The following is a 230686-nucleotide window of genomic DNA, read 5'->3' on the forward strand; positions in this document are numbered from 1 at the left end:
TGTGTCTCCAGTTTCGCAATCGAGTTGAAAGGGTCACCAGTCGGTTCCATTCCAACTCTGCTGAAAACCTCCTCTTCCCCTCTATCCATGATTGCAAGTGCAAGGGTAAGGACTTTCGAAACACTTTGCAGAGTGAACTTCTTTTCTACATCCCCAGCCTTTACGCAACGACCATCTGTGTAATATAGTGCCATGGAAAGGTCATTCTGATCCGCTCTTTCCAGCGCTGGTATATAACTTGCTACTTTCCCTTGTCCCGTATAGTTTCGAGCACGTTCCACTAGTTCCAATAATTCTTCATCCGTTTCACAATACATTGTTGTCTCGCCACCTCCACATGTCACAATCTAGTTATCGGTCTTTTTGCATGGTAACACTTATTAGTACTATACCCTAATGTGACAAAATGAAGATGGAACGATATACTTAGTACGAATTTTTTATTAGGAGTGAGATACATGGAATCCATCGTATTCATAAAAGGTAATGTCAACTTTCCGATCACACTTGATCCGGGTGTATGGATATTCGATGATCGAAAGGTTGATTTGAACACATATTTTGATGAAAAACCATTGGAAGCGGAAGATCATTATGCAAAAGAAGTTGCAGAGCATTGGGACCGAGAACGAAGAGATGGGGCAAGAGGACCCGTCAATACGAATCAAAACAAAATCCAATATGATAAACAGGAACTATTCTCAAAATCCTACGGAATTCCTTTTGTAAGCTTTCTCGACAACTCAGAGCCGAAAGAGGATGCGTCGGAAGTTGAACTTTGCACCTCTGAGAACGAGACAAGAACACTGCCACTCGAAGAAGCAAGAGCTGGAATTCTCGGGTTTTCACTGGACGGCAAACCGCTGAAAGACGGCCCGGTCCACTTCTACTTCGGTGATGGATCCAACCGTGAAAATCCGATTCGTCACATCGTACAAATCAATGTTAAATAGGACGTACAAAGGAGCTGATCCAATGCATTTGGAGAGGCTTCTTTTTTCATCCTCTTTTACTGTATGTCCGTTTGTATAAAGATAGAAGATTAAACGAAGAATAACGGTAACTTGATATACACGAAAGGATGTTCAGCCTTGCGTAATATTCCTCGTTTATTGATACTATCTTCATTCCTGATACTCATTTCTTGCCAGAACAACCAGCAAGATGAAAGTATAGCGAACGATACCAAGCCGATCGAAGTTCGACAGAGTGTAGAATATAACAAAGAAGAACGTAAAAGTTCCAGACAGATTTCCAAGCGGCTCGTCGAGCTTTCGATGAAAGTTCCTGATGTAAAAGATGCAACAGCTGTGGTCGTAGGTAAATACGCAATCGTAGGGATCGATGTGGACGATAACTTGGATCGTTCAAGAGTAGGATCGATCAAATACAGTGTTGCTGAGGCTTTGCAACATGATCCGTACGGTGCGAATGCAGCCATTACTGCAGATCCGGATATCTTCACACGTTTACAAGAGATGGGCAAGCAAATTGCTGAAGGTAAACCGATTGGCGGCATCATGGAAGAGTTGGCAGCGATCACTGGAAGGTTGATTCCTGAAGTCCCAGGACAATTGAACAAAAAAGAACCGGATCCTATCCGGAAGAATGATAAAAACCTGCCACAAAACAAAGAAAATGAATTGCAGAATCAACAAGAAAAGCAAGGAAAGAGCAAACCAAGCGACCCTGATCGCGTCAAAGAGCAACAATAATAAAAGAAGGTGACCGAAATGGTCACCTTCTTCTTTGTATGTTATTTCGCTTTTTCTTTAAGTGCGTTCATGACCTGCTTATCCAACTTTGCAGCTGCCTGAGCATCATATGTTTTTTCATATTGAGGGGGTTGCGCGATTTTCGCACCATAAAACATCGCATCTCGAATTTCATATATTTTCACTTTGATCATCGCAAGTTTGATTGGTACTGAATCCATATGTTCTTCAATCACTTCGGCAGTCCCGTTGATGACAGACGTCGTTTCATCCCCTATGAAGGTGATCGATACATTTTCATTTTCGTAAACATTGCGTACCGCTTTGGAACGGTTATCGACCGCAAACAAAATCGTTTCCATGTCAGGTGCATATACCCAAGAGATCGCATTCACATATGGGGTATGTGCCACAGGGTCGACAGTATTCACAATCACATAGCATTCTTTCTGCAATAACTGGAATTGCGTTTCATTCAATGAAGATACACTTTTCGTCGCCATACCGAACAGCTCCTTTCACGTATCAGGTGTGCAGTTGATTTCAAAGTATCACTTCCGTATACCTTTACCTTCGACAGAAATCTTATTATCCCTGCTGCTGCATGATTTATACACACCGGGATATTCGTGGTATACTTGTCCTAGAAAGAGGTGGATATCATGCGTGTCAAATGTGTCCTATGTGATAAAATCGAAAAACTAAAAGACGAAAGCCCATTGGCTAAGAAACTGCGGAACAGACCGATACACACCTATATGTGTCAATCATGTCATCATCGGATAAAAGAAAGAACAGAAGAACGAAAAGCATCGGGAAATTTCATCATCTATAACGATTCATCCAAGGAAGAAACCTGGTAAGTCAGTTATACTTCGGTTCAGACTCTATTGAATCGTATAGAGCATCAATCAACTCGATAGGGAATTGCTTCTGATGAGAAGTCCCTTCAATGGAGTAATGGATGATATACATCGGCGGTTTCGTCTCTACTCTTAAATCTTCAACGAGATGATCTTCTGTCAACATTTCCTCGAAGAAATCCAATGTGTCTTTTGCAGCTTGATCGTCTTGCCTTTCATCAGCAACCCTTTTGATGCTCAACCAATTGTATAACGTATCTTGAAGGTTCATAAGATGCTCCCCTTTCCAAAGATAGTAAAACAGCTCAGTCGCAACTGAGCTGTTTTTTTATTCGCTTTGTTCCTTTTTGTGCTGGTTCAGACGCACTTTATAAATGATCAATATCGCCGCTGCCACCATCAAGCCTTCCGTTACAGGCAGGAAGACAGCGAAGAAGGTTAGAAACGTACAGCCTAATGCAAGGAAAACGTAAACGACTACAGCTTTCAGTACCGGAAGTTTCCTTGAAAATCCTAACTTGAAAACCACAATCGAAAGCAATAAGACTGTCAGATACAAGAACCACATCCCGAGCTCCGGGTTCTGGTCCACTTGATATAATCTTGCAAAGAATTGAAGACGTTCATTGACATCGACACTCATTCATACCGTCTCCTTTTCTCTTTTTAAGAATTCTGTTCAGCAAGCTTGCGTTTCTTCTCCAAACGCTCACGTTCATTCTTATCAAGAATCTTTTTACGTAGACGGATGGATTCTGGTGTCACTTCACAGTATTCATCATCGTTCAAGTACTCAAGCGCTTCTTCAAGGGTCATCACACGTGCTTTCTTCATTGAAACCGTGTTGTCTTTCCCTGCTGAACGCATGTTGGTCAATTGTTTCACCTTCGTAAGGTTGACTGTGATGTCATTCTCACGGTTGTGTTCTCCAACAATCATTCCTTCGTAAATGTCCGTACCCGGTTCTACGAAAATGGTTCCTCGATCCTCGACATTCAGGATGCCATATTGAGAAGCTTTCCCAGATTCCATGGATACGAGAACACCTTCTCTACGTCCACCGATTTTTCCTTGGATGACCGGCTGATAGCTATCGAAAGAGTGATTCAAGATTCCGTATCCTCTAGTGAGTGTCAAGAATTCAGTCGTATATCCAATCAATCCACGCGCTGGAACCAAGAATTCCAGTCGTACTTGACCGTTACCATGGTTCAACATGTTGACCATCTCACCTTTACGAGCACCTAGTGACTCCATGATCGCTCCAGTATGCTCTTCAGGTACGTCGATTTGTACTCGTTCTACAGGTTCACACTTTTGACCGTCGATTTCACGGATGATGACGACTGGCTTTGAAACCTGCAGCTCGTATCCTTCACGTCTCATGTTCTCAATCAGGATGGACAAGTGCAATTCTCCACGTCCTGAAACTGTCCATACATCTGGAGAATCCGTGTTTTCAACTCGCAGGCTGACATCCGTCTCCAATTGTTGATTCAATCTTTCTTCAATTTTACGGCTTGTCAGATACTTCCCTTCACGGCCTGCGAAAGGACTGTTATTGACAAGGAATGTCATTTGGATCGTCGGCTCATCGATACGCAAGATCGGTAATGCTTCTTGATGATCTTCTGGACAAACCGTTTCTCCTACGTTGATTTCTTCCATTCCGGAAATCGCAATCAGGTCACCAGACTTCGCTTCATTGATTTCAATTCGCTTCAATCCGAGGAAACCGAATAGCTTAGTGACACGGAATTTCTTGACTGATCCATCTATCTTCATCAATGCAACACTTTGACCGACTTTAATCGTCCCACGGAAGACACGACCAATTCCGATACGGCCAAGGTAATCATTGTAATCCAACAATGCCACCTGGAATTGTAATGGATCATTACTCGTATCAGCCGGTGCAGGGATATTATCTAAGATGGATTCGAAAATCGCACTCATATCATTTTCTTGTTTTTCTGGTTCTGGATCTTTACTTGCTGTCCCATTCAAGGCAGAAGCATAAACAACAGGGAATTCAAGTTGATCGTCGTCTGCACCGAGTTCGATGAACAGATCGAGCACTTCATCCACTACTTCTGTAGGGCGAGCGAACGGTCGGTCGATTTTATTGACGACAACAACCGGTGTCAACTTTTGCTCCAATGCCTTCTTCAGAACAAAGCGCGTTTGTGGCATACAACCTTCATAAGCATCCACAAGCAAGAGAACACCATCAACCATTTTCATGATCCGTTCAACTTCTCCACCGAAGTCTGCGTGTCCAGGTGTATCCATGATGTTGATTCGCTTGTCTTGATAGTTGATCGCTGTATTTTTCGCAAGAATCGTAATTCCGCGTTCCTTTTCTAAATCGTTCGAATCCATAGCACGTTCGCTGACTTGTTCATTCTCTCGGAATGTACCTGATTGGTGCAATAATTTATCGACCAATGTGGTTTTACCGTGGTCAACGTGGGCAATGATGGCTATGTTTCGAATTTCTTCTCGAAGATTCACTTCAAATCTCTCCTTAACGTGGGGAAATCCCCCTACTTATTCGTGTAAAACAAGTTCATATTCAACTTTTCTATTATAGCATAAAATGAAATCTTTTTCTTTCTTTGTATTTTCGATACACTAGAGAGAGGAGGTAAAGCAATGAACAAACAATCCTTAATATTCATCTTAATCTCTGTAGCGGTCACATTTTGCATCGCTTTGATCGGTGTTGCAATCGGTGAACAAAGCGGTTTATTAGCATTCATCGGATTTGCAGGTGCTTTCTTGTTGATGGGTGTAGGTTTCACATTGAAAAAGAAATTCAGAGAACAAGAAAAAAATTCTTGAGTAAAAAAACAGGGAACAATCTGTTCAATCAAACCCACAGATCATTCCCTGTCCTACTACTCTTCAATCGGTTTAGCCATCTTCAAATATTTCCTTCCGTTCTCCAAAACATCCAGACCTATTTGTTCAAATCCGCTTTTCCCGAGAAATTGAATCCAACCGATCCTGTCAAAAGGGCATCCCGCAAAGACGATCGGATAGCCGGATCGCGCCACCTGTCGGAGAATCTCTTCCAAGACTTTTATGCCATAACCTAGTCTTCTCAGCTCAGGTGCAATCATGACCATGCCGATCCATGGTTTAGTATTGGATGGAGCGTGAAGAATATGATGACTGAAGCCAATCAGACCGTCTTTATTGAACCAGACCAACCATTCACCATTATAGCGATCGTAAAGTGACATCCATACTTTGAGCCTCGCTGGACTCATTTCAATCGCCAACAATCCTTCTTCCTTGAGCCATTCTTCTGATTGTTCAAACCACTTCGATAGGACAGAGTGATCTTTTTCCTGTAGTCTTCTCGCTTGAATCATTTTTTATCATGTAAAAGATGTTCATCCAAAATGTATTGGTGCAAATTCTGTGTTCCTGCAAATATGGAATTCTTGCCAAGCATATCAAGCTCTTCCCCATCCAAGTTTGTAATCGTGCCGCCGACTTCTTCAATCAGAATCTTTCCGGCTGCAAAGTCCCAAGGTGATAACCGCATTGTAATATAAGCATCCAGACGACCCGCTGCAACGAAAGCCAGTTCAATGGCCGCCGAACCATAAGACCTCGTTCCTCGACATCGATCAACGATCGGGATCAGGATGGATGGGTCCATTCGTTTATTGCTCGTAATCCATGTCGCATTGATGGCGATGATCGACTTCTCAAGTTCTACATTTTGTAATTTTGGCAAGCGATGCTCATTCATATAGGCCCCATTCCCCTTGATGGCATGGAACATTTCATCATTGACGACATTATAGATCAGCCCGACTTTTCCTTCCCCTTCATGGTACACTGCAATTGAAATGGCGAAATTCGTTTGTTGATGGACAAAATTCATCGTTCCATCTATCGGGTCGATGATCCAAACGGTTCCTTCCATCGACTGTACATCATCTCCACTGCCTTCTTCCCCAAGGATCTGATGATCAGGATAATGTTTTCTGATTTTATCAATCAAGAAGGTTTCTACTTCTCTATCCATATTCGTCACTAAGTCATCCGCGTTCGACTTTGTCTCGATGGTCAATTGTTTCTTGAAGGATTCACGGATTACAGTCCCTGCCTCGTATGCCCAATCCATGGCATGATTACTAATATGATTCCAATCCGTTGCCACTTTGTCACTCCTCTATGTATTTTTTTATTCACAAAAAACGAACCCCATTAGTGTAGGTTCGTTCTATCCAATTTACAATTATTATGCCTCTAATTGTAACATTTCTTGTCTTAATCGTTCTAATTTTTTCTTTGACCTTTTGACCTGATCAGAATCTTTTGCGACGAGTGCATCGTGTAGAGTTGCCAATTCATAATCAATCTCTAACCGAAGAACTGGGATCCGGCGCTCCGCTTCTGTCTTTTTAAGCGTTTGAATCACTTGTTTCATGGTAACTCACACTCCTTTTCTTTTTTGAAAGCATTGGTTCATACTGATAGGGATCCAATCGGATGGGCGATTTGACTTACGACTCCAACTTGTATTATCATACTATTCTGAATATTTAAATAAATATTCCACATTCTTCAGGCTTCCCATATCCATATCACTTGATCGGAGCTATAATGTATCTGATTTTGATATGGATTATTCCTGTGGTAAACTCAATTTAATATTTCAACGAGGTGAATCACATGAGTTTCAATGGTTTCTCGAAAGACGATTTCAATGTATTTACAATCCAAGGATTAGAAGCAAGAATGGAAGGGATCCAAAACCATATCCGTCCTAAGTTAGAACAATTGGGTGAACATTTTGCTCCTACTCTTTCAGCAGCCACAGGTGAGGAAATGTACTATCATACTGCCAAACATGCACGGAGAACGGTCAATCCTCCTGATGATACATGGGTAGCTTTCGCGAATAGTAATCGAGGTTACAAGAAACTACCTCACTTCCAAATCGGTCTGTTCCAAAGCCATCTTTTCGTTTGGTTCGCGGTGATTTATGAGTCTCCCATCAAGCAGGAATTTGCTGATAAAATAGCAGATCACCAAAAGGAAATCTTAAAACAAATTCCGAATCATTACGTTTGGTCTACAGATCACACCAAACCAGATGCCATTCCACATACCGAAGTGGATGTGGACAAATTCAATGAAATGACTAAGCGACTGAAGGATGTCAAGAAAGCTGAATTACTTTGTGGTATTCATATTCCACATGACGATGAAATACTACAGGATGGAGAAGCTTTACTTTCAGAAATGGATCGCACTTTCCATACTCTGATGCCTTTATATGAATATGCCAGGGGCGTATATGTTTCTAGCTGATCCATTTAAAGTTAATGTATTATATTAACGGGTTGAATCGAACGTATAGGTATTTATCATTAGAAAACAAATAAATCTACAATTGGATGTTGTCCAGTAATCTTATGAAGAAGGCTGACTTTCAGATGGGGGTAAATTCCACCATTTGATGTCAGCCTCTTTTTCATGATAATTGGCATGAGGGAGGGTTTGGGTTGTCATTCTTGGATTTGATCTATAATTTCTGAATCTGATCTATAATGAAAAAAGCAGAGCCCCGTATGAGCTCTGCTTCCCCCAATTTTTCACCGGAAATTCATTCAGTTCCCCCATCTGTTCCTGATATCTTCGGCTTCAGTAAGGATTCGACTGAACAATTCCTCTACAGTCGGCACATCATTAATTCGGCCGATGATTTGGCCAGCCCAGCCGAACCCACGGTCGAGATTCCCTTCATTAGCAAAAGCTTGATTCGCTTTTCCAGATATGTAATCTTTGATTGCTTCATAGTTCGGTTCAACCTTTTCGATCTGCAAAATCTTTTCAGCCCATTCATTTCGGACGACTCGCCCAGGTGTACCTAATGATTTCTTGATGAGCATCGTATCTGTTTCATTTCCATTAATCAAGGCTTCTTTATAAACAGGATGTGCATGGGTACATTCCACAGTAGCGATGAACCTTGTTCCCATTTCAATGCCGTCTGCACCGAGAGCAAGAGCTGCCATCAAACCTCTTCCATCCCCTATACCTCCAGATGCTACAACTGGAATGGAGACACTGTCCACGACCTGAGGTGTGAGCACCATCGTACTGACATCTTCCTTTCCGATGTGCCCTCCACCTTCTTGTCCAACGACCATAACTGCATCTGCTCCAAGCTTTTCCGCTTTTACAGCTTGTCTTTTCGAAGCAACAAGTACGAGCTTTTTGACATCTATACCTTCAAGTTGTTCAAATACGGGCGTTGGGTTTCCACCGGTCATTGAAATGACTGGGACTGCTTCATCAATCGCTACCTGTAACATGTCTGAGAAAGGTCGACCATGTTGACCGATAGCGTAATTGACCCCGAATGGTCGATCCGTTTTTTGTTTCACATCCCTGATTTCTTTCCTCAACGCGTCTGGTGATGGGAGGGACATGGCTGTAATCTGACCTAATCCACCAGCGTTGGAGACTGCTGCGGCAAGCTCCGAATAGGCTAAATATGCCAAACCTCCTTGTATGATCGGATATTCGATGCCTAAAAGTGTCGTAAGTCGAGTTGTAAAGTTCATCCTCTCACTCCAGTCTTTTTTTATGTAGTTTCTTCCTATTCACCTGTACTGCCGCAAGAATGAAAAAAAAATTACTTGCAACCGGACGCAGATTTGATATACTTTGTCTTGTTTTATCATTCTATCATATGTTCGACGATTCATTATTTTATATAAATGAGGTGTACTGATTGTCACAAAACGAAACACCCCTCTTTACTGGTCTATTGAACCATGCAAAACGCGACCCGATACAATTCCATATTCCTGGTCATAAAAAAGGGAGAGGTATGGATCCAGAATTCAGGGATTTCATTGGCGAAAACGCCTTATCAATCGACTTGATCAACATTGGTCCATTAGATGATCTACATCACCCACACGGGATGATCAAGGAAGCTCAGCAACTTGCTGCAGAAGCTTTTGGAGCGGACCATACCTTCTTTTCAGTACAAGGTACGAGCGGTGCGATCATGACGATGATCCTTGCTGTTTGTAAACCTGGTGAAAAGGTACTCGTGCCACGAAATGTCCACAAGTCTGTCATGTCAGCAATCATTTTTTCAGGTGCTGTTCCTGTATTCATCCATCCAGACATCGACCCTACTCTCGGTATTTCACATGGTATAACGACTCAATCAGTGAAGAAAGCCCTTGAACAACATCCAGATGCGAAAGGGTTACTTGTCATCAATCCGACTTACTTCGGTATCAGTGCCGACTTGAAAGAAATCGTCCGACTCGCTCACTCATATGACATACCAGTACTTGTGGATGAAGCACACGGAGTTCATATCCATTTCCATGACCGGTTGCCCCTCTCTGCAATGCAAGCAGGTGCAGACATGGCCGCAACAAGCGTCCACAAACTTGGAGGGTCGTTGACACAAAGCTCAGTCCTGAATGTCCGAGGCAACCTCGTATCACCGGAGCGTGTCCAATCCATCCTAAGTATGATGACGACAACATCGACTTCCTATATCTTGCTTGCTTCACTTGATGTGGCAAGAAGAAGATTGGCTACTCAGGGGTATGAGTTAGCGGAACAGGCCATTCATCTCGCCGAGTCGGCTCGTAGAAAGATCAATGAAATTCCAAGCATCCATTGCGTCGGGCAGGAGATCCTTGGTACTCCTGCAACGTATGATTTCGATCCTACGAAACTGATCATTTCGGTGAAAGAATTGAATATCACTGGGTATGATGTAGAAGTATGGTTAAGGGAGAAGCATAATATCGAGGTGGAATTATCGGACCTCTATAATATCCTTTGTATCATTACGTCTGGAGACAGAGAAGAGGAAGTCCATAAGCTGATTGTAGCTTTGACTGAGCTATCTCACATGCATCAGGAATCGATCAAGGAAATCAAAGCGAAGATCCCTGTAAGTGTTCCAAGTATTCCTGTCTTGTCCCTCTCACCTCGTGATGCGTTCTATGCGGAGACGGAAAGCATACCTTTTGAAGAGGCGACTGGCAGGATCATCGCTGAATTTGTTATGGTCTATCCACCAGGTATTCCGATATTCATTCCTGGAGAGATCATCACCCAGGAGAATATCGACTATATTTTCGAAAATATTGAAGCTGGATTGCCAGTCCAAGGACCAGAGGATGAATCCTTGAAGATGATCCGGGTGATCAAGGAACATAAGCCGATTTTCTAAGTTAGATGTAAGGATTGAAATCTCAATCTATATAAAATGAAGAAGACCGCCTCAGGTTATGCTGAGGCGGTCTTCTTTTCTTCATATATTAGGCGGTCTTCTTGCCATTCTTTCTTTTCCGTTTACAGTCCGGACAGTTGGAGTATAAAGTAGTCACCTTATCCACTTCAAAATGTTCAATCGTCATATCACAAGTTTGGCAAATTACTGTTCCCATTGTCCATCCCTCTCCTTCGCTTCTTGAAAGCGCTTTTATTATGTCGTTACATTCATATTATGATGTCACATTTAAATTGTCAAGGATAAATTGTATGTCACATTAAAGAAAAGTATGTTTAATTAGAACAGAGTCGTTTTTCTATTAAAAAAGCCCGTACATTCCTGTGAATGCCGGGCTTGATGTCTCTTATTCATATTGTTCAGCAATTGGAGAGAACGGGAGCGATTCTTCAAAAAAAGATGACAACTCTTCTGCCTCTTTCCTCGACTGGATTTTAAAAGCTTTTTGAATACTTTCTGTGTTCTTCAGATCAGTCGCATCCATCAAAGTGGAGCGCCCGGTCTGCATGCACACGACGAGCGGTTTACCGAAGAACATGTTCGTGTAGACGATCCCGAAATCATATCGGACATGTTCGGTAGTGAACCCTACAAACCTGACTTTAACCGTTTCGTCTTCATCATAAAGTTTGTCAAAAAGATCCATACCACGCCCTCCTTCTGAATTTTTTGAATATTATAATTAATTATACTCCTTGAAACCATAAATAACAACGTTTTCGACAATACTTTTCATTTCAATTGGATGACATTCGTAATCTTTGATCCTCCTCCTTTCAGAAATATGACCAGTGGATTTCTCATCGTCTACGTCTGTCAATTTTCCAAATCTAATGATACTATTATAAATATCCATGTACTGACAGGAGTGAACGATATTGTCTAGTAGTGCATACGTCAAATTAGTGGAAAAATCCAAACAGCAATCCATTACATTGGATGATGTTGAAAATCTCATACGATACTACAAAGAAATCACTTCAAAAACCGGAGAACAGCTTAGTTGGGAATATGGTTCTGCAGCCTTTCCTTACTCCATAGAACTCCGTGAGTCCAAGGAATTGAAATACTACGAATTGAAAGGTACGGAGCAAGGCTATCATTACATACTTGTCGGAGTCGGGTCAGAACCTGACTCCGAGAATGCGAACCAAGTTCAAATTGTCCTACCAGATGGCGCTACACATGGTGATAAAGGAAAAGCTGTAGAATTCAGCAAGTTTCTCGCCAAACAGTTAGATGGAGAACTCCATCTATTCAATGGAAGGATCATGTACTATTACAAGCGATAATCAAGATAAACAGAAGGATGACATCGATATGTCATCCTTTCTTCATTCCTCATTGTACGATCTGATCCGGATCTACAAAGGTATATCCTTTCGCTTCCAGGCCTTTAACGATATCCATGAGCGCTTCATTCGTCCAATCACGGTCATGCATCAACAGGATTGCTCCATCCGTCAATAGAGGTGTGTTGACCATGATATCTGCAATGGATGCACTCGTCTGATATTCTTTCTCCCAATCGTATCCATAGGTCCAATTCATATAAATCATTTGTTGTTCTTCCATCAGTTGCTTTGAAAAATCTGTATTGACCCCGAAAGGTGCTCTGAAGAACTTCGGTGCTTCCCCTGTTACGTTTTGGATTTCTTCAGATAACTGTGTAATTTCATATCGTTGTTTATCTACAGACAACTTCGAAAGGTTCGCATGGGTCATCGTATGGTTCCCGATTTCGAACCCTAACTCATGAATCTGCTTTACAATCTTTCTTTCCTCATCCGTATCCATGAAGTGACCATTCACAAAGAATATAGCTGGTACATTCAGGTCCTTCAACTTTTGAGCCATTTCCAATGCATGTTTGTCTGGTGCATCGTCAATGGTCAACAAAACGGTTTTAAGCTCTGTTTCACTTTGAGGCTTTAAAGTCCAATTGGCAGGATGTACGGTATATTGGATAGGATCTGGTTCATTTTCTTTTTCGTCATTACCATTTTCAGTATCCTCTTCTGAATTTGAATCCTCATCAGTCTCTGGATCTTCCTCATTCTCTACGTCCTCTTCTGTTTGCTTCTGATCTTCATTCATCTGTTTCTCTGCATGTTCATTTTCATCTGGCTTTTCTGTTGTTTGAGCACTGCACGCAGCTAACAACACAATCAACAATAATAATAGTGTTTTTTTCATGATGACTCCCCTTTTTCTATACTCTTATGGCTTCATTCAGTATAAAATTTCTATTGTTGAAACGGAAGAGACAAAACACCCATAGACATGAATAATTTGGTTATCTAGGTACAAAATAGGGTATAGCTAAACTGTCTTTAGTATATTGTGACTATCAAAATCCTTGAAAATGAATTAGGTATTTCGGTACAATGGGATACGTGCTTAAAACACCATAAAATAAGAAAGGAGAAGTTTAATGAAGAAATTCACCAAAGTTTTCATCATTTCACTCATTATTTCATTAGTCTTCATTGCCTGGGGCGTCTTATCCCCAGAAGGGCTCCAAGAAAAGACTGGTGCAGTTCAGAGCTTTCTTCAGATTAAGTTCGGATGGTTCTATCTCTTGTCTGCTACAGCATTCTTGATCTTTGCCATCTATTTGATTTTCAGTAGATACGGGAAAATCAAACTGGGGAAAGATGACGATGAACCCGACTACAACCTGGTTACATGGTTCGCCATGCTATTCAGTGCTGGAATGGGTATCGGACTTGTGTTCTGGGGTACGGCAGAACCTCTCTACCACTATTACGATCCTCCATCCGGAAACGGGGAGACCGTAGAATCCGCTAGAGCATCACTCCGATATGCATTTTTCCACTGGGGATTACACCCTTGGGGTATTTACACCGTTGTCGGTCTAGCTCTTGCTTACTTCAAATTCCGTAAAGGTGCTCCTGGATTGATCAGCGCGATTTTCAGACCTTTATTAGGTGACCGCGTCAATGGACCTATCGGAATTTTAATTGATGTCATCGCAGTGTTTGCGACCGTATTCGGTGTAGCTACCTCACTTGGTTTCGGTGCTGCACAAATCAGTGGTGGTTTATCCTATGTCTTTGAAGGCATACAAAACACGAAGCTGACCCAATTGGTCATTATCGCGATTGTAACGGTTCTTTTCATCATTTCAGCCTCAACTGGACTGAACAAAGGAATCAAATACTTAAGTAATACGAACATCGTTTTGGCGATTGGTTTAATGTTCTTCTTACTGTTCGCTGGACCAACGAATTTCATCATGGATGTATTCACACAAACGTTAGGTTCCTATGTCCAGAACTTGCCGAGCATGAGTTTCACGCTTGGGCCGTATAGCGAAACTAAGCAAGGTTGGATTCAATCTTGGACTGTCTTCTACTGGGCTTGGTGGATTGCTTGGGCTCCATTCGTCGGTATGTTCATCGCCCGTGTTTCAAAAGGACGTACGATCCGAGAATTCGTTCTGGGTGTACTTCTAGTACCAACAATCTTTGGTGGTCTTTGGTTCTCTGTATTCGGTGGATCAGCGATCTTCAAAGAACGAATGGAAGGAACAGGCCTTTACCAGTTAATGACCGACCAAGGGACAGAGGTTGCATTGTTCTCCTTGTTTGAACAGTTCCCATTAGGTGCAGTCATGTCTATCATTGCAATTCTGTTGATTAGTACGTTCTTCATTACATCTGCCGACTCGGCTACTTTCGTACTTGGAATGCAGACGACAAACGGAAGCTTGAACCCTTCCAATTACATCAAATTCATCTGGGGTGGTGTCGTAGCGGCTTCAGCAGCAATCCTCCTTTATTCAGGTGGACTCACAGCCCTACAGACAGCCTCAATCATAGCAGCATTTCCATTTACCTTCATCATGATCTTCATCGTATTTGCGATCATGAAAGCCTTGAAGGAAGATTATAAATTGAACAAGAAATAAATACAATGGTTTACGAATGGAGAGGCTCTCGAGCCTCTCCATTTTTCATGTAATAAGATATTTGTATAACAAGTAACTACCCGCACCGACAAAGCTTGAAACCCCAGAATATAGTCTAGGCCCTTTCAGATAGATACTGAACAAATAACCAAAATAACAGAATACCCCTAATAAGATATATTCAAATAGTGAAGGATCTCTATGAGATAAGTAGGTAACAAGTGCGTAGAAGCTCCACGTGATCAATTGTACTGAAGAAAGCATCAACAAGGTGTACATGCCCCTTCCTCCCCTTCCAGTCCTCCGTACCATGTATATGTAAATTACAATCATGTTACGACCTCAAGAAATGGGTTCTCAAATTTCAATTCTGTAACATTTCATTTACGAATTCACGACGTTTCAAAAATCGACAGCTTTCCATGTTAAAATCTTTGTGAACAATGGCATTACAACTTATGAAAGAAGTGAACTCCATGAAATTGAAATCCATTGGAATTCTTTCGATATCCTTGTTTACAATTGTAAGTTTATTAAGCAGCTGTCAGTTTACACCTGTCGACGATCGGTTGCCAGTCAACCTGGCCTCTGACCAATTCCATACATTGATATTCTCTTCGAATAGAAGTGATGACGTGGAACGTTTTTATTATGAAGCGTTGCTGACGTTACAGAAGAAGTATCCAACCAAACTCGATTCTGTCAAGATCATTAAGAAAGGGAATGATAAGTTGGTCAACCATTACCAGATCAATTCGTTCCCTACCATCATCGTTCTTGATGGTAAAGAAGAAATCACACGCTTAGAAGGCAAGCGCAAGGTAGAAGCGATTGAAACCCATTTAGAAGCGGCCTATACGAAATGATCCCACACAAAAAGGACTGCCACTGTGCAGTCCTTTTTTGCTTGTATTAAGCCCATATAGTTGTGCAAAAAAGAAGCGACCATCTCTGATCGCTTCTTTCCTATCTTTATTTTACAATGTGAACCGGCAAGTCGATTGCGACTTCTGCAGCTTCCATAGTGATTTCTCCTAGTGTCGGATGTGCGTGAATCGTCATTGCGATATCTTCAGCAGTCATACCTGCTTCAATCGCAAGGCCAAGCTCTGCAATCATGTCAGATGCATTTGGACCTGCAATTTGCGCTCCGATGACAAGGCCATCTTCTTTACGCGTAATCAGCTTCATGAATCCTTCTGCATCGTTCAATGACAACGCTCGTCCATTTGCTCCGAATGGGAATTTAGAAGCTTTCACATCGAATCCTGCTTCCTTCGCTTCAGCTTCGGAATAACCGACGCTTGCAAGTTCAGGATCACTGAATACGACTGCAGGAATCGCTAGATAGTCGATTTCTGCTGCTTCTCCAGCAATGGCCTCTGCAGCAATCTTACCTTCATAAGATGCTTTGTGTGCAAGTGCTGGACCAGGAACGATGTCTCCAATTGCGTATAATCCATCAACAGAAGTCTTACTTTGCTTGTCCACTTCGATCAAGCCTTTGTCAGTCATCTTGACGCCGATTTGTTCAAGACCAAGCTCTTCTGTGTTCGGCTTACGTCCAACAGTGACAAGTACATAATCTGCATCAAACGTCTTTTCTTCACCTTTCACTTCTGCAGTGACTTTTGCGCCGTCATCTGATTCTTCAACGCCTTTTGCCATTGCATCCGTGATGATTTCAACACCTTTTTTCTTAAGGCGACGAGAAACGAGTGTACTCATTTGCTTTTCGAATCCTGGCAGGATCTGCTTACCACCTTCGAGGATCGTTACCTCGGTTCCAAGGTTTGCGTATGCTGTACCAAGCTCGATACCAATGTATCCGCCTCCGATGACGACCATCTTCTTCGGTACTTCAGTAAGAGCAAGCGCTCCAGTAGATGAGATGACACGATCGCTCCATTTGAATGAAGGAAGTTCGATCGGGCTTGAGCCTGTAGCAAGGATACAGTTCTTGAACTTATACGTTTGAGATGTATACTCATCTTTTGTTACACGGACGGTATTCGTATCAGAGAAATAAGCTTCTCCTTTTACAATCTCAACCTTGTTACCTTTAAGGAGACCTTCTACTCCGCCTGTCAATTTCTTGACGATACCAGACTTCCATTCCTGGACTTTACTCATATCGACTTTGACATTCTCAGCAGTGATCCCCATGTCATCTGAATGTTGAGCATGCTCAAAGCGATGACTCGCGTTAATGACTGCTTTTGAAGGGATACATCCTACATTCAGACATACTCCACCGATCTCGCCTTTTTCGACGATTGTCACTTTTTGCCCCATTTGTGCAGCTCGGATCGCCGCTACATATCCCCCAGGGCCAGAACCAACGACCAGTGTGTCAATTTCTTCAGCAAAATCTCCAACTACCATTTTTATGCCTCCATTATCAAGAGTTGTGGGTCGTTCAACAGACGCTTCACATGATTCAACGCGTTCTGAGCTGTTACTCCGTCTACAAGGCGGTGGTCATAACTGATGGACACCGCTAATACTGGAGCAGCTACGATTTCTCCATTTTCAACGACAGGCTTTTCTTGGATACGACCTACACCAAGAATCGCAGCATCAGGATGGTTGATGATCGGAGTGAACCACTGTCCACCAGCAGATCCCAAGTTTGAGATCGTGCATGTGCTTCCTTTCATTTCATCCGTTGTTAGCTTACCATCTCGCGCTTTCTTTGCCAATTGATTAATCTCGTCTGAAAGCTTGAAAATGGATTTCCGATCTGCGTCTTTAATGACCGGAACAACAAGTCCAGCATCCGTATCTGCAGCAATACCGATGTTGTAGTAATGCTTATGGACGATTTCTTCGTTCTGATCATCAATTGAAGCATTCAAGATCGGATATTCACGCAATGCAGAAACCAATGCTTTTGCTACATATGGAAGGTAAGTAAGTTTGATGCCTTTATCAGCAGCGACCTCTTTGAACTTCTTACGGTGTGCAACCAAGTCTGTCACAACCACTTCATCCATATGTGTGACGTGAGGAGCAGTGTGTTTCGAGTTGACCATTGCGTTTGCAATCGCTTTTCTCATGCCTTTCAACTTCTCACGAGTTTCAAGCTGTTGTTGCTGAGCAGCTGCAGGTTGCGCTTTTTCAGATCGATCTTCCTGCTTCGCTTCTGTTTCTTGAGCAGCTTCCTCTTGAGGTGCTTCTTGTCCTCCATCCAGATAAGCATCAATATCTTCTTTCAAAATACGTCCATTCTTACCTGAACCTTGGACTTTCTTGATGTTGACATCCTTTTCACGAGCGTACTTACGTACAGAAGGCATTGCCTTAACTCGGTTAGTCGGATCGTCCTCTTCTTCTGCTGCTGGTTCTGCTTTAGTTTCTTCTTTTTCTTGTTCTTGTTTCTTTTCTTCATCAGCAGGTTTTTCTTCTGTCTTAGCTTCTTTTTCTTCCTGCTTTTCATCTTTTGCTTCAGATTCTTCAGCTTCTTCTTCTTCGCCTTCATAACCTTCTGCATCAATTGTAAGAAGGACATCTCCGACAACAGCTACTGTTCCTTCATCTACCTTGATATCTTTTACTGTACCATCGTATGGTGATGGGATTTCCACGACAGCTTTATCGTTTTGTACTTCAAGAAGAATGTCGTCTTCTTTGATTTCGTCGCCTTTTTTGACAAACCATTTCACGATTTCGCCTTCATGGATACCTTCACCGATATCTGGCAGTTTAAATTCAAACGCCACAGGGTTCGCCTCCTTGTTTTGTATATACTCAGATTGGAGTGTTGATTTTTGATCTATTAAAAGTCGATGACTTGCTTGGATTTCGTCACAATATCTTTATAATCAGGCAGCCACACATCTTCTGCAGCAGAGAACGGGAACACTGTGTCTGGTGCTGTTACACGTAACACTGGCGCTTCCAAGGAAAGAATTGCACGATCATTGATTTCAGCAACAACGCTAGCTGCAATTCCTGCTTGTTTTTGGGCTTCTTGTACGACAATGGCACGACCTGTCTTGTTGACAGATTCAATGATTGTATCGATATCGATCGGGCTCACTGTACGCAAGTCGATAACTTCCGCTTGGATATCTTCTTTTTCAAGCTCTTCAGCTGCTTTCAGTGAAGAATGAACCATCGCTCCATAAGTAATGATCGTGATGTCTTTTCCTTCTCTCTTCACATCAGCTTTACCGATTTCTACCGTGTATTCTTCTTCAGGAACTTCCCCACGGAAAGAACGATATAATTTCATATGCTCTAGGAAAATGACTGGGTCATTGTCTCGAATCGAAGCGAGAAGCAATCCTTTTGCATCATATGGTGTTGATGGGATGACAACTTTCAATCCAGGTTGTTGAGCCATCAAACCTTCAAGGCTGTCTGCGTGAAGCTCCGGAGTCTTAACGCCTCCACCAAATGGGGAACGCACTGTAATCGGAGCGTTGTAGCGTCCACCTGAACGGTAACGCAAACGTGCCATTTGCCCTGAAATTGCGTCCATTACTTCGTATACGAAACCGAAGAATTGGATTTCGGGAACTGGACGATAACCTTGCAGCGCTAAACCGATCGCAAGACCACCAATTCCAGACTCTGCAAGCGGGGTATCAAAGACGCGATCTTCACCGTATTCTTTTTGAAGACCTTCAGTTGCACGGAATACGCCTCCATTTTGACCAACGTCTTCCCCAAAGATCAAAACGTTCTCATCATTTTTCAATTCAATGCGCATCGCATCTGTGATCGCTTGAATCATCGTCATTTGGGCCATGGCTTACTTCGACTCCTTTTCTTTGTATTCTTCCATTTGCTCCTGTAGATTTTTAGGAAGCTCTTCGTACATGATATCAATTAGATCCGTTACTTTTTGTTTAGGGGCTTCGTCCGCTTTCTTGATTGCAGCCTTGATATCTTCTTTCGCCTTTTCGACGACTTCGTTTTCTTTTTCTTCAGACCAAAGGTCTTTCGACTCTAGGAACTTACGGAAACGTACCAGCGGATCTTTCTTTTCCCACTCATCGTCCATATCTTCCGTACGGTAACGTGTAGGGTCGTCACCAGCCATCGTATGCGGTCCATAACGGTAAGTCAGTGTTTCGATCAGTGATGGCGTCTCTTCTTCAATTGCTCGTTCACGCGCTTGTTTCGTAACAGCGTAAACAGCCAGAACATCCATACCATCAACTTGGACACCGTGAATACCAGCAGCAACTGCTTTTTGTGCGATTGTCTTCGCTGCGGATTGTTTTTCTACTGGTACAGAGATTGCGAATCGGTTGTTTTGAACAACGAATACAGCTGGTGCATTGAAAGCACCTGCGAAGTTGATTCCTTCATAGAAATCACCTTGGGATGCTCCTCCATCACCTGTGTATGTGATTGCAATGTTCTTCTTACCACGTTTTTTCAGTCCCAGTGCAACACCAGCAGTTTGAGTGATTTGTGCACCGATGATGATTTGAGGTGAAATGACATTTACACCTTCAGGGATCTGGTTACCGTGGAAGTGTCCACGTGAGAATAAGAATGCTTGATATAGTGGTAATCCATGATAAACGATTTGTGGTACGTCACGATAACCTGGAAGAATGAAGTCTTCCTTATCCAAAGCATACTGGCTTCCTAACATAGAAGCTTCTTGTCCAGCTACTGGCGCATAAAATCCAAGACGCCCTTGTCTGTTCAAGGAGATCGCACGTTGATCCCAGATTCTTGTGTAGACCATACGAGTCATCAGTTCTTGTAGATCTTCATCTGATAAGTCAGGCATTGCATCCTCATTGACGATTTCGCCTTCCTCATTCAGAATTTGGAACGTTTCAAATTCCTCTTCGATTTGTTGCAGGGTTTTTGTACCCATGAAGGTCACCTCTTCCTTTCCTATTAAAAAAGTTTCATGATGTGTCTTTTTAATCAACCAGACAATTTATACACATTATTTAGATTGTCCACTTTTCTTCTAAAGCATGACTAAACGTGATGAAATCGATTGTACGAATTTCACCAGTTCGGACTACATCATGTTTTACCCTTTTTCCAAGTGTAATAATCGTCATAAACACCGATTCATGATCTGTAGTTTATGACAGAACTGTACTAATCTAAATACGAATAAAAACTAGTACAACCATTTATGTTCCTAAGTGTACACTACGACAAATAAAAACGTCAATCATATTGATTATTCTTACTTTAAACCCTTAAAACCATAGGAAATAAGTCCAGATGCTCAGAAACTGTATTAGTATAGAATATACATCTGTATTACCACACAGCCGTATGAAACACTTGCAGAGAAAATCGCTATATTAGACAAATGAACAACTCCAATTTGATAGCATGCCCTTAGGAAATCGAGCACCTGAATCGGAAATCAACGCCTTTCAATGTTTGCGAAAATATCTCAAATAAAAAAAGACCCATCCATTGATAGGATCGGTCTTCATGTTACTCGTTTATGAAGCTTTCTTTTCATCTGTTGAAAATCCGGCTAATTTATAAAAGTCTTTCTTTTGTTCATTATACTGATCAGTCAACTGATTGAAAGTATCTTGTTTCTTCAGAACATCTTCATATTGTTTGTTCAATTTCTCAGTGAAGGTTTTCAATTCATCAATCGATAGATCCTCTTTCTTCAAAAGAGCATACAATTCCAGGTCCATTTTCAACGCTTCAGTATATGCCTTATTCAGATCTTGATAACTTGTATGTCGATCGTCCATCGTCTGAATCAACTCGCCAGCAGAGGATTTGATCTTTTCCTCTTCTATTGAATCAGCAAGCTCTTTAACTGATTTGAATTCTTCGTAAGCTTCTTCGATGCTTTTCTTCTCTTTTTGTATCATTTCTTGACGGGATTCAGCTGAGGCAATCGCTTCATCTGCCATTTGTTTGATCTGATCGAACTCTTTCATACTTAAACCTAACATTTCATTGAAAAGTGTCTGCTCTTTCTTTTCCGCTTCAACGAGAGGCTTCTGAACATCACTGAATCCTTTTTCAAGGCTCACGGTCTTCTCCAAATGTTCGTAGATTTTCTCTTCAGCTGTCTGACCTACCGAGCAGCCACTCATGACCATCGTTAATAATAAGAAAGTGACGAAAATGGTTTTTTTGATGGACAAAATGGTTCCCCCTAACAAATTCTCTCTGATTATTTATGATATACGTTTCCATAAAGCTATACAAGAAAAATTAAACTGGGACGAGGATATTAGTACAATATGACCGATTCTTTTGATTTAGAACTTATGTAGAACAAATCAAAACTCAGTACATATTCTTTTAGAAACCAAGTTGTGTTAAAATAATCACAATGCTTTTTTTGAACGCTGATCATACTCGAACACAGGAGTTGAAGATATGTTAACAATGAATGAAGTTGTGAAAGAAGGCTCTCCTATCTTGAGAGAAAGGGCAGAAGCCGTTTCATTACCTCCTTCCGAAGAGGATCGTAACACCCTTATCAAAATGCGTGAGTTCCTCCTGAACAGCCAAGACCCTGAAACAAGTGCAAAATACAACCTCAGACCAGGAATCGGAATCGCTGCACCCCAAATCGGAGTCGGTAAAAGGATGCTAGCTGTTCTTGTGGAAGATGAAGATGGTCAATTATATGATTATGCGCTATTCAATCCTCGTATTATGAGCCATTCGATACAAAAAGCATATTTAGAAGGCGGAGAAGGTTGTTTATCCGTGGACAGAGACGTGCCCGGCTTCGTCCCTCGCTATCATAAAGTGAAAGTGAAGGCTACCGACCTCGATGGAAATGAAATCGAGTTGAAATTGAAAGGCTTACCTTCGATCGTATTTCAACACGAAATCGATCATTTGAACGGTGTCATGTTTTATGATCACATCAATCATGAAGATCCATTTGAAAGACCAGATGGAATTGCGATCGGAAGATAATCAGCTATGAAGAGAAAGACAGACGGCATGCCGTCTGTCTTTTTTTTATGCTTCAATACCCATTTTCATAAAAATATGCTTTTACCATCATTGAATCGTACAGTCGTGCAAGGACAAGCATGAATAGATTAGTAATAAGGAAAGGAGGTTGAATTTAATGGGATATAAAGAATATGAAAAGAAATGCGATTGCAAGAAATGTCGTGAGAAACGCGAAAAGAAAAAGAAGAAGTACTACTCTTCTTATGAGTATGAATGTGTATGTTACAAAAAGGACAAGCATTCTCACGGTAAGAAATACTCTTCAGGGCATGACGATTACGAGTATGAATACGATTACCACAAGTCTTCCGGTAAAAAACATGATGACCATGACAAACACCACAAATCACATGGTAAGAAAGATGATGACCATCATAAGTCATGTGGGAAGAAACATGATGACCACGGAGATCATCATAAATCTCATGGGAAAAAACATGGTTCAGGACACCATGATCATGATCACCACAAATCTTCTGGAAAGAAAAAGTCTTCCGGTAAGAAACATGGTTCCGGTCATAAACATGACCACCATAAAGACAAGAAGCGTTCAAGAGACCATCGCGACTGGTTCTGGCTCTGGTAAATAAAAAGATTGTAGAGGCTCTCCCTCTACAATCTCCCTTTCATAATGACCTACATATCAGTTCTTAACGTATCAATCCCATTTTTCTAAGTCCTTCGCGAATGCCATCATCATCGACCGCTTTCGTTACAAAATCCGCTGAGCGTTTCGCTGCTTTTTTCGCATTGCCCATCGCAATTCCAGTTCCCGCATACTCCAACATTTCCAAGTCGTTCAATCCATCACCGAACGCGACGACATCTTCCTGACGATAGCCTAGATGTTGTATCATCTTTTCGATGCCGACCGCTTTTGATCCAGTTCTTGGTAGTACATCTATTGAATATTGATGCCAACGGATAAAATTGAAATCTTCATATGTGTCACGGTAGAACGATTCTTTTTCCATATCATCACAATACAATAGAGCTTGGAAGATCGAGCGTCCCTTGTAGAAATCAGGATCATGCGAAGGGTGATGCATCTTCAGATCATCCATCGACTTTTGGACATGTGGGTGTTCTAGATGTGTCGTTCTTCCTTCCTCTGTATTCAAGAAGACCATAGGGTGATCATGATCAGAAGAATGGTTCACGAGGCGGGTCAAGATCTCCTCATCCAATGGATTATTGTAAACACATTGATCATCATAAGAAACATATTGTCCATTGAAACTTACGAACCCGTTGATCCCTAGTTGGGTGCGCAAATCTTTGAACATGAATGGAGCCCGTCCTGTTGCAATAACCATCGGAATCTTGTTGTCTTGCAACTCCTGAATAGCGGAAATCGTTCCTTTTGGAACTCGTTTCTCATGGTCTAACAATGTTCCATCTATATCAAAGAATACAATTTTGTTTGTCATACAATTCCCCTTTGTTTCTTGTTGTTTGTAGTCTCAGTTGTAACCTGTGCTCGTCTTGCCGTCTTTCTTGTTGAGAGATACACACCGGCCAAAATCAGGATCAAACCGAAAATAGCGTGAGCCGGAATGCGTTCATCTAGAAGGAACCACCCCCAAAACATCGCAGTAATCGGCACCAGATAGGTTACGAACGTAGCGAATTCAGCACTGCCCTTTTGAATCATGTAATAAAACAACAAATACGCAAGACCAGAGCCGAACACACCTAGCCCGATCATGGCAACGATAGCGTCCAGAGAATAGACACCTACAGAAGGTTGAGAACCTGTAACCAGCATAATCAGTAAACTACCAATGGCTCCTACTAGCAAGGTTACCAACGAAATCATCATAACACTGATTCCCTGCAGATGTCTTTTCGTATATTGGGAACTGAATCCATAACAGAGGGTTGCTGCAATCATCGTTCCCATTCCGATCAAGTCCTCTTGGAATAATGTCGTAACGTTCAAGTCAATCAAAACCAGTATACCTATGAAGCCGATTATGACACCGAACCATTGACGGAATGAAAGTGCGATTGAGAAAAACAATACACCTATGACACTCGTCCAGATCGGAGTGGTAGCGTTGACGATTGAAGCGAGACTACTTGAGATCGTCGTTTCACTGATGGCTATCAATCCCCACGGAATGAGCGCATTCAATATTCCGACTAGTAGAAGTGATTTCCAGGGAATATTCCGGAACATGGTAAACCTTCTCTGAGCCAGAATAATCAAAAACAACGTTATTGCACCTAATGTACATCTTACGAAAACGATACCCCATGGTCCTAGATCTTCCACAAGGATCTTAATGAAATAAAAGGATGTTCCCCAAATCAAGCTGAGCGTAATTAGTGCAAGATATAACTTCATCGTACTTCCTCTTTTCAATGTCGGTCCGAGATGTTCAATACCACTTATTTCCTTGATGAATGGACCTTAGAATTTCCATACTAAGTATACCATCCATATTGGAAAAATGAGACGAACGCAAACTTAGAATCCAATCCAAATCTTGCTGTCTTATTTAAAGAACGGATTCTTAGTAGGACCTACGAGGAAAGGAGGGGTAAATACGATGCTGAAAAAACTGAGGAATCGAATTCGGAATGAATGGAATGTCTGGAGAGGATACCAACCTCCGCAATACATTTGAGCTAACATTTGTTTTGCGGTCATTATTTTGGTATCTTATGTATTCAGATACCTTTTTACATAGGCACCTTCCTCCGAAATATATAAACGCTTGCAAAAAAACATGAAAAACGTATGGAATTCATTTATAATAATACGCAGATGAATCTAATTGAAAACGGTAAGGAGAGTTAAGCATGATCTTTAAAGTATTTTATCAGGAGAACCTGCTTGAGGTACCGGTACGTGAAGCAACGAAAAGCCTCTATGTTGAAGCAGACTCCGTACAAGCAGTACGTTCACAACTAGCGGATCGGAATTACAACATCGAATTTGTTCAAGAGGTTACTGGAGCCCATCTTGAATATGAACAACAAAATGAAGATTTTGAATTGGAGACAAGATAACAAATGAAATTCGTAAAAAATCATCAAACAGCAGTATTCGCACTAGGCGGACTTGACGAGATCGGAAAGAACACTTATGGAATCCAGTTCCAGGATGAAATCATCCTCATCGATGCAGGTATCAAGTTTCCGGAAGATGAACTACTAGGAATTGATTATGTCATTCCTGATTACACGTACCTTGTGAAGAATGTCGATAAAATCAAGGGATTGTTCATCACTCATGGTCACGAAGACCATATCGGAGGCATTCCATATCTGCTTCGTCAAATCAACATCCCGATTTATGCTGGAAAGTTAGCAATTGGGCTAATCAGAAACAAATTAGAAGAACATGGACTTCTTCGAAGAGCGAAGCTTTATGAAATTCAAGAAGAGGATGTCATCAAGTTCCGTAAGACATCCGTTACGTTCTTCCGTACGACACACTCTATTCCTGATTCTTATGGTATTGTCGTCAAAACACCACCTGGAAATATCGTACACACAGGAGATTTCAAGTTTGATTTCACACCAGTAGGTGAGCCTGCGAACTTGAACAAAATGGCTCAAATCGGAGCAGAAGGTGTCCTTTGTCTACTTTCTGACAGCACAAATAGTGAAGTTCCAGACTTCACGATGTCAGAAAGACGTGTAGGTGAAAGCATACACGATATCTTCCGTAAAGAAGATGGCAGAATCATATTTGCTACTTTCGCTTCCAATATCCACAGGCTCCAACAGGTTGTCGAGGCTTCTGTAGAACATGGAAGAAAAGTCGCAGTGTTCGGACGTAGCATGGATTCATCCATTACAATCGGACAAGAGTTAGGGTATATCAAAGCGCCTAAAGATACATTCATTGATGCTAATCAAATCAACCGTCTTCCAGATAACGAAGTAACCATCCTTTGTACTGGAAGCCAAGGTGAACCGATGGCTGCCCTTTCAAGAATAGCGAATGGAACACACCGTCAGATCCAAATCATCCCTGGCGATACGGTCGTCTTCTCGTCTTCTCCGATTCCGGGTAATACGTTAAGTGTCAGCCGTATCATCAACCAGTTGTACCGAGCTGGCGCTAATGTCATTGCCGGTTCATTAAATGACATCCATACATCTGGTCACGGTGGGCAACAAGAGCAAAAATTGATGCTACGCCTTATGAAACCGAAATACTTCATGCCAATCCACGGTGAGTACCGTATGATGAAAATGCATACGAAGCTTGCGATCGATTGTGAACTTGAAGAAAACAATTGTTTCATCATGGACAATGGTGAAGTGCTTGCCTTGAGTGAGAACGAAGCATCCATTGCAGGCAAAATTCCATCCGGATCCGTCTATGTCGACGGAAATGGAATCGGTGATATCGGAAACATCGTATTGCGTGATCGTAAGATCCTATCTGAAGAAGGCCTTGTCGTTGTGGTTGTCAGCATCAACATGAAGGAATTCAAAATCGTCTCAGGTCCAGACATCATCTCTCGCGGATTCGTCTATATGAGAGAGTCTGAGGATCTGATCAATGATGCACAAAGCATATTGTCTAAACATCTGAATGGAATGATGGAAAGACGTACGACACAGTGGTCTGAAATCAAAAACGAAATTACAGATGTTCTAGCACCATTCCTATATGAAAAGACGAAACGTCGTCCGATGATTCTTCCGATCATCATGGAAATCTAATAACGATACAGAAAAACACTCCGGACTCATTCCGGAGTGTTCTTTATGTGCCTGATTTTTTTCAATGTATAATCATCTAAAGTCCTTGATGTCTTTGATGACCATTTCCTTCAATTCATTTGCAACGATCAAATAGGTTGTATCATCAGTCGATGACAGTTGATTAAGCAATTTTTGGTCATATCCTTCTGTCATTTCGATGATTTGAATCGGAATCCCGTATTCGTTCGCACTCACTACCTGTTTTTCTATATCCGCCTCGGTTTGGACACTTGCCGCATGAACGAGAATGACTCTAGTCACTCCATTCCGAATCAGGATACTTTGCCACTCTTCTGGATTCAATGCAGGACCGACCATTAATCTCCTCGCTTTTACATATAAGGATCCTTGTTCAACCATCTTCTCATGGAGGCTATCCTTTGCCAATCCATCATTCATAGCCTCTAGGATCGTTTGTAGTAATCCCATTGACTTGGAATCTAATCCATAGACGAAGACTTGAGATTGAAGTCTGTGCAGACGCTCTGCAATTTCATGCAATTCGATAATCGTTGGATTCTTTTTTACTTGGACAATTTCAATATCCATACCTGATTCAAGGAGAGTATGAATCTGTGATTGGGTATTGCTCGTGTCATCTCCCAGGTAGATGATCTTTTGGATACGAGCTTCTTTCAACTGTTCCACCTGTGTTTTGCTCGGTTTCGATCCGAGGATGATCGACTCCCCTACTAATTGCATGCCTTTTGAATCTGTGAGTGCCTTTTTATCAATGGGGTAAATTCCTTTGTCTAACATCAATTCTAAATATCGGATCTTATGACTATCTTTAAAATCGTGCACGTAGATCTTGTGACCGGCTGTTTGTATATATTGAACGATCTGATCGAGCTGCTGTAGATCTGGAGAATCCGAATCCAGTTGGAAGGCAGTAAGTTTCAACCCCTGTTCCTTTGCGATCCTCTCCTCTTCCTCATATAAGCTAGATGATTCATCCAATAATGTCACAACTTCCTTCACATTCAACCGAAGGAGCTTGAACCATTCCTCTTCATTGGGATAAGGTCCTAAAATGATGGATTCATTCTTGAATGTATACACATGTCCTCTTTCAAAGTCAGATTGAATCAGAATTCTTCTGTCTCCATCATCTGATGCCGCTTCTTCCCCTAACCTTTGGATGATCGTCTGCTTGATCAGATCCACTCTATGTTTTCCTAAGTAACAGTGGACATAGTACCTTTTGTCCGGATTGGACTTCAATAATTCGACGATACCGTTGATGGATTGCGCATTATCTCCTACCCAGGGTAGCATCGGAAAGGAATGGATCGTTAATCCGACTTCGTCACCATTTTCCATTTCTTGATCCAACAATTCATTTTCAAACGGAATCGTAGTACTAAGTAATGTAATGACACCGTCGTAACCTTGCTGTTCCAAGTCTTGCAACAATGGTTGATCCGGATATGGTCCGAAAGTCAATTGTTCTGTAGTTTGTTCCACTTCTCCCCTGCTCATAGCAACGATTGCGGAATTCGTATTCATGAATAAATAGAAGACGAAAGCAGCATTCAACGTAGTAAAGATTGTGAGAACGGTAGCGATCCGGACACGTTTTTTCTTCCGTATCAAAAACCAATAATACACAAACGAAACGGTGAATCCGAAAGCGATCCAACCAAACACGAAGTATTTCAAGATGTCATCGATTTGCTCTTGAGTGGAACCATTGTTTACGAGCCATTCTTCAAAAGGAACGATCAAGAATAATAGAAAATATCCTCCACCTGCAAAACCGAATGTAGATAAGAAAAGAAACCATAGAATAAAATGTTTAAATCGTTTCAAAACTGAACGCTCCTCACTATCGAAGATCCTTGTCTGCATCTGAATCTGATTCTTCAAGGATCTGTTCCATCATCGGGATATAATTCTCCCAGAAGAAAACTTCATCCGGCTGGAAAAAGGAATAAATCGAGTAAAACATGCTGGGAAGGTACCATTTCGAATTGTAGTCGACTGCAATATCAGCAAAGTCACCGGCAAAATAATACTTACGCTCCTCAGGTTGATGGATGATGGCTGGAAACACATCCGGTAAACCTTGTTCCTCCAACTTCTGCTTTCCTGTAGCAGTAAAGTCGATGATGTACTCTGCTTCTACTGTCATGTCTGCATCAGGCGTTATGATGTCGAACCAATAATCATAATGACTGTCGATCACGCTTGGATAATGTTCGAATCCTTCTTCCGTCCACTTCAAATCGACTCGTCCATCAATATCCTTTTCGCTCAAAACCATAACACGGTCGCTTTCGTGCACAAAGGTGATTCCATCACCGTCGAATGCCCATTCCTTGTTGTATTGCTTTTCATAATTCCGTTTCAACCATGGAGGTATCTCATCACTTGATAAATCCTGAAAATGCCTTCCGATCCAACCGCTCCATTCGAAACCCATCTCTTGCTCCACAATTTTGCGGGTTATGTCGTCCGTCGGAGATGCAATGGAGTTGAACTCCAAAATTAACGTGATGTCCGGTTTCTTTGCAGCCATAATCTTGTTCCAATCAAAGATCGTAAGACCACCATAAAGGAGTTTAGAGCGCTCTCCGGTCGGTTTTCCTTGCAGGTCTTCCGTATAGATGCCATATGTATCCGCCACATAGATCAAATCGACGTTTTCCGGAATCGTCAATCCCGTATCTTCTTCCTGTGTAAGTGGATCGTAACCGAAGTAGTCTTCATCCTTTTGATAATAATCACCTTTGTCGTCCTTCACCTTCTCATGGTCCAGTACCCAAAACAAACCTAAATGTTCCCGATAATCATCCTTTGGAACGGTCTTATCAATGACTTGAATGACTCGTTCCATCGGTGGTTTGAACTGCCAGATGAGAAATGGGAGGATGGCTAAAAGAATCATAGGCGTGAGTATAATCAAAACTATATATCTATATTTCATCGTTTATCCATCCTTACGATTGGTGTTGATTGAAACTGGAATTAGAGGTTTGATCAACGTGAAAGCCCTTCCTTTTCTGCACTCCCCAACCAGTATCTTTCTTGAAATATCGGACAAAACCCCAGGTTTTAAAGAACGCGTTCAATTGTCGGTACCAGAAGTTTTCCAAAACACTGAACAACAGAAGCTTCAGAAGGTCACTGACCTTTTCATACTTCCTGAAGCTGTATTCTTCTAATAGAATCGCTGATACAGAAAGGAAGACGCCGAATAAAAGGGTAAATGTAAAGAACAGGACCGCAAATGGTATATTGACGAGGTCGAAAAACAGACCGAATGTAACAAAAATCAGTCCCAACAACTCAATTGTCGGTCCTAACAGTTCGACTAGAAGAAAGTACGGCATCGCAAGCAATCCCATCGACTTATATCGAGGATTGAACAACGTATCTTTATGCTTGACCATCGTTTGTAACAGCCCTACTTGCCATCTTGTCCGTTGTCTGCTTAAGTTTCGAAAGTCTTCCGGTACTTCCGTCCAACATACAGGATCTGGTACGAATAAAACTTTAGCATCGCTTTTCTGTTTATATAGATATTTCTGCAGACTCACAATCAATTCCATGTCTTCACCGACGGTATTGACCGAATAACCTCCGACCTCCAGCACTTCCCTCTTCCTGAAGATACCGAACGCACCTGAAATGATCAGTAGATTATTCAAACTGCTGAGCCCGATCCTCCCCATCAGGAACGATCTTAAATATTCGATCACTTGACTGATTGCATACTTGTTTTTAGGTAGACGGACCTTCTTTAAATATCCATTTTCCACTGTACATCCATTTACGACACGGATGATTCCTCCACATGCCACAACATTTTGGCCACCCTCGAACATGGGTTTCATCGCTTTGATCAAGGAATCCGGCTCTAACATGGAATCTGCATCTACACTGCAAAAATACGGATAATTGGAAAAATTGATCCCTGCATTCAACGAATCTGCTTTACCTCCATTCTCTTTATCAATGACAATGAGTGAAGGATATTTGGTCGATCGATACATTTCCAAGACGGGTTGTGTATCCATTTGCTTACGTAGAGCATAGATCGGAAGCTCCGAAAGAGAGAATTCACGTTGCAATTCCTCCATTGTGCCGTCCTTACTGCCATCATTTATAATGATGATTTCGAATTCCGGGTAATTGATCTGTAATAGTGAATACACGCTTTGGACGATTGTCTTTTCTTCATTATAGGCCGGGACAAGAATGGAAATTGGTGTTGTCAGATTGGACAGGCTGAATTCTTTGATTTCACTATAAGGAGATTGTTTAAGATATTCCTTCACCTGCTTGAAAGACAGCAGAAACAGAAACAAATAAAATCCATCGACAATGATGACATATAAGAATATGAAATAGTTGAATACATGAAATATATCCGTTAACATGTCATCACTCTCTTTCTAGTTAGAATGGTTGTACAAGATTCTTTCCGCCATCTCTCTTGCATAGCGATCTTCATGGATCAAACGGGTTTCTTTGAGTTTATCGATACCGGAACTCCCTAAAGAATACAAGGTCTCTGCAGCTCTGAAGCGTATCCACCATTGACGATCTGACAAAAGGGGAACAATACCTCTCATCCCTGTTTTCAGATGACAGGATTTGATGACCAAAATTGCATTCAACCGCTCAAGCCAATTTTCACTTTCCAAAAAGCTGATGACTTTTTCCGGTCTTGTCGTCATCTGTAATGAAGCGATTGCTCTTAATGCCTTCACCCGAGTTTCCACATCTTCTGAATCGAGAAAGTCCTCAATCGAAATCAACGCAGCCTGTGCTCTGCTTTTACCTAATATTTCAATGAATAACCCTTGTAAAAAAGGTGAGGCATCCTTGAGTTTTTCGATTACGTACGCTACATCGGCATCAGACAAATTCTTCAACATATCGATGATCCGAATGATCGACCACTTCTGTAATTTATGTTCATTCTCAAAGAGAAATTGAATCAACGCTCGATATTGTTGCATATGACTGAGCGCTCTAGCAGAAGAAGTCCAGAGATCGTAATGCTTAGATGACATGTTCTGAAGAAGAATCGGAGTAAGCCGCTCCAACTTCAATTGACCCGCCATACGAGTTGCCTCAGCAGCTACCCACCATTTCTTATCTCGGGCCTTCGTCTCCAACTCATCTGTCAATCCGATCTCCTCACACAATTGATTGATCCGTCGAATTTCTTCTCTGCCCTTGAAGGTCGAAACAGCTTCAAGCAATACATTTGCGACGACTTCCCGTTTCCAGCGCTTCCGGATCTCAAGTAACCTTGGGTTCCCGTCTACTTTGATGTGTTCAATCACTTTCGGATAAATGTAAAAGAAATAAGCGACCTTTTTTCTTGCTCGTCGATTCCTTAATGTTTTTCGGATGACGAGATAGATGAACATGAAAAGGATGACCGCAAAGATGTAAGCAATCGACATGAGCAATAAATAGATGAACATCACTTTCATCGTTCAATCGAGTCCCTTACTTTAAGATGCTTTCTGAGTCTTACCTCTAATTCCTCGATATAGAATGGCTTCAAGAAATAATCATCTGCCCCAATCTGGAAGGCACGTACGATGAAATGCTTCAATTGTTGTTCAGACAAGAAACAGAACAATACATTTGAAAGACTTGGAATCTGCTTAACTTGTAAACAAAATGAATATCCATCGAGATCTTTCAACTTGGTTTCACAAAGAATGATATCCGGTTGGAATTGTAGTGCGAGCTCTAGCGCATCTGCTCCTTCATTGCAGACTTCCACCTCCCAGATCTCTTCATTCAAGTTGTTGAAAAGGATGGTCGAAGACACTAGATCATCATCAATCAATAGAATCTTGTATCTTTGATTATTCGTTTGAACCTTCAAATCGTTCAACCGAGGAACAATCTTCGGTCCGTCCATTGCATTTGCATTTTTCATCTGGGTCTCTAGTTTTTGAATCAAGCTAGCTGAGCTTTGATACTGGATTTCACTTTCAATGATGCCAAACGAAATATGTTCCGCCAGGAGATGTTCTGATTCAGCGATCAAACTTGAAATGCGTTCGACCACTGTCTCTGCTCCTTCTTGTGGTGTTACTGGTAAGAGGAGCATGAAAGATCCAGGAGACCAAGTATACAATTCATCATAAGGTCTAGTAGACTGAGAGGCGGTCAGTTTCAATTGATTGAATAGATGATGGTACTTGGCTTCATATTGATTGATGAAGTATTGATAAGCATCCACTTTGATGAGGACAAGTGAAAAGACAGCTTGATATCTTTGGAATCTCATCCACTCCTTCTGGATAATCGCCTCCATCATATCCCTTTGTATCTTGTAATCATCTTCTGTCGAATGGATGGCTCTCTTTTGATTAGAGATGGCATTATCCAAATAGCTGATCAACAAGTCCTGGTCGAAAGGTTTTTCTAACAGATGTGTCACATTCAGTTCCAGTATTCTTTGTAATTGATGAGGATACTTTGAAGTTGTATAAGCGATGACAGGTATGGTTTTGGAATAATGCTTTCTTATATAAACGACCCACTCTCTTGCTTGCTGATCTCCTGAATCCAGACAAATCAGTATGGCAGTTGGGATGTGGTCGAATAATTCTTCTTTGAAGCGATCAGCACTAACCTGGATGAATTGATAGGGAGAATGTTGCTCAAGATCCCTCACCCATTCACCAAACCACTCGTCCTGATCATAGACGAGGACTTTTTTCTTAGAAGATAGAGTCCATTTCTCACTCTTCCTTCTCAATCCTTGACCATAGTCAGTAAGTTCTTGAAGCAGAGACTTCAGTGTTTCTCCGAATAACCTCTCTTCTCCCGGTTTCACCCGGACACTTTCAGTGGAGACATCCATCTTTCGGATCAATAACGTGGTAATCGTCTTTATAGACTTGATTTGAAAAACGGCGCAATAATTCTGTATTCTGAGAATCAGATTATAGAGTTCAGTCATATGAGATGCTTTACTTGTCCGAATTGTTGGACTGTTCAACTTATGTACGATCCGGAGTAATTCAGTTTTATAGTGTGCGACGGCTTCTACTTTGGCATTGTTCGGCATCTTGTAACTCCTCTTTCCAATTCACGAACTTCAGAAGGATTCACCATATATTGAACGAAAAGTAAAATTATGTATAACTTTGTCGTAATTTGACGTTTGTTGTTATTTTATCATATCTTAAATGTCGGTAGTTTTTAAGCCTTTTTTTCTAGTCCTATGTCATCCTTACCATACCCCGCGTGAACCGGGCAAACATTTCACGCCCATATATCAATAAATGAGAGGGTCGAACTAGTTTGTCGATGGTTTGTCGCGTTGATTGGCTTATATGTAATGGAAAAATTAAAGCTGCTCATTGTGCGGAGCAGCTTTTTTTGCATAATAAAAGGTTGGTAGTGGAATCTACCAACCTTCTTTCTACCTATTATATTAGTCCATTAATAAATGTTTCTCTAATCGGCTGATATCAGCGTCTGCGCCGATGACAATCAAGATATCTCCTTCCAGAATCGTATGAGTCGCTTGAGGAGATACAACGATATCATCACTGCGTTTGATGGCCATGACGTTACAGCCATAATTCGCTCGAACATCCAATTCAATCAATGTTTTATCATGCATCTTTTTACTTGCAATCAATTCCACAATGCTATGTTCATCTGATAATTCAAGATAATCCAGTACGTTGTTGGACATGATGTTGTGTGCGATCCGTTGTCCCATATCACGTTCCGGGTGGACAATTCGGTCTGCACCGATCTTGCGCAGAACTTTTTCGTGATAATCGTTTTGTGCTTTCACGGTAATATGTGCAACACCAAGCTCTTTCAAAATCAATGTTGTCAAGATACTCGCCTGAATGTTGTCACCGATTGCCACAATCACATGATCGAAGTTCCGGACCCCTAGACTTTTCAAAACGTTCTCGTCTGTCGCATCCGCAATTACCGCATGAGTCGCAATCGATGAAAACTCGTTTACCCGATCCTCATCACTGTCAATTGCAAGTACTTCCATGTCGTTATTACTCAATGAACGGCAAATGCTACCTCCGAAACGCCCAAGACCAATCACAGCAAATTGCTTTTTCACAGCTACTCCTCCAATTGCCATTAACGTTCAATCTCATCATATTGTATCATATTTTCATATGATTTTTCTTGAATCTCTCGTCCCTTCCACATACTTAGCATCGAATAGGAACATTCTCATCAAGAGGATCAATGACGGAATCAGCAATAAGAGTCCTGCAATAAATGCAATGACAAGTGCAACCCCCATCGTTTCGTTTGTAAATCCTGTGTCAATCGTAATATATGGATACAGGATATAGGGGAGATGAGACGCTCCATAACCGAAGAACGCGAAGAAAAATTGCAGCATGACAAAAATGAATGCTGTACCATACCTTTTATTTTGATAGACAAACCATACCGCGATATTGAAACAAATGAACGATATGATGAAAAAGTACGAGTAATCCAACATCCTGTTGAAATGCTCGATGTTATGGCTTCTTAGAGCCAGGAATACGAGAAAGCTCGCTAATATCGTAGGAGGGCTCCAGAAAAGGGCGAATTTCCTGAGAAGCGCCAAAGCCTGGGTATCTTTCGCTTTGCTCGCATAAAAGGATAAAAACATCGCACTGATATAGAGCACACTGACGATCGCCAAGAATACAACCGCCCAAGAATAAAAGCTTGTGAACAACTCTCCAACGAGAAACACTACCGAGTCGTTTTCGACCGTTATGAAACCACCTTCAGAAATCGTTAGAGCGGTAGACAAGGACGCGGGAATCAATAAGCCTGTAGCACCATATAGGAAAGTATACAAATGACTCTCCTTCGCCCCATAATTACCGAAAGCATAGAAAGAACCACGTATGGCAAGAAGCACTAGAGCGATACTGCCCGGGACTAGCAAAGCCGTTCCGTAATAATAAGCTGTACTCGGAAAGAATCCTACTAAACCGACAAAGAAGAACACGAAGAATACATTCGTCACTTCCCAAACCGGAGATAAATACCGACTGATGATGTTATTGATGATATGGTCTTTCTTCGTAATCGTCCCGTAATAGGCAAAAAATCCTGCTCCGAAGTCAATCGATGCAACAATCAGATACCCGTACAAGAAAATCCATAAAACAGTGATTCCGATCAGCTGTATTTCCATCATAACCCTCCTTACCGATCCATTTGTTCAAATTCGGTTTCCACTGGATTGTTCCTAAACATTTTCAATAGTACAGTCGTACAGATCCAACCGAGCACGACATAAAGTGCAAAGAATAGGATGAACATGGATCCTACATGTTCACTGGTGGTCGCACCATCCTTCGTTTCCATCACATGCCACAAGATCCACGGTTGTCGCCCCACTTCTGAGAAGATCCAACCAAATTCAATGGCCAGCATGGCTAATGGACCTGAAATGACGATTGCCCATAAAAACAACTTAGATAGACTCCATGCCTTCTTCCATTTACTCAAAATGAGATACACAGTGGATAAAGCTGCGAGAAACATACCGATTCCGACCATTGCGTCGAAAAGATAATGGATGAAGAGCGGTGCCCTTTCATCTTCAGGAAATTCCTCCAAACCGATCACTTCCGCATTCGGATTACCGTGAGCGAGTATACTGAGAAAATTCGGCAGCCGAAGACCGTATTTCACTTCATTGTTTTCATCAAGTACACCACCGACAATCAAATCTGCCCCCTTTTCAGTTTCAAAATGCCACTCTGCTGCAGCTAGTTTTTCAGGTTGATATTCTGCCAGATATTTACCTGAGAAGTCCCCGATGACTGCCGTCGAAATCGCAAATACGAATGCCGTCACCATTGTGAAATGCAGGGCTTTTTTATAATAAGCGCTTGGCCCTTTTTTCAAAATCAGAAAGGCTGTCAAGGCAGCCAGAACGAAAGCGGAAGTCAAATAGGCAGAAGAGATGACATGTGAAGCCTTTGTAGGTGTTGCCGGATTAAACATTGCAACGAGGGGCTGGATTTCAGTAATTTGACCGTCCTCAAGCTTGAACCCCTTTGGTGAGTTCATGAACGCATTGACTGTTGAGATGAAAAATGCCGATAAAGTCGACCCGATGACGACGGGAACGGAAATCAACCAGTGATAATATGGATTTTTGAATCGATCCCATGTGTATAGGTAGATTCCTAGGAAAATCGCTTCAAAAAAGAACGCAAACGTCTCAAGAAAGAGTGGAAGACCGATCACTTGCCCTGCTACTTCCATGAAGCTTGGCCACAACAAGGATAATTGTAGTCCGATACAGGTCCCCGTCACAACGCCGACTGCTACTGTGACGACGAACCCCCTCGTCCAACGTCGGGCAAGCAAACGGTAATGCTCATCATTCCGGCGGATTCCGATCCACTCAGCCCCGCTGATCAATAACGGCACTCCCACCCCCAGGGTTGCGAATATGATATGAAAACCTAACGTCATACTGGTCAATAAACGACTCAGCATAGCACTATCGAGTTCTGGCATCTAAAATCCCCCGCTTTTCTCTGCATAGTATCCATTCCGTACAAGTCATAATTCTTTACCCTAAATCGGAACTCCTGAAAACGATACGAGACGAGTAGTACATTTATACTCTTACGATTCAGTGAAGATATTGTGATGAATCTCACAATTCATTCCACCTATATCGTATCAAGTACCAGTGAGTTTGTGAAGTATTGAGCATATTGTCAGATTTAAAAAGAGTGGAACCTGCTGGACACAGGCTTCCACTCTCTTCTGTATTACATGGCGTCCAACATTCTGAACTGGGAAACGATCAGATCGTAGTATTCACCTTTTTGTTTCATCAATTCGTCATGGTTCCCTTGTTCAATGAGGGTACCATGATCGAGAACAAAAATGTTGTCTGATTCCCGAATTGTAGATAGTCGATGTGCGATGATGATCGCTGTTCGACCTTTAAGAAGTGTTTGTAGAGCGTTCTGGATTTTCAACTCTGTCTCGGTATCAATACTTGCAGTCGCTTCATCCAAAATGAGAATTCTTGGATCTGCAAGCAATGCTCTCGCAAATGAAATCAACTGTCTTTCACCAACCGACAACACATTACCTCGTTCTTCAACTTCGGTTTCGTATTGATTATCCAGCTTTTCAATGAATGCACTTGCACCAACGGCCTCAGCCGCTTTAATGACTTCTTCATCTGTTGCATCTGGACGACCGAACCGGATATTTTCCATGATCGTGCCGGAAAAAATGAATGTGTCTTGAAGAACGACGCTGACTTTTTGCCGTAAACTATCCAGCTTCACGTCTTTAAGATCGGTCCCATCAATCTCGACAGCACCTTTCGTCGGATCATAGAACCTGCTGATCAGGTTGGCGATCGTTGTTTTACCTGATCCCGTATGACCGACGAGAGCGACCGTTTCACCAGCACCTATCGTGAGATTGATGCCATTCAATGCTTTACGTTTCTCATCATACGCAAATTCCACATCTTTGAATTCAATCTTACCATCGATTTCTTTGAATGTAATGGCATTTTCACGTTCAGAAACATTTGGTTTTTCATCTAAAAATTCGAAGATCCGTTCACTAGAAGCCATTGCAACCAACAGCTGGTTATACACTTGACCCATACGTGAAATCGGTTCCCAGAACATGCCGAGATAGAAAGCGAATGTTACGAAAACGCCGTAATCCATCCCGTTTTGAATCAAATACACACCAAACCAGATCAAGATAGCCGTTCCGATTGCATTGGACATTTCGACGAACGGACGGAAGACGGCACTCTTCTTCGTTGCATCCTTCCAGCTTTCAAACGTTTCCCCATTCACACCTTTGAAGAATCCCATGTTCTCCTTTTCCTGTGTATAGGATTGGGTAACACGGATCCCCTGAATACTCTCGTTTAAATGGGAATTCATTTTTGCTTGTTTAATCCGGACCGTCTGCCAGGAACGACGAATATTTCTTCGAAGTCTTGTTGATATGAAAAACATGATCGGCAGGATGATCATGATGGCCAGCGTCAATTGCGGACTCAACACGAACATGATGATGATAATCCCGACGAGCAGAAGGAAGTCCATCAAAAGATTGATGACCCCGTTCGTAAACAGTTCCTGCAACGAGTTGACATCATTGATGATCCTCACCAGGATCGAACCGCCCGATCGCTGATCGAAGAACCGATGGGACAATCGTTGGATGTGTTTGAACAGACCCTGACGGATGTCGTAGATGATGTATTGTCCGAGCTGATTCGTCCACTTGATCCGGAATGAGTTTGCAATCCAGGAAAGGATATATAAAGCAGAAATCCCGATGATCAGTTGGATCAGTAACGTTTCATCCTTGTCTTTGATTGCATGGTCGAACAAAAGAACCCCGATGAAAATCGGAATGACCAATCTTACCCCTGTTGTAATGAGCATCGTTATGATTGCTTTCGGAAGCAGATTGGATTGGTAAGGCTTCATATATCCGAATAGGCGGAGCATTTGCTGCCAATTGAACTGTTTTTCAATCGCCTGGTCTTGAGAATAATGAAATCGTTTATTCGTATTCGAACTCAACTTGTTTCACCCCCATTTTTAACCTGTTTGTCTTTGTTTAATGACTTCTTTATCTTTATACTGGATGTCATAGACGCGTCGGTACATGCCATCCTGTTCAATCAGTTGTTCATGCTTCCCTCTCTGGGCGACCTTACCTTCTTCAAGCACCAAGATTTCATCCGCATGTTTGAGCGACGAAATACGATGAGCGATGATGAATGTTGTGCGGTCCTTCATCACTTCCTGGAAAGCTTTTTGAATCTTGAATTCGGTTTCCATATCAACAGCACTGGTTGCATCGTCCAGGATGAGGATACTTGGATCAGAAAGAATCGCTCTTGCGATGGCAATTCTCTGCTTCTGTCCACCGGACAATCCCATTCCACGCTCTCCGAGAACGGTGTCATAACCGTCTGGCAGCTCCATGATGAACTCATGTGCTTGCGCACGTTTTGCAGCATCGACAACTCTTTCAATCTCAATATCAGCATCTCCATAAGCGATGTTGTCCCTTATGGTAGAAGAGAACAAGAATGTTTCTTGGAGCACGACTCCGACATTCTTCCGAAGAGATTTGATCGAATATTCCTTGATGTCTCTTCCATCAATGAGGATTGAACCTTCTTTCGGTTCATAGAAGCGAGAGATCAACTGGGTAATCGTCGTTTTACCTGCTCCCGTTGCACCTAGGAGACCGATTGTCGTTCCTTTCGGAGCTTTGAATGAAACATTTTTCAAAGCTTCTTCATCTTCACTTGCATATTTGTGCGTTACATTTTTGAATTCGACATCTCCATTCATCCGTTTGATGTCCAAAGGGTTCTCGACGTCTTGAATGTCTTCAGGTTCATCCAATATTTCTAACAGACGTTCACCTGATGCTTTTGATTGGGAGAACGTATTGATGACGAATCCGAGCATCATGATCGGCCAGATGATGTACCAGACAAGACTGAAGAACGCAACGAGCTCACCTGGTTGTAGATCACCATTGAATACGAGGAAACCTCCATAAGATAGAAGGAACACGACACAAAGGTTCCCGATCAGTTCCATGAGTGGGAAGTACTTTGCCCAAATGTCTGACGTGTTCAAGTAGTTATCTCGATAATCCTTATTGTTATTTACGAACTTACCAATTTCGAAATCTTCACGGGACAATGATTTGATCGTGTTGATTCCACTTACGTTTTCCTGCACTTTCGTATTCAATCGTCCCATCGATTTACGGATACCCCGGAATGCGGGATGCACTCGTTTATCGAACCGGTAGACGGCAATAGCCAGGAAAGGAAGCATTCCTAAGGTCACCAATGCCAACGGAATGGAGTAATAGAACATGACCGCTAAACTGAACGAAACCAACAACAGGAAGTTGATGATTTGTGCGAATCCGAAGGATAAAAAGAACCGAAACCCCTCAACATCCGCCGTCAAGCGTGACATCAGGTCTCCGGTCTTCGCATTGTCATAGTATCGAAACGGTAAGTATTGGAGCTTCTTATATAAAGCTTGCCTTAACTTATATACCGCCGTAACCCCGAACAAATCACCAAGATATTGATGAAAGAAGGTAGCTGTCCCTTTGATCATCATGATGAAAATGAAACCGATGGCCAAATATGGGATCCACCTATATTGTTCTTTCAGGATGACTTCGTCGATCGTGAATTGTAACAACATCGGATATACGACGGTTATTCCGGATACAAACAATAACGAAAATACGGATAAAAGGAAGTACTTTCGATAAGGCCAATAAAACTCTTTCAACCGCTTAAACGTATCCAAATTACACACCTGCCTTTTATGTATTGTTTAAAAAGTCATAATATAAATAATATAACGGAATCCGAAATAAATAACCATAATTTTGCTTAAATTGATGGATCAGGTTTTAGATTGAACTGGGAAATCCCTTGTTTCAAGTGTGCATCTACAATACGTATGAATATTCCGAATATTATATGCCGTAAAAAAAGAGACTGACTTAGAAGTCAGCCTCTCTTTCAGGCTTAAATTACAAAGTTTCTTGACCTGGCTTCCAGTTTGCAGGGCAAAGTCCGCCAGTTTGAAGAGCTTGTAGTACACGTAGCGTTTCATCAACGTCACGTCCGATGTTGTTGTGGTTCACAACAGAGTACATGAGCTCGCCTTCTGGGCTGATGATGAATAGTCCACGAAGTGCTACACCTTCTTCTTCAATTAGAACACCATAGTCATCAGAAACTTTGTGGTTCGTATCTGCTGCTAGTGGATATTTCAATTGTCCAAGACCATTGTCATCACGGTTTGTGTTGATCCAAGCCAGGTGAGTGTGAATTGTATCAGTAGATACACCAATCACTTCAGCATCAAGATCTTCAAACTCGTCGTAACGGTCGCTTAGTGCCGTAATTTCAGTCGGGCAAACGAAAGTGAAGTCCATTGGATAGAAGAAAAGAACTGTCCACTTGTCGTTTTTCATGTTTTCTTCAAGGCTTACTTTACCGAATTCTTTGTTTGGAAGTACTGCATCCATTTCAAAGCGCGGTGCTTGTTTTGCTACCATACGTTCTGCCATTGTGTAAAACCTCCTGAAAGATGAAAGATTTTATTAAAAAAGGTTCGTACAGGTGGGGTTGTCCTACCTGTCACATCCCCTTTCTTAACTCCATTTTTTCTACAGCTATAATTATAGTTAATCCTTTCTTAATAGTCAATATTAAGTGAGAATTAGTTTAATATAGCTTTTAAGACAAGATTACTATTCCCAATTTCTTCTTATTTTAATCAGGAAAGCCCCTGTCCATCGTCCATTCTACCTTGTTTCATCTCTTAACTCAAAGGATATACTTATAGAAGACCATATCAATTGCGATTAACCACTTTAATTGGTTATAGTGGTACTAGCCTATCATCATGAATCAAGGAGTTGAAGCAGATTGACAGATATTATTGCGAACATTGATTGGGCAGGAATACTGAAAAATATCGGGATCACCTCCATTAAACTGATTGTCATCCTGATTATTTTCGCCATTGTAAAAAGCATAGGAAATCGACTGATTCGTACATCATTTGAAAAATTAGAAAACAGAAAAGATATGACAGCAGGTCGGGCACACACACTTAGAAGTCTGACAAAGAGCATTTTTTCTTATGTACTGATCTTTATACTCGTAGTAGTCGTTCTAGGTACGTTCGGAATTGATATTGCTGGTCTGATTGCCGCTGCAGGTATTGTAGGATTAGCGATCGGATTCGGTGCACAAGGACTCGTAAGTGACGTCGTGACTGGATTTTTCATCTTACTGGAGAAACAATTGGATGTAGGTGATTATGTAACAGCAGCAGGTATGGGTGGAATCGTTGAAGAAACAGGTTTGCGTACAACCCATATCCGTGGATTCGATGGTACATTACACTTTGTTCCAAATCGTGAAATCAGCACAATCAGTAACCACACGAGAGGTAATATGAGAGCTTTAGTGGATATCGGTATTTCTTATGATGATGATATCGATAAAGCGATTGAGGTCCTACAAGAGGCTTGTGATCGAGTTGCGGAAACGAATGAAAACATCGTAGATGGACCAAATGTCGTTGGTGTTCAAGAGCTTGGAGCTTCTGATGTCGTAATCCGTGTCATTGCACAAGCGAAGACGAACATGCAGTGGGCGGTTGAACGTGAACTACGTAAAGCGATGAAACAAGCGCTTGATGCAAACGGAATTGAAATCCCATTCCCTCATCAAGTGTATATCAACAAGACGGAAAACAACGGCTAAGTTTATCTGACCGTCATTCCGGGTACCCTTCTTATCAAAAAGGAGGGTACTTTTTTATGCCATACGATAAGAAAAGTGAACTGCCTGACCAGGTAAAGGACAACTTGCCAAAACACGCTCAAGAAATCTATAAAGAAGCCTTCAACTCAGCAAGCGAGCAATATGATCAAGAAAAGACAGCACACAAGGTCGCTTGGAGTGCGGTAAAAGAAAAGTACACCAAAAATGAGAACGACAACTGGGTCAAGAAAGACGATTGATAAAAGAAGGGATAGCCTCGGGCTATCCCTTTCATTATGGATTATGATTGTTGGAAACGTTGATCGATTTGTTGGCACACATCATCTGCAGACATTCCATGTGCATTGATGACAGACCCTTGTGTCATGGTATTCTGGATCCCCATCACGTTTTCATCCTGACCTGTGATCACACAGCAATCACAGTCAGCCGCATCTTGCTCTTGTTGCAATTGTTTTACATCGTATCCTTTGCTTTGAAGCGCCTCTTGTACAGCAGACAAAGATTGTTCAACTCCAATACGTGGCATACCTTCCACCTCCTCCGCACTTTCTCTTAAGTTAACCGGATGTGGCAGGCGATATGCACGGGATGTGTGGTGATGAAGGCATTGGCATGGATCAAGAGCTTCTTGCGGGGTGCGATCTCGAAGATTTCGCGTTTTCGGGGTGCACAATAGCCTCTTGCGAGGTGCGATACTCCGTTTCCTCCCCGTTTCGGGATGTGCAACCACCGCTCATCCCACAAAAAAGAGCCCTCCACCAGGGCTCTAGTTCGCTTTTTTGGTTATATAATCGACGAGCAGATCAACTGCTACCTTGAGTGCATCTTCATTCGGTTCAATCTTTGAGTGATGCAATCCATACGGTGTATCGACGCCGAGCCAGAACATGAATCCAGGGATCTCTTTCAAGAAATAACCGAAATCTTCTCCTGTCATCGCTTTATCACTCACAACGAGCTCATACTTGCTATCCTCTACAAACTTCATGAACTCCTCAGTCAGCTCAGGGTCATTGTCAACCTGATAATAATTCGCGCCATAATCGATTTCTGCCTCGCATTCAAATCCAGTTTCAATGCCGGAAACGAGTGCCTCGATCCGCTTCTTCACGTTCTCCATCGCCTCTGGTGACAATGTACGGATCGTCCCTTCGATTCGCGCTTTTTCCGCAATGATGTTCTGTTTCGTTCCACCCGTGATTTTACCGATTGTAACGACTGCAGAGTCCAACGGATCGATGTTCCGAGAAACGATCGTTTGCATCATGGAAACGAGATTACTGCCCGCAACAACCATGTCATTCGCCTTGTGTGGATAGGCTGCGTGACCACCTTTTCCTTTCAGATCGATGAACAATTCTGAGGTGTTAGCGAACAATAACCCTTCCTTCGTACCAATCGTACCGACCGGCAATTCAGGTGAAATATGGAGAGCCACCATCATATCAGGTCGAAAAGCATTGAACTCCATGCTTTCCAGAATAGGGAGCGCTCCACCTGGACCTTCTTCTGCTGGTTGAAATACAAACAATATATGATCCTTCGGCTGATTGGATGCAAAGTGCGTCAGAACACCAAGCGCAATCGTCATGTGAAAATCATGACCACACGCATGCATCATCCCAGGGTGTTCTGATTTGAAATCGTATGAGGTTTCCTCTTCAATCGGTAACCCGTCGATATCCGCCCGATAACCGATCGTTTTCTCCGGGTCCGCTCCATGCACCTTTACCATTAGGCCTGTCTTCCACTCCATCACTTCAAGATGTTCTTGTGGCAACGACTGGATTTTATCTAACAAAAAGCGCTGGGTCTTCACTTCTTGAAAACCCAGCTCTGGTATACGGTGTAGAGAGCGGCGAATATCAATGAGATCATCGTGGGATATCATTTCTGCCCTCTCCTTTTTCAAATTAGTCTTCCTTCAACTGGCGAAGTTCTTGCTTGATTTCAGTCTTTCCTTTTGTCTTCTCATCAATTTTTTTGATGACGCGAGCTGGTGTCCCAGCGACAACAGACAGTGGAGGTACGTCTTCAGTCACGACAGCTCCTGCTGCGACAACGGAGCCTTCTCCAACTGTAACACCTTCAAGGATTACAGCATTTGCACCAACGACAACGCCATCTTCAACGACGACTGGCTTTGCAGAAGGTGGCTCGATGACACCTGCTAATACAGACCCTGCACCGATGTGGCAGTTCTTACCGACTGTTGCGCGTCCGCCAAGGACAACGTTCATGTCGATCATTGTACCTTCACCGACGACAGATCCGATGTTGATCATAGCACCCATCATGATGACTGCATTTTTACCAATTTCAACTTGGTCACGGATGACTGCGCCTGGCTCGATACGAGCTTGTACGCCTTTCAAGTCCAACAGAGGTATTGCAGAGTTGCGACGATCGTTTTCGATTACATAGTCTTCAATCGCAGCTTCGTTCTGTTCAATCGCAGCTTTAATTTCTTTCCACTCACCAAAAAGGACGCCAGTATTCCCAGTAATGAATGATTTCGTAGTCGATCCGAAATCAATTCCTTCAATATCCCCTTTGATATGTACTTTGACAGGTGTTGACTTTTCACTATTTTGAATAAACGAGATGATCTCGTTTGCATCCATCATTTTCATAAACCAATTCCTCCTTCAATTTTCTCAATCTCAATCGGATTAATTTTATCGTATTTTCACGCTGTTGTTAAGTATGACCGTTTCCCTTCATCTCATTGATGAGGTCGATGAACGCTTTCACTTGCTTCAATTGTTGCGAAGCTTCACTGTATATAATCCACGTATCCCGCACCAGCGGCTCTTTCTTCTCATTCTTGATCGGGATCGTATGGAAGTTCGATTCTTCTTTCGGAAGACTGATCGACGGTAAAATGGCATAACCGATTCCGTTGAGGGCCATCTGTTTGCATGTTTCGATCTGGTCGACGACTATCGTACGCTTTGGTGATGATTTGAACTGACGAACCCACCAGTCCTGAATCTCTTGATAATAAGTAGAATGACTTTTGAACTGGATGAAAGGTCTCGTTGTTCCCTCTAACTCTTCAAGGGACTGGATTTTCGTATCCACGAGATGTAATTCATCAGATATCAAGTGTTCTTTCGGACCTTTCCAATCCGGATGACCTCTGATGATCCCTACATGGAAATGGTCTCCGTAAAGTTGTCTCTGAACCTCACTACTCCAGCCCGTCACGAGCGAAATTTTCACATTTGGAAATCGCTCTACATATTCCTTCAGTACTTTAGGCAGCCAATATTGACCGATGATCGACGCTACCGCTAGTTTCAACGTTCCATGGACAACGTCTCCCATAGACAATACTTCGTCTCTCACTTCCTCTTCTGTCTGTATCGTTCGATTGACGAACTCGATGACCTTTTCCCCTGCAGGTGTCAACGTCAATCCCTTCTGAGAGCGGATGAACAGTTTCGCTCCCCACCGCTGTTCAATTGATTGGAGACGTTGGCTTAACGCAGGCTGGGAAACATATAGTCTTTCTGAAGCCTTTCGCATGTTCAGTTCTTCTGCGAGAATATTCAATACATGGAACTCCGTCATTTGCATGACTTACTCACACACCTTGGTCCATAAGTTTTTCTTATCATAAAGTATAAATTAATTGTCATTTTATTATAACGAATCATGCCATAAGATAACACTATAAGCAAACTTGGAAGAAGGTACCAAAAATGACGCTACTTTTGATATTGATCGGATTCAGCGCAACATTCATCGGCACATTAGCGGGCAGTGGCGGACTCATCAACCTGCCTGCCATGTTGGTAGCAGGGATTCCCATCCATACTGCCATCGCATCCAACAAGTTCTCGAACATGCTCAGTTCATTCTCCAGTTTCTATGTATTGTTACGGAAAAAGGAAGTCCAATTCCGGGCCGCAGCCAAAATTGCACCATTCAGCCTAGCAGGCGGTGTAGTAGGTGGCATGATTGCATCCTCTCTATCGGAAAGGACGATGCTTTTGATCGGAATCAGCCTGTTGATCTTTGCTTTCCTTCTATCGTTTTTGAAAAAACCGCCAAAGGTCGATGATGGGATAGAGCGATTATCCAAATGGTCATATCCAGGTCTTTTCGGCATCGGCACTTATGACGGCATGTTCGGTCCCGGGCAAGCGACCTTCCAGATGTATCTGTTCTTCTACCAGGGCGTTTCATACCTCAGGACCATTGCGTATACGAGGTTCAATACCTTCCTAAGCTGTTTAGGCGCATTCGTCAGCTTCTATATTGCCGGACACTTGGATTGGAAAATTGCACTCCCTCTAGCTGTTGGTTCACTGATTGGTGCACAGACAGCTGTCCGCCTCGCAGGCAAATTCTCGAAATCAGCCGTCAAACTCATTCTGAGAGCCATCACGATTTTATTGTTGCTACAGTTGATCTATCAAATGATTGGAGGAAAACTTTCATGACGAAAATACATTTTGAAAGATTACACCACGTTCAAGTTTGCATCCCCACAGGTGAAGAGGATACCGCCCGAAACTTTTACACAGAAGTTCTAGGGCTCGATGAAATCGAGAAACCCGAAGCGTTGAAAGCAAACGGCGGCCTCTGGTATGAAGTCGCCGGTATTGAACTGCATATCGGGACAGAGCCTCATACCGAACAAAGTAAAAGACACCCCGCATTTGCTATCAGAAATTTGGAACAGGTCAAGGAATATCTCATCCAAAAAGGTGTCAAGATCAAGGAAGAAACCCAAATTCCTGGTATGAAACGATTTTCGTTTTTCGACCCATTCAACAATCGGATCGAACTTTTAGAGACCGATAAGTAAGGAGAATGTCATTTAGACACTCTCCTTCTCTGTTTTATTCTGTTGATCCTTCTTAGGTAAAAACGCAATTAAGATGAAACTCATCACTGCTAGAATGAAAACCCCGAGATAGACACTGTCCATGGAAATAGTAAGCCCTTCTTGCAGGAGTGACAACGTTTCTGGAGAGAGTTTCTCCCTTTGGGATTTTTCGAGCAGGATGTTTGCAGCATCAATCGATATAGATTCATCCAGGTTGGCATTGTTTTCTTGTAAGTATGTTTGTAGTTGATTGTTCAAGATTCCTCCGAGTAGACTCGCTCCGATTGCACTTCCTAAAATCCGCATGAACATATTCGAAGCGGTCGCGACCCCACGCTTCTTCCAATCAACAGAAGACTGGATGGAGACGATGAACGTGGTCGTAGACAGACCCATACCGACTCCTATGATGAATGACCCGATTCCTGCCCATATCGGACCTTTGGAAGGATCCAGATTCATGAAGAAGATGGACCCAATCATGAGCGCTACGCCACCACCTACAGCGACGGTACGGAAACCGAGTTTGATGATCAGCCTTCCTGCAAGTGTGGAAGCGATCGGCCAACCGATAGACATCGTCGTAAGGGTGAATCCAGCTACGAGTGGCGACTCTTCCATCACCCCTTGAACATAAGCAGGCAGGAAAGAAGATACTCCGAACAGTATCGCTCCAGTAGTGAGTGACGCTAGATTAGCCAATGTAATCAATCGATCTTTCCATATACTCAATGGCATGGTCGGTTCTGCAGCCCTTTTCTCCTGATAGATGAAGAGCATGAAGCTCACTGCAAACAGACTGAACAGACCGATGATTTGCCAGGAAGTCCAGGGTAATGTGACACCGCCTTGAATGAGAGCGATCATTAAGCTGCTAACTGCCACAAAAACCAAAAACGCACCTATGTAATCAATTTCATGTTTTTTCTTTTCAACGTCTTCATGTAAAAATAAAACGGTACCGAGAATCGCAAGTATACCAAGCGGGATGTTCAACCAAAAAACGTATGCCCAATCAACATAAAGGACGATGAAACCACCCAATGCTGGCCCTATGACAGCTGAAATTCCCCAAACACTTTCTAAATATCCTTGGATCTTCGCTCTTTCTTCCATTGTATACATATCACCGACGATGGTCGTGGCGATCGGCATGACCGCTCCCGCTCCAAGACCTTGTATCAATCGGAACAAGATGAGCATTTCCATTGATTCTGCAAACCCGCACAAGATAGAGCCAATCATGAACAACCCTACACCGAAGGTAAAAACAGGCTTTCTCCCGAAGAGGTCTGATAGCTTACCGTAGATCAATATGGTGACCGCTTGCATAAGTAAATAGGCCGAAAACACCCAACTGTATAATCTGAAACCACCTAAGTCAGCCACGATGCTCGGCATAGCAGTCGATACGATCGTCCCTTCGATCGCAGCCATGAACATAGCCAAGATGACAGATGTTAACACGAGTGGACGGATCGTTGATTTCTCCCGAATCCCCGTTAGAATATCCTCTTTCGTCATGCTTTCACTTCCAATTTCTCTATTTGTAAACTCCTCCCATTATACCAACCATTACTGAAAATTGGGTCAGAACCAGCGTTTTCTTTTGAAATAGAGAATCATCCCAAGCGTCATCGCAATCATCAATCCCCAAACGACTGGGTATGCCATCGGTTCATCCAACTCAGGCATATACATGAAGTTCATTCCGTAGATACCAGCTATGAAAGTCAAAGGAATGAAGATCGTCGAAACGATGGTCAGTACCTTCATGACCTCGTTCATCTTATTGCTGACACTTGAAAAATAAACGTCCAGCAAGTTCGCTGCCATTGTTCTCGTCATCTCCACAGTATCCATGACATGAATGATATGGTCGCTGACATCCTTCAAATAGAACCCAGTATTCAAGTCAATCACTTTCGTTTTTTCTAGTCCTGTAATGATTTCTTTTACTGGCCAGACGATCTTCCGTAGATGCATGCCGATGTTCTTATAATAATAGATTTGCTGTAGGACGGTCTGATCGGGATTCATCACCATGTCTTCCTCTATTTGCTCGATATCCGATGAAATCCGCTCAGATTCAATCAGATACTGATCGACTATGGCATCTAATATGGAATAGACGAGATATCCCGCGGACATGTTGCGAATTCTCCCTAGGTTTTGGCGGATCGCTTTCCGTACAGGTTCAAGCACATCCCCTTCCCTTTCCTGAATTGTAAAGATCGTCTGGTCCTTGATAATGATACTTATCTGTTCTTCTTCTATTTCTACTTCCTCTTTATTGAACCAGACCATCTTCAAGATCATGACAACGTAATCGTTCAGTATGTTGATCTTGGGCCGGTGCTCTGTATTCAAAATATCCTCAATCAACAATGGATGTACACCGTATTCATCCCGGATGAATTTGAAGACATTGATATCGTCTAAACCTTCTATGTTCACCCAAGTGACGGATTGAGAATCTGTATAGGGAAGGATATCTTCAACTTGATCCACTTTCCTCTCTACCAGATTTTCACCCAAATAATCAATGATTGATATTTTTGTCGTAGAGGCTTCTTCATCTCCAACGTAAACCAATGAGCCTGGGGGAAGACCTTTCTTTTTCACCATTTCTCTTTCCTTACTCATCTTTTCACCACCAATAGGATAAAATGAATGTCGATTCATTATGCCGTCCAATTCTATTTCTGTCGAATCTTAAGAACTTTAGACGAATCTATTTTCAATATCTTGCTTTTGTAAGATAATGTACAAGGCTAATCTTTACAATAGACGGAGGGAAGATAAATGTTATCACTCACCATCGAGCGCAAGCGAGCACAAATGTTAGAAACCGCTAAAATCCATGGCATGTCATCGACAGAAACGTTGAAATGCAGTCAAGAATTAGACCGTCTTCTACAGCTACATCTCTCGAATCAATTGCGAGATCGAAATAGGGCATTTAAAAAGATTTCATGATTGTATCGTAATATATTTCGAGTAGTGAAATAAATAAAATTGAAGACTCTCCAATGGCAATACCTCTATCTCATCCTTTTCAAGATGGTACTCATCATTTGTAAATCTAATATACCCTTACTTCCATGTCTGAACACTTCTTCAACTTGTCATATACGTTTACAAAAGAATACTAGGATGGCTTTATTCATTTAACATCCATTACGATGTTTCACTTCGTATGGGTGTTTTTTGTTTGCATTCAAAGATTCCTCACCTATTTTAGATACTTGTCTATACCAAACCGAGGGCCTTTCCATATAGTGTAGTATAACTGTGAACATTTAAGTAAAGGAGGAATGGTTGTGGGTAGAGGTTTTTTTGGAAATGAGGATTGGAAAAAGAAAAAGGAAGACCGCTGCGAAGGCTGTATTTGTGATGTATTCAGAACGCTAGATAAAGGTGCAAGGGTCAAAATTGCGTTCCTATCAGAAGAATTTTTCACAAACGGTGGTGAGATTAATTTTACATTTTTATGTTTTGATGACAAAACATGTTGCGTTACTTTAAGAGACGATAATGAAGCTGTATTGGTGGATTGTAGAGACATAATCGCAATTGAATTATTGGATTAGTGGCTCTGACACTATATGACCATAGAGAGGAGGAGCGATGATTGTGAAAGAAAATATATGCGATAGCTGCGTATGCCGTTTTTTACAAAATTTAGAACAAGGCACAGAAATCAGAATTGCTATCAAAAACACAGATGATTTTTTTGAAAAGGAAAACTTCTTTTTAGTTTGTTTTGATCCAAAGAATTGTTGTGTGACGGCAAAAAGAGATGATGGTGGTAACATCGTTATCTTCGATTGTAGAGCAATCGCTGGCGTTCAGGTTGTTAATTCCTAACATTAAAAAGGACAAAGGAGGTGTTTATCATGAGTTGTAGTTGCCATTCTATCGATCGGTCGAAGGGAGACAAAAGATGTAAAAGCTGTGCTTGTCGTGTCTTCAAAACGCTAGATGTCGGCACCACAATACGTATTATTATTGGTGATGATGATTACTTTGAAAACCAAGAGTTCACATTTGCGTGTTTTGATGAACAGGATTGTTGTGTCACCTTACAAGATAGGAGCAGAGATGAGACATTCATCGTAGATTGTCGTGCCATTAAAGGCGTGAAATTTGAAAGTTAATGTTTGAAGCTCTTATATCAACAAGGGGATTGACCTAACACAATTTCAGATTAGGATCGGATAGGGGTTATCTCTTTTCAGCTTGTTCATAGTAATAAATCCTCCATTTGTATCATCTGTCTTTATAACATAACTGAAAAGATCTTTAATTGTCCGGTCTTTTTCTTTCCTTTAGTAAAATATTGTTTTAACTACATAAGATATTTGGTTCTTAAATTACGTTTAACAACTTAACTATTACTTTTAAGAATTCCTTTTACATTATAAAAAAACCACTCTCCCATAAGGAAAAGTGGTCGGTTTAATATGTATGGTGACCCGTACTGGGCTCGAACCAGTGACCTCTACCCTGTCAAGGTAGCGCTCTCCCAACTGAGCTAACGGATCATTTTCAGCTTTTAGCGGACAAGTAATACTATACTGGCAATTTATCATTCTGTCAACAGACTAAATAAGATTTTTTGCAGAGCTCCCATTACAGCAAATGGAAGCTCTCATATCGGTAATTATCCAATCCGTTCTTCTTCATCCCGCTTACGGATTTCCTCTTCTTTCAAGTTCTCTTCACGATCTCGAATTCTGTGAGCGAGCCGGCTTGATGCATTCGCAGCTAAACTAGCGATCAAGTCATCCAAGAACGTGTGAACTCCGTTTCCTTTCTTCGTATCTAGCTTTTCGATGATCCCGATTTTCTGTTTATCTAGATGACCGAAAGTCGTAATCGCGATACTTCCGTACCCTAGCACTGCACCCATAGCAATCGTTTCATCAACGCCGAATAATCCTTCGTCCGTTTCGACGATGGACTGAAGGGGTTCAGACAGTTTGTTCTGTTCTGCTAGTTTATCCAATTCGATACCAACCAATAACGCGTGCTGAATCTCTCTTTTTTCGAGCACAGCTTCCACACTCTCAATGCAATCTTCCATCTTCAATGTCGGGGCATATGGAATCTGCATTTCATATACGATCTCGGCTACATCGACAATTTTAATCCCTCGCTCGTTCAATAGGTTCATCGTTGCAGCTTTCACGTCTTTACTGTGTACACGTTTTTTCAAGAAGATCTCCCCTTTCGATGCAAGTTCATGTGTGCTTGCTTATATTCATTATAGCATTTATGTTACAATCAATCTCAGGTTATTCCAATTGTATACGGAGGATGATGACCATGAAACTAAATGGAAAACGTGAAGAGAAAACGATTTATAGTGAAATTCTTGATGAAGAGATCAGCTTATACATCTACTTACCTCCATCTTATACGCCATTGTTACGATATTCCGTACTTATTGCACAAGATGGAAAAGACTATTTCAATCTTGGGAAAATTGCAAGATCATCTGAGACTTTGTTTGAAGATGGTGCAATTGAGGAATTCATCATCGTAGGTGTTCCATATAAAGATGTGAATGATCGTCGTAGAAAGTACCATCCATCTGGTGAGGAACATTCCAAGTATGTCCGATTCCTTGTTTATGAATTGCTACCATTTATTGAAGAAGAATATTCAACCTTGGAACTTGCAAGTGCGCGGGCGATGATCGGCAGTTCACTCGGCGCCACGGTATCTTTACTGACTGCATTAGACTATCCCCGTACGTTCGGGAAGCTTGCACTCCAGTCCCCTTTCGTGAACGATCATGTACTTGAAAGAGTCTCCAATTTGAAGGATCCATCCTTGTTATCCATTTATCATGTCGCTGGTAAGGGCGAAACGGAAGTGGAAACGACAAATGGTGAAATGAAGGACTTCATCAATCCGAACAGGGATCTGAATAAAGCACTCACAGAGCGTTCATTCGGAGAGTATTATTATGAAGAATTCGACGGAGACCATAAATGGACGTATTGGCAGCCTGATATTCCTAAAGCATTGAAGTTCCTTTTTCCTAATTAAGGACAGTCCTTGGAATATGAGTATGAAATAGTAAGAAAATTTGCTATAATAGAGTTGCTCAAAATAAAGATAATGGATGAAGCACGAGGAGGGAAATTATGAAATACGGTATCGCGATTTTTCCATCGAAAAAACTACAAGACCTTGTAAATTCATATCGTAAACGTTACGATCCTCATTATGCGTTAATCGCTCCTCACTTGACATTAAAGGATCCTTTCGATGTCGAAGATGAAGATGAGTTGAAAGAAATGGCCCGACAAATCCATGAAATCTCAGATAATATCCAACCTTTTCAACTGAACGTTTATAAGGTCGGCTCTTTCCATCCGGTCAACAACGTCATTTACTTCAAGGTAAAGGAAGAGGAACGTTTGACGAAGCTTCATGAAGAACTTCATAAAGATGAACTATATAGTGAGCGGCCATATAATTTTGTTCCACATATTACATTGGCACAAAAACTTTCTGATGAAGAACATCACGATGTGCTGGAATCCTTGAAAATGATGGATATCGACCATACTGAACAAGTGGATCGCTTCCAATTACTCTATCAGTTGGAGAATGGATCCTGGACCGTATTTGAAACTTTTCATCTTGGAAAGGTCCGATAGGATATGTTGAAAGTCGAAGTCGTAACGGACGACTCCAAAATGAAAGATGCCTTTTCCATACGTTCAACTGTTTTCATTGAAGAGCAGAATGTTCCAGAAGAAGAGGAAATCGATCAATATGAGAAGGATTGCACTCACTTCGTCGTTTATGACGATTCTACTCCGATTGGAGCTGGGAGAATCCGATATGTCGACGATTATGCGAAAATTGAGCGGGTCTGTGTATTGAAAGAATACAGAGGCACTGGTGCCGGTAAACTGTTGATGGAGAATATGGAACAAGAAGCGATTCAACAAAATGTCCATAAGTTTGTACTACACTCTCAAACACACGCCGAACCGTTCTACACAACAATTGGTTATCAAACTAATTCGGACATTTTCATGGATGCCGGTATTCCACATGTAGCAATGGAAAAAGTGATATAAACTCTATTATTACGTATATTCTTAAAACGACCTTTTCAGTAGGTCGTTTTTTGTTTTTGGTTGATTTGACCTGGTTCCAACATATGTTTATTTCTCACCCTGCATGAACAAACTGAGTATAGATTGTTGGAATCGGAGGAATTCATGTGGACTTCATGCAACTGACCATTGAGCTTATTCTTGGCTTCGCAGGATTATTTATCATGACCAGGCTCTTAGGTAAAACACAAATCTCACAAATTACACCATTTGATTTTATCTCATCATTGATTCTCGGGGAACTACTAGGAAATGCAATCTATGATAAAAACGTCCATATATTTTACATCCTATATGCAGTAGTCGTTTGGGGATTACTCATTTTTCTCATTGAATTCTGGACCCAGAAGAAGAATAAAGTCCGAGGCTTCTTGGAGGGACAACCGGATATCATCATTCATAATGGGAAACTGGTTTATAGTACGATGAAGAAAACAAAGCTCGACATCAACCAATTACAAGGATTAATCCGACAAAAAGGGTATTTCTCCATTTATGATATAAAGTACGCCATACTGGAGACGAATGGAACTGTCAGTGTACTGCCCAAGTCTGATGTGGATATGGTGAAAAGAAAGGATATGGATTTACCTACGGAAGAGGTCTCATTGCCCATTTCTTTGATTCTGGATGGAGAAATCGTCTATGACAACCTAAGTGAACTCGGACGGACGGAAGATTGGCTGAAGAAAAAGTTGTTGGAACAGGATATTCCCCATGTATCCGATGTGCTTCATGCTGAGTGGCAATCTCCAGATGAACTTCTTCTGACTCGTCATACGGATGCAAACATGAAATGAAGGTTGAAATCACGAATTTCATAATGAATCTTGTGGTCTTCAATCCCTTTGATCAAATAAGCAAATAAAGCAGTACGATACAGTGTCCATAACGATAATGTAGGCGTCTTGATTTCCCATCTAGTGCACATGTCTTTCATAAATTGTTCAAAATTGCATCCATTCTTATATTTCCCAAGTACTTCATACATAGTTGCTATGATGCTCACGTGGTGATCGTAGTTAGAGATCAAAGTCTCCATCGGCTCCTCTTCAAACTCCCCATGGCCTGGAACCATTCCGACTCCATTCATGGAAAGGAGCTTCTCTATGGTTGCTAGCGTTGCATCTGCATCAATCAAAAACGGGATCTTATGTTTTTGCAACTGTTCGATACCGAAATAGGCGTCTGCTGCATAGAGTACATCCCCTATTCTGATTCCAAGCTGATAAATGCTATGGCCAGGTAGCAGAACAACCTCCGTTTCAAGTGAACCAACCTTTAACAACCCTTCTTGAACAACCTGATCGACTCGCATCGGCAATGCTTCCAGAAATTTATTACGCATTTCATCCAATGGCCGGTTTCCCTGTAATAAATAAAGAGGTTCTAATATCGGATTTTGTAAGATGGCTTCTTCAATTTGCGGAGCGATGGTATGGACGTCGTGATTTCTCTGCAAATAATTGGCTCCACCATAGTGATCTGCATGAGCATGGGTGATGAATAGGTGTGTAACCGGAAATGATTTTTTCTCCAGTGTTTTGATAATCTTTTTCATCACTTGCTGATCAATTCCTGTGTCAATCAGCATTCCTGTGTCATTTTGGTTCACATAACCGATATTGACAGGTCCTTTGAAATAATAACAAGAATGACTAAGTTGAATCATATCCATGACGAATCGCACCCACCTCATTAAAATAGGGACTAGCGAAATGACTCGCTAGTCCCTATATAACTTCGTTGATCTTCTGTCCTTTTCCTGTCAAATCGGACAATATTTTATGAAACGACTGACCAGCATTGACCTTCCGCCGTTCATACCTTTCCTGATCACTCGTTTTTTTGGTGACATCTTCATACTGTATCCGCTCTACTGGATGTAATTGGAGCTTATAAGAAGAATAGGTCTCTTGCACTCGGTTCCCGTATATCAAATTCTGATTGGGGATGTAAGGGGGTACATAGCCCATGCCATTCACCTGCTTCACAATTTTTTCATCCACTGGATTAGTATTCTTTACCCGTTATATCCTTAAAATATTCGCACAATATTCAGTTTTTTGGGGTGTTTAAAAGTTCAATGCGATCTGATTCATAGCTCTTGCACGGTACTCTTGTTCTTTGAAATAGATAAATGCTTCCACAACGATACTGTCTTCGAATTGTTTCTTGATTGGAATTTGAAAATCCGTCAGTGAAACAGTGTGATTGGGTGGTATGAAGAGATCATGCATCGGTGCAACCCATATCTCCCCTCGTTCTCTTGCTTCCTTCGCCCACTCGTTTTCAATATAGACCCATTGTAAGGAATCCTGTTTATCTTCGGGTAAATTGGATTGTTCAAGCGAGCTGATTTTACCCTTCAAGTTTGTATAATCAATGGGCTGGAATCGGAAACAGATCAATGGGTTATCCAGCTGTTCCAATCCATAGTTCGTCATGTGAAGACTTCCATGGATGACATAGGAGGATTCATTTTTGCAAATCAGACTATGATTGAAATAGGCTGTAAGTTGAAGGTTTTCTTTTTCTACCTGCTCACTCGAAATTTCTTCTGGTGCATTGTTCTGTACCTTCATTCTTCTTTCCAGGCTTCTGATTTTATTCTTATAACTTTCAACCTGTTTTTCTTTCTCGTTCATTTCCTGTTCAATCGTCCCTAACAATTCTTCAAAACTCTGTATCTTTTTCGTCATTGCAGAAAGATTGGATTGAGATAATTTTTCATTCAGCTGTTGGACTTCAATACGATAGTTCTCCAGCTCTCGTACTTTTTCCTCTAATTCTTTTTGAAGATCATCATTTTCAAGAGCGGTCTTCAGCTCTTGTTCCAATTGCTCAATCTTCTCTTCTGCAAATAGTAACGACTTTTCTAATTGAAGTGATTTCTCCTGATAATATTTGGTTCGTGAAACCAGCCGGTCGTAGCTTATTTCTTTTTGTGGATTCATAAAAGTCCTCCTCCTAAACCGGTCATATACCCTTATCATATGTATATCCATACCGAGACTTTACAAGAACCTTACAGCTTGGGCACTTATTCATCATAGAGCTTCCATCTCGCAGACGATGTCCCTAAAAATGATTCATTATCCTTTACGAAATAAAAAATAAAAAAGAGCGAGTAATCTCGCCCTTTCCTATCTAAGGTCTTTTTACCTTTAGATCACTGAATGTGATGCAGTCTTCTACTTTAACTTCGCCTTCATCCGCTTCAACCACATCTGAGTCGAAGATTGTTTGACCTCTGCGGTTGATCAGTTGCAGCTGGAATTGTGTACCGGAATCACCATCAACTACAGCAAAGTTGTAGTCTACTGTTCTTCCATCTACCTGACCTTCTCCACTGATGATCAACTTTAAGCCATCTCTCGTCTTCTCACAGCAAAGTGTTTCTTGATCGAATGTAGTCGCAGTAAAGTTGAAGCTTTCTGTTCCGTCTTCTGTATCCGTATCTCGGAAGCTTGCTCGTAATTCACTGTCGACCAGGCTGCAGTCAGGACAGATATCCACTAATACCGCAAGTCTTCCTTCCTCTGACGCTTCCTCTCCTGTATCACCGCTCGCTTCCCCTTGAGCAGAGCAGTCACAGTTTGGACGTGGGAAGATATCAGGACATTGAGGCGGGAACTCCACTTTCGGACATTGGTCAACGACATCCGGTGCAATGAGGTCGTTATCACGCGGTGAGCAGAACTTCGCAAGAACTTCCAACTTCACTTCCGCTTCTACCTGGATATCCAAACAGAATGTAATCTCGACATCGAAGCTTTCTGGTGACGGAGTGTTGAGTAGAACCGTTCCAGATGGAATTCTGCAGAAGATCTTGGAGACTTTACAGAACAAGTCTGTTCCGTCTGGGTAGCATAGTACGAATGATTCGAAAACAGATGCGTTCACATTCGTTTTCGTTACCACACATCCATGTCGATCCACTACAAGAATTTTCAAGTCCGTGCTGATTAAGAGTTCAACGAGTTGCGCATCAACGAAACCACCATTTGTTGATACCGTTACATCACGCTTTTCTCCCACTTGCTCGCAGATGAATTCAAGATTATCATCATCATGATCATGATCATGACTTCTTCTGTTTTGTAGAGGGAAAAGTGGTGGTGTTTCTGGTGGTTCACAGATGATACGTAGAGGGCGACGACTTGGATCTTCCATCGCTTCTTCGATCTCACAAATCTGTTCGCGGGTAAATCGGACCGTCTTACGAACGGTAAGTGCATCGGTTACCCAGTCGTACACTTTTTGTACGCGAATACACTCATCCTGTAAGCTGTTTGCAGCCTTAGGTATATTGTGTTTTTTATGACTCATAGTTTCCCTTCCTTTCTTCATCATGAACTGAAGATTCAATACATACTATGGGAATACGACGGCTAATGACACAAAGATTAATGCCTATTTTTAAAGGAGGGAAAGCGATGTATCGCGTTTTCTTTAATAGAAAAGAGCTATGTAGACTAACTATAGATGAGTTACAAGCATTGAAACTGATCGCAATATTTTGGGGATTGGATTGGGATGATTCTTCTAATGAACTTACTAGTAGATTAACCAATCTTCATGTGCGCATCATCGGCTTGAGTCCAAAGGAGTTCAAACGACTAAGTCAGCTGCTGGCGCACTCAGAAGCGAATGTGACACCGAAATTCCAGCAGGGTATAAAGACACTCTCCACATTCAGGGACACCAGTGACTCGAATCCATTCATTAAATTGGAAGGAAATCATTCGGTGTATCACTTTCCGAAACCGAAAGACCATTTTTCAACACCGAAAGATTGGGTATACAAACAGTTGGTTCCAGAAACGTTACACACGGATACGAAGGTTTATTGGAATCCAGAAAAATGCGATGATATTTCAGAATGGCTTACGTACCTCATCCTAGGTGACAGTCATGGCGAATCCCTCGAATTGCTTGGGGATATTCCTACAGGCACTTACGAAACATTATTACGAAAGGTTCTTACACCAATCAATCCTGCGCTCTCTTCATACCAGTTGAAGACATCTTGGCCTGAAAAGCCCAATTTCAATGGACCAGATTCCAAGGATGCTGAACCGATTGATCCATTCAAATATAATAAAGATCATAAACCGACAAAGTTCGATCCATTCAAAAATCAATCCAAAAAGAAGGAAACGAAGGTCATCAATCCATTTTTTAGAAAATAAAACACCATCCGATTCTTGTACGAATAAGATAAATCATCCTAATTTTCGAGGTGATCGACTTGAAAAAATCGGATGTTATCGAATTGTACAAACAAGTAAAACGAAGAAGGAATCGAACTCGAAAAACATCCTTGTTTACGAAAACTCCGAATGCTGGTTGTAAATCCTGCGGCCGCGTTACATGGAAACCAAGTGAATGATCAAGAATAAAAGCCAACACATTCTCAGGATATGTTGGTTTTTATCTTTGGTTTATTTCAGATAACCATTGTTGAACAGAAAATTCTCGATTTGTTTCACACATACACTTGCAGACATCATACTTGTATCCACGACAATATCGGGTTTTTCCGGTACTTCATATGGATCGGATATCCCGGTGAAATTCTCTATTTCGCCATTCATCGCTTTTTTATAAAGACCTTTAGGATCCCGAGCCTTGAGCGTATCCATTTTGCACTTTACATAGACTTCAATGAATTCAGTCTTGTTCATCAACTTGCGGACATATTCCCGATCGGCTCGATAAGGTGATACGAATGTAGCTAACACAATAATGCCCGCGTCTACAAAAAGCCGTGCAACTTCACCGACTCTCCGGATATTTTCTGCCCGATCTTCTTGTGAAAAGGTCAAATCATTATTCAAGCCGATACGGATGTTATCTCCATCGAGGATGTAGGTTGAGATTCCTTTCCGATATAAAGAACGATCCAATTTGTTCGCAATGGTAGATTTCCCTGATCCGGACAGGCCTGTAAACCAGATGACGAAGCTTTTGTGCCCATGTAACAGCTGCCTTGCCCGTTTCGTTACATCCTGTTGGTGCCAGAATAAGTTCGATCCCATCAAGATCCCTCCTCATTTAAGTCATTGGCCATATAATCGGTATGATGATAATTGAAATCAGTAATCCTATAAGGTTCAAAGGTGTACCCACTTTCACGAAATCGATGAACCGATATTGTCCTGAACCATAAACGAGCAAATTCGTCTGATATCCGATTGGTGTAGAGAAACTCGCGGATGCTGCGATGGCGATGGCAATGGCAAATGGTTCAGCATTCAATGAAAACTCGTGTACAAGCGACATTGCGATTGGAAACATGATAACAGCGGCAGCATTATTCGTGATTAACTCTGTCAAGATGTTCGTAATCAGATACGTGAGCATCAGTAAAATCAAAGGTGAATAGTACGGCATAAGTCCAATGATACCCATGGTCAAATATTCTGCTGCTCCAGATTTCATCATCGCTTCTGCTATGCCAAAAGCTCCTCCAATTACGAGAAGAACATCCCACTTGATCGCTTCCTTAGCTTCGTTAAAGGTTATTTTTTTGATCAAAAACATCAATAATGCGGTTGTAAGTGCCGCATGGACGATTGAAACGATGCCAAAAGCAACTGTCGTAATCATCATTCCAAATAACATCATCGGAATCCAATCTTTCAAGTTGGCCTTTTGGAAAGGTGAATGGTGGGAAGCTAATAAGAGTAGGTTATTGGAAGTATGATGACGGATGGATTCATCTGATAAGATGTATAACATATCACCTGATCGTAAACGGATGGAACCGATCTTCTGATTGATTCGCTGACCATTCCGATAGACAGCGATAACGACTCCACCGAACTGGGATCGAAATTGAATGTCTTTGATGCTGAGCGATATATAGGATGAATCGTTCGGAATGGTCGCCTCCACCAATTTCAGTTCGGACTCGTGATTCATAAACTTGTAGCTTGATTGTTGTATTTCAAGGCCTTGCATGGCTCGTATTTCCTCTGCGGATGAAGAGTCGCCTACTAATAACAAATGGTCATCCATTTTAAGTTTTTGATGTGGTGTAACTGGAAAGATACATTCTCCCTGTCGCAAGATGGCCATCAGATAGCTGTTGTTCAAGTGTCTCAATCCGGCTGCTTCAACTGATTTCCCTACCCATTCAAAGTGATCCTGAACGACAGCTTCCACTATGAATTGAGAGGATTGAATATCATCGATTTGCACCGACGGATGATTCGGTAACCATTTATAGCCTATGGTCAGGAGATAAATGACAGCGACGAGGAAAAATGGAATCCCGACATAAGCCAACTCGAATAAAGATAATCCTTCATATCCTTCCTTCAACAACAAGGTATGAACAACCAGGTTCGTCGAGGTACCTAAGAGTGTACACATGCCTCCGATAATCGTTGCATAGGACAATGGAATAAGAAGCTTGGAAGGACTGTAGGAATGCTTATCCGCCCATCTTTTGACGACCGGTGTCAAAAGGAGCACAAGAGGTGTATTGTTCATAAAGCTCGATAATCCACCAGTCACCACCATCATACGTCTTAAGCCACTTCTAAGTGTCTGTTTACCGCCAAACACTACACTTGTAATCTTTGTGAACGCTGGATGTTTCTGAAGAGTCGTCATGATGATGAATAAGGAAGCAATCACCAAGATGCCTTCACTGGTGAAGCCGTTGAATGCTTCTTCAATAGTTAGCACTCCCGTCCACACGAGTATAAGAACAGCTCCAATCACGACCACTTCTGCTGTATACCAATGGAAGAATAGTAATAAGAACATTCCAGCGATGACTGCGAATGTAATCCAAATATCAGGCGTCATGACCGAATCTTTCATTCCTTCTTTAATTGATAGTATTGCAATAAGATGTTGACGATTTCACTTCTGCTGAAATGCGGTGGCGGGGTTATTCCATTCTGTAACATCTGACGCACTTTCGTGCCGGATAAATGGATGTGATCTCCTTTACCATGTGGACAAGTTTTTGAAGAGGCCATTTGATCACACTTCTTACAGAAAAAACTATGTTCCATGAGAACCGGTGTAATCCCCAACTCTTCACGACTGAATGCATCAAAGATCCACTGCGCATCATACGTACCATAATAATCTCCGACACCAGCATGATCGCGTCCTACGATGAAATGCGTGCATCCGAAATTCTTACGCACAAGAGCATGGAAGACCGCTTCTCTCGGTCCTGCATATCTCATCGAACTCGTGAATACACCCAGGTGTATGCGGTCTTCTGGATAATAATTGTCTAATAGGACCCTGTAACATTCCATTCGGATGTCAGCAGGAATATCATCAGACTTGGTCTCCCCTACAAGAGGATGGATGAACAAACCGTCCACTTGTTCAAGTGCGACTTTCTGGATATATTCGTGTGCTCTATGAATCGGATTTCTTGTTTGAAATCCAACCACTGTTTTCCAACCCTTTTGCTCAAAAATACGTCTTGTCTCTGCAGGAGTGTAAGTATCACTCATGAACTGGGATGTCCGCTTTTTCAATAGGTGGATTTTCCCTCCGAGATAAATCGGTGACCGCTTCAAGAGTTTTGCGACACCAGGATGTTCAGGGCTGTTCGTTCCATAGACTTTCATTGCTTCTTTTTCCAAATCGACCAAATAGGATCCCTCTGCTTCAATGATTCCATAGATGACGCCATCATAGGTGAGCGCAAGCCGTTCATTCTCTTTAATCGATTCAGCAGTTTCTTCTGCAATGGATAGCGTGATGGGTAAACTCCATACTTCCCCACTCTTGAGTCTCATTTTGTCTAAGACAGCAAGGTAGTCTTCTTCTATCATAAAACCTTCAATCGGGCTGTAGACACCTTCTGCAATACATTCAAGGTCTGATAATTCAGTTGAAGTGATGGGGATCCTTTTCAAGCCATCCAAGTTTTCAGGTACGGTATCTATGAACCGATTGACGAGTTTTCCACCATGCGGGATACTGACCATGGTTTTACCCCCTTTTCAAAAATGTTTTCATTGTATTTTCAAAACGTTGCACACTTCTCTCCCATGTCCACTTCGCAGCTTCTCTCTCCCCTGCAATTGCCAACCTTTTCCTGAGTTGAGGTTGTTCAATCAATGTCGAGATTTGAGATGCAAGTTTGTTTTCATAACGATAGGAAAGCAGACAATTCTCACCATGACGGCAGTAATCCATGTTTCCACCCGAATATACGGTTACAAGAGCTGCACCACACTTCATTGCTTCCAATCCGGGCAATGAAGCTGTGTCATATGTTGAAGAACTGACAAAAATATCACTTCTATTAAAATGTTGAATGAGTTGTGGATCATCTGCTGGGGTAATCGAATTGAATAGACGATTAGAGTGAATGGTTCGCAATGTAGGAGAAGATCTTAGTTCGCTTGGTGGAGTGATGAGGTTGAAAATAACATGCGGGTATTTTTGTTTGAGTGCGGTAAAGGTTTGAATGAGATATTCCTGTTCACGATGCCAAGAATAACCCCCTTCTGGAATTCTTAATATACCTGTGACCTCAAGTTTTTTTTGAGGATTACGTAGCCCGAGATTACGAAATGCGTCACTAACACCAACCGGAACGATTTCTCCCTCTATCCCATGGTTCAGTTTGATGAGCTGTTGCTGCCATTTCGAAAGTACGACAAGGTTACGACTGATATGATAGCTTTTGAACGATGCTTCGTGTTGATCCAAAAACACCGGTTCGTAACATAAACTGATTCTGACATGCTTTCCTTTCCCTAAACGACTCGCTTCTTCACAGATGGAAGTTAATGTATAGAAGTTGGAGACGATGACATCACTCTTTGGTATATCTTTGGCGGCTATAAAATTCGTAGGCGTGCGAACAATTGGTACATGTACAGGATACTCGACCACACCACCTGTTGGCATGAGAAAAGACACATCATGTCCTTTCTTCGCCAGACCATTTGCCAACTCGACCAGCATCCTTTGTGCGCCTCCTTTACACAAGGTAATTGCAACAAACGTCATTTTCATTCTTTCGCTTCCTTTCATAGTTAGCTACCATTCAGATCGACGCCAAATGTTCAAAACAGTTGAGGAAAACTGTATATTTCACGAGTTTTCGTAGTTGTTCTTTTTCAACTTTCAATTGCTCATACTCGGAAGGTTTCATTGTGCATGGCATCAACTTGGAAATGTTCTTATTTTGGCTTCTGAGAAGTCCGATTCGTCTAAGCATAATATGGAACACTCTCTTGATCATCCGGAACTGACCTGGTTGACTTTTACATAAGTCCTGATAATTAATGAGGATTTGATTGACTTGATGAAGGTTGAAGGGGGCGTCGGGCAAAAAGCTTAAGCTGATAATCATCTGATCGACAGCTTTATATGTTTCTTGGAACCGGTAGTAATTTTGTTTGGATTCATCTTGTATGATTACAGCTCTCGGATGCTCCTGGTGATAGCTAATCAACCTTCCATCAGAAATATAGGTCGCCCCGTTTTTATAAAGTCGATAACCCATTTCACAGTCGTCCCATCCATATCCGGGATACTCAGCAAATAGACCTACCTTGTCGATGGCCTTCTTGGAAACGGAGACATGGCCTGTACCGAACAACTGCCAGGGAATGTGATAACCTTCTAAACCATATCCATAGTTCTTAATGATTGTATACTCATAGAGCAATTCAAAATGTGTTGGAAGTACGAGATTGGCAAAGGAACGAGTACGAATTTCATTTTCTGATAATAGAGGCATGATCCTGGGACTTTTCATAAACTCTGATACCTTGGATCTCATCGACTTTCGTCTCCGCACAAGCTTCATACATTCCTCCAATTGCTCTGGAGAAAAGGAAGGATCCAGAACGGAATAGAGCCGCTTCAAGAACATGATTCCAGTGACCACAAGATTCGGATGTTGTTGATGGTATTCATGGTGAATCTTCAAGAAATCGTCTTGTACGAGAATTTCAGCATCCAGGAAGATGATGATTTTACCTGATGCCGCCCTCAACCCTAAGTTCCTTGCAGCTGGCCTGCCAATGTTCTTTTCACAACGGATCAATTTGAACTGGAAAGGGAAAGTCTGCTTGTTCAGTTGTTGATACGTATCATCTGTAGAACCATCGTCAATCATGATGACTTCCACTTTTGATAAATCGAAAGATTGGTATTGTAGAGAATAAAGGGTCAATAGATTTTGGGGATACTTGTTGTAAGTGGGGATGATCACACTGATTTCTTTCTTTGCAAGATCACTCATAACAATCTTCCTGTTTTCCAGATTCCTCGCAGTGGATCAGTCTTGCTACCATACCTTTGTATTTTTCTTGTATCATTCGGATTTCACGCCATTGCTCTTCATGAAACTGTCTTGAACCCATTTTGTCATGATGACGATAATTGATTAACGCTTCATTCAACATCTTGATATGCGTCTTGCAGGCCATGCGAATCCACATGTCATAGTCCTGTGTATACTTTAACGATTCATCAAAAAGACCGACTTCATCTATAAGAGATTTTTTGAAAAGGACCGTGTTCCCGTTAATTGGACAACTTGTGGTCAACATTTTCAAAAAGTCCAAACGTCTTTCTAAATAAAGTCCCGCATTCCTTCGGGTTATGATACTACGTTCATTAATCAGATTGAAGTTGGAATAAACCATATCAGCTCCCGTTTTCTTCATGAAATCCACTTGTTTCCGCAATTTATTGCGGAGGAAAACGTCGTCAGAACTGAGCCATGCAATCAAATCACCACTCGATTCTTGAATTCCCCTATTCAATGCAGTTGCTGTTCCTCCATTTTTTTTATAAATATATTTGATTCTACTTTTAAAGGGAGTAATCAAGTGTTGATTGAGCGTAGACCCGTCATCGACCACAATTATTTCGAGCGGTTGATAGGTTTGTCTTAATGCACTGTTGATTGCATGGTGTACATAGGAACAGTTATAGAATGGAATGATGATGCTTACTTTAGGATTTGCTGTATTCAAGGTCTTCTCCTCATTTCTTATCTTCTTTCTTACAAACCTGCATTCAGCTGGCACGGTGATAGGCTAATAGATCTTGCAAGGAGTTCACAAGATTGTAGGCTGCCTTCCAACCAAGGCTTTGGAGGGGCTGTATTTCCATACTTACAGGTTCAGTCTTTCGACGTTCTTCAACCGTAATTTCAAAGTGTCCAGAGGTTACTGCTTGGAAGCAAGCAACAAGTTCGTCTAATGTTATACTCTTTCCGGATCCTATTTCATACAGGTTCAATTCATTCTGATTGGTCAAAATACAAAAATAAGCATCCACAGCATCACGAACATCTACAAAATCGCATTGAGCAAGTCCATTTTTTATGTCTATTTTAATCGTATGTTGATGTCGTTCAGCTTCTACGATTTTTTGCGCGATTTTAGAGCAAATTCCGTTGGAAGGACCGGGACCGATGAGGTTTGAAGTTTTGGCGATCACTACATCTATAGCGAACAAATCACTCCAATACTCACTTAGTTGAACTTGTAATGTTTTGCTCAGACCATACGGATGAGGGGGTTTTTCTCCTTTCTGTGGAGAAAATTGAAGAGCTGAACCTACAACTACCGTTTTGGATCGTGGAACGAACCGACGGATCGCCTCGAGGAGATGAAGGGTGCCCCCAAAGTTGGCTTGCAGACATTCGTACGGTGCATTCCAGGATTGCAGGGCATCATTAAAACCGGCTAAGTGCAGGATATAATTTGGCTTTACTTCCTCAATCAATTGGAGTGTTTTTTTGAAGTCCGTCAAATCACATACCTTAAATTCGTTATCAGGAATGTTGGAGTTACGTCGTCTTCCTGTACAAATGATCTTCAAACCAAGCAATTTAGCTTTTTCATAGGCATGCATTCCTGTAAATCCATTAGCCCCGGTTATCAAGATACATGCTTTATCCTCCATCTCTCTCATCCATCCAGTCGCGTAATTCTTGAAGCATCACCTCATATGGGACTACTGTATAACGGACATCCTCTCGAGTATTCAATAATGTACGGTCACAATGAGCATTTTCGAAAGGCACTAAGGATAAGTCCCTTCGATCAAATGTGTCTTGAATGTACTTGAGAAGTGTATATTTGGACACTTTTTCTGGAGCGGTCAAATGGTATAGTCCAGATACATTCTCCTCAATGAAATGATGAACTGCTTTCGCAAGCTCCAAAGTCGTCACTCCGTTCCAAAACACATTCACATATCCATTCACTTGACCTGTCTGCTTCATGAACCATTGAAACAAACCAATTCCATCTTTCAACTCCGGTCCGATGATGGAAGTACGAACTGTGAGGTGAGGAGGTTTGATGATTTCCCCGAGAAATTTTGTCTTGGCATACATGCTTTGTCCATCTGGGGTTGCTTGCTCTGGATAATCACCTTGTTCGCCTTCAAACACACAATCGGTACTAATATGAATCAATCTTCCGTTCATTTTATCCATCGCGTTTTGTAAGACATGAGGCAACAAGCTATTCACTAGTATGGCTTCTTGCACGTTTTGCTCTGCAAATTGATTCAGGATTCCTATACAGTTGATCAGCACATTCGGCTTTTCCCTGGCTATCAGAGATTCTACTGCTGTATAATCGGATGCATTCAGGTAGATCCCTTCTGTACAAGATTTATTTCGATGTGTGTACACGACATCATAAAGAGATCTCGTTCGGAAGTACTCAACCATTACATGCCCCGCCATTCCCTTACCGCCGAGTACAAGCAACTTCATTACAAAAATCCACCTTTTTCAAGCATTTCTTTGATTGCCTCTTTTGTCATGAGCGACTCATGAGAGCTATAACTATGCAAATCTATCTTCTTATAACTCTTATAGAATTCATTCAAATTTTGCAGTTCTATGGTTGGGAGAATGACGAAGTACTCTTCATCAAAATAAACAGTGGTATTGCTTTCATACTCAGAAAGTAAGATTTCATGTAACTTTTCACCTGGTCTGATTCCAGCTTCTATAACTTTTACTTCCTTTTTTCCGGAAGCCTCAATCAATACTTCTGCCAAGTCAATGATTCTGCATGTAGGCATTTTCATAACGAATATCTCTCCACCCCTGCTTTCATCGGTGGCTTTGAATAGTAGTTTAATCGCATCCTGTAAAGTGAGAAAAAACCGTGTCATCCTCTTATCGGTGATTCCGATTTCCCCTTTTTGCTCAATTTGCCTTTTGAATACATGGATGACACTACCGTTCGTTCCAAGAACGTTACCGCCACGTACGCAAACGAATTTCGTCGTGGGACTTAACAAGTTGGCATATATAATCAATTTTTCTCCGATAGCTTTCGTCATACCATAAAAATTGGAAGGGTTTGCAGCCTTATCTGTGGAGATGTAAATGACTTTTTCGACATTGCTTTGAATGGCTGCTTCAATCACATGTTGCGTACCTAATACATTCGTCTTCAATGCTTCATAGGGTTGATGTTCACAGATGGGAACGTGTTTCAGAGCAGCCAGATGGTAGATGTAATCCACACCTTCCGAAGCCTTAAGTAACCCCTGGTACTCACGAATATCTCCTATGATAAAAGTTAATTTCGGATTATATTCAAATTCGTGTTGCATTTGGACTTGACTAGCTTCATTTCTAGAAAAGATCCGAATCTCCTTAGGGTCCTTCTCGAGTAATTGTTTGACCAATTCATGACCCCACGACCCGGTTCCTCCTGTTATTAAAATCGTTTTGTTTCGCAATGCTTAACGACCTCCTAATATAAATTGAACGACTTTTTGTGACACGGCTTTTTCGAGATATCCATCCGGACATTCCCAGCCTTTTGTTTGATTCACCATGACTGAAACGGCATCTAAAATTCTTTGCCTGTTAACACCGGAAATGACATTGCTTCCACAATCCACTGTTTCAGGACGTTCTGTGCTTTTTCTTATCGTTACAGTTGGAACCTGGAAGATACAGCATTCCTCCTGGACCGTTCCACTATCGGTCAACACACACGTGGCATGTTTTTCGAGATGGACGAAATCAAAGAAACCGAAAGGCTCAAAGAATCTTACAAGCGGGTGATGTTTGATGCCTGTTTGATTTTCCAAGCGGCTTTTTGTTCTAGGGTGAATACTACAGATGACCGGCTTTTGGTATTTTTCTGCTACTTTATTCAAGCCTTCAAATATCTCGGTGAGATGGAGGGGATTATCTACATTTTCTGCCCGATGTGTCGTGACAAGGAAATATTCACCTGGCTGGATCTGCAGCTTGGACAAAATTGAGCTCTGATTGATTTTTTCATCATAATGAGTCAGTACCTCATAAATCGGGTTACCGAATAATAAAATACGATTTGAAGGGAACCCCTCTCGGATGAGGTTCTCTCTGCTGTTAGGTGTGTAGGGGAGATTGTAGGTTGAAATGGCATCAATGACTTTCCGATTCTTTTCTTCAGGAACAGCCAAATCAAAACAACGATTACCTGCTTCCATGTGGATGACCGGGATTCCCATTCGTTCACTTAACACAGCACTCAAAGCGCTATTCGTATCTCCCAATACTAAGACTTTATCTGGTTGTTCCTTCAAGAGGATTTCTTCGATCTTCTCAAACATTGTGCCGAGCTGTTGTCCCAATGTACGCTGCTCATGCTGCAGGATGTAATCAGGCATACGAAGATCCAATTCTTTAAAGAAGATTTCGCTCAAATGATAGATAAAATTCTGTCCAGTATGAATAACGATATGAGAGTCTGAAAGTTCGTCCAGTTTTTTAATGATCAGACTTAGTCGGATAATTTCGGGTCGAGTTCCTAGGATGGTGACGATCTTCATACCATGCTCCTTCCTTTAGGTTATTCATTACATAAATTCCATTTATTTCTATTCTATGTAGTGGACGGTGGGTAGCATAGACATGCCCCCATTGAACTTACAAATAATGTAAAAGCGGCACTTGTCCAAGTGCCGCTTTACCAATTCATATTCTTTTCATATTGAAGGTCAATCAGTAACTGACCTGCGTATTGTTTAAATAGGGTGATGAGCTCTTTGTCAAATTCTTCTTTCCATCCACCGATCTTTCCTTTACGGTAGGTTGGTGATGTTTCAGGATTGATATTCTGTATCATCTTTCCGACCATAACTGGACGGGTAAAAGGAACTGGTTGTTCATCCCATAAAAATTTTACGATGCGATGGACCGTTTGAATCCGTTTCAAATGTGATGAAGTAAGATCCTCGAATTTTACAGTAAACACATTTTCTCGTTCTGACCATTTCGAAAAACTGGTAAACCATTCCGAAACGTCTGGTTGAACATATTTCGTCTTGGTAATCGGTTGCCCTCCCTCAATCAAGAACTTGATCCGATCCTTATGTGTGAAACCTTCTTGTTGAAAGGTAGAGTATAAAGGATGGATTGGTAATGTGGGGATGAAGTAAGCATAAGAGACGACAATATCTCTAGGATCCCTTAAGACAAAGATCTGTTTCAATTTCAATTCATTGAAAAATGATTCCCATTCGGAAGTATAAAACAAATGACCATTGGCAAATTCGTTATGACTAAGATTCCTTATATTTTCTAGATGTTTTGCTGTTTGATATTGATAATGACCGAACATTCCTTTGTCTGGGTGATGCTGCATCCCAGGTATCCCCAGCAAGATCTGCTTCAACAGATGGGTGCCACTCTTCGGAATAGAATTCAGCATGAATGGATGAAGTCCATTTTTGTTATTAGAGTCCAACAATCTCTTCCTTTCTTCAATTGAATCTTGGTTGTAAATACGTTATTTCTTATCATATGTCTCTACCGGATGCTTGATTGGACAAGCCTCACCTGTTCGGAAAATATCTTGAACGACGTCTCGGAGATAACATGTTGATTAGCCTGCTGATCGTGTCTCGATGCTTCCTTTTAACCGATTGGATTTCCACACGGATGGCATTCTTATATTTCTGGGAACCCATATTTCCATGAATTCGATAGAGCACCAAAGGTTCCTTAAAATAATAGAAGTGATAGTTTGGAATCAGGCGCAGCCACAAATCGTAATCATGGGTATAAGGAAGCGTTTCATCAAACATGCCTGCATTTTTCAGGACCTTCGTCTTAGCCATCACTGTACAACCATTGATAATACATCCAGACCTCATTGCTCTCATGAATCGCCAACGGTCTTCAACCCCTACACCTACAGATGGAGTAATCACCCGATCACTTTCATCTATCAAGCTGTAATTCCCATAACTGATTTCTGCATTTTGCTCAAGCATGAAGTTCAATTGACGTTCAATTTTATTTGGATGATAAAGGTCATCTGAACTGAGCCATGAGAAATACTCACCTTCTGCTAAATGGATCCCCATATTCAATGCCGAAGCCGTCCCGCCATTTTGTTTTCGGATATATTTGATTTTCTTCTGATAAGGTAGTATCCGCTCCAAATACATGGTGGAGCCATCATCCACTACAATGACCTGGCAGTTCGAATGGGTTTGATTTAACGCACTTTCGATTGCTCTTCCAATATAAGGGCAATTATAAAAGGGGATGACAATGGATACTTTAGGTTTTTTCTTCAACATGATTTTGTCCCTTTCCTTATGATGCTAAGATTCTTTCAATATGTGTGAGCAGTTCACTAGCACGGATTTTGGTTGTATGATGCTTTACTATCATTTCATAACCCGACTTTGCAATCCGTTCTCTTTCACTCTCATTATTCAAATAATATTGAGCCTTTTCATAGAAATTCGCTTCATTTACTTCCACGAAAGTTTCTCCGTCCATGAATCCTAATTCTTTCAATTCTTCTGATCCTGAAGCCAACAATAATGTTTTGCACGCGAGAGATTCATAATATTTCAGTACTGGAAAATGATAGTTGGAGTCACATGTAAAGAACATCTTCGCCTGATTTAATAATTTGGCATATTCAAGTCCAGTGACCGCATTGTCTGCTTTTGTGATTTGTTTGTAGCCAGGATGCTCTACATATTTAAAGGAAGGTTCTTGTTGGAGACGGTCGTGCATTTTTACACGAAGAGGATATAAATAAGGTAAGAGACTTCCTACCATCAGATAATCGACGCTCTTTGGTAGTTGATAATCGTAGAAGATTTCGGCTGGAACATGATGCGGAAACCAGATCATTTGATCGATCAGTTCGGGGAACCATTTCTTGAATGCTTCCCGGTAATTGACGAATAGGTGAAAATCGTGTTTTTGATAGAGCCGTTTTCTCCTAGGGATACGGTAGTGCAAGTCATGGACAAGAGCCCCCATCGGGATCGAAACTTGATCAATATTCCGTATATCCGGGCAATAATCAGGTTTCATATCATTGAATAAGATAAAGTCTGGAGCTTCAGGTAACAATTCAATGATTTCTGGTAAACTACCAACATCTTCGGAGTAGTAATAAAGCTTACACTTTTTCTCCAGTTCTTTCCCCAAATAGTAGGTGCTTCTTTCAATATGATGTTCCATGTTCTTTGTTATAAATAATATTGTAATATTTTTCACTCTGAACCCCCTATAAGTAAAGATTGGGGATGACCTAGATGGTCAACCCCTGAATATTAAACGACGATCGCTACGATGTTCTCTAATGGAACGATGATTTGTCCCATTCCACCAGATCCACCTTGATTGAAGACTGCATAATCTCCACCAAGTTCTGTAAGAACGACGTTTGTCAGAACTGTGTCAGTATCGTCTAAAATAACTTCTGAAACAAGCTGTCCATAGTATTTCAGCATATACACAAACATACTACTTGCCATACTTCCACTCCTTTTGTAGTCCATATTAAGCACCAGTTTATTGATGCTATTCATATATATGTAAAAAAATGTAAAGGAGTATGGACAATCATACCTTTTGGGAATAATTGGTTGATTGCGGACAGGCTAACAACCATTTTGCATAACCGTAGGTCTTGACCCATTCAAAAGTGCGTCCAAGTCAATATAGTATAGTAACCCTGATATATATATGCATTGTAGGGTGCATACAACTTCTCATAAGGAGGAAACTAGAGTGAGTTTATTTGATAATGAGTGCGGCTGTGGTAAGAAAAAGAGAGCTTCAACATGTGATGGTTGTGTATGTGATCAACTTCGTGGTCTACAACCAGGAACTGAGGTAGATGTTTTCTTACCTGGTAGTGACGGAGCATCCAGTGGTCCAGTCAACAATTTAACTTTCGCATGTCTTGATGAAAAGAACTGTTGTGCAACATTTTTAGATAGCGATTATCCAGTCATCATTGACTGCCGTAAGATTGTTGCAATTCGAATTAGAAGAGGCTAGTCTAATCATCTAACCAATCACCTCAACCAAAAATAGACTGACACTAATCCGTTAGTGTCAGCTTTTTTTATTGGCATTGATTATACAGTTTAGTTCTTCATTTCTTTCCTTAGCTGATTTTGGATAAATAGGATATAAAATCGTCCGTATTCGTCAATAGGGTACAAAACTTCTTCATCTTCTCATTCTCCATTTTCCATGTATGCAAATCTTTAGCTTTACGGATATAGACATAATGGTCTTTTTTCCCTGAAAAAATGGGGATATTGTGCTTCATACAGTCCTCACATAACTTTGCATCTTCACCTATACTGCAGCGTCTGAAAGGGACTATGTCATTCAATTTCTTTTCAAAAAATAACGTCCCTCCCATCAACACTTTTGGATCATATCTTTCTTCGGAACACTGAAGATCAGATGGGGCAAACTTGTATGGATTGTAAACGTGAAGGGATTGATCCTCTTCAAAATACATATAAACAGAGGATTTTCCTATCAATCTAGCGTCACTGTTTTGGAGCGTTTCATAACTATCCGTCAAATAGTCTCCACTATAATAATCGTCGTCATCCATTTTGGATATATATGGATATCGACTGAGTTGTATGCCGTAATTCAAACATTCACCTAAAGTAAGCTTTTCATCAAGCTGGTCAATTCTTACATTCGTCAAATCTTCAAAGTATTCTTCCCACTCCCTTTTCACTAGTGAGTTTTTATTCAGAATGATGATCAGTTCTTTTTCTTGCCAAGTTTGACGGCTGTAATTTTCTTTAATTTTAAAGCGGAAGGTAGATCGGTTCGTGCATGTGATTACACTGATCAATCTTTCTCCCCCTCTATATAAGGCTTGAAGTCATCCGTGTAGGCGACAACCTTACTCACCTGGAAGATGAGATCATTCGGGACTTTCCATGTATGGGTACTCCCTGTGTCATTCCGTATATAGACGAAATGCTCTTTGTTTGTGGAATAAACTCTGTAACCTTGCTTTACACAATCCTGGCAAAATAATCGATCCAATTCCTTGATTTGATCCCTGAATGGAACTAAATCAATGAGGTCTTTCTTAAAGAACAGCGTCCCTCCTTGGAGATATTGGGCTCCCAAACGGGTCTGATCATTTACAAATTGATGTTCATTTCCTGAATTGAAAACCGTCAGAACTTTCCGTTCAGGCATATATAAATATACCGTGGTCTTTCCAATGACATCTACTCCTGTACGAATGACTTCATCATATGTTTGTTCCAGATAATCCGTTGAGTAATAATCATCATCTTCAAGATTTGCAATCCAAGAGTACTTAGCTTGTTTAACAGCAAAATTCAAGCACTTACCCAGCGACCAAGGCTCTGTTATGTGGAATATTTTCACATGTTCATATTCTCCTGCTTTATGTCTCCATTTCTTTACATCCATATCCTTTTTTGTGAGGACCAGGATCAATTCTTTATGATCATATCTCTGTCGTTCGTAGTTCTGAAAGACATTATCCATGCATTCATCTCGCATCGTACATGTAACAATAGAAATCACACATTTTACCTCCCGTCTTTATCAATGGGATAACCATCCGGATGCTTCAGAAACCAGTGCCAGGCAGAATGGATCATATCATCCATTTCGAATCGAGCTTTCCATTTTAATTCCTTCAACGCTTTCCTCGTATTTGCTACGAGGTGTGGGGGGTCTCCAGGTCTTCTTTCTTTATATTGGATCAATGCTTTTTTCCGAGTAATCAGTTCACACTTTTGAACAACTTCTAAAATGGAATACCCTCGCCCCGTACCCAGATTGTAGGCTTCTCTGTTCAACTTTTTATGAAGAAGATTAGACAAAGCATACAAATGACCTTCCACAAGGTCAGTCACATGGATGTAATCTCTTATGCACGTACCATCCGTTGTTGGATAATCGTTTCCGAATATCGTGATTTCCTTTTGCTTACCCTGGAGGTGTCTTAGGATATTCGGAATTAAATGTGTTTCAGGCTTATGATCTTCTCCTATCTTTCCATCTCCATCTGCTCCTGCAACGTTAAAGTATCTTAATAAGATATAGTTCAGTCCGTAGGCCATAGAATAATCCTCAATGATTTTCTCACTGAAAAATTTCGTCCTGCCATAAGGTGATATGGGTTCTCGAACCGTTTTCTCATCAATCAGACGTTTTGGTGGTCTCCCATAGACTGCACAAGAGGAAGAAAAGATTAAATTCTTTACATTCGCTTCCCTCATCGCATCTAACAAATGGATCAATCCTATAATGTTGTTATGATAATATTTTTGGGGATGATTGACCGATTCTCCTACATAACAATTAGCTGCAAAGTGCATGACAGCTTTGATTGCGTATTTTTTGAATACTTGTGTGATTTGGTCGTGATTATTAAGATCTCCTTTAATGAAAGGCACATGCTCAGGTACTGACGCTCTGTGACCCATTGAAAGATTATCAAAAATAATCACTTCATAGTTATGTTCGAGTAATAACTTGACCATATGACTTCCAATATATCCTGCTCCACCGGTGACCAGAATCATATCCGCACCTACTTTCCCAAACCACATTTTTGCCCAATCATAAAGGACCTATTTTTCATAACTTAACAATAGGTTATTAGTCATTTGGCTTAATTATGAAGATCTCTCATGGGAAGAGGGGAAAACATGAAACACATCTTGATTACTGGGGTCGCCGGATCAATTGGAAACAAGCTTGCTGAAAATCTACTTGGTGAAGGTCATTTTGTCATTGGTATGGATAATGGTTCAACCGGAAGAAGTGAAAATGTGACACGTTTACTCTCATACAAAAATTTCCAATATATGGAACACGATGTTACGGATGCAGGTTTGTTAACTTCCCCAGAACTCCAATCTGTTGAAATGATTTATCATCTTGCTTCGCCCGCCTCACCAATCTGGTATCAAGCCTCACCCTTCGAAACGATTTCAGCAAATACGGTTGGTACGAAAAATGTATTGGAATTAGCAAAACGAAATGATGCAAAGCTCCTCTATTCAAGTACAAGTGAAATTTATGGTGATCCTGAAATTCATCCACAACCTGAATTCTATAGAGGAAACGTAAATACATGGGGACCTCGTGCTTGTTATGATGAATCAAAAAGGTTAGGAGAGGTTTACTGTTACTTATATCACACACTCCACAACACGAAAGTAACGATTGCACGTATCTTTAATACTTACTCTGCAGGATTATGGAAGAGAGACGGACGGGTAATGTCAAATTTCATCATGCAGGCATTGGCCGGTGAAAGTATTACTGTTTATGGCGATGGACAACAAACAAGAACATTCTGTTATGTGGATGATACAATTCGCTGTTTAAAGAGAATGATGGATTCAGATCGAGCAAACGGAGAAATATTCAATGTCGGGCACCCCAAGGAATACACCATTCTAGAAGTAGCTGAAATGGTGATTGCATTCACACAATCTCCTAGTCACATTGTGTTTAATGACCTTCCTGTAGATGACCCGCAAAAACGGTGCCCAGATATTACAAAAGCAGTGGAAGAGTTGAACTGGTATCCTTCCATTGATTTGGAAGAAGGTTTGAATCGCATGATACAAGACTATAAAGAAGACTTCTGACGTAAAGTTTTTTACGATATATCTTTTATAATCTCTTTTTCAAAGAGATGAAGTGCTCTAGCCACCACCTGGTCCATGTTGTAATACTTATAATCTGCCAACCTACCTACGAACCAGTGGTTTTCTAATTGCTCAACATCCCTTTTATATTTTTGGTAGAGTACATTATTTTCTTTTCGTGGTACGGGATAGTATGGTTCATTTTCCCCTGGCACATATGAAGAAGCTTCCTCGAGTATGATCGTTGTTCCTGGTACCTTCTGTTGTGTCAACTTTTTGTATTCTGTAATTCTTGTAAAATCGTATTCATTCGGATAATTGACTTGTGCGGCATCTTGATAGGAGTTCCGATCCGTAAAATGGTAAGGTGTAAATTTCAAACTGCGGTAAGGCAGTTTACCATATTTATAATCGAAGAAAGCATCTATCGGTCCTGTATAAATCAATTTGGAATAGTGGATGCTGTTCTTGACTTCATGAAAGTCGGTTTTCATCAAAATCTTGATGTTTGGATGAGCAAGCATTTTTTTGAACAGTGCATGGTAACCCAAATTCGGTACCCCTTGATATTGATCCTGGAAGTATCGATCATCCTTGCTGATGTAAATGGGTACTCTGGCAGTTACAGATGAATCCAGCTCTTCTGGCTTCATCCCCCACTGCTTCAAGGTATATCCGTAGAACACTTTTTGGTATATATACTCTGCTAAATGTTTAAGATCCTCATCTGTTGATTTCAGCATCTCCAAGATGGGAATCTTCTTCCCTAACCCGTATGTGAGGATCAACTTCTCTTCTATATGAGTTGCATAATGAGCTGGAAACAAGGTATGTAAAGAGTTCAAGTTGAAAGGGACAGGCACACCTTTCCCTTCAATCATAGCCAGAACACGGTGTTGATAACGTGTCCACTCCGTAAATTGTGATAAATATTCCCATACTTTTTTCGAGTTTGTATGGAAGAGATGAGGACCATATTTGTGGATGAGAACCCCATGTTCGTCATGACAGTCGTAAGCATTACCACCAATATGATCCCTTTTCTCAATAACCAATACCTTTTGATCCAATTGAGTAGCCAATCGCTCAGCGAGTACGCAGCCAGAAAATCCAGCACCAACAATCACCCATTGAAACTCCATGAAACCACTCCAATTGTCCTTTTACCCTAATGTATGCTTAATTGATTGAATCTTTACCGTGGGTCGGAAGAAGTTCAGCAAGTTGCTTCCATCCGCAATGGTACTTGAATACTGGACTATACTCATTCCCCCACCTCTTCAACGTATCGTAGATATGCCATTCGAAGACTTCATTATAGAGATCCAGCTGTTTGGTTGCGTTATGTGGATGTTGACGGTAATTGTACAGCATATGATCTATCCAATGGATATGATATTTCTCAATGAGCCGTGCATCAATCCGTCTGTCTTCCATCACTCTACCTTCCCAAGGATCATCTGTAGGCCACCCTCCGACTGCCTTCAAAGCGTCTGTTCGATAAAATCTTGGAAAAGGTACATCATTGGATAAGAGGAACTTGTATTTTTCATGATAAGATGCTCCTCCTTTCCTCGGTACGGAAAGGCAAGTGTTTCCTTGCCGATCTTCATATACATCCGTCTTATTGCCCCAGAGCAAGGCTACCTCTTCAGGTAATTGCTCCATTTCCTTCCACATGGTCTCAATCGTATCCGGGAAGAACCAATCATCACTATCCAATTTAATGATATAAGGCGTTTCGATAATGTCCAGACCAGCATTTTGGGCATTGGATTGCCCGAGATTTTTGCTATTTCTGATCAGGTGGACCCTAGGATCTTTCAAGTGTTCTTCAATTCCTTCCAATGAATCATCCGTTGACGCATCATCAACCAGTACGATCTCCCAATGTTTGAACGTTTGGGAAAAAACGCTATCCATCGCTTCTTTCAGGAACCTTTTCCCCGGATTGTAGAAAGGTGTGAGGACTGTCACTACCGTATCCATCATTCTTCTCCCTTCTTCACGAGTCTTTCCAATATTTTATAACCGTTTTCTATCCGAAAATGAGGCTCGTAGACATCTCCCCACCTTACCAAAGCATCTCTTATATTCCATTCAATCATTTCATTGATGACATCAAATCTGGTAGATAATGTGTCTTTATGTTTACGGTATCGATAAAGAAGGTGGTCAATCCAATGAATGGTGTACTTTTCAATCAACCGCACATCCATACGGCGATCTTCCAAATAACGTCCTTCATACGGATCATCAGTAGGCCATCCCCCTACTTCTTTTATAGCACTTGTTCGATAAAATCGAGGATATGGTACGTAGTTTTCTAATAAAAATTGATAGCGGTTCTCGTAATAAAATTCTCCCCGGTCGACATACTTACCTAGGATCTTTCCTCCAAAATGATAAAAAACTTCTTTATTTCCACAAATAAGAGCAACCTCTCCTGGTACTTTTCGACTCTCTTCAAGCAAGATTTCTATCGTCTCATCGACCAATAGGTCATCACTATCCAACATTAAGGTAAAAGGAGTTTCAATCTTCTGAAGCCCTTTATTTTGAGATTTAGACTGCCCTAAATTCTCTTCATTCCGAATCAAAGTCACCCTGGAATCATTCAGGTGATCCTCAATCATCGCCAGGCTATCATCTGTAGAAGCATCATCCACAATGATATGCTTCCAGTTCTTATTTGTCTGATTTTGCAGGGAGCGTACGGTTTCTTTGAAGTAATGTCCCGGATTATAGGAAGCTGTCAGAACCGTCACTTCACTTGGTTTCATGTGGCTGTACCGCCTTTTCGTACGACAGCCCCAATCAGTACTTCATAATGTGGATCATGAAAAGAAAAGGCACCGGGATTCACTTCATGAACCGCTCTTCCTTCCAGGAAAGCTTGAGCAATGGCCAGATTTCCAAAACTCTGAACCGTTACTTCATCTACAACCTCCATATCTTCAAACAACCTTCTTAACGACATACTCGTAAACCGCCAGAAATCTCCATAATCTTTTGTCTTACAACTTTGACTCAAACCAGGGACCGTTACCAGCAATTTCCCGCCTGGTTTCAACACTTTCATGGCATGATTGGCTGAAGCTTTCAGGTCATAAAGAATATGGATGACCTGGGTTAAAATAAAACAATCGAATTGCTCGGCAGGAAGGTTCTCTCCAGTTTCCAGATCCCCAACTATAGAGACACCTTTCCAAGGTTGAATATCCAGAACATCACTCGATTCCAATTGTTTAGCATATTTCTTTGTGTAAGCATTATCCCCAATCTCAAGCACTTTACCTTGTATAACGGATTGATAATCATTTAGGAATTGATCGATGAAATATCGATCAACCGGTTGCCCTCGATCGAAGCCGAAACTTCTGCTGACTGGCCTGAACGGATATTCTTTCATACAACATATCCTCCTCCATCCATACGAATCTGCTCAATCATTTCTTCGATTCCCTCGTCCAACGTTCTTACAGGTTCCCAATTCAAAAGCTTTCTTGCCTTATCATTGTTCAGTTGACTGAACAGGATATCTCCTGGCCGATATGCCTGATAGTCTGGTTGTATAACCGAGTGTAAATTTCCGGTGATTTTCCGAAGTAACTCGTTAATCGGTATGCATTGATTGCTGCTGATGTTCATCGTTTCATTCGTTTTGGATTGCAAGGCTAACAGATTTGCACGAGCTACATCCTTTACATGTACAAAATCCCTGGTTTGAGAACCGTCACCATAGATGATTGGTTTTTGTCCTTGCAGGAGTTTATTCAAGAAAATCGGTATGACGCCACCTTCATGATCTGATCGTTGTCGTGGACCATATACATTCGAGTATCGGAAGATCGTATACGGTAAATAGAACTGCTGGTTAAATTGCTTGATATAGAGCTCAGCAGCAAGTTTGGATACACCATAGAAAGAAATTGGCTCCAACTTAGTGGACTCATCTACAACTTTTACACCCTGGTCTCCATAAACCGCGGAGGTGGAAGCAAATATGAATCGCTCCACCCCATGTTCTTGACAAAGTTTTAAAAGTTGTACTACACCCAATACATTCAATTGTGTATCATATAGTGGGTCATCCGCGGATTTTTTGACGTCCGATTGTGCCGCAAGATGGATGACGTAATCAGGCGCTTCCTTTGCAAAAATTTGAGCAAATGTGTCTGAACGATAATCAATATCATAATAAATCACAGATGAGGATTGCATTTTGTAATTACCTGAAGATAAGTTATCTACAACAACAACCTTGAACCCATTCTGTACTAAACATTCTGTAATATGTGATCCTATGAATCCACATCCCCCAGTTATGAGTACTTTCAAAACGATCCCTCTTCTACTTGTTCAGACTTAAATAAGCATGGCACGTAACAGATGGTACTTTTCAGCATATGGGACACCGATTTCCATCCCTCTCGTCTCTGCCCATTTCTTGATTTTTTCAGGAGCTAAAGGATGTTCACCTGTACGGATCTGAGAGGTATGCTTACAAAAAGCTTCTATTTTTTTTTCAATCGCTCCGGTGATATCCAAATAAAGCTCACCTACATCATGTATTTTTGGATACTGCCAAACAATCAACGGATATTCGTACATCGCAATGATTTTCAGCTTTCTCCTGGAATCCGGTCTTAAACTTGCGATTGATGCCTGAAATAGCACTTGATGATCCTGATGGTAGCTTGGATATGGAATAAACACCATCGTCGGACTAAATGTGTCCATAATTCGATCCAATTTAGAAACGATTTGATTTTTAGGTATCGTATCCATTGCACTTTCCTTGTGCTCAAACAGTATTTCAAAATCCTTGCAGTCTAAGTGAGTGAGAGCATTATTAAGTTCTTTTCTCCTTGTAGCCGCATCTACGATGCCATGTTCATTATGCCTAAAGAGGATATCTCCCACTGATCCAATAAGGACTTTCACTTCATTCCCATGCTTCCGTGCTTTTTCAATGAGCCCTCCACATCCTAACACTTCATCATCTGCATGCGGAGCGATAATCAATATTCGTTCTTTCCCAAGCTCAAGCACCCTTTACACCCCTAACAAACACGTCATGATATTTTTACTGTATTCCGCACATGACTATCTGTATGGGCATTTCTCATGGGTGTAGTAAATTAAAAGCCCATTTGCAAAAGATGATCCAAATAAAAAAACACCCCGAAGGGTGTTTTCATAAAAACTCACATCATCTTCCTAAGATATGGAATCCACTGTCGATATGGAGAATTTCTCCTGTCAATCCTCTGGATAGATCACTCATCAAGAAGAGTGCAGTATCTCCGACTTCTTCTGTCGTTGTCGTTCGACGAAGTGGAGCTCTTTCTTCAATATCCTTCAGGATGCTGTTGAAATCTCCGACTCCTTTAGCAGCCAAGGTCCTAATCGGCCCGGCTGATATAGCATTAACACGGATTCCATCTTTTCCAAGATCGTTTGCTAAGTACTTCACACTTGCGTCCAATGAAGCTTTCGCCACGCCCATGACGTTATAGTTGTTGACGACACGTTCGCCACCCAGGTACGTCATCGTCACGATACCGCCGCCTTCAGTCATGAGTTCACGCGCTTCTTTCGCAACAGCTGTCAAGGAGTAGGAGCTGATGTTGTGAGCGAGGAGAAATCCATCACGGGATGTGTTCACATATTCCCCTTTCAACTCTTCCACATTCGCGAATGCGATACAGTGTGCAAGCCCATGAATAACACCGACTTCTTCTTTAATACGACTGAACGCTTCTTTAATCTGTTCATCATCTGTCACGTCACATGGAATGACGACGGAATCACTGCGATCCAGGGATTCAGCCAAATCTCTCACATTCTTCTCGAAACGTTCTCCTGCATACGTGAATACGAGTCGGGCTCCAGCATTGCTTAATGAACGAGCGATTCCCCATGCAATACTACGTTTATTCGCAACTCCCATGACGACATATGTACGACCTTCTAATGAAAGACCCATAATTGAATAACCTCCTGAATAAGTATTGTTATATTATGATTTGTTATTATGACCAAGTCCTAAACACAGTATAGCACGGATTCCAATCATGTTAAAATGATTTCCACAAATGCTCGAACCTATGATAGAAGTTTGAAAAACATAACAAAAGACGGGATTGGCCTACAATCCCGTCTTTTATCAAGCTTGTCCATTGATATTCGCTTTTAATCGATGCACACAATCTTCGCTTCCTGTAACCACCAATCGGTCACCTACTTTCAAGACCGTATCGCCATGGGGAATGATCGATTCGTTCTCACGGAATACCCTTGCGATGATCGTGTCACCTAAGAACTCTAATCGCTTAATTGGCTTACCGGCATGGACATCGTTTTTCACAATAACTTCGTCAAGTACATTCTCCTGATTCACAAATAGTTTCATGATGCTTGGAGACTTGATCATCGCCTCTAGCAGCATGATGGTTGAAGTAAATTTGGAAAAGACTTCAATGCCTTCCTCTCTTAAGGCATCTGCACGCGTATTCTCTTCAATTCGAGCAATGATCCGTCCTACTTCATATTCCTTAGCTTTTCGTGCGATTTTCATGTTGATCTCATCTTCATGGGTGGCGACCACTAATAGATCGACATCGAACACATTTTGATCTTCAAGGGATTCGATCTTGAAACTTTCAATGACATGAACATCGAAATTCTCAGAATGATCCTCAGAATAATATGGATCCAATTCATTGGATTTCAAGTGATAGAGTGCTACTTCATATGCTTCTTTCATCTTTTTGGACAACGGGAGCGTAATGCTGTTGGCACCGAGAATGGCCATCGTCTTCTTTTCTTCAGCGATCTTCCTAGGAAAGATCTTCTTAAAGAATATTGGGCCGATGATACTGCTGATCACCCCGACAAGGATGATGGCAGAAGACATTTTGGAATCGACCATCCCCATCTTTTCACCGATTTCAGCTGCTGCAATGACCAGTGTCAATTTCGAAGATAACAGGATACCGATGCTCATAACCGTCTTCATGTTGTACCATTTCTTGAACCACAAGATAGGTACGATTTTCGTTACCATAAACGCGACCAATAAGAATGGTATTAATAAAAGTACTTCTCGATCGAAAAACAACTTGACTAAATCAATTCGTACTCCAATCATGACGAAGAATATCGGAATTAAAAATCCATAACCGAAAGAGTCCAGCTTATGGACCATGGACGGATTCGGTGACATCAAGGATACGAGTGCACCAGCCAGGAAAGCACCAAGTATGCTTTCTGCTCCGACCTTTTGGGATAGTGCGACGAGAACGATGATAAGCGTGAATACGGCTCGTGTATCGATTTGAATCGTACCACTCGTCAAGCTTTTAAAGCTTGAGCGGTTTCTGAAATACTTCCCAACAAAGTACAAGACTACACCCGCTAAGAACAGCAGCAATAGCAACCAAGTGTTTTTCCCTTCAGGAGAAAAAACAGACACGAATACCCCCAGCAGGATCATAGTAGCGAGATCGGCGATAACAGTAATCATCAAAATGGTCTGTCCGAGCCCGGACTTGATGATGCCCGTGTCCTTCAATGTCGGCACGACGATCCCTAACGAAATCGTTGCAATGATCAAGGACATGAGAAAGGCATTATCGATGAATCCGAAAAGAACAAACAGCCAGGAGATTCCATACGATAAACCCATCATCAAACCAAAAATCATGAACGGCAGCCAAATCCCACTCGGTTCTTCCTTGTTCTTTTTCGTTTTGGATTTTGAAGAAAAGATTGAAAAGTCGATTTCAAGTCCACTTAAAAACAATAAATAGATAAATCCTAATGTCGATAAGGTTTCTAGTAAAGAGTCCGCTTCAACAATGTCAAATCCGGTTTTGCCGATGATCAGACCTGCGATAATTTCTGCGACGATGATCGGCAACATTTTGATCCGTAGCTTATTCAAGAGGATAGGTGTGAGAAAAGCTACGAGTATGACCACCAGAAGTGACATGAACGAATGAGTCTCTTCCATAACAACCTCCCTATATCAAACCAAGTATTGCATAAGAGCAGTCGCCATTCCGAAGTAGATCAGGACGCTGATGATATCATTAATCGTCGTGATGAATGGGCCAGATGCGACTGCTGGATCGATTTTCAATTTGTGCATGAACAAAGGGATCAATGCCCCTGCGAGCGTTGCCACGACAAGTGTGAATAATATAGAGACTCCGACCAAGAGTCCAAGATAAATGGAACTTTGCCATAAGTAAACGATGATGGTAATTACAATTCCACATGTTGTTCCGGTTATGAGTCCTGTTCCTGCTTCACGCAAGATTAAACTTCTCAAATTTTCCTTATCCGTATCACCTGTCGCAATACCTCTGACAGCTACTGCTAATGCTTGTGTACCAGTATTACCAGCCATTCCTGCAATCAGTGGAATGAAAACAGCTAATATCGCTACTTGATTCAATGTGTCTTCAAATTGGCCAATCAAGCTTGCGGTGATCGTTCCAAGAAATAGCAGGATTACGAGCCACGGTAACCTTCGTTTCGCAGCTTGTAATGGATTACGGTCGGCCGAATCCATGTCTGAAACCGCGGCGAGTTTGGAATAGTCCTCTGAAGCTTCTTCATCAATGACATCGACGATATCATCGACTGTGATGATTCCGAGCAGATGATTTTGAAAGTCCACAACCGGGAGAGCAAGAAAGTCATAGTCTTTCATCATCCTAGCAGCCTCTTCCTGATCTTCACCTACAGAAATGGAAACCACCCGATCATTCATGACATCTGAAACGAGCGTCGTTTCTTCTGCAATGATGAGGTCACGTAAAGATATGACACCGGCGAGTTTCTTGTGTTCATCCACTACGAACACATAGTAGATCGTTTCGGCATCCGGTGCTTCCTTACGCAAGATCTGCATTGCTTCGATTACGGTTTGATGAGCCCGAATGGAAACGAATTCTGTAGTCATGATACTACCAGCTGTTTTTTCCTCATAATGAAGTAGGTCTTTGATTTCTTGGGCTGCCTCGTCATCCATGATGGTCAAATAACTGGCGAGTTGCTCTGCTTCTAAGTCATTCAATACGTCAACGGCATCATCGGCATACATTTCGCCCAGCATTTCTGCCGCATAGAATGGCTGCATCTCGAATAAATAATCCTTTGTATCTTCTATCTCGATCTTTTCAAAGATTTCCGCCATTTCTTCGGGTGAAAGGTAGCGGTAAATCCGCATCCGTAGCTCTTCTTCCAAATCGGTGAAAAGCCTTGTCTGATCATAAGGGTGCATATCTAGGAATTGTTCCCTGAACTGGTCGATATCTTCTCTTTCCAATGCATCAATTACTGGTTGAAATTCAAATTCTTCTTCTGATTCCATTGCAACTCCCCCTCTCAACAGGGCTTCAAAATTGTTTCTGATGACGAAAATTATAGCAAGCCTAAGCCTAAAGCAGATTTGTCAATTTTCCAACCCTTGAATCTCAGTTATTTTCAAACAATCCATAGTTCGATATGATAAAAAGTGTTATGATTTTATAATGAACTCGTACGTAAGGCAGGTAAAATATAAATGACAAATTCAGATAGAGAAACCCCTTTCCAACAAATCGATTATAACTTACTTTTCATCTTATTTCTTTTAATCTGTTCAAGTTGCATCGCCATCTACAGTGCAGTAGGACAATATGAAGGAAATTTCGTCATCAAGCAGATGTTCTGGTATTCAGTGGGATTCGTTGCCATCGCTTTCGTGATGATTTTGGATTTCGATCAGTTTTTAAAACTATCCTGGTACATATACGGACTCGGGCTCTTCTTGCTCTCAGGAATTACAGTTATACCTATGGTCGATCCAAACGCGGGTACACCGGATGCAATAGTTCCCTTGATCAACGGAGCTCAGAGTTGGTATCGGGTTGGAGGTATTTCGTTCCAGCCTTCAGAATTGATGAAGGTAGCTTTGATCATCACAATTGCGAACGTAATTACCATTCATAATGAACGGTATAAAGATCGCCTGATTCGCGATGATCTGTTGCTGCTCGGAAAAGTCATGCTCGTCTCTATTCCACCTGTATTTCTAGTGGTTACCCAGCCTGACTTGGGAACGACACTCGTATTCATCGCAATCATCGCGAGTCTGATTCTAGTTTCAGGCATCCGGTGGCGGATTATCTTGCTGTTGACGCTCATTTTCGTGATGTTCATTTCTGCATTAGTGATGACTTACTTATATTTCCCAGAGTTTTTCTTACAGTACATTTTAGAAGGCTATCAATTGAACCGGTTCTACGGCTGGCTTCAACCTTATGAGTTCGAACAAGGCTTCGGCTTCCAACTCGTCAAGTCCTTGCTAGCGATTGGATCCGGGCAACTGTATGGGAAAGGATTTACTGAAGGAAATGTCTACTTCCCTGAAGCTCAGACCGACTTCATCTTCTCAGTGATTGGAGAAGAGTTCGGATTTATGGGAACGAGCTTCATCATTTCTTTATTTTTCTTATTGATCTACCGTATCATTCATGCAGCTCTTGAGAGTAACGATCCATTCGGCAGCTATTTGTGTGCCGGAGTCATCGGTATGATCACTTTCCAAGTCTTCCAAAACATCGGTATGACCATCGGATTGCTACCGATTACCGGAATCCCATTACCTTTCATCAGCTACGGAGGAAGTTCGACCTTAGCCAGCATGATCGCCATCGGTCTTGTTCTTAATGTCCGCTCACGTACTAGAAACTATATGTTTGATTAAAAAGCACCTTTTCAGGTGCTTTTTTCTTTATGGAATTGGATTCAGTTGTTATCCATTTCAATTACAGGCTAAAATAGGTTTTATGGTGAGGAATAATGAGAAAATCTATAATGTAGATTCTGATGCTTGAGGTGGAATGATGAAATACGATGTTGTAGGCGATATACACGGTTGCTATGAAGAATTGATCCAACTCTTGGAGATGCTTGGTTATTCCAGGAACTCACAAGGAAAGTTTGAACACGCTGATAAAAGAAAGCTTGTATTTTTAGGAGATTTGACCGATCGTGGACCACAATCCTTGAAAGTGATTGAACTCGTCTACGAGCTTGTCCAGCAAGATCTCGCTCTATATTCGCCCGGAAACCATTGTGATAAACTGTACCGCTATTTCTTAGGAAGAGATGTCCAAGTACGTCACGGTCTTGAGACGACTGTTGAAGAATACGAACGCCTTACACCAGAACAACAAGAGGAAATTTCTCATAAGTTCAAGAAGATGTTTGAAGAAGCCCCCCTTTATCTCCAATTGTCTGAAGGAAGCCTTGTCGTTGCACATGCTGGTATACGTGAAGATTTAATCGGTCATACGCATAAAAGAGTAAGGACCTTTGTCTTGTATGGGGATATCACTGGAGAAAGGCACGAAAACGGTATGCCTGTACGTAGAGATTGGGCAAAGCAATATGAAGGCGAATCCATCATCGTTTATGGCCATACCCCTGTAGAAGAGCCAAGAAAAGTGGGTAACACGATCAACATTGATACGGGGTGTGTCTTTGGAGGCTCATTGACTGCCTATCGTTTTCCTGAAGACACAACCATTTCAGTCCCATCTTCTATGCCATATGTGGCAGAAAAATTCAGACCATTCGATGACTAAACAAGACTGCCGAATAAATACAAATCGTTCAATTTTGTGGTGTAAAAAGTCAAAACAAATGAACGTCATGACACAACTGTACGCGATTTTGTTGATTTCACCCTACGAGAACGCCTCTTTGGTTAGGTGAAATTCACGATTTGGTGATTTCACCCTACGAGAAGTCCTCTTTGGTTAGGTGACTTTCACCATTTTGCTGCTTTCACCCTACGAGAACGCCTCTATGGTTAGGTGACTTTCACCATTTTGCTGCTTTCACCCTACGAGAACGCCTCTATGGTTAGGTGACTTTCACCATTTTGCTGCTTTCACCCTACGAGAACGCCTCTATGGTTAGGTGACTTTCACCATTTTGCTGCTTTCACCCTACGAGAACGCCTCTTTGGTTAGGTGACTAGCATCATTTTGCTGATTTCACCCTACGAGAACGCCTCTATGGTTAGGTGACTAGCATCATTTTGCTGCTTTCACCCTACGAGAACGCCTCTTTGGTTAGGTGACTTGCTCCATTTTGGTGATTTCACCCTACGAGAACGCCTCTTTGATTAGGTGACTTGCTCCATTTTGGTGATTTCACCCTACCAAAACGCCTCTTTGGTCCGGTGACTTGCTCCATTTTGGTGTTGGAAAAATGATTTCCAAACGTACTTAAACCTTGATACGAAAGAAATGTCCTGTGTCAATTCACAGGACATTTCTTATGTTCCTTATATGTTTTACACCAGAGTAAATTAGGTAGTCTTCTTCTATCGATCAATCCATACTTCCATATCTTCAGGAAGTGGTGCTTGGATCTCTATCCTTTTTTCATTGAATGGATGATAAAACGCTAAAGTTTGGCTGTGGAGCGCTTGCCGTTCGATGAATTGAAGAGTGCCTCCATACAAATCATCCCCCAATAAAGGATGACCGATATGAGCCATATGCACCCGGATTTGATGTGTGCGTCCCGTTTCTAATCTTAGTTTGAGAAACGCGTATTCTTTGTAGCTTGCTAGCACCTTATAATGGGTCTTTGCCTGCTGACCATCTGGGCGGATACAACGTTCTATGATACTTCCTTCTTTTCTACCGATTGGAGCATCAATCGTACCTGATCGTGGATCCGGTATGCCATGACATAGGGCAACGTAAGTCCGTTTCAACTTCCCTTCCTTCTGTTGCCGGGACAATAACGAATGACCATATCGATGCTTCGCGAAAAGGACGATCCCACTCGTGTTACGGTCCAAACGATTGACAGCGTGGATGGTAGAAGCGATTTGATTCTCCTCATAATAATGAAGAATCCCTTGTGCAAGGGATTCTTTACTTCTGAAGCGGGACGGGATCGTCGGCAATCCAGCTGGCTTGTCTACAACAAGGAAATGGTCGTCCTCGTACAATACTGACAAAGGTAGCTCAATCGGTTCCATATATTCACTGATTTCTTCCACAGGAAAGATGACCGTCACGATATCTCCAGCCTTAAGAATATACCGTACCGTGACTTGTTCATCATTGACTTTCAAATCTCCACCTTTGAACTTGATGTCTGTAAGCGCCTGTCTTGAAATCAATTGATCTTTCAGCAAGTAGTCTCTTAAGGTCTTACCTTCCGATCTTTTATGGATCGTCCATGTGAATTCTAGTGGCTTCATATGTTCATTTCCTTACTCTTTGACAAATGATTCTCTTACCCGTTTCCAGAATGGGAATGGTCGGAATCGTGCAAAGCGCACTTTCTCCTCCGCCACCCTGCATTGGATGGATTTCACTTTTTCATGTAGCAGGAACAGATGATCGATCGTAATGTGGAAATCCACATCATTCACCGGCTTCAAAAGACATGTATGGTGCTGAGGCAACACGAGCGGTGAACCGACTGTCCGGAACACACGGTTGTTGATGGATGCCATTTCCGAGAGCTGTATAGATGGTAGCGATGGATGGATAATCGCTCCTCCGAGTGCTTTGTTGTATGCAGTACTTCCAGATGGTGTAGAAATGCATAGTCCATCGCCCCGGAACGTTTCAAACTCTTCACCCTTGATCTCAACGTTCATGACAAGGGAACCTTCCACACTCTTCACCGTACATTCATTCATCGCTAGATAACGGCTTTCCTTCTCATCATTCAAATATCGGACGGTCACTTCAAGAAGCGGATACTCGACGATTTGGAAAGGTGTTTTCGCAATATGGATGACAAGCTTCTCCACTTCATCAGGTGTCCAGTCTGCATAAAACCCCAGGTGACCAGTGTGCACCCCTACGAATGCCGTTTGATCGACTCGTTCGATGTAATGGTGGAAAGCATGCAGCAATGTTCCGTCACCGCCGATGGATATGACAATATCCGGTTCCTTCTCATTGAAGGTCAGATCGAAGTCTGTCAAATACGATTTGATTTTCTTCTCAAGCTTTGCGGATGTTTCATCACCCTTTGAAATAATCGAAAAATTCATCTGCCATCGCTTCCTTACTCTAGTTTTCCTTTTACCGTTATGTAAGCTTCCGCTGCTCTTTTTGCTCGAAAATTTTTTGAGCTTCTTGAATTTCACCTTTAATCAATGACATTTCTTCGTCTAAACGGAATGCTGCTTCTGCTGCTCTTTGAAGTCGGTTTTCAATTTTCTTCGGAATTGCACCTGAGTACTTGTAGTTCAATGAATGCTCGATCGTTGCCCAAAAATTCATGGCGAGCGTACGAATCTGAATTTCCACAAGCAGGTTCTTTTCGCCTTCTCCAATTTGAACGGGATAGGATACGACGACATGGAATGAACGATATCCACTTGGTTTTTTATGTGTGATGTAGTCTCGTTCCTCGACGATTTTCAGATCTTTTCTCTTCTCCAACAAGCGGATGACGGCATGGATATCATCAACGAACTGACACATCACACGGATACCTGCAATGTCTTGAATTTCCGTATCAATATCCTCAAGCGAGATGTTCTTCCGTTTCGTTTTATCGATGATACTTGCAATCGGCTTCACCCTGCCGGTTACAAATTCAATCGGGGAATGCTTGTTTTCAATCAAGCATTGCTCCCGGACACCTTTCAATTTAATCTTCAATTCTTCCACTGCTTGTTTATATGGGTTCAAAAAAACGTTCCAATCCATCTGACCACCACCGAATTTCATTTTCGGAAGCGTGCGGGTTTATTCTTTTACAGGTTCAAAGATTTCCTCCACACTACTCATCATTTCGCTTCCGTAGTTTGCATTACCTGAAATATTTTGAATCAAATATTCAAGTTCTTCACTCAACCCGTCCATTGGGAAGGATCCGTGGTGTGATAAGGACAAGACACCTTCTTTATCGTCTGTCAGGACTGTTTTCAGCTCCGTCCAGTGATCCTTCGGTATCGAAACATAGATAAAGCTATCGTCTGTTTCCAATATGTAAATGAATGATAGAGAGTCAGAATCTACAAGGACTTGTCCAGATGGCTCCAGTTTCAAATCCTTCTCCAACGATTCACTTTTGCAATTGAATTGTATCGTGTTGTCTTTCACTTCACTTGTTGTCACTTCTAGTCTTGCAGTCATGATGGTCCTCCTAAACTAAATCTGATTTCCACCTCTTAGTGTATCACATTTTCCAGTCGGATAATAATTGTAGAGACAGGGCGGTTATGAGATAATGACCGAAAAATCCAACCAGGAGATGAGACATGATGGAACAAGAACTCGAAATCGAATTGAAGAACTTAGTGACGAGAGAAGAGTTTGAAAAGTTGATTTCACACTTTTCCATACCGAAAGATCAGTTCAAGTCACAGACGAACCATTATTTTGATACAAGTGATTTCGCATTGAAAAAACACGGATGTGCTCTGCGGATACGGAAAAAAGGCAACACTTATACCTTTACACTGAAAGAACCACAAGGAGATGGCTTGCTGGAATCCAACGAGAGACTGTCTGAGAAAGACGCAGAGCTTCTCATTAATGGAGAAGGAATAGAGACCAGTGAACTATTGGACCATCTTCAAGAAAAATATCAGATTCAGCCTACCGATTTGTACAGTCTAGGCTCATTAGAGACCAATCGTCATGAAGAATCCTATCGATCAGGTTTGCTCGTGTTCGATCATTCCAAGTATCTCGGTATAGAAGATTTCGAATTGGAATTTGAAGTACCTGATCGTAAACAAGGCGAAGATGAATTTAATGTCCTGTTATCGGAGTTCAACATCCCGAAGAGACAAACACCAAACAAAATCCAGCGCTTTTTTGATCGAAAGAATAAATAGGTCCCTTTTAGCTTTGTCCAAATTTTTCTATCTTCACTCTGGTCGTTTTGGTATGATATGGGTAGTACAGAAAGTGGGGATGATTTTGAACAGCCAATGGATTCAATCTTTCTTACAATTGCAGTCACTTCGTCAATTCGATTTTAGATCAAGTCCTATATCTTCAAATTCAAGTCATGCCGCATGGGGGCAGATTTTTAATAACGAGCTTCAATCACTACTCGGAACTAAGTCAAACACCCAGATGGAACCGATGATGGACCGACCTGCAATGCAACCACCGATCAGCAGTCCGACGGTGATCAACCACGCGCCAATTGCCAAAGATCAATCCTATTCCACATACATAAATGAAGCATCAGAACGGTATGGAGTCGACCCGAAGTTGATCTATTCGGTCATCAAGCAAGAGTCCAATTTCAAAGCACTGAGCACAAGTCCAGCAGGTGCGATGGGATTGATGCAGCTCATGCCGAGAACGGCAGAAGGTCTTGGAGTCCGCAACCCTTATAATCCGAAGGAAAACATCATGGGTGGTACCAAATACTTGAAGCAGATGCTCGACCGTTACGATGGGAACATCCAAAAAGCATTAGCCGCTTATAATGCAGGTCCTGGAAACGTCGATAAGTATGACGGAATTCCACCCTTCAAAGAAACGACACAGTATGTAAAGAAAGTAATTGCAAACTACCAAAGTGTGTAATCCATTATGTAAAAAGATGACTCAGCAGAGTCATCTTTTTTAGCTTGGTTTTACCTCTCTCAAAAACGCGATCTTTTCACAAGGAATCCAAATCGCTTCATTGAACGGACTCCCGTCCGGCAAACGGTCGAAAAAGATGCCACAGCAATTTTCCAGATCGACACAGCTGAATACAAGCCGAATGTTATCGTCTGCATCCGTTCCTGTAAATTTGACATCTACAGGTGTTCCAGGTAATAACTTACTAAGCACTTTACAGATACATCCACATTTACATTTATGATCTTCGCGCTCCGTCTCTTCACTCAGCACTTCTTCTCTGTCCTCTTTAAACAGACTCATCCTATCCATCCTCCCTTACTTATTACTCGACACCATTACAATTTTTCTCAGTTGTACAATAGTATATGGACAAGCACTTTGATCTGGATGGGTGTTTGCCTGATTATTAAAGAAATGGTTAACAGCCTGTCTAAAATGTAAGAAACACAAAGGTAAACAACTTCTCCGAATCAGATTGTTTGCCGAAAACAGATGTGCATTGCTAAAATAAGTATGAACTTCTTGGAACAAAATAAGGTAGGTTACTTTATATGAATAATGAAACAACTCCATTCGAAGCAATCGGTGGGTTTGATAAAATTGAACAATTAGTAGAAGCGTTTTATGAAAGGGTACAAGCCCATCCAGATCTAGCGCCTATTTTTCCGGATGACCTGACAGAAACGATGCGTAAACAGAAACAATTCCTAAGTCAATTTCTAGGTGGACCTCCTCTTTATTCAGAGGAACATGGGCATCCTATGCTTCGCGCAAGACATCTACCGTTTCCAATTACGAGAAACCGTGCCGAAGCCTGGTTATCCTGTATGAAAAGCGCCATGGATGAAGTGAATTTGGAAAGTCCTTATAAGGAACAAATCTTCAGTCGTTTAACGATGACGGCTTATCACATGGTTAACAATCCTGAATAAGATCGAGAGAAAGGAGAATAACCATTGACTACTACAGATCATCAAACATCTGATGTAGAGTGCGGAAATGAATGCGAAATAACTGCACCTTCAGGGAATCGTCCAATTGAAATTTACTCCTTCGTCGATCCGCTCTGTCCGGAATGTTGGGGTTTGGAACCTGTTATCAAAAAACTGCAAATCGAATATGGAAACCATTTTCGCCTCCGTCACCTGATGGGAGGACGAATTGAATACTGGAATTCTGTCGTGCAAAAGCGAAACGGAATCTGCTCGAAAGAAGATGTTGCAAAAAAGTGGGAAATCACTGCGAATCGTTCAGGTATGTCCTGCGATGGAGATGTTTGGTTTGAGGATCCGATCCAGACACCTTATATCGCTTCCATCGCTGTAAAAGCTGCTGAGTTGCAAGGAAAAAGCGGCGGAATGCGATTCTTGAGAAAGCTGAGGGAAGTGTTGTTTTTACAAAAACAGAACATCACAAAATTGGAAGTGCTGATCAATTGTGCAGATGAAGCAGGACTTGATGTAGAGGAATTCAAGAAAGATCTTCATTCTGAAACAGCTGTGAAAGCATTCCAATGTGATGTGAGAACGACACAGGAAATGGAGGTCAACCAACTTCCGTCCCTCGTATTCTTCAGTGATACTTCGGATGAGGGAATCAAAATCACAGGTATGTATTCCTATGATGTTTACGTCCACATCCTCGAAGAATTATTGGGTGAGTTACCTGGAAAATGTTCACCTCCATCTATGGAACAATTCTTGAAGAAATATCAATTCGTGGCAACGAAAGAGATTTCAGAGGTGTATAATCTTACATCACGAGAAGTGGAAAACGAAATGAAGAAGCTTGCATTACAACAAGTGGTCGAACGTGTACCGGTCAAGCACGGCACATTTTGGCGGTACAATCAAAACAGCCAATCCGAATAAGGATGGCTGTTTTTTATGTATCTATCGTAATTTATGAACAATGGATGCTGGTCTCAAGTCAATTTGATGTAATTCCTCAAGTCCAACCCAAACAGGTTCATAGATGCCTTTCTCTTCAGCATGATTGTAGAACTCAGCTCCCGTTCCCGATCCGAAAACACCGCCTAATGTATTTACCAGGTAAAAATGGTGTGCACCATGCCAATCTTCCATATGAAACAAGCGAACTATGCTAACCTCTAAACCGAGCTCTTCTTTCGCCTCGCGAATTGCTGTTTGTTCTGCAGACTCTCCTGCTTCTATTCCACCACCGGGAACCACATAGTATTCAGCTCCTTTTTTCATTCTTTTTATAAGGGCTATGTTGCCTCCTTGTATTAAAATGACTCTGCTTGAATCCCTCAAGTTCGTTTTGACCTCCTTTATTAGAGCATGTTCATTAAACCGAATCATAGGATAGTAATGAAGGGAGTTGGGTGTGAATGCCTATACGGATCGGAACGTTTATCGGGTTGATCTTCATTGTGATTAGTTTTATTCTAGTCGTGTTCGGTTTCCTCAAGCTTTTTCCATTGTTCATAGCCACTCCGCTCTTATTTCTGTCTATCTTCTTCTTGATTTCACGCTTCAACAACCGAAATCGATTCAAAGGATTCAGGAACGCATGAATGGCTACGGACTCTTCCAACATGTAAAAACTGGCCCATAACCGTATTGGCTGGGCCAGTCTGATTTTTTCCTTATTCGTCTTCGAAAAGCAACTCTTCCATTTCATCCAATACACTTTCGAATACAGAAAGTGCTTCTTCAATCGGTTTGCTGCTTGTCATATCGACACCAGCTTTCTTCAACACCTCGATTGGATAATCTGAACTTCCCGCCTTCAAGAATTCCAGATAACGCTCAACCGCAGGTTCTCCTTCATTAAGGATTTGTTTGGAAAGCGATGCAGCAGCACTGAAGCCTGTTGCATATTGATACACATAGTAATTGTAATAGAAGTGTGGAATTCGTGCCCATTCAAGACCGATCTCCTCATCGATGATGATGTCCTCACCGAAGTACTTCTCGTTCAGTGCGTAATACAGTTTTGTAAGCAAATCAGGAGTCAATGCTTCACCAGCTGCAGCACGTTCATGAATCATTTGTTCAAATTCAGCGAACATCGTCTGACGGAAGACCGTTCCGCGGAATCCTTCCAAGTGGTGGTTCAACAGATAAAGCTTTTTCTTTTTATCTTCCGTATTTTTCAACAAATAATCGTTCAATAGGGCCTCGTTACAAGTTGAAGCGACTTCTGCTACGAAAATGGAGTAATTCGCATAAGGATAAGGCTGATTCTCCCTTGTGTAATAGCTGTGTACGGAGTGACCGATTTCGTGAGTCAACGTAAATAGATTGTTTACGTTATCCTGCCAGTTCAGAAGGATGTAAGGCATCGTTCCATACGTGCCGGACGAATATGCTCCGCTTCGCTTCCCGACGTTTTCTTGAACGTCGATCCAACGCTTTTCATACCCTTCACCTACGATGTTCACGTACTTCTCACCTAGTGGTGCCAGGCTCTTGAGTACAAGCTCCTTCGCCTCGTCATAAGGGATTTCCATTTTGGCATCCTTTACAATCGGAGTGTACAAATCATACATGTGCAACTCATCTAGGCCAAGCGCTTTTTTACGCAACCGCACATAACGATGAAGCAAGTGCAGATTATCGTTCACAGTTTTGACGAGGTTGTCATACACTTGTTCTGGAATGTTGTTGGAATCCAATGCAGCCTGACGAGCAGAATCATATTTCCGCACGCGTGCATTGAAGTTATCCTTTTTAATGTTACCGCTCAAGGTGCTCGCGAACGTATTCTTGAACTTGTCATACGTTCCATACATCGCTTTGAACGCATTCTTGCGGACTTCAGGATCGTCACTTTCCAAGAACCGGATGTAGCGTCCATGCGTGATTTCTACCTCTTCCCCATTTTCATCTTTGATCGTAGGGAACTTCATATCCGCATTGTTCAGCATTCCAAATGTATTACTAGGGCTGCTGGTCACTTCACTTACACCAGCAAGGATCGCCTCTTCCTTTTGCGTAAGGACATGCGGACGACTGCGATTGATCTCATCCAGGAAATGCTCAAACAGTTTCAATTCTTCCTTTTCCTGAACGAAAGAACGGATCTGGCTTTCTTCCAGAGAGAGGATCTCAGGTACGATGTAGGAAAGGTGACTGCCCGTCTCAGTTGCCAATGAAGCCGCACGATCATTCAATCCTTGATAGAAAGAATTGGTCGTATCTTGATCATAGCGCATATGTGCATATGTATAGAGCTTTCCTAAGCGCATCGTAATCTCATCTTGCAATTGTAGTGCTTCATAGAACGTATCGGCAGATTCACCGAGTTTGCCCTGATATTGATCGATTTGTGGAATCATTTCTTTCACTTGTTTGAATTCTTGCTCCCATGCATCATCTGTTGCGAAGATATCTTCCAGATCCCACGTATCCTGGACAGGAATCTCATCTCTTTTTGGAAGCGATTTCACTGCTTGTTCTGCCATAGTATTGTATTCCTCCTTCTAATCTCAACTAAATTCCATATTACCTTATCTCAAGTATAAATTCGAGCAAGTACGTTTATTATCCTTCCATACACGTAAGAATCATTCCTCGTAATTGATCTTTCGCTTCTACAACCGTTTTAGGGAATTGTGGGTCCCGCTTTTTGACGAACCGCCCTTTTCCACCCCAGCCGAGCACTCCAGATTTCCGAAGCCATTTCAAATAATCCATAAGGGCATAGGATAAGTGTGAATCGCTATGAAGGTCATGCCTCACCTTGATCCGATACTTTTTTATCCGATGTAAAAATGGTTGATATACATCTCTGAATTGAAAGGAAGATCCAGCTGGAAGTGGCTTGATGATGTCTATGAGAAGGATGGTCTGCCAAACATAGGACGGTGTTTCAAACCAGTACATATAATCCGATGGAACACCCGCTTCAATGGGAAAAAGACTCGGTACTGCCCCTGATTCAATCAGCCGATGCTTCAGGCGCACGACGGACTCATCGCGGTTCACATGCAAATACAGCCTAGTTTTGAAAACCTTTTGGACCCATGGGGATATGAAATCTGTTGGTAGTGACTGTGGAGATGGTATGGCTATGGGATAAAGCGACTTATGAAGAGGAATGGTTTTCCGTGCTGCGAAAATCGTTTGTGAAGAGTACGGGATGATGGAATGAAGAATCGTAAATGCGGAAGTGAGCGGGCAATAATACAGAAGGTAAGGTCGACGGGAGTCATCAGAAGGATATTGTAAAGCGTTCAAAGCAAGGTCATCCAACCGGTAGATGGTTTCGTTCACGCGGGATATCCTTTTTTCACCTAGAATCCAAACGGCATCGATTGCGCCTTGTATATAGGAAGATGTTCTTTTTTGTAGGAGTTCTGTTGATAAAGAGGAACACTGGTACTCAATAGCTACTGCCGGGGATTGCGAGGGTAAATATAGATCAGGGCGTTGGTTCAGTAGAGGAAAGTGTTTTTCAAGCTCTGGTTCGTAGTCCTGTTTGTCCAGCCATCGATACAGCTGCTTCTTTCCAAACAGGTGATACATTGATTCAGGTTCATATTCATCGCGACAAGAGGAGTCTTTTTTGTGTGAGAAATGCCAGATCTTTTTCGTTCCTAACTTCATGATTACTTCCGACTGGCACACTGGACATCGGAACGTTTCTTTCGACCTTAATTGTTCTAGGTCTTCTCTTCGCCAACTCTCTGCCAAATTGCAGAATTGGTTCTTATCGATTAATGCCGTTAACAAGCAGTCACCTCTCTCTTATAGTTTTTCACATCGTTCCAATGACTGAAAAGATGTTGATGATAACAATTCTCCATTAATGAAAAAGAAACCTCCTCGAATGAGGAAGTTTCTCGTAAAGAATATCATAATAATGGGGACAGCAATCTCGATGTCGATTCGATCACCTTGTAATAGAACGAACGGTTCGCAAAATCTTCAGGATGAATCTGTTTGGCGTCCTCCAAATCATGGAGGAAATCTTCCACTAGCCTTAGCGTGCTCTTCGTCCGGTACAAGAAAGCATTCACTTCAAAGTTCAGATGGAAACTTCTCATATCCATGTTCGCCGTTCCGATCGACGCCAATTCGTTATCGACGATGATCATTTTACTGTGGAGGAAGCCTTTCTCATATTCATACACTTTCACACCTGCTTCCATCAGGCTTGGAAAATACGACCTTGAGGCATGGAACGGAAGGTGCTTGTCCGGTTTTGCAGGGAAAAGTATGCGGACATCAATTCCACTCAATGCTGCCACACGGAGGGCATTCAAGATATCTTCATCTGGTATGAAATAAGGTGATGTAATCCAGATCGAACGTTTCGCCGAAATGATCATTGAGAAAAACAGTTTTTTGATGACGTCCCATTGATGATCCGGTCCACCTGCAATCATCTGAACCCCGCCATACGCTTCGTCTGTCGGGATAGAAGGGGACAGATAATTCGGTTCCAACAACGTCTCCCCTGTCATGGAGAACCAATCTTGGAGGAAGATCAACTGCAAACTGCGGACCGCTTCCCCTTTTACCATCAAATGCGTGTCTCTCCAAAAGCCATAAGCTTGATTCAAACCCAGGTATTCATCACCGATGTTCAAACCACCTACAAACCCGACGTTCCCATCAATCACAACGATTTTCCGGTGATTACGGTAATTGATCTTGTTGTTGAAAAGCGGTAGCTTAACCGGTAGGAACGGGACAGCTTGAACGCCTGCCTCCCTGAGTTCATCAATATAACCTCTCGACAATTTCCAGCTACCAACCGCATCATACAAAAAGCGTACCTCAATACCTTCTCTTGCTTTTTCCATGAGCACTTCTTGGATCTGTTTCCCGATCCCGTCATCTCTCACGATGTAATATTCCATATGTATATGTTCTTCTGCTTTTTCCAGCGCATCAAGAATCCATTGGTACGTTTCTTGACCATTGGTAAGAACTCTCGTTTCTGTGTTAAACGAAATCGGACTCTTACCCAGTTTTTGCGCGAGCTTAAACAGAAGTTTCTGATGGTCCCCCATCATCTGCATTTGTTCATCATCAATCGGCCTGTTCTGCTCGAATCTCGAAAAGGCCTCCTGGTCCGTGAGCGCTTTTTGGTCGAACATCTTCTTTTTCCGATAATTACGACCGAAGAGCATATAGAAAAAGAATCCTACAAGCGGAAATGCCGCCAGCACGACAAACCAGGTCAAGGTTTGAGATGGATGACGGTTCTCAAGGAAGATGACAATTCCGATGAATAGAGCGGAAAATGTGAAAAAGATACTCAGTGCCCCGAGAATCCAGTTCTCCCAATATGGCTTTGTAATGACGAACAATGTAAGAATCAGTGCGACAAATAAGGTGACCTGCAATGTTTTTTTGAACATGTTGAATTCATCCCTTGAGTTCTTCGAATAGTGGCCTGCTTATCCATTATGTAACGAAATTTTTGGAAAAACAAGCCTCAGAACAAAATGAAAAACGCCGAAATTCAAGGAGAAAATCGGCGTCCCTTTACTTCTCAGGGAAGTATCCGCTCATTTGATCGAGCGCATTTTCTAATATGATCACTTTACCGTATTCTTCAATACGATGTACAGTCAATTCAGTTTCATCACCATACTCAAGCATTTGACTGAGAACGTCATCTTGCTCAGCTTCACTGAACGTATCATCGAAGGTTACATACAGATAGTATTTCCCTTCATAATGATAAAGGCTATCCATAAATGAATCTGTGCTCACATTGTGACTTAAGGAAATCACATCTTCAATATCCGGGAATCGAAGCATGAAGGACAAGTAATCTTCATCATCTGTTTCAACAGATCCTTCTTCCTGATCTTCATCCGTACTGAAGTGATTGTCGAGCATTTTTTCAATATTCTCATCTACTGGTACGTCTACTTGCTTGTCGTCTGAAATCGGCAGCTCCAACTTCGAGCCGTCTTGAGATAGTGAAGCTCTTGTCACAAGAATTTCCAGTCCTTTATCCAAAGCTTGGACTTGGATCCACAACGGACCTTCTAAAGAAAACTGTTCCTGTTGATGGGCTTCATCCATCATCTCCCAGAATAACTCTTCTCCTCGCTCTCGATTCTGCCAAATCTCTTCTTTATCAAAGCCTCTTGTTTCTATATCATGATACGTTATAAAAAATTTGATCGTATACTCATTGACACGTTCTATTTCCATGGTGTTTCTCTCCCTTCGATCCAGATTGCCACCTGGAAGAGATGTTGAACCCCTGTATTTTGAAAAATACTTCTTCACTTAGTATAGGTATTCCCGAATTGGGTGTAGCTAAATCAATTATCAAAAAGTTGGAGTTTCTTGTACTTCTATTCTATGATAAATAAGTAAGGAATGAAATAAAAATGCATGACCATTTTTTGTTTTTCCGCAGAAATAGGCCATTTACCGATACCACTGGTGCTTGACGGTTCGTGAAAACTATTTTATACTTTCAACGTTCTGCAGTTTGTACATACTTTTTGTGATTGTACGTGCATATGATTTCTACGTCAAGTGTTACATATAGAAAGGGGTTTCCCACTTGGAATCAGAATTTCTTATAGCATTGCTTACCATCATTGCGATCGACATCGTGTTGGGAGGAGACAACGCCGTCGTCATCGCACTTGCAAGTCGAAATCTCCCAGAGCATCAACGAAACAAAGCGATATTCTTCGGTACTGGACTCGCCATCGTCGTGCGGGTTATTTTAACGGTCATCGCCGTCTATTTGCTAAAAGTACCTTACCTGTTGTTGATCGGTGGAATTCTGCTCGTTTACATCTCTTACAATCTGCTCGCCGAAGATAATGGAGAGGCCAATATTAAGAGTGGCACGACACTCGCAGCAGCCATCAAGACCATCGTCGTTGCAGACATCGTCATGGGACTGGATAACGTCCTAGCGATCGCGGGTGCTGCTCACGGCAACATCCTACTCGTCATCATCGGGTTGCTCGTATCCGTTCCAATCATCATCTGGGGAAGTAAGCTGATCCTCCACTTCATGGAGCGATTCCCGGCAATCGTCTATATTGGAGCTGGAATCTTAGCTTATACCGCATCTAAAATGATTTTGGAAGAACCGATCGTCCAGACATGGATCGGACACAATCAAATGATTGAACTGCTCATTTATCTGGTCATCATTGGAGGAGTCCTGTTCTTCGGTTGGCTATCCGGCCGAGTCAAAACGAGCGAAAGCACGAACTAAAATGGCAGATTGACAAGAAGCTTATCTGATTTTTTATCGGGTAGGCTTTTTTTGTGGAGTTAAGTGCGTTTCGTTGGTTGACCTAGATCGAGGGATTCGAGTAGGTAAGCGCGGTTGGAGGTGGTGCCTTGGTGTGGGAGGTGCAACTGCTGCAGTACGTAATTCGCACCAGCAACATTATTGATGTGTAGGAAATCTCTGACTTGTTGATTGGTGATTGTGGGATTGATGAGCAGGAAGTAATCTTGAAGAGCATTAAGGTGAGCTGATTTAGAGGAAGAATTACAATCGGTGCATACCCATTTTCCGTGCACTCTTTTCATTGGAAGAGAAGTACATTGAGGACAGTGGACACCAGTTAGCAAATCTTGCTTTCTGATATTATATTTTTTCAATAAGTCGGGATTTGCAGGTTTATGGTGTTTAATGAAGAGTTTCGTGATTTTTTTCAGTTGCTTGGTTGAGAGGATCTCTTTTTTATGAGTAGATTGATGTTTATGGATACAGTCAAGCAATTTTGTCGTTCTTAACACTTTGTGGGAGAGGATTTCCTCATTATTTTTTGGAACAATTTTTGCTCGATCATTGGCCACAATCACGTATGAATGGATAGGAATGTTCGCAGGGAATCTGAAATCTTCCAACCATCTTGAGAATTGATAATGCTGATGATTCACCTGTTGTATCGGGTCTTTATACACCTCTTCCCGATCACCGACTTCTTGGATCAGTTGATTATACCTCGTGTCGAATTTAAGTGTGCCCGCCATGTTTTTCACTTCTAAGATGAGTATGAAGTTTGAGTGGAGCAATAACGTATCAATCTGGAAGTGATAATTGTTACTACTCAATAACCTGAGACCCTGACAGATCACATAGTCCTTCATGTTCAAAAAGCTAGTGTAATAATCGAGCGACCTTTCACCCCAATCCCCTGATTTGATTGACCTTAAGTAGCTTTCAATTTCCATACGAGCTGGATGATTCAGCTCAATTCTTCTTAATAATGCTTCAAGTTTTTCTCTGGTGTAGGATTTAAATTGGATTTTTTGCTTCAAAAAATCACACCTTTTCATAAGATAGATGTTTCTTTCTCTTTAGTGAAGCAAAATACCTCTATTCGGTGCTATTTTTTCTTTATTATTGTTTGGTGAGGATCTGGTTTTAGAAAAAATAGGGGATGTTTTGTAAAAATTGGGGTCAGTTTTAGAAATTTGAGCAGGTATCTTAGAAAAAACGAGGCGGGTTTTAGAAATTTTTGACTGTGTTTTAGAAATTAGTAAAAAGTGCCCAGCCCACGTGCCGCTTCGCTCCCCGTCCCCAAAAACAAAAAAAGACTGTTGCCTCACCTTCGGTTTAGCAGCAGTCTTTTTATCATTAGTTGACCATTTTTTGTGCTTCTTGCAATTGGAACGTACGAACTTTACGTGGTAAGAAGCGGCGGATTTCGTCTTCGTTATATCCGACTTGTAGACGTTTTTCGTCGATCATGATCGGACGGCGAAGAAGTCCTGGGTTCTCGCTCATCAGTTCGAATAGATCTTGCAACGGCATCGTTTCAAGATTCACGTTCAGTTCTTGGAATGTCTTTGAGCGCTTAGAAACGATTTCATCCGTACCTTCTTCTGTCATACGAAGGATTTCTTTCAGCTCATTGATTGACAGTGGCTCTGAGAAGATATTACGCTCTTGGAAAGGTATTTCGTGCTCTTCTAGCCAAGCTCTCGCCTTTCTGCAAGAAGTACAGCTTGGGGAAGTATATAGTGTAACCATAAGGAATCGTCTCCTTCCATGATTTATATCAATTAAAAAGAATCTTACTTTAGAAAAATTATTTAATCACAATTCATATTATACTACATCTTCTATGTGAATGATAGGGTCTATTGATAATTCTTATCAAAACCATAGGAATTACAAAAATTTAAGTACATAGATTGAATTACCCTTGTTATAACATTTTAAACGTCGGATTTGTGAAAAAAACTTTGACAATTTAGTGAGATGAAACCGTTCTATGAGAGTTTCATGTTCCTTTCACGTATAATAAGCCTTAGAACTTTTTTCATCTAATTTCTCTTAAATGATAATGGAGTTGAGCACGCTTGAATATTAAAGTATTTCTACTTCTGACCATGACACTCCTGCTAGCTGCATGTTCGGAAGATAAAATCACAAGTGAAAATACATCCAACAATGCGATCCCAGTCGAGACATCTGAAGTGAAACAAGAAACTTTTACAAAAACAGCTGAATTGGTCGGTAAAACAGTTCCTTCCGAACAGGTGCCGATCATTTCGTCTGTCCCTTCACCAATCACAAAGGTGAACGTTGAAGATGGTGACGCCGTCCAGGCTGGTGACCTCCTTTTCCAATTGGATGATTCTGATATCCGGCAACAATTGGCGCAGGCTCGTTCTGCTGTTACGACTTTAGAGAATACAAGAAACCAGGTCAATGCAGCGATCCAGCAGCAACGTTCGACGCAATCGCAGATCAATTCGGCCATTAACGACGCAATCACCCAGTTAGAAGACATCGAATTACCAGAAGAGTCCCAGGGTGAAGAAGCGGTTGGCACCGTCACTGAAACGTTGAATCAATTGAAACAGTTGACTGGGACAGGCTCAGCGATTACATCGAATGCGCTTCCTCTCATCAATGCTCAATTAGAGCAGGCGCGGCAAGGTGTCCGGCAAGCGGAACAAGCCTTGAATGCAACGAAGATCACTGCACCTATCGATGGAACGATTGAGCAGATCAATGCTAAAGAAGGAGCACCGGCGTTGCCTGGTTCCCCACTTGCAATCGTCTCCAGTAAAAATGAGCTGAAAGCGATTTTCCAAGTGAACGAGTTTCAAAAAGAGAACGTATCAAAAGATATGATCGTGACGATTTCAATAGATGACATCGATGACACTTTCGATTTGCCAATCCAGACGTTAAGTGATGAACCGAACCCAGAAACGAATACGTACTCGATGACTGTCTTACTCGATCAAATTGATAAGCCCATTCCGTCTGATGCGCTCGCCACTGCACAAATCAAAACCCAATCGGTCGAAGGGGCATTGACTGTATCCAATAAGGCTCTTCTTTTTGAAGATGAACAGCCTTACGTCTTTCTTGTCCAAAAAGACCGGGCGATCAAACAAGAGATCACGATTGAAGCTCAAGGAAATCGGACCAGCTACATAACAAGTGGTCTCGAAAAGGGTGATCTCGTCGTGACAGATGGGAAATATCAATTAACAAATCGTTCGAAAATCAGCTTCAAAAAGTGAGTGGATTCCATGAAAATAACGAAACTTTCCGTATTTAGACCTATAGCAATGGGAATGGTCATCCTTTTCATGCTGATCATCGGTGCCGTCAGTGTCCGGAATACACCGGTCGATCTATTCCCTGACCTGACCTTCCCTGTTGCTGCTGTAACCGTAACCTATGAAGGGGCAAGCCCAGAGGAAGTCGAGAAACTGCTTGCCACACCGATTGAAAATATCATGGGAACCATTCCGAATGTGGAGAGTGTTTCTTCTGTCTCTCGTACAGGCGGAGCATTGATCATCGTCTCCTACACCTGGGGGACCGATATGGACTTTGCCGCGCTCAAAATGCGTGAACAATTGGACGCAGTACGTGAGCAACTCCCTGGAGATGCACCTCAACCGAGGGTGCTCCGGTTCAATCCGAATGATCTCCCTATTGTCCGTCTAGGCATCCAGGCACCAGAGGGAGATCTCGTTTCCGCTAAAAAACTCGTCGAGAATGAAATCAAACCGGTGCTCGATTCTGTAGATGGTGTTGCTGCTGTCACCATTGAAGGGGGCACAGAGAAAGTCGTCAATCTTTCAGTCGACCCAGCGGTCCTCAAAGAGTATGGTTTGACAATCGACCAGCTCCGCCAAATTTTAGCAGGAGAAAATGTAACTTTACCAAGCGGAAAAATTAAAGATGAAGGATTGGAATATCCAGTCCGCGTCTACGGGGAATTTGATTCGATCACAGAATTGAAACAGCTCCCGATCCCGACAAAGAGCGGCGTCATCCAGTTGGAACAGCTCGTGGATGTGACCGAAACGACCGCGTCTGCCGATCAGATCAGTTACTTGAACGGCAAGCCGAGTATCGGAATCTCAATCCTGAAACAATCCGGTGAAAACACAGTTACGGTTGCGAATAAGATCGAAGACAAGCTCGACAATCTCAAGTTATCAGAAGATGTTGAAGTCGAGACGATTTTCAACCAAGCGAAATTCATCAAGCAATCGATCAGAGCCGTCATCTATAACATGCTGATCGGAAGTGTGCTCGCTGCAGGAATTCTGTTCTTATTCTTAAGGAACATCCGCAGCACACTGATTATCGGATTCTCCATTCCGATCTCCGTGATGACCGCGTTCATCTTCATGTACTTTTCAGGACAAACCTTGAACATCCTGACACTTGGTGGATTAGCCCTCGGTGTCGGAATGATCGTCGATAACTCGATTGTCATACTGGAGAGCATTTATCGATTACGGGAAAAAGGAGTGCCACTGAAAGAAGCAGCCATCAAAGGAACGACAGAAGTCGGTGGCGCAGTCATTGCATCCACCTTGACCACTGTGGTCGTCTTTTTACCAATTGTATTCGTTGATGGTCTGGCAGCCCAATTGTTCAAACCACTCGCATTAAGCGTGACATATGCGCTGGCAGCCTCTTTAATCACAGCATTGATCATCGTGCCATTGCTCTCATCCAACATGATGACAAGAAAGCAAAGGACCATGATCAGCAAAGAGCGGTTCTTGAATTTCCAAAGACGATATGTGTATATGCTCAGAAAAGCTTTGCGTTATCCAAAAAGAGTCATCATCGGTACAGTCGTCTTACTGTTGATTTCACTATCCGCCATCCCATTCATCGGGACGGAGTTCTTACCGGCACAAGATCAAAGCTTTGTGAATATAAACGTGGAACTCCCTCCTGGTAGTTCCTCTGAAACCACATACAATACGACTGAAAAAATTAACAACAAGCTGAAAGCGATCGAGGAAATCGACTTGTATTACGTTACCATCGGAGGATCGAATGACTTTTCCGTCCAAGCTGGTACGAACAACAACAAAGCGATGTACAGCATTCTTTTAAAACCGATTGCGGACCGGGAAAGATCCGATGTGCAAGTCGCTGAGAAAATCAGGAATGATCTTGATTTCATCAACGAAGCGGAAGTGTCGGTCCAGGCGAGTGACAGCGGCTTTTCAGAGTCTCCAGTCTCACTCGAAATCAGCGGACCTGATTTGCGTACCCTTGAAGTCATTTCCGATCGTGTAAAAGAGGAAATGGCAAAGGTCGATGGCATCCGAGAAATCGAGTCCAATTATGAAACCGGAAATCCGTTGGTAGAGATTGAAGTGAACCGGAACAAAGCTTCGAGCTTCGGATTGACTAGCGCACAGGTATCCCTTGCGATACAGAATGCGACAAACGGTAAAGTGGCGACTGCCTTCAACCGGAATGGAGATCAAGTGGACGTCCGAGTAAGAGTCGACCCGTCTAAGCTGGAAACGGTTGAAGACCTTGAGGAGCTCCAAATCGAATCCCCGACTGGAGAACTCGTGGAATTGGGAGCAATTGCGGACATCAAACCCGGTAAAGGTCCTAGCCAAATCAATCGAACCGATCGGCTTCGGGAAATCCGAGTTTCTGCATCCATTCTGGATCGTGACCTTGGAAATGTCGTGAAAGATGTGAAAGAACAATTACGTGAAAATGTATCCCTTCCTCCTAGTTATGAGATATCTTTCGGAGGACAGAATCAACAGATGAATGATGCATTCTTCAAGCTGAGCGGTGCATTGGCACTCGCTATCGTCCTGATCTATATGGTCATGGCTGGCCAATTTGAATCGTTCTTCTATCCATTCATCATCATGTTTGCCATACCACTCACGGCAATTGGCATTTTGTTCGGACTGGTGGTCACGGGGCAACCGTTCGGCGTAGGCTCACTCGTCGGTATTCTGATACTGACAGGAATCGTCGTCAACAACGCCATCGTGCTAGTCGACTATATCAACCAGTTGAAGCAAAGAGGTCTATCCACATCAATTGCGATCGTACGTGCGGGAAAAGCACGCTTGCGTCCGATCATGATGACGGCACTCACAACCATACTAGGGTTGATCCCTCTCATGCTGGGTATCGGTGAAGGGACGGAGATCCAGCAGCCTATGGCGATCGTCATTGTCTTCGGTCTCCTGTTCGGAACATTAATCAGTTTAGTATTCATCCCAGTCATCTACTTGCTGTTTGACCGTGTAAAAGAAAAGCGTGCAAGAAGAAAGCAACAAAACCAGGATGAACCACTATTAAATGAATAAACGAAAGAAGAGGCGCCTGTCATGCGCCTCTTTTTGTCGTCAAATATGTAAAAAGAGGCTTAGTCATAAGTGGTCATTCACTCATGACTAAGCCCCCTGTTTTTTCAGTAAATCAGAATAGAGTTTAGGCAGTATGCTTCGATTGGGATGCTGGTCCTTTTGTCGGTTTCGGAGTCCAGCCTGGTAGCCTGTTTCTAAGAAGATCTTTCAACCATTCGCGTTTCTTCTTATTTTTAGTACGGCGTTTCATACCATCACCGCCCTTTCCTTGCTTACTCTTCAAAGGTGAGAACGTCGTCTACATCCTGATAAGATTTACCGTAAATCTCCACATCTTTATACGTGTGGATCTTCTCATACGTTTTCTTCATGCTTTCATATACCATTTCTTCAGACTCATCTTTCGGAGCCCAGAATAGGATTTCCATTTCATTAATTTCATTCGTTGCTAATGAACGGCGTCGGTAACCGATTGATTTGGCGTGGACGAAACCTTCACGCTTATAAAAGCGCTGTCTTTTTTCCGTATCAGTATCTTCGTAATCGACGGGTTCCACTTCCAAGATGATCGGCTTACCCTTATTCTTCATTTCTTCTAACAGTTTGTGACCAATGCCTTGTCCACGGGCAGCTCCCGAAACGTAGATGTAATCAATGAATAGAAAATCTTCGAATTCTGCATACATGAGGACATGATGTTCACCTTCGTCTTTGTGATAGACGTCCCCTTGTTCCTTCAACAATAGCTCCATGTGTTTCTTCGACTTCATTTCTTCCACAGGAAAGTACTCGTTTAATTTCTCGTACCAGTTCATTGATCTATCCTTTCTTTTTTGATTCTTCTCTTCCATTATAACACAACCTCCGATTCCATTTTTCAAAGTATTCGTAATTTGGATGAAATGAACTATTTTTATGTCGAGATTAAAGTATTAGGCGTTCAAGGTATAATCAGTTAATTATTTCCCCTCTTTCCTTCCAACGAAACTTCTTTTACAATAGTAGTATTAGAAAAATGTGGATGTTACATACAAGGGAGGACTGCTGGATGGACTTTTTCATTGATATGACACTTCTAGGTCTTTTCATCATCGGGTTGACTGCATTCATGGGAATCATCACTCATGGTGTAGCCGCAAAGCTTTTTGGGCGGGGAAATGCAAAATTCTTCTTGAATAAAAGTAAAGGAACGCAAACAGGATGGCGTAAAGTACAAAGACGCCCATAAAGACTTAAGAAAATTGCTATAGGATAATTATAGAAACATCTTGTGCAAATTAATTGGAGAGTAAGGTGCGAGACTCCAGCGGGCTCACCGCACGCCCCGCGGAAAGCGAGCACCTGAATCGGAAATCAACTTCCTACAAGAACAACAAAATTTGCGAAAACAAAAAAGCTGGCCAGCGGCCAGCTTTTCTTCATTACGGCGTATAATCTACATTCGGTGTATAGGTGTTACCTGCATCCCACAGGAGGAATTCCTTGATGCCATTTTCATTCAAAGCCCTGATCTGCGCTTCCACTTCTGCCTTTCCATAAACCCTGTAATTCCCAGCACCTAGATAGGAGGCTGTGAAATCTTGGATCCATGGACGGGATGTTGGTGGATTTTCAAGCTCAGCCAACTTTTTGTTTTCCATTTTCGCGTACTCCGTAACCAATCGATATGGCTCGAGATCCGGCTTTGCAATTCCGAAATACGACGTCCAGTGACTCGGATAGATCATAGATGAAATCACATCCACATGGCTGGCGATTTTCGTGAAGTTCTGTCCGATACCCGGCGCTTCAGGCAATGTCGCAGTGTAACCGAAGATATCCACGGAAACGTCAACATCATACGGCTCGAGCTTTCCTTTCGCATATTCTACGAAATCAGTGACCGCAGATACTCGTTTCTGTACATTCTCCATATCGAGCTTCGCGTAGTCACCCATGTTGTATTGAAGCGTTGTGTCTCTCTTCTCAAATCCTTCAGGGAATCTTACATAATCGAACTGGATTTCCTGGAATCCAAGCTTCGCAGCTTCTATAGCGATCGCGACATTATAGTCCCAGACTTCTTTCATGAATGGGTTGACGAATGCTTCCCCACGTCCATTCTTCCAGATCGCATTTCCGTTCTTAAACGATAATTCCGGCTTTTGACTTGCTAACACGGAATCCTTGAATACAACAATCCGTGCAATCGGATAGATTTTTTCTTTTTCTAAAGTTTCAAGCATCTTTCTAGGATCCTTGATATAAGGCTGACCAAATGAATGCATCGGGGAAGATTCATCTGGTATGTATGTGATGTTCCCTGTATCATCCTTGATATCAATGACCATTGCGTTCAGATCCGTACCATTGATCAACGATATCAATTTCTCAAACCGGCTGCCCCCAGCAGAGTGACCCGTTACATAAATACCTCGTACAGCATCTGGATATTCAAAATTCAGACCAGAATCATAGACGAATCGAGGCATTTTCTCTGGTAATTCTCTCTTCATTACGTGTGATTCAATTCCTTGATGATATGCTACTTTTTGTTCCGGTTTTTCGTCAGCCATCTCCCACGACGGGAACGACAGCAGGAACAACGACATAATTACTTTGATCATCCCCATATTCCGTTCCTCCCCTGTTGTTAATCCTATAGATACTATTATAAAAAACCAATCTTTTCATGAGAAGTAACTTTCGACATATATTTCATCAATTTTCCTATTTTGTTATGGAAATTACGATTATTGTAAGAAAATTTCTGTTGACAGGTTTTTGTCAACTATGCGTTTATTTTTTTCTTGAAATGGTCTACAAAACATGCTATATTGTTGAACAATACACTCAAGAACAGGAGGTATACCCATGCATAAGCCTACATTGTTGGAAATTTTCAATCATCCTAAAACACAAAAATACATTCAGCGTTCAGGAGTTGTGCATGCGATCGCCTCTAGTTATCATGCTTTCAAAATTGCACAACGCTTTGGTGTCGATCCTGAAATGGCTTGTAAAGCAGCTTTGCTCCACGATATCGGTCACTACACGTGGTACCGTGATGGTGAGTGGGACTTCGAGCTTTATAAAGCGAACGATATCCATGCCATTAAAGGTGCAGAACGGGCACATAAAATCCTGATTGAATTAGGGGAAAAAAGAGAATCTGCGAAGGAAATTTCATTAGCGATTCTCCTGCATACCGATTCCTATCTACCTCAGGGCAGCTTGCATCTCAGCCCATTGCAAAAGGTTGTGAAACTAGCTGATGAAGCGGATGAAGAGCCGAACGGCAACCATCATTACCGTACCATTGCGCATGACAAAGCTGTCGAGCTAATTCTGAAGCTTGACAACAAAATCCAAGAAAGTAAAGGCGAAACAACGTTTCAACAAACCAGTTGATCCTCCTCAGGACAAATAACAGTAATTCGTTGTTTTGTCCCTTTCAATCATGTTACAACCCAGTTCAGTGCTTAACTGGGTTCCGTCCACTTCCCCATCATATTGAAATTGAACTTTGACCATCTTGAGATATTTCGCTTTCTTCACCGCAAATTCCAGTAGTTTTACCTCTAATGGGAAGGAAGTCTTCTCTTCATTGATGTATAGACTTTTGATACCAAGGGTGTCTGTCGTGTGATCGATCATGTACCACAATAAACCTACCCAATCATCATCGTTTGAAAATATATAGATCTCCTCATTTTCTCTTAAATGAATCGAATGCTCATCCAATTCGGCAGCAAAAGCTGGAGTGATTCCGTTCTCACGTATTAGTTGTAGCAAAAAATCACGATCCATTTCCGGATCATACTGATAAAAAATCATCACCCAACCCCCTTCTCTACCATTTATACGATTATTTAACATGTATTATACACAAGCTCATTGATATCCTGCCTTTAAGAACATAAAAAAACAGCTCTCTAGAGAGAACTGTTCTAAAATTTGATGAAACCAATCAACTTTTCTCCACCGTAAGTTCCAATGACACTTCCGAGCTTGATACAACGGATCTTCTTGAAGGAGTCTAGAGAAAATTGTTCTTTGAACGTATCAAAGACGACCTGTCTTGATGGATAACTGTGCACGATGAATAGCTCTTCGTGGTTATCTTTCCATTCCTGGACCATCTCAGACAACTTTCGGATCCCCTTCTTCTTTCCTCGGAAATTTTCAAGTGTTTCGACTGCGCCATCTTTTACCTTCAACAGAGGTTTGATGCTCAGGAAATTCCCTACTTTTCCTTGTAATGTAGAAATCCTTCCACCTTTAGTAATGTTTTCGAGCGTTTCAAGAAGGATGATTCCGGCTACACTTTTCTTCCGTTCTTCAACTTGAGAATGAACCTCTTCGGCCGAAAGACCTTGTTTCACCAAATCATCTGCATACTCCAGTAAGTAAATGACACCAGCGGACACTGTGCCTGTATCAACGACATACAGCTTGGATTGTTCTTCATCTGTCAGCATCTCTTTTGCGACATTCGCACTTTGATAGGTGCCACTCAGTCCACTCGCCATCCCTAAATAAATGATCGTATAACCTTCATTGATCAGTTTGTGGAATGTGTCATAGAACTTTTGTGGAGCTGGTTGACTCGTTTTTGGAAGTTCTTTAGCACTACGCATCTTATCATAAAACTCTTCATGGGTGATGGTGATCCCATCTAAATAAGTGCCTTCATTTTTGAAATCTACATTTAATGGGACAACATGAACCGGACAAGATGTTTCGATGACATCTTCCTGACCAAGATAATCGCTCCCACTATCTAATACAAATGCAATAGACATATACTTTCCTCATTCCTGTTCAGACTATCTCTTATTATCCTAGAGGGTTTTTTGATAAATTACAACTACTTTCAATCAAAAAGAAAACGATCTCTTTTCAGAGATCGTCTCTTGTACGTTCAATTATTAGTTTTCTTTCACTTCGTCATCGTACAAGTGACACGCAACATAGTGTCCTTCACGTGCTTCTTGCCATTTAGGAACGACTTTCGCACATACGTCCATTGCGTGAGGACATCTTGTACGGAAACGGCACCCGCTTGGAGGAGAAACTGGACTTGGTACGTCTCCCTCAAGGATGATTCGTTCACGACTGCGTTCCAATTCAGGATCTGGAACTGGAATTGCAGATAACAATGCTTGTGTGTAAGGATGAAGTGGCTCGTTGTATAGCGTATCACTATCAGCCAACTCAACAAGGTTGCCCAGGTACATAACACCTACACGGTCACTGATATGCTTAACCATAGAAAGGTCATGGGCGATAAACAGATATGTGAGACCGCGTTCACGTTGAAGCTTCTGCATCAAGTTGACAACCTGAGCCTGGATAGATACATCCAATGCGGAGATCGGCTCATCAGCAATGATGAAGTCCGGATCTACCGCAAGAGCACGTGCGATACCGATACGTTGACGTTGTCCACCACTGAATTCGTGAGGATAACGGTTCGCGTGTTCTTTGTTCAAGCCGACTGTCTCAAGCAATTCATATACTTTGTTCAATCGCTCTTCCTTCGACTTGGCAAGACCGTGGATATCAATACCTTCTGCAATGATATCTTTTACGGTCATTCTTGGGTTCAAGGATGCATATGGATCTTGGAAGATCATTTGCATCTTACGATTGAACTCTTTTAATTTCACTTTATCTTTCTTTCCGTGAACATCTTCGCCATCAAATGTGACTGAGCCGTCAGTTGCTCCGTAAAGTCGGATGATTGTACGCCCAGTTGTCGACTTACCACATCCGGACTCACCAACGAGCCCTAACGTTTCACCTTTATAAATGTTGAAAGAAACATCATCAACTGCCTTTAGATGTTGTCCTTTCCCCATGTTGAAATACTTCTTCAGATTCTTTACTTCAACTAATACTTCTTTTTCTTGTGTAGACATTAGCGTGCACCCCCAACAGTTGCCTCAGCAGGTTTTTCTACTTTAGGTGCTCTTTCATCAAGTAGCCAGCATGCTGCTTGGTGTGTACCTGAAACTTCTGTTGCTTCTGGCATATGATCCACACAAACTTGCATTGCATGAGGGCAACGAGCTGCAAATGGGCATCCTTTCGGAGGATCGCTCAAGTCTGGTGGTGAACCAGGAATTGCAATCAGCTCAGTGCTAGAATCTCCTACTTTCGGCATTGAAGCCAATAGTCCCCAAGTATATGGATGTTGTGGCTTATAGAAGATTTCATCAACAGTTCCTGTTTCTACGATTTGTCCACCGTACATGACTGCCACACGTTGAGCAGCATTTGCTACGACACCTAAGTCATGCGTAATCAAGATAATAGCTGTACCCGTTTTATCTTGCAAGTCACGCATTAGGTCTAAGATCTGTGCTTGAATCGTTACGTCTAGTGCAGTTGTCGGCTCATCGGCAATCAAAATCTTCGGATTACAAGCAAGTGCAATCGCGATGACGACACGCTGTCTCATACCACCAGAGAACTGGTGAGGGTATTGCTTCAAGCGTGATTCTGCATTCGGAATACCAACTAGTTTCAACAACTCGATCGCACGAGCTGTCGCTTCGGACTTCGACATCTTCTGATGAATTCGAAGACCTTCCATGATCTGATTCCCGATCGTCATCGTCGGGTTCAGTGAAGTCATTGGATCCTGGAAAATCATAGAGATCTCAGAACCTCTGACTTTTTGCATTTGACGCTCTGAATATTTGGCTAAATCTTTTCCTTCGAAAAGAATTTGACCTTCTTTAATACGACCAGGCGGGTTTGGAATCAATCGCATGATACTTTTGGAAGTAACGGATTTACCAGAACCAGATTCACCTACGATCGCTAAGGTTTCCCCTTTTGTTAAATCGATATCGACACCTCTGACCGCCTGGACTTCTCCAGCGAAAGTGTCAAATGATACGTGTAAGTTTTTTACTTCTAATATCTTTTCCATACTCTTCACCCACCTTCTACTATTCTCTCATTTTAGGATCTAGTGCGTCACGTAATCCATCGGCTACAACGTTGAATGCAATCATGATCAAACTGATTACGATAGATGGATAGATCATTTGATAAGGGAAAATCTGCATATTTCTGTACCCCTCATCAATCAACGTTCCTAATGATGCCAATGGCGCCTGCAATCCTAATCCGATAAAGCTCAAGAATGCTTCGAAGAAGATTGCAGCAGGTATCGTAAACATCGTGTTGATGATGATGACACCTAGTACGTTAGGAATTAAGTGTTTGGATATGATTTTGTTATCCGAAGCACCCAAAGTACGTGCAGCTAATACGAATTCTTGTCCTTTAAGCTTCAACATCTGTCCACGCACAATCCTCGACATTCCTATCCAACCGGTTATCGTCAAGGCGACGGTGATGGATATTATACCTGGATCCAGTACGAGGATCATCAATATTACAACGACCAAGTTCGGGATACCGATCAAGATCTCAACAATACGTTGCATGACGTTGTCGACACGTCCACCGTAATAAGCGGAAATACCACCGTAAGCTACACCGATGACCATATCAATTGCAGCAGCAAGCAATGCAATGTAAAGAGATACTCGAGTTCCTTGCCAGATACGAGTCCACTGGTCACGGCCCAGTCCATCAGTACCGAACCAGAAGTAAGTTCCTTCTTCCTGGCCTTTCAATTCATACATGTCGTTACCCATCTCATCTTTACCATCCATGATTCCTAGATTTTCAATTCCAGGAACTTTCGCTGGTAGATTCGCACGGGATAGATCTTGCTCAGAGAAAGAATATTGGTTCATCATAGGTCCAAAGACTGCGAGAATCGTAAGGGCTAGTAGAATGATACAACCAACGATAGCAGCCTTGTTCTTACGAAGACGGATCCAAGCATCTTGCCAATAGCTCAAACTTGGTCCGGCAATCTTTTCACTTTTTTCACTATCTAAATTAGCAGGCTGAAACAGTTCATCAGTTAAATAGTCTTCACGTTTACTCATTACTCTTTCCCTCCTGCTAAACGAATTCGTGGGTCAATGACTCCATAAAGGATGTCGACGATCAAAATGATCAAAATCAAGAAGAATGAGAAGAATAAAGTCGTTCCCATGATTACTGGGTAATCATTAGTTGTGATGGAACGGACGAATTGTTCTCCTAGTCCTGGAACTGCAAAGATTTTTTCAATGACAAGCGTACCAGTCATGAGTCCTACTGCTAGTGGTCCCATGATCGTGATAAGTGGAATCAACGCATTTCGGATACCATGTTTGAATACGACTGCAAAACCACTTACACCTTTTGCGCGTGCGGTTGTGATGAAGTCTTGATTCATGACTTCTAGCATTTCTGTACGTGTGAAACGAGCTGATATTGCAATGACGAATACAGCTAAGGCAATAGTCGGAAGAACAGAGTATTCCCAACCTTCCCAGAATGCGACTGGGAACCATTGTAATTTAACACCTACATAATACTGCAAGAGTGCTGCAAATACGAAACTCGGAATCGACTTACCGATTACTGCTATCAAGGTAGCACCGTAATCCCATACTGTGTTATATCGGACTGCCGAAACGATTCCTAATAGAATTCCAAAAATCGCACCGAAAATGATTGCTTGAATACCTAACTGTGCAGATGGACCGATACGATCCAAAATCAGTGTCGTCACTTCACGACCATCGAATTGAAATGAATTACCTAAATCTCCAGTTAATACGTTACCCATATACTTAATATATTGAATAGGGACGGGGTCATTAAGCCCATATTTCTCAAGTATGATCGCTTCTTGTTCAGCAGATAGTTTTTCCGCATTGCTCAGGGGCGTCCCTGGCATGATCTTCATGAGGAAAAACGTCGCTGAAGCAATGAGGAGCAGTGTGATTACCATATAAACCACACGTTGAAAGATATACCCTTTCATCCTCTTCCACCTCCATGTTGTTCTCCTGAATACATTAATAAATAAAAGGATTTATTATTTTCTAAAAATTATCCGTTAACAGGAAAAGAGAGTATACGTCATTCAGGACGACATATACTCTCCTGATACTCTCCTGATTCTGACTAATCAGTGCTTATTCTTACTTCTCGATATAAGCCCACTTATAGCTATAGTCAGGTCCAAATGAGTGAATCGGTACATTCTTCACATATGGCTTCCAAAGTTGGGAAGTTCCACGTTGGTAAAGTGGTCCGATTGCAGCATCTTCTTCAAGTAATAGTTTCTCAGCTTCTTGCATTGCTTGGAAACGCTCTACAGGCTTGTCAGCAAGTTCGTTCTTCGCTTGTTTCACAAGCTTGTCATACTCTGGGTTAGAGTAGCCCATCTTGTTGTGACCACCGTCAGTTACCCAAAGGTCAACGAAAGTCATAGCGTCAAGATAGTCAGGACCCCAACCAGCGAATTGGATGTCGTAATCTTGTGCTTCATCAAGCTCTAGACGTTGCTTAAATGGAACGTTCTTGAGATCGATTGTCAAACCAGGAAGAGCTTCTTCCAATTGGTTTTTGAAGTAGTCTTGCATCTTCATAGCTGTTTCAGTGTCTCCACCAAGGATTTCAAGTGTTACGCTATCCTTGCCAAGAGCTTCTAGACCTTTTTCCCAATGTTCTTTAGCTTTATCTTTGTCAGTCTTCAAAAGATCGCCATTTCCTGCGCGGAAGTCTTCACCTGTTTCAGGATGTGTAACGAAGTCCTGTGGTACAGAGAAGTATGCAGGAATAGATCCATTGTTAAGGATTACGTTTACTAGGTCTTCCTTGTTTACTGCCATGCTCAATGCTTTACGTACGTCAACGTTCGCTAATGCTTCGTTACGAGTTTGGTTATACTTGAAGTAGAAGAGTACCGGCTCTCCGTAAGATTTGAAATCTTCGTGATCCTTGTACTTGTTAACGAATTCAGAAGATAGACCTGCACGATCGATCTTTCCAGTTTCATAAAGGTTAACTGCAGTTGCAGGGTCTTTAACAACCTTTACGTTGATTGTTTCAAGCTTAACGTTTTCAGCATCCCAGTAGTCAGGGTTCTTCTTAAGTACCCATCCTTCTTCGTGCTTCCAATCAGTAAGCAAGAATGGTCCGTTATAGATTAGGTTTTCGTCTTCAAGAGCGTATTGATCTCCTTGCCCTTCAACGAATTCTTGATTTTGTGGTAAGTATGTTGCGAATGTAGTCAAGCTTAGGAAGTAAGGAGTTGGACGCTCAAGTGTTACTTTCAACGTCTTCTCATCTACAGCTTCTACACCTAGTTCTTCTGGCTTCATGTCACCAGCAGTGATTGCTTCAGCGTTCTTTACAGGACCCATGATGAATGAATATTGTGAAGCAACTTCAGGGTCAACTGCTTTTTGCCAAGAGAATACGAAGTCCTGTGCTGTTACAGGAGTTCCGTTTGACCATTGAGCATCACGTAGTTTGAAAGTGAATACTGTTTGGTCTTCGCTTACTTCGTGACTTTCAGCGATACCAGGTACCGGCTGGTTGTCTGGACCTAAGCGATAAAGTCCTTCCATTGTTTCGTTCATAACTTGGAAAGCTACAGCATCTGTACCTTGTACAGAATCCATAGTTGGGATCTCTGCACTCTCAAGAATGTTCAATACTTGAGGTACATCTGTGTTACCTTCTTTACCTTTGTCTCCATCGCCGCCATTTTTGTCTCCGTCAGCGCTATCTCCGCCTCCAGAACATGCAGCTAGGAACATGCTCAACACTAGAGTTAGTGTTAGCAGCAATGACCATTTTGACTTCTTCATGCCTTAATGACCTCCCCTAAATATTGGTGAAATGTAGCGAACGCCGCCCCGAAAAATTGTCAGATTTTTGAGGAATTTCGTTCACAATTTGTATTATACAAGTTTTCGGACTATTTTGCATGTGTTTTTTTAATATATTTTACAAAAAGCCCATGTTCATTACGGTTTCATAACAAAAATTAGGACTATATACCCACTTTAAATATGCGCGTATTTGGGTATACAGTGCGTAAAAATTGAAGATTATGTATACGGATGATGTGTAAAGATTGATATATAAGCATTTTGAATATAAAAGAATGCATATCATATGCATTTGTCGTTCATTCGCAAATCTTCTGACAAATTACAGGTGTTGCTCCTATGTAAAGATGTGTATGAATCGTTAAGATATTGCTTGATTCTATCATTATCGTGTATCATCGACTTGAGGTGACACGATGAACTTAATAAAACGATCCATATATGCTTTGATCATTCTGTTAATAGTAGGTGTAGGTGCAGGATTCTTCTATTACGATAATCTAACCTTTGTTGCTGTATTGAATTCTGTATTCATGGTATCACTCGCCTACATTATGCTTGGTTGTCTGATGTTCGTTGCTAGGGGGGGATTTTTTGATGCTATCACTCTTAGTTTCAGACGTTTTATGAAGAAAGGCACCAAATACGGAGATATAATGGATGATGTAGAACGAATGGAGTTACCATCGGAGGTCTTCGAATATAAAGCCACAGAACCTCTACTGATTTCCGGTATCATTGCCTTTTTGGCAACCGTTCTGATCTCCTTCAACATTTAGTGTTGCATTTGATAATCCATTTGTATATACTATCGATAATCTAAAATTTCACACATGCGATGAGGAAGAAAAGTACACTTCACACCCTTTTCAAGAGAGTCTGTGGTTGGTGGGAACAGATAAAGGCTGGAGTAGAATGGGCTTCTGAGCATTCAAACCGAAATAAGAGTAGGCTTTGACGTCCAGTCCAGACGATATCCAGGACACTCTGTCTGCAGATCAAGCACGCAGAGAACTGAGTGATTCTTTATCCGAAGAATAATTCTGGGTGGCAACGCGGTGCAATCGTCCCAATAATGACGATTTGCGCGGCGTTTTTTATTTTGTTCAAAAATTTACAAGGAGTGAAAAGACATGTCCGTCATTTTCTCAGGTGTCAAACCAACCGGATTTCCTACACTAGGGAACTATTTAGGAGCTTTGAAACATTTCGTTACGTATCAGGAGGAACACGATTGTTACTTTTGTGTAGTCAATCAACACGCGATTACGGTTCCTCAAGATAAGTTGGAACTGCGTGACAACACGAGGAAGCTCGCAGCGCTTTATCTTGCGATCGGAATCGATCCACAGAAATCAACGATTTTCATTCAATCTGAAGTACCTGCCCACACGAAGATGGGATGGATCATGCAATGTGTATCCTATATGGGTGAACTTGAGCGCATGACTCAATTCAAAGATAAAGCGGATCAGCGTGTCGGCGTATCAGCTGGATTGCTGACTTATCCCCCATTGATGGCATCAGATATCTTACTTTACGGAACAGATATCGTACCTGTCGGTGATGATCAGAAGCAGCATCTTGAGCTGACAAGAGACTTAGCAGAGCGCTTCAACAAACAATACAACGACATTTTCACTGTACCGGAAGTGCACATCCCTAAGGTTGGCGCACGAATCATGGATCTTGGAAATCCGTTGAAAAAAATGAGTAAATCCGATGAGAACGCAGCAGGTTATATATCCATGCTGGATGATGAAAAAACAATCATGAAGAAAATCAAACGAGCCACAACAGATTCTGAAGCAAGAGTGAAGTTTGACAAAGAAAACAAACCTGGCGTTTCAAACTTGTTGACGATCTATTCCCTCTGTTCAGGGAAATCGATTGAAGACATTGAGGCGGAATATGAAGGAAAAGGCTACGGTGACTTTAAGGAAGGTGTGGCTAATGCCGTCATCAGCCAATTGAAACCGATCCAAGAACGGTATCATGAGCTCCTGAATTCTGAAGAGTTGGATGACATTCTTGATCAGGGTGCTGAGAAAGCGGATCGCGTGGCCAATAAGATGCTTGCGAAAGCGGAACGAGCAATGGGCTTAGAGCGCAAAAGGAAGAAGAAATAAAAGAGTGACCGTTAAAAGGCAATTTTTAAGCCTTGACGGTCACTTTTTTTAGTCCATTTTATTGTTCATTGAGCGCTTCAATGAATTTTAACGCGGTACTTTCGCTCGACATTGGATTTTGACCCGTAATGAGGTTCCCATCTCGTATAGAGAAGTCGGTCCACTTGTCTCCCCTTACGAACTCTCCACCTTTTTCACGAATTGCAGTTTCTAGCAGAAACGGCATCTCTTCGGTCAATTGCATTTCATGCTCCTCTTCATCTGTAAAGGAATTGACCGTCTTACCTCGTACGATAGGAGTGCCATCTTGATAAGTGACATTAACGAGACCCGATGGACCATGGCAAACGGCTCCAATAACTTTATTCTCATCTGCCAGTTTACCGATCAGCTTTTGCATAACTACATTTTCTGGGAAGTCGAACATTGTACCATGTCCACCTGGTAAAAACACAGCGTCATATCCTGCGGCTAATTCTTCTTCTGATAAACTTTCCGTATTTTCCAATTGTTTGCGCGCCTCATCATAGTCTGCATTAGGTTCCTCCGGAATACTGTTCGGATCCAGAGGAATGTTGCCACCCTTCGGGCTTCTCACATGAATTTCATAGCCCTGTTTTTCAAATAGGTTGTAAGGAACAGCAAATTCTTCAAGCCATAGTCCGGTCTCTTGTTCATCATTTATCTTGTCTGCATTCGTTACGATCATCAACACTTTCTTAGACAAAGTAATACCTCCTTCAAATAGTAGAAGCTTTACGTTGCCAACATTCCCTCATGACCGTAATCATAAACTTCATTTTCATTTCACACAAAGATAGCTGACTCGTTTCGAGTCAGCTAATTTACGTGTGTTCCTTTTTCAAGTTCCCATATTTTCTCAAAATAGGGTTGCCCTTTAATCAACCTTTCACAGATTGTCTGATGCTTCGATGTCCACCCCTGAGATACTTCCATATACAATGCTCTCCAAGCTTCTTCAAAGCTCATATCTTGAATGGAGGAATACTTTTCAGGAAACCATTCTGTATACCAGTATCGGGCTTCAGCGGTGTTCGCACTGGAATACATTTGATCCAATGCCATGAACAGTAGTTGTTTGAGCTGCCTCTCTCTTCTGGTCAGCCCTTTCATGTTTTGCGGGTCTGGTGAAAGAATGTGGTACTCTTTTTTGTGGAACTCATCTGTATCGAATGTATACGGCTTCGGATCCAACTCCTCTGCCATTTCATATACGAGTTGTTCCTGTCTTGGAATCATCCGGCTTTTCCGTATCGGAATTCGGTAGCCCATCGTATCGATGATCATACATTTCCGACCATCCGTTGCGATGAAACAATACTCGATTTGCTCTCTCTGGTTGTTCTTCCGAATATAGCTCTTATTCTTTACTTCTTCCAACAGCTCATTCGGTAGTTCGCTCAAGTCATTCTCTATGTAGTTTAGGAGAGGCGATTCCATTTTAATGATTGGAACTTGATCAAGAAGCTCAATGAAATCTTCTTTTCGCCATTCGTGAAATTCACAGACATTATAGCCGTTCTCTTCGCCTTCGAACCAGTTTACCCAAACATCTCTCAAGTACAACATGTATACCCCTCACTTTACAGGATTTACTGTTTGTTAAAATCAGTATAGTCAGAGGTAAAAGAATTTATTCTATTAACAGACATTTTCCGTCGACAAATGTATATCGCCGTCATTCATCTGAATTGTTTTTCATAGAAGGAAGATAAATACTCCCCCAGATCAATGCCAGTCCAATAAGAAAAATCATAAGCTCTACTCTTTTGAAAATAAACATGAAATAGTTCGCAAATCCATGACCTGTCGTAACTAAATTCAAAAAGGCGATCAGACTGACGCCACCAGAAACGGCAAAACTGAATCCGATCATTAGAATGAAGAATCGAAAAATCAAAGCCCTCATCTCCTATACGAGTGCTTGTACATGGTTAGTTCACTATATGGAATTAGTCACGATGTTATGCCATTTTTTATTAAAGAAAAACGACTTTCTTCTATTATATGTATACAAAAAAAGAGCTGATTAAAATCAGCTCTCTTCCGTATCTTATTCTTCTTCTTTATCGTCGTCTTCACCCGATGTTGCTATTACTTCTTCTAGTCGATCAGGGAAGTTCGTAAACATTCCCGTCACGCCCCAATCAATAAGTTTTTTCATATCTTCTTTTTCATTGACTGTGTAAGGATGAATTTCAAACCCATGAGATCGAACTTTCTCCACATACGTTTGATCAATCTGCGAATGGTTCATTCCTAAGCCCATTGCATATTGCTTATAGGTTTCCAATTCTGCATTGGTAATCGTTGCAGGATTCGTATACCAGAGAAGTTGAACGAGTGAAAGATCTGGATTAAGGTTATGAAGTTTTTGTAGACTAGCTGGACTGAACGATTGGATCAACACTTGGTCAGAAGGTACTTCCTCTCCAATCAGACCATGCTTTTCTAACGTTTCAAGCAATTTCTCTTCCATCCCTGGATAAACCTCTGGAGATTTCGTTTCGATATAATATTGTGCTTCAGGTCCGAATTCTTTTAGTACTTCATCCAATGTCGGTACTTGAAGTCCTTCATATTCCGGTTTAGCATATTCAGGATACTTCTCATTGAACCATGATCCAGCATCCAACTCTTTAATTTGAGCGAGCGTATGGTCCTTGACCAATCCTTGCCCATTGGTTGTACGATCAAGCGTTTCATCATGCATTGCAATCAAATGACCGTCTTTTGTCATTTGCAAGTCGATTTCAATGTAATCTCCACCCATTTTTTCACCTAAAGCATAGGATGGCAGGGTATGTTCAGGCGCATGACCTGAAGCGCCACGGTGAGCAACGTTCAAGATGTTCTTCTTATCATCCGAGTCATTGTCGTCGGCGAAGACCGCGTTCGTCATTCCCGAACTGATGAATAATATCAAACCTAAAGTCAAGATGATGGCTTTTTTCATATTTTCTATCCCTCCAAATCTGTATTACACAAACTACAATAATGGAGGGATGTTAAGGCGGTGTGGGGAAATGCTAACAGTTCGTTTTCACCATTGTGAATTTTCTAAAGAAATGAAGGTTTACGGACATAAAAAAAGAGGCTGAGTTATTTTAACGGGGTCTGATACCTGTCACAAAACCGTGATTTACTTAAGAAATTGCATATGGAAATGCATAGATAATTTCACTGTATTTCATATCGTATGAGATAAAAAATAAGCCGAACTTTCAATCCATTACGGATTGATGTGCGGCTATTATTTTATTCCAGTTTTTTAAACTAAAGCGCCCGATAATTGATGAAGAATGACTAATTTATAATTCTAACGGACATTGAGGACCTTATTTCTATAATTTATACATTTTCACTAAACTTAACGGACATATGATACCTTATTTGGTCCAAAATCATCAAAAACAATATACTTTTTAAAAAATAGCGGATCTGATGTCCGTTTGCACACCGAAATTAGCGTATTTGTCACAAATAACGGATCTGATGTCCGTTAAACCCTATCTCCCCCACCTTCAACAATCCTGTCCTTTTGTTGAATAACAATAAGTTTGTATCTAAGTACACTTTTAGCATATTATCCATATAATTTTTAAAAATTTTGATTACCTTCCGCATTCTAACAAAAACAATTAATAGTAAAATCTGCAAACATACAGGGGATTTTGTAAGGTTACAAATTCGTATGCAAATGATCAAACAATTTAACGTTCTATTTGAGCAATAATCCTTATTTATCAACAAAAATAGTGCCTCAAATTGCTATGCAATTCGGGGCACTATTTAGTCAACATATTTTTTGTTTGTGATAGATAACCGAACCCGTTAGAGTTATTTCAGCCTCTTTTCTGGCATCGTTTTATTCTGCAAATTTCTTGAACAAGAGTGCTACATTGTGGCCTCCGAATCCAAGTGAGTTACTCATGACAGCATTCACTTCTGCACGACGTGCTTCATTCGGAATGTAGTCCAGGTCACATTCTGGGTCCGGTGTTTCGTAGTTGATGGTTGGCGGCATGATATTATTCTCAATTGCCTTGATGGATAATACAGCTTCCAAGCCACCAGCAGCCCCTAACAGGTGACCAGTCATCGACTTCGTCGAGCTGATTCCTAATTTTTGAGCATGCTCACCAAAGACCGTCTTGATTGCTGCGGTTTCGTATTTATCGTTGAAATCCGTACTTGTACCATGCGCGTTCAAGTAACTGATTTCTTCTGGCTTGAGCCCAGCATCTTTTAACGCGATGTTCATGGCACGGACTCCGCCTTCTCCGCCAGGTGCTGGTTGTGTGATATGATGTGCATCACCTGTAGCACCGTAACCGACGATTTCTGCGTAGATCCTTGCGCCTCGTTTTTGTGCGGATTCCAGTGATTCCAATATAAGAATCCCCGCACCTTCACCCATGACAAAGCCATCACGGTTTTTATCGAATGGACGGCTTGCAGACCCTGGGTCTGGATTCGTCGACAACGCTTTGGAAGAAGAGAATCCAGCTAATGCCATGTTCGTAATCGGTGCTTCTGAACCACCAGTAACCATGACATCTGCATCGCCACGTTGGATCGCTTTGAACGCATCACCAATCGAATTGGCGCCGGAAGCACATGCTGTTACAGTACAAGAGTTGATTCCTTTTGCTCCTAACATGATGGACACTTGTCCAGAAGCCATATCCGGAATCATCATTGGAACGAAGAAAGGACTCACACGGCGTTGGCCTTTTTCCATGAACACTTTGAACTGCTCTTCGTAGGTTTCCATTCCGCCGATTCCGGATCCAATCCATACACCGACACGTGGTGCGATTTCTTCCGTAATTGTCAAATCTGCATCTTTTACAGCTTGTAAGGAAGCAGCGATCGCAAACTGGGTGAATCGGTCCATCTTACGTGCATCTTTACGATCCAAATATTGTTCGGGATCGAAATCAGTGGCTTCACCCGCAACCTTTGCAGGAAATTGCTCTTTGTCGCGGCGTGTCAGTTCACATATACCAGATTTTCCATTTACTATATTATTCCATGTAGTTTCTGTATCGTTTCCTACTGGAGATACTGTACCGAGTCCAGTAATGACAACTCGTTTACTCATTGTAACTTCAGCTCCTTACAACTATTTTCCCCATCTCAATGCTACGGCACCCCAGGTCAAGCCTCCGCCGAACCCTACAAGTACCAATACGTCTCCATCTTTAATCTTCCCTTCTTTCAATGCTTCAACTAAAGCAATCGGAATGGATGATGAAGAAGTGTTCCCATATTTACTTACTGTAACTGCCATCTTTTCTTTCGGTAAATCAAGTCTTTCTCGCGCTGCTTCCATGATCCGGATGTTGGCCTGATGTGGGATGAGGAAGTCTACATCTTCCTTGCTCAGTCCAGCCTTCTCCACAACTTTCATAGAAGATTCAGGCATTTGTCTTACCGCAAACTTGAAAACTTCACGACCGTTCATGTAGAGGAGATCACCATTTTGATACAAGTGTTTCGCTCCAGAACCATCCGAGCCCATGTCAAAGGATAGAATCCCTTTATCACTCTCAACAGGAGCAATGACAGCTGCACCTGCACCATCACCAAAAAGGACTGCCGTATTGCGGTCTTCCCAATCTGTGATTTTAGACAGTTTTTCTACCCCTATGACGAGTATGTTTTTATATGTTTCCGTTTGGATGAATTGCTTTGCTGTAATCATACCATAAATGAAACCAGCACAAGCTGCACTTAAGTCCATCGCAACTGCATTTTTTGCACCGAGTCGTTCCTGGATCAGGCATGCAACAGACGGAAATCCATAATCCCCAGTGACCGTTGCAACTAGAATCAAGTCGATTTCGCTTGCTTCTAGACCAGCATCGTTCAAGGCTTCTTTAGCTGCAAGCTCTGCCATATGGGAGGTATCCATTTCCTTATCGGCAATTCTTCTTTCCTCTATACCAGTCCTAGTGCGAATCCACTCATCAGACGTATCAACCATACGTTCAAGTTCTTCATTGGTCATCACACGTTCCGGGACATATCTGCCAATTCCGATAACACCTGCGTTCATTTCATTACCCCTTTTTGTATGACTTCAGTAATTCACATTCCATTAGTATCTTATATTATGACTTGGTACTAATTTTAATCCATATTCGTGTCATTGTCCAGATAAATTGTTCATATACAGAGAGAAGCTAATAGAAAAACCTTCCGCATTTTAGCGAAAGGTTTCCCTGTTGTTTTATGTACTTTTTACCCTTATCCTTGATCTTCAGCTTCCGATTTTCCCAATTCATATGCATCATTCATGACGTTCATGAGCATATTCAATAAAGGCTGAACATCTTCCATTGTTAATTCAATCCCTTTTTGCTCCATCAGTTGCTTTGCTTCAGGTAAGTGAGACATGGCAATCTGCATGAATTTCATGTTCCGTTCTTGATCCATTCTTCATTCCTCCTAGTACGATTAAGGTGCTGGTAATTTACCTGTTTCCTTATAGTCTTCAACCAATTTCGTAATCTTTTTCTGAAGTTGCTCCGGAACAGCGTCACTGAAAGGTGCCAGTGAGATGACATCTTCCTGGAAATCATAATGGATATTACCTGATGTCAAATTGCCATCATTGTAATCCTTGGCAATGTTCACATATAAGCGGTCGACGTGTTGAACGGTGCTTGTCAACACAGTCTGTTCACCTAAATCGGCCATATTTGAGATGAAACCGATGGCATAATCTCCTTCTTCCTTCACTTTTTCGATGACGGGAACGGTATATCCATCTCCAGCTGGATAGTAGATGTCTACGTCTTTTTCTTTCATCTCATCAAAAATCCTGATGGCTTTATCCGTGTCACTCCAATCCTTCACGAACGATATGTGGGTTTCCACTTCCGGATTGTAGACATTAGCGCCCTCCCTGAAGCCAGTTGCTTCTGGTTGCCAAGGAAAGGCCGCGATCATACCGACTTGATTGGATTTCGTCATCGCACCAGATATGACGCCTGCAAAATAACCCATTGCATATGAATCAAAATGGACACTCGTAATGCCCTTTCCACTTACTTTTCCATTGAAACTGACAAAGTGCATGTCCGGGAAATCGGATTTGATATCCATGAAGATCGGTGCATACATTTTACCATGTCCGAAAACGAGATTGACGTTGTTCTTTTGAAATTCTCTGACTGCATCTAGAACCTGATCTTTTGATTTCACTTCTTCCCGATAGAACACTTTATTATCGAATTCATCTTTCACTTGAAGTAAACCCTTATAACCCTTCGTACCCCAACCCTGGTCGTTAATGGTATCTTCAATCAAAAGTCCAACGTTCTTTAATTCGCCACTCCCCAGTGCTTGCTGACACCCGGTAAGAGAGAGAAGTAAAACGGCAATCAGGAAAGGTATCAATTTCTTCATATATTCTCCTCTCCTTCGACACTTGCACAAGATTCAAACTAGTATTAGTATATACGAAATTCAAGACTTATTAAATAATGGAATGATTTGTTCCTCCCTCGTACCATTCAGTATTTCCATACACACTTCAACAAAAGTCTCTTTTAGTAAGGTTTGACCATTATTCAATTCTCTACTGTGAGTCGATATTCCTGCTTTTTCGGATTCGTCGATTGCATGACATCTTTTTTCAATCGGATGGGAAGAGCCCGAAAGCTTTGGTGTACGCAGAATATGATAAGATATCGCAGATTCTTCAGCTGCCTCTTGAAGAAAAGACTCCTCCGCCAGCATGAGAGATCCATATAAACTTTGAGGTGAGGGTGATCGCTCGGTCAACTGCTCTTCACTTTGATCTCCTCCACACACTTCTATCGTTGAAACAAGGACCACCTTCGCCCCACTTTTAGCAGCATAATCCACGATTTTCTTCATATTTTGTCGGTTTTCATTTAGTGTCCCCTTTAACCTCGAAAATCCCTCACCCGTAGGTGCCTGGTGAGCCAAATGAAAGATGACGTCGACAGGCTCATAATCATCCCAATCCACTTGTGCCAGGGAATGATTGTCAAAATGGAACAAGGCATTCCTTCCAAGAAAAGCTAATTCTTCACATGTATCACGATCGACATGGTCAATGCCATAGACATCAATACCTTCATTTATGAATGACTTTGTCAGCAACAGTCCGATTTCACCTGCAGCTCCCGTAATCAGTACACTTTTCATTTCAGTAGAACCTCCATTTTTATCGTTCTCCTATTATCCTATTTTTCGATGAACGAATAATGAACCCCAACTTCTATATGTGAAAAATATGTATGTGAATCATTTTATAGGGACCCTCTTACGTGTCTTGTTCTTTACACGTAATGGATCCCTATAAATCTTTCTCATGGTGTTGATAAAACGCTCTGACCTTCTGAGCGAAATCATGCCTGGTACCTGTCAGCTGTAATGTAAGCGAGATCGGTGAACCAATTTCCTCCCTATATTTTTCATAAGCCCGGCTATGGTTCATGAATGAATAAGGCGTCCCTTGCATATGGTGCCATATTTTTACCGGTAAAATGGAAGAGTATTGGAGGATCCCTTCGTCTTTCAATAAGAACAATTCGACCTCATCTTCTGTCAGATGATAGGCTCGCATGATTTCCCTGTGGAATTGCTTGTAGAACAACTTCTGTTCCCTTACAGCATCACTATGGACTTTCAAACTAAAGCAAGGATTCATGAAAGCTGCGGATCGGGTAATCTCCTCATGATTTTCCATCCACTTTAATGCAGTCAATGCACCCATACCTTCTGCTAAAATGTGGATTTTCTCATTGATGATTTCCTGTTTCATAACGGTAAGATAAATTCGGTATAAGTGCTCCAAACTCCTGTCATTTCCCCAATGTCTCCCATATAGATTCGAGTAGATGAGTGTATAACCCTGTGAACAAAGTTTTTCGAGGAATTGAGCCCTTTCAGGATGTTGCAGCCAAGAACTCGTTTGATCTGTTACATAATGATTCACATCCCCGATCAGAAGGATGGCAAATCCATTCGGCTGTTCAGGTAGGTGAATGATTACATGCTCGTCGTTTATTTTTTGGAAACGATAACGTATACCGCTCATTCTTTCATCACACCTTCAAACATCATTCTTAGTTAATGTATGCGAGAATTTGGAAATAGAGCGGGTAATACACCCAATTTCAACCGGATTACATCTTTATTAGTAGAATGGTGTATGTTGAATCGTGAACTTTTTGAGGAAGTTGGATGAAAACGTTTTGATGTCAGGAAAGTTGTGCTACAATATGAGATGGATATAAGATAAGCTACATATAATTCTTGAGGTGATCGTATGCGTTATATTTGGACAATCATCTGGTCCTTCTTGTTAAGCAATATGGCCTTTTATGTATTGAGCTCCATGCAAGGTGGAGATTACAGTTTTGGTCTAGCAACAGGCATTGGACTTGCAATGGCAGTGTTCGTATTTGTTCTTGGCGAAGCTGGAATTAAAGACGAAACCACTGAATAGTATGGATGGGAAAAACGTCAGGCAATCAAGCCTGGCGTTTTTTTAGTCCAAAATTAGCCCATTAAGATTGTTCATTACGGTTATCCTGCCCTCATTTACTTGAAAGCTCTGTTTTTGGTAAGATAAAGCTCCTATCCTTCCCCAAACTCCCTTGAGACATAATTTAGGGCAAGGTAGCGTCTCTACCTTGCCCAATTTCAATTATAAAATTTTACTTAGGAAAGCTTTTGTCCGCTCATGTGATGGCGTTTCAAAAAGCTTTTTCGGTTCATCTTCCTCCACGACGAATCCTTCATCCATGAAGATGACTCGATCGCCAACTTCTCTTGCAAAGCCCATTTCATGGGTCACGACGACCATCGTCATGCCTTCCTTGGCAAGCTGCTTCATGACTTCCAACACTTCTCCTACCATCTCGGGATCGAGAGCGGAGGTCGGTTCATCGAACAGCATGATTTCAGGTTCCATCGCAAGCGCTCGAGCAATGGCAACACGTTGCTTCTGCCCACCGGATAATGCCCCAGGATAGACATCCGCTTTTTCAGATAAGCCGACTTTCGCAAGTAATTCATGCGCTTTTTCCGCGGCTTTCTTTTTATTCCACTTTCTCACCTTCATCGGTGATAACATAATATTTTCGAGAACCGTCTTATGTGGGAAGAGGTTGAACTGCTGGAAAACCATCCCTACATCCGTTCGCAATTGATTGATATCCGTCTTCTTGTCGGTGATATCAATTCCTTTAATATACACATTACCATCCGTAATGGATTCAAGTAGATTCAGACATCGGAGGAAGGTGGATTTACCGGATCCTGATGGACCGATGACACAGACGACTTCTTGCTGTTTGATTTCCACATTGATGTCTTTCAATACTTCTAATGATCCAAAGGATTTTTTCAAATTTTGTACTTTAATCATTCTGTAGCCCATCTCCTCTCAATGTAGTTTAACACAGTGCTGACTGCAAGTGTTAGAACGAGGCATATGAGGGCTACGGTAAGGTGAGCTCTCCAAGTTTGAAAAAAGAAAGCACTTATGGCTTTCTTTTGTAACTCCATTTCCGGTTGTGGTTACTTGTCTCTGGGAAGGGATCCCCTGCGCTCAATTTCACTTCTTTCGGATTGTTCACCATGCTTCCAGTTTCCCCGATTTCCACATAAACACCATTATTCGGTGCCTTCTGTCCTGGGTTGAATTGATGATTTTGTCCCATAAGAATCACTCCTTTACTATGTAGGTTTTACTTTATGATGGAATTTAGTCGCTCTCCATGTCGTCAATTTATCGAATTGAAGATTTTGAGACTCTTTTCTAAATCAAAAAAAGCCACCTGCTTTGGTGACTTTCTCCCTTAGTAGTTGATCATTGAAATGGCTGTCAGAAAGTGCAGTGGCAGGATGATTCTTTGGAATCCTAGACCATGTTCTGGAAATCCCATATATGGTCTTTCCTGACCGCTTTTTTTCTTATAATGCATTTCTACGATTAAGTATAGATTTTGCTTGTCGACCTTTTCTACATACCCTTCATACACTTTTCCATCCATCATATTGCACTGAACATATTGGTTCATGTGCTTTTTGCACTGTTTCATCATTTGTTGGTTATGCGCGTTCAATGCTTTCATATATTTACGGTAAGACACGACCTTCCCCCCTCACACTCTCATGATATTCATCCATTTCGAAAAATGTGTAAGGACGAGCTTCACCACATATCACAATTTTGACTCTTTACGAGTATGTCAATTTGTTGTTTAATGACTACATGCGCAAAAAATTTATACAGAGATTTAACTGGAGGAACTTTGAATGGATCAACTGTTCACTTTACTGAAATATGCGTTTTTTGGATTTGTACAAGGAATTACGGAACCGATTCCGATTTCATCAAGTGGTCACTTAGTTTTAGCTGAAAAAATGTTAGACATCCATATTCAAGGATTAAGCTTTGAAGTATTCATGAACTTCGCGTCACTACTAGCTGTTTTGGTCATCTATCGCGAGGATCTAGTACGGCTGACAACGAATGGACTAAAGTTCACCCAAACCCGTAACAGGGAATACCGTTCTGATTTCATGTTCATCGTCTATCTGATTATCGGTACGATTCCTGCTGCGGTGATTGGTATTCTAGCAGGAGATTTCATTTCGAAAAATCTAAAAGAGGTCAAGGTCATCGGTGCGACACTCATCGTAACAGGTATTGCCCTCTGGTTGATCCGTAACCTGCGAGGTCGTAAGAATGATCAAGATTTATCCATAAAGGATGCACTTATTGTCGGTTTTGCACAAGCGATTGCATTGATACCTGGCATCAGCCGATCAGGTGCGACGATTGTTGCAGCCATGGGGTTAGGGATGAAGCAGCAAACAGCTCTCCGCTATTCTTTCTTACTTTATATTCCGGTAAGTGTCGGAACGATGGTTTTAAGCTTTGATGATTTGAGAGAGGATAAGATGCTTACCCTCGATCAATTATTGATCCCATATCTTGTTGCATTCCTCATCTCATTCATCGCTTCCTACATTTCCTTGAAGTGGTTGATGAATATCATGGAGCGTGGAAACTTGAAGTATTTCGCAATCTACTGCTTCATCGTCGGTCCACTCATTTTATTGTTCATGTAATACAGAAAACGGCACGTTCAGATGAACGTGCCGTTTTTTTATGTGCAGGTATATGTCCCTTTTTCCAGAATAGGATGAGAGAAAGCTCTGTATGGGAGGGGTTCATTTTGGAACCATTGTTGATCTGGTTATTCTTGATCGTGTTGCCAATCATCCTTTTCTTCCATTATCTCGAGCGTGCACCATATAAAGGCTGGAAGAGATTCCACACATCATTCAACAACGAAGAATACTTCAAGGTCATTCATACATTGAATACAGCAGGCATTGCGTATCGATCCAAGGCCGTTCCGAATCAACGGACTTCCCCAGAATATTATGATCATGCGATCCAAATCGATATCTATGTAAAAGACGAAGATTATCATGACGCCGAAAAAGCCTTCACAAAGTAGAACCACCATCCTAGGAGGTGCAATACGATCATGAAAGAATATATAGGCAAATGTACAAGCTGTCAGAAACCGATATACTGTTTAGATGGGTTTCTGAATGGCGTCAATACGGAAAAAGGACTGAAGTGCTTCTCCTGTGCGGATAAAAACAAATGATTTCAGTACTTGATGTGCCTTTATGTGGTCTTGATATCAGACTTCTCAGGTTTTCAGTACCACCTAACTGGTCTAACAAAGATCAACCACCACTCACTGGTGGTAGTAGCGCGACCGTATCTCCAGACTTGATGACTTGATCAGGGTCGCTTACAAACTCCTCATTAACAGCTACCATCACATTCGTGAGATCCAAGTTCACATCACTATCCCGGATAGATGCGACTAGCTCATTAACCGTCATTTCATCTTTATCGATTTTCAACTCTCCCGTTCCCGCTTTCTCTTGAAGTCCTGCAAATAACATAATGCTAATCATTCAAATGCTCCTTTCCAGGTTTTCCAGATGGGTATTGTGTAGTTTCCAGCTGGTCTCCGATCCATTCTTCTCCATCTTCCCAATGCTCTTTTTTCCATATCGGGACTATTTCTTTAATTCGCTCAATCGCATACCGGCTCGCCTCATATGAATCTGCGCGATGCGGAGTCGATACAGCAATGACGACAGCAATATCCGAAATATCCAATCGCCCGATGCGGTGGATGATGGATACTCGTGCTTCCTTCCACTTCGAAGTGATTTCCTCACCAATCTGTTTCAGCTTTTTTTCGGCCATTGGAATGTAAGCATCATATTCAAGATAGAGGGTCCGTTTCTCATTCGTCAATTCACGCACGGTACCGATGAACGTATTGATCGCCCCAGCATGTGGATGAATGACTGTCTTTACCACTTCATTTACCTCAATTTCATCCTTTGTAATCTTGAATTGAGACATTTCTTCAACTCCCTTTTAAAAACCGTTCTTTGATGTAATCTACAAACATTTCACTCTGTTCAAAAAGAAAATGAGGCAGCTCCGACGTCACTTCCACCTTCAAGTCCCCAGTCTGTATATAACCGATGAAATTAACACAATTAGACGACAGTTCAACCCAATCCTCTTCTGAACGCAACACGCCCAATTTTGGAAAATCAGCCTGTTTATATCCCTCAACGACAATCAAATCGATTGGAAGCTGCTGATAAATCGAAACGATACCATCCAGTTCGAGTGAAAGGTCATCTCCCAGATTCATCACGATGGACCCATCACCCTCCACAGCCGTCACCACTGCTCCCTCATTCCTGAATTGTGCCGTATCGACATGATCGGGTTCCATTATATCCGGCGAACCTCCGTGTCCATGGTGCTTGATGACTCCAATCCGGTAGCCTTGTTCAGAAAGTTGCCGTACAATATTGTTGATTACCGTCGTCTTCCCACTTTTCTTAAAACCTACAACTTGAAGGACGGGAATTAATCGCTCCACGGATTCACATCACTTTCGGAATGGAATAGTAGAATGTCCACTTCGTCTCCAGCCATGTACCCTCTCGTACCGCCTGGCAACATAGTAAAAGCATCTGCTTCTGCAATTGATGTAACAGAGCTGGATTTATCCAAACCAGTGGGTGTAACGAGGATGCCTTCTTGTGTATAGCTCACTTTACTTCTTACAAGGCGGGTGAACGGATTCGGTTTCGGGAAATCCGTCGCTAGCCGAGCTTTTGTTTTTGCCAGGAAAGGCTTCGAACCTGCTGAAGATCGTATGAATAGTCGGACGAATAGTTCCCCACCTACGAAACATGCAGAAGGATTACCGGACAACCCGAACAACAACTTCCCATTTAACTCCGCTACCGTGGTAACACTTCCTGGCCGCATCGCAACCTTGTTGAATAATGTCGTTGCGCCCAGTTTTTCATAAATCGCTGGTAGATAATCATAATCCCCTACTGAGACCCCGCCCGTCGTGACGAGTGCGTCGATATCGCTCAGCGCAGAAGACACAGCCTCGAAGCATGAATTGAAATCATCAGCCAACGTGCCTAAATAGACCGGTTCACCACCGATGTTCCGGATCTGAGCAGCAATCATATAGGCATTCGAGTTTCGGATTTTTCCAGGTTCCAGCGGATCTTCAATGTCCAAAAGCTCAGTCCCCGTCGCAAAAATTCCGATTCTCGGTTTTTGAACCACATTCACATATCGATAGCCGAAGGTCGCTAATAAAGCAGTGACTCCCGGCGTAATCTTTGTACCTTTTTCAATCAGGACGGTTCCCTTTTCCGTATCTTCGCCTTGTCTGGCAATGTTCTGACCCGCTTTAAAGGTTCGTCCGACTTCAATCATATTTCTGTCACCTTGATGAAACTCTTTTACCACTTCAAACATCGAGACTGCCGTCGCACCGCTTGGAATGGCGGCTCCAGTCATGATTCGAATCGCTTGTCCTTCTGCTAATTCCGATTGAGCGACTTGGCCAGCACCGATTTCTTCAATGACTTCAAGCAGAACCGGGCTTGATGAAGAAGCTGCTTGTGTATCTTCCGCTCTAAGCGCGAATCCATCATACGGGGATCGATCGAATGGAGGCACATCATGGTCGGCAACAATGTCCTCTGCCAGTATTCGATTCAAGGATCGTTCGATATGTATTTCTTCAGATGGGGATTCCATCGGATGATCCAGTACCCTATTGACTGCTTCCGCAATCTGAATCGGTTTTCTACGTTCAACAACCATTGCTATCACCGCTTTCAATTGAGTCCATCTACATTTTATCAAAGTATAAGAGAAAAGAAAGAGACTGACACAAAGGTGCCAGTCTCAAATCTATCGGAACTTTATTGAATCCCAAGTGCGATTTTCGCGTAACGGGACATTTTGTCTTTTGTCCATGGTGGATTCCATACAATGTTCACATCTACATCTTTCACTTCAGGGAAGTCGATCAATGCATTACGAACATCGTTTGCGATCGTACCAGCTAATGGGCAACCCATCGCTGTCAATGTCATCGTCACTTTCGCCATACCTTCTTCGTCTAGTTCAACGTCATAAATAAGACCGAGGTTGACGATATCAATCCCTAGTTCAGGGTCTTCAACTTCTTCAAGTGCTTCCATCATCTTTTCTTTCATTTCTTCGTTTGCCATAATGAACCCCTTCCTAAATCCAGTTTCTATCTATAGTATAACCCATTAGAGGGATGACTTAAAATGTTGCGCATCAAATCTTCAAATGGCTCGGAAGGTTGAGAATCGATTGGTTCAAGGCTTCGAGCTTAGATTCGATTCTGTGTAGTAGATATAATGTGACGACTACAGGAAAACCGAAATCACTCATGACCGATAACCACTGCTCCATATCCTTCCCTCCTTTCTATCTTTGGATCATTAGGCAAGCATTTTGCCCAAACCAGCTAATTGAAAAAGGAAGGGTGATGCCCGAGAGCTCCCCTTCCTTCTGTAATCGTTAAGCCAAAGGTATATCCGTCACATTTCGTTCCACGACCCTTGCACCTTTTTTCGCAACGAGATCTCCACCAGATGAAATGAGCGCATTATCCGCCAGAATCTTGTCCATTGCAGCATTGATCGCCAACGTATCAACAGGTTCTACCGGTTCATCAAGTGAAATACGAACTGTTTTCCCTTCAAAGTTCTCAAACAGAAGTTCGATTTGTTTTGCCATACATATTCCCTCCTTTCCAACTTATTTCAGTTTCATTATGCGCTTAAGTCAAATGAGTTGGATCGCTCGATTTGACTGACAGGATATTGTTGTAGGGGTGCTAACGCTTGTACCATGTCAAACAATTGGTCATGCGTAGCACTTGTCTTGATGTTAGTGAAGGACTTCCGTTTATAGACCGGCTTACCTTCATGATCTACTCCTGCGTCGAAAGTGATCGTCAATCTGGAATCATCGTGGACTGCAGTTGCCATTTTCTCACCCCCTTTCACCCTATAAATACAAATTCATCGCAATAAGTGGGGAGGCGACTTTTAATCTTTTTCATAAAAATAAAAAACTCCCTTTAAAAGGGAGTTTCCTTATAGGTTGTTTGAAATCCAATCAACCGCCATATGACAAGCGTCTCTGGTTACTTTATGTCCTGCTGCTGGGTCTGTAATGAAATTCACCTGGTTATGATCCGCATAACCGTCAAGAAGGAGACGGTCGTGGAATGATTTCGTCAGTTGATAAGGAACGACTGAGTCCGCTTCCCCGTGCCAAATGAGTAGAGGTCGGTCCCCAAGCACTTCTGGTTTTTGGGAAAGATCAAACATCTTCAGATCATGGATCTTTTGTTCAAGCTCCGTCATTGAAACAGGCATTTCTACGCCTTCCTTTTGGAAAGATTGGAGCATGAGATTGGCAAACTGCTCGTAACACGGCGTCCCCATCATCGATACAGATAGCTTGATCCAATCATACTGGGTCAAGGCACCGAACATCGTAATACCACCCATGGAAGTCCCTGCAACGCCGATACGTTCTGGATCAACGAGTTGTTTACGTATGTAATGGTCCATGACTTTTTCGAGTTCCCCGATACCTTGGATGACGATTTCCCAAAATCGCCAGCTTCTTTCTTTATGGGAGAAATCCCCCTCCCTCTCACCATGCAACGGAAAATCAGGGAGCAGGACTCTGATGCCTTTTTGTGCTAGTAAATAGGCGTATGACAGGTTCTGTTCTTTGGAGCTTGTATAGCCGTGCAGAAAGGTCAATGTCGGTGCAGGCTTATCAGTTAGTTCTTCAGCTGCCACATTCAATACAGGTATGTCTTCTATATAATCGGTATGTATATGGATCATGATTCACCTTCGCAATATTAGTATTTTCCTTATTTTATCAAAGGTACCGTTGAATCAAAAATAAAAAAGACTGACTTAGATAAGTCAGTCTGCGACCCGAAAATTATTGTTGGGTCTTATTGTAGTAATCCACACTGGTCTGAGCACCTTCGTCTACCATCTTACTGTCCTCAAGATCCTGCGGTTCACCCGCTTTATCAAGTGGTACATTCGAATCACTGTAACCATTTGTTCTCTCTTTGATTTTTGATGTCAGATCGTTGAATGTTTCTTTCATCTTGATTCGGTTTGAGCGATCTTTAAGATAGTAAGTTGCAACACCTGCAAGGCTTGCAGCGACTCCTGATACTACTGCCTTTTTGGACGTAAGTTTCATTTCTAAGTCAACCTCCTCAAGTAGTATGTTTTCATGTTTACCCTTTCTGAGGAACATAAAACATACCAATTTTATGAAGAAGTTACTCGATCAGTCCGTTTCCGGGCGATAATCCTTCGGGTGAATTTCTTCACCATTCTTACCTGTAAAACGAAGACCCCATCCTGTCAGTGCAGCAATGAACATAACAATCAACAGTCCCCACCCTTGGAAAACGTAAGGGAACACATCGGTCGGGTCGACGACAGTCAGGAACTCATAATCCTTAGCTGCTCCTTTAATGGTTGCCCATGCAAGCAAGACTCCTCCGCTCCAAGGGAAAATATATCCCAATGAAGACGAAACCGTATCAAGGAAATTCGCTCGACGGTATGGATGGATGTTGAATTCCTTACCTAACTTACGTACGAAAGGTGCTGCAGCAATTTCGGCTGCTGTATTGATCGTGATGAATATATTCAAGGAAGCAACAATCGCAAAGATTGATAATTCTGCTCTTCGGACAACCTTCTTAATCAACTTCAAGAAGAAGTTCCGGATAGCCTCCATTGTACCGGCAACCTCTAATAAATGTGCGGCCGATAAAATGAACAGTATGAGAATGGCCATATTGAAATAACCACCGATTCCGTTCATCAGTGCCCCTTCGACTACAGGAGTGCCATTCTCTTTATGGATCGAGATGACTTTCGCCAACGGTGTGCCTGTAAAGAAGATGACTGCGACTGAAGCGACAATTCCCCAAGTAAGTGAGGTTAACAAATGATGGCCACTTAATGCTAAGTATAAGACCAATACGAATGGCAGTAACAACCAAAGCCCTTGCGCGGATACCTGCTGTTCTAATTCAGTGAGAACGGCTTGATTTTCCGCTTGGCCTCCGCCTCCGAAGATGACAAAAAGGATCAGCGATGGAATAGCGGCTGAAATTGAATATTTGAAACGAGACCGTACGACTCCTGGTACGTCTGCTTCCTGTGTTGTTGCTGAAACGATCGTCGTATCCGAAACTGGTGCAAGGTTGTCCCCGAATACAGCTCCACTTAGGATCGCTGCAAGTAATACGACCGGGTCTGCCCCTAATACGAGACCAGCTGGGTACATGAGGATTCCGAATGTTGCTACGGTACCGTATCCTGTTCCGACTGCTGTCGAGAAGAGTGCAGCCAGCAAGAACGTCAATCCGACAAAGTAACCGCCTTCAAGTCCCGTCTGGAAACCGAACCAAATCAGTCCATCAACAAGACCACCTGCCGAGAGCAGTTTCGCAAACATACCTGCCCAGAACCATGCGATGACCGCTATGACGCCAATCGGCTGAGCCATCCCTGAAAAGAGAGACTGTGCATAGTCGGACCATTTCGACTTACAGAAAAATAAACCAATTAAAATACCAAGGACCATACCAAGTACAAGGCCTTCTTCAGTAACCAATTCTTGTGTACTTAGTGTAATTGCCCAAACAATAAAAAAGACGAGAGGAATAGTAGCTGCAAAAACTCCTCCGCGAAATTCAAGACGTTTGATGTCTTTTTTCCCTATGGCTTCTTGTACTTCGCTTGTGTGATGTTCATTTCCCATAAACTTTCCTCCATTCCATGTGTACATTTTCATATAGTATCATACATCTGCATATTTCGACAAAGCTCTTCTTTCCTGTTCGATGGACATTTTCTGTCCTTATCTTTAATATTGTAAATACGTGTATATAGAGAAAGGGGAGCCACATATGTCAAAACCCTATTTAATTGCAATCGACTTAGATGGGACGTTATTGAAGGATGACAAAACTGTATCCACCCATACGAAGAATGTCCTCAGAAGAGCGGTGGACAATGGTCATCATGTCGTCATTTCTACCGGAAGGCCTTATCGTGGAAGTGAACGATACTATCGAGAACTAGAACTGACTACTCCTATTATTAATTTTAACGGGGCTTTTATCCATCATCCCGACAATCCTGGATGGGGTGTACACCACTCCCCGTTAGAACTGGATACCGCACATGATATTGTAAAAACGTGCTTGGACTTTGAAGTGAAGAATGTCATTGCAGAGGTACTCGATGATGTGTATTTCCACTATGAAGATGAATTCATCACGAATACATTCATGATCGAACCACATAAGATGAGCATCGGTCATTTACACAACTCGCTTGAGCATGACCCGACTTCGATCCTCATCCGCCCGCATGATCATCATGTCAGAGAATTACGGGAATTATTGAAAGCTCAACACGCTGAAGTGATTGACCACAGAGTTTGGGCAGCACCGTGGAACATCATCGAGGTTGTAAAAGCAGGATTGAACAAGGCTGTCGGATTGAAGCATGTCGCGGACTCATTGAATGTCCCTCAAGACCGCATCATCGCATTCGGTGATGAGGACAATGATCTTGAAATGATTGAATATGCTGGATATGGAATTGCAATGGGGAACGCCATTCCAGAATTGAAAAATATTGCGAATGGCGTTACGAAGACAAATGAAGAGGATGGTATCGCCTATTTCCTTGAAGATCTTCTATCATTGAAGAAAGGTGTATAGCGCTCTCTTTTGCGGGATACTAACCTCAAGGAGGGTGAATCCAATGAGCAAAAGAAATCAATCCAAACGTGCCATCCAACAAGGTGCAGAACGTGTACGTGGAAACGACGAGAGAGAAATCCAAACCACCATGTCAGACAAAGACCGCGCAGCTCAAAAAGAACGATCAGCCAACCTTACACTTGGTGGAGAATAACGATAAATGATAAAGAGGATTGACCATTGTCGGTCAATCCTCTTTTTATACAGCCTTCGCTTTAATGGATTTGATCTGATCGATGATGAGCTCCGATAGGAACAGGTAAGCTCGCTCATTGAAATGGAGTCCGTCATTCACAAGCATCTTTTTATAAAGATCATTTTGTATGAAATAATTCCACAGATCAATGAAATAGCAACCTCGCTTATTTGCGATCTTGCGCGTAACTTGGGCATATCGTTCCAACTCTTTGTTGTTGCGCTTTTCTTGAGATGCTTCAATCACTGGTGGCGGACTGATCAGAATCGTCTTCTTGGGTGTGATCCTGTCGATCATGATCTCGAGATTGCGTTCATATTCCTGCAAGTTGATGCGTCGATGTTCACTCGCATCATTCGAACCGAACAGAATTGTGACCAAATCAGGTGAATGTCTCAGAACATCCTCTTGAAGTCTTGCAAGAGCTGCCCGGGTCGTTTCACCTGAAATACCGGAATTGACAATCGTCCATTCTGACAGTTGCTTTCTCAAACGGGGTGTCAATCGTTCATATCCATCTCTACTTTCTTCCATAGCAGTCAAGCTATCTCCAAAACAAACCAACGTAGGCATGCTTACGACCTCCTCAGTATGTTTTTTCATCCAGGTCTAATTCAAGATATTTATAACGGTCGTACATGGTGTGCGTCTTTTTCCAAATAACCGGTTGTACAGGCTTTGTAAACAACGGACCGTCTTGAACGAAGGTGTGAAACTCTCCATTTTCGCCACAAGGATCAATCCGACTTTTGTACCTGTCTAGAAAATCAACAGTATAAAGTTCCCCCAGCTCTTCATCCTCTATTCGTTCACAATTAATTCCACAGATGAGGGCTTCGTAACCTTTTTGTAGGAATTGTTTGGCTACATCTTCTGTAGATTGGTCCCACAATGGAAAAGAAGCAGATAAACCAAGGGGCTCCAGCAACGCTTCCTTATATTGACGTAAGTCCTCTAAATGAATGTCACCATACACAACTTGTTCAACACCTTGCTTTTTCAAGGTTGTCAGAGCTCTTTGAAGAATTGATTCGTATTCCTCGTTTGACGCTTGTGGAGGGATAGGGATTTTCATCAAAGGGATCTGCAATGATTCAGCCTGAGACTCGATCAATCGGATATGTATGCCGTGGAAAGGGACACGTCGTGAAGTTTCATCAAAGGTGGTCACGAGGTAGGCGATCTCACCGTTCTTTTCTTGCATTTTTTCAAGGGCAGACATACAATCCTTTCCACCACTCCAAAAAACAACGGATTGCTTCGTCATATCGCACTCCTTCAGGACGAATGTTTCTATATACATTCGTTTTAAAATAGTTCTTTACGTACATATACTGTCGCTCATTAAGTTCGTCCTCTTTTTTAGACGGATAAACTAGGTAAAAAGTTTCTGTTTTTTCAAAAGAAAATGAAATTATGTATATTTTCCACTACATAGCAGGAATATTGTCTGTTACATTGAATTAGGAAAGTGGGCTATAGGAGGGTTACACCATGAAAGTGTATGAAGTTCAAAAAGATGCATCGAACGAAATAAGAGAACAAATTGCGTCACTACTTACAAAGCAACGTATCTCCAATGAAAATTCCGGGACTTACGATCAGATCATGACCGGTATACATCTTGCCCTGGAAAGTACAGATACCGCATATATCGTTGTGGCTGAAATGGATGAAGAAATTGTCGGGATCGCCTTTTTCAATATCGGAATCAGTCTTGCGCGTGGTGGACATTACATGTGGCTCAATGAGCTTTATGTACAAGAGGACTTGAGGAATAAAGGTATCGCACGGAAATTACTCCTACATGTCGTCCATTGGGCTGAGAAATCCGGTATCAAATCGATTGAACTGGAAACGGGGATCAATAACGTTGTGACAAAACACCTTTATAATTCATTAGGTTTTTATGAAGTCATTTCAAAACGGTATGGATTTTCGTTTTGACTGACGCTGGTTATGCAAGTTTGATACAATGAAAGAAAGTATGAAAGGAGAATGGTTATACATGGCAGTAGAATTTACTATCGATCGAACACCTAACCCAAATGCACTGAAGTTCTCAGCGAATAAAGCTTTATTCGAGGGACGCCTCTCCTATAAACAAGGAGATAATCCAGACGATGAGGTGGCTTCAGCTCTACTTGGTATTGATGGAGTTGAATCTATTTTCGGATTCCAGGATTTCATAACGATTAACAAAACGATGGATGGCGATTGGGACAGCATTGTTCCGAAAGTACAGGAAGTATTTGAGAATTCATACGCGTAAGTAAAAAGGGGTTACCCAACTGAATTGGGCAACCCCTTTTATCTTTAGGTTTTATATTATTGATTTCGCAACGAAATTTGCAACACTCCTGCGGGAACAGCGAGCCATTTCGAAAGAAATCAATATTCTAATCCTGTCTGAAGAACCCGAAGATTCCTGTCGTGTTGACGATGTTCGTAAAGGCATGTGGATCGACTTCCTTGATCGTATGTTCGAGATCATACAATTCATAGCGTGTAACGACGATGATCAACAATTCCTTTTCTTCATCCGTAAATCCGCCTTTGGCTGGGATCTTCGTAATCCCTCTGATCATTTTCTCATGAATCGCTTGTTGAAGTTCCTTACCTTTTTTCGTAATGATCATTGCTGTCAGCTTTTCGTGACGGGTATGGATGACATCAATGATACGGGAAGTGACGTACAACGTTACGAGTGTGTATAATGACTTTTCCCAACCGTATAAAAGACCTGCAGTCAAAATGATGAATGCATTCAAAGTGAAGAAATAGATGCCGATTGGACGGTCCTTCAATCTTGATAACACCATCGCTACGATATCCATACCACCTGTCGATGCACCCCATTTAAGCGTGAACCCAATACCGATTGCAGCAATGACACCTCCGAACACTGCATTCAGAAGGATATCTTCAGAAATGACTTTAATCGGAATGACTTCCAAAAAGAATGTTGTCGCTGCAACACTGAAAAAGCTGTATATTGTGAATGATTTCCCGACCTTGAGCCATCCAAGTATAGCAACAGGAATATTAAGTATGAACAATAGAATACCGGTCGATGCAGGAATCGGTGTTTCTTTCAGAACACTCGCCAGCAACTGGGCAATACCTGTGAACCCACTTGCGTATACATTCGCGGGTATCAAAAAGTAGTTCAAAGAAACAGCGCCGAGCACTGCTCCGAGCAGGATAATTGTAATTTTTTTCAATTCGGATATAACTGCCATATATGAATCCCTTCTTTCATCTCCAAGTAGAACGTTCTATTTTTAACAAATATCCTTTCCCTTTGTCAATGCATTTTATAAACAATCCATTGCTTTTTACATTTTACAAAGCTACACTTAAAGAAAAGTGATGAAATTGTAATTATTTTGTGAGGTGTAACTATGTCTATTCAACTAATTGTGGATACAGGCTGTGACCTGCCTCAGCATATTATCGACGAACATAAGATTGAAGTCCTCCCACTGGTCGTGCATGTGAATGAGGAAGAATATTATGACAAAGAAACAATTCAGCCTTCTTCTCTTTATACGATGATGAGAGATGGAGCTGTTCCGAAAACGTCGCAGGTACCACCTGACCGTATGAAGGAAATGTTTCAAAAATTGGCGGAGAACAATCAACCAGCCCTTTATCTAACCCTGTCTTCTGGATTATCAGGTACATATCAGACCGCATGTCTTGTCCGAGATCAACTTGTAGAAGAAGGAATCGAACCGAACCTGGAGATCATCGATTCAAAAAGTGCATCACTCGGATATGGACTGATCGGTTATTACATCGCTCGTAAAATTGAAGAAGGAACGACAGACTTGAATGGTCTCGTCTCTTTCACACATACCCTCATCGACAAAATACAACACATTTTTACAGTAGATGATTTGGAATACCTTGTTCGTGGTGGACGAGTCTCCAAAGCTTCAGGGTTTGTTGGCGGTTTGTTAAAAATCAAGCCTGTCCTCCATATGGAGGAAGGAAAGCTCTTCCCTCTTGAAAAAGTAAGAGGCAGCAAAAAGGTACTTGGAAGATTGATGGAACTGATTCAAGAACGCGGCAGTGAATTTGAAAATCAAATCGTCGCGATTTCTCATGCGGATGATCTGAACCGTGCAAATGAGTTGAAAGATATGATCGAAGACCAATTGAAAGTCAAAAATGTCATGGTCAATACGATCGGTTGTGCAATCGGAGCCCATGCCGGACCAGGAACACTGGCCGTCTACTTCCTGGATTCAGCTGTCGACTCAGAATAATTCCTGCTCTTAACGTTTAGATTAAACGTTAAGGAGGGATTCGGATGTCGAACACGAAAGATAACGACAAGAAGAAAGTGGATAACCAAGCACGGCAAGAAATGAAAAATGAAATGCAGGATGCCAATATCAAAAAAGGCTCAAGACAATATTCGAAGAAAACGGATCATTTGTAAGAAACACGGAAGGCAGTTGACCCCTCTATCACATGAAGGGTCGCTGCCCTTTTTCATATGTTGTTCATTGCATGCCCTTTTATCCTTAATTTAGCAAGTGCGGTCTTTCTCCAAGAACGGACGGTTTCATATGAGACCCCTTCCCTTTTTGCCAACTCTTTCTGACTCCCCTGATGAATCAGTACGAACTTCACATACAGCCGCTCCCTTGCGGACAAGTTTTTCATGTACTCCTCAACAATCATAGATTCCAGAAAAGGCACTTCATATCCTAAGATCGTATCGAGAAGTTGATCTGAAGCTTCTGTAGTAACGAAGTATGATTGGTTCAACCTTTGCAGGATTCTACCAGTGATATAAGAACGGGCGTACGAAGGAAAATGCCCTTTGTCTGAGTCGTATCTTTCATAAGCTTCCCATAGTGCAATACTTCCGATTTGAAAAAGTTCATCATAAACGTCGACATAATGGAATCGTTTAATCGTCTTTTTGATAAGCGGTTCATACTGGTTCAATATCTTTTCGAAACTTTCCACCGGTTTCCACCTGTTCAGAAAGCATGCTTTCCTGTTATTCCGCGGTACAATCGATTGTATTTGAAAGAGCGGAAGACTGCTGAAAGCAACTCGATGATTCCAGTGGATTCTGCTGAGAGAAGCTGCCTTTATCTTGTTTATAAATGGAATGGTTTTTAACAGGAGCTTCAGACAAATCGCTTTTTAGGGTGATCTATAACTTTTATATTTTTTCACGACATAAAAAAACTGAGGATCCGCTCAAGTGTATGACACTCAAGTGAATCCTCAGCTCAATTCTAGCTATTAACAAGGACAATAATAGGTCCGTTTCGAAAACGAGTTTTGCAATTGTCGATAAGCTGGTTCCGGGTCATCTAGCGATTCGACCGCCGTAGTGATGAGCTTACTACCGTCCGTTTTGTTCTGAAGGATCTCAAGCCATTCCTCTTTACTTAAAATGTCTCCTTCAAATAGCCCTTCATTGTTTGCTTTCAGTTTCTTGTAGTCGTTCGTATAAATCCATTTGACACCGACTGTCGGTTCAAGTTGGGAGTATGGTTCACCGTTCACAGCAGAATAAAGGAGATGCGGCAAGTTCACTCCACAATGGATCGGAAGTCCGATCCACTTCCAAGGTCTCGTGTTGATATCAAGGAGCTTGTATTCTCCATCCTTCTGGTCATATAGGAATTCGCATTCTGCAATTCCTTCATAAGAAAATTCCTTTAATACAGAGACCGCTCTTTCCGTCAGTTCAGGAGCCTCGATTGATTGAACGAGACAAGTCGTTCCGGAACGTGGTGGATAAATTTCCAATCTTTGTCCCGCGAGTGCACCTCTCAGTGTCTGTTCACCGTCCATATAGATGACAATCGTCACATAACCGTCTCGGTCGACATCCACATATTCCTGGGCAATCAACTCAAGTCCAGCTTGTTTTGCTTTTCCGGTCATTTCTTCATACTCATCACGATTCGATGCAATGAACAATCCTTCCTGAAAAGCATCATAAAAAGCCCGTTTATTTATTGGCTTCAATACCATTGGGAAACCGATATCCCCCGGTAGGGACGCTTCATTTTCCTCTGTCAGTTTTTTGTAGCTTGGTACAGGGATATTCAGTTCTTTCGCTCTTTGGTAAAGCTGTGATTTATCGAGGATTTGTTCAATCGTTTCGTATTTTGAGAATGGCCAAATATAATACTCAGACAATTGGTCTGCATATTTTGCAAGAGAGAGTGCCCATTCATCCATTGAAGGAATCAACACACACTTTTTCTCAAAAGCAGGTCCGATGTCCATCAAATATTGTATGAACGCTTTTTCCGCTACAACTGGATTCGGACAGATTCCTCTTTGGGTGACGTACTTTGAGGAAAAGGCAAGCCCTCGATCTTCCCGGTCAAGCGCAATGACAGGAATCCCTTTACGACCTAATCCCCTTGAGACGGCTAACCCGGTGATATGTGAATTGCAAATCAAAACAGGTCTCTTTTCGCTGAAAACCGGATCTTCCTCAATCGCTTTTTTCAAATCACTGGCGTTGTAATGTATCGTTGTCATGTTGGTCTCCTTTCATAGATGCAATCGGAAATGACATCAGGAAGGTTGTCTCGTCTTCAGTCGAGTGAACTTGGATGCTACCTTTATGCTTTTCAACAATCTGTTTACAAACAGATAGACCTAATCCTGTTCCGAGCTGTTTAGTAGAGATGAAAGGTTCGAAAATATCCTCTAATAAATGTTCTGGAATGATCGGACCATTATTAGAGATGTTCAGATGGATAAAACCATCATGTTCGAATAGTTTGACGTTCACCATACGGTCTTTGTCCATGTTCGATAGCTCTTCCACTGCATTATTAAGAATGTTGAGAAGCACTTGTTTCATCTGCTCTTCTACCCCGAACATGTACAAATCCTTTTCCAATTCATGATAGACATTGATGTTTTCATCCAAGAACCTCGGGTAGAGGAATTCCAGCATCCTTCTGACGACATGATCAATAGGAAAGATTTCAGACTCATCGTCCAAACCTTTCATTTTGGATAAATACAGGAATTGGGTAATCTTAGCTTCCAAACTTTCTAATTCTTGTTTGATGATGTTGAAGTAAGTTCCGGTTTCCGGCTTTGCCTCTTTTTCAATCATTTGGATGAAGCCTTTGATTGAAGTGAGCGGGTTCCTGAATTCATGCGCGAAGCTGGCTGCAACCTGGCCAAGAATCGATAGACGATCACTGTGCATTTCTTGAATGAACAGATTCTTGTTTTGGATGATGGAGTCTTTCACATTCGTATACTCTGTAATTGCATGAAACATATATAGATCAAAGAAATCATTCACTACCAGTAGATACTTCATCTGATAGCTTTCCGAAATATTTATTTTGCTAAATACACGGTAGATGATGGAGCGGCCCAGGTTGATGTTCGAGATGAATTCACCTATCCCGACATTGGCTTCTACTCTCTCACGGGCAATCTTCTTTGTCAGCTGGACGATCAAATCCGTTTCTGGATTACTTATGTATGCTACGATCAAACGGATGGTATGCCCACCGTTGACCGTAACTTCATCGCGGTAAGGATCATCCTCTGAAATCGAGGCGACCTTAAGCCATTCTGACAGAATAGTGTCATGATAATGGTCGAATAGGTCGATCAATTGTTTGGTTTCGTCATTGGTCAATTCGATTTTCATTTTCATCCCTTAATCTCCCTCAATGCCACTAATACTGCCATTATAACAGAAACGAAAACATTCCGTGTTACAGAGCTAGCTGACAACCCCTTCAGGAGAATACACTCTATTTCCCTTTACCCAAACTTCTTCTACTCGTATGTTATGCAACTCTTTCGGGTCCACTTGTAATGGATGTGAATCTATGAGTATGAAATCCGCTTGATATCCTTCCTCTAAGCGTCCTTTCGACTTCTCTTGGAACTCCAGGAGCCTTGGTGTATACGTGAACCCTTCAAAGGATTGATCAACGGTTAATTTCTCCGACGGGACCCATCCTCCTTCTGGTTGATGGTTGAGGTCGGTACGATTGACCGCTGCAAACACTGATACAAATGGATTAAGATCACCAATCGGCGCATCCGAACTGAGCGTATAAGGGATTTTGTTTGTTTCCAACGAACCGAATGCGTCGCAATAAGGAGCGAGTTCCTCCCCGACCCAATCTGCTTTCTCATCATATTCATCCATCAAAAAGGAAGGCTGAACCTCGATGTATGGTTTCAGCTCTCTCATTCGATCCAGCAAATCTGGTCCCAATGTCTGCGCGTGGATGATGCGGTGTTTCAGCTTCTCCACATCGACTTCCGATTGTTCAAGTGCTGCGATTGCCTGCTCCGTTGCACGATCACCGAGTGCGTGCATCGCGACTTGCATGCCATTTTCAGATGCGAGGCGAACGATCTCGTTCAGTTCTTGTTGGGAATAGATGAGATCACCTGCTGTATCCGGTTTATCATGGTACGGCATTCTCATTGCTGCTGTATGCAAGCGTTGTGTTCCGTCAAGGAAAATTTTTATCGCACCAACCTTCACCTTTTCACTTCCGTCACCTGAGCGTACTTCAAATTCATCAAGGAAATGCTCCAGATCTTCTTTTTGGAAGATGTAATAGTGTAGAAACACATCCACAGGCAGCTTCCCTTCTTTTTCAAGCTCCTGATAGCTCTCCATCAACAATGAATATTCCTTGATGAAGTTCAAGTCATCGGTATGGACAGAAGTTATACCGTTTCTTAACAGATAGGGGATGGCAGCCTCGATCGCTTCTTTCGCTTCGTCTTTCGGTCTCGCTCGGAAATGACGTTTGATGTAATGGACAGCCGTATCCTTGAACCGGCCGTTCCATTCTCCATATTCATCTTTTTCAATGAATTGATCAGGTACCATTTCCAAGAAATCTTCTTCCTCTTTCAATTTGTTCAGTACCGTTTCATTGACGACACATTCATGTCCATCTCGATGCATGAAGAACATTGGCTTATGAAGATGGATTTCCTCTAAGTCTTTTGCGGTCAGCGGGTGATCCATGTCTGTAAAATCATCATCTTCCAATCCCCGACCGATGATCCAATCATGTTCTTCCATGTACGGATAATAATCTCGTACTTCCCTTTTCAGCTCTTCCCATGAGTGAACGCCTCTCAAGTCCAATTCAACCTTCATCAGACCGTAACGCAAAAGATGCAGATGGGAATCTGTCACGCTCGTCATGATCGTCCGTTGATCAGCATCATAGACATGGTCTCCTTGCTCAGGGGAACGTCCTTTTCTGATTTCAGATATGGTTCCGTTTTCCACTAAAATGTGATGAACCTGTTCAGGATCATCATCCTTATTTGGTCTATAGAGTCGAACGTTATCAATGATCACTTTTCATTCCTCCTTAACAATTGTCACTATCCCCTTCCCTGACGTATGGGACTTTCAAACCATAATAAAGTCGTCGGTGATTAGATTTGAATAAAACGGCAATAGTATAAGGAACGAATTTGTACTTCTTATTTTGATAAAAGGAAAGGGGAAATTCATACGATGTTTCAACCTGTTTTTTTCTCACCTCATGAAGAAAAACCGACTGGACAACCACCTCAGCACCAGGACCATCAGCCAGGAACTGAATCTGAAATGGTCCCCACCCCACAAACGGAGGACAGCTATTATAAAGGCAGTGGCAAGTTAAAAGGTAAAAAGGCTATCATTACTGGTGGTGACAGTGGGATCGGAAAAGCGGTCGCAATCCTCTATGCGAAAGAAGGTGCGGACGTTGCCATCATGTATTTGAATGAACATGAAGATGCAAATGAAACGAAGCGACAAGTGGAAGAGGAAGGACAACGATGTCTGCCCATCGCCGGCGATGTCGGAGATCAGTCGTTTTGTGAAAACGCTGTGGAACAGGTCATGGCAGAGTTCGGTACAATCGATATCCTCGTGAACAATGCGGCAGAACAGCATCCTAAGAACGGAATCGAAGAGATCGATCAGGATCAGCTTGAACAGACCTTCCGCACGAATATCTTCTCCTGCTTTTATATGACGAAAGCCGTGCTTCCTCATTTGAAAAACGGCAGTACGATCATCAACACAACATCCGTTACTGCTTATAAAGGGAACGACCATCTGATCGACTATTCCTGCACCAAAGGGGCTATGGTCGCGTTCACCCGCTCGTTATCCGAAAGTCTCGTTTCGAAGGGAATCCGTGTCAATGGGGTCGCACCTGGTCCGATCTGGACACCGCTCATCCCTTCAACGTTCGATGCTCAACATGTCGGAGAGTTCGGGAAAAACACACCGATGGGACGACCAGGTCAACCGGACGAAGTTGCCCCTAGCTATGTCTTCCTTGCTTCCGATGACTCAACCTATATTTCCGGACAGATGATCCATGTCAATGGCGGAATCATCGTCAGTGGATGACGATGACGGTAAAGCGGCTCTGGTGGAGCCGCTTTTTTTGTGTGAAGAAGTGCGGGTTTGGTTCATAATTTCTGATTTTGGATTATAAATTCTCAATTCCGCTTATCATTTCGGAATTTGGATGATTATTAGAGACTAGACCGTTGTCGTACTCTGCTTTTCCGCCATTAGTAGAATCTGGTAATTATGGAATCGTCCTTCTCCGCTCACATTAAAGGTAAAAGGATGAAGGGAATGTCTCGGTATGCATACAATGTGGAAAGGCTCCATCAGCTTCGGTTTAGTGACGATTCCAATCAAGCTTTTTGCAGCCACTGAAAATAAAGACATTAAAATGAGACAACTCCATAAAGAAGACCATAGTCCGATCAAGTATGAAAAAACCTGTACAGGCTGTGAAAAGTCATTGGAGCAGAGCGAAATCGTTAAAGCGTATGAATATGAGCCGAACAAGTTCGTTGAACTGGAAAAAGACGAAATGGATGCCCTCGCCAAAGAGCAGACGAAGTCGATTGAAATCATGGATTTCGTAGACTTGTCTGAGGTCGATCCGATTTATTTCGATCGCTCGTACTTCATCGGACCGGGTGAAAACGGCTCGAAACCTTACACGCTATTGAAAACAGCCATGGAAGAGTCCGGCAAGATCGGTATCGCTAAAGTAATGATCCGCTCCAAACAACACCTCTCTGTCGTCCGTGTTTATGAAAAAGGACTCTTGCTGGAAACGATCCATTTTCCAGATGAAGTTCGTAACATCGATCTTGTTCCAGACATTCCTGAGGAAATGGAATTGAACGATAAAGAATTGAAGATGGCCATACAACTGATTGAACAGTTGACCACTGAATTCGACCCGGAAAAATATCAGGATGATTATCGTGAAGCCTTGATGGAAGCCATCCAAAGCAAAGTCAAAGGCGAGCAAATCAAGGTGGCGAAACAACGACCGAAAGCGGATGTCGTCGACCTTATGGATGCGTTGCAAGCAAGTATTGACGATACGAAGCCGAAAAAGAAGAAAACGACACGCAGCCGTAAGAAAAAAGCGAGCAGTGAATGATGCGCTACAAACCGATGCTTCCCACCCTCACTTCTGAGCTGCCAGCCGGAAGTGATTGGTGTTTTGAAATCAAGTACGACGGTTTCAGGTGCCTCCTCTATATCGATGAATCCGAAATCGATCTGTACAGTCGAAACTTACGGTCGTTGAAGGCAGAATTTCCTGAGATCGTACACGAAGCGGAACAAATCCAACAGCATTCAGAGGATCTCCCGATTTTATTGGATGGTGAACTATGTATATTGGATACTCCATTAAAAGCATCCTTTTCTAAGATCCAGAAGCGTGGCCGCATGAAAAAAGAAGCCAAAATCCAAGAACAAGTAACCGCAACACCAGCGACCTATCTGGTCTTCGATCTATTGATGCGATCCGGTAACCTATTGAAGAATGAACCTTTTCATAAGCGGAAACGATTCCTAGAGGAATGGGTGGACGGAAGAGAGTACCCGACTGTAAACAAGGAACATCACAGTCCGATTCAATGGATTCCATTTTCAGATGATGGAGACGCACTTTTTGCACAGGTTAAAGAGTCTAAAGGTGAAGGTGTGGTAGCCAAAAGGCGAAACAGCGTATGGGTACCTGGGAAACGGACGAATGATTGGTTGAAGGTGAAACGACTGTATCGCGGCTTCTTCATCGTCATTGGACTTGATGAAGGAAACGGATATTTTCACGTTGCCGTCGTGAACGATGAACAACTACAGCCGATCGGACTGTTTTCTCATGGTCTGGAAGGTCAGGAAAGAGAAGCGCTGATCCAGATTGTGAAAAAAAACCAAGTGAGGAAACGCAACAATCAGATCGAGGTCACACCTCGCATCTGTGTGGAGTTGGAATTCCTTGAAATCTATCAAATGCAGTTAAGACATCCGAGATTCATCCAATTCAGATTGGACATCCATTGGGAGGATTGCACATGGGAAGCACTTCAAATGCAAATGGAGAACTGAACATTGAGGGTCAAACAATCCAAGTGACGAGTCTCGATAAAGTCTTGTATCCGGAAAAGGACATCACAAAACAAAGTTATCTACAATACTTGATTGAAGTCCACAAACGCATGCTTCCCTTTTTGCAGAACAGACATTTGACGGTAAAAAGATACCCTCATGGTATGTATGATGACTTTTTTTATCAAAAGAATTGTCCAGATTATGCACCAGAGTTCATCCAAACAGATCTCCATGAAAAGATCAATTATATCGTTTGTAATGACCTGGCAAGCCTGATTTGGTTAGGGAATCAACTTGCGCTTGAGTTCCATATTCCGTTCAATACGATCGATTCGATCTCCCCGACTGAGATCGTATTCGATCTCGATCCTCCTTCAAGAGATCATTTTTCACTTGCGATTAAAGCTGCACTGCAAATCAAGCAGATTCTTGACCGCTTGGAATTAGTTGGTTTTGTAAAAACGTCCGGCAACAAAGGCCTGCAGATCTACATCCCTCTACAAATCGGGGCGTTTTCCTATGAGGACACCCGAATGTTCACGAAGTTCATAGCTGAATACTTAGTCAACCAGTTTCCGGATGATTTTACAATTGAAAGGATGAAAGAAAATCGCGGCTCCAAATGTTATATCGACTTCTTACAACATGCAGAGGGAAAGACGATCATTGCCCCGTACTCGATGAGAGGTGTTGAGGAAGCGCTTGTGGCGACTCCTCTTTTTTGGAATGAAGTGAATGATCAATTGAGACCTGAGCTATTTTCGATGAATGATGTACTTGATCGAATCAAGAAAAAGGACTGTCCTCTGACAGAGATGGAATCTGTCCGAAAACAGCAACCGTTCAGAAGGGTTTTGGAAGGACTTTTAAAACAGTAGTTTACACTTTGATTGTAATCTGCCCTTCACCACGCGATACGCATGAAAGCATCTTCTCTTTTCTTTCTTCTTCAGTCAAAAACGTCTCATTATGAAGGACGGAACCGTTACACACTTCGACTTCACACGTCCCACATACACCCATGCGACAGGCATAAGGTACCATGATCCCTTCTTCAATCAACGCTTCCAACAAGCTTTGATCTGAATCTACATACAGCGTCTTGGCTGATCGTTCCTCCGTCACCCGGAAAGCTTTCGGATTTTGGATGCGACCTGCAGGGCGGAACCGCTCGGAGTGGATATTTTCATCTGGATATCCGAGCGCTTTACAGTACGTCATATAATGATCCATGAATGCAGAGGGTCCGCAAATATAGATATGGGTACCGACGGATTGGTTACGAAGTGCTCTTTGGAGCTCTTTTTCTTTCTGCTCCCTCTCCATAAAGTAAAAATGAGCGTGATCCGAATAACGTTTTTTGATCATAGGGTAAAAGGCACATTCACTAGCGCTCGAGCCAGCATAATGGAGATCGAAGTGTTGACCCGTCTGCGTAAGGAAAGCCATCATGGATAGAAATGGCGTAATTCCGATTCCAGCTGCCAAGAATAAATGGTGACGAGCCTCCGATCGGATCGGAAAATAGTTTTCAGGCGGAGCTGCTTCGATGGAATCACCCGGTTTTACATGATGGTGGATAAATGAGGACCCTCCACCTTCCTTCCCGACATTTTTCACGGCAATCGTATATTCAGATTCGTCCTGGAGCGGATCATTGATAAGCGAATATTGCCTCGTGCCCATCGGTAGTTTTAGTGAAATATGAGAGCCAGCTCCAAAGTGAGGAAGCTTTTCACTTTCCGAAGTAAAGGTGATCTTCTTGATTGTAGGAGTGATATATTCAGTTTTCCGGACCTTCAGTTGATAAAACTTTTGCATGACTGTGTTCATCCTTTTGATCCATCATCTCTTTTGTGTAAAAACAGGATAGGCCAAATACGCTTGATGATACGCTGAAAAGTGATCAGAAGCTTCAATGGTTTGATGGCAATTCTCACAAGCAAACTCTTTTTTTGTGAGGGATTGGATGTGATGGCACTGAGAGCAGAAAGCACTCATCGGACCTTCCTCTCTTGGAATCACGTTTATATCCCTCTGTTTAAATCCTACTCTTAAAGCGAGCTGTCGGAGGTTTTGGATGAAAGCCGTTTCCGCAAAAATCACAATCTGAGCTCCCAAAGGCTGGAGCGACAGCTTTTTTTCAAGGTCGTTCTCCTCTTCTAAACAAAGGATCACACAATTGCCGCCACCCTTTTGAATTTCGGTTCCCCGATCATGTGCTCGTTCCATATTGTTTTGATCTGTTAAAATGATTGTTTGTTTACTCATCCGTTCATCGTCTCTTTTTCAGCCATCGTTTTTTCAACATATCGCAGTATTTCTTTTTTATATTGAGAGATGCCTTTATAATCAGCGATATCTTCGTCCAATGTCTTGATGTTCAGGTAGAAAAGCGTCAGCCATTCCTCATTCATCACGATATCTTCTAAAGATAAAAGATACGTATGAATGGAAAACAGGATATCATGGTTGACCGGCAAGCGGAATAACCGTTGCACTTCCACTCTCAGGTGGACCATTTTCCCCGCATTCTCTTCAGTAACAGATTGCCTCAGCCTTCCCCAGTCCGCATACGTTTCGAGAGGTGTATCCAGTTTTTCAGAAATCGTGATGGACCAGTTTTTCCTCTCCCATGCTGTATTGGGACGGATCCGTGAAATGAATCGTTCCACCTTATCAATAAAACCATTGTCGGTGATGTCGGGGACTGGATGATGGATTGACTTGAACTCCATCCCGAGCACAAACGTCAACGACCAATTGGAAGGAAAGCATAACTGACCCGCCTCAAGAAACAGACCATCGCTTCTGTCACCCATTAAGATCAAGTCTTCCTGCACATGCCTTCCTGCCAGATCCAACGGTTCGAGATTGATGGAAGTGTTGTCCCTGAAGATGAACCTCTCTTCCTCATTAAGAAGATGATTCTGAAACCGGCATTCTTTCCCTTTTTGCGTAAAAGAAAAATGGGAAGGATACGCTTCAGCGAGTTGAGTGAAAACAAGCCGCATCACTTCCCATTGTGATTCAAGTGAAATGGGAAGCGATCGGAAACAACGCGAATGGTTTTGCTGAAGCAACTCTCGCTTCAGTTCGATTTCTTTTTTGTAATCCTCTGTAACCGTCACCGTCCAAGCAGGATCGAGTATAGAAGAATTATTTGAATAAGCATACTGATCCTTCGTGAACGGGAACGGAAAGGCTTGATTTGACATGGTTTGCACCTCATAAGTTCTGTTACTTTACCATTTCCATAACATTCAGAGAAATCCTTTAGGAAATTGCTTGGCTACAGATGGTTGTTTTAGAAAAAGAGGTTGTTCTTTTAGAAATTTGAGAGGTGTTTTTTGAAAAAACACCTTTCCTTTTAGAAAAATCGCACTCTATTTAAGAAAAAACGCTACCCATCTTAGAAATTGGTACCTTCGTCCTATCTATGACTCCATATAAAAAAAGAGCGAACAGGTTATCCCTGTCGCTCTTTTAACAATTCAAGTCCCCGCTCGATTGCCTCTCTATGATGTGATGCTTCACTTTAATCATCTGCGGTGGTGAATCAGGTTGTTCAATGGAGCGAAGTAATGTGTTCGCGGCCTGATAACCTAGTTCATAAATGTTGATATCCACCGATGTAAGAGATGGAGTTGCTAATTCAGCAATCATGGCGTTGTTGAAACTGGAAACGGATACATTTTCAGGTACCCTCATATTCATATCATCGAGCATCCTCAATACTCCAAGAGCCATCAAGTCATCTGTAACAACGAGGGCAGTTGGTGGTTCATCGAGCGTCATAAGTTCGGAAACCGCTCTCCGTCCCTCTTCAACTGCAAAGTCCGCATGGATGACATAATCACTCTTATAAGGAATCTTTGCATTTTGTAACGCTTTTTCATATCCGAGCAATCGATCGGTGGTCACGACGAGGCTCAAGCTCCCCCCGACGAACCCGATCCGTTCATGTCCATTTTGGATATGGCATTCAGTCAGTTCTTTCGCCGCTCGATAGTTATCGTTATCAACGTGATTGATTTCGTCATCATGTTTATATGGCTTTCCGATTACCGTGAACGGAAACTTCTGTTCATATAAATAATTCATGATACGATCATCAACCCTTGAGTAAAGAAGGACGATTCCATCGACTCTTCTTCCTTGCACCATTCCTACGACGGCTCTGTAGATCTCCTCTTCAGTCGTACCAGTCGACATCAACAAAGTATATTCTTGTTCATGTGCTTTGGTACTGATTCCACGTAATACTTCAGGGAAGAACGGGTTTTGGAATGCCTTTTCAGCCGAGCTCGGCATGACGATTCCGATTGCCCTCGAACTTCTGTTAGCGAGGCTCCGAGCCGTGAAATTCGGATGATACCCTAGGTAATCCATCGCTTCACGGACTCTTCGCTTCGTTTCTTCACTGATTCGCGGATTATTCGCTACAACACGAGATACTGTAGAGGGAGCTACATTTGCTAGTTTGGCAACATCTTTAATTGTAACACCCATGTATGCTTCCTCCTGTCCGACACTACTAGCTCCATTTTACCATAATTACGTGTGCCCTATACGACAACCAAGGGTCGATTATCCTTTTGTACCCCCTGCTGTCAGTCCAGAGATCAAGTAACGTTGTAGAGAAAGGAACAATAGCGAGATTGGGATCGCAATCAATACGGCACCTGCCGCGAACTTGGTGAATTCGGCACCGAATTGTTTTGCCACCAGATTGTATAGCCCGACCGCTAGGGTGTATTTCTCCTCACTACGCAAAATGACTTTTGCCAAGATAAAATCAGCAAACGGTGTAATGAAACTGAACAACGCGATGACCGCAAGGATCGGCTTCGCAAGTGGCAAGATGATCTGCCAGAAGATACGGAAGTGCCCTGCACCATCAATACGTGCGGATTCATCCAGCTCCTTCGGAATCGTATCGAAATATCCTTTTGCAAGCCAGGTGTTCATCGGTAACAGTCCACCGGTATAGAGCAAAATCAACGCAAGGTGCGTATCGATCAATCCCGTTTGTACTGCAAGAACGTAAATCGCAATCAATGCTGCGAAGTTTGGAATCATTTGAAGGATAAGGAAAGTCATCAGACCATTCTTACGTCCGACAAAACGGTAACGTGAAAACGTGTAACCCATCAATGCGATCATCGTGACTGATAGAACCATTGTGATTGTACAGATTTTCAGCGTATTCCAATACCACTTCAAGTAGTTGCTTTGGTCGAGATCGAACAGTTCTTTATAGTGTGCGAGCGTTGCATTCTTCGGAATGATCGTCGAACCCGATAAACTGTTCCCTGGGTTGAAGGAAGACCCGACTATCCATAACACCGGATAAATGACGATTCCGAGTGCGATGAAAATAGCGATATACGACAGTGTGAGGCGGATGATTTTCTGTTTTTTCATGTTCATGTTAGATCATATCCTCCTCTTTAAACGATTTCGTTCTACGGAATTGCCATAGCGCTACGGAAATGACGATTATCGAAAGGACCATCGTAACCGCTGCAGCTTTCGCATATTGTTGTGATTCCAACGTCAAACTATAGATCCATGAAATCAAGATGTCTGTAGACCCTGCTGTCTGTCCAGGCATTGGTGGACCTCCTCCGTTAAAGAGGAAGATGACGTTAAAGTTATTGAAGTTGAACGTGTATTGCGTAATCAAAATCGGTGCAATTGCATACAAGATCATCGGCAACGTAATCGTACGGAACTTCTGAATCATTGTTGCACCATCTACTGTCGCCGCTTCGTATTGCTCATCAGGTATGGATTGCAACACACCGGTTACCATTGCAAAAATGAACGGGAATCCAAGCCACGATTGAATCAGGATGAGCGCTACTTTTGCCCAAAACGGATTCGTCAGCCAAGGAATCGGATCGATTCCGAAAGTGGCTAATAGATCATTGTTGATAGCACCGAACGTCTCATTGAACATACCAGCGAAAACAAGGATCGATACGAACGCTGGAATCGCCCAAGGTAAGATGAGAATCGTACGGAATACCTTCTTGAACTTGAGATCCTTCTGGTTCAAAAGTACTGCCAAGAAAATCCCGATTGCGATTTGGATCGTTGTAGCGACAAACGTCCAGATGATCGTCCAGCTTAGAACACTGATGAATGTTTTTCTCCAAATATCTAGGCGGAAAATATCAATGAAGTTCTGAAACCCGACCCAATCCACCAGTTTTGCAGGTGGTGAGTGATATAAATCATAGTTTGTGAACGCAAGTAAGATAACGAATAAAATCGGAAAAATAACAACGAAAATCAGCAAGAATACACCAGGTGATAGCATCAAATATGGGAAACCAGTATCCACAACATTTCGATACTGTTCTCGGATCGAGTGAAGTCTCAGTCCCAGGTCTCGCTTTTTACCGTTCACATGCGCATCATACAGGTTCAAGGCATAGACGGTTAAACCGATGAGCAGTACAAGGATGGCGATGATTCCTTCTACCATCAGGAAGATGGAGTGGTCTCGTGGTAGTTTCTCCCCTAGTGTGACAATCCCCCATAAACCCATATTAAGTAGGTCTTTAAAAGCGATGATGAAGGAGACCGTCAAGATGAAGAACGCGATGGCTTTCATGTATTGTCGGTTATATAGCTGTCCTAGACCTGGAATGAGGGACAAGAACAGTGCTCTTTTCCGATGTGTGGACGAAGTTGTAGTCATGTCATTCATTTAAGCCCCTTGTCCTTTCTATTAATAGTGGTTGATGATTTCTCTGAAACCCACTCTCTACCGGTGAATTTCCTTTGAAATCATCAATGTGGATGGACGAATAATCGTGCCCTTATAAAGATGAAGCAGTACCTCGGCTTCGAGGTACCGCTCTCCTAATTTCATTCTTTTTAAACTGTATTAGTTGTTCGCGCCAGTTGCTTCAATCTGTTGCTTGATTGTTTTTGTTGCATCTTCTAGCGCTGGTTTCGGCTCTTGCTTTCCAGTTACGATCAATTGAAGTGCGTTTGCCATTGGCTCCCAAACTTGACCCATTTGTGGGATGTTCGGCATTGGCGTACCACGTTGAGATTGAACAGCAACCGCTTTTGCACCCTCATTATCCGCGATAACAGGATCTTCAATCAATGACTTCACTGGAGGGATTTCAGAAGTCTTTTCATAACGAATCTTCGCGTTTTCAGCATTCGTTACCCATTCTACTAGTTTCGTAGCCCACTCTTGGTTTTCAGAGTATGCAGATACGTGCCATCCTTTAACACCGATGAATGTTTCAGGATATTCACCATTCGGCAACTTCGGAAGTGGAGCTACTCCGATTTCAATTCCAGCGTCTCTCATTCCTTGGAATGCCCATGGACCGTTCATGACAGAAGCGACTTTACCTTCGTTGAACAATCCGTCCATAGCGGAACCACCGTTCTCACCGATGATACCTTTCGGGAACAATCCTTCTGTATACCATTGCTGGATGTATTCAGCACCTTTTACCGCACCTTCGTTGTTCAAACCGATGTTGTCCGCATCAAGACCTTCGTCTGTACGATCAAATACATATCCGCCGTTTGCAGCCATGATCGCGTTAGCGAAGTAGAAGTTATCCCAAAGTGCTAGGAAACCGTAATTTCCATCTTTCGTGAAATCTTTTGAGAAGCTGTAAAGCTCATCGAAAGATTCCGGCGCTTTGTCCATATGTGCTTTATTATAAATGAATACTGGTGTTTCAGTCGCTTTTGGTAGACCGTAAAGTTTTCCGTCAAAAGTTTGTGCTTCAATAGAAGACTCTGTGAATGTATCAAGTACATCTTGCTCTACCTCGATCGGTGCAAGCAATCCTTGTGTTGCCATCGCTCCGATTTGGTCATGTGGTAGAGTCAGTATGTCCGGACCTGTACCGGCTGGCGCATCCAATGGAAGTTGCTCACGGATTTCGTCCGCCATTCCTAGTTCTTTGAATTCTACTTTAATGCCGTATTTCTCTTCGAAACTCTTAAGTGCTGGCTCGATCGCTACACCTTTTTCTTTATCTTCCCAAACGACCAGCTTTTCTGGTTTATCGCTGTTGCCTTTCTTTTCTTCTGATCCTTCAGAAGAATCGTCTTGCGGTCCGCAGGCAGCTAGCATGGAAACCGCTAGACCGGCAGTCAATGAAACATTCAAAAACTTCTTTAACATGAAATGACCTCCCCTAATTTAGCTCATTCGTTTTACAGTTGTGAAAACGTTTGCACTGATTAATTTGTATTATACATAGTGAAAACGATTTCTGCAACCGTTTGCATAACTTTTTCTATTAAATTATGATGGGAGTATCTTAACACTCTTAAAATGAGGTGGAACCCTTGATCAAATCAGCAATCTATCACCGTCCGAAGAACAATTATGCGTATGCACTCAATGAAAAAAAGTTGCACATCCGATTACGAACGGAGAAAAACGATCTCACTTCCGTAGACCTCATCTATGGGGATCCGTATGTATGGAAAAATGAGCAATGGCAAAACGACAAGAAATCTATGAAACTTGAAGGCTCTGATGACCTGTTCGATTACTGGATCGCCTCAGTGGATCCAGAGTTTCGTAGATTGCGATACGGATTCGAAGTTCATGATGGAAATGAAACACTAATATATGGAGAAAAAGGGTTCGTAGAAGAAGATCCGAAAGATACAAATTTCTATTTCTGCTTCCCCTTCCTCAATCAAATTGACGTATTCACACCGCCGGGTTGGGTGAAGGATACAGTATGGTATCAAATCTTCCCAGAGCGTTTTGCAAATGGAGATCCTTCTATCGATCCAGAAGGCACATTGCCATGGAACAGCGAAGATCCGAAAGTCGACAGCTTTTTCGGTGGGGATTTCCAAGGTGTGATCGATCACTTGGATCACCTCGATGAGCTTGGCGTAAACGGGATTTATTTTACACCGATATTCAAGGCACATTCGAACCACAAATATGACACGATCGATTATATGGAAATCGATCCTCAATTCGGGGACAAGGAAACATTCCGAACACTCGTAACGGAATGTCATAAACGCGGAATCCGAGTGATGCTAGATGCAGTCTTCAACCATAGCGGTTATTTTTTCGAACCATTCCAGGATGTGCTGAAAAATCAGGAGAACTCTGCGTACAAGCACTGGTTCCATATCCATGAGTTCCCGGTAAAAGAAGAACCGGTACCAAACTATGATGCATTTGCCTTCGTCCCTTCTATGCCGAAGTTGAACACCGAAAACCCGGAAGTCCGCGATTATCTGTTGAACGTAGGAAAGTATTGGGTTGAAGAATTCCACATCGACGGCTGGCGTTTGGATGTGGCGAATGAAGTGGACCACTCCTTCTGGCGAGACTTCCGTAAAGCTGTCAAAAGTGTCAAACCTGAAGTCTATATTCTAGGTGAGATTTGGCACGACTCGATGCCATGGCTCGAAGGAGATCAATTTGACGCGGTCATGAATTATCCTTTTACGAATGCCGTTCTGGATTATTTTGCGAAGGACAGCATCAGCGGTGTAGACTTTGTTGAACAGATCACGAAATGGAGCGTCGCCTATCCGAAAAATGTGAACGACGTGGCCTTCAACTTACTTGGCAGCCATGACACGCCTCGTGTTTTGACAATCAGCGGTGATGAAATTGAACGGGTGAAGTTGATGTTCCTGTTCCAGCTCACTTTCTCTGGAACACCATGTATCTATTATGGAGATGAAATCGGTATGAATGGTGCTGGAGATCCGGATTGCCGGAAGTGTATGGAATGGGATTCAGAGAAACAGGATCGTGAGCTGTTCGAGTTCGTATCTCGATTGAACAGGTTGCGTAAGGAAGAACGTGCCCTGCAAGGTGATGGCACTTTCCACTTTGTACGCGGTGAAGATCCTGAGGTTATCATGTATGAACGTGGTTATGAGAATGAAGCCATTCTCGTAATGGTCAATAAAAACACGGAAGAAAAACTGGTGGATTTAGGTGGCGGTTTTGGAGAAGGAATGCAAATTCACGACCTATGGAATGATGAGCAGTTTGAATCAAGTGGAAAGCTCGGTGTGCCAGCTGGAGAGTTCCGGATTTTGAAGAGGTTAAGCGTGTAGGTTACTCGTTGATGAAGTCCTTTTGAGCGAATTTTTGGATGTTTTCTACTGGGAATATGTGTTTTCTCCCTACTGTTTGGATGTCCATTTTCTTCAGCAGCTTGTAGACAGTTGAAGCGGATGTTAGTCCTAGAAATTCTCTCAGCTCTTTATTAGAAAAATGACGAGTATATAATAGGACAAAATCAGTAATAGCTGATTCATATGAATGATGAGGTACTATTCCACATGCCGGACAATTCCAGATTGTCCGGTTTTCCTTTTTCGGAATTGGAAGAGTCTTGCATTGAAGACATTGGACACCTCCTTGCATATCTCTCTTAGTAAAGTTGTATTTGCTTAAGACGTCCAAAAACAAAGGTTCGTTTTTCTTCTTAATTTTCCTTGCGATCTTGGTTACATCATTTTTCGAGATAGATTCATTCGTTTGTCCGATGAGAAGGTTTTCTATTCTTTGAAGTAAAGAATGTTTATGGATGATTAATTTGGAGATACCTTGATGATTTGGTGAGGTTTTTAGAATTGTTTTGGGGTTACTCATCACACTGAGGTAATAAATCGGAGCAATCGGAAGGTTATATTTCTTCAACCAATTGGTGAATTGTCTTTTCTGTAGTTGTGCCTGGGAAATTGGATTTCCGAGTCCCATCCTCGTACCGTCTATTTTCGTCCAGACCAGCTGCTGGAACACTGGATCATAATCTAGTTCACCTATGATATTCTTCACTTCTAAAATGAGATGAAAATGTGGGGAAAGTAGAAGGAAATCAATCTGGAAATGGAGATTTTGATAGGAAAGTCTGATGTTGTGGAGTATTTTGAATTTTCCTTTCGGGAGATATCGGAGTTGGTATGCCACTTGTTCTTCTCCGTAAAACCCAGCTTCAAGGTTGTTCAATCGGGTTAGAATTTGATTGTGTTGTTGGTGGGCAGGGTCTTTAGCAGGACTTCTATAGAGAAGAGAAATGAGCTGTAGATTAGGAATTGGCTTCATTAATTGCATTACATCGCTCCTTTTATTGAAATTCTATCTATTCTTCTGCAAAAAGAGGGTGTTCTCCTTTTTATAGAAGAAAAATTACTTCGAAAAGTCGATGGCAGTACGAAATTCGATTATAAGCCAGATTCAGAGATTATAATCCAAATTCGAATTTTATAATCCAATTTTCGAATTTATAATCCATATTCCGAATTTATAATCCATATTTGAGATTTATAATCCAAATCCCCGATTTATAATCCCAAAACCCATATTCGCACTCACCACCCTAACCAAACTTCATCAATAAGAAAGCGACTGCCGAAGCAGTCGCTCTCCATTTTCCATTTATTCCTCTGTATTGATGTAAAGCTTTCCTGCCGCGATCTCTTCTGTTTCGTTTCCATAGTCATCTCTTGCGACGACTTCAACGACCGCTCCATCAGCGACCACGTTGGAAGTGGCTGTGTAATAACCAACGTAGTAACCCGGTGACATTTCCATCATCGGAAGTTCCGTCGCATTCTGTACCATACCCATGCCCATATTCGTCAATGGCATATGCACTCGGAAACGCGCTTCCAGTCCAGGCTCACTGTTGAAGGATATCATCACAGATTGTCCTGACTCGAGGTTTTTGTCCGTATCTGGCATCACATTCGAAACCTCGATCGGTCCAAACTTCGCGTGAACCGTGACCGTGCGTTTGATACGGTTACCTGCGTGGTCTTTTGCAACTACCTTGATTAGATTCTCGCCTTCATCGAGCAGGATTCGGTGAGCGTAAGTGCCATCTTCACTCACTTCTGCACGCTCTCCGTTCACTTTTACCCATTGAAGGTGTTCATCATTTACTGTACCTGTCACGCGTACAGCCATACGATTCGTTTTCATGTCATCTTCTGGGCTTTCAATTGTCAATTCCGGTTTTGCTTGATCGAGGATCACCGTAACCGGTGCGGAAGGATCCGTCATTCCGCGATCATTTGCCGCTGTAGCCGTAAGGACATTCTCCCCATCCATCAGCGTAATGTCAGCTGAGAATGTGCCATCTTCATTCGTAGGGACAACCGCGACTTCATCGCCATTGTTTTCGATATGAATGTCGACACCAGGAGCAGATTGACCTTGGACGGTTACACTTTCATTGTTCGTATGCGTTCCGTCTGCAGGTGAGGTGATGACCGGAGCTGTCACTTCATAATCGACAACGGCTCTGATCATATAGTTCCCTTCAGACTCAGGAGATTGAGACCATGCCCCACCGACATATTGCCAGCTTCTTTCTGCATAATCTCCGTCTTCATCTGTCGCAAGACCTGGTGCATATGGGTTCGGTTGAGTTTGCAAATAAACCATATAAAAGTCTCCTGTTACGGTAACACCTTGATCTGACAAGTCTACTTGCGTCCATTCACCCGTTCGTAGTGCTGTCGCATCGATCGGTCCGGCAAGTTTTTCACCAGGAGACCCATCTTCTGCGGCATCCCAGATTTCAACTTGGAACTCAGTTCCGCCTGGGTTCGGCCAGTCCGTTGTCCAGAATCGGAACATTCCACCTGTGACAAGTGCTTGTTCTTTTCCTTCTGGAAGAGACATTCTGACACCCCAACCGTTTCCTGCATCGTAAAATGCGCGTGCATTTTCAGCAGTTCCATCATCATATCCGATTTCTCCAGGATATCCGATGAATGGCTTCAGTTGAGCATCCTGATCGGTTACTTCATCACCTTCGACTGTAACCGAAAATTCTTCACCGTAGTAACCAGATGCCATGATCTTCAACGTATACTCGCCTTCATAGGCAGTCAACGTGTAGTTTCCATCTGCATCTGTTTCAACTGGGGCAACTGCAGCATCCTCGACCAACAAGACAGTCGCGCCTTCAATCGGCTCTCCAGTCTGCTCATTCGTTACAGTACCAGATACAGTACCTTGAGCCATCTCTTCTAATGTAAAATCAGCTTCTGCTTCGCCGTCATCCGGAATAGATACGGATTGCTGCTCTGGATGGAATCCATACGCCTCTGCAACGACTGTGTAATCCCCAGCAGCATGTGTGATCGAATAGCTTCCATCTACAGGACTAGAAGATGTGGATCGGCCACTTTCCAAAATGCTCACTTCTGCTGCAAGTGGAAGTGCAGAAGGTGCAGTATCGCCTTTATCTTTCTTTTTCACGATATCGATCCGTTTGGTCGGCATCAATTCAGCGGGTTCTACCTTTTCTTTCTTCGCTACCTTATCATCCTTCTTCTTAGTTGCATCATCTTTCGTCGGATGGATGTTCTTGCCTTGCTTTGAATTGAAGAGTGTAGCTTTCGATGACGGATTAAGCTGTGTATCACTCAATCGGACATCGTCAATGTACCAACCTTCTCTTAGGACACTACCATCTGAATCGACATTGAAACCAATGTAGATTCGTTGGTTCACATACTCGGATAAGTCGATTTCTTCTTCAACCCAACCATCGCTGACATTATTAAACTCAACGAGTTGCTCCCAGTTCTCCTGGTCTGTAGAAATGACTAGATGTCCGTAATCATAGTTTCTTTCTAAGTTGTACCAGTTGTTGAACTGTAAGTAGGCTGGTCCTTCACCAAGATCGATTGGTGGCATCATAAGTGTCATATTGGCATTGTTGTCATAATCGCCATCCAGGTTCGTTGCATATACGTTTTCACCTGAAGCCGCTTCACCTGGTCCAGATGTAGGAGCTCCCCATTCCCAAGTGTTATTGTCTCCCCACGACATCCAACCGGTTGGCTGGGATTCGAAGTCCGTGGAATATCCAGTAGTGATTCCTGGTAATACAGCCACTTCATACTCATCAGATGTGACCGAATTATTACCAAAATCGTTCACGACCCAACGATAGCTTAATTGAGGTTCCGCAATTGCTTCTCCAGGAATGACTGCCTCGTACGTTCCTGATAAGTAATCGCCCTCTGTACGAACTGCCTCTGCAGATTGCCAGTTCCCATCTGCATCTTCGTATTCGAGCATGACACTCGTCACACTTACGTTGTCCGTCGCTGTCAAGGATAGTGGAAGATCAAGTCCAGCATATGTTTCAGAAGGAGCACTATGCTCGAACGTCGGTGCTTCCGCATCTTCTCCTTCTTTCGTCACTTGACCTTTCACCACTCCAAGACCATTCATGACAGAAGAAACGGCATCAAAAGCATTGACTAAGCCATATCCGTAGCCATTATTCGGTGACTCTGGATACTCTCCATTCGTCATCGGCTCAGCCGTGCTCAGTAAAATCTCTTCCATCTCATCGACGGTCAGAGAGGAATCCACTTGACGTAGTAACGCGACTACCGCGGATACGTGTGGACCCGCCATCGATGTACCGTTCCATCCGCCTTCATAAGCACTTCCTGGTACAGTCGAACGGATGTTGACACCAGGTGCACTCACATCCGGCTTGATTTCATCATATGGAGATGGTCCTTCCAATGAAAAGCTTGCCAGGTTATCATTGATATCCGTTGCACCTGTTGCAAACGATTCAGGGTAGTTAGCTGGTGTGGCAATCGATCCAGGTCCACCCGGGTTGAAAATCGTCGTATTACCCGCAGAGAACTCTGGGAAAATATCGGCTGCACGCCAGTTTTGTACCATCGGACGGTACCATTCATCTAATCCTGATCCGCCGCCCCAAGAGTTGTTGACAACGTCAGGAGCCATCTCAGGATGAGGATTCCCTTCAGCATCCGTAGGTGCGATGATCCACTCACCCGCTTCAAGTAGATCGACATCGGTTCCACCTGCTGCAGTGAATGCTTTGACTGCGATCCACTTCGCACCTGGTGCGACACCGACTTGATTGGATCCATCCGGCTCAGCACCGACCATCGTACCCATCGTATGAGTTCCATGTCCTTGATCGTCATAAGGTGTATCTTCATTAGCCGTAGCGTCGAACCAGTTCATCGCATGGCTTGGAGATCCAGGATTTGCCGGGTCATATCCGCGATACTGCTCCATCAATCCAGGATGATCCCACTGGACACCTGTATCGATGTTCGCTACGACTGTACCGGTACCATCGATTCCCATGTTCCAGACGGCTGGTGCGCCAATGCGCTCCACGTTCCATTCAACTGCGTTCGTCTCGTTTTGGACTTTACCTTGTGTGGATGCTTTCTTCGTTTCAGGCATCGGTTGAAGCTGACGAACTTCATTAGGTAAAACTTTCGCTACCTCTGGAAATGCAGCGAGTTGTTCCATCACTTCTTTATTGGCAGTAACGGCCATCGCATTTACGATGAAGAAAGATTGATAATCTTTCACCGCTTTGTTCGTTTTTTGTTTGTCGAGGAACTGTTTCACGTTTCCTTGTGTTCCGATTGCTGTTGAACGAAGTGCAGATACAACAGCTGAACGTTGTGCCAACTCTTTTTTATATGGAGTCAACTTCTGCTTTTCAGCCTTATCAACTGCGTTTTTCGCAACTTTTTTCGTATCGACTTGTTCGTTGAATTTGATGAAGAAGGTGACTTGTTCTTGATCTTTGAATTGAGTCTCCAGCTTTTCGCTTACTTTTTGGGATAGGGCTTCTTGTTTGAAGGAAGTGTTCACAGATTGACTCGGCACATGATCCGTTGCTGTTCTGGCATTAGCAGTTGGAGCTAGAAATGTTGAAATGAGTAAAATCATCGCTGTTACGATTGCGAATACACGCTGATTCGTCCAAAATCTCCGATACTGTTCCATATTTCCCCTCCTAAAAGTTTTGTTTCACGATGAAAACGTAAAAACTTTCCTCCTTCCGTGTCGAATTTGATATGTACGACTCCCTTGATGTTGAAACCATCATAATGGAATTTCTACAAGAATTTAATACTAATAACAGAATTTTCTAAAAATAAAGAAATGGTAATGTTTGGTCGATAAATTTTGCTTGGGACTTTCCTCATGAAGAAAGTGATGTAATACGAAAGAATAATCCGTAGTACCAAAGGATTGTACTATTTACTACTTTTGTATTAGTTGGTGAATAGTAGAATCCTGTCAACGTTCGCTGTATCATTAGTCCGACGAATTCTAAATTATTGTCGTAATTTCAGATAATCTGCTGTCAAAATACGTTAATTTCACCCATAGTCCCAATGAAAAAAACTTAAACCACCAACTAACACCTCCCTTCGTCTCACATGTAAATAAATGGGACTAGTTTTGTACAAAAAAAAAAGAAGTCGACCTTTCCAACAGGTCGACTTCTTTAACTTAATCTACGATATTCACATTGTAATCTTCGAGCCAGGTGTTGATTTGAGCGAGGTGTGCGATGAGCTGTGGGCCAGTCATCAACTGGCCGAACCATGGAGTTTTGAATGCCTCTCCATCCGTACGAATGATCTCTTCCACCTTACTACGGTCGACCAGCTCAAGAAGTGGTGCCGAATCGCGCTCTAGAATCGATGATAACCACTCTTTCACCAACCGGGTGTATTCAGGGTGATGCGTCTTCGGATAAGGACTCTTTTTCCGATATAAAATTTCATCTGGTAGCACACCTTCCAATGCTTTCCGTAAAATTCCCTTCTCGCGACCTTCTAGGAACTTCATCTCCCATGGGATGTTCCACGCATAATCGACGATCCGGTGGTCAGCGAACGGGACACGAACTTCAAGACTGGCCCCCATACTCATCCGGTCCTTCCGATCCAACAACGTCGCCATGAACCAATGCATATTCAGGTAAAACATCTCTCGACGACGCGCTTCTGCCGGTTTCTCACCATCCAAACGGGGCGTCTCATCAACGGTCGCTTGATAACGACTTGCGACATATTCCTTCAAGCGAAGCTTCGCACCCAATTCCGGTCGTAAAATCGACTGCCGTTCGTCGACGGAGTGCATCCAAGGGAACGCTTCTCGCTCCAACAATTCCGGACGGTAAAACCATGGATACCCTCCGAAGATTTCGTCTGCACATTCCCCGGACAATCCGACCGTGAATTGCTGCTTGATCTCTTCACAAAACCAGAGGAGCGATGAATCTACGTCTGCCATCCCTGGCAAATCGCGCATATGAACAGCTGCTTTCAAGTAATGCAACAGTTTTTCATTGTCGATGACAGACGTATGGTGGACCGTTTTCAAGTAGTCGCGCATGATCTTGATCCAAGGGCCATCCGAGTTCGGCTGGAATGTGCTCTTCTTGAAATATTTATCATTTTCCTCATAATCGATCGAGTACGTATGGAGTGCTCCGCGGCCTTCTTGATGGAAATAGCGGGAAGCGAACGCACTGATTGCCGAAGAATCTACCCCACCAGAAAGAAACGTACAGACCGGTACATCAGCAACCAATTGCCTCTCTACTGCATCCTTCAACAACCACCGCACATGTTCGACCGTGTCATTGAGCGACTCATTATGTTCTTTACTTTCCACGTCCCAATAGCGCCAGACTTTCACGCCGTTCACATCAAAACGCATGGCGTGAGCTGCGCGTAATTCGTTCATACCACGATAGACGCCGTGTCCAGGGGTACGGGAAGGACCCAAACCGAAGATTTCCTGCAATCCTTCACGATCCACTTCCGCTTTTACAGAAGGATGGGCGAGGATCGACTTCAGCTCCGAACCGAACAGCAATGCCCCACTCTCCAATTTATAAAAGAGCGGCTTCACACCAAGACGATCCCGCGCCATGAACAGCTTGTTCTCCCGGTCATCCCAAATTGCGAAAGCATAGATGCCGTTCAGATGGTCGACACATGCTTCGCCCCACTCGATGTAACTCGTCAGTAACACCTCGGTGTCACTATGTGACTCGAACGTGTGACCTTTCGAAAGCAGAACCTTACGGATATCTTCTGTATTGTACAATTCCCCATTGTAAACCATCGAATAACGAACATCATTGAAGGTCTTGTGCATCGGCTGTCCTCCGCCTGCCGGATCGACGACGATCAGTCGCGCGTGTCCGAAGGCGGCATGGGGAGCAGTCCAATGCGTCGTGGCGTCAGGTCCTCTTTTTCCAAGCGTAGAAGCCATCTTCTTGATCGTTGCGGTTTCATTGGTCAGGTCGTTTTTAAAATCAATCCAGCCCGTAATTCCACACATGGTTCCCTCACCCTCCATCTCTATTGTCACTTTATGCGTAGAAGATGGAAATGTGCCCACCATATGCGTCTTTTAAGAAAGGTCGATTTGCGCTACCATCCGTTCTGCCCCTTCAATTAAACGCTCTTTGTCACATAACAATCCGACTCTTACATAACCCTCTCCATTTTCACCGAAACCGTTTCCTGGTGCGACGATGACATGTGCTTCTTCCAACAACATTTCTGTGAACGATTCCGACGTATAGCCATCTGGTACGGGGATCCATGCGAAAAAGGACCCTTTTGGGGATTCGACCTCCCAGCCGTGTTCGTTCAACTTCGAAATGAAGGCGTCCCGCCGATCCTCATACAAGGCTACGAGATCCGTTACACATTGCTGCGGTCCGTTCAACGCGGCTGCCGCAGCTTCCTGAATCCCTCCATAAATACTGCAATAATAGTGATCCTGCAAAAGATTGATCGCCTCAATCACCTCGGCGTTCCCGAGTGCGAAACCGATGCGCCAACCCGCCATGTTGAACGTTTTCGAAAGCGTGTATACTTCGATACCGACTTCTTTCGCTCCTTTCGTTTGAAGGAAGCTGTGCGGCTTTTTCCCATCAAAACCTATCGTTCCGTAGGCAAAATCATGGACCACACAGACGTTATGTTCATTCGCGAAATCGATTGTCTCGGTAAAAAATTCTGGTGTCGCGATTCCGGCCGTCGGGTTATTCGGATAGTTGAGGAACATGAGCTTAGCTTTTCGGAGAACATCTTCTGGTATGTCGCTATAAACCGGTCGATACGCGTTCTCTCTATTCAATGGCATTTTATAAGACTCCGCCCCGGCAAGTGCAATGCCAGATTCATAGTCTGGGTACCCCGGGTCTGGAACGAGCGCAAAATCACCAGGATTCAAGAGGCATTGGCTGACCTCTACAAGGCCTGTCTTCGCCCCGAATAACACGGCTACTTCTTTTTCCGGGTCGAGATCGACGTCATACTCTCGTTTGTAATAATCCACGATCGCTTGTTTCAAAAAAGGATAACCTCGGAAAGGTGCATATTTATGATAGAGGGGATTCTCGCTTGCCTTTTGTAGTGCCTCTACGACATGGTCCGGTGCGGGTTGATCTGGATTCCCCTGCCCCAAGTTGATCATGTCATATCCTGCTTCGTAATAAGGTTGAATCTTATCAACAAGTTTTGCAAAGAACTGTTCGGGTAAACGTAATAATGTATCGGAATATTGAAACCGCTTCAATCCTTACACCTCCAAATGAAATTTCACGAAAATTCGAATCATTTATGTTAAAGTGTAATGAGTAAAAAGTAGAACATCAAGTAATATCATAGGACTTTTAAGGGGGCTTACTCATGAAAGCAGCTGTCATTCAAATGAACATTGAATTTGGAAATCCTCAAATCAATTTCGAGCATGTAACGGATCAAATCCGAGAAGCATGCAACAACGAAGCCGATGTCATCGTCCTGCCGGAATTATGGACCACAGGATATGACTTGGAGATGCTGGATCAGATTGGTGACCCGGACGGTGAAAGGACCATTGAATTCATCTCTTCACTTGCTTCCACATATCACGTGAATATTATTGCGGGTTCAGTCGCAGTCCGAAAAGGCGACAAAGTGTACAACACGATGCTCGTCTTCGATCGTGAAGGAGAGGTTGTAAAGGAATACAGCAAAGTCCATCTGTTCCGTCTTATGAATGAAGAGAAATATTTAACATCCGGGAATGAAGATGGACATTTTACTATTGACGATATTCCGGTTGCAGGCTTCATCTGTTATGACATCCGGTTTCCAGAATGGATCCGGAAACATGCCCTGGAAGGAGCGAAAGTCCTGTTCGTTCCGGCAGAGTGGCCGAAACCCCGCACTGAGCATTGGCGCAATCTGTTGATCACCCGTGCAATCGAGAACCAGTGTTATGTCGTTGCGTGTAATCGAATCGGCAAGGATCCGAACAATGAATTCGGCGGGCACTCGATCATCATCGATCCGTGGGGCGAGATCGTTGCCGAAGCGGAAGAAGAAGAAATGACGTTATTTGCGGATATCGCCATCGATCACCTGGATGAAATCCGCACCCGCATCCCAGTTTACGAAGACCGAAGAACAGATCTATATTGAAAAAAAGGGTGACGGAACATTCCGTCACCCTTCTCCTTATACAATGCTGTATTTTCGGTTCAGACTCTTGATCGCTTCAGCTTCAACAGGCCTACTGATATAGTACCCTTGAATCTGGTTGCAGCCGAACTTTTTCAACGTCGTCAATTGTTCCTTCGTTTCAACACCCTCAGCCAACACCGTCACATTCAAGCCTTCACACATCGTAATGATGGCCCGGACAATCGCGGCATCGGAGTTGTATTCTTCGAGGTTACGGATGAAAGACTGATCGATTTTCAAAATATCGATCGGAAAGTCCCGTAAATAACTTAAAGAAGAATACCCTGTCCCAAAATCGTCCACGGAAATCTTGACTCCTAATGCCCTTAGTTGGTTGATGATCCACAAGCTATGATCAACGTCCTCGAGCATGATGCTCTCCGTCAACTCGATATGAAGGTTGGACGGTTGAAGACCTGTATTCTGGAGACACGTCTTCACTTCATCAATGAAATCGACGCGTTGGAACTGCTTGCCGGACACATTAACACAAATCGATATGTCTTCCATTCCACTGTCATGCCACTTACGCGTTTGAGAGCAAGCTTCCTCCAAAACCCAGTACCCGATCTCGTTAATCAACCCTGTTTCCTCGGCTATCGGAATGAAGATGTTCGGCGGAATCATCCCGCGTTTCGTATGCTTCCAACGGATGAGCGCTTCGAATGCAAACACCTCGCCGGTTTTCATACAAATCTGCGGTTGGTAATACACTTCAAGTTCATCCAACTGGGCTGCTTTACGTAAATGATTCTCCAATTCCAGCCGCTCATTGATCTGGTCGTTCATATCGTCGGTGAACAATTGGACACTGTTCCTGCCGATCAACTTCGCCCGGTGCATGGCCAGATTGGCATGCTTCAACAATTTCTCGTCGTCAACTGCATCATTCGGATAGAGACTGATTCCGATACTCCCTGAAAGTACATATTCCTTCCCTTTTAAAAACACAGGCTTTTTGATGACGGACAGTAAGTTGTGGGCGAGCGCCGTAATGCTCTCCAAATCGTCTGCATGCGGGACGAGCACTAGAAATTCATCAGCTGCAAACCGCGCCAGGAACTGATCGTCTGAGATCATGCCATTCATATTTTTAGCAACATGTTTCAGTATGCGGTCCCCCGCTTGATGCCCTAAGCTGTCGTTGATCAACTTGAATTCATCCAAATCGACGACCATGACCGCCACGAGTCCCTTCGTATGCGTCGCCACGTCGATTGCATGCTTCAATCGCTCATGGAAAAACAACCGGTTCGGTAGTCCAGTCAAGCTGTCATGGTATGCAAGCTGCGTAATTTTCTCTTCCGCAAGAATTTGGTCCGTCCGGTTCTTCGCAACCCCATAAATACCTACGACGTCATCGTTTACGATAATCGGCATGTTGGCGACTTCAAACAGGACATTCTGCCCGTTTTTATGCTGGATCACAGCCGTAAAATGTTGCGGTTGATTGTTCATGGCAAGACGGAAATATTCGTGTACACGATTCAGATCCTCTTCATGCAGGAATTCCACGGCGCTCTTTCCGATCACTTCATCAGTCGTGAATCCGAGGATCTTTTCAGTTGTGGAATTGACACTTGTGATGGTTCCTTTTCGATCTACTGAATAAACGATATCCGGATTATGCTCAAACAAGGATTTATACCGTTGCTCCGATTCTTTCAAACTATGATGTAGTTCTTCCAAATCTTCTGTCGATGCTTTAATCAGTTGGGAAAGGGCAAGGATCTCTTTGATTTCAGAGCTCGCATTCGTCGCCCTTTTGAAATCATCCTCATCAATGTAAGCTTCACTTTCCGCTAAAGCAAGGAACGTCAATGCATACGATAAGACTTCATTCTTTCCTTCTTCTTGATAATACTCTCCCGCGGTAAAAGCACCTGTTGTCGGAATCAGATTTTTGATCGTGTTCATTTCATGCTCGATCCCTTTTTTGAAAAACCGTAAACGGGACAAACAGGAATACATGAACAATCCTTCTACAGGCACACCTTTCAACCGATCCGATATGAAGTTGAATGTATTCAGGAAGATACTCGCATCACCACAACCGATGTAAACCGTCGTCCCTTTTTCAATCGGATCAATCACCGTAATAGAGCCATCCTCGTGGAAGTCTTTGATCATGACGGGCTTCGTCACGTGTCCTTGCTTGACCATCAAAGGAAATGAGGATTCGGCACTTTCGATGTTATCGAGCATCTTTTTCCCTAGATATTTTTCATAGATTTCCGTCACTGGCTTATGATCCAGTGTGAGAATGCGTCGATCATCCACCTGGGTCACAATGAATGGACGTCCCGCCGTGCTCCATTCCGTACATGCATGCAACGATGCCGACAACTCTTCACCCGATAGACTGACCGCAACCATGCCAACGTCTATTAATCCTTCGTCTGAAAGGAGAAACTCTTGTTGTTCTGGTCCGAGTGGGACAGCGTTCCCTCCAGCGATCAATACGTCTGGGCATTGAATTTCCAAAGCGTCCAAGACACTCCGGCTGTCAAACGTATGACTGCTTCCGAACAGAATGATGGCTTTCGTATCCTTCTCAACAAGCCTTCTACCGATCTCCAAACCGCAATCATACGCATTTTTATGGTTCGGTAAGCGGACAGCTGTGCCCTCAATACGTGTCCGTTCGAATACGGTAAAAGAAAGAACCGTTCCGCTCTGTTTGATTTCTCTATTAAATGAGGCTTCAATTGTAGCCCCTATGATAACCGCTCTTGGTAGAATCATGGACAATAGGGAATGAAGCCGAGACATCCGAACTTTCCCTTCTTTCGTAAACACTTGGATGAGAAGGTGATTTTGAGTTGAAAGTTCGTTTTTCTCTATGAATTCTATTATTTGTTTTTTATTGCGATACATCGTGGTGTATGTTTTCATTAATCGCATCATTCCTAACGTCTTAATCGGATACCTTACCTCTTAAAATTATTTCTCTACTCTTTTTATCGGCAATTCGACCTTGATTCTACATGTATATACAGGGTGTATAAACTCCTATTTTATCTCTATATTTTACATATATATGTACTTTAGTAGTTCTTTTTAACTAATAATCTTTATTTTAGCAGCATGTTAACGTGGTACTGTCCTATGAATTCATTTTACTAGCGTAAATCCCTCCTTCGGTAAAAATGTTATACTGATATACGGGACACCTCACTTCATGGCAAAGGCTGGAGAGAAGATGAAGAACTTATTATTCGGCATTCTTACCTTAGGATTATTGCTTGGTATATCAGCCCTTGCTGTCAGCCCGGAGCTGACCGATTTTTTCGTCGATGAAGAGAAAGTGGCGGCAATCAATGAGTCCACAGGAACAAACGCGAAAGAGATGAATCCCGATACGATCCTGAACCAGACCGGTTCAGAATGGGAGGCTCTCTCCTATAAAGAGCGTATGGCTTTCGTCCTCACCCTCGTCAAGGGTCTTGAATCCCGTGACATGGGCATCTCAGACCCGAATGAAATGCTGTCCCAGATCGATACATACTATGAAAGCCATCCAAAGGAAGATACGATTGAAAAGGCCGTCATGACCATCTTGACTGAAAAATGGACCTCGGACTGATGTGTCAAGCGCAAAAAAAAGCTCTCCATCGCGGAGAGCTTTTTTTGTTTAACCTAAAACACCATATCCTAAGTATAGGACAAGGACCAACGAGATGAGGAACATGATCCACATCCCTTTCGCTGATGCGCCTTTTTTCGTTTTTGCCAATACCATTTCCATTCCGCCGATGACCCAGATACCTACGAGGACTTTGATGAAGACTGCAACTGCGGTATAACCAGCTGACATGTACGAAACGAAAATCATACCACCAGTGATGATGATCAAGACATAGAACAATCTTAAAATCATACTCGTAATCTTATGTCCTTTCGCTTTTCCTGCACGAAGTAGAAAGTAACTTACGAAAAATAGAATCAGTGCTACTGCCCATGAAGACACATGTGCATGAATCATTTGAATTCCTCCTCTATGAACATTCTTTTTTATCATATCAAAGGGCATAATGAAAGGGAAATAGTTTAAATAGGGCTTTGGGGTGTTTTGCATTCCGGATATCCTTTATAATGAAAGGCGAGACTATAATGACAAGAATGGAGTGAGCACATGAATCAAAATCAAGTAAGAGACCAACAAGGAACTGAACAGATCATTTCAAAGACAGAACAGTATGGTGCAAAGAACTATCATCCACTGCCGATTGTCATTTCTGAGGCAGAAGGTGTTTGGGTAAAAGACCCTGAAGGTAACCGTTACATGGATATGCTGAGTGCATATTCTGCAGTCAACCAGGGGCACCGTCATCCGAAGATTATTGAAGCATTGAAGCAACAAGCGGATCGTGTGACATTGACTTCACGCGCTTTCCATAATGACCAACTGGCTCCATTTTACGAAAAAGTATCCAAACTTACGAAAAAAGACATGGTATTACCGATGAATACAGGAGCTGAAGCAGTTGAAACAGCGATCAAATCCGCTCGTCGCTGGGCATATGATGTGAAAGGCGTAGCTGACAACCAAGCTGAAATCATCGCTTGTGAAGGCAACTTCCATGGACGTACAATGTCAGCGGTTTCACTCTCTTCTGAAGCTGAGTACAAGCGTGGATTCGGTCCGATGCTGCCTGGAATCAAGTTGGTTCCATATGGCGATATCCAAGCGTTGCGTGAGGCGATCACAGAAAACACAGCTGCTTTCTTGTTTGAACCGATCCAAGGTGAAGCTGGAATCAACATTCCACCAGAAGGCTTTTTGAAGGAAGTGCGCGAGTTGTGTTCTTCTGAAAACGTATTGATGATTGCGGATGAAATTCAGGCTGGTCTTGGCCGTTCTGGTAAAACGTTCGCTTGTGACTGGGAAGATGTCGAGCCGGACATGTATATTCTCGGTAAAGCACTTGGAGGCGGAGTATTCCCGATTTCTTGTGTAGCTGCTGATAAGGATGTTCTTGGAGTGTTCAACCCTGGTTCCCACGGATCAACGTTCGGTGGTAACCCATTAGGTTGTGCCGTATCCATCGCATCACTAGAAGTAATGGAAGAAGAGAAGCTCGTTGAGCGTTCACTTGAGCTCGGAGACTACTTCCAGAAGGAATTGAAGTCGATCGATAATCCGAAGATCAAGGAAGTTCGCGGACGCGGGTTGTTCATCGGAGTCGAAATGACAGAAGCTGCTCGTCCTTACTGTGAGCGATTGAAAGAAAAAGGATTGCTCTGTAAAGAGACACATGACACTGTGATTCGTTTCGCACCACCGTTGATTATCGATAAGAAGGATCTCGACTGGGCGATTGAAAGAATTAAAGAAGTGTTGAGCGCAACATAAGTTTGAATATGTAGGAATGTAGAAGCAGGCTGAGTAAAATCAGCCTGCTTTTTTAGTGTGGTTTGAGCTATCATTTCTGATTTTTATGGAAAAACGCGAATTCTCGTCTATAAATTTCATTTTTTATTGGAAATAACCCGATTTTTATGGGAAATAACCGAAAACAGAGCTATAATTGGAAAACTCGTGTTTGATATGAAGTTCTGACACCCTTTTTCTGTTCTTTTTGTGGACAATGGTGAATATTTCTAAGGTAGACTACACATCAATGGGGGTTAGATGTCCGCATGAAGAATATTCGCTTCTGGTTACACGTAGGTCTGCTCATCAGTTTCGCACTTCCATGGGTTAAAATCCCACTCCTTTTGACCACCGTTTCAGTCACTGGTTATCTGCTGCCTTATCAATCGACCCATATCGCTCAAGAGCTGAACAACCTGGGCGTTATCTCTGTTCAGAATGACCAGATGTTGCCGATGTATGTGATGTTGCTCGCTCCAACACTCTCTTTCGTGATCTTACTAGGTATGTTCACCAACCGGCCATTGAACGAATACTTCGATTCAGTCGTCGGATTTATCGCTGTCATGAGCAGCTTATACGTGTTAATGAATACCGGAAATGTCATCACCATCGGACTGTACGTCACTCTTGCACTATCCCTACTACTCGTCGCCTCCCCGCTCCTGAATAAAGAGACGGTACCAGAAACGGTACCAGGTACTGATTTGAAAGTCAGTCCCAGCAAGGGTTCCTGATCGGTGCCTGGCACGGATCACAAACCCAACAATACCAAGGGCTCCCGATCGGTACCTGGCACTGCCAATCATAAATGAAAAAGGATTGACCGGAAGCCGTCGTGTGAGACGGCCCTGGTCAATCCTTTCTTAATGATAGAAATGATTTATTCTTTCATCCCGATGGAGATGTACTTCGTTTCGAGATACGCTTCCATTCCTTCGATGCCGCCTTCACGGCCTAGTCCACTTTGCTTCATTCCGCCAAATGGGGCTTGCGCAGCAGACGGTAATCCATCGTTCCAGCCGACGATACCGTAATCGAGCGCTTCTACTACCTTCATTCCTCGGCTGTAATTTTCACTGAATACATATGCAGCTAACCCGAAAGGCGTCATGTTCGCATATTTGACGGCTTCTTCATCCGTCTTCACCTTTTGGATCGGTGCAACGGGTCCAAAGGTTTCTTCATTCATGATCAGCATGCTCGGCTCCACATCAATCAACACAGTCGGCTCATAGAAATACGTGCCGTTCTCCGCTTCTTGCCCTTTTCCGCCGTGCACGCACTTCGCGCCTTGCTTCACTGCATTGTCAACGTGCTTCCCGACTTTTTCATAAGCATCCTTATTGATCATCGGACCGATGTCGGTCCCTTCTTCAAAGCCGTTGCCGACCTTCAATTTCTCCGTCTCTTTCACGACGTGATGGATGAACTCATCGTATATTTTTTCCTGAACGTATACACGGTTTCCGCAAATACAGGTTTGTCCGCCGTTACGGAACTTGGATGCAACCGTCTGCTTGGCAGCGTGCTCCACATCTGCGTCATCCAGCACCACGATTGGCGCATGGCCGCCAAGCTCCAATGACAAGTTCTTCACTTGCTCGGAAGCTTGTTTCATCAGTAGTTTTCCGACTTCCGTCGATCCTGTGAATGTAATTTTCCGTACTTTTGGGTTGGATAAAAGCTCTTCGCCGATCTCGGATGATTTTCCTGATACCAGGTTGACGACACCCTTCGGAAAACCTGCTTCTTCACACAGCTCGACAAGTCTCACTGCCGTCAGTGGCGTCTCATTCGGTGGTTTGACGATGAATGTACAACCAGCTGCCAATGCCGGTGCCATTTTCCGGGTAATCATCGCGGCCGGGAAGTTCCAAGGCGTAATCGCGCCGACGACTCCTACTGGCTGCTTGATCACTTGCATCCGTTTTCCATCTTTAGAAGGTGGGATTGTACGACCATACACCCGCTTCCCTTCTTCTGCATACCATTTGACGAAAGAAGCGGCATACTGGACTTCACCTTTTGATTCCTTCAGCGGTTTCCCCATTTCTGAAGTCATCAGCTCAGCCAGTTCATCTTCATGCTTCATCATGAGTTCATACAATTTTTCAAGATAAGCGGCACGGTCGTAAGCATTCAGCCCAGACCAGCCAGGAAAAGCATCGTGAGCCGCATCGATTGCCGAACGTGTCTCCTTCTTTCCGCCACGTGGCACCGTCCCAACGACCTCTCCTGTCGCCGGGTTGATGACCTCCGTCTTTTCCAACCCGTGATCAGACCATTCGTTGTTTATGAAGATCCCTTTTTCCATCAAAACGCCTCCAATTTTATATTGATTGCTGTTGCGTAAAATTAGTAAGTATCGCTACTTTTACAATTCCATTGATGGCATGTCCTTAAACATCATTCAGGACAGGATTACTCAGTTTACCGATCTGTTCAATTTCGATGGTTACGGTATCGCCTGCTTTCAGATATTTCGGTGGGTCGAATCCTTTCCCTACTCCTGCAGGGGTTCCGGTGGCGATGATATCACCCGGTTCGAGCGTCATCGCTTTCGATAGTTCTTCAATCAACTTCGGTATGGAAAAAATCATCTTGGATGTAGAAGATTGCTGTCGCACTTCATCGTTCACAAATGTAGTGATGACCAGGTCATGCGGGTCTGGAATGGAAGTTTTATGGATGACAACAGGTCCGATCGGACAGCTCGTGTCCATGCTTTTTCCGATTAAAAATTGCTTGTGTTTACTTTGAAGATCTCTTGCTGTTACATCGTTCAACAGCGTGTATCCGAAAACATGGTCATAAGCGTCCTCGGCTTTGATCCGTTTCCCGCCGACTCCGATGACGACAGCCAGTTCACCCTCATAGTCGATATCCGATGTAACATCCGTTGGAATCCGAATAGGGTCCTTTGTTCCAATGACAGATGTCGGCGTTTTTGAGAAGAACATCGGAACATCTGGAACGTCACTGGCACTCCCAAGCTCGATTGCGTGATCGAGATAATTTTTCCCGACACAAAAAACGTTCTTGGTCGGACGGGGAATCGGTGCCTGAACCTTGATCTCTTCACGCTTCAAAGTGTATGCCGCTTCCTTCTCCTCATCATGCAATCGTGCTAAGATTTGCTGTACCGTTTCTATAAAGTGCTCTGATTGGAGACACTCCAAGAATAAGGTCGGCATCTTCATGTCATAGTAGGTGGCTGCTGCGTTCAAATCGATGACTTCACCAGGATGTCCTTCCTTCGCAATGCCAATGAATGTTTCGTTATCTGCTTTCAATCCCGTTAAAAATTTCATGATATGTAGCTCCTATCCGTGAACCCGATCAAAGTCGGCAGCCAGCTTGAAGTCGAGGTCTGTCAGTCCCTTAGCTTGCCAGGAACTTAATTTGACCGTAACAAGCTTATAGTCGATTGAAATGAGCGGGTGATGTTGAATGTCTTCAGAAATCTTTGCAATTTGACTGACAAAATCAATGCCATCCAGATATTCCTTGAACCGGTATTTCTTAACGATCCACTTTTCATCTTGAAGAAACCAGCCTTCCAGCTTTTCAATCTCCTTCAACACTTGTTCTTCTGTTAAACGTTCCATGATTGTTCCTCCTTATCAGCTTTCATTTTTACAATAAATGATGAAAGAACTTTTCCCATTTGTAAAACAATCCGCACCCTCAACCCTTTATATACTTCCATTCCTATGTAAAATCTCCTCTTTTCATCGAAGTACCTCATGTTTGGGAATGAAATGTGTTAAAATAAGTTGTTAATAACACGCATGGAGTGACGTAAATGAATGTTGTAGTAAGTACATTAAACGCGAAGTACATACATACGTGTCTCGCGCTCAGATATCTGAAAAGCTATTGTGCACCTGAGTATGATGTGCAAATGGCTGAATACACGATCAAAGATCCTGTCATGAACATCGTAAGTGATCTTTATTCACGAAACCCGGATGTAATTGGTTTCAGTTGTTATATCTGGAACATCGAAGAAACGATACCGATTATTGAAATGCTGAAAAAGATCAACCCGGACATTAAAATCGTCCTCGGCGGACCAGAAGTATCCTACGATGTGCCTCAATGGTTGGAAAGACTCGAACACGTCGACTATATCGTGGTCGGAGAAGGTGAAGCTACGTTCAAGGATTTGCTTCAAGCATTGGAAAAAGGAGAAGATCCGGAATCCGTTGCAGGATTAGCGTATATGAAGGACGGGAAGCCTCACCGATCGGCTCCAAGACCGAAGCTCGATCTGAAAACCGTTCCTACACCATTCCGATTTGAAGAAGATCTTAGCCAGCTATCGAAAAGAGTCACCTACGTGGAAACGAGTCGAGGATGTCCCTATTCATGTGCCTTCTGTCTCTCATCCATTGAAGTCGGCGTCCGTTATTTCGACATTGAAATGATGAAAGAGGAAATTCGATTCCTGATGGCAAACGGTGCACGCACCATAAAATTCGTCGATCGTACCTTCAACATCAGAAGGGAATACGCCTTGGAGATGTTTGAGTTTCTCATTCAAGAGCACCTACCGGGGACCGTGTTCCAGTTTGAAATCACTGCCGACATCATGCGTCCAGAAGTCATCGATTATTTGAATGAGAACGCCCCTGTTGGATTGTTCAGATTTGAAATCGGTGTCCAATCAACGAATGATGCGACGAATGAACTTGTGGAACGACGTCAAAACTTCGAAAAGCTCACGAGGACCGTCACTACAGTACGAGACGGAGGGAAAATCGTCCAGCATCTGGATCTCATTGCAGGACTACCTGAAGAGAATTATGATTCCTTCAGAAGAACGTTTAATGACGTATTTGCGTTCCGGATTGAAGAAGTGCAGCTCGGTTTCTTGAAGATGCTACGAGGAACCGGCTTACGATTACGAGCAGAGCAGCATGATTACATCTATATGGATCAAGCTCCCTACGAGATCCTTGGCAACAACGTTTTATCTTTCGGTGAAATCATCAAGATCAAACGGGTTGAAGATGTACTGGAGAAGTTTTGGAATGACCACCGTATGGATACAACGGTCAGTTATCTGATCGATGAAGTCTTCCCATCGGCGTTTGATTTCTTCCAACAGTTCGGAGACTTCTGGGAAACCCGTGGATGGTCACGGATCGGTCATCAGCTTGAGGACCTTTTCAAACGTCTACACGATTTCCTTGTTCATGAACAAGTGGAAGGACTTCCAATGATTGAAGGCTTGATGAAGTACGATTATTTCATCCGTCAAAAGCATAAACCACGTAAGCCCTGGTGGGACTTTACAATGGATAAGCAGACCCAGACCACTTATTTCCGTTACCTCGTGAGTTCACCAGAGAAAGTATCCAGTGAATTCGTTGAGCTCGGTCTGAATGAAAAAGATTTGCACAAGCATGTGATGATTGAGAAGCTTCCATTCGATCTTGAAGCATTTTTAGAAAATGGTACCATCAAGAAGAATGACACCCTATTGATTATGTATTTCGATCCAAAATCGCAAGAAGCTACTGCATTCACACTCCCTGATCAAAAGATCGCTACGAACGAAATGGTCTGAGTGGAATAATAATAGGAGGACAATTATGGCAAATACCCATACCTATACGAGAAAAGAAGAAATCGTCAATGCCATCACACATGGAATCGGTGCGGTATTCAGTGTCGTTGCGCTCGTCTTACTTGTCGTCATGTCCGCCATGGATGGCTCTGTCTGGCATGTCGTCAGCTTCTCCATTTACGGCGCATCCATGCTTTTGTTGTATACCGCATCTACATTGGTCCATAGTTTTCCAGAAGGAAAGCTCAAGGATCTGTTCGAAATATTCGACCATGCCGCCATCTACATTTTCATTGCTGGTACGTATACACCGTTTCTGTTCATCGTCGTCAAAGGTGCACTGGGATGGACTTTGTTCGGAATTGTATGGGGAATTGCCTTAGTAGGCGTTTTCTTCAAAGCATTCTTTGTGAAAAAGTTCCTCTACCTATCAACGGTCATTTACATCGTAATGGGCTGGCTTGCTGTATTTGCATGGAAACCGTTGATGACGGCATTGCCTACGGATGGCAGCTTGTTATTCATCATCGGAGGAATCCTTTATACAGTCGGAACGATCTTCTATGTGTGGCGTGCTTTTCCGTATCATCATGCGGTATGGCATGTCTTTGTCCTCGCCGGAACAGCTGCTCATTTCTTTGCGATTCTCCTCTATGTACTGCCGATCAGAGTCATGTAAAAATAGTTCAAAAAAAAACGTCTGCTTCTCAGCAGACGTTTTTTGTTTAGCCGTTGTTCTCGGAATCTTCATCCGTTGCAGGATCCTGCTCTTCCTCAGTCTGATCCTGCTCTTCTTTGGCCTTCTTCTCTTTTTCAATGTCGACGACTTCAATCTCCATGTCATCTACAAGTAGTCGGTTTGGAACTTTGACGATGACTTCTTCAGCTTTTAAACCTTTCGTTACTTCCAGATAGGTTTTGTTTTCAAAACCGAACGAAACCTGTCTTTTATCGATGTATCCGTTTTTCACAACCAAAACATATTGTTTCCCGTCTTCTTGGAGAATGGATTCGTGGCGAACAGCTACGGCATCTTTTACTGCGATCGGTCGGACTGTCATTTCAACAGTACTTCCAACCTGAAGAGTGGATTCACCTTCTTGTTCGACCTCAACATCGACCTGAAACTCTGAACCTTCTTGTTTCTCTTCAGCAGGTTGAATAGAAGCGATGATCCCTTTCCACTCTTTGTCCTTGGCAGATTTCAACTGTACGTCGTCACCTTCTTGTAACAAAAGAACTTCTTTCTCGGAAAGGAATGTCCGAACCATAACGTTATCTTCATTGGCGAGAACCACTAAAGGTTCTTTTGCAGAACCTCTTTCATAGGAAACCTTCTGGACGGTTCCAGAGATGGAACTTTTTACTGTCATCTCACCAGAACGAGATTCAAGCTGTTTGATTTCATCCTCTTTATTGGAAATCATACTGTCAATACGATCAGCCTGGTATTCCGCATCGGCTTCTTCCTGTTCGAGTAGTAATAAAGCCGAATCATCTCTCTCCTCTTCATCCTTAGCAGATTCCCTCAAAATTTGGTTCCCGATCAATCTCTCTCGATCTTCGTGATAATCCTTTTCAGTTTCCAATACATCAATTTCATTTTCGAGAGCAACGACTTGTTGATCATAATTTGAAGCGCTATATTGAAGGATATCCGTTCCGCTGGATATATCATCGCCTTCTTGGACAAGGATTTCCTCGAGCGTGCCTCTACTTTCGTCAAAGTAGAATTCTTCTTTTTCCTTAGGGACGACAACGCCTGTCGCTTGGATCGTCTCCTTCAAATCACGTTGTTCGATTCTCGTCACTTCATATGGCTTTTCGCTCGCAAAAATCGACTCATTCAGGATAAATAGATATGTGTTTATGATGACGAACAGGATGATCGGCAGTGCGATCAACGCTTTCTTTATGTAACCGTTCAAACTGAGAACCCCCGTTTCTAACCGTTCAAATGCAAGTGGTACATCATGTTGATTACAGATAAAATCAAGATGAATAACCCATGCAATCCAATTGTGACTGTAAGAATATATCGTTTCGACTTCAAGGACGACTCAATGAGCAGCTTAACAGTTGCATAGAGATGCCATACAAAGAAAACCGTAATCCAACCCGAGAGTGTCGTCAAAAACACATGATCTGTAATGGCTTTAACCCATGGTCCAATGCCGAACGGCGAAAGCATTTCGGTTGAACCGAATGCAAACATATATGGTAGATTAGCTGCTATTCCGATGAGAATGATCACGAACAAATAGGTTTGCAGGACATACAACCGCTTGAAACCGATATCCCGGAAAAACCCCCAAAATGCGAGAGTAGAAGAACCGATCAACAAAAACGGAAGAACAAGCCCCCCGATCGCTCCACCAATTCCAATCAAAACAGATGCTGCAAATTTCTGATCCGCTGATAAATCCATTTTCACAGCTTCAGGCATCAATAACCATTCCCCGGCACATATGTAGAACAGCAATCCGAATACGATCGAACTGCATAATAAAAGAATTAATATTCTAAGTCGGTACCCGTGTATGGTTTTCGATTCTCTTAATGTATGTAAAGTTTCATTCGGTTTGAATAAACCTCTCCAAACTTGAACATGATGCTCCAAGTTTCTTCCCCCATTTCTATCTCTCTAGCATACTGGCATATTATCTATCCTACCAGAAAAACTGGGTCGTATCATTTTTTTCCAATAATTATATTGAACTATTTTTTGGCGATGACTGCCCAATGATAGGGTCCGGTCTGCTTCCATTGAATGGACTTGAACCCGGCCTCTCTCAAATGCTTGTCCATGTTCATTACAAGAGGATAGTCCTCTGAATCATCCCAATACTGTGCAATGGTTTCTTTCGCCTGATTCCGTGCTGATTCAGATGGGAACATGATATCAACCAGCAAGAAATATCCGTCTTTTTGTAAGATCCTGAACGTTTCTTGACAAGCAGAGAGCCGATCTTCCGGGATCACCTCATGAAACGTGAAACTGGATACGACCAATTCGAAAGCTTCAAAAGCCTGATTGGTTTCATTGAACGTCCCTTGAGACAAGGTATAATCCGGATGGTTTTGCTTACATTCTTCCAACATCTTTTCAGATAGATCGATGCCGTGATATTCATCAGCGTGGAAACGCTTGATAAAGCCTCCCGTGCCGATTCCAATGTCAAGAATCGTCTTGAACCGCTTCTCTTTCAACCAATAAGAAGCTTCTTCTAGGCTAGTTTCATAACCTAGTAAAGGTCCATTGGGATTTTGGATATATTGATCGTACGATTCTGCCCATAGATCAAATAATTGTATCGTATCTGCTTTTTTGCGCATGCTATTTCCTCCAGCTCCATAATACAGTCCTGCTAAACTTCGATATTTTTTGTCAAAATCCTTGTTCAAGAGACTACAAAAATTTGGAAGAAAAATAGAATAAAAAAGGAGGGACCTACTCTTAGGTCATCCTCCTCGATGATTATAGCGTTTTGATCGAAACACTGCTCCCTTTCCCGGCAGGTGTAGCAGGTTCTACAATCAGTTTTCTCGGCAGTCTTGCTCGCAATTCCGGTACATGGGATATGACCCCGACGGATACTTGTTGCATCTGCAAACGTTCAAGTGCTGATATGACGGTATCCAACAAGGATTGATCCAGCGTACCGAATCCTTCATCCAAGAAGAAGAATTCGAGTGGATATTGTCCTTGCAATTGGATTTGTGCAGAAAGTGATAGAGCGAGCGCAAGTGAAGTGAGGAAAGTCTCCCCTCCCGAGAGTGAGGTAACGGGTCTTCTGACTCCACCATTGGCGTCATCTCGGATGACGAAACCTCCAGCTGAGTCCACTTCCAGGGCGTATCGTTGTCTCGTCAGCTCTCCTAAGCGCTGAGAAGCATCACGTGCCACTTGATGCAGTTGTTCTTCCGCGATGTATTCTACGAAACTATTCCCTCTGAACACCGCCTGTAGTTTCCCGAGTCGCTCGGAGAGCTCCTCATTCTCTAAGCGCTTTTTCTCCAACTCACCATACTTTTCGGCCCGCTTTTTCGTATCGCTCCATTCCCCTTCGAGTCTCGCCTTTTCAGATAAGGCATCCTCTTTGGCTTGCTTGGCATTCTTCAATTCAATCTGGACTGCTTCCCATTCAGATTCACTGACTTCTTTATGATTCAACAACGAGCGCAGACGGGTTTGCTCATGTGCATATTTCTGTTTTTCATTATTGAATTGTTCAATTTCCTGTTCCCATTCCTTTTGGCGTCCGGAGAGGATGAGTGCTTCTTTTACTTGTTCTTTCGTTTCAAAAGAGGTTCCATCCACCTTTTCTGTCCATCTCTCTTCCGCTTTTCTCAAGCGAGATTCTGTTTGATGGACAGTGGACTTGGCTACTTCAAGCTCTTTATCTGAATCTTGCAGATGAACGGTCGCTTCTTTGTTTCTTTTTAGAGCCGCTTCCTCTTGTTGCTTCCATTCCGCCATTTCGTTTTGCACGGCATGGATAAGATCGTCAGCTTTCTTTTCTCCACAAAGTTCGTCAATCCTATGTTGAAGCTCATTCAAGCGTTTGTTCATGGTTTGCACCTCTGATTCAGCGCTTGAAAACTCTAGCCTTTTGGTTTGGACATCTTCTGAAGTCTTCGTGATTTTTTCATCCTGCTCATAAAGGAAAGACACACTTTTATCATATCTGCTGTTCAACCCAGCGACCAATTGTTCCTGTTCATCCATCTCTTTTTGAAGCTGCTCCACCTGTTCATAAGGGATAGTCTGGTAGTTAGCCTGCCACTGCTCACTCAAATTGTGGAGCTGTGTCTCGATGTCCTTTTTCTTCTGCTCAATTTTCTCTAATTCCCTTTGTTCATTGGCAAGTGATGATTTATTTTCAAGCAACAGCTTATCATGCTCACCATAAATGGATGTGTAGTTGTTCCGCTTTTCTCTTAGTTCCAATAAATCCTGTTTGAAACCTTTCGTTTCTGTTTGGAGGAGTTTCAAGTATCGCTTAAGCTCTTCTGTCGACTGAAGTTTATTCTGGATCGGATCAAAAGAAGCAGCTGCAATCTCATCCCCTTGGATTTCATCTTTTTGCACATATTCCTGTAATGCTTCAAATAGATACTCAAGGTCCTTCTTATTGTGACTGATGGTCACCTCTTCATTTTTGACATCCGTATACAGCTGTTCCAGTTCTTCAATCAACACGGTATGATCGTGTTGATCGTTAGTGTTGGAAACAGGTTCTGGATGGTCGATCGAACCACATACTGGACATTTTTCTCCATTTTGGAGCTGTTCTGCAATCTGAGCTGATAAAGTATGAAGTTCATATTTTTGTTGTTGATCTTTGCTTTCTTTTAAAAATTGCTCAATGCCACTTTTCGCTCGTTCAATGACACGTTCATGCTCGCACACCCGGTTATAAATGATTTCTGTATGTTGAAGCAAGTACCCGAGTTTCTCTTTTGCCTTTTTCAATTGACGGTGTTGTTTCTCCGTTTCAGAGTGCAAACGGTTTATAGCGGAAACCGTCTTCTGATGTTCGCTCAGAAGTTCTTCACGAGTCTGCTTCAAGGTAATGGTGTCACGTTTGAGTGTCATCGCTTCTCTCAAGCGATTACGTTGTTCATAGGTGATGGTTTTTGCTTCAATCTCTTGTTTGATTTCAGCCTGCTTACGGATTGCTTTTTTCTTCTGTTCTTGAAGCTTATCAAGCTCTTCCGTACCGGTTTTCAACTCTTCTTGCTTTTGTTGCAGCATCTTCTGTTCGGTTTGGATTTTTTCCAACAAAGGATTTCTTTCCTGTTCGAGTTCCTTGGCTTGTTTCAATTCTTGTAGCCGTTCATACAGTTTCGGCTCATGTTCAGAACGATCTTTTTGAATGGTTTGGACTTCCCGATGAGATGATTCAACTTGAGCCTTCAACTGTTCGGTTTCTTGCTCCAATTTCGTCTTCTTCTTATTCCATTCTTTCTGTTCTCCAAGCAACTCTTCAAGCTCCTGTACATATGGATGTAGGAGATCAGCTTCTTGCGCTGTTTTCAATCTCTTTTTCAACCGTTCGATTTCAGGCTCTTGCTCGTGCAACTCGTTCAACTTCGCTTTAACGTCATTCAACTCTTCTTGCCATTTCCATATTTGACGATAATGTTCGAATTGGACTTCTTTCTTTTCAAGCTCTTTGTTCCGTATTTCTACTGCTTGCAAGGCTTGATTGAGTCGTTGTTCCAGATCCTTCAGTGTTTCGGTTGATGCTTCACCAAGTCCTTGCTGTTCGGCCACGATTTCTTTGAGAATCATATTCGTTTCTTCCACTTTGCTTTTTAAGCGCTGATTGAGAAGGTCCCCATATTGCTCTAACCGGAAAAGTCTCTGAAGCATCTGGCGTCTTTCCGCACCTTTTAGTGATAGAAATTCCGCAAACTTACCTTGAGGGAGGACAACAGCCCTGGTGAAATCCGTCAACGTTAGGCCAAGGATCTGCTCCACTTCCGCAGTCACATCACGTTCTTTATCCGCAAGAACCACATGTTCCTCATGTATGACCTCGATTAATCTGCACGTGCTCGTACGGATCGTATCGTTTTTGTGGCGTTTGAACGTTCGCTCCACTTTGTAGCATTTTGAGAAAGCAGGGTCACCTAACTCAAATGAAAAACTGACATTGAGTTGATCTTCTGCATGATTCATAATCCCTTGTATCGTGTTGGATGCTCTCTCCACTTTTCCATAGAGGGCCAGGGTAACTGCATCAAGCAGTGAGGACTTTCCGCTTCCCGTCGGACCGAAAATTCCGAATACGCCACCTTTGCACAAAGTCTGAAAATCAACATCCTGTTTTTCACGAAAACTATGTAAGCCTGCTACAGAGAGGTGTATCGGTCTCATCCTCACGCACCTCCTTCGTTCGGATCAACCAGTTCCATGAACAGCTTCACCGTTTCTTCATCAGGAGTACCACCATTCGTCTGTCGCTCATAAAACCTGGTGAACAACTCATCAATCGGTAAGTCGGACATCCTTCGTTCGGATTGCTGGACTTCTACATCTTCAAAAACGGGCCGAATGTGGATGAACCCTTCATGGGCATTTCTTAATTTATGGATCTGTTCCATACTTAACGTATCTTTCAGATGCACTTCCAGGTCGATCCAGGCATGTTCGTCCTTCTTCTCTTCAAGCCAACGATACACTTGTTCCAACCCCTGTTCCGCTTTCCACCTGACCAATGGTTTACCGCTAGAAAGATACACTTCTTTCGTAGAAGCTGCCTCTCCCGGTTTTGCATCGATCAGTGTAACGGATTTGGTCTGTCCAGCTTCTGAAAAGCTGTAGGAAAGAGGTGAACCAGAATATTTGGCAATTCCTTCTGCCCGCTTGATCGACTGGGGACGATGCAGATGTCCAAGTGCTGTATATTGGACGTTCGATGGCAGAGCATCAGCTGTCACCGTATATGCCCCGCCGACTTGTATCGGTCGTTCAGAATCTGTTTCCCTTCCACCCGCCACATAGATGTGGCTCATGGCTACATTGACTGTAGAAGAATCGAATCCTTTACATAACTCATCAAACAGTTTTTCTATCCGGATATCATAGGCGTCTCTCAACGTTTCTTCGCTGAATGATTCTGTCAGCAGCTCTTTCAACCTTGATTCAGAAGGATAAGGGAGACCTGCTACCTTCAACCGCTCGCCTGACTTAGGAACATCCAATTCTACCGGTTGGATGGTCGGATATCCGATGATGGTGATACCATGCAAGGATGCTAGAGGACCTGAGGCACTAAGACGATCCGGGTTATCATGATTACCGGCAATGATGACGATTTGACATCCCCTGTCTTTCGTCATCTTCGCCATATACTCATAAAATAATTGTTCGGCTGCTGCTGGAGGGTTCACTGTATCGAATACATCACCCGCCATGAGTACAACATCTACTTGCTCTTCCCGCACAATTTCACACAATTCCCTTAAAAATTGTTCTTGCTCTTCTAATCGGCTCCTGCCCTCCAACGTGCGGCCAAGGTGCCAATCAGCCGTATGCAGTAATCTCATACGTTTCCCCTTTCATTATGGCAATCGTAACAAATGTCCACCATCAAAAAAGTATAGATACTTCTCTTTACATGGCTTCTTCCATATTTCTTCAATTGCTTTCGCATAGAGACTCAACTGGATTTCGTATCTTTTTTCAAGTATCGGTTTTGCTTTTTCATAACTTTCAAACCGATTAGTGATTGCGTCTGTCTTATAATCCAGAAGGATGAATCCATCATCTTCTTCTATAACACAGTCCATGACACCCTGAATCAGGACGTGCTCCTCTCCCTGGCTTGTCCAATCTGAATAAGCTTGTTCAGCTGGCAATCCCAGACTGAAGGGAACTTCTCGATGGACACGGGTTGATGCCTGCATCTTTTCGCCTAGATCCGTTAGGAAGAATCGCTCAATGGATTGAATATCAATGACTTCTGCCTGGGTTGTTGTCATCAATTCCCGATTCACAAGTTTTGCGATGCTTTCTTTAATCAACTCAAAGTCAACAGGTCGATTCGCCGGAATATGTTGCATGACCATGTGCATGGCGGTACCTTTCTCAGCTGCACTTAAGGACTTGTCCTGCATGAAACTGGGTCTTTCACCGATCGTACTCCGAAGCTGCCGCACGAATGACTGATCCCCGTATTCATCCCTTGCTTCCACATTCCTTTTCAGTTCAGTCACGGATTGTTTAGACATATGCTTCTTGGAATGTTGGTACGGGTACTCCCATGAAAGTCTTCTTTCAACTTCAACCACCTCGGCTACAGGAACCTGCTCCCAATTCCTTATCTGTTCCAGGCGATTTTGCTTCTCTTCAACCTTTTCCTCATTTGTCATGACGATTTCACTTGATTGTAGAATGGACAGTCCCCATTGATTCTCATCACTTCCCACAGTCTCATAAGTCGGTGGAACAGACCCTAAGCGTTCTCTTAAGTGTCCCATACTAGGGTGACGGATGACTGCTGGTCCAATCCAATCCAAATAGGATTTAGCTGCAGCCCTTTCAAAATCAGGAAGCAACCATCCTTTACGCGAAATCATGTGCTGCCATTGTTGCAGCTGTTTATGCAAATCACGGAGCGCGCCGACTAGTACCAATTTCTCTTTCGCACGCGTCAACGCAACGTATAGAATTCTCATCTCTTCAGAAATCATTTCCATCCTGAGTCGTTTCTGGATAGCAAGCTGTGGAAGAGACGGGTAGCTGACCCGGTGTTTTGGATTCATGAATTTCGCTCCAAAACCGATTTCCTTGTGAAGTAAAAACCCTCCGCGCATGTCCATTTCGTTAAATCGTTTATTTAAATTCGCAAGAAAGACAACCGGAAACTCAAGCCCTTTACTCTTGTGAATCGTCATGATACGGACCACATCTTCCTGCTCCCCGAGGGCACGGGCAGCTCCCAGATCTTTTCCTTGATCCTTCATTCTCTCTATGAATCTTAGGAATCGGAACAAGCCTCTGAATGATGTGTTTTCATATTGACGTGCTCGATCGTACAATGCACGCAAATTCGCTTGACGTTGCTGACCACCAGGCATACCTCCAACGTAGTCATAATATCCGGTTTCTCGGTAGATCTGCCAAATCAGATCAGAAAGGTCTCCCTGTCTTGCTTTCGTTCTCCATCGTTGTAGATTTTTATAAAAGAACGCTAGCTTTTCACGAGTTGATGTTTGATCTGCAATTTCCAAATAGGAAACGACTGCTTCGTAGTAAGAGCCTTTTTTATTGGCGACTCTAACTTCAGCCATCTCTTCCCCACTTAAAGCGATGATCGGGGAACGGAGCACTGAGGCTAAGGGAATATCCTGATACGGATTATCGATCACCTGAAGCAAGGACATCATGATGGACACCTCGACGGCTTCAAAGTAACCTGTAGATAGATCCGCATACGCCGGTATGCCCTGTTTCTTAAACTCTTCTTGAATGGTCGGGGCTGCTGTAGCCGTCGAGCGTAACAGGATGACGATATCTCTGTACGTGATCGGACGGTGCTGTTTCAGTTTGGCATCGAATACCTGATACGGCGTCTGATTCTCGTTGTGACCGATCAGTTTCTTGATACGGTTTGCCATCCACCTGGCTTCCAATTGGATGGATTCCAAGTTTTCGATGTCCTCGTCATCGTCACCCCCTTCGTCACTGCGGTCAATCAAGACTAATTCTGTTCTTGCCTCTTCCGTTTCAGGAAAATCTGCTCCCAGGTGTAGTTCCGCAGCATCATCATACTCGATTTCTCCAACCGACTCATTCATGATTTGTTTGAAGATGAAATTTGTGCTGTCGATGACATCCCTGCGGCTTCGGAAATTTCTTGAAAGATCGATGCGGACCCCTTCACCGGGATCTGAACCATGAAATCTCTTGTACTTATCCAAAAAGAGGGAAGGCTCAGCCAAACGGAAACGATAGATGCTTTGTTTCACATCCCCGACCATGAACAAGTTGGAGCCATCCTCTTGTTCCTTGGTGACAAGCTGGACGATCGACTCTTGGACGAGGTTCGTATCTTGATATTCATCTACGAGAACTTCAATGAACTTATGACGATATTCTTTGGCAGCTTGTGATGGCAAAAGGACCTCTTCCGAACTGTCACTACCGGACAAGACTTCCAAGCAATAATGCTCAAGATCTGAAAAGTCGACGAGTCCCTTCTCTTTCTTAGCAGCCTGGAAACGATCAGAGAAGCGTTTGACAAGGCTTACCAACGTATTCATGACTGGGGCCAATTCACGGATATGATGGATATAGGATTCTGGACTTCTGCTGAAAAGATCTTCCTTAAGACCATCTACCTGTTTCTTCACACGATCACGTAAAGACTTGACCTGTTCTTTCAGCACTTCATCATAATCGTCCCCTTTACAAGCCTTAAGTCTAGTAAAGGAGCCTTCTTGAAATGCATCGTAAAGCTCTGACCAAGAACGCATTCCAGCCGACAAAAGATTCCGTATAAATTGTTCATCACTTTGAAGTGTTTCATAATACGGCCCTGGTCCCCCTGGAGAGAGTGCCCACTCCTTAGCCTGTTCAACCAATTCCAACATTCCTCTGAGTTGGAGCTGGACATCCTGAATCAATTCATTCGTCCAACTGAGATCTTCAAGAGTATCGACCTTTTCGCTCATCTCATATTTTTCTACCATACGATCGAGCCACACTTTAGGCCAAGGATAACTACGCGCGAAATCATAAAGACGGATGATCATTTTCTGGATTTCATCATCTGCCCGGTCATTACTGAATCGGTCGACCAGATCGAAGAAGGTTTCATTGTCTTCCTTTCCGTATTCTTCTTCCAACAACTCTTCCAAGACTTCTTGGCGGATCAATTCACCTTCCGTTTCATCAGCGATTCTGAAGTTTGGATCCAGGTCTAACTGGTAGTAATACTTTCTTAAAACTTCTATACAGAATGAATGCAGAGTCGATATCGAAGCTCGGTTCAATAGAGTGAGTTGCCTTCTCAAGTGAAGGGAACCGGGTCTCTCCTTCAGTGCTTTCTCCAATGCGACGCCAATTCTCTTACGCATTTCGGCTGCAGCTGCATTCGTGAACGTTACAATCAACAGGCGGTCAACATCGACTCCTTCTTGATCCGTCAACCGACGGATGATTCGTTCAACAAGTACCGCCGTCTTACCGGATCCTGCGGCTGCCGCAACAAGAATGTCTTCCCCTCTTGCCGTAATTGCATGCCATTGTTCATCTGTCCATTGTGCATGTTCAGGTTTAGGTATCACTTCACGCATCGAGGTCGTTCCCTCCTTTCTCTCGCATTCTCTCGAATAATTCTTCATCTTTCATGTTCTTCAATGAACGATAATTGTTTTCTTCCAATGATTGATCAAACTGACATACTGAGCGGAAAGAACAGTATGTGCAAGGTGTACGTTTTTGCATTTCATATGGAGCAATATCGATGTTTCCTTCCATGATGTCTGACCCGATGTTTCCAATCATTGATTTTACATAGGATCGGACTTCGTCAAATTGATCTTTATTCAATAAGGAAGAACCTTTTCTGAAGTTGCCATCCTTTTTCATAGCAACTGGAATGATTTCAGAATGTCCCTCAATCGTTTTATCCATAAGCTGGACAACGTCTTCATCCTCCAGTACATATCCTTTCATCTTGAACTTTTTGAACAGTTCTTTCTCGATTTCGTCGAGGGTCAACAGTTTTTTAGATGAATGAACAGGATCGTGTACATGGAAGTACAATACACCGGCTGGATCAGCATTCTTACCAAGCCAATCTTTGGAGTAGGTCAATACGACATCGAGATAGGTTAACATCTGCAAGGCAATTCCGTAGTAGACCTCTGATAGATTCAATCCTTTCTGGCTGGACTTATAATCGATGACCCTCAACAGAAGCCCGTCATCATTCATAGCGGTATCCACCCGATCGATACGACCAATGACTTCCATTGTCGTCCCGTCCTGCAATTGATATTTCAGGGGTGGTATCTTTTCATTACCTCCGAATCCGACCTCAAGTCCTACAGGTGAAAACCCACTCGCTTTTGCCTGCTCGCTCAACGCAAAGGAAGCGCGTCCTACAACATTTTTCAACTTACGCTTGATGTATTGATAACGGTTGGAGCTTAATAGGATCTGACTTTGCAGACGAGGTGCCAGCTTTTCGACCACTTCACTAGCCAATCGATCACAATCTTTAGCAGATAATTCCCTCCAGTCGATTTTTCTCTGGTGGAGGATATCTGCCACCTCTTTCAACGCAGCATGGAATAGTTGTCCGATGTCCGGTGCTTCCAACCGGTACATCTGCCTTTCCTCGAGGTTCAGACCATAACTTGCAAAATGGGAGAATGGACAAGATTGATGCTTTTCCATCCTTGATACACTTGCTTTCAAACTTTCACCATATAAATCCTTACTCGTTTCCTTTTTCAAGCGATCGGTTCTGTTTTCATAGAAGAGACTGTGAATGGTCCTTCTGGCAGGGGATGACCAATTTCCGTCGATTACGAACCAGTTATACACATTCCACCATTCATTTGCTAGCGGATAGCCCCTTTGCCATTGGCGCAGCTGAGCAGTCAAAAAGGACAAAGTTCTTCCTGGTCTTCCGATAAACCGGACCGTTTCTTCTTCACTTTCATTCGGTTCCTGCATGATGAACCGTTCCTGTTGTTCAGGATACATCTCTTTAATCTGATTGATCAGAATGGAAGGGACAAGCGACTTCCCTTCTTCATCTGCTAATGGATAAGAAACGAATAGATGATCGGATGCACTCGATAATGCCATGTATATCAAAAAGTTTTCATCCAATAGATTTTCACGTGCAGTCGGTGCCATCTCGATTCCAAGAGATTGCAAGGCTTCTCGATCATCCTCTGATAGAATGCCATCTTCACTTGGCTTCGCAGGCAAAACCCCATCATTCACGCCCAGTATGAAACTGCATTTCACTTGATAAAATCTGGATCGATCCAAGCTACCGATCAACACTTGATCAATAGATGGAGGCACGAGTGCAAACCTCATCGACTCAAGACCGGTATCAAGCATTTTATTGAATAGTTCCAGACTTAACGGCTCGTCGCCGACGATTTCTACCATCTGTTCCATCAAGTCGATGACTGCCTGCCAGACTTGATCATGTTCACGTGCAAGGCTTAATTCGCCTGCCTCTTCAGCTTTATAACGCCAGTTTTCTAGCTTTGCTGGAACCTGTAAATGTTCTAAATATAGATAGAGCGCCTCACATAACTCACGCCCATTTCGAGCTGCTTTCAGATCTCGCTGCAATCTTGCTAATGGTCCTGATATCATGTGTCTGGCAGCATTGATCTTTGTCTGCTTTTCTCTTTCTTCATCCGTCTGGTTGCCGAAGCTAGCATCCAATGATCTGAATTTCCGATAAGTCCAATCTTCCTGACTGCACCATCTCTTTTTCCCATGGACTCCATGGGCAAGCACATAGTTTTCCAGTAAATCAACTTGTTCTCTCAGCTGTTGGGTTGTCCACAGATCATGATCGAACAGCAAATCCGTCTTCACACACCTGAATACTGCGTCATATCGCCAGTTTTGTAGTATGACGTCAAGGCTCGAGCGTATACATTCGATGACAGGATGATGGAGCATGGATCGCTTTTGATCCAAGAAATAAGGAATCTCGTAATCTTCCAATAACGTGTTCAATAAATCGGAGTATGTAGATGGATCTCTTACAAGTATTGCAATATCCCTGTATCGATAGCCTTGATTGAAAACAAGGTCCTGGATGTCCCGCGCAATGCCTTCCACTTCTGCCCTTCGGTTCACTGCACCACTGATCTGAATGTTGCTCTCCCCATAGTAAGGAACAACAGGTCTTTCATGAAAATAATTCTCCAGGTGGCGAATGGATGGAGAAGACTCGAAGCGTGGACTCTGCCCCAGATAATGAATGGGTTCCATCTCAATACCTTCTTCTTGAGCAATGGCACTCACCTTTTGGTAGGTCGTACTGGTCATTCTAAATAAGTCCAAATCAGACGCTACATGATCACTCGGTTCATCCATCGTCAATGTTACCGTCGTTCTACTTGCCTTTTTCATCAAAGCACGTAAAGCGCCCAACTCTTGGGGTGTATAACTATGGAATCCATCAATCCAGACTTCACAGTCATCAAAAAATGATGAGTCTGGCATTCTTTCTTCTAGCAAACGCAGATAATCTTCCGAGTCTACGTATTTGTCTGCCAACATTTCTTCCAGTTCGTGATAGATGATATGTAAGTCGTGAAGTTTATCCTTCAGCAGGTTGCGATCTTCTGTTTCTTCGAGAAGCTTTTCTTCCAACTTTTCCAGATCATCTGAACCAAGACAATATCTTTTGAACTCCTTCACCATCTCTTCCAGCAGTTCATAGAATCCACTTTGCTCAGATGATTTCTGGAATAGGATCAAATCATTTCTATGTTTTTCAACCACTTTCCTGAGGAGCATGTTCATTCCTGTCGAGGTGAGATGGTATCGTGTCAATCCACCTGCCTCTTGGAGGACTTTAAGGGCTAAGCGTGAAAAACTAAACACCTGTGCTCGTATCATTCCGCCTAATCCAGGTGTTTTCACTAATTCATATTCCATTTGAAATGTCATTTGATCTGGTACAAGCATGACAATCGGTTTTCCGCTCGGTACATTATGTAATTCGTCTCTTATTTCATTCAAACAGTTGGTCGTCTTTCCACTACCCGACCTGCCTAACATGAATCGGAGCGTCATGAATATTCCCCTTTCCGTATCAACGAGAATCGTATCATTTATTATCTCATTTTTTCAGGTGAATTTGTAGGAAATACCTTCTGGCAAGTATTGAAAAAAACTATAAAGCGTTCGATGGACGCCTTCTCCATGGAAGTCCCAGAAATAAACGTTGGAGAGTTAACTCAGCTTGGTTTCGAAGGTGGAAGTTGGAGTACTTGATGACTTCGTCGTATCCTCTTACGATGACATGGTATTCAGAGGTATCTTCATAAACACGGTGAAAGGATACTTTAATATTCTTTGCACGCATCTCTTTCCTGATTTGATGGAGCTCTTGAGTGATTTCCCTCATTTTTTCCTCAATCCAAAGAATGTACGGTTGGGTGAATTTGAAAGGAGCCCGCTGGAAGATTTGTAAATCGCGATTGAGGATCGTCAACAACATGGGGTACAGGATGAACCGATCGATGAGGAGACTCTCTTCTTTCGTTGCGTACATGGTTCGCTCACTCCTTAACCGGCATGATTATTCGATTGATTACGTCGATATGGAAGGATTCTACATGAAAGTACACGATCGATTTGAAAAGTTCGTGTTTGTTTCCGTAACGAACAGAATGCGGTCATCGTCGTATCAGTCATGGATGAAATCCAGATGACACGTTGAGTAATTGATTCATCGTTTGCCAGATACACGATTTCGATCGGCTTGTTCTGCTCGTAAGCACGGACCAACATACGTTTCATGTGAGCACTCCTCCTTTTTTATCATTATATACGAACAAACGTTCTATATGCAACGGAATTTGATTGGTAAATTTTACATTTCTATTGATTTCATCGAAATCACTCCCTTTCCGCACTTGCACAGGAGGTGCTGGCTTCGATGTTCACCACAGGACGTGGTGGTTTTTAGTCGAAGATCCTTATTGAAGGCCTGGCTCGCTGTTCCCGCAGGAGTGTCGTGAATTTCGTTAGAAATCAATTTGAAAGCATAAAGAAAAAGCTGACGTTCATCCGCCAGCTTTTCCAATCGTCTAGTTCTGTAGTTGTTCTCTTTTCGTCTTTGCATCACTGTAGTTCCCGATATAGCTCCTGATGTTCCCATCCTCGATCCAAAACGTCCGTTCAATCAATTTATTCAAGAAGTAACGGTCGTGGGAAACAACGAGTAAAGTTCCTTTAAAACCTTCCAGCGCTTCTTCCAATGCTTCTCTTGAATCAATATCCAAATGGTTCGTCGGCTCATCGAGCAAGAGCAAGTTGTAGTTCTCCGTCATCATCTGGGCTAGACGTAACCGCGTCCGTTCCCCTCCACTTAAGCTCTCAACCTTTTGGAAGACTTCCTTCCCGAAGAATAGAAAGCGACTCAGTTGATAACGCGCTTCCCCTTCGTCTACTCGTGCGACATCACGATATGCATCGAGCACTGTCCAGCCCTCGTATCCAATCAATCCTTTTTGTGATAGATAGCCTATTTTCACAGATGCACCGATTTTCACTTCGCCTTCTTCGGGGGTTATTTCACCAAGAATCAATCTCATTATGGTCGATTTCCCGACTCCGTTTTTTCCGATGATGGCGGCACGTTCTTGATACTGAAGCAAGAGGTCGATGTTTGAAAACAATATCCGTTCGCCCATCTTCTTTTCAACCTGAAGGAATTGGACGACATCTTTCCCACTCCTTTTGGCAGATGTAAAGCCAAGATCTGCTGTGCGCCTTTCAAGCTTGGGACGATCGATCTTATTCATCCTTTCCAAGGCGCGTTCCATATTTCGGGCACGTTTATGCATTTTAGGGTTATCGGCACGAGTCGCCCAGTCTCGCATCCGCTTGATCGCTTCCTTCATTTTCTTGATTTTCTTTTGCTGATCTTGATAGGCTTGGAATTCTAGCATCAAACGCTTTTCTTTTTCTTTTACGAACGCAGAATAATTCCCTTTGTATTCTTCGAGTACCCCAGAATCGATTTCCACCGTTTTAGTTGCGACGGCATCAAGGAAATAACGATCATGGGAGATGATGACGACAGCCCCCTGATAATTCCGGATATACTCTTCCAACCAGTCCAAAGCTTCCATGTCCAGATGGTTGGTCGGTTCATCCAATAACAGCAAGTCCGGCTCCTCAAGCAGTATCGCAGCAAGACCGACTTTCGTCTGCTCTCCTCCACTGAGCGAGGAGAATTCATGGTCACTCAAGTGCTCGAGACCAAGACCTTGCATGACGCCTTTGATCTTGGAGTCGATCGCGTATCCATTTAGTTCCTCCAACTTGTCTTGAAGTTTTCCGAATTGCTTGAAGTGCTTCTCCAGCTTATGTTGTTCATCTGGGTCAGCCATCTTTTCGGTCACTTGCTTCAATTGTTTTTCGATTTCATAGACTTCTTCAAAAGATTGTTTCAACATTCCTTCAACGGTGATGCCGGGCTCCGCAATCGGAATCTGATCCAACATTCCAGTCGTTATGTCCTTTTTATAAGAAAGATTACCAGCTTCAATCGTTTCCAACCCTGCAATGCATTTCAGGAAAGTCGATTTTCCCGCTCCATTCGGACCGATTAGTGCAAGGCGGTCTTTATCATGAATTTGAAGTGAAAGGTCCTGGAAAATCCAAGTACCTGCATACATTTTGCTGATTTCGTTGATAGATGCTACGATCATGAGATTAATCTCCTTTGTTTAGTAAAGTGGATGTACTTCTGAAAAAAACACAAAAAAACCATGAGCAAGCTATACCTGCCCATGGTTTCCGTTCTACATATATAAGGAATCCGGATAAGGTTATGCTTACGTCTTATTACGTTTCTCATATGAAAAATTGGACAGACTTCTCCCGTCGAACGCAAATTCATGCGTTTGAGAGCGTACTTCGACTGTCAGCCAATCCATCACTGGAAACGTAACTGTAAGCATTACCTTACACCTCCTAATTTCAAATCGTCTCTACTTGAATATTACCTGAAAAATCCAACAACTTCAAGAGCGTTATACCGCTTTATGCCACATCGTCCATTTGCCGATATCCATGAAGCCTATTCTTTTGTAGATAGAACCCGCTGCCGGGTTATCATAGAATAAGCAAAGCGTTTTGCCTTCCTTTAACACATCTTCGCATAAAGCACTCAGGCATTTGGATGCGAGACCTTGCTTACGATATTCAGTATCTGTACAAACCCCGACGATCATCGCAGATACAGAATTTTCTGCTGTCGTGGAAACACTTGCAATTGCCTTGTCTTTTTCTTTCATGAAATACGTGCGTCCACTTTTCGTTTCAATGGTATGAACCATGCTTTCCCTTGTAGCGCTGGATTCCCTGAATTCTTCTATACTCCCTCTTAAGGTGAAGACTGCATCCACGTCCTCTACAGTTGCCACACGAATGTCGAGTCGCTCTTTCGTTTCCTCCAATAAATTTGAATCGAGCAGTTCGGCAAAATGCATGCTCCGCTTCTTACCCGCCGGGATGTACGCATCAAACTGTTGAATGATTTCTTCCTTACCGGATAGGATTTGAAAGTGATCATCGTTCAAAATGATCTCCGCAAATCCTTTTACATCAAATGAGCCTTTTGCATAAGGAAGAAAGTTCTCTTTGTAGCGTAGAAGAACAGCAATGAGTTCTTCGTCTTTCCATTCTCCCCAAATCTGTTGGAAGTCTGTATCATAACCGAAGTTTTCCAAATCCCCTATGATGAATAGGTTCATTGCCCGTTCTTCGGTCAACAGTTCCATCACTTTTGTGTGATCCTTCTCTGTCAGTTTTCGGATCATCTCTCCCAGTCCCCTCCAAAATGTATTAAGACCATTTTACAGATCAGGAAAAATCATGCAACCCTTTTATGGAAATTTATTTTGGAGCAGCGGAAGTTGCTTTTTCTAAATTCCTTCTCGCTTTCTTTACTGCTCTTTGAATCAATTTGCTTTCGTCATCCTCCAGTTTCTTCAATAGTTCTTCTCCTTCTTCATAGAACGTTCGTGAAGACGCCGATGTGAAGACGTTTGCAACATTCCAGCGTACATTTTCATCCTCAGCATCTACAATTCGGAACAGCCACGGAACGACTGCTTGAGGATATCGCTTCAACAAGGCATCACCAATCGCGAATGCTCCCAGATTTTTCTTCACATATGTAGAGCCATCGGACATGAGAGGTTCCAACAAGTGTAACAACTTATGTGCGTAAGATTCATCCAACGTCTTACTCGCATACATGACAGCAAGGACGACAGCTCTTCGTATATTTTCGGAGTCATCGACCTTCCATTCGGATAAGACGGGATAAAAATCTTCAAAGTGAAGAGCTAAAATCTCTCCACATCCTCCGGCTGCCCATTCTCTTACTTCCCAATTCTCATCATCCGCAATATCGTACATCAAGCGGATACAGAGACTCTCATCCTGATCATACAGATGAGGGATCAAATGGGCTGCTACTTCTTTGGCAGATGGGCTTTTGTGCTCCGCAAAAAAAGTTGTCACTTCGCAAAGTAAATCTAGTTCCTCTTTCAACAATTTCTCAATTGCCTTGATCGCCTTTCTCTTCACTTGAGCAGGTGCTGTACCTGCGTGACTTGTTTTTTCCTTCTCCAATTGAGCAACAGCTTCGTTCCACTGTTTTTCTATCATCATTCGCTCAAAATCTTCTCTCCAGCTTGTCAACAACCTTCATCCCTTTCTCTTTTCGATTAACAAGCAATCCTCTTTAATCCCTTCATGCAGTTCATGCTCCACCAGGATCTTAACAGGAATGAATCCACATTTTTCATAACAATGTATGGCTCTTTTATTCCGTAGTTGTGGATCCATCGCGATGATCTCAGCTTCTTTTTCTTCAAAGAGGTATTGTACGACCGCAAGGATCATTTTAGTGCCAATGCCTTTATCCTGTTCGCTTGTTTCCCCTATAAATTGGTCCATTCCGAAAATCTTCTCTGTTTTTTTATAACCGTAAACCCTTTTCTCTTCATCAGATAAAGGGTAATATTGAACATAACCAATTTCATTTCCATCCAGGAGTATGATATTTCGTTTCACACGCTCATTCGACTTCGAGAAGAAGTGTTCTTTCACTTTCCCAATCTCGTGTGGTTGATCTCTGCCTTCATACCACTTCAATATTTCTGGATCATTTAACCATTTCACCAAGTATGGCGAGTCTTCTTCTACTAAAGTTCGAATCAATAGATTGCCAGATACGATCATCCATTTGCCTCCCGGAAAACTCCCCAATCAGATCATTTATAACGAACATTGTATGGATTGAATGATAAATGGAGGTTCTACATATGCAAAACCAGTCAACGTTGAGGTATTTTCTTTATTTGTTGTTATACGGAGCCATTCTCCTGAGCGGGTTCAATATAGAATCCAGATTGCACGTACAAGCTGAACAAAATTTCTTGCTGACGCCCGTTTTCTATTACTCAATCCTATTTCCGACCTTATTCGGTGCGTTGATGGCGATACCATTCAGTAAGTTATCGTTCCGAAACAGAAGTACATGGTCCTACAATTGGCGTAAATGCCTTGTGTTCGGGATTCCTTCTCTATTCGTGCTGCTATTTCCTGCTTATTACTTCACCCTGCTTTCCTGGGGAGACTTCATGGGATTTGCCAATATCCTTTTCGGGAACGAGAGATTGCACTTTTTCTCAGGAATCGTGTTGGGCTTTAGTATCATTTATAGTGTAGAAGAAAAGGAGGAAAATCAATGAAACTTGAAACCTATATCCAAACGTTGTTCACTTCACAAGATGCGGATTATGAAAGAATCAATCAAATCATGATTGACACGGGGATGCCAACGATCTCAGTGTCTCCCGAAACGGGAAAACTACTAACGTTGCTCGTGAAAATATCAGGTGCTAAAAACTTGCTTGAAGTTGGAGCTCTTGGTGGGTACAGCGGAATCTGTCTTCTTAGAGGAAATGAAGATGCCAAGTTAGTTTCTTTAGAATTGGAACAAGTATACGCCAATGTTGCAAAGAGAAATGTAGAGGAGGCTGGTTTTGAAAATAAGGTATCTTACAAAGTCGGTCCTGCCATCGATTCCTTAAACGAATTAAAAGATCAGGCTGATACGTATGATTTCTTCTTTATCGATGCAGATAAAGCAAATTATTCCCATTACTTGGACCTATGTATCCAACTCGCACGTTCAGGTGCGATCATCGCTGCCGACAACACGTTATGGGACGGCAAAGTATTGGAAGAGCATACGACGGACGAAGACACACTTGCCTTACAAAAATACAACGATCAGGTCGCTCGTCATCCTCGGTTAGAAAGCATTCTCATACCGATTGGGGACGGACTGACCGTAGCAAGGGTCAAATAGAATGGATCAGTGCAATGCAGACATGTCTGCATTGCTTTTTTTGTAATCGAGCTTACAGAATGACAGCTTTCGCCCAAATTATTTTTAAATCTACAATATTTTTGGAGGAAAACCCGACCCTTTATTGAAATTTAAAAACAATAGACTTTTTTCAAAGGGGGGACATTTGTGGGTACACCACTCGGGGACATCGTTACAAAAGAATATCTCCAAAACATCATTAAAAATATGAACGCAATCGTGTTCATTTTCCATAAAAATGAGGAAGGTCAATTCGTCCATACTTTTTGTGAAGGGCGGATCCTTGAGAAGATGAATTTACCAACAAAAGAGGTTATCGGTCATCGTCTAGAGGATTTCATGTCAGAAGAATCCGCTGCTGAAAAACACGAGATGTATGAACGTGCTTGGAATGGTGAAACCCTCTCCTATGAGGGTGTTGCTCGAACTGTACATTACATCGTCAACTTAAGCCCTGTCTACAAAGATGAAAAAGTCGTAGAAGTGATCGGTACGCTTGTCGATATCAAAGATCGAATCGAAAAAGAACATAAGTTGATGACGAATGAACAGCACTTCAAATCCTTCTTCACCTACAACCCTGACCCTATTTTCTCTCTGGACATTAATGGTTACTTCACCAGCGTCAATTCAGCAGGGGAAAAATTGACCGGGCATTCTGAAGAGCAGATGATGCAACGTACATTCATCCCCTACATAACGGAAGATCACCAGATGAATGTATTAGAGTACTTTCAACGTGTCATAAGGGGAGAATCCCTTACCTTTCGTTGCGCAATCCTTAACACGAAGAATGAACGACGAGAACTTAGGGTCACAGCTGTCCCTACTGTTGTAAACGGTGAAATAACTGGCGTATACGGAACCGCAAGGGACATCACCGAACAACTGAGGGACCGCGCGGCACTGGAGTTAAGTGAACAACGTCACAGGATTTTAGTCGAACACTCTCCAATTGCAATTGCGGTACATGTCGACGGGGTTTTGAAATACGTGAATCCAGCCTTTGTTTCGTTATTTAATGCGGATCACAAGTATGACTTAATTGGATTATCCAAATGGGAACTGATACCAACAGATTACCATGACTATATCTCGACTTTGGAAGAGACATTAGAATTCATGGAGTTCGGTTATCGTCGACGAGAGAGTAAGATTCGTCGATTGGATGGGATGATTCTAGATGTTGAAGTGACTGCTATGCCCATATCGTTCGAAGGCGAAAAAAGCGTATTGGTCATGTTATCGAATATCAGCGAACGGAAAAAAGTCGAACAGGAAATTGAAAAAATCCATCGGCAAAATGAATTGATCTTGAATACAGCCGGAGACGGAATATTAAGCATCTCAGCTGAAATGTCGATCGACTTCGCGAATGATGCTGCACTCGGTCTTCTAGGTTGGACACGATCTGAACTCATCGGCCAGAACGTGTCGGTGTTATTCTCATCTTCAGAGCTAATGGGCAAATTCAACGTAACCGAGCAGAGTCAATCCATTTATAAAGAACGGAATATCCAAATCATGCTGAAAAATGGGGGTTATATTGTAGCAGATATCACCATTACACCGATCCTTGAAGATGCTGAACGTATCGGAACGGTCCTAGTAATTAAGGACGTCACTCAACAGCAGAAGCTGGATGAACTGATGATTCGTTCAGACAAGTTATCGGTCCTTGGCGAATTGGCGGCAGGAATCGCACACGAAATCAGGAATCCTTTGACCTCACTGAAAGGTTTCATTCAATTGATCCAGTCCGTCACGGAAAACAAGTATGAGGATTACTGCAACATCATGTTAGATGAACTTGAACGAGTTAACGCGATCGTAGGAGAATTTTTGATGTTGGCAAAACCTCAACATGCTGCTCTATCATTACAAAGTCCCATTCAACTGATGAAGGATGTCGTTTCCTTTTTGAAATCAGAAGCGCTTTTGAACAAAGTCGACCTACATGAAGATTACATCGAGGAAGATGTCTACCTGATCGGTGAAGGCAGTCAGCTGAAGCAAGTGTTCATCAACTTGCTGAAAAATGCGATTGAATCCATGGAATCTGGGGGGAACATCCACATTAGAGCAATGAAACAGAATGATAGCCGCTTGCAAATCACCATCCAAGACGAGGGATGCGGGATTGAGGCAAACCGGCTCCCTACTCTCGGTCAACCTTTCTACACAACGAAGGAACGAGGGACAGGTTTGGGGCTCATGATTTGCTACAAAATCATTGAAAATCATCAAGGAAAACTTACGTTCAGCAGTGAAATCAATGTCGGGACAACGGTTGATATCATCCTGCCGATTGAAGATCCTGAGGTTTAAAATCCTTTCGATTGGGTATCTGTAAAGGTGACTGACAAAATTGACATCAGGCTCGTTTCTATATATCACTGCCATAGAATTACAAAGGGGAGTAGCTTTAACGGTCATGTCGTCATTTCAGAGGTCTTCCTCTCGGCATGATCGGCAACTCTACGTTGTTAGCAAGACCTTTGCCTCTCATGGTAAGGTCTTTTTTGTTTATGAAGACTGGGACCATTGGAGGGATTCGAGTCTTTTTCCATATTGAAAGGAGTAATCTTATGGATTCACTATGGTTGGAGTATGCTTGGACCTTACTCATTCTGATTGGTCTTGAAGGCCTACTTTCTGCTGACAACGCCCTCGTAATGGCTGTAATGGTCAAACATCTACCGAAAGAACAACGAAAGAAAGCTTTGTTTTATGGAATACTAGGTGCTTTCGTCTTCCGATTCGCTGCACTGTTTGCAATCACATTCCTGGTGAATGTTTGGCAGGTGCAGGCCATCGGTGCTGCCTATTTGATTTATATCGGAGTCAAACATATCTACAAACAACGGAAGAAAAATCAACAGGAAGATGATGATGAAGCTGCAAAAGCGGGACAGATGGTCGGCAAAAAAGGCTTTTGGAAAACGGTCATCCAAGTCGAGCTTGCCGATATCGCATTCGCAGTTGACTCGATTCTCGCTGCCGTTGCATTAGCGATCGCCCTACCTGAAACCCCACTACCGAAAATCGGAGGTATGGATGGCGGACAATTTGCCGTCATATTCCTCGGTGGTTTGATTGGATTGCTGTTGATCCGAACGGCCGCCACGTATATTTCCAAAGTGCTGAAACAACGTCCAGGGCTTGAAACCGCGGCTTATCTTATTGTCATTTGGGTAGGTGTAAAACTCATCATCCACACGATTGCACATCCGAAAGTCGGCTGGATTGACGAACACTTCACTCATAGCATCGGTTGGAAATTGACATTCTACGGTATACTGCTTGCGATCGCGATTGGCGGATGGTTTTTATCTGGACAACAAAAAGAGGCAGAAAACCAAGGCAGCAAGAATTCCTCCAAGCACGAACCAGAAAATGCATAATCATTGAAAAGGGAAGACTCCAGTGTGAGCCTTCCCTTTTGATATTTATCGTTCAGAATATCTTCTTCCGATCCCGCTCTTCTTTTAAAATCTCAACAGCTTCCCTGAATCGTTGAGAATGGATGATTTCCCGTTCTCTTAAAAAACTCAAGCTATCATTCAAATCCGGATCGTCACTCATGTTGATGATCCACTGATAGGTGGCACGAGCCTTTTCTTCAGCTGCGATATCTTCATACAGATCGGCTATCGGATCTCCTTTTGCTGCAATATAGCTCGCTGTCCATGGAACACCGGCAGCATTACTATAGAATAAAGCACCATCATGGTTTGCATAATGCTCCCCTAAGCCAGCTTCCTTCATTTCTTCTGGAGTTGCGTCTTTTGTCAGCTTATAAATCATCGTCGCAATCATCTCTAAATGAGCGAATTCCTCGGTCCCTATATCTGTCAGTAATCCGACGACTTTATCAGGTATCGTATATCTTTGATTCAAATATCGTAAAGCAGCAGCCAGCTCCCCATCAGCCCCGCCGTACTGCTCGACCAGATACTTCGCCAATCGAGGGTCACACTTACTGACTTTGACAGGGTATTGCAGCTTTTTTTCATAAACCCACATGTCCCTTCAATACCTCCTCCTCATTGAAAATTCTACATCTGCCATGGCCACGGAGGTTTGTTCCAGTTCCATGGATAGCCGGAATAACTATGTCCATACTGTGTGAGCGGTCCATATTTCTGTTCGATTTGCTGCCTGAGCACCATACTTTTCTGAGAGTAATCATTGAACTGTTTAATTGCCTGATAGTCTTCAGGATGTGTATCCAGGTATAACGTCAATTCCACCAACACAAAGTCGACCTGTTGAAGCTGCTCCATCCAATTGTAAAATTCCTCAGGCATCCGCTCCGTCATTCTCTGAATCCTCCTCCCGATGTTTGTACGGATTGCTGTATGGGGCAAACAACGCTGGCCATAACGTTCCTTTTTTCAGTGCCGTGCACGGATCAAACTGTTGCAGACCATACGGCTGATAGCCCATGTAAAGGTTCGGAGGTGTTTCATAATATTTCACACGGATCGGGCGGCAAGGATCACAGGGTCCGATATAGGGGCGATACGATTTCCTATAGCTGTTCATACTCAAGAAGCCTCCCTATAAAAAACGAAGTCACTCTCATCCTATTCATGAAAAACTGTGATTAGAAGGCATGCAAAAAGAGCAGCCTCAATGAATGAGACTGCTCAGCTAAATGAATACTTTACTTGTTAAAATACGAGTGCATCAAGGGAGTATAGTCCGGGTCCAGCCAAGCCAACTGCCACTGCTACAGCTATGATGGCGAGGTTGTATTCAAACCCGCCTTCTGTCGCCCAATAGCCATTTTGGCCGTGTACTTTCATGATGGCAATGATCATCGGGACGATCATCAAGACAGCTCCAAGTTGCGTCAGGAATCCGAAAGCGATCAAGAGTCCCCCGACCAGTTCCCCTAGACCAGCCATGAGTGCCATCGTATAACCCGGTTTAAGTCCGAGTGATTCAAAGAATCCACCTGTGCCTTGTAAACCATGTCCTCCGAACCATCCAAACAATTTTTGAGTACCGTGTGCTGCAAATGTCACTCCGAAGACCACACGAAGAATAAGTAGTGCAATATCCATATGAAAACCTCTCCTTTTTTGTATTTGTATAGTGTGTAGTTTTTTTCACTTACTTTATGTAAGTATAATATGTCATTATACTTACTTTTGTCAAGTAACTTTTAGAACTTATTTTAAGGCGAAAAAACCACAGTCCTCTTTGTACTGTGGTTAAGGTTGGTTGTTAAATTTTAGGGATGTAGGAGAAATCATTGTTCTGTAAGGATAAGTGGACCGTTCTTCGTAATGGCGACGGTATGCTCGTATTGGGCGGAAAGTTCACCATCCACCGTCCTTGCTGTCCAGCCATCCTCTCCAATATACACAAAATAAGCGCCGCAATTCAGCATCGGTTCAATCGTAATGACCATACCTTCCTCAAGCACCGGTCCCTGTTCAACCGGACCGAAATGAGGAACAATCGGAGATTCATGGATCTGCCTGCCGATCCCATGACCGATGAAATCTTTCACTACCGAATATCCTTTGTCAGTAGCGAATCTTTCGATCGCGTTCGCAATATGACCGATACGATTGCCAACTTGTGCCTGTTCAATCCCGACATAAAGGGCTTCTTCTGATGCTTTCAGGAGTGCCTCCGCCTTCTTTCCTACCTGACCGACTCGGTATGACCATGCTGAATCTGCCAACCACCCGTTCAAGTTCACGACAAAGTCGATTGTCACGATATCTCCCTCTTGTAACGGTTCATTCGTCGGAAAGCCATGGCATACGACGTCATTAACAGATGCACAAGTCGCAAAGGGATAACCTTGATACCCTTTTTGTTCAGGTGACGCGCCATGTTTCTTCAAATATTCGTCGACAAATGCATCGATCTCCTTCGTTGAGACACCTGGCTGTATCCGTTTGAAGATTTCCTTATGGCATTGGCTGAGAAGTTTGCCTGCTTCATACATATGGTTGATTTCATCTTTTGTTCTTCGGGTAACCAGATCGATCATCCTCTCTGGAAAGTAAAAAAGAGACCATTCCATTGAATCATCTCTTCATCCTATTACTAAGTATACGCCTATGTTACTCTGATATTTTCGTATTAACCGGTTTATGCAGCTTTCGCTCTAATAATTTTCCGAACAACCACAATATGACGATGACGACCGAAATTACAATCATTTTCACAGGTTCTCTGATAATGGAAAAGAAGTCATGTCCAATATAAGAAATGAAGAAGACCATGACGAGCTTTCCTAAACTGACCGCTAGAACGAATGTCAATGTGTTGACTTTAGACAAGCCGCTGACGACATTGATCAGAGCAGATGGGGTGAATGGAAAACAATATAAGACGAACAAAAGCCCAAAACCCTTCCGTTCCACCCAGGATAGCATGGATTTCGTTTTGTTGTGTTTGGTCAGGAACCGCATGAACCTTTGCTGTGCATACCTTCGAACGAGCAAAAACACGAAGACCGAGCCGAATACGGTACCGATCCAGGAAAAAAGAACCCCCCAGAAAAATCCGTAAGCAGCCGCATTCCCAGCGACAAACAAAACGAGTGGCAAGATCGGAAGAAACGCTTCCAGCATCGGTAACAATATTCCCGGAAAAGGACCAAGGTCATTGTATTCATCCAGCCATCGTAATATATCCTCTTGCGACAAATCCGTTAAGAAGTATTTGAATTTTTCCCAGTAGACACCCATGGACTTACTCCTTCAAATCAACTCTATGTTTCGTTTCTTATCATACCACTTTTTTAAAAAAGGGCGACCCAAATATTCATTTGGGTCCCCCTCTCCATTTACTTCATCAATGCTGCATAAACGGAGTCGTCTAGTTCTTTCGCTTTTTCAGGATTGTAGGTCTTCTCGTAAGCTGGCTCTTGAGTGATTTTCGCACCCCAGAACATGCTCTCAAAGACAGCTTCAACTGTAATTTCAATTTTTGCAAGCTTCAGATTGACGCCTTCCATCGTATCTTCAAGGATTTCTGCTTTCCCTTGGATGGAATATACCGTTTCAAGCCCGATGATGTTCAAAACAACACCAGGGTTCGCTTTGATATTGTCAACGATTCTTGAGTTGTTCGTCACCGAAAAACGGATGCGCTTCTCGTCGACACTCTTCACCCAAGAGATCGCGTTCACGTTCGGAGCTCCAGTTTCTGCGTCTACTGTTGCAATGTTCACCAATTTTTCACCCTGGAAAAATTCAACGAGTTCTGGTGAAAGTTCTGTAGGGATTTCATGTTTAGCCAAGTCAAAAAACTCCTTTCAAATGATACATTCTCTAAAAATAATCATATCACGCACAAGGTGAGGTGCAAGTCTGATCTCTCACATCACACCTAAATTTTTCTTACTTACAAGATGCCCTTATTCCATATCAAACAAACCGAAATGAGAAAGAAAGCTAAGGGGTATGTTGTTCCATTCCCTTAGCTTCCACTATTTCATCATGTGACGAAATCCGGTTTCCTTTGCTGTAAGACGGGTTCAGCGGTTTTCACTTCTTCCCCAGTGTGCACATCTAGCACGACAGTCGCTTCATTGAACCAACTATCCGGTGCAGCATGCCCCCAGAAGGTTGCTCTTCTCGGATCATTCAAGTCCCATCGAATCGGTTTGAAATCCGGATCACTCGTCAAGTAATCCCCTGTATACAACTCAATACGGTTACCATCAGGATCCCTCAGATAGAGGAAAAAGGCATTGGATAATCCATGTCTGCCGGGTCCACGTTCAATCGAGTGTGCATACCCCATTGAAGCAAGCACATCACAGCAATGGATGACGCTCATCGGATCGCTTAGGGCAAATCCGACATGATGGAGCCGTGGACCGATTCCATTCATGAAGGCATGATCATGAACAGTCGGTTTCCGGTGCAGCCAGGCTGCCCAGACTCGATCGTCTTCTGTCGCCGTGTACTCTGAACATCGGAAGCCAAGTTCGTCCATATAAAACGCTTGAGCCGCTTCGACGTCAGGCACCATACAATTGACATGGTCGATTCTCTGGATACGAGCACCACGGTAAAGATCGTACCGTTGCAACAACCGCTCGACGCCATCCATCTGTGCGAAAAATTCTAGCGGCAGACCGGATGGATCCTGTACACGCAGTGTTCTACCGACTGCACGTTGCGTTCCTTGCTCCATCCATTTCGGCTTCATCCCTTTGGTGGCGAAATGTTCATGCAGTAGGTCCAGATGTTTCTCTTCTCTCACTTTGTAAGCCATCGCTTGGATGCCAGGTTTGTCGGCTTTTTTCAAAACGAGGCTATGATGAACATGCTCTTCCATTCCTCTAAGGTATAAATGTTCATCGTCCCGTTCCGTCTCAACAAATCCGAGGGCATCAACATAAAAAGCTTTCGCCTTATCAAGGTTTGTCACATTCATGACAACCCTTGCAACCCGAATGATATCAAATTCCATCAGGTCACCTCCTACACATTCACGTTCTGAGCAGTCGTCGGTTTCACCCGATCAAGGAAAGATTTGACCATTTCCTTATACGGCTCTTTATTGTACACATCATAATAGACGTTTGACATTCGGATTGGATCACCGAAGAAATAGTACTCATACAATGCTTGACGACCTCCAAAGGAACTTAACGAAATGTCCCATGCGAGGCGGAATAACTGGACTTTATCATATCCGTCGATCTGTCCGCCTTGTGTATATCGATGGACGAATTCTCCGATCTCCTCACTGTTGAAGTCTTCCTGGGTCGGTGTTCCCATCAGACCGGATGCACCAAGGATCCGTACGATTTCCACCATACGCTGATACACTTTCGGGTACCAGTTACGTGCCGCATTCAACGGTGCGAAGTCTGGTGTCATGTTTCCGTACTTGTCGATGGAAGCGTTTTGTTCTGCACGGAAAAGATGTGAACGCATCGTTTCAAGAATGATCATCACTTCAGAAGCTTTTTCTTTTACATGCTGGAATCGTTCGATACCGATCGAATCGATCATGCTCAAGATGACCCCGAGGACAAATTCCGTTTTCGCCGTATTCTTCGCGATGACCTGATGCGTCATATGTACCATCGCATTGGTCTCGACATACGTACGATTACAGATTTCAGAGCTCCCAGCTACAAAAACGCGCTCCCATGGTACGAAGACATTATCGAATATGACGATTGCATCGCTTTCCTCGAAACGTGCACTCAACGGATGATCCCATTGGTTGCGCCCGACATCGAAGGATTCACGGCAAACGAACTTCAACCCCTTCGTATTGTTCGGAATCGCAAAGGCCATTGCATATGGATCATCATCGGAAGATGCTTTGTTCAACGTTGATGGGAAAACGACGATCTCATCTGTAATTCCACCTTGTGTGGCTAGCAGTCGAGCACCGTTGACGATGATTCCGTCTTTGTTCTTTTCAACGATATGTGCGGAAATGCCAGGATCCTTCTGCTCATGCTGCAATTTCGAACGGTTGACCTGCGGATGAATGAGCGTATGTGTAAGCGTGACGTCATTTTCCCGACAATAGTCATAATACTTGCGGACGTTTTCGCCGAACATCGGATCGGCTTCCGCGAAAAATTTCTCCGCTGTACCGAATGCCATGACACTCGTGTTGAGGTAGTCTGGCGTCCGTCCCATCATACCCCCGGTGTAACGTGCCCACTCTGTGAACATTCCGCTTCTCTTCTGCAGATCTTCTTTCGTTTTCGGAGCGATGAAAGACAAACCGACCTTCTCACCAGATGTCGGAGATGTATAGAGCATTTCATCGGGCTTTTCGTGTTGCAAATCCATCAATTGCCCCATGGATTGGACGACATTTTTCAAAGCCGGATGTGTTGTGACATCCTCCACCCGTTCTCCATGAATCCAAACATTGTTTTTCGCCGCTTTCAATCCTTCTATATATTCTTTACCAGTACGTGCACCCAAATCGATCCCTCCTGATTTAATGATTACCGACAAATCAGTCTCGTTGTCTCATCTAGGTCTTTTGAATTCGCCGGAGGTCGTTCATTGGTTTTGTGAAGTCGATGACGTCAGCTGCTTCTTTCCGAACTGTGGAATATGATGATCGCCCATAGCCACATGGATCACTTTCATTTCCGTGTAAAATTCGAACGCATAATGACCGCCTTCTCGCCCGATACCGGAAGACTTGGATCCGCCAAACGGGATGCGGAGATCACGTACATTCTGCGAATTCACCCAGAGCATGCCTGCTTCAACAGCTTGTGCCACTCTATGACCTTTTTTCATGTCGTTCGTCCATACATAACCTGCTAGACCGTATCGAATGTCGTTCGCAAGCTGGATGACCTGCTCTTCAGTTGTAAATGTCATGACGGATAGAACCGGTCCGAAAATCTCCTCCTGTGCAACGCGCATATCATTGTTCACATCCAAGAGCAAAGTCGGAGCTACAAAGTGCCCGTTATCAAGTCCTGTAGGGATATGGCCTTGATAAAGCTTTGCCCCTTCTTGGACTGCAATCGCCAGGTAATTTTTCACCCGGTCATAGTGTTCTCTATGAATGAGTGGACCGACTTCAGTTTCCATATCCATCGGATCACCTACGACGATGTTGGACACTCGTTCTTTCAGTTTTTCAATGAACGTTTCTGCAATCGACTCCTGGAGGAATAATCGTGAGTTAGCGGTACAACGCTCGCCATTGAACGAGAAGATGCCCCATACACATGCATCCAGCGCTCGTTCCATATCGGCATCATCAAATACGATGATCGGAGACTTTCCACCGAGCTCCATCGAGAACCGTTTCAAGCTTGCCGCACCATTTCGCATGATTTCGGAACCTGTCGTCGTTTCCCCTGTAAAAGAAATCAACTGCACATCTGGATGTGCCACAAGTGCTGCACCAGCCGTTTCACCGAATCCATGAACGATGTTGAACACTCCATTCGGCAATCCTGCTTCATCAATGATTTCAGCAAGCTTGTTGGCTGTAAGCGGTGACCATTCTGCAGGCTTCAGCACGACCGTATTCCCTGTCGCAAGTGCCGGAGCCACCTTCCACGTTTCTAGCATGAACGGCGCATTCCAAGGCGTGATCAGCCCTGCCACACCGACTGGCTTTTGCACCGTATAATTCAGAAACTCATCATCGACCTGATACGCATCTCCAACCATCCGGTTCTTCACCATTTCTGCGTAAAAACGGAAATTGGAAGCCGCACGGGACGTCATTTTCTTCGTCTGTTTGATCGGTAGTCCGGTATCAAGAGACTCCAGGTGAGCGATTTCTTCGATATGCTCATCGATCAAGTCTGCGATTTTATTGATGTATTGGAGACGCTCGCTCACCTTCATCGAGCCCCATGGACCATTTCGGAAAGCATCCTTCGCTGCATCGACCGCAAACTCGATATCTTCTTTCTGGCCTTCTGCTACCTTATTCAACACTTCCGATGTGTAAGGGCTGAGATTTTCGAATGCATTCCCCTGATGAGCGTCTTGAAATTTCCCATTGATATAGAGTTGTACGGGATCTTTAACGGTTGGTTTCTGCATGATCGGCACCTCCAGCCGTTACCTTGTCTGTTCTACCATCCAAAATTTCATTCTCAAGCGAACCTAAGTAATCGATTTCGAGACGGACCTTGTCACCTGGATGGACGTGTGAAATGCCTTTCGGTGTACCTGTCCAAATCACATCGTTTTCTTCGAGGGTCATGAACGAGCTGATGAATTCGATGAGATCATCGATTCCGTAGATGAGGTCTTTTGTGTTCCCTTGTTGACGCAATTCACCGTTTACGTAAGAACGCAATTCGATGTTGTTGACGTCTGGGATGTCTTCTTTATCAACGAAATAAGGTCCCATCGGTCCGAACGTATCATGACCTTTCGCGCGCACCGGTGGACGGTACATGTTGTTCACGAAATCACGTACGGTGACGTCATTTGCAATCGTGTAGCCTTTCACGTAATCCATCGCATCTTCTTTTTTGATGTTTCGTCCTTCTTTTCCGATGACGACCGCTAGTTCATTTTCATAGTGCATGTATGTTGCTCCATCCGGGTAATAAACTGGTGCCTTATGTCCGACGATGGAAGAGTTCGGTTTGATGAAGAGAACAGGCTCTTTCGGTTTTTCTAGGCCTAGTTCGTCCGCGTGATCCGCATAGTTAAGGGCGAGGCCGATCATTTTGTTCGGCTTGAAAGGCGCGAGCCAGGTTTCAATATCCTTCTCTTCATACACCTTGCCGGATGAAGCTGTGATTTTACCATCTTCAAATGTTCCACATTGCTCTCTACCTTCTACAATAAAACGTGCATGTTTCATTACGCATGACTCCCAACATTTTTAGATAAAAGACCATAGTGATCCAGGACAGAACGGATTTCTTTCTGCAGCTCTTCGCTCGGCAGATCCATCGGCAAACGAAGTTGTGGGTTGATTCGGTCCATCATACCGAGTGCTGCTTTCAACGGCGCTGGGTTCGTGTCTTTGAATAGGACATCGTTCAAAGGCATCAAGTCATAGTGCAGCTCCTGCGCTTTTTGCACGTCTCCGTTGATCCAGTAGTTGTACACATCGGCTACTCGACCTGGCATGACGTTGGCGGTTGCGCTTATGTATCCCGCACCACCAATTGTGAGCATCGGATAACAGAGGAGCTCGATTCCGGAATAAAGCAAGAAATCTCTTCCGCATTCCAGTAATACACGGTTCACATGTTCGAAATCTTTGTTTGATTCTTTGATTCCTATGATGTTTTCGCAGTCTTGGTTGAGACGGGCGATCGTTTTCACGTCCATATTCACGGCTGTTCTTCCTGGGATGTTATAAATGATGATCGGAATATCTACGGTGTCGGCAATCGTTTTGAAGTGTTTGTAAAGGGCGTGTTGTGAAGGCTTGTTGTAGTAAGGGACGATGACCATGGCGGCATCGGCACCGATTTCTTTCGCTTTCTTGGTGAGGTATAACGTCTCTTGGTGGTTGGTGGAACCGGTTCCTGGTACGAATGGAACGCGTCCGTTGACGGTTTTCGCTGCGGTTTCCATGACTTCGACCCGCTCTTCAAGTGTGAGTGAGCTTGGTTCTCCAGTCGTTCCTGTAACAGAAATCCCGTGCGTCCCGCTTTCAATGTGCCAATTGATCAACTCTTTCAAGGTTTCGAGATCAAGTGAATCATCCTCTTTAAACGGGGTGATGATTGGGGCAATCGATCCTCTCAATCTTTGTTTCAACTCATCAAATCTAGACATTCTTTCCTCTCCTTTATGGTTTGATAGGCTATCAATCTTCAATTAAATAGCATGTCCAACAGGTGATGAATGAATTGGATACCTCCTTCATCGTACTTAATGTCTTTGATGGTAAAAGGATTTGACCGTATTCATTTTGTGTTCTCTGACAAAAGATTCAATGACGTGGGGTTCAGCAGTAGCGTCCAGCAAGCGGATGATTTCTTCATGCTCCTCGATGGACTCCTTCGCACGGACGGGCATGAATGTCGAACCGGATCTTCTGATTGAGTCGAGCCGTTTCCATGTCGAGCGTATGTTTTCTACGAGATAGTGGTTATCGCAGTACTCATACGTCAATGCATGAAAAGCTCTGTTGTGCTTTCCGAATGAGATGAAATCCAATTCATCCAAAGCTCGCCTCATCTGCTCGTTGATGCCTTTGAGCTCAGGGATGCGCTCTTTCGGAAAATGCTGTCCGCTGATGGATGTGGCATATCCTTCAATGACCGCGAGTACAGATAAGGTCTCCAAGTACTCGTTCTCATTAATTGGAGTGACAACCGCACCGCTGTATGGTTTGAATTGAATCAAACCATCAGATTCCAGCTGACGCAGAGCTTCACGAACCGGTATCGCACTTGTTTCTATTTCTCTCGCAATCTGGTCGATGACAATCCGGTAACCGGGTCCATACGTCCCGTCCAGAATCCGGGCTCGCAGCAACTTATACGCAAACTGCTGTTTACTGGTGGGTTTCGAGTTAAGCGCTTTCATAGATTTATGATATATAAAATCATATATGATTTCAACACAAAATTCAGAATTATAACAATAGTCACAAATATAGGTAGGTGGGATGTTCTGGGAGTGGGGAATTTATTCAGTTCTCCCGGGAATCTGTTCATTCCTCCAGTGAATCTGTTCACTCCCACGGAAAAGCTGTTCACCTCATCGCAATCTGCCCAAGTCTCGAATAATTCTACCCGAACCTCAAATTATTCTGCCCAACCACCATTTCACCACCAAAGCTCCCCCCATAAGGAAGTGAATTTCAGTGAAATTCACAACCAAATAAAAAAAAGAGCTTGAGTAATCTCAAGCTCTCTCCTTATGGAAGTGGTACGATTTGGTTTTGGACGGCGAAGATGATCGCTTGTGAGCGACTCTTCACGTCCAGTTTCTTGAAGATGTTGCTGACGTGGATTTTGACCGTCTTGTCACTGATAAAGAGACGTTCTGCAATCTGCTTATTGCTCAGCCCTTCTACCAGACAGATCAATACATCTTTTTCGCGATCGGTCAGATCCTTCGCATTTTGATTCAGTTGATTTTTCTTCTGATGATAATCGACCAACTTTTTCGCCATACTCGGGTGCAGAATCGAATTGCCTCCAGCCACCTCCTGGATCGCCTCGATTACTTCCTCAGCTGGAGCATCCTTCAGGATGTAGCCATCCGCTCCTGCTTTCAATGCGGACATGAAATATTCATCATGTTTGTACATCGTCAAAATCAATACTTTGCAATCTGGATAATGCCTTTTTACCAAACCTGTCATTTCAATTCCGTTTTTATCAGGAAGATTGATATCCATCAGGATGATATCTGGTTCTGTAGCTTCAATCGTATCCAGTACTTCAGTGCCATTGGTCAGTTCCCCGACAACTGCAATATCTTCTTCAACGGCTATGATATTTTTCAGACCATCTCTTAAAATCGCATGGTCATCTACGAGCAATACTTTGATCATAATCGTTCTCCCCTACCCTATTTTGATATTGGTACAACCAACAAAATAACGGTACCAAACCTCTCAGAACTGTTGATTTTCAATGATGCATCGATTTGCTCTGCAAGTTCGTTCATATTAAGGATACCATAATGCGCATCCGTATTTGCCTTCAATAATGCTTCATATAGCCGGAATCCTTTACCATCATCCTTCACTCGTGCAATGAGATGGCCTTTGCAATAACGGAAAGTGACTTGTAAGACGGAAGCTTGAGCATGTTTTCCAGCATTTTGCATCGCTTCTGACATTATTTCGTACACATTCTGTTGGATATGGGGAGGTAGGTCCGACCTGTCACCCATGAGCTTCATCTGAACGTCTATTCCATAGTCCCGTGAGATATCCTCCCCTTTGGCTTTGATCGCTTCTTCCACCCCGAATTTTTCAGTCGGAGAAGGTCTCAAAGCGTAAATGGACTCCCGGACCTCTCCAAGACTGCCTCGCAACTTCAAGATGCTCTCGTTTACCAGGCTGGTCCTCTCTTCTCCTTCATTCACTCGTTTGGAGGATTCCAAATTCATGACAGCCCCAGCGAGCGTTTGTGCGATACCATCATGGATTTCCCGTGCGAGTCGGTTTCTCTCCTCGAGTAGAATCCGTTTTTCCCGTTCAGAGAAAAGCATCCTCGTCTTGATGATGACTGCCAACTGATTGGCAAGCGTTGAAAGAAACTGAATATCTGTCGTATGGTAAATTTGATTCTGCTCACTACCGACAAGCAAGATACCGACAGTCTCATCCTCGACTCGCAATGGGGTGATCATCACAGATCGGATAGAAGAGTACAAATATGATGACAAGTCTAATGGAATTTGTTTTTTCGTGGTATAACGGAGCGATTCATCTACATTTTCCAGCCAGTCCTCTTGAAAAACCTGCTCAACACCATCGAGGATTCCTCCGGTCTGAATCGCAACCTTCCAGGAATGACCTTCTTCTTTTATTAAAAACAATGTTGCATCCGTCTGGATGAATTCATCGATCCGCCGTTCAACTGCAGCCGTCCAATTCTCAGAAGGTAACGTTCTGTTCAGCTCCTTCGTAAGAGACACCAGCGCTTTAAGCCTTCTCTTTTCCCTGTGCTGACGACTGATGACTGCACTGATAACGGAAGCTGCAACTAACGGTGAAAAGAAGAACAAATACGAAAACACATCGACGACGCCTCTGTTCTGACTACCGAGTGCAAACATGATGAACAAGTAGCACACCGAGATCAAGACGATGATCGTCTCTTGGATCGATTTCTGCTTCCAATCTTCCCATGCATATGGCTGTGGTCGGATCCATAATACGAAATCAATCAACAAGTTGTTGATTAAATAGAAGATGAACGTAAATAAACATAAGTGCAGATAAAAATACCCGACGCCGTCGGACAAGCTCCAGCCTGTGGCAGTCAATATCCATTCCGTTAAAATATGCGTCACGACGAGTGCGATAGCCAGCTGACCTGGATTGAACCAGACAATCTGCTTCTTCCTGCGCTTAAGCAGGTTGATCCCCAGACTCACAGCAACCATCGTGAGAACGCCCATCCATACACCGTACAAAAGGACGATTGTATAGATGAGTGGAAAACTGAGAGTCGTAATCCCCTTCCAGACAGGGATCGGATAAAGCTCTGTCAACAACAGGAATAACGTCAAGAGAAGGAGCGTCATGAGATCTCCTTCCACTCCGTCAATCTGTAGCACACTATAGAAGGTCAACATCCACCCGATGATGGATAAGCCCATGATTGTCCAATTTACGTACCGTTCACGACGGTTCACGTATGAAACTTCCATCTTTTCATGCTCCTATACTTTTAACATTCTCTAGCCCAACAATCCTTTTGAAATCCAGTACCCTAATCCGAATATGAATCCCAACAACAGAAGGATGATGGCGAGCCAAGTATTATTGATTTTCATGAATAACCCTCCTATTTAATACTTCAATCCGATCCGGAATCTCAGCCAACGACCGAATGTATTCATCTGCCCATTCCGGCTTTTCATACACATCATTCTCCACCCAAATAGTCTTCAGACCTACACGTGCAGCACCCCGGATATCGTTGTCAGGATGGTCTCCTACATAAATGGCTTCAGCGGCTTTCACGTCTAAACGCTTCAAACATCGCTCAAATATTTGTTCAGCGGGCTTTTTAATCCCTTCTTCCTCCGAAATGAGGACACAATCAAAATAGTCACGAATACCGAGCGCTTCAATCGAACGGTTTTGAAAAGTCGTCAAACCATTGGTGATCAACCCTGTCTTTAAAGTGCTGTTTTTCAAATCATTCATTAAAGTATGTAATCCGTCAATCGGTACGCAATGGTCATGGAAGGTATTCTGATAATCCGCATACAACTCTTCACTAACCCGATGATCCCATTGATACCGATCTTTCAATCTGGCATACACTTTCTCCTTGGATACATATCCATTATCATCATAGTGGAGAAAATGCTTGATATAGTCATCGCCTGAAACGGCCCCATGTCCATGCAAATAGGTATCATGCTGCTGTTTAACGAACCGGCGCAATGAACTGTTCCGGTCCAATAATGTCCCGTCTAAATCGAAAATAATCGCTTTTATCATAAGAACGCTCCAATATTCATAGTACAGTATCAAGTATACATGATAGAGCATCTCGTTCATAAAAAACTCACCTGTTCTTTTCGTCCAGGTGAGTTGAGAATGTGGAAATCAATTCTGATGGTCCCGAGGATTGTGGCTCGGTTTAATTTCTTTCAACCGGTTAAGGATGTCCATTTCTTCAATGTCTTTTTTCGTTTGGGTTGTTCCCAAGTCATAGATGGTCAAATAGATCTGATTCAGCAACCGGTCATAAATCATATTGTCCCGATCAGCAGTATCCAGGACATTCGCGAAAAAGTGGGAATGCTCATAACCGATCCGGTCCTGGTTGTTCGCTTCCGCCAAAAGTTCAATCAATAAACCCGCTTCATCTTCGTTTGCTAAAACTTCGAAATCGTAACTTGATTCACCTTTCTCACTCCGTACCTCTGCATTACTGATGCCCGCTTGCAACGTTACATAATAAGGATGTCGTTCCATCAATACCACTCCCGGTCCATGCATTTTCCTTTATTGTGGGACAGAATGAATGGAATTATTCTCCTAAATGGAACAGTTTTTAGACCAAATCTAGTAAAAAAATAAATTTATGTAATATTCTGAAAACTAATTGACATCCGACTGCATATCTTAGATAATAACTAAAAGGGTTTGGGAGGAATCCTCATGAACAAACACACCTCATCATTTCAAGCTAAGATGAAAGAGCAGGCTCAACAAAGACAAAAGAGAGCCGAACAGTTTTTTGTATCCCTTGCCGCCCAACTGGTCCTTGATGAATCATTTTTTGAACACCAAAGAGAAAAGTTGTCAGTCCTGATTGACGAGGCCCTGGAACGGAATGATTATACGTCTTTTGTAGCACTGTCTGAACAGTATCAGAAATACCAGGATAATTAAATGCTTTAAAGGAGCCGACACATTGTCTGCTCCTTTTACTGTTTTTATACGGCGATCAAAGTGGCGATCATATCTTTATGACCTTCCCCACACGGAATCGTACAATAGATTTGATACTCCCCTGGCTCAAGTGTGAGCTTCACAGAGCCCTCTCCCTCAATGTTGACGGAGTCGATCCCCCTGATACCTAAACCATGGTTTCCTTCCACACTTTTGAAGTTGATCGTGATCTTCTTTCCCGCGAAGACCTTATACACCTCTTTATTAAAACTCCAATTATCAGCTTCTACATTGATAACGGTGACAGCTCGGGTGTTTTCACCGGTTTGTGCCTGTTCCTGTGCACACCCAGATATGTTGATCAAGCACATCGATAAAAATAATAAGAAAGCCATTCTGTGCACCATTATCCTTCCTCCAGCCATGCTAATAAGACATATTATGTGTATCCTCCTCCATTTTTATAACGAGTGAGCTTCTGGACAATATGTAAAAACAGGACCTATTCAGAGCAAGTAACGGCGATAAGACCGCTAGTAACTTACTTCTGAAAAGATCCCTATTACTCAATAGCATACGAACGAGACGATTTGTCGCCGGTCGATTCCGAAATATACCCACCTGTGCCCTGTCCATCGATACCCTGCTACCGATCTTCTTCCTACAAACGTTAGCCATGCCCAGAATGAATAGCCCCCTCTGAGCCAGATGTACACATACTTTCCGACACAAGGTCGGATGGCACCTGGATCGACCGCATATGTTCCTGCGTTCGCGGTCGCTTGCATGGATGCAGGTGATTGTTTAGGTGAAAATTTAGGCGGTGGTCCTGGCGGCGGTCCTCCTCCATGCGGGAATGGTGCTCCCGGCGGCGGACCTTGTTGATTCTGGCCTCCACCACCTCCGAGAATATTTTGCAATAAGGAAGAAAGCGGGTTATTCTGCCGCTGATTTGGTCGATTGTTCAAAGACACACTCCCCCTTCCATATGGGTTTCAGACTATCATATGTGTGGACACATGAGAGAGTGCTTGGCCTTCATCCTGTAAATTGGACGCACCCCAAAATAACTTGCTTTTTACGAACACTTATATAAGACATGCCCTAGGAGGGATACTGTGTCAAAATATATCGTCCATCATAAGACACGGGTGATCCATCATTCCTCATTTGTTTGTGATGCTTGTCAAATTCCAAGCTATGAACACCGTCTTAGGGAAGACACAATTGATGAAGAGTACGTTATCGATTTACTTGAAAAGTCGTCTTATCAGACCTGTCCCTATTGTATGGACCATGATACGTTGATGATTAGAAGGGAAAAACGCACAAGAATTGTGTAGAGAATTTCTATAATTGACAATTATGCTATTAATAGGACTTTGGAAGAGTTCGTTCAATTTTCATATATAATGTCTTTCTGTGGACACCTAGAAACTCAACTCAGAAAGGAAGGACATTCATATGTTTGAATTACCAAAAGAACCCCTCATACAAGATCCAATTGCCATTTTTACTTATATTGCGGTTCTCGTTGGAGGCGTTTTCATTCTTGGGGAATCGAAGAATGAAAAGTTACAGAAGTTTTTCCATTATGCGCCGCCAATCATCTGGACATACTTTCTACCGATGCTTTCAACAACATTTGGAATCATCCCATCAGATTCAACAGTATACGGTTTCGTCAGTTCCATCATCTTACCAGTAGGTCTATTATTGCTCCTGCTTTCAGCTGACGTACCTGCAACATTGCGTCTTGGACCCAAAGCCATCATCATGTTCTTAGCCGGAACATTCGGAATCGTCATCGGAGGTCCGATTGCATTAGCCATCTTCCAGCCATATCTGCCAGCAGAAGCATGGACAGGTGTAGGGGCACTTGCAGGAAGCTGGATTGGTGGATCCGCTAACATGGCTGCAATGGTCGATGCATTGGATACGCCAAAAGATATCCTTTCTCCGATGATCGTCGTCGATACGGTCGTAGGTTATAGCTGGATGGGAATTATGATTGCATTATCCGGATTCCAGCGTCAGTTCAATAAATGGAACAAAGCCGACAATGCAGTCGTTGAGAAGGTAAACGAACAGATCGGTGTCATTGAGAAAATGAAAGCTAAACCGCTTGCGGTACCTCAACTGCTTGCGATTCTCGGATTAGGATTCGGGGTGGCTTTCATTGTTGGAAAGATTGCGCAAGTGCTACCACAAGGTGCGGTATTAAACTCCACAACATGGACGATCATGATCATTTCTGCAGTCGGGATCATCTTCTCCTTCACACCAATCAAACGACTTGAAGATTATGGTGCAAGTAAGATCGGTTACGCGGGTATTTACTTGCTTCTCGGAACGATTGGTGCGAAAGCGAACTTGATGGCTGTTGCAGATGCACCTCAATATATCCTGATGGGAATCGTATGGCTTTCCATCCACATCGTTTGTATCTT

At 42.7% G+C, this 230686-nt stretch carries 237 protein-coding genes, 1 tRNA gene and 1 other annotated feature (2 of these 239 only partly in view); of the genes, 68 read left to right on the top strand and 170 right to left on the bottom strand.

The genetic code is table 11. The annotated features are described in order from the left end of the window. Nucleotides 1–317 carry the 5' portion of a glutaminase A gene (glsA, locus tag ACXQIQ_RS05190; RefSeq protein WP_439299824.1) on the bottom strand. 613 nt of this gene lie to the left of the window's left edge, so 317 of the gene's 930 nt are visible here — the first part of the coding sequence; the start codon lies at nt 315–317; its stop codon lies beyond the left edge, outside the window. A 141-nt stretch (nt 318–458) separates the two neighbouring features. Between glsA and ACXQIQ_RS05195 the strand changes: the two genes are divergently transcribed. Both ACXQIQ_RS05195 and ACXQIQ_RS05200 read left to right on the top strand, forming a co-directional pair. Continuing rightward, the gene (locus tag ACXQIQ_RS05195; protein ID WP_439299823.1) at nt 459–953 is read left to right on the top strand and encodes a peptidyl-prolyl cis-trans isomerase; all 495 of its coding nucleotides are present in this window, start codon (nt 459–461) and stop codon (nt 951–953) included. Between the two features lie 138 nt (nt 954–1091). Continuing rightward, on the top strand, nt 1092–1715 hold the full coding sequence (locus ACXQIQ_RS05200) for a YhcN/YlaJ family sporulation lipoprotein (RefSeq protein ID WP_439299822.1): 624 nt from the start codon (nt 1092–1094) through the stop codon (nt 1713–1715). Nucleotides 1716–1756: 41 nt separating this feature from the next. On the opposite strand, the gene ACXQIQ_RS05205 is transcribed toward ACXQIQ_RS05200, so the two are convergent. Further along, nucleotides 1757–2218: a pyridoxamine 5'-phosphate oxidase family protein gene (locus ACXQIQ_RS05205; protein WP_439299821.1), complete on the bottom strand. Its 462-nt coding sequence runs from the start codon at nt 2216–2218 to the stop codon at nt 1757–1759. A gap of 159 nt (nt 2219–2377) precedes the next feature. Between ACXQIQ_RS05205 and ACXQIQ_RS05210 the strand changes: the two genes are divergently transcribed. Further along, nucleotides 2378–2578: a YlaI family protein gene (locus tag ACXQIQ_RS05210; protein WP_226551330.1), complete on the top strand. Its 201-nt coding sequence runs from the start codon at nt 2378–2380 to the stop codon at nt 2576–2578. Nucleotide 2579: 1 nt separating this feature from the next. Here ACXQIQ_RS05210 and ACXQIQ_RS05215 read toward each other — a convergent pair whose 3' ends face one another. Genes ACXQIQ_RS05215 through typA form a run of 3 tightly spaced genes read right to left on the bottom strand, consistent with a single transcriptional unit; the run spans nt 2580 to nt 5092 of the window. Beyond that, the gene (locus ACXQIQ_RS05215; protein WP_439299820.1) at nt 2580–2849 is read right to left on the bottom strand and encodes a hypothetical protein; all 270 of its coding nucleotides are present in this window, start codon (nt 2847–2849) and stop codon (nt 2580–2582) included. A 57-nt stretch (nt 2850–2906) separates the two neighbouring features. Then, a complete protein-coding gene (locus tag ACXQIQ_RS05220; RefSeq protein ID WP_439299819.1) occupies nt 2907–3221 on the bottom strand; it encodes a YlaH-like family protein in 315 nt (104 codons plus the stop codon). Between the two features lie 23 nt (nt 3222–3244). Next, entirely contained in the window at nt 3245–5092 is a 1848-nt protein-coding gene (typA, locus tag ACXQIQ_RS05225; protein ID WP_439299818.1) for a translational GTPase TypA, read from the bottom strand. Nucleotides 5093–5233: 141 nt separating this feature from the next. Between typA and ACXQIQ_RS05230 the strand changes: the two genes are divergently transcribed. Beyond that, entirely contained in the window at nt 5234–5422 is a 189-nt protein-coding gene (locus tag ACXQIQ_RS05230; RefSeq protein WP_226551335.1) for a DUF5325 family protein, read from the top strand. A gap of 56 nt (nt 5423–5478) precedes the next feature. On the opposite strand, the gene ACXQIQ_RS05235 is transcribed toward ACXQIQ_RS05230, so the two are convergent. From ACXQIQ_RS05235 to ACXQIQ_RS05245, 3 genes are all read right to left on the bottom strand, one after another. Next, the gene (locus ACXQIQ_RS05235) at nt 5479–5958 is read right to left on the bottom strand and encodes a GNAT family N-acetyltransferase (protein ID WP_439299817.1); all 480 of its coding nucleotides are present in this window, start codon (nt 5956–5958) and stop codon (nt 5479–5481) included. Next, complete coding sequence (locus tag ACXQIQ_RS05240) at nt 5955–6722, bottom strand: inositol monophosphatase family protein (RefSeq protein WP_458026092.1); 768 nt, start codon at nt 6720–6722, stop codon at nt 5955–5957. Before ACXQIQ_RS05240 ends, ACXQIQ_RS05235 begins: the two co-directional genes overlap by 4 nt. Before the next feature lie 117 nt (nt 6723–6839). Next, on the bottom strand, nt 6840–7028 hold the full coding sequence (locus tag ACXQIQ_RS05245) for a hypothetical protein (RefSeq protein WP_226551340.1): 189 nt from the start codon (nt 7026–7028) through the stop codon (nt 6840–6842). 245 nt (nt 7029–7273) lie between these two features. On the opposite strand from ACXQIQ_RS05245, the gene ACXQIQ_RS05250 reads away from it, so the two are divergent. Continuing rightward, a complete protein-coding gene (locus ACXQIQ_RS05250; protein WP_439299815.1) occupies nt 7274–7915 on the top strand; it encodes a YktB family protein in 642 nt (213 codons plus the stop codon). Nucleotides 7916–8214: 299 nt separating this feature from the next. Here ACXQIQ_RS05250 and ACXQIQ_RS05255 read toward each other — a convergent pair whose 3' ends face one another. After that, on the bottom strand, nt 8215–9174 hold the full coding sequence (locus ACXQIQ_RS05255) for an NAD(P)H-dependent flavin oxidoreductase (protein ID WP_439299814.1): 960 nt from the start codon (nt 9172–9174) through the stop codon (nt 8215–8217). 170 nt (nt 9175–9344) lie between these two features. Between ACXQIQ_RS05255 and ACXQIQ_RS05260 the strand changes: the two genes are divergently transcribed. After that, nucleotides 9345–10820 carry an aminotransferase class I/II-fold pyridoxal phosphate-dependent enzyme gene (locus tag ACXQIQ_RS05260; RefSeq protein ID WP_439299813.1) on the top strand — a complete coding sequence of 492 codons (1476 nt, stop codon included), beginning with the start codon at nt 9345–9347 and terminating at the stop codon, nt 10818–10820. An 88-nt stretch (nt 10821–10908) separates the two neighbouring features. Here the strand turns inward: ACXQIQ_RS05260 and ACXQIQ_RS05265 are convergent, their stop codons facing one another. Beyond that, the gene (locus ACXQIQ_RS05265; protein WP_439299812.1) at nt 10909–11037 is read right to left on the bottom strand and encodes a GapA-binding peptide SR1P; all 129 of its coding nucleotides are present in this window, start codon (nt 11035–11037) and stop codon (nt 10909–10911) included. Between the two features lie 189 nt (nt 11038–11226). Beyond that, nucleotides 11227–11526: a DUF3055 domain-containing protein gene (locus tag ACXQIQ_RS05270; protein ID WP_226551345.1), complete on the bottom strand. Its 300-nt coding sequence runs from the start codon at nt 11524–11526 to the stop codon at nt 11227–11229. Between the two features lie 232 nt (nt 11527–11758). Between ACXQIQ_RS05270 and ACXQIQ_RS05275 the strand changes: the two genes are divergently transcribed. Beyond that, entirely contained in the window at nt 11759–12172 is a 414-nt protein-coding gene (locus ACXQIQ_RS05275) for a DUF1885 family protein (protein ID WP_439299811.1), read from the top strand. A gap of 49 nt (nt 12173–12221) precedes the next feature. On the opposite strand, the gene ACXQIQ_RS05280 is transcribed toward ACXQIQ_RS05275, so the two are convergent. Continuing rightward, a complete protein-coding gene (locus ACXQIQ_RS05280) occupies nt 12222–13076 on the bottom strand; it encodes a polysaccharide deacetylase family protein (RefSeq protein WP_439299810.1) in 855 nt (284 codons plus the stop codon). A 238-nt stretch (nt 13077–13314) separates the two neighbouring features. Between ACXQIQ_RS05280 and ACXQIQ_RS05285 the strand changes: the two genes are divergently transcribed. Both ACXQIQ_RS05285 and ACXQIQ_RS05290 read left to right on the top strand, forming a co-directional pair. Further along, a complete protein-coding gene (locus tag ACXQIQ_RS05285; protein ID WP_439299809.1) occupies nt 13315–14814 on the top strand; it encodes a glycine betaine uptake BCCT transporter in 1500 nt (499 codons plus the stop codon). A 476-nt stretch (nt 14815–15290) separates the two neighbouring features. Beyond that, nucleotides 15291–15680, top strand: coding sequence for a thioredoxin domain-containing protein (locus tag ACXQIQ_RS05290; protein WP_439299808.1), 390 nt, complete (start codon nt 15291–15293; stop codon nt 15678–15680). Between the two features lie 106 nt (nt 15681–15786). On the opposite strand, the gene lpdA is transcribed toward ACXQIQ_RS05290, so the two are convergent. From lpdA to ACXQIQ_RS05315, 5 genes are all read right to left on the bottom strand, one after another. After that, on the bottom strand, nt 15787–17199 hold the full coding sequence (gene lpdA / locus ACXQIQ_RS05295) for a dihydrolipoyl dehydrogenase (protein ID WP_439299807.1): 1413 nt from the start codon (nt 17197–17199) through the stop codon (nt 15787–15789). A 2-nt stretch (nt 17200–17201) separates the two neighbouring features. After that, nucleotides 17202–18536: a dihydrolipoamide acetyltransferase family protein gene (locus ACXQIQ_RS05300; RefSeq protein ID WP_439299806.1), complete on the bottom strand. Its 1335-nt coding sequence runs from the start codon at nt 18534–18536 to the stop codon at nt 17202–17204. Nucleotides 18537–18592: 56 nt separating this feature from the next. Beyond that, on the bottom strand, nt 18593–19570 hold the full coding sequence (locus ACXQIQ_RS05305; RefSeq protein WP_439299805.1) for an alpha-ketoacid dehydrogenase subunit beta: 978 nt from the start codon (nt 19568–19570) through the stop codon (nt 18593–18595). 3 nt (nt 19571–19573) lie between these two features. Beyond that, nucleotides 19574–20659 (bottom strand): pyruvate dehydrogenase (acetyl-transferring) E1 component subunit alpha, encoded by a 1086-nt coding sequence (gene pdhA / locus ACXQIQ_RS05310; RefSeq protein WP_226551355.1) that lies wholly within the window; start codon nt 20657–20659, stop codon nt 19574–19576. Nucleotides 20660–21254: 595 nt separating this feature from the next. After that, nucleotides 21255–21923, bottom strand: coding sequence for a YkyA family protein (locus tag ACXQIQ_RS05315; RefSeq protein ID WP_439299804.1), 669 nt, complete (start codon nt 21921–21923; stop codon nt 21255–21257). Between the two features lie 238 nt (nt 21924–22161). On the opposite strand from ACXQIQ_RS05315, the gene def reads away from it, so the two are divergent. Further along, the gene (def, locus tag ACXQIQ_RS05320; protein ID WP_439299803.1) at nt 22162–22713 is read left to right on the top strand and encodes a peptide deformylase; all 552 of its coding nucleotides are present in this window, start codon (nt 22162–22164) and stop codon (nt 22711–22713) included. A gap of 157 nt (nt 22714–22870) precedes the next feature. Continuing rightward, a complete protein-coding gene (locus ACXQIQ_RS05325; RefSeq protein WP_439299802.1) occupies nt 22871–23341 on the top strand; it encodes a hypothetical protein in 471 nt (156 codons plus the stop codon). Nucleotides 23342–23405: 64 nt separating this feature from the next. Here the strand turns inward: ACXQIQ_RS05325 and ACXQIQ_RS05330 are convergent, their stop codons facing one another. Then, nucleotides 23406–24185 carry a Cof-type HAD-IIB family hydrolase gene (locus ACXQIQ_RS05330; protein WP_439299801.1) on the bottom strand — a complete coding sequence of 260 codons (780 nt, stop codon included), beginning with the start codon at nt 24183–24185 and terminating at the stop codon, nt 23406–23408. Continuing rightward, nucleotides 24182–25105, bottom strand: a complete 924-nt coding sequence (locus ACXQIQ_RS05335) for a DMT family transporter (RefSeq protein WP_439299800.1) — start codon at nt 25103–25105, stop codon at nt 24182–24184. The genes ACXQIQ_RS05330 and ACXQIQ_RS05335 overlap by 4 nt, the downstream gene beginning before the upstream one ends. Before the next feature lie 458 nt (nt 25106–25563). Between ACXQIQ_RS05335 and ACXQIQ_RS05340 the strand changes: the two genes are divergently transcribed. Continuing rightward, nucleotides 25564–25773 (top strand): DNA-dependent RNA polymerase subunit epsilon, encoded by a 210-nt coding sequence (locus ACXQIQ_RS05340; protein ID WP_439299799.1) that lies wholly within the window; start codon nt 25564–25566, stop codon nt 25771–25773. 3 nt (nt 25774–25776) lie between these two features. Next, the gene (gene rnjA, locus ACXQIQ_RS05345; RefSeq protein ID WP_439299798.1) at nt 25777–27444 is read left to right on the top strand and encodes a ribonuclease J1; all 1668 of its coding nucleotides are present in this window, start codon (nt 25777–25779) and stop codon (nt 27442–27444) included. Nucleotides 27445–27516: 72 nt separating this feature from the next. On the opposite strand, the gene ACXQIQ_RS05350 is transcribed toward rnjA, so the two are convergent. The 11 genes from ACXQIQ_RS05350 to ACXQIQ_RS05400 form a co-directional block, all read right to left on the bottom strand. Next, nucleotides 27517–29298, bottom strand: coding sequence for a hypothetical protein (locus tag ACXQIQ_RS05350; RefSeq protein ID WP_439299797.1), 1782 nt, complete (start codon nt 29296–29298; stop codon nt 27517–27519). Nucleotides 29299–29314: 16 nt separating this feature from the next. Further along, the gene (locus ACXQIQ_RS05355; protein ID WP_439299796.1) at nt 29315–30415 is read right to left on the bottom strand and encodes a hypothetical protein; all 1101 of its coding nucleotides are present in this window, start codon (nt 30413–30415) and stop codon (nt 29315–29317) included. Nucleotides 30416–30428: 13 nt separating this feature from the next. Further along, on the bottom strand, nt 30429–31871 hold the full coding sequence (locus tag ACXQIQ_RS05360; protein WP_439299795.1) for a glycosyltransferase family 2 protein: 1443 nt from the start codon (nt 31869–31871) through the stop codon (nt 30429–30431). Nucleotides 31872–31886: 15 nt separating this feature from the next. After that, nucleotides 31887–32939 (bottom strand): HEAT repeat domain-containing protein, encoded by a 1053-nt coding sequence (locus ACXQIQ_RS05365; RefSeq protein WP_439299794.1) that lies wholly within the window; start codon nt 32937–32939, stop codon nt 31887–31889. Continuing rightward, on the bottom strand, nt 32936–34537 hold the full coding sequence (locus ACXQIQ_RS05370) for a response regulator (protein ID WP_439299793.1): 1602 nt from the start codon (nt 34535–34537) through the stop codon (nt 32936–32938). Before ACXQIQ_RS05370 ends, ACXQIQ_RS05365 begins: the two co-directional genes overlap by 4 nt. A 369-nt stretch (nt 34538–34906) precedes the next feature. After that, nucleotides 34907–35590 (bottom strand): potassium channel family protein, encoded by a 684-nt coding sequence (locus tag ACXQIQ_RS05375; RefSeq protein WP_458025910.1) that lies wholly within the window; start codon nt 35588–35590, stop codon nt 34907–34909. A 33-nt stretch (nt 35591–35623) separates the two neighbouring features. Beyond that, nucleotides 35624–36655, bottom strand: a complete 1032-nt coding sequence (locus ACXQIQ_RS05380; RefSeq protein WP_439299792.1) for a cytochrome d ubiquinol oxidase subunit II — start codon at nt 36653–36655, stop codon at nt 35624–35626. An 11-nt stretch (nt 36656–36666) separates the two neighbouring features. Then, nucleotides 36667–37995, bottom strand: a complete 1329-nt coding sequence (locus ACXQIQ_RS05385; RefSeq protein ID WP_439299791.1) for a cytochrome ubiquinol oxidase subunit I — start codon at nt 37993–37995, stop codon at nt 36667–36669. 260 nt (nt 37996–38255) lie between these two features. Next, complete coding sequence (locus ACXQIQ_RS05390) at nt 38256–40058, bottom strand: ABC transporter ATP-binding protein (protein WP_439299790.1); 1803 nt, start codon at nt 40056–40058, stop codon at nt 38256–38258. A gap of 18 nt (nt 40059–40076) precedes the next feature. Continuing rightward, on the bottom strand, nt 40077–41831 hold the full coding sequence (locus tag ACXQIQ_RS05395; protein WP_439299789.1) for an ABC transporter ATP-binding protein: 1755 nt from the start codon (nt 41829–41831) through the stop codon (nt 40077–40079). A 229-nt stretch (nt 41832–42060) separates the two neighbouring features. Then, on the bottom strand, nt 42061–42603 hold the full coding sequence (locus ACXQIQ_RS05400; protein WP_226552054.1) for a peroxiredoxin: 543 nt from the start codon (nt 42601–42603) through the stop codon (nt 42061–42063). Between the two features lie 361 nt (nt 42604–42964). Here ACXQIQ_RS05400 and ACXQIQ_RS05405 point away from each other — a divergent pair, with 361 nt between their 5' ends. Further along, nucleotides 42965–43810, top strand: coding sequence for a mechanosensitive ion channel family protein (locus ACXQIQ_RS05405; protein ID WP_439299788.1), 846 nt, complete (start codon nt 42965–42967; stop codon nt 43808–43810). A gap of 56 nt (nt 43811–43866) precedes the next feature. Then, nucleotides 43867–44070, top strand: coding sequence for a ChaB family protein (locus tag ACXQIQ_RS05410; RefSeq protein WP_439299787.1), 204 nt, complete (start codon nt 43867–43869; stop codon nt 44068–44070). A gap of 41 nt (nt 44071–44111) precedes the next feature. On the opposite strand, the gene ACXQIQ_RS05415 is transcribed toward ACXQIQ_RS05410, so the two are convergent. The 4 genes from ACXQIQ_RS05415 to ACXQIQ_RS05430 form a co-directional block, all read right to left on the bottom strand. Beyond that, nucleotides 44112–44360 carry a YkuS family protein gene (locus tag ACXQIQ_RS05415; protein WP_226552059.1) on the bottom strand — a complete coding sequence of 83 codons (249 nt, stop codon included), beginning with the start codon at nt 44358–44360 and terminating at the stop codon, nt 44112–44114. A gap of 240 nt (nt 44361–44600) precedes the next feature. Continuing rightward, the gene (locus ACXQIQ_RS05420; RefSeq protein ID WP_439301929.1) at nt 44601–45722 is read right to left on the bottom strand and encodes an N-acetyldiaminopimelate deacetylase; all 1122 of its coding nucleotides are present in this window, start codon (nt 45720–45722) and stop codon (nt 44601–44603) included. Between the two features lie 25 nt (nt 45723–45747). Next, complete coding sequence (dapD, locus tag ACXQIQ_RS05425; RefSeq protein WP_439299786.1) at nt 45748–46467, bottom strand: 2,3,4,5-tetrahydropyridine-2,6-dicarboxylate N-acetyltransferase; 720 nt, start codon at nt 46465–46467, stop codon at nt 45748–45750. 67 nt (nt 46468–46534) lie between these two features. Next, nucleotides 46535–47416, bottom strand: coding sequence for a LysR family transcriptional regulator (locus tag ACXQIQ_RS05430; RefSeq protein ID WP_439299785.1), 882 nt, complete (start codon nt 47414–47416; stop codon nt 46535–46537). A 125-nt stretch (nt 47417–47541) separates the two neighbouring features. Here ACXQIQ_RS05430 and ACXQIQ_RS05435 point away from each other — a divergent pair, with 125 nt between their 5' ends. After that, nucleotides 47542–48285, top strand: a complete 744-nt coding sequence (locus ACXQIQ_RS05435) for a sulfite exporter TauE/SafE family protein (RefSeq protein WP_439299784.1) — start codon at nt 47542–47544, stop codon at nt 48283–48285. After that, entirely contained in the window at nt 48282–48653 is a 372-nt protein-coding gene (locus ACXQIQ_RS05440; protein WP_439299783.1) for a VOC family protein, read from the top strand. Before ACXQIQ_RS05435 ends, ACXQIQ_RS05440 begins: the two co-directional genes overlap by 4 nt. Nucleotides 48654–48665: 12 nt before the next feature. Here the strand turns inward: ACXQIQ_RS05440 and ACXQIQ_RS05445 are convergent, their stop codons facing one another. Together ACXQIQ_RS05445 and corA are read right to left on the bottom strand one after the other, a co-directional pair. Beyond that, nucleotides 48666–50198, bottom strand: coding sequence for an MDR family MFS transporter (locus ACXQIQ_RS05445; protein WP_439299782.1), 1533 nt, complete (start codon nt 50196–50198; stop codon nt 48666–48668). A 66-nt stretch (nt 50199–50264) separates the two neighbouring features. Further along, on the bottom strand, nt 50265–51320 hold the full coding sequence (gene corA / locus ACXQIQ_RS05450) for a magnesium/cobalt transporter CorA (protein ID WP_439299781.1): 1056 nt from the start codon (nt 51318–51320) through the stop codon (nt 50265–50267). Between the two features lie 159 nt (nt 51321–51479). On the opposite strand from corA, the gene ACXQIQ_RS05455 reads away from it, so the two are divergent. The 3 genes from ACXQIQ_RS05455 to ACXQIQ_RS05465 all read left to right on the top strand — a co-directional run bounded on the left by ACXQIQ_RS05455 (nt 51480) and on the right by ACXQIQ_RS05465 (nt 52544). Continuing rightward, nucleotides 51480–51653 (top strand): aspartyl-phosphate phosphatase Spo0E family protein, encoded by a 174-nt coding sequence (locus ACXQIQ_RS05455; protein ID WP_439299780.1) that lies wholly within the window; start codon nt 51480–51482, stop codon nt 51651–51653. 344 nt (nt 51654–51997) lie between these two features. Continuing rightward, nucleotides 51998–52267, top strand: a complete 270-nt coding sequence (locus ACXQIQ_RS05460) for a hypothetical protein (RefSeq protein WP_439299779.1) — start codon at nt 51998–52000, stop codon at nt 52265–52267. A 37-nt stretch (nt 52268–52304) separates the two neighbouring features. Then, nucleotides 52305–52544, top strand: a complete 240-nt coding sequence (locus ACXQIQ_RS05465; protein ID WP_439299778.1) for a hypothetical protein — start codon at nt 52305–52307, stop codon at nt 52542–52544. Between the two features lie 601 nt (nt 52545–53145). Here ACXQIQ_RS05465 and ACXQIQ_RS05470 read toward each other — a convergent pair. Then, nucleotides 53146–53221 (bottom strand) — tRNA-Val (locus tag ACXQIQ_RS05470). Nucleotides 53222–53340: 119 nt separating this feature from the next. Continuing rightward, a complete protein-coding gene (locus tag ACXQIQ_RS05475) occupies nt 53341–53853 on the bottom strand; it encodes a phosphatidylglycerophosphatase A family protein (RefSeq protein WP_439301928.1) in 513 nt (170 codons plus the stop codon). A 152-nt stretch (nt 53854–54005) separates the two neighbouring features. Between ACXQIQ_RS05475 and ACXQIQ_RS05480 the strand changes: the two genes are divergently transcribed. From ACXQIQ_RS05480 to ACXQIQ_RS05495, 4 genes are all read left to right on the top strand, one after another. Beyond that, a complete protein-coding gene (locus ACXQIQ_RS05480; protein ID WP_439299777.1) occupies nt 54006–54734 on the top strand; it encodes an alpha/beta hydrolase in 729 nt (242 codons plus the stop codon). A gap of 98 nt (nt 54735–54832) precedes the next feature. Then, nucleotides 54833–55351 carry a YjcG family protein gene (locus ACXQIQ_RS05485; protein WP_439299776.1) on the top strand — a complete coding sequence of 173 codons (519 nt, stop codon included), beginning with the start codon at nt 54833–54835 and terminating at the stop codon, nt 55349–55351. 3 nt (nt 55352–55354) lie between these two features. Continuing rightward, nucleotides 55355–55780 carry a GNAT family N-acetyltransferase gene (locus tag ACXQIQ_RS05490; protein ID WP_439299775.1) on the top strand — a complete coding sequence of 142 codons (426 nt, stop codon included), beginning with the start codon at nt 55355–55357 and terminating at the stop codon, nt 55778–55780. A gap of 155 nt (nt 55781–55935) precedes the next feature. Then, entirely contained in the window at nt 55936–56619 is a 684-nt protein-coding gene (locus ACXQIQ_RS05495) for a DUF421 domain-containing protein (RefSeq protein WP_439301927.1), read from the top strand. Here ACXQIQ_RS05495 and ACXQIQ_RS05500 read toward each other — a convergent pair. The 4 genes from ACXQIQ_RS05500 to ACXQIQ_RS05515 form a co-directional block, all read right to left on the bottom strand. Then, the gene (locus ACXQIQ_RS05500; protein WP_439299774.1) at nt 56595–57497 is read right to left on the bottom strand and encodes an MBL fold metallo-hydrolase; all 903 of its coding nucleotides are present in this window, start codon (nt 57495–57497) and stop codon (nt 56595–56597) included. The two genes, ACXQIQ_RS05495 and ACXQIQ_RS05500, sit on opposite strands and share 25 nt — an antisense overlap. A 55-nt stretch (nt 57498–57552) precedes the next feature. After that, the gene (locus ACXQIQ_RS05505; RefSeq protein ID WP_458025916.1) at nt 57553–57828 is read right to left on the bottom strand and encodes a hypothetical protein; all 276 of its coding nucleotides are present in this window, start codon (nt 57826–57828) and stop codon (nt 57553–57555) included. Nucleotides 57829–57894: 66 nt separating this feature from the next. Next, nucleotides 57895–58776, bottom strand: a complete 882-nt coding sequence (locus ACXQIQ_RS05510) for a hypothetical protein (protein WP_439299772.1) — start codon at nt 58774–58776, stop codon at nt 57895–57897. 193 nt (nt 58777–58969) lie between these two features. After that, complete coding sequence (locus ACXQIQ_RS05515; RefSeq protein ID WP_439299771.1) at nt 58970–60151, bottom strand: BMQ_0737 family morphogenetic spore coat protein; 1182 nt, start codon at nt 60149–60151, stop codon at nt 58970–58972. Between the two features lie 107 nt (nt 60152–60258). On the opposite strand from ACXQIQ_RS05515, the gene ACXQIQ_RS05520 reads away from it, so the two are divergent. Next, nucleotides 60259–61014 (top strand): hypothetical protein, encoded by a 756-nt coding sequence (locus ACXQIQ_RS05520; protein ID WP_439299770.1) that lies wholly within the window; start codon nt 60259–60261, stop codon nt 61012–61014. Nucleotides 61015–61266: 252 nt separating this feature from the next. Here ACXQIQ_RS05520 and cysC read toward each other — a convergent pair whose 3' ends face one another. The 14 genes from cysC to ACXQIQ_RS05590 all read right to left on the bottom strand — a co-directional run bounded on the left by cysC (nt 61267) and on the right by ACXQIQ_RS05590 (nt 74596). Further along, entirely contained in the window at nt 61267–61863 is a 597-nt protein-coding gene (gene cysC / locus ACXQIQ_RS05525) for an adenylyl-sulfate kinase (protein ID WP_439299769.1), read from the bottom strand. 16 nt (nt 61864–61879) lie between these two features. Continuing rightward, nucleotides 61880–63658 (bottom strand): SLC13 family permease, encoded by a 1779-nt coding sequence (locus ACXQIQ_RS05530; protein WP_439299768.1) that lies wholly within the window; start codon nt 63656–63658, stop codon nt 61880–61882. Further along, a complete protein-coding gene (sat, locus tag ACXQIQ_RS05535; RefSeq protein ID WP_439299767.1) occupies nt 63655–64794 on the bottom strand; it encodes a sulfate adenylyltransferase in 1140 nt (379 codons plus the stop codon). Before sat ends, ACXQIQ_RS05530 begins: the two co-directional genes overlap by 4 nt. Before the next feature lie 4 nt (nt 64795–64798). After that, on the bottom strand, nt 64799–65833 hold the full coding sequence (locus tag ACXQIQ_RS05540) for a glycosyltransferase family 4 protein (protein ID WP_439299766.1): 1035 nt from the start codon (nt 65831–65833) through the stop codon (nt 64799–64801). A gap of 31 nt (nt 65834–65864) precedes the next feature. After that, nucleotides 65865–67070: a glycosyltransferase family 2 protein gene (locus tag ACXQIQ_RS05545; RefSeq protein WP_439299765.1), complete on the bottom strand. Its 1206-nt coding sequence runs from the start codon at nt 67068–67070 to the stop codon at nt 65865–65867. After that, the gene (locus tag ACXQIQ_RS05550) at nt 67063–67809 is read right to left on the bottom strand and encodes a glycosyltransferase family 2 protein (RefSeq protein ID WP_439299764.1); all 747 of its coding nucleotides are present in this window, start codon (nt 67807–67809) and stop codon (nt 67063–67065) included. The genes ACXQIQ_RS05545 and ACXQIQ_RS05550 overlap by 8 nt, the downstream gene beginning before the upstream one ends. 43 nt (nt 67810–67852) lie before the next feature. Then, nucleotides 67853–68746, bottom strand: coding sequence for an NAD-dependent epimerase/dehydratase family protein (locus tag ACXQIQ_RS05555; RefSeq protein WP_439299763.1), 894 nt, complete (start codon nt 68744–68746; stop codon nt 67853–67855). Next, entirely contained in the window at nt 68736–69569 is an 834-nt protein-coding gene (locus tag ACXQIQ_RS05560; protein ID WP_439299762.1) for a dTDP-4-dehydrorhamnose reductase family protein, read from the bottom strand. The genes ACXQIQ_RS05555 and ACXQIQ_RS05560 overlap by 11 nt, the downstream gene beginning before the upstream one ends. After that, nucleotides 69569–70552 carry a polysaccharide biosynthesis protein gene (locus ACXQIQ_RS05565; RefSeq protein ID WP_439299761.1) on the bottom strand — a complete coding sequence of 328 codons (984 nt, stop codon included), beginning with the start codon at nt 70550–70552 and terminating at the stop codon, nt 69569–69571. The genes ACXQIQ_RS05560 and ACXQIQ_RS05565 overlap by 1 nt, the downstream gene beginning before the upstream one ends. Before the next feature lie 3 nt (nt 70553–70555). Beyond that, nucleotides 70556–71638: a non-hydrolyzing UDP-N-acetylglucosamine 2-epimerase gene (wecB, locus tag ACXQIQ_RS05570; RefSeq protein WP_439299760.1), complete on the bottom strand. Its 1083-nt coding sequence runs from the start codon at nt 71636–71638 to the stop codon at nt 70556–70558. 137 nt (nt 71639–71775) lie between these two features. Then, nucleotides 71776–72555 (bottom strand): sulfotransferase domain-containing protein, encoded by a 780-nt coding sequence (locus ACXQIQ_RS05575; RefSeq protein ID WP_439299759.1) that lies wholly within the window; start codon nt 72553–72555, stop codon nt 71776–71778. 88 nt (nt 72556–72643) lie between these two features. Further along, nucleotides 72644–73396, bottom strand: a complete 753-nt coding sequence (locus tag ACXQIQ_RS05580) for a glycosyltransferase (protein ID WP_439299758.1) — start codon at nt 73394–73396, stop codon at nt 72644–72646. A 16-nt stretch (nt 73397–73412) separates the two neighbouring features. After that, complete coding sequence (locus tag ACXQIQ_RS05585) at nt 73413–74336, bottom strand: glycosyltransferase family protein (protein WP_439299757.1); 924 nt, start codon at nt 74334–74336, stop codon at nt 73413–73415. A 56-nt stretch (nt 74337–74392) separates the two neighbouring features. Further along, nucleotides 74393–74596: a hypothetical protein gene (locus tag ACXQIQ_RS05590; protein WP_439299756.1), complete on the bottom strand. Its 204-nt coding sequence runs from the start codon at nt 74594–74596 to the stop codon at nt 74393–74395. Nucleotides 74597–74852: 256 nt separating this feature from the next. Here ACXQIQ_RS05590 and ACXQIQ_RS05595 point away from each other — a divergent pair, with 256 nt between their 5' ends. Further along, nucleotides 74853–75125, top strand: coding sequence for a hydrolase (locus tag ACXQIQ_RS05595; RefSeq protein ID WP_439299755.1), 273 nt, complete (start codon nt 74853–74855; stop codon nt 75123–75125). A gap of 109 nt (nt 75126–75234) precedes the next feature. On the opposite strand, the gene ACXQIQ_RS05600 is transcribed toward ACXQIQ_RS05595, so the two are convergent. Genes ACXQIQ_RS05600 through galE form a run of 3 tightly spaced genes read right to left on the bottom strand, consistent with a single transcriptional unit; the run spans nt 75235 to nt 77671 of the window. Continuing rightward, nucleotides 75235–75951 carry a glycosyltransferase gene (locus ACXQIQ_RS05600; RefSeq protein ID WP_439299754.1) on the bottom strand — a complete coding sequence of 239 codons (717 nt, stop codon included), beginning with the start codon at nt 75949–75951 and terminating at the stop codon, nt 75235–75237. Then, nucleotides 75948–76664, bottom strand: a complete 717-nt coding sequence (locus ACXQIQ_RS05605; protein ID WP_439299753.1) for a glycosyltransferase family 2 protein — start codon at nt 76662–76664, stop codon at nt 75948–75950. The genes ACXQIQ_RS05600 and ACXQIQ_RS05605 overlap by 4 nt, the downstream gene beginning before the upstream one ends. Nucleotides 76665–76669: 5 nt before the next feature. Further along, on the bottom strand, nt 76670–77671 hold the full coding sequence (gene galE, locus ACXQIQ_RS05610; protein ID WP_439299752.1) for a UDP-glucose 4-epimerase GalE: 1002 nt from the start codon (nt 77669–77671) through the stop codon (nt 76670–76672). Nucleotides 77672–77797: 126 nt separating this feature from the next. Between galE and ACXQIQ_RS05615 the strand changes: the two genes are divergently transcribed. Continuing rightward, nucleotides 77798–78748: an NAD-dependent epimerase/dehydratase family protein gene (locus tag ACXQIQ_RS05615; protein WP_439299751.1), complete on the top strand. Its 951-nt coding sequence runs from the start codon at nt 77798–77800 to the stop codon at nt 78746–78748. Between the two features lie 11 nt (nt 78749–78759). Here the strand turns inward: ACXQIQ_RS05615 and glf are convergent, their stop codons facing one another. From glf to mgtE, 9 genes are all read right to left on the bottom strand, one after another. Continuing rightward, a complete protein-coding gene (glf, locus tag ACXQIQ_RS05620) occupies nt 78760–79890 on the bottom strand; it encodes a UDP-galactopyranose mutase (RefSeq protein ID WP_439299750.1) in 1131 nt (376 codons plus the stop codon). A 37-nt stretch (nt 79891–79927) separates the two neighbouring features. Continuing rightward, nucleotides 79928–80740, bottom strand: coding sequence for a glycosyltransferase family 2 protein (locus ACXQIQ_RS05625; protein ID WP_439299749.1), 813 nt, complete (start codon nt 80738–80740; stop codon nt 79928–79930). Next, nucleotides 80737–81531: a glycosyltransferase family 2 protein gene (locus ACXQIQ_RS05630; protein WP_439299748.1), complete on the bottom strand. Its 795-nt coding sequence runs from the start codon at nt 81529–81531 to the stop codon at nt 80737–80739. The genes ACXQIQ_RS05625 and ACXQIQ_RS05630 overlap by 4 nt, the downstream gene beginning before the upstream one ends. Further along, nucleotides 81528–82160: a class I SAM-dependent methyltransferase gene (locus ACXQIQ_RS05635; RefSeq protein ID WP_439299747.1), complete on the bottom strand. Its 633-nt coding sequence runs from the start codon at nt 82158–82160 to the stop codon at nt 81528–81530. Before ACXQIQ_RS05635 ends, ACXQIQ_RS05630 begins: the two co-directional genes overlap by 4 nt. Continuing rightward, complete coding sequence (locus tag ACXQIQ_RS05640; RefSeq protein ID WP_439299746.1) at nt 82157–83089, bottom strand: NAD-dependent epimerase/dehydratase family protein; 933 nt, start codon at nt 83087–83089, stop codon at nt 82157–82159. Before ACXQIQ_RS05640 ends, ACXQIQ_RS05635 begins: the two co-directional genes overlap by 4 nt. Nucleotides 83090–83116: 27 nt before the next feature. Beyond that, nucleotides 83117–83803 carry a PIG-L deacetylase family protein gene (locus ACXQIQ_RS05645; RefSeq protein ID WP_439299745.1) on the bottom strand — a complete coding sequence of 229 codons (687 nt, stop codon included), beginning with the start codon at nt 83801–83803 and terminating at the stop codon, nt 83117–83119. 160 nt (nt 83804–83963) lie between these two features. After that, nucleotides 83964–84740 carry an enoyl-ACP reductase FabI gene (fabI, locus tag ACXQIQ_RS05650; RefSeq protein WP_439299744.1) on the bottom strand — a complete coding sequence of 259 codons (777 nt, stop codon included), beginning with the start codon at nt 84738–84740 and terminating at the stop codon, nt 83964–83966. 180 nt (nt 84741–84920) lie between these two features. Continuing rightward, on the bottom strand, nt 84921–86768 hold the full coding sequence (locus ACXQIQ_RS05655; RefSeq protein WP_439299743.1) for a monovalent cation:proton antiporter family protein: 1848 nt from the start codon (nt 86766–86768) through the stop codon (nt 84921–84923). Between the two features lie 15 nt (nt 86769–86783). Further along, on the bottom strand, nt 86784–88136 hold the full coding sequence (mgtE, locus tag ACXQIQ_RS05660; protein WP_439299742.1) for a magnesium transporter: 1353 nt from the start codon (nt 88134–88136) through the stop codon (nt 86784–86786). A 192-nt stretch (nt 88137–88328) separates the two neighbouring features. Here mgtE and ACXQIQ_RS05665 point away from each other — a divergent pair, with 192 nt between their 5' ends. Together ACXQIQ_RS05665 and prpE are read left to right on the top strand one after the other, a co-directional pair. After that, nucleotides 88329–89513 carry an FtsW/RodA/SpoVE family cell cycle protein gene (locus ACXQIQ_RS05665; protein ID WP_439299741.1) on the top strand — a complete coding sequence of 395 codons (1185 nt, stop codon included), beginning with the start codon at nt 88329–88331 and terminating at the stop codon, nt 89511–89513. 139 nt (nt 89514–89652) lie between these two features. Continuing rightward, nucleotides 89653–90396: a bis(5'-nucleosyl)-tetraphosphatase PrpE gene (gene prpE / locus ACXQIQ_RS05670; protein ID WP_439301926.1), complete on the top strand. Its 744-nt coding sequence runs from the start codon at nt 89653–89655 to the stop codon at nt 90394–90396. A gap of 746 nt (nt 90397–91142) precedes the next feature. Here prpE and ACXQIQ_RS05675 read toward each other — a convergent pair. Genes ACXQIQ_RS05675 through ACXQIQ_RS05690 form a run of 4 tightly spaced genes read right to left on the bottom strand, consistent with a single transcriptional unit; the run spans nt 91143 to nt 93936 of the window. Then, nucleotides 91143–92036 carry an RluA family pseudouridine synthase gene (locus ACXQIQ_RS05675; RefSeq protein ID WP_439299740.1) on the bottom strand — a complete coding sequence of 298 codons (894 nt, stop codon included), beginning with the start codon at nt 92034–92036 and terminating at the stop codon, nt 91143–91145. 12 nt (nt 92037–92048) lie between these two features. Next, nucleotides 92049–92843 carry an NAD kinase gene (locus ACXQIQ_RS05680; RefSeq protein ID WP_226552106.1) on the bottom strand — a complete coding sequence of 265 codons (795 nt, stop codon included), beginning with the start codon at nt 92841–92843 and terminating at the stop codon, nt 92049–92051. 37 nt (nt 92844–92880) lie between these two features. Beyond that, on the bottom strand, nt 92881–93507 hold the full coding sequence (locus tag ACXQIQ_RS05685) for a GTP pyrophosphokinase (protein WP_439299739.1): 627 nt from the start codon (nt 93505–93507) through the stop codon (nt 92881–92883). A 39-nt stretch (nt 93508–93546) separates the two neighbouring features. Further along, complete coding sequence (locus tag ACXQIQ_RS05690; RefSeq protein ID WP_439299738.1) at nt 93547–93936, bottom strand: UPF0738 family protein; 390 nt, start codon at nt 93934–93936, stop codon at nt 93547–93549. A gap of 125 nt (nt 93937–94061) precedes the next feature. Here ACXQIQ_RS05690 and ACXQIQ_RS05695 point away from each other — a divergent pair, with 125 nt between their 5' ends. Together ACXQIQ_RS05695 and ACXQIQ_RS05700 are read left to right on the top strand one after the other, a co-directional pair. Then, nucleotides 94062–94643: a CYTH domain-containing protein gene (locus ACXQIQ_RS05695; RefSeq protein ID WP_439299737.1), complete on the top strand. Its 582-nt coding sequence runs from the start codon at nt 94062–94064 to the stop codon at nt 94641–94643. A 52-nt stretch (nt 94644–94695) separates the two neighbouring features. Beyond that, complete coding sequence (locus ACXQIQ_RS05700; protein ID WP_439299736.1) at nt 94696–95349, top strand: lytic transglycosylase domain-containing protein; 654 nt, start codon at nt 94696–94698, stop codon at nt 95347–95349. Nucleotides 95350–95388: 39 nt separating this feature from the next. Here ACXQIQ_RS05700 and ACXQIQ_RS05705 read toward each other — a convergent pair whose 3' ends face one another. After that, nucleotides 95389–95691: a hypothetical protein gene (locus tag ACXQIQ_RS05705; protein WP_439299735.1), complete on the bottom strand. Its 303-nt coding sequence runs from the start codon at nt 95689–95691 to the stop codon at nt 95389–95391. 251 nt (nt 95692–95942) lie between these two features. Here ACXQIQ_RS05705 and ACXQIQ_RS05710 point away from each other — a divergent pair, with 251 nt between their 5' ends. Both ACXQIQ_RS05710 and ACXQIQ_RS05715 read left to right on the top strand, forming a co-directional pair. Then, a complete protein-coding gene (locus ACXQIQ_RS05710) occupies nt 95943–96323 on the top strand; it encodes a globin domain-containing protein (RefSeq protein WP_439299734.1) in 381 nt (126 codons plus the stop codon). A 24-nt stretch (nt 96324–96347) separates the two neighbouring features. Next, nucleotides 96348–97262, top strand: a complete 915-nt coding sequence (locus ACXQIQ_RS05715; protein ID WP_439299733.1) for a ClpXP adapter SpxH family protein — start codon at nt 96348–96350, stop codon at nt 97260–97262. 21 nt (nt 97263–97283) lie between these two features. Here the strand turns inward: ACXQIQ_RS05715 and ACXQIQ_RS05720 are convergent, their stop codons facing one another. Further along, a complete protein-coding gene (locus ACXQIQ_RS05720) occupies nt 97284–97667 on the bottom strand; it encodes an NUDIX hydrolase (RefSeq protein WP_439299732.1) in 384 nt (127 codons plus the stop codon). Between the two features lie 77 nt (nt 97668–97744). Here ACXQIQ_RS05720 and ACXQIQ_RS05725 point away from each other — a divergent pair, with 77 nt between their 5' ends. Next, nucleotides 97745–97930, top strand: coding sequence for a hypothetical protein (locus tag ACXQIQ_RS05725; protein WP_439299731.1), 186 nt, complete (start codon nt 97745–97747; stop codon nt 97928–97930). Nucleotides 97931–98002: 72 nt separating this feature from the next. On the opposite strand, the gene pepF is transcribed toward ACXQIQ_RS05725, so the two are convergent. The 4 genes from pepF to mecA form a co-directional block, all read right to left on the bottom strand. Next, nucleotides 98003–99823, bottom strand: a complete 1821-nt coding sequence (gene pepF / locus ACXQIQ_RS05730) for an oligoendopeptidase F (protein ID WP_439299730.1) — start codon at nt 99821–99823, stop codon at nt 98003–98005. Between the two features lie 79 nt (nt 99824–99902). Then, a complete protein-coding gene (locus ACXQIQ_RS05735) occupies nt 99903–101093 on the bottom strand; it encodes a competence protein CoiA (RefSeq protein ID WP_439299729.1) in 1191 nt (396 codons plus the stop codon). Between the two features lie 122 nt (nt 101094–101215). Continuing rightward, on the bottom strand, nt 101216–102730 hold the full coding sequence (cls, locus tag ACXQIQ_RS05740) for a cardiolipin synthase (protein WP_439299728.1): 1515 nt from the start codon (nt 102728–102730) through the stop codon (nt 101216–101218). A 127-nt stretch (nt 102731–102857) separates the two neighbouring features. Then, nucleotides 102858–103538, bottom strand: coding sequence for an adaptor protein MecA (gene mecA / locus ACXQIQ_RS05745; RefSeq protein ID WP_439299727.1), 681 nt, complete (start codon nt 103536–103538; stop codon nt 102858–102860). Nucleotides 103539–103899: 361 nt separating this feature from the next. Between mecA and ACXQIQ_RS05750 the strand changes: the two genes are divergently transcribed. Continuing rightward, nucleotides 103900–104571, top strand: a complete 672-nt coding sequence (locus ACXQIQ_RS05750; protein WP_439299726.1) for a TerC family protein — start codon at nt 103900–103902, stop codon at nt 104569–104571. A gap of 59 nt (nt 104572–104630) precedes the next feature. Here ACXQIQ_RS05750 and ACXQIQ_RS05755 read toward each other — a convergent pair whose 3' ends face one another. Together ACXQIQ_RS05755 and spxA are read right to left on the bottom strand one after the other, a co-directional pair. Next, nucleotides 104631–105629 (bottom strand): nuclease-related domain-containing protein, encoded by a 999-nt coding sequence (locus ACXQIQ_RS05755; protein WP_439299725.1) that lies wholly within the window; start codon nt 105627–105629, stop codon nt 104631–104633. A gap of 319 nt (nt 105630–105948) precedes the next feature. Further along, nucleotides 105949–106344: a transcriptional regulator SpxA gene (spxA, locus tag ACXQIQ_RS05760; RefSeq protein ID WP_226552126.1), complete on the bottom strand. Its 396-nt coding sequence runs from the start codon at nt 106342–106344 to the stop codon at nt 105949–105951. Between the two features lie 332 nt (nt 106345–106676). Between spxA and ACXQIQ_RS05765 the strand changes: the two genes are divergently transcribed. Both ACXQIQ_RS05765 and ACXQIQ_RS05770 read left to right on the top strand, forming a co-directional pair. Then, the gene (locus tag ACXQIQ_RS05765) at nt 106677–107855 is read left to right on the top strand and encodes an efflux RND transporter periplasmic adaptor subunit (RefSeq protein ID WP_439299724.1); all 1179 of its coding nucleotides are present in this window, start codon (nt 106677–106679) and stop codon (nt 107853–107855) included. A 9-nt stretch (nt 107856–107864) separates the two neighbouring features. Further along, nucleotides 107865–110939, top strand: coding sequence for an efflux RND transporter permease subunit (locus ACXQIQ_RS05770; RefSeq protein ID WP_439299723.1), 3075 nt, complete (start codon nt 107865–107867; stop codon nt 110937–110939). A gap of 124 nt (nt 110940–111063) precedes the next feature. Here ACXQIQ_RS05770 and ACXQIQ_RS05775 read toward each other — a convergent pair whose 3' ends face one another. Then, a complete protein-coding gene (locus ACXQIQ_RS05775; protein WP_318290060.1) occupies nt 111064–111189 on the bottom strand; it encodes a hypothetical protein in 126 nt (41 codons plus the stop codon). A gap of 22 nt (nt 111190–111211) precedes the next feature. Further along, complete coding sequence (locus ACXQIQ_RS05780) at nt 111212–111754, bottom strand: GNAT family N-acetyltransferase (RefSeq protein ID WP_439299722.1); 543 nt, start codon at nt 111752–111754, stop codon at nt 111212–111214. Between the two features lie 233 nt (nt 111755–111987). Between ACXQIQ_RS05780 and ACXQIQ_RS05785 the strand changes: the two genes are divergently transcribed. After that, nucleotides 111988–112167: a hypothetical protein gene (locus ACXQIQ_RS05785; protein ID WP_439299721.1), complete on the top strand. Its 180-nt coding sequence runs from the start codon at nt 111988–111990 to the stop codon at nt 112165–112167. Nucleotides 112168–112360: 193 nt separating this feature from the next. On the opposite strand, the gene ACXQIQ_RS05790 is transcribed toward ACXQIQ_RS05785, so the two are convergent. Further along, nucleotides 112361–113551, bottom strand: coding sequence for a putative glycoside hydrolase (locus ACXQIQ_RS05790; protein ID WP_439299720.1), 1191 nt, complete (start codon nt 113549–113551; stop codon nt 112361–112363). Nucleotides 113552–113792: 241 nt separating this feature from the next. Between ACXQIQ_RS05790 and ACXQIQ_RS05795 the strand changes: the two genes are divergently transcribed. Further along, nucleotides 113793–114329 (top strand): HD domain-containing protein, encoded by a 537-nt coding sequence (locus tag ACXQIQ_RS05795; RefSeq protein WP_439299719.1) that lies wholly within the window; start codon nt 113793–113795, stop codon nt 114327–114329. A gap of 6 nt (nt 114330–114335) precedes the next feature. Here the strand turns inward: ACXQIQ_RS05795 and ACXQIQ_RS05800 are convergent, their stop codons facing one another. From ACXQIQ_RS05800 to ACXQIQ_RS05830, 7 genes are all read right to left on the bottom strand, one after another. Beyond that, nucleotides 114336–114755 (bottom strand): hypothetical protein, encoded by a 420-nt coding sequence (locus ACXQIQ_RS05800; RefSeq protein WP_439299718.1) that lies wholly within the window; start codon nt 114753–114755, stop codon nt 114336–114338. A gap of 113 nt (nt 114756–114868) precedes the next feature. Next, entirely contained in the window at nt 114869–115723 is an 855-nt protein-coding gene (locus tag ACXQIQ_RS05805) for a DegV family protein (RefSeq protein ID WP_439299717.1), read from the bottom strand. A 126-nt stretch (nt 115724–115849) separates the two neighbouring features. Then, nucleotides 115850–116842: an ABC transporter ATP-binding protein gene (locus ACXQIQ_RS05810; protein WP_439299716.1), complete on the bottom strand. Its 993-nt coding sequence runs from the start codon at nt 116840–116842 to the stop codon at nt 115850–115852. Further along, nucleotides 116842–117861 (bottom strand): ABC transporter ATP-binding protein, encoded by a 1020-nt coding sequence (locus ACXQIQ_RS05815; RefSeq protein ID WP_439299715.1) that lies wholly within the window; start codon nt 117859–117861, stop codon nt 116842–116844. Before ACXQIQ_RS05815 ends, ACXQIQ_RS05810 begins: the two co-directional genes overlap by 1 nt. Nucleotides 117862–117880: 19 nt before the next feature. After that, nucleotides 117881–118897 (bottom strand): oligopeptide ABC transporter permease, encoded by a 1017-nt coding sequence (opp3C, locus tag ACXQIQ_RS05820; protein WP_439299714.1) that lies wholly within the window; start codon nt 118895–118897, stop codon nt 117881–117883. Beyond that, a complete protein-coding gene (gene opp3b, locus ACXQIQ_RS05825) occupies nt 118897–119826 on the bottom strand; it encodes an oligopeptide ABC transporter permease (RefSeq protein WP_439299713.1) in 930 nt (309 codons plus the stop codon). The genes opp3C and opp3b overlap by 1 nt, the downstream gene beginning before the upstream one ends. Nucleotides 119827–119986: 160 nt before the next feature. Then, the gene (locus ACXQIQ_RS05830; RefSeq protein ID WP_439299712.1) at nt 119987–121663 is read right to left on the bottom strand and encodes a peptide ABC transporter substrate-binding protein; all 1677 of its coding nucleotides are present in this window, start codon (nt 121661–121663) and stop codon (nt 119987–119989) included. Nucleotides 121664–122103: 440 nt separating this feature from the next. Between ACXQIQ_RS05830 and ACXQIQ_RS05835 the strand changes: the two genes are divergently transcribed. Both ACXQIQ_RS05835 and trpS read left to right on the top strand, forming a co-directional pair. Beyond that, a complete protein-coding gene (locus ACXQIQ_RS05835) occupies nt 122104–122466 on the top strand; it encodes a DUF3899 domain-containing protein (protein WP_439299711.1) in 363 nt (120 codons plus the stop codon). 50 nt (nt 122467–122516) lie between these two features. Continuing rightward, nucleotides 122517–122762, top strand: a binding site (T-box leader). Between the two features lie 58 nt (nt 122763–122820). Beyond that, nucleotides 122821–123816 carry a tryptophan--tRNA ligase gene (gene trpS, locus ACXQIQ_RS05840; RefSeq protein WP_439299710.1) on the top strand — a complete coding sequence of 332 codons (996 nt, stop codon included), beginning with the start codon at nt 122821–122823 and terminating at the stop codon, nt 123814–123816. A gap of 58 nt (nt 123817–123874) precedes the next feature. Here trpS and ACXQIQ_RS05845 read toward each other — a convergent pair whose 3' ends face one another. The 10 genes from ACXQIQ_RS05845 to ACXQIQ_RS05890 form a co-directional block, all read right to left on the bottom strand. After that, entirely contained in the window at nt 123875–124543 is a 669-nt protein-coding gene (locus ACXQIQ_RS05845; RefSeq protein ID WP_439299709.1) for a type 1 glutamine amidotransferase domain-containing protein, read from the bottom strand. Nucleotides 124544–124656: 113 nt separating this feature from the next. Next, nucleotides 124657–125406, bottom strand: a complete 750-nt coding sequence (locus ACXQIQ_RS05850; protein WP_226552150.1) for a YjbA family protein — start codon at nt 125404–125406, stop codon at nt 124657–124659. Nucleotides 125407–125515: 109 nt separating this feature from the next. After that, nucleotides 125516–125737, bottom strand: coding sequence for a hypothetical protein (locus ACXQIQ_RS05855; RefSeq protein ID WP_439299708.1), 222 nt, complete (start codon nt 125735–125737; stop codon nt 125516–125518). Nucleotides 125738–125890: 153 nt separating this feature from the next. Next, the gene (locus tag ACXQIQ_RS05860; RefSeq protein WP_439299707.1) at nt 125891–126793 is read right to left on the bottom strand and encodes a glycerophosphodiester phosphodiesterase; all 903 of its coding nucleotides are present in this window, start codon (nt 126791–126793) and stop codon (nt 125891–125893) included. A 912-nt stretch (nt 126794–127705) separates the two neighbouring features. Beyond that, entirely contained in the window at nt 127706–128944 is a 1239-nt protein-coding gene (gene fabF, locus ACXQIQ_RS05865) for a beta-ketoacyl-ACP synthase II (protein WP_439299706.1), read from the bottom strand. Between the two features lie 21 nt (nt 128945–128965). Continuing rightward, nucleotides 128966–129901 (bottom strand): beta-ketoacyl-ACP synthase III, encoded by a 936-nt coding sequence (locus ACXQIQ_RS05870; RefSeq protein ID WP_439299705.1) that lies wholly within the window; start codon nt 129899–129901, stop codon nt 128966–128968. A gap of 191 nt (nt 129902–130092) precedes the next feature. Continuing rightward, on the bottom strand, nt 130093–130281 hold the full coding sequence (locus ACXQIQ_RS05875) for a ComZ family protein (protein ID WP_439299704.1): 189 nt from the start codon (nt 130279–130281) through the stop codon (nt 130093–130095). Between the two features lie 21 nt (nt 130282–130302). Further along, the gene (locus tag ACXQIQ_RS05880) at nt 130303–131256 is read right to left on the bottom strand and encodes a BMP family ABC transporter substrate-binding protein (RefSeq protein ID WP_439299703.1); all 954 of its coding nucleotides are present in this window, start codon (nt 131254–131256) and stop codon (nt 130303–130305) included. A gap of 60 nt (nt 131257–131316) precedes the next feature. Then, nucleotides 131317–132024, bottom strand: a complete 708-nt coding sequence (locus ACXQIQ_RS05885; protein WP_439299702.1) for an NAD-dependent epimerase/dehydratase family protein — start codon at nt 132022–132024, stop codon at nt 131317–131319. 151 nt (nt 132025–132175) lie between these two features. Next, nucleotides 132176–132919: an alpha/beta hydrolase gene (locus ACXQIQ_RS05890; protein WP_439299701.1), complete on the bottom strand. Its 744-nt coding sequence runs from the start codon at nt 132917–132919 to the stop codon at nt 132176–132178. A gap of 231 nt (nt 132920–133150) precedes the next feature. On the opposite strand from ACXQIQ_RS05890, the gene ACXQIQ_RS05895 reads away from it, so the two are divergent. Continuing rightward, nucleotides 133151–133330 (top strand): YjzD family protein, encoded by a 180-nt coding sequence (locus ACXQIQ_RS05895; protein ID WP_439299700.1) that lies wholly within the window; start codon nt 133151–133153, stop codon nt 133328–133330. Between the two features lie 201 nt (nt 133331–133531). Here the strand turns inward: ACXQIQ_RS05895 and ACXQIQ_RS05900 are convergent, their stop codons facing one another. The 3 genes from ACXQIQ_RS05900 to ACXQIQ_RS05910 all read right to left on the bottom strand — a co-directional run bounded on the left by ACXQIQ_RS05900 (nt 133532) and on the right by ACXQIQ_RS05910 (nt 134981). Further along, the gene (locus ACXQIQ_RS05900; RefSeq protein WP_439299699.1) at nt 133532–134254 is read right to left on the bottom strand and encodes an amino acid ABC transporter ATP-binding protein; all 723 of its coding nucleotides are present in this window, start codon (nt 134252–134254) and stop codon (nt 133532–133534) included. A gap of 115 nt (nt 134255–134369) precedes the next feature. Further along, nucleotides 134370–134549 carry a YjzC family protein gene (locus tag ACXQIQ_RS05905; protein ID WP_439299698.1) on the bottom strand — a complete coding sequence of 60 codons (180 nt, stop codon included), beginning with the start codon at nt 134547–134549 and terminating at the stop codon, nt 134370–134372. A gap of 138 nt (nt 134550–134687) precedes the next feature. Continuing rightward, the gene (locus tag ACXQIQ_RS05910; RefSeq protein WP_439299697.1) at nt 134688–134981 is read right to left on the bottom strand and encodes a hypothetical protein; all 294 of its coding nucleotides are present in this window, start codon (nt 134979–134981) and stop codon (nt 134688–134690) included. Between the two features lie 166 nt (nt 134982–135147). On the opposite strand from ACXQIQ_RS05910, the gene ACXQIQ_RS05915 reads away from it, so the two are divergent. Next, nucleotides 135148–135966, top strand: coding sequence for an undecaprenyl-diphosphate phosphatase (locus tag ACXQIQ_RS05915; protein WP_439299696.1), 819 nt, complete (start codon nt 135148–135150; stop codon nt 135964–135966). Nucleotides 135967–136073: 107 nt separating this feature from the next. Beyond that, nucleotides 136074–136361 (top strand): hypothetical protein, encoded by a 288-nt coding sequence (locus tag ACXQIQ_RS05920; protein ID WP_439299695.1) that lies wholly within the window; start codon nt 136074–136076, stop codon nt 136359–136361. A 238-nt stretch (nt 136362–136599) separates the two neighbouring features. On the opposite strand, the gene moaD is transcribed toward ACXQIQ_RS05920, so the two are convergent. The 11 genes from moaD to ACXQIQ_RS05975 form a co-directional block, all read right to left on the bottom strand. Then, nucleotides 136600–136836, bottom strand: a complete 237-nt coding sequence (gene moaD / locus ACXQIQ_RS05925) for a molybdopterin converting factor subunit 1 (RefSeq protein WP_439299694.1) — start codon at nt 136834–136836, stop codon at nt 136600–136602. Then, nucleotides 136829–137296 (bottom strand): molybdenum cofactor biosynthesis protein MoaE, encoded by a 468-nt coding sequence (locus tag ACXQIQ_RS05930; RefSeq protein WP_439299693.1) that lies wholly within the window; start codon nt 137294–137296, stop codon nt 136829–136831. Before ACXQIQ_RS05930 ends, moaD begins: the two co-directional genes overlap by 8 nt. A gap of 4 nt (nt 137297–137300) precedes the next feature. After that, nucleotides 137301–137831, bottom strand: a complete 531-nt coding sequence (mobB, locus tag ACXQIQ_RS05935; RefSeq protein ID WP_439299692.1) for a molybdopterin-guanine dinucleotide biosynthesis protein B — start codon at nt 137829–137831, stop codon at nt 137301–137303. Then, complete coding sequence (locus ACXQIQ_RS05940; RefSeq protein WP_439301925.1) at nt 137819–139087, bottom strand: molybdopterin molybdotransferase MoeA; 1269 nt, start codon at nt 139085–139087, stop codon at nt 137819–137821. The genes mobB and ACXQIQ_RS05940 overlap by 13 nt, the downstream gene beginning before the upstream one ends. Nucleotides 139088–139188: 101 nt before the next feature. Next, nucleotides 139189–139500, bottom strand: coding sequence for a metal-sulfur cluster assembly factor (locus ACXQIQ_RS05945; RefSeq protein WP_226552180.1), 312 nt, complete (start codon nt 139498–139500; stop codon nt 139189–139191). Between the two features lie 73 nt (nt 139501–139573). Further along, nucleotides 139574–139711 carry a YvrJ family protein gene (locus tag ACXQIQ_RS05950; RefSeq protein ID WP_439299691.1) on the bottom strand — a complete coding sequence of 46 codons (138 nt, stop codon included), beginning with the start codon at nt 139709–139711 and terminating at the stop codon, nt 139574–139576. Between the two features lie 108 nt (nt 139712–139819). Further along, on the bottom strand, nt 139820–140038 hold the full coding sequence (locus tag ACXQIQ_RS05955; protein WP_439299690.1) for a DUF2922 domain-containing protein: 219 nt from the start codon (nt 140036–140038) through the stop codon (nt 139820–139822). 35 nt (nt 140039–140073) lie between these two features. Further along, complete coding sequence (locus ACXQIQ_RS05960; RefSeq protein ID WP_439299689.1) at nt 140074–140292, bottom strand: DUF1659 domain-containing protein; 219 nt, start codon at nt 140290–140292, stop codon at nt 140074–140076. 108 nt (nt 140293–140400) lie between these two features. Next, nucleotides 140401–141168, bottom strand: a complete 768-nt coding sequence (locus ACXQIQ_RS05965) for a prolyl oligopeptidase family serine peptidase (protein WP_439299688.1) — start codon at nt 141166–141168, stop codon at nt 140401–140403. Between the two features lie 103 nt (nt 141169–141271). Then, nucleotides 141272–141544, bottom strand: coding sequence for a hypothetical protein (locus ACXQIQ_RS05970; protein WP_439299687.1), 273 nt, complete (start codon nt 141542–141544; stop codon nt 141272–141274). Nucleotides 141545–141634: 90 nt separating this feature from the next. Continuing rightward, the gene (locus ACXQIQ_RS05975; RefSeq protein WP_439299686.1) at nt 141635–143125 is read right to left on the bottom strand and encodes a Na+/H+ antiporter NhaC family protein; all 1491 of its coding nucleotides are present in this window, start codon (nt 143123–143125) and stop codon (nt 141635–141637) included. Nucleotides 143126–143273: 148 nt separating this feature from the next. Here ACXQIQ_RS05975 and ACXQIQ_RS05980 point away from each other — a divergent pair, with 148 nt between their 5' ends. Both ACXQIQ_RS05980 and ACXQIQ_RS05985 read left to right on the top strand, forming a co-directional pair. Beyond that, the gene (locus tag ACXQIQ_RS05980; RefSeq protein ID WP_439299685.1) at nt 143274–144095 is read left to right on the top strand and encodes a Cof-type HAD-IIB family hydrolase; all 822 of its coding nucleotides are present in this window, start codon (nt 143274–143276) and stop codon (nt 144093–144095) included. A 43-nt stretch (nt 144096–144138) separates the two neighbouring features. Beyond that, nucleotides 144139–144291, top strand: a complete 153-nt coding sequence (locus ACXQIQ_RS05985) for a hypothetical protein (RefSeq protein ID WP_439299684.1) — start codon at nt 144139–144141, stop codon at nt 144289–144291. Nucleotides 144292–144336: 45 nt separating this feature from the next. On the opposite strand, the gene ACXQIQ_RS05990 is transcribed toward ACXQIQ_RS05985, so the two are convergent. Together ACXQIQ_RS05990 and ACXQIQ_RS05995 are read right to left on the bottom strand one after the other, a co-directional pair. Then, complete coding sequence (locus ACXQIQ_RS05990) at nt 144337–144906, bottom strand: SGNH/GDSL hydrolase family protein (protein WP_439299683.1); 570 nt, start codon at nt 144904–144906, stop codon at nt 144337–144339. A gap of 13 nt (nt 144907–144919) precedes the next feature. Further along, nucleotides 144920–145600: a Dph6-related ATP pyrophosphatase gene (locus tag ACXQIQ_RS05995; RefSeq protein WP_439299682.1), complete on the bottom strand. Its 681-nt coding sequence runs from the start codon at nt 145598–145600 to the stop codon at nt 144920–144922. Nucleotides 145601–145827: 227 nt separating this feature from the next. Between ACXQIQ_RS05995 and ACXQIQ_RS06000 the strand changes: the two genes are divergently transcribed. Together ACXQIQ_RS06000 and ACXQIQ_RS06005 are read left to right on the top strand one after the other, a co-directional pair. Next, nucleotides 145828–146280, top strand: a complete 453-nt coding sequence (locus ACXQIQ_RS06000; RefSeq protein WP_439299681.1) for a GNAT family N-acetyltransferase — start codon at nt 145828–145830, stop codon at nt 146278–146280. A gap of 61 nt (nt 146281–146341) precedes the next feature. Beyond that, nucleotides 146342–146605, top strand: a complete 264-nt coding sequence (locus tag ACXQIQ_RS06005) for a NifU N-terminal domain-containing protein (protein ID WP_439299680.1) — start codon at nt 146342–146344, stop codon at nt 146603–146605. A 127-nt stretch (nt 146606–146732) separates the two neighbouring features. Here the strand turns inward: ACXQIQ_RS06005 and ACXQIQ_RS06010 are convergent, their stop codons facing one another. Beyond that, nucleotides 146733–147575 (bottom strand): YitT family protein, encoded by an 843-nt coding sequence (locus ACXQIQ_RS06010; protein WP_439299679.1) that lies wholly within the window; start codon nt 147573–147575, stop codon nt 146733–146735. A gap of 162 nt (nt 147576–147737) precedes the next feature. Between ACXQIQ_RS06010 and ACXQIQ_RS06015 the strand changes: the two genes are divergently transcribed. After that, on the top strand, nt 147738–148607 hold the full coding sequence (locus ACXQIQ_RS06015; protein ID WP_439299678.1) for a DegV family protein: 870 nt from the start codon (nt 147738–147740) through the stop codon (nt 148605–148607). A gap of 44 nt (nt 148608–148651) precedes the next feature. Further along, nucleotides 148652–148783 carry a DUF3941 domain-containing protein gene (locus ACXQIQ_RS06020; RefSeq protein WP_439299677.1) on the top strand — a complete coding sequence of 44 codons (132 nt, stop codon included), beginning with the start codon at nt 148652–148654 and terminating at the stop codon, nt 148781–148783. Nucleotides 148784–148836: 53 nt separating this feature from the next. Here ACXQIQ_RS06020 and ACXQIQ_RS06025 read toward each other — a convergent pair whose 3' ends face one another. From ACXQIQ_RS06025 to ACXQIQ_RS06040, 4 genes are all read right to left on the bottom strand, one after another. Further along, the gene (locus ACXQIQ_RS06025; protein WP_439299676.1) at nt 148837–149319 is read right to left on the bottom strand and encodes a sigma-70 family RNA polymerase sigma factor; all 483 of its coding nucleotides are present in this window, start codon (nt 149317–149319) and stop codon (nt 148837–148839) included. A 285-nt stretch (nt 149320–149604) separates the two neighbouring features. After that, on the bottom strand, nt 149605–150864 hold the full coding sequence (locus ACXQIQ_RS06030; protein ID WP_439299675.1) for a carboxylate--amine ligase: 1260 nt from the start codon (nt 150862–150864) through the stop codon (nt 149605–149607). Further along, entirely contained in the window at nt 150836–152011 is a 1176-nt protein-coding gene (locus ACXQIQ_RS06035) for a histidine kinase N-terminal domain-containing protein (protein ID WP_439299674.1), read from the bottom strand. Before ACXQIQ_RS06035 ends, ACXQIQ_RS06030 begins: the two co-directional genes overlap by 29 nt. Before the next feature lie 69 nt (nt 152012–152080). After that, entirely contained in the window at nt 152081–153697 is a 1617-nt protein-coding gene (locus ACXQIQ_RS06040) for an amidohydrolase (protein WP_439299673.1), read from the bottom strand. A 162-nt stretch (nt 153698–153859) separates the two neighbouring features. On the opposite strand from ACXQIQ_RS06040, the gene ACXQIQ_RS06045 reads away from it, so the two are divergent. From ACXQIQ_RS06045 to ligD (ACXQIQ_RS06060), 4 genes are all read left to right on the top strand, one after another. Then, complete coding sequence (locus tag ACXQIQ_RS06045; protein ID WP_439299672.1) at nt 153860–154747, top strand: SDR family oxidoreductase; 888 nt, start codon at nt 153860–153862, stop codon at nt 154745–154747. Between the two features lie 244 nt (nt 154748–154991). Then, complete coding sequence (gene ku, locus ACXQIQ_RS06050; protein ID WP_439299671.1) at nt 154992–155810, top strand: non-homologous end joining protein Ku; 819 nt, start codon at nt 154992–154994, stop codon at nt 155808–155810. Beyond that, a complete protein-coding gene (ligD, locus tag ACXQIQ_RS06055) occupies nt 155807–156766 on the top strand; it encodes a non-homologous end-joining DNA ligase (RefSeq protein WP_439299670.1) in 960 nt (319 codons plus the stop codon). The genes ku and ligD (ACXQIQ_RS06055) overlap by 4 nt, the downstream gene beginning before the upstream one ends. Beyond that, entirely contained in the window at nt 156733–157647 is a 915-nt protein-coding gene (ligD, locus tag ACXQIQ_RS06060) for a non-homologous end-joining DNA ligase (RefSeq protein WP_439299669.1), read from the top strand. Before ligD (ACXQIQ_RS06055) ends, ligD (ACXQIQ_RS06060) begins: the two co-directional genes overlap by 34 nt. Before the next feature lies 1 nt (nt 157648). Here ligD (ACXQIQ_RS06060) and ACXQIQ_RS06065 read toward each other — a convergent pair whose 3' ends face one another. From ACXQIQ_RS06065 to ACXQIQ_RS06095, 7 genes are all read right to left on the bottom strand, one after another. Further along, nucleotides 157649–158590 (bottom strand): PDR/VanB family oxidoreductase, encoded by a 942-nt coding sequence (locus tag ACXQIQ_RS06065; protein WP_439299668.1) that lies wholly within the window; start codon nt 158588–158590, stop codon nt 157649–157651. A 24-nt stretch (nt 158591–158614) separates the two neighbouring features. Next, nucleotides 158615–159040: a hypothetical protein gene (locus ACXQIQ_RS06070; RefSeq protein ID WP_439299667.1), complete on the bottom strand. Its 426-nt coding sequence runs from the start codon at nt 159038–159040 to the stop codon at nt 158615–158617. Further along, nucleotides 159037–159987, bottom strand: a complete 951-nt coding sequence (locus ACXQIQ_RS06075; RefSeq protein ID WP_439299666.1) for a heme-dependent oxidative N-demethylase family protein — start codon at nt 159985–159987, stop codon at nt 159037–159039. Before ACXQIQ_RS06075 ends, ACXQIQ_RS06070 begins: the two co-directional genes overlap by 4 nt. Before the next feature lie 268 nt (nt 159988–160255). Next, nucleotides 160256–161281 carry a LacI family DNA-binding transcriptional regulator gene (locus tag ACXQIQ_RS06080; RefSeq protein ID WP_439299665.1) on the bottom strand — a complete coding sequence of 342 codons (1026 nt, stop codon included), beginning with the start codon at nt 161279–161281 and terminating at the stop codon, nt 160256–160258. Nucleotides 161282–161359: 78 nt separating this feature from the next. Next, nucleotides 161360–162202, bottom strand: coding sequence for a sugar ABC transporter permease (locus ACXQIQ_RS06085; RefSeq protein WP_439299664.1), 843 nt, complete (start codon nt 162200–162202; stop codon nt 161360–161362). Nucleotide 162203: 1 nt separating this feature from the next. Then, nucleotides 162204–163490 carry a sugar ABC transporter permease gene (locus ACXQIQ_RS06090; RefSeq protein ID WP_439299663.1) on the bottom strand — a complete coding sequence of 429 codons (1287 nt, stop codon included), beginning with the start codon at nt 163488–163490 and terminating at the stop codon, nt 162204–162206. 180 nt (nt 163491–163670) lie between these two features. Beyond that, entirely contained in the window at nt 163671–164945 is a 1275-nt protein-coding gene (locus ACXQIQ_RS06095; protein ID WP_439299662.1) for an extracellular solute-binding protein, read from the bottom strand. Between the two features lie 167 nt (nt 164946–165112). Between ACXQIQ_RS06095 and ACXQIQ_RS06100 the strand changes: the two genes are divergently transcribed. Next, complete coding sequence (locus ACXQIQ_RS06100) at nt 165113–166870, top strand: alpha-glycosidase (RefSeq protein WP_439299661.1); 1758 nt, start codon at nt 165113–165115, stop codon at nt 166868–166870. Nucleotide 166871: 1 nt separating this feature from the next. Here ACXQIQ_RS06100 and ACXQIQ_RS06105 read toward each other — a convergent pair whose 3' ends face one another. From ACXQIQ_RS06105 to ACXQIQ_RS06120, 4 genes are all read right to left on the bottom strand, one after another. Further along, on the bottom strand, nt 166872–167873 hold the full coding sequence (locus tag ACXQIQ_RS06105; RefSeq protein ID WP_439299660.1) for a nuclease-related domain-containing protein: 1002 nt from the start codon (nt 167871–167873) through the stop codon (nt 166872–166874). Between the two features lie 324 nt (nt 167874–168197). Beyond that, on the bottom strand, nt 168198–172577 hold the full coding sequence (locus ACXQIQ_RS06110; protein ID WP_439299659.1) for a S8 family serine peptidase: 4380 nt from the start codon (nt 172575–172577) through the stop codon (nt 168198–168200). 513 nt (nt 172578–173090) lie between these two features. Next, entirely contained in the window at nt 173091–174938 is a 1848-nt protein-coding gene (gene asnB / locus ACXQIQ_RS06115; RefSeq protein WP_439299658.1) for an asparagine synthase (glutamine-hydrolyzing), read from the bottom strand. Nucleotides 174939–175010: 72 nt separating this feature from the next. Then, nucleotides 175011–176186, bottom strand: a complete 1176-nt coding sequence (locus ACXQIQ_RS06120) for a pyridoxal phosphate-dependent aminotransferase (protein ID WP_439299657.1) — start codon at nt 176184–176186, stop codon at nt 175011–175013. 113 nt (nt 176187–176299) lie between these two features. Here ACXQIQ_RS06120 and ACXQIQ_RS06125 point away from each other — a divergent pair, with 113 nt between their 5' ends. Continuing rightward, nucleotides 176300–177076: a carbon-nitrogen family hydrolase gene (locus ACXQIQ_RS06125; protein ID WP_439299655.1), complete on the top strand. Its 777-nt coding sequence runs from the start codon at nt 176300–176302 to the stop codon at nt 177074–177076. A gap of 36 nt (nt 177077–177112) precedes the next feature. Here ACXQIQ_RS06125 and ACXQIQ_RS06130 read toward each other — a convergent pair whose 3' ends face one another. Then, complete coding sequence (locus ACXQIQ_RS06130; protein WP_439299653.1) at nt 177113–180013, bottom strand: EAL domain-containing protein; 2901 nt, start codon at nt 180011–180013, stop codon at nt 177113–177115. Nucleotides 180014–180320: 307 nt separating this feature from the next. Here ACXQIQ_RS06130 and ACXQIQ_RS06135 point away from each other — a divergent pair, with 307 nt between their 5' ends. Further along, nucleotides 180321–180704: a hypothetical protein gene (locus tag ACXQIQ_RS06135; RefSeq protein WP_458025947.1), complete on the top strand. Its 384-nt coding sequence runs from the start codon at nt 180321–180323 to the stop codon at nt 180702–180704. A 48-nt stretch (nt 180705–180752) separates the two neighbouring features. Here the strand turns inward: ACXQIQ_RS06135 and ACXQIQ_RS06140 are convergent, their stop codons facing one another. After that, entirely contained in the window at nt 180753–181103 is a 351-nt protein-coding gene (locus ACXQIQ_RS06140) for a YisL family protein (protein ID WP_439299651.1), read from the bottom strand. Between the two features lie 150 nt (nt 181104–181253). On the opposite strand from ACXQIQ_RS06140, the gene ACXQIQ_RS06145 reads away from it, so the two are divergent. Together ACXQIQ_RS06145 and ACXQIQ_RS06150 are read left to right on the top strand one after the other, a co-directional pair. Further along, a complete protein-coding gene (locus ACXQIQ_RS06145) occupies nt 181254–182474 on the top strand; it encodes an ornithine--oxo-acid transaminase (protein ID WP_439299650.1) in 1221 nt (406 codons plus the stop codon). A 287-nt stretch (nt 182475–182761) separates the two neighbouring features. Further along, on the top strand, nt 182762–183232 hold the full coding sequence (locus ACXQIQ_RS06150) for a hypothetical protein (protein ID WP_439299649.1): 471 nt from the start codon (nt 182762–182764) through the stop codon (nt 183230–183232). Nucleotides 183233–183378: 146 nt separating this feature from the next. Here ACXQIQ_RS06150 and ACXQIQ_RS06155 read toward each other — a convergent pair whose 3' ends face one another. The 3 genes from ACXQIQ_RS06155 to ACXQIQ_RS06165 all read right to left on the bottom strand — a co-directional run bounded on the left by ACXQIQ_RS06155 (nt 183379) and on the right by ACXQIQ_RS06165 (nt 186106). Further along, nucleotides 183379–184812 (bottom strand): NAD-dependent succinate-semialdehyde dehydrogenase, encoded by a 1434-nt coding sequence (locus ACXQIQ_RS06155; protein WP_439299648.1) that lies wholly within the window; start codon nt 184810–184812, stop codon nt 183379–183381. 85 nt (nt 184813–184897) lie between these two features. Continuing rightward, on the bottom strand, nt 184898–185809 hold the full coding sequence (locus tag ACXQIQ_RS06160; RefSeq protein ID WP_439299647.1) for a fumarylacetoacetate hydrolase family protein: 912 nt from the start codon (nt 185807–185809) through the stop codon (nt 184898–184900). Nucleotides 185810–185821: 12 nt separating this feature from the next. Beyond that, complete coding sequence (locus ACXQIQ_RS06165) at nt 185822–186106, bottom strand: 4a-hydroxytetrahydrobiopterin dehydratase (protein WP_439299645.1); 285 nt, start codon at nt 186104–186106, stop codon at nt 185822–185824. A gap of 197 nt (nt 186107–186303) precedes the next feature. Between ACXQIQ_RS06165 and ACXQIQ_RS06170 the strand changes: the two genes are divergently transcribed. Both ACXQIQ_RS06170 and trhA read left to right on the top strand, forming a co-directional pair. After that, nucleotides 186304–188073, top strand: coding sequence for a B12-binding domain-containing radical SAM protein (locus ACXQIQ_RS06170; RefSeq protein WP_439299644.1), 1770 nt, complete (start codon nt 186304–186306; stop codon nt 188071–188073). 25 nt (nt 188074–188098) lie between these two features. Then, a complete protein-coding gene (gene trhA / locus ACXQIQ_RS06175) occupies nt 188099–188752 on the top strand; it encodes a PAQR family membrane homeostasis protein TrhA (protein WP_439299643.1) in 654 nt (217 codons plus the stop codon). A gap of 46 nt (nt 188753–188798) precedes the next feature. Here the strand turns inward: trhA and ACXQIQ_RS06180 are convergent, their stop codons facing one another. The 14 genes from ACXQIQ_RS06180 to ACXQIQ_RS06245 all read right to left on the bottom strand — a co-directional run bounded on the left by ACXQIQ_RS06180 (nt 188799) and on the right by ACXQIQ_RS06245 (nt 208570). After that, a complete protein-coding gene (locus ACXQIQ_RS06180; RefSeq protein ID WP_439299642.1) occupies nt 188799–190001 on the bottom strand; it encodes an efflux RND transporter periplasmic adaptor subunit in 1203 nt (400 codons plus the stop codon). 17 nt (nt 190002–190018) lie between these two features. After that, nucleotides 190019–190693: a hypothetical protein gene (locus tag ACXQIQ_RS06185; RefSeq protein ID WP_439299641.1), complete on the bottom strand. Its 675-nt coding sequence runs from the start codon at nt 190691–190693 to the stop codon at nt 190019–190021. Between the two features lie 98 nt (nt 190694–190791). Beyond that, on the bottom strand, nt 190792–191409 hold the full coding sequence (locus ACXQIQ_RS06190; RefSeq protein ID WP_439299639.1) for a class I SAM-dependent DNA methyltransferase: 618 nt from the start codon (nt 191407–191409) through the stop codon (nt 190792–190794). Nucleotides 191410–191551: 142 nt separating this feature from the next. Beyond that, nucleotides 191552–194959, bottom strand: a complete 3408-nt coding sequence (locus ACXQIQ_RS06195) for an AAA family ATPase (RefSeq protein ID WP_439299638.1) — start codon at nt 194957–194959, stop codon at nt 191552–191554. Nucleotides 194960–194961: 2 nt separating this feature from the next. After that, nucleotides 194962–196131, bottom strand: a complete 1170-nt coding sequence (locus tag ACXQIQ_RS06200) for an exonuclease SbcCD subunit D (protein WP_439299637.1) — start codon at nt 196129–196131, stop codon at nt 194962–194964. A 15-nt stretch (nt 196132–196146) separates the two neighbouring features. After that, on the bottom strand, nt 196147–199884 hold the full coding sequence (gene addA / locus ACXQIQ_RS06205) for a helicase-exonuclease AddAB subunit AddA (protein WP_439299635.1): 3738 nt from the start codon (nt 199882–199884) through the stop codon (nt 196147–196149). Beyond that, nucleotides 199877–203377, bottom strand: a complete 3501-nt coding sequence (gene addB / locus ACXQIQ_RS06210) for a helicase-exonuclease AddAB subunit AddB (protein ID WP_439299634.1) — start codon at nt 203375–203377, stop codon at nt 199877–199879. Before addB ends, addA begins: the two co-directional genes overlap by 8 nt. Before the next feature lie 100 nt (nt 203378–203477). After that, a complete protein-coding gene (locus ACXQIQ_RS06215; protein WP_439299633.1) occupies nt 203478–203858 on the bottom strand; it encodes a hypothetical protein in 381 nt (126 codons plus the stop codon). A 14-nt stretch (nt 203859–203872) separates the two neighbouring features. Continuing rightward, nucleotides 203873–204106, bottom strand: coding sequence for a WYL domain-containing protein (locus ACXQIQ_RS06220; RefSeq protein ID WP_439299632.1), 234 nt, complete (start codon nt 204104–204106; stop codon nt 203873–203875). Nucleotides 204107–204396: 290 nt separating this feature from the next. Next, nucleotides 204397–206025: a ribosomal protection-like ABC-F family protein gene (gene abc-f / locus ACXQIQ_RS06225; RefSeq protein ID WP_439299631.1), complete on the bottom strand. Its 1629-nt coding sequence runs from the start codon at nt 206023–206025 to the stop codon at nt 204397–204399. 126 nt (nt 206026–206151) lie between these two features. Continuing rightward, a complete protein-coding gene (locus tag ACXQIQ_RS06230) occupies nt 206152–206277 on the bottom strand; it encodes a hypothetical protein (RefSeq protein ID WP_439299630.1) in 126 nt (41 codons plus the stop codon). 72 nt (nt 206278–206349) lie between these two features. Then, nucleotides 206350–207138 (bottom strand): GNAT family N-acetyltransferase, encoded by a 789-nt coding sequence (locus ACXQIQ_RS06235; RefSeq protein WP_439299629.1) that lies wholly within the window; start codon nt 207136–207138, stop codon nt 206350–206352. A 76-nt stretch (nt 207139–207214) separates the two neighbouring features. Next, nucleotides 207215–208027, bottom strand: a complete 813-nt coding sequence (locus ACXQIQ_RS06240; RefSeq protein ID WP_439299628.1) for a DNA alkylation repair protein — start codon at nt 208025–208027, stop codon at nt 207215–207217. 6 nt (nt 208028–208033) lie between these two features. Next, nucleotides 208034–208570 (bottom strand): GNAT family N-acetyltransferase, encoded by a 537-nt coding sequence (locus tag ACXQIQ_RS06245; protein WP_439299627.1) that lies wholly within the window; start codon nt 208568–208570, stop codon nt 208034–208036. A gap of 83 nt (nt 208571–208653) precedes the next feature. On the opposite strand from ACXQIQ_RS06245, the gene ACXQIQ_RS06250 reads away from it, so the two are divergent. The 4 genes from ACXQIQ_RS06250 to ACXQIQ_RS06265 all read left to right on the top strand — a co-directional run bounded on the left by ACXQIQ_RS06250 (nt 208654) and on the right by ACXQIQ_RS06265 (nt 213130). Continuing rightward, nucleotides 208654–209082: a hypothetical protein gene (locus ACXQIQ_RS06250; RefSeq protein WP_439299626.1), complete on the top strand. Its 429-nt coding sequence runs from the start codon at nt 208654–208656 to the stop codon at nt 209080–209082. Then, nucleotides 209079–209705: an O-methyltransferase gene (locus ACXQIQ_RS06255; RefSeq protein WP_439299625.1), complete on the top strand. Its 627-nt coding sequence runs from the start codon at nt 209079–209081 to the stop codon at nt 209703–209705. The genes ACXQIQ_RS06250 and ACXQIQ_RS06255 overlap by 4 nt, the downstream gene beginning before the upstream one ends. Nucleotides 209706–209873: 168 nt before the next feature. After that, nucleotides 209874–212054 (top strand): PAS domain S-box protein, encoded by a 2181-nt coding sequence (locus tag ACXQIQ_RS06260; protein WP_439299623.1) that lies wholly within the window; start codon nt 209874–209876, stop codon nt 212052–212054. A 260-nt stretch (nt 212055–212314) separates the two neighbouring features. Beyond that, nucleotides 212315–213130, top strand: coding sequence for a TerC family protein (locus ACXQIQ_RS06265; RefSeq protein WP_439299622.1), 816 nt, complete (start codon nt 212315–212317; stop codon nt 213128–213130). A gap of 52 nt (nt 213131–213182) precedes the next feature. Here ACXQIQ_RS06265 and ACXQIQ_RS06270 read toward each other — a convergent pair whose 3' ends face one another. From ACXQIQ_RS06270 to ACXQIQ_RS06350, 17 genes are all read right to left on the bottom strand, one after another. Beyond that, nucleotides 213183–213752 carry a manganese catalase family protein gene (locus ACXQIQ_RS06270; protein ID WP_439299621.1) on the bottom strand — a complete coding sequence of 190 codons (570 nt, stop codon included), beginning with the start codon at nt 213750–213752 and terminating at the stop codon, nt 213183–213185. 32 nt (nt 213753–213784) lie between these two features. Continuing rightward, a complete protein-coding gene (locus ACXQIQ_RS06275) occupies nt 213785–214048 on the bottom strand; it encodes a spore coat protein CotJB (RefSeq protein ID WP_439299620.1) in 264 nt (87 codons plus the stop codon). Continuing rightward, on the bottom strand, nt 214029–214274 hold the full coding sequence (locus ACXQIQ_RS06280; protein ID WP_439299618.1) for a spore coat associated protein CotJA: 246 nt from the start codon (nt 214272–214274) through the stop codon (nt 214029–214031). Before ACXQIQ_RS06280 ends, ACXQIQ_RS06275 begins: the two co-directional genes overlap by 20 nt. Before the next feature lie 128 nt (nt 214275–214402). Then, complete coding sequence (locus ACXQIQ_RS06285) at nt 214403–214798, bottom strand: DoxX family protein (protein ID WP_226547776.1); 396 nt, start codon at nt 214796–214798, stop codon at nt 214403–214405. 188 nt (nt 214799–214986) lie between these two features. After that, nucleotides 214987–215733, bottom strand: coding sequence for a type I methionyl aminopeptidase (gene map / locus ACXQIQ_RS06290; protein WP_439301924.1), 747 nt, complete (start codon nt 215731–215733; stop codon nt 214987–214989). Between the two features lie 82 nt (nt 215734–215815). After that, nucleotides 215816–216445 (bottom strand): TVP38/TMEM64 family protein, encoded by a 630-nt coding sequence (locus ACXQIQ_RS06295; RefSeq protein WP_439299617.1) that lies wholly within the window; start codon nt 216443–216445, stop codon nt 215816–215818. Between the two features lie 98 nt (nt 216446–216543). Then, complete coding sequence (locus ACXQIQ_RS06300) at nt 216544–216999, bottom strand: pyridoxamine 5'-phosphate oxidase family protein (protein WP_439299616.1); 456 nt, start codon at nt 216997–216999, stop codon at nt 216544–216546. A gap of 197 nt (nt 217000–217196) precedes the next feature. Next, nucleotides 217197–218180, bottom strand: a complete 984-nt coding sequence (gene hpaD, locus ACXQIQ_RS06305; RefSeq protein ID WP_439299615.1) for a 3,4-dihydroxyphenylacetate 2,3-dioxygenase — start codon at nt 218178–218180, stop codon at nt 217197–217199. A gap of 11 nt (nt 218181–218191) precedes the next feature. Beyond that, nucleotides 218192–219667, bottom strand: coding sequence for a 4-hydroxyphenylacetate 3-monooxygenase, oxygenase component (gene hpaB, locus ACXQIQ_RS06310; protein ID WP_439299614.1), 1476 nt, complete (start codon nt 219665–219667; stop codon nt 218192–218194). An 81-nt stretch (nt 219668–219748) separates the two neighbouring features. Beyond that, nucleotides 219749–221266 carry a 5-carboxymethyl-2-hydroxymuconate semialdehyde dehydrogenase gene (hpaE, locus tag ACXQIQ_RS06315; RefSeq protein WP_439299613.1) on the bottom strand — a complete coding sequence of 506 codons (1518 nt, stop codon included), beginning with the start codon at nt 221264–221266 and terminating at the stop codon, nt 219749–219751. Beyond that, nucleotides 221247–222041, bottom strand: a complete 795-nt coding sequence (locus ACXQIQ_RS06320) for a fumarylacetoacetate hydrolase family protein (protein WP_439299612.1) — start codon at nt 222039–222041, stop codon at nt 221247–221249. The genes hpaE and ACXQIQ_RS06320 overlap by 20 nt, the downstream gene beginning before the upstream one ends. Beyond that, entirely contained in the window at nt 222041–222970 is a 930-nt protein-coding gene (gene hpaI, locus ACXQIQ_RS06325) for a 2,4-dihydroxyhept-2-ene-1,7-dioic acid aldolase (protein ID WP_439299611.1), read from the bottom strand. The genes ACXQIQ_RS06320 and hpaI overlap by 1 nt, the downstream gene beginning before the upstream one ends. Before the next feature lie 96 nt (nt 222971–223066). Next, complete coding sequence (locus ACXQIQ_RS06330) at nt 223067–223726, bottom strand: GntR family transcriptional regulator (protein ID WP_439299610.1); 660 nt, start codon at nt 223724–223726, stop codon at nt 223067–223069. A 334-nt stretch (nt 223727–224060) separates the two neighbouring features. Then, complete coding sequence (locus ACXQIQ_RS06335; protein WP_439299609.1) at nt 224061–224702, bottom strand: response regulator; 642 nt, start codon at nt 224700–224702, stop codon at nt 224061–224063. Between the two features lie 17 nt (nt 224703–224719). Then, nucleotides 224720–226534 (bottom strand): GAF domain-containing sensor histidine kinase, encoded by a 1815-nt coding sequence (locus ACXQIQ_RS06340; RefSeq protein WP_439299607.1) that lies wholly within the window; start codon nt 226532–226534, stop codon nt 224720–224722. A 112-nt stretch (nt 226535–226646) separates the two neighbouring features. Beyond that, nucleotides 226647–227396, bottom strand: coding sequence for an HAD family hydrolase (locus ACXQIQ_RS06345; RefSeq protein WP_439299606.1), 750 nt, complete (start codon nt 227394–227396; stop codon nt 226647–226649). 48 nt (nt 227397–227444) lie between these two features. Beyond that, nucleotides 227445–227816 (bottom strand): hypothetical protein, encoded by a 372-nt coding sequence (locus ACXQIQ_RS06350; RefSeq protein ID WP_439299605.1) that lies wholly within the window; start codon nt 227814–227816, stop codon nt 227445–227447. A 186-nt stretch (nt 227817–228002) separates the two neighbouring features. Between ACXQIQ_RS06350 and ACXQIQ_RS06355 the strand changes: the two genes are divergently transcribed. Then, the gene (locus tag ACXQIQ_RS06355) at nt 228003–228236 is read left to right on the top strand and encodes an IDEAL domain-containing protein (protein WP_439299604.1); all 234 of its coding nucleotides are present in this window, start codon (nt 228003–228005) and stop codon (nt 228234–228236) included. A gap of 44 nt (nt 228237–228280) precedes the next feature. Here the strand turns inward: ACXQIQ_RS06355 and ACXQIQ_RS06360 are convergent, their stop codons facing one another. Together ACXQIQ_RS06360 and ACXQIQ_RS06365 are read right to left on the bottom strand one after the other, a co-directional pair. Continuing rightward, nucleotides 228281–228643: a cupredoxin domain-containing protein gene (locus ACXQIQ_RS06360; protein WP_439299603.1), complete on the bottom strand. Its 363-nt coding sequence runs from the start codon at nt 228641–228643 to the stop codon at nt 228281–228283. A 159-nt stretch (nt 228644–228802) separates the two neighbouring features. Beyond that, entirely contained in the window at nt 228803–229204 is a 402-nt protein-coding gene (locus ACXQIQ_RS06365; protein WP_439299602.1) for a transporter, read from the bottom strand. Between the two features lie 150 nt (nt 229205–229354). Between ACXQIQ_RS06365 and ACXQIQ_RS06370 the strand changes: the two genes are divergently transcribed. Together ACXQIQ_RS06370 and ACXQIQ_RS06375 are read left to right on the top strand one after the other, a co-directional pair. Further along, entirely contained in the window at nt 229355–229579 is a 225-nt protein-coding gene (locus ACXQIQ_RS06370) for a hypothetical protein (protein ID WP_439299601.1), read from the top strand. A gap of 121 nt (nt 229580–229700) precedes the next feature. Beyond that, nucleotides 229701–230686: the 5' portion of a DUF819 family protein gene (locus ACXQIQ_RS06375; protein WP_439299600.1), read on the top strand. The gene runs 214 nt beyond the window's last position; the window shows 986 of its 1200 coding nt (coding positions 1–986); its start codon is at nt 229701–229703; its stop codon lies beyond the right edge, outside the window.

This window comes from Pseudalkalibacillus sp. Hm43, assembly GCF_054170705.1.

What these genes read in the sequence shown, in the direction of transcription:
- ACXQIQ_RS05900 (WP_439299699.1), bottom strand. Translation starts at nt 134,254, where the DNA reads ATGATTAAAGTACAAAATTTGAAAAAATCCTTTGGATCATTAGAAGTA.
- ACXQIQ_RS06245 (WP_439299627.1), bottom strand. Translation starts at nt 208,570, where the DNA reads ATGATCGTATCTGGCAATCTATTGATTCGAACTTTAGTAGAAGAAGAC.
- ACXQIQ_RS05805 (WP_439299717.1), bottom strand. Translation starts at nt 115,723, where the DNA reads ATGTCTATTGCATTTGTATTAGATAGTGGGAGCGATTATCTTGGTCAG.
- ACXQIQ_RS06340 (WP_439299607.1), bottom strand. Translation starts at nt 226,534, where the DNA reads ATGGAAGTTTCATACGTGAACCGTCGTGAACGGTACGTAAATTGGACA.
- ACXQIQ_RS05205 (WP_439299821.1), bottom strand. Translation starts at nt 2,218, where the DNA reads ATGGCGACGAAAAGTGTATCTTCATTGAATGAAACGCAATTCCAGTTA.
- ACXQIQ_RS06195 (WP_439299638.1), bottom strand. Translation starts at nt 194,959, where the DNA reads ATGAGACCGATACACCTCTCTGTAGCAGGCTTACATAGTTTTCGTGAA.
- ACXQIQ_RS05435 (WP_439299784.1), top strand. Translation starts at nt 47,542, where the DNA reads ATGACGCTACTTTTGATATTGATCGGATTCAGCGCAACATTCATCGGC.
- rnjA (WP_439299798.1), top strand. Translation starts at nt 25,777, where the DNA reads ATGAAATTCGTAAAAAATCATCAAACAGCAGTATTCGCACTAGGCGGA.
- ACXQIQ_RS05685 (WP_439299739.1), bottom strand. Translation starts at nt 93,507, where the DNA reads ATGGATTGGAACGTTTTTTTGAACCCATATAAACAAGCAGTGGAAGAA.
- ACXQIQ_RS05775 (WP_318290060.1), bottom strand. Translation starts at nt 111,189, where the DNA reads ATGAAACGCCGTACTAAAAATAAGAAGAAACGCGAATGGTTGAAAGAT.
- ACXQIQ_RS05870 (WP_439299705.1), bottom strand. Translation starts at nt 129,901, where the DNA reads ATGAACGCAGGTGTTATCGGAATTGGCAGATATGTCCCGGAACGTGTG.
- ACXQIQ_RS05530 (WP_439299768.1), bottom strand. Translation starts at nt 63,658, where the DNA reads ATGAAAGATTCGGTCATGACGCCTGATATTTGGATTACATTCGCAGTC.
- ACXQIQ_RS06360 (WP_439299603.1), bottom strand. Translation starts at nt 228,643, where the DNA reads ATGGTGCACAGAATGGCTTTCTTATTATTTTTATCGATGTGCTTGATC.
- ACXQIQ_RS05245 (WP_226551340.1), bottom strand. Translation starts at nt 7,028, where the DNA reads ATGAAACAAGTGATTCAAACGCTTAAAAAGACAGAAGCGGAGCGCCGG.
- ACXQIQ_RS06045 (WP_439299672.1), top strand. Translation starts at nt 153,860, where the DNA reads ATGTTTCAACCTGTTTTTTTCTCACCTCATGAAGAAAAACCGACTGGA.
- sat (WP_439299767.1), bottom strand. Translation starts at nt 64,794, where the DNA reads ATGGTCAGTATCCCGCATGGTGGAAAACTCGTCAATCGGTTCATAGAT.
- ACXQIQ_RS05360 (WP_439299795.1), bottom strand. Translation starts at nt 31,871, where the DNA reads ATGTTAACGGATATATTTCATGTATTCAACTATTTCATATTCTTATAT.
- ACXQIQ_RS05790 (WP_439299720.1), bottom strand. Translation starts at nt 113,551, where the DNA reads ATGGGGATGATCAAAGTAATTATGTCGTTGTTCCTGCTGTCGTTCCCG.
- ACXQIQ_RS05995 (WP_439299682.1), bottom strand. Translation starts at nt 145,600, where the DNA reads ATGACGAAGCAATCCGTTGTTTTTTGGAGTGGTGGAAAGGATTGTATG.
- ACXQIQ_RS05580 (WP_439299758.1), bottom strand. Translation starts at nt 73,396, where the DNA reads ATGTTGAAGAAAAAACCTAAAGTATCCATTGTCATCCCCTTTTATAAT.
- ACXQIQ_RS05780 (WP_439299722.1), bottom strand. Translation starts at nt 111,754, where the DNA reads ATGAACTGGTACGAGAAATTAAACGAGTACTTTCCTGTGGAAGAAATG.
- ACXQIQ_RS06140 (WP_439299651.1), bottom strand. Translation starts at nt 181,103, where the DNA reads ATGATTCATGCACATGTGTCTTCATGGGCAGTAGCACTGATTCTATTT.
- wecB (WP_439299760.1), bottom strand. Translation starts at nt 71,638, where the DNA reads ATGAAGATCGTCACCATCCTAGGAACTCGACCCGAAATTATCCGACTA.
- hpaE (WP_439299613.1), bottom strand. Translation starts at nt 221,266, where the DNA reads ATGCAGAAACCAACCGTTAAAGATCCCGTACAACTCTATATCAATGGG.
- ACXQIQ_RS05690 (WP_439299738.1), bottom strand. Translation starts at nt 93,936, where the DNA reads ATGACTGCAAGACTAGAAGTGACAACAAGTGAAGTGAAAGACAACACG.
- ACXQIQ_RS05665 (WP_439299741.1), top strand. Translation starts at nt 88,329, where the DNA reads ATGACAAATTCAGATAGAGAAACCCCTTTCCAACAAATCGATTATAAC.
- moaD (WP_439299694.1), bottom strand. Translation starts at nt 136,836, where the DNA reads ATGATTAGCATTATGTTATTTGCAGGACTTCAAGAGAAAGCGGGAACG.
- ACXQIQ_RS06135 (WP_458025947.1), top strand. Translation starts at nt 180,321, where the DNA reads ATGAAGAACTTATTATTCGGCATTCTTACCTTAGGATTATTGCTTGGT.
- ACXQIQ_RS05290 (WP_439299808.1), top strand. Translation starts at nt 15,291, where the DNA reads ATGAAATTGAAATCCATTGGAATTCTTTCGATATCCTTGTTTACAATT.
- ACXQIQ_RS05800 (WP_439299718.1), bottom strand. Translation starts at nt 114,755, where the DNA reads ATGATTTTTTATCAGTATGATCCGGAAATGGATCGTGATTTTTTGCTA.
- cls (WP_439299728.1), bottom strand. Translation starts at nt 102,730, where the DNA reads ATGTTCAAAAAAACATTGCAGGTCACCTTATTTGTCGCACTGATTCTT.
- ACXQIQ_RS05335 (WP_439299800.1), bottom strand. Translation starts at nt 25,105, where the DNA reads ATGAAGTTATATCTTGCACTAATTACGCTCAGCTTGATTTGGGGAACA.
- ACXQIQ_RS06020 (WP_439299677.1), top strand. Translation starts at nt 148,652, where the DNA reads ATGTCGAACACGAAAGATAACGACAAGAAGAAAGTGGATAACCAAGCA.
- ACXQIQ_RS05490 (WP_439299775.1), top strand. Translation starts at nt 55,355, where the DNA reads ATGTTGAAAGTCGAAGTCGTAACGGACGACTCCAAAATGAAAGATGCC.
- ACXQIQ_RS06095 (WP_439299662.1), bottom strand. Translation starts at nt 164,945, where the DNA reads ATGTTAAAGAAGTTTTTGAATGTTTCATTGACTGCCGGTCTAGCGGTT.
- ACXQIQ_RS06145 (WP_439299650.1), top strand. Translation starts at nt 181,254, where the DNA reads ATGAATCAAAATCAAGTAAGAGACCAACAAGGAACTGAACAGATCATT.
- ACXQIQ_RS05675 (WP_439299740.1), bottom strand. Translation starts at nt 92,036, where the DNA reads ATGAAGCCACTAGAATTCACATGGACGATCCATAAAAGATCGGAAGGT.
- ACXQIQ_RS05210 (WP_226551330.1), top strand. Translation starts at nt 2,378, where the DNA reads ATGCGTGTCAAATGTGTCCTATGTGATAAAATCGAAAAACTAAAAGAC.
- corA (WP_439299781.1), bottom strand. Translation starts at nt 51,320, where the DNA reads ATGAGTAAGGAAAGAGAAATGGTGAAAAAGAAAGGTCTTCCCCCAGGC.
- ACXQIQ_RS06085 (WP_439299664.1), bottom strand. Translation starts at nt 162,202, where the DNA reads ATGAACATGAAAAAACAGAAAATCATCCGCCTCACACTGTCGTATATC.
- spxA (WP_226552126.1), bottom strand. Translation starts at nt 106,344, where the DNA reads ATGGTTACACTATATACTTCCCCAAGCTGTACTTCTTGCAGAAAGGCG.
- ACXQIQ_RS06220 (WP_439299632.1), bottom strand. Translation starts at nt 204,106, where the DNA reads ATGAAACGTATGTTGGTCCGTGCTTACGAGCAGAACAAGCCGATCGAA.
- ACXQIQ_RS05370 (WP_439299793.1), bottom strand. Translation starts at nt 34,537, where the DNA reads ATGCCGAACAATGCCAAAGTAGAAGCCGTCGCACACTATAAAACTGAA.
- ACXQIQ_RS06000 (WP_439299681.1), top strand. Translation starts at nt 145,828, where the DNA reads ATGAAAGTGTATGAAGTTCAAAAAGATGCATCGAACGAAATAAGAGAA.
- ACXQIQ_RS05500 (WP_439299774.1), bottom strand. Translation starts at nt 57,497, where the DNA reads ATGGATATGATTCAACTTAGTCATTCTTGTTATTATTTCAAAGGACCT.
- ACXQIQ_RS05635 (WP_439299747.1), bottom strand. Translation starts at nt 82,160, where the DNA reads ATGAAAGAATATCCGTTCAGGCCAGTCAGCAGAAGTTTCGGCTTCGAT.
- ACXQIQ_RS05445 (WP_439299782.1), bottom strand. Translation starts at nt 50,198, where the DNA reads ATGACGAAAGAGGATATTCTAACGGGGATTCGGGAGAAATCAACGATC.
- glf (WP_439299750.1), bottom strand. Translation starts at nt 79,890, where the DNA reads ATGGAGTTTCAATGGGTGATTGTTGGTGCTGGATTTTCTGGCTGCGTA.
- ACXQIQ_RS06065 (WP_439299668.1), bottom strand. Translation starts at nt 158,590, where the DNA reads ATGCAAAAGTTTTATCAACTGAAGGTCCGGAAAACTGAATATATCACT.
- ACXQIQ_RS05590 (WP_439299756.1), bottom strand. Translation starts at nt 74,596, where the DNA reads ATGGCAAGTAGTATGTTTGTGTATATGCTGAAATACTATGGACAGCTT.
- ACXQIQ_RS06280 (WP_439299618.1), bottom strand. Translation starts at nt 214,274, where the DNA reads ATGAACAGCTATAGGAAATCGTATCGCCCCTATATCGGACCCTGTGAT.
- ACXQIQ_RS05235 (WP_439299817.1), bottom strand. Translation starts at nt 5,958, where the DNA reads ATGATTCAAGCGAGAAGACTACAGGAAAAAGATCACTCTGTCCTATCG.
- ACXQIQ_RS05950 (WP_439299691.1), bottom strand. Translation starts at nt 139,711, where the DNA reads ATGGAGCAGTGGTTATCGGTCATGAGTGATTTCGGTTTTCCTGTAGTC.
- ACXQIQ_RS05705 (WP_439299735.1), bottom strand. Translation starts at nt 95,691, where the DNA reads ATGAGTCTGTTTAAAGAGGACAGAGAAGAAGTGCTGAGTGAAGAGACG.
- ACXQIQ_RS05540 (WP_439299766.1), bottom strand. Translation starts at nt 65,833, where the DNA reads ATGAAAATGACGTTTGTTGCAATTACCTTGTGTAAAGGAGGCGCACAA.
- ACXQIQ_RS06155 (WP_439299648.1), bottom strand. Translation starts at nt 184,812, where the DNA reads ATGGAAAAAGGGATCTTCATAAACAACGAATGGTCTGATCACGGGTTG.
- ACXQIQ_RS05355 (WP_439299796.1), bottom strand. Translation starts at nt 30,415, where the DNA reads ATGAAATATAGATATATAGTTTTGATTATACTCACGCCTATGATTCTT.
- ACXQIQ_RS06035 (WP_439299674.1), bottom strand. Translation starts at nt 152,011, where the DNA reads ATGAAAATGAAAATCGAATTGACCAATGACGAAACCAAACAATTGATC.
- ACXQIQ_RS06335 (WP_439299609.1), bottom strand. Translation starts at nt 224,702, where the DNA reads ATGATCAAAGTATTGCTCGTAGATGACCATGCGATTTTAAGAGATGGT.
- ACXQIQ_RS05875 (WP_439299704.1), bottom strand. Translation starts at nt 130,281, where the DNA reads ATGGATCAAGAACGGAACATGAAATTCATGCAGATTGCCATGTCTCAC.
- ACXQIQ_RS06265 (WP_439299622.1), top strand. Translation starts at nt 212,315, where the DNA reads ATGGATTCACTATGGTTGGAGTATGCTTGGACCTTACTCATTCTGATT.
- mgtE (WP_439299742.1), bottom strand. Translation starts at nt 88,136, where the DNA reads ATGGAATCAGAAGAAGAATTTGAATTTCAACCAGTAATTGATGCATTG.
- ACXQIQ_RS05630 (WP_439299748.1), bottom strand. Translation starts at nt 81,531, where the DNA reads ATGAAACCAAGTGAAGTGACGGTTCTGACAGCTTCCTATAATCCGGGA.
- ACXQIQ_RS05380 (WP_439299792.1), bottom strand. Translation starts at nt 36,655, where the DNA reads ATGGAAATACAGCTGATCGGAATCACTGTTTTATGGATTTTCTTGTAC.
- ACXQIQ_RS05905 (WP_439299698.1), bottom strand. Translation starts at nt 134,549, where the DNA reads ATGGGACAAAATCATCAATTCAACCCAGGACAGAAGGCACCGAATAAT.
- ACXQIQ_RS06255 (WP_439299625.1), top strand. Translation starts at nt 209,079, where the DNA reads ATGAAACTTGAAACCTATATCCAAACGTTGTTCACTTCACAAGATGCG.
- dapD (WP_439299786.1), bottom strand. Translation starts at nt 46,467, where the DNA reads ATGAAAATGATGGATGCAAACGAGATCATCTCGTTTATTCAAAATAGT.
- ACXQIQ_RS05375 (WP_458025910.1), bottom strand. Translation starts at nt 35,590, where the DNA reads ATGGCAATTGGAGGAGTAGCTGTGAAAAAGCAATTTGCTGTGATTGGT.
- ACXQIQ_RS06160 (WP_439299647.1), bottom strand. Translation starts at nt 185,809, where the DNA reads ATGAAATTTTTAACGGGATTGAAAGCAGATAACGAAACATTCATTGGC.
- ACXQIQ_RS06230 (WP_439299630.1), bottom strand. Translation starts at nt 206,277, where the DNA reads ATGCTTACAGTTACGTTTCCAGTGATGGATTGGCTGACAGTCGAAGTA.
- ACXQIQ_RS06110 (WP_439299659.1), bottom strand. Translation starts at nt 172,577, where the DNA reads ATGGAACAGTATCGGAGATTTTGGACGAATCAGCGTGTATTCGCAATC.
- ACXQIQ_RS05515 (WP_439299771.1), bottom strand. Translation starts at nt 60,151, where the DNA reads ATGAGTCATAAAAAACACAATATACCTAAGGCTGCAAACAGCTTACAG.
- ACXQIQ_RS05385 (WP_439299791.1), bottom strand. Translation starts at nt 37,995, where the DNA reads ATGCCAGAACTCGATAGTGCTATGCTGAGTCGTTTATTGACCAGTATG.
- ACXQIQ_RS05615 (WP_439299751.1), top strand. Translation starts at nt 77,798, where the DNA reads ATGAAACACATCTTGATTACTGGGGTCGCCGGATCAATTGGAAACAAG.
- ligD (WP_439299669.1), top strand. Translation starts at nt 156,733, where the DNA reads ATGGGAAGCACTTCAAATGCAAATGGAGAACTGAACATTGAGGGTCAA.
- ACXQIQ_RS05930 (WP_439299693.1), bottom strand. Translation starts at nt 137,296, where the DNA reads ATGTCTCAATTCAAGATTACAAAGGATGAAATTGAGGTAAATGAAGTG.
- ACXQIQ_RS05895 (WP_439299700.1), top strand. Translation starts at nt 133,151, where the DNA reads ATGCGTTATATTTGGACAATCATCTGGTCCTTCTTGTTAAGCAATATG.
- asnB (WP_439299658.1), bottom strand. Translation starts at nt 174,938, where the DNA reads ATGTGTGGAATTACGGGCTGGATTGATTTTAAAAACGACCTGACCAAT.
- ACXQIQ_RS06105 (WP_439299660.1), bottom strand. Translation starts at nt 167,873, where the DNA reads ATGCAATTAATGAAGCCAATTCCTAATCTACAGCTCATTTCTCTTCTC.
- ACXQIQ_RS05975 (WP_439299686.1), bottom strand. Translation starts at nt 143,125, where the DNA reads ATGGGAAATGAACATCACACAAGCGAAGTACAAGAAGCCATAGGGAAA.
- ACXQIQ_RS06235 (WP_439299629.1), bottom strand. Translation starts at nt 207,138, where the DNA reads ATGATCCGAAAACTGACAGAGAAGGATCACACAAAAGTGATGGAACTG.
- hpaD (WP_439299615.1), bottom strand. Translation starts at nt 218,180, where the DNA reads ATGGAATTTGATATCATTCGGGTTGCAAGGGTTGTCATGAATGTGACA.
- galE (WP_439299752.1), bottom strand. Translation starts at nt 77,671, where the DNA reads ATGATTCTGGTCACCGGTGGAGCAGGATATATTGGAAGTCATATGGTC.
- trpS (WP_439299710.1), top strand. Translation starts at nt 122,821, where the DNA reads ATGTCCGTCATTTTCTCAGGTGTCAAACCAACCGGATTTCCTACACTA.
- ACXQIQ_RS05255 (WP_439299814.1), bottom strand. Translation starts at nt 9,174, where the DNA reads ATGAACTTTACAACTCGACTTACGACACTTTTAGGCATCGAATATCCG.
- ACXQIQ_RS06070 (WP_439299667.1), bottom strand. Translation starts at nt 159,040, where the DNA reads ATGAGTAAACAAACAATCATTTTAACAGATCAAAACAATATGGAACGA.
- ACXQIQ_RS05325 (WP_439299802.1), top strand. Translation starts at nt 22,871, where the DNA reads ATGGGATATAAAGAATATGAAAAGAAATGCGATTGCAAGAAATGTCGT.
- ACXQIQ_RS05265 (WP_439299812.1), bottom strand. Translation starts at nt 11,037, where the DNA reads ATGGGAACAGTAATTTGCCAAACTTGTGATATGACGATTGAACATTTT.
- ACXQIQ_RS05455 (WP_439299780.1), top strand. Translation starts at nt 51,480, where the DNA reads ATGTTATCACTCACCATCGAGCGCAAGCGAGCACAAATGTTAGAAACC.
- ACXQIQ_RS05215 (WP_439299820.1), bottom strand. Translation starts at nt 2,849, where the DNA reads ATGAACCTTCAAGATACGTTATACAATTGGTTGAGCATCAAAAGGGTT.
- ACXQIQ_RS05795 (WP_439299719.1), top strand. Translation starts at nt 113,793, where the DNA reads ATGCATAAGCCTACATTGTTGGAAATTTTCAATCATCCTAAAACACAA.
- addA (WP_439299635.1), bottom strand. Translation starts at nt 199,884, where the DNA reads ATGCGTGAAGTGATACCTAAACCTGAACATGCACAATGGACAGATGAA.
- ACXQIQ_RS05465 (WP_439299778.1), top strand. Translation starts at nt 52,305, where the DNA reads ATGATTGTGAAAGAAAATATATGCGATAGCTGCGTATGCCGTTTTTTA.
- pepF (WP_439299730.1), bottom strand. Translation starts at nt 99,823, where the DNA reads ATGGCAGAACAAGCAGTGAAATCGCTTCCAAAAAGAGATGAGATTCCT.
- ACXQIQ_RS06350 (WP_439299605.1), bottom strand. Translation starts at nt 227,816, where the DNA reads ATGGAACGACATCCTTATTATGTAACGTTGCAAGCGGGCATCAGTAAT.
- ACXQIQ_RS06130 (WP_439299653.1), bottom strand. Translation starts at nt 180,013, where the DNA reads ATGAAAACATACACCACGATGTATCGCAATAAAAAACAAATAATAGAA.
- ACXQIQ_RS05710 (WP_439299734.1), top strand. Translation starts at nt 95,943, where the DNA reads ATGAATAATGAAACAACTCCATTCGAAGCAATCGGTGGGTTTGATAAA.
- fabF (WP_439299706.1), bottom strand. Translation starts at nt 128,944, where the DNA reads ATGAGTAAACGAGTTGTCATTACTGGACTCGGTACAGTATCTCCAGTA.
- ACXQIQ_RS05365 (WP_439299794.1), bottom strand. Translation starts at nt 32,939, where the DNA reads ATGAAAGTGATGTTCATCTATTTATTGCTCATGTCGATTGCTTACATC.
- abc-f (WP_439299631.1), bottom strand. Translation starts at nt 206,025, where the DNA reads ATGATCGTAGCATCTATCAACGAAATCAGCAAAATGTATGCAGGTACT.
- ACXQIQ_RS06200 (WP_439299637.1), bottom strand. Translation starts at nt 196,131, where the DNA reads ATGAGATTACTGCATACGGCTGATTGGCACCTTGGCCGCACGTTGGAG.
- addB (WP_439299634.1), bottom strand. Translation starts at nt 203,377, where the DNA reads ATGACGCTCCGATTCATGTTAGGCAGGTCGGGTAGTGGAAAGACGACC.
- ACXQIQ_RS05250 (WP_439299815.1), top strand. Translation starts at nt 7,274, where the DNA reads ATGAGTTTCAATGGTTTCTCGAAAGACGATTTCAATGTATTTACAATC.
- ACXQIQ_RS05940 (WP_439301925.1), bottom strand. Translation starts at nt 139,087, where the DNA reads ATGGTTGTTGAACGTAGAAAACCGATTCAGATTGCGGAAGCAGTCAAT.
- ACXQIQ_RS05545 (WP_439299765.1), bottom strand. Translation starts at nt 67,070, where the DNA reads ATGAGTGATCTTGCAAAGAAAGAAATCAGTGTGATCATCCCCACTTAC.
- ACXQIQ_RS05510 (WP_439299772.1), bottom strand. Translation starts at nt 58,776, where the DNA reads ATGAATCCACAAAAAGAAATAAGCTACGACCGGCTGGTTTCACGAACC.
- ACXQIQ_RS06015 (WP_439299678.1), top strand. Translation starts at nt 147,738, where the DNA reads ATGTCTATTCAACTAATTGTGGATACAGGCTGTGACCTGCCTCAGCAT.
- ACXQIQ_RS05480 (WP_439299777.1), top strand. Translation starts at nt 54,006, where the DNA reads ATGAAACTAAATGGAAAACGTGAAGAGAAAACGATTTATAGTGAAATT.
- ACXQIQ_RS05885 (WP_439299702.1), bottom strand. Translation starts at nt 132,024, where the DNA reads ATGAAAAGTGTACTGATTACGGGAGCTGCAGGTGAAATCGGACTGTTG.
- ACXQIQ_RS05700 (WP_439299736.1), top strand. Translation starts at nt 94,696, where the DNA reads ATGATATGGGTAGTACAGAAAGTGGGGATGATTTTGAACAGCCAATGG.
- ACXQIQ_RS05280 (WP_439299810.1), bottom strand. Translation starts at nt 13,076, where the DNA reads ATGAAAAAAACACTATTATTATTGTTGATTGTGTTGTTAGCTGCGTGC.
- def (WP_439299803.1), top strand. Translation starts at nt 22,162, where the DNA reads ATGTTAACAATGAATGAAGTTGTGAAAGAAGGCTCTCCTATCTTGAGA.
- ACXQIQ_RS05285 (WP_439299809.1), top strand. Translation starts at nt 13,315, where the DNA reads ATGAAGAAATTCACCAAAGTTTTCATCATTTCACTCATTATTTCATTA.
- ACXQIQ_RS05980 (WP_439299685.1), top strand. Translation starts at nt 143,274, where the DNA reads ATGTCAAAACCCTATTTAATTGCAATCGACTTAGATGGGACGTTATTG.
- ACXQIQ_RS05850 (WP_226552150.1), bottom strand. Translation starts at nt 125,406, where the DNA reads ATGTTGTACTTGAGAGATGTTTGGGTAAACTGGTTCGAAGGCGAAGAG.
- hpaI (WP_439299611.1), bottom strand. Translation starts at nt 222,970, where the DNA reads ATGTCTAGATTTGATGAGTTGAAACAAAGATTGAGAGGATCGATTGCC.
- opp3C (WP_439299714.1), bottom strand. Translation starts at nt 118,897, where the DNA reads ATGAGTAAACGTGAAGACTATTTAACTGATGAACTGTTTCAGCCTGCT.
- ACXQIQ_RS06250 (WP_439299626.1), top strand. Translation starts at nt 208,654, where the DNA reads ATGCAAAACCAGTCAACGTTGAGGTATTTTCTTTATTTGTTGTTATAC.
- ACXQIQ_RS05330 (WP_439299801.1), bottom strand. Translation starts at nt 24,185, where the DNA reads ATGACAAACAAAATTGTATTCTTTGATATAGATGGAACATTGTTAGAC.
- ACXQIQ_RS06080 (WP_439299665.1), bottom strand. Translation starts at nt 161,281, where the DNA reads ATGGGTGTTACAATTAAAGATGTTGCCAAACTAGCAAATGTAGCTCCC.
- ku (WP_439299671.1), top strand. Translation starts at nt 154,992, where the DNA reads ATGCATACAATGTGGAAAGGCTCCATCAGCTTCGGTTTAGTGACGATT.
- ACXQIQ_RS05880 (WP_439299703.1), bottom strand. Translation starts at nt 131,256, where the DNA reads ATGAAGAAATTGATACCTTTCCTGATTGCCGTTTTACTTCTCTCTCTT.
- ACXQIQ_RS05890 (WP_439299701.1), bottom strand. Translation starts at nt 132,919, where the DNA reads ATGAGCGGTATACGTTATCGTTTCCAAAAAATAAACGACGAGCATGTA.
- ACXQIQ_RS05815 (WP_439299715.1), bottom strand. Translation starts at nt 117,861, where the DNA reads ATGGAAAAGATATTAGAAGTAAAAAACTTACACGTATCATTTGACACT.
- lpdA (WP_439299807.1), bottom strand. Translation starts at nt 17,199, where the DNA reads ATGGTAGTTGGAGATTTTGCTGAAGAAATTGACACACTGGTCGTTGGT.
- ACXQIQ_RS06170 (WP_439299644.1), top strand. Translation starts at nt 186,304, where the DNA reads ATGAATGTTGTAGTAAGTACATTAAACGCGAAGTACATACATACGTGT.
- ACXQIQ_RS06005 (WP_439299680.1), top strand. Translation starts at nt 146,342, where the DNA reads ATGGCAGTAGAATTTACTATCGATCGAACACCTAACCCAAATGCACTG.
- ACXQIQ_RS05230 (WP_226551335.1), top strand. Translation starts at nt 5,234, where the DNA reads ATGAACAAACAATCCTTAATATTCATCTTAATCTCTGTAGCGGTCACA.
- ACXQIQ_RS05560 (WP_439299762.1), bottom strand. Translation starts at nt 69,569, where the DNA reads ATGAAGTTGCTTGTACTCGGCGGTAAGGGAATGGCGGGGCATGTAATG.
- ACXQIQ_RS06190 (WP_439299639.1), bottom strand. Translation starts at nt 191,409, where the DNA reads ATGCGCAAAAAAGCAGATACGATACAATTATTTGATCTATGGGCAGAA.
- ACXQIQ_RS06010 (WP_439299679.1), bottom strand. Translation starts at nt 147,575, where the DNA reads ATGGCAGTTATATCCGAATTGAAAAAAATTACAATTATCCTGCTCGGA.
- ACXQIQ_RS05555 (WP_439299763.1), bottom strand. Translation starts at nt 68,746, where the DNA reads ATGGAGGATAAAGCATGTATCTTGATAACCGGGGCTAATGGATTTACA.
- ACXQIQ_RS06215 (WP_439299633.1), bottom strand. Translation starts at nt 203,858, where the DNA reads ATGTACGCAACGAAAGAAGAGAGTCTCCTCATCGATCGGTTCATCCTG.
- ACXQIQ_RS06165 (WP_439299645.1), bottom strand. Translation starts at nt 186,106, where the DNA reads ATGGAACGTTTAACAGAAGAACAAGTGTTGAAGGAGATTGAAAAGCTG.
- ACXQIQ_RS06355 (WP_439299604.1), top strand. Translation starts at nt 228,003, where the DNA reads ATGAACAAACACACCTCATCATTTCAAGCTAAGATGAAAGAGCAGGCT.
- opp3b (WP_439299713.1), bottom strand. Translation starts at nt 119,826, where the DNA reads ATGAAAGGGTATATCTTTCAACGTGTGGTTTATATGGTAATCACACTG.
- ACXQIQ_RS05695 (WP_439299737.1), top strand. Translation starts at nt 94,062, where the DNA reads ATGATGGAACAAGAACTCGAAATCGAATTGAAGAACTTAGTGACGAGA.
- ACXQIQ_RS05305 (WP_439299805.1), bottom strand. Translation starts at nt 19,570, where the DNA reads ATGGCCCAAATGACGATGATTCAAGCGATCACAGATGCGATGCGCATT.
- ACXQIQ_RS05915 (WP_439299696.1), top strand. Translation starts at nt 135,148, where the DNA reads ATGGATCAACTGTTCACTTTACTGAAATATGCGTTTTTTGGATTTGTA.
- ACXQIQ_RS05195 (WP_439299823.1), top strand. Translation starts at nt 459, where the DNA reads ATGGAATCCATCGTATTCATAAAAGGTAATGTCAACTTTCCGATCACA.
- trhA (WP_439299643.1), top strand. Translation starts at nt 188,099, where the DNA reads ATGGCAAATACCCATACCTATACGAGAAAAGAAGAAATCGTCAATGCC.
- ACXQIQ_RS05475 (WP_439301928.1), bottom strand. Translation starts at nt 53,853, where the DNA reads ATGAACCTATTGAACGAGCGAGGGATTAAAATTGTCGATGTAGCCGAG.
- prpE (WP_439301926.1), top strand. Translation starts at nt 89,653, where the DNA reads ATGAAATACGATGTTGTAGGCGATATACACGGTTGCTATGAAGAATTG.
- ACXQIQ_RS06030 (WP_439299675.1), bottom strand. Translation starts at nt 150,864, where the DNA reads ATGACAACGATACATTACAACGCCAGTGATTTGAAAAAAGCGATTGAG.
- ACXQIQ_RS06295 (WP_439299617.1), bottom strand. Translation starts at nt 216,445, where the DNA reads ATGGGTGTCTACTGGGAAAAATTCAAATACTTCTTAACGGATTTGTCG.
- ACXQIQ_RS06285 (WP_226547776.1), bottom strand. Translation starts at nt 214,798, where the DNA reads ATGGATATTGCACTACTTATTCTTCGTGTGGTCTTCGGAGTGACATTT.
- ACXQIQ_RS05970 (WP_439299687.1), bottom strand. Translation starts at nt 141,544, where the DNA reads ATGAAACTTACGTCCAAAAAGGCAGTAGTATCAGGAGTCGCTGCAAGC.
- ACXQIQ_RS06090 (WP_439299663.1), bottom strand. Translation starts at nt 163,490, where the DNA reads ATGAATGACATGACTACAACTTCGTCCACACATCGGAAAAGAGCACTG.
- ACXQIQ_RS05400 (WP_226552054.1), bottom strand. Translation starts at nt 42,603, where the DNA reads ATGGCAGAACGTATGGTAGCAAAACAAGCACCGCGCTTTGAAATGGAT.
- ACXQIQ_RS05240 (WP_458026092.1), bottom strand. Translation starts at nt 6,722, where the DNA reads ATGGATTGGGCATACGAGGCAGGGACTGTAATCCGTGAATCCTTCAAG.
- ACXQIQ_RS06330 (WP_439299610.1), bottom strand. Translation starts at nt 223,726, where the DNA reads ATGAAAGCGCTTAACTCGAAACCCACCAGTAAACAGCAGTTTGCGTAT.
- ACXQIQ_RS06150 (WP_439299649.1), top strand. Translation starts at nt 182,762, where the DNA reads ATGAAGAATATTCGCTTCTGGTTACACGTAGGTCTGCTCATCAGTTTC.
- ACXQIQ_RS05830 (WP_439299712.1), bottom strand. Translation starts at nt 121,663, where the DNA reads ATGAAGAAGTCAAAATGGTCATTGCTGCTAACACTAACTCTAGTGTTG.
- ACXQIQ_RS05725 (WP_439299731.1), top strand. Translation starts at nt 97,745, where the DNA reads ATGCCTATACGGATCGGAACGTTTATCGGGTTGATCTTCATTGTGATT.
- ACXQIQ_RS05440 (WP_439299783.1), top strand. Translation starts at nt 48,282, where the DNA reads ATGACGAAAATACATTTTGAAAGATTACACCACGTTCAAGTTTGCATC.
- ACXQIQ_RS05680 (WP_226552106.1), bottom strand. Translation starts at nt 92,843, where the DNA reads ATGAATTTTTCGATTATTTCAAAGGGTGATGAAACATCCGCAAAGCTT.
- ACXQIQ_RS05955 (WP_439299690.1), bottom strand. Translation starts at nt 140,038, where the DNA reads ATGGCAAAACAAATCGAACTTCTGTTTGAGAACTTTGAAGGGAAAACA.
- ACXQIQ_RS05495 (WP_439301927.1), top strand. Translation starts at nt 55,936, where the DNA reads ATGCAACTGACCATTGAGCTTATTCTTGGCTTCGCAGGATTATTTATC.
- ACXQIQ_RS05410 (WP_439299787.1), top strand. Translation starts at nt 43,867, where the DNA reads ATGCCATACGATAAGAAAAGTGAACTGCCTGACCAGGTAAAGGACAAC.
- pdhA (WP_226551355.1), bottom strand. Translation starts at nt 20,659, where the DNA reads ATGGGTACAAAAACCCTGCAACAAATCGAAGAGGAATTTGAAACGTTC.
- ACXQIQ_RS05415 (WP_226552059.1), bottom strand. Translation starts at nt 44,360, where the DNA reads ATGCCACGTATTGGAGTTGAACAATCTTTGTCTGCTGTACAAGAGGCG.
- ACXQIQ_RS05270 (WP_226551345.1), bottom strand. Translation starts at nt 11,526, where the DNA reads ATGGATCTTTTTGACAAACTTTATGATGAAGACGAAACGGTTAAAGTC.
- ACXQIQ_RS05965 (WP_439299688.1), bottom strand. Translation starts at nt 141,168, where the DNA reads ATGATCCATATACATACCGATTATATAGAAGACATACCTGTATTGAAT.
- ACXQIQ_RS06320 (WP_439299612.1), bottom strand. Translation starts at nt 222,041, where the DNA reads ATGAAACATGCACGTTTTATTGTAGAAGGTAGAGAGCAATGTGGAACA.
- ACXQIQ_RS05520 (WP_439299770.1), top strand. Translation starts at nt 60,259, where the DNA reads ATGTATCGCGTTTTCTTTAATAGAAAAGAGCTATGTAGACTAACTATA.
- ACXQIQ_RS05220 (WP_439299819.1), bottom strand. Translation starts at nt 3,221, where the DNA reads ATGAGTGTCGATGTCAATGAACGTCTTCAATTCTTTGCAAGATTATAT.
- ligD (WP_439299670.1), top strand. Translation starts at nt 155,807, where the DNA reads ATGATGCGCTACAAACCGATGCTTCCCACCCTCACTTCTGAGCTGCCA.
- ACXQIQ_RS05985 (WP_439299684.1), top strand. Translation starts at nt 144,139, where the DNA reads ATGAGCAAAAGAAATCAATCCAAACGTGCCATCCAACAAGGTGCAGAA.
- ACXQIQ_RS05990 (WP_439299683.1), bottom strand. Translation starts at nt 144,906, where the DNA reads ATGCCTACGTTGGTTTGTTTTGGAGATAGCTTGACTGCTATGGAAGAA.
- cysC (WP_439299769.1), bottom strand. Translation starts at nt 61,863, where the DNA reads ATGGGATCGAACTTATTCTGGCACCAACAGGATGTAACGAAACGGGCA.
- ACXQIQ_RS06345 (WP_439299606.1), bottom strand. Translation starts at nt 227,396, where the DNA reads ATGAACGAGATGCTCTATCATGTATACTTGATACTGTACTATGAATAT.
- ACXQIQ_RS05770 (WP_439299723.1), top strand. Translation starts at nt 107,865, where the DNA reads ATGAAAATAACGAAACTTTCCGTATTTAGACCTATAGCAATGGGAATG.
- ACXQIQ_RS05860 (WP_439299707.1), bottom strand. Translation starts at nt 126,793, where the DNA reads ATGAAAAAAGCCATCATCTTGACTTTAGGTTTGATATTATTCATCAGT.
- ACXQIQ_RS05945 (WP_226552180.1), bottom strand. Translation starts at nt 139,500, where the DNA reads ATGGCAAACGAAGAAATGAAAGAAAAGATGATGGAAGCACTTGAAGAA.
- ACXQIQ_RS05785 (WP_439299721.1), top strand. Translation starts at nt 111,988, where the DNA reads ATGGACTTTTTCATTGATATGACACTTCTAGGTCTTTTCATCATCGGG.
- ACXQIQ_RS06125 (WP_439299655.1), top strand. Translation starts at nt 176,300, where the DNA reads ATGAAAGCAGCTGTCATTCAAATGAACATTGAATTTGGAAATCCTCAA.
- mecA (WP_439299727.1), bottom strand. Translation starts at nt 103,538, where the DNA reads ATGGAAATAGAACGTGTCAATGAGTATACGATCAAATTTTTTATAACG.
- ACXQIQ_RS05655 (WP_439299743.1), bottom strand. Translation starts at nt 86,768, where the DNA reads ATGGAAGAGACTCATTCGTTCATGTCACTTCTGGTGGTCATACTCGTA.
- ACXQIQ_RS05810 (WP_439299716.1), bottom strand. Translation starts at nt 116,842, where the DNA reads ATGTCTACACAAGAAAAAGAAGTATTAGTTGAAGTAAAGAATCTGAAG.
- ACXQIQ_RS05430 (WP_439299785.1), bottom strand. Translation starts at nt 47,416, where the DNA reads ATGCAAATGACGGAGTTCCATGTATTGAATATTCTCGCAGAAGAACTG.
- fabI (WP_439299744.1), bottom strand. Translation starts at nt 84,740, where the DNA reads ATGGGTCTTTCATTAGAAGGTCGTACATATGTCGTCATGGGAGTTGCG.
- ACXQIQ_RS05485 (WP_439299776.1), top strand. Translation starts at nt 54,833, where the DNA reads ATGAAATACGGTATCGCGATTTTTCCATCGAAAAAACTACAAGACCTT.
- ACXQIQ_RS06075 (WP_439299666.1), bottom strand. Translation starts at nt 159,987, where the DNA reads ATGTCAAATCAAGCCTTTCCGTTCCCGTTCACGAAGGATCAGTATGCT.
- ACXQIQ_RS05960 (WP_439299689.1), bottom strand. Translation starts at nt 140,292, where the DNA reads ATGGCAACTGCAGTCCACGATGATTCCAGATTGACGATCACTTTCGAC.
- ACXQIQ_RS05835 (WP_439299711.1), top strand. Translation starts at nt 122,104, where the DNA reads ATGAACTTAATAAAACGATCCATATATGCTTTGATCATTCTGTTAATA.
- ACXQIQ_RS06275 (WP_439299620.1), bottom strand. Translation starts at nt 214,048, where the DNA reads ATGACGGAGCGGATGCCTGAGGAATTTTACAATTGGATGGAGCAGCTT.
- ACXQIQ_RS05340 (WP_439299799.1), top strand. Translation starts at nt 25,564, where the DNA reads ATGATCTTTAAAGTATTTTATCAGGAGAACCTGCTTGAGGTACCGGTA.
- ACXQIQ_RS06270 (WP_439299621.1), bottom strand. Translation starts at nt 213,752, where the DNA reads ATGTGGGTTTATGAAAAAAAGCTGCAATACCCTGTCAAAGTCAGTAAG.
- ACXQIQ_RS05625 (WP_439299749.1), bottom strand. Translation starts at nt 80,740, where the DNA reads ATGATGGATACGGTAGTGACAGTCCTCACACCTTTCTACAATCCGGGG.